Annotated in this window: 169 protein-coding genes, 1 other RNA gene and 3 pseudogenes (2 of these 173 running past the window's edge); 113 read left to right on the top strand and 60 right to left on the bottom strand. The window is 46.4% G+C overall.

Features of this window, described 5'->3' with window-relative positions; all coding sequences use genetic code 11:
* The 5 genes from DWZ03_RS07000 to DWZ03_RS06980 all read left to right on the top strand — a co-directional run.
* Window positions 1–400, top strand: the 3' portion of a protein-coding gene (locus DWZ03_RS07000) for a 6-phosphogluconolactonase (protein ID WP_016272971.1). The gene continues 332 nt to the left of window position 1, outside the view; 400 of the gene's 732 nt are visible here — the last part of the coding sequence; the start codon falls outside the window, past its left edge; the stop codon is at window positions 398–400.
* A gap of 53 nt (window positions 401–453) precedes the next feature.
* On the top strand, window positions 454–1,719 hold the full coding sequence (locus DWZ03_RS06995) for an MFS transporter (RefSeq protein WP_008665144.1): 1,266 nt from the start codon (window positions 454–456) through the stop codon (window positions 1,717–1,719).
* A gap of 15 nt (window positions 1,720–1,734) precedes the next feature.
* Window positions 1,735–3,459, top strand: coding sequence for a glycosyl hydrolase family 18 protein (locus DWZ03_RS06990; RefSeq protein ID WP_005827034.1), 1,725 nt, complete (start codon window positions 1,735–1,737; stop codon window positions 3,457–3,459).
* 253 nt (window positions 3,460–3,712) lie between these two features.
* Window positions 3,713–6,823 (top strand): SusC/RagA family TonB-linked outer membrane protein, encoded by a 3,111-nt coding sequence (locus DWZ03_RS06985; protein ID WP_120129366.1) that lies wholly within the window; start codon window positions 3,713–3,715, stop codon window positions 6,821–6,823.
* Between the two features lie 21 nt (window positions 6,824–6,844).
* Window positions 6,845–8,407 carry a RagB/SusD family nutrient uptake outer membrane protein gene (locus tag DWZ03_RS06980; protein WP_098031944.1) on the top strand — a complete coding sequence of 521 codons (1,563 nt, stop codon included), beginning with the start codon at window positions 6,845–6,847 and terminating at the stop codon, window positions 8,405–8,407.
* Window positions 8,408–9,008: 601 nt separating this feature from the next.
* On the opposite strand, the gene DWZ03_RS06970 is transcribed toward DWZ03_RS06980, so the two are convergent.
* Both DWZ03_RS06970 and DWZ03_RS06965 read right to left on the bottom strand, forming a co-directional pair.
* Window positions 9,009–9,812, bottom strand: coding sequence for a ThuA domain-containing protein (locus tag DWZ03_RS06970; protein WP_022401156.1), 804 nt, complete (start codon window positions 9,810–9,812; stop codon window positions 9,009–9,011).
* Window positions 9,813–9,854: 42 nt separating this feature from the next.
* On the bottom strand, window positions 9,855–12,320 hold the full coding sequence (locus DWZ03_RS06965) for a glycoside hydrolase family 9 protein (protein WP_098031946.1): 2,466 nt from the start codon (window positions 12,318–12,320) through the stop codon (window positions 9,855–9,857).
* Between the two features lie 231 nt (window positions 12,321–12,551).
* Here DWZ03_RS06965 and DWZ03_RS06960 point away from each other — a divergent pair, with 231 nt between their 5' ends.
* From DWZ03_RS06960 to DWZ03_RS06925, 8 genes are all read left to right on the top strand, one after another.
* Entirely contained in the window at window positions 12,552–14,216 is a 1,665-nt protein-coding gene (locus tag DWZ03_RS06960; RefSeq protein ID WP_120129363.1) for a DUF6377 domain-containing protein, read from the top strand.
* A gap of 206 nt (window positions 14,217–14,422) precedes the next feature.
* Entirely contained in the window at window positions 14,423–17,383 is a 2,961-nt protein-coding gene (locus DWZ03_RS06955) for a SusC/RagA family TonB-linked outer membrane protein (protein WP_005827017.1), read from the top strand.
* Between the two features lie 32 nt (window positions 17,384–17,415).
* Complete coding sequence (locus DWZ03_RS06950; protein WP_005833034.1) at window positions 17,416–19,209, top strand: RagB/SusD family nutrient uptake outer membrane protein; 1,794 nt, start codon at window positions 17,416–17,418, stop codon at window positions 19,207–19,209.
* A gap of 22 nt (window positions 19,210–19,231) precedes the next feature.
* A complete protein-coding gene (locus DWZ03_RS06945; protein ID WP_005833032.1) occupies window positions 19,232–20,410 on the top strand; it encodes a hypothetical protein in 1,179 nt (392 codons plus the stop codon).
* Window positions 20,411–20,720: 310 nt separating this feature from the next.
* Window positions 20,721–22,058: an alpha-amylase family glycosyl hydrolase gene (locus tag DWZ03_RS06940; RefSeq protein ID WP_005827009.1), complete on the top strand. Its 1,338-nt coding sequence runs from the start codon at window positions 20,721–20,723 to the stop codon at window positions 22,056–22,058.
* A gap of 3 nt (window positions 22,059–22,061) precedes the next feature.
* Window positions 22,062–24,209 (top strand): glycoside hydrolase family 97 protein, encoded by a 2,148-nt coding sequence (locus tag DWZ03_RS06935; RefSeq protein WP_016272962.1) that lies wholly within the window; start codon window positions 22,062–22,064, stop codon window positions 24,207–24,209.
* Window positions 24,210–24,586: 377 nt separating this feature from the next.
* On the top strand, window positions 24,587–25,924 hold the full coding sequence (gene gdhA / locus DWZ03_RS06930; protein ID WP_005827003.1) for an NADP-specific glutamate dehydrogenase: 1,338 nt from the start codon (window positions 24,587–24,589) through the stop codon (window positions 25,922–25,924).
* Window positions 25,925–26,062: 138 nt separating this feature from the next.
* Complete coding sequence (locus DWZ03_RS06925; protein WP_005827001.1) at window positions 26,063–27,226, top strand: M24 family metallopeptidase; 1,164 nt, start codon at window positions 26,063–26,065, stop codon at window positions 27,224–27,226.
* A gap of 195 nt (window positions 27,227–27,421) precedes the next feature.
* Here DWZ03_RS06925 and DWZ03_RS06920 read toward each other — a convergent pair whose 3' ends face one another.
* On the bottom strand, window positions 27,422–28,414 hold the full coding sequence (locus DWZ03_RS06920; RefSeq protein ID WP_120129360.1) for a DUF3843 family protein: 993 nt from the start codon (window positions 28,412–28,414) through the stop codon (window positions 27,422–27,424).
* Window positions 28,415–28,433: 19 nt separating this feature from the next.
* On the bottom strand, window positions 28,434–29,036 hold the full coding sequence (gene ruvA / locus DWZ03_RS06915; RefSeq protein WP_120129358.1) for a Holliday junction branch migration protein RuvA: 603 nt from the start codon (window positions 29,034–29,036) through the stop codon (window positions 28,434–28,436).
* Window positions 29,037–29,232: 196 nt separating this feature from the next.
* On the opposite strand from ruvA, the gene DWZ03_RS06905 reads away from it, so the two are divergent.
* Complete coding sequence (locus DWZ03_RS06905; protein WP_057087235.1) at window positions 29,233–30,132, top strand: diaminopimelate dehydrogenase; 900 nt, start codon at window positions 29,233–29,235, stop codon at window positions 30,130–30,132.
* Between the two features lie 131 nt (window positions 30,133–30,263).
* Here DWZ03_RS06905 and rseP read toward each other — a convergent pair whose 3' ends face one another.
* The 7 genes from rseP to tsaB all read right to left on the bottom strand — a co-directional run bounded on the left by rseP (window position 30,264) and on the right by tsaB (window position 37,115).
* Window positions 30,264–31,595 (bottom strand): RIP metalloprotease RseP, encoded by a 1,332-nt coding sequence (gene rseP, locus DWZ03_RS06900; protein ID WP_005826988.1) that lies wholly within the window; start codon window positions 31,593–31,595, stop codon window positions 30,264–30,266.
* Window positions 31,596–31,707: 112 nt separating this feature from the next.
* Window positions 31,708–32,853 (bottom strand): 1-deoxy-D-xylulose-5-phosphate reductoisomerase, encoded by a 1,146-nt coding sequence (locus DWZ03_RS06895; protein ID WP_120129355.1) that lies wholly within the window; start codon window positions 32,851–32,853, stop codon window positions 31,708–31,710.
* Window positions 32,854–32,889: 36 nt separating this feature from the next.
* Entirely contained in the window at window positions 32,890–33,747 is an 858-nt protein-coding gene (locus tag DWZ03_RS06890; RefSeq protein ID WP_005826982.1) for a M23 family metallopeptidase, read from the bottom strand.
* Window positions 33,744–34,280: a ribosome maturation factor RimM gene (gene rimM, locus DWZ03_RS06885; protein WP_005826980.1), complete on the bottom strand. Its 537-nt coding sequence runs from the start codon at window positions 34,278–34,280 to the stop codon at window positions 33,744–33,746. Before rimM ends, DWZ03_RS06890 begins: the two co-directional genes overlap by 4 nt.
* 1 nt (window position 34,281) lies before the next feature.
* Window positions 34,282–35,589, bottom strand: coding sequence for a UDP-N-acetylglucosamine 1-carboxyvinyltransferase (murA, locus tag DWZ03_RS06880; RefSeq protein ID WP_120129352.1), 1,308 nt, complete (start codon window positions 35,587–35,589; stop codon window positions 34,282–34,284).
* Window positions 35,590–35,680: 91 nt separating this feature from the next.
* Window positions 35,681–36,301, bottom strand: a complete 621-nt coding sequence (locus tag DWZ03_RS06875; RefSeq protein WP_005826977.1) for a DUF4290 domain-containing protein — start codon at window positions 36,299–36,301, stop codon at window positions 35,681–35,683.
* A 121-nt stretch (window positions 36,302–36,422) separates the two neighbouring features.
* Window positions 36,423–37,115: a tRNA (adenosine(37)-N6)-threonylcarbamoyltransferase complex dimerization subunit type 1 TsaB gene (gene tsaB / locus DWZ03_RS06870; protein WP_117652716.1), complete on the bottom strand. Its 693-nt coding sequence runs from the start codon at window positions 37,113–37,115 to the stop codon at window positions 36,423–36,425.
* A 91-nt stretch (window positions 37,116–37,206) separates the two neighbouring features.
* Here tsaB and DWZ03_RS06865 point away from each other — a divergent pair, with 91 nt between their 5' ends.
* The 5 genes from DWZ03_RS06865 to DWZ03_RS06845 all read left to right on the top strand — a co-directional run bounded on the left by DWZ03_RS06865 (window position 37,207) and on the right by DWZ03_RS06845 (window position 41,850).
* On the top strand, window positions 37,207–38,091 hold the full coding sequence (locus DWZ03_RS06865; RefSeq protein WP_008665165.1) for a YicC/YloC family endoribonuclease: 885 nt from the start codon (window positions 37,207–37,209) through the stop codon (window positions 38,089–38,091).
* 36 nt (window positions 38,092–38,127) lie between these two features.
* Window positions 38,128–38,691: a guanylate kinase gene (gene gmk, locus DWZ03_RS06860; RefSeq protein ID WP_016272958.1), complete on the top strand. Its 564-nt coding sequence runs from the start codon at window positions 38,128–38,130 to the stop codon at window positions 38,689–38,691.
* The gene (locus tag DWZ03_RS06855; RefSeq protein WP_005826972.1) at window positions 38,688–38,924 is read left to right on the top strand and encodes a hypothetical protein; all 237 of its coding nucleotides are present in this window, start codon (window positions 38,688–38,690) and stop codon (window positions 38,922–38,924) included. The genes gmk and DWZ03_RS06855 overlap by 4 nt, the downstream gene beginning before the upstream one ends.
* A gap of 22 nt (window positions 38,925–38,946) precedes the next feature.
* The gene (gene nadD / locus DWZ03_RS06850) at window positions 38,947–39,525 is read left to right on the top strand and encodes a nicotinate (nicotinamide) nucleotide adenylyltransferase (RefSeq protein WP_005826971.1); all 579 of its coding nucleotides are present in this window, start codon (window positions 38,947–38,949) and stop codon (window positions 39,523–39,525) included.
* A gap of 120 nt (window positions 39,526–39,645) precedes the next feature.
* Window positions 39,646–41,850, top strand: coding sequence for a beta-N-acetylglucosaminidase (locus tag DWZ03_RS06845; protein ID WP_117748905.1), 2,205 nt, complete (start codon window positions 39,646–39,648; stop codon window positions 41,848–41,850).
* Between the two features lie 95 nt (window positions 41,851–41,945).
* Here the strand turns inward: DWZ03_RS06845 and DWZ03_RS06840 are convergent, their stop codons facing one another.
* From DWZ03_RS06840 to DWZ03_RS06820, 3 genes are all read right to left on the bottom strand, one after another.
* The gene (locus DWZ03_RS06840) at window positions 41,946–43,160 is read right to left on the bottom strand and encodes a GTP-binding protein (RefSeq protein WP_117748906.1); all 1,215 of its coding nucleotides are present in this window, start codon (window positions 43,158–43,160) and stop codon (window positions 41,946–41,948) included.
* A gap of 186 nt (window positions 43,161–43,346) precedes the next feature.
* Window positions 43,347–44,684, bottom strand: a complete 1,338-nt coding sequence (locus DWZ03_RS06835) for an NADP-specific glutamate dehydrogenase (protein ID WP_005826963.1) — start codon at window positions 44,682–44,684, stop codon at window positions 43,347–43,349.
* Between the two features lie 363 nt (window positions 44,685–45,047).
* On the bottom strand, window positions 45,048–47,336 hold the full coding sequence (locus DWZ03_RS06820; protein ID WP_120129349.1) for an NADP-dependent malic enzyme: 2,289 nt from the start codon (window positions 47,334–47,336) through the stop codon (window positions 45,048–45,050).
* Between the two features lie 175 nt (window positions 47,337–47,511).
* On the opposite strand from DWZ03_RS06820, the gene DWZ03_RS06815 reads away from it, so the two are divergent.
* A complete protein-coding gene (locus tag DWZ03_RS06815) occupies window positions 47,512–50,016 on the top strand; it encodes a family 20 glycosylhydrolase (RefSeq protein ID WP_120129346.1) in 2,505 nt (834 codons plus the stop codon).
* A gap of 64 nt (window positions 50,017–50,080) precedes the next feature.
* On the opposite strand, the gene DWZ03_RS06810 is transcribed toward DWZ03_RS06815, so the two are convergent.
* Window positions 50,081–51,361, bottom strand: a complete 1,281-nt coding sequence (locus tag DWZ03_RS06810; protein ID WP_005826957.1) for an O-acetylhomoserine aminocarboxypropyltransferase/cysteine synthase family protein — start codon at window positions 51,359–51,361, stop codon at window positions 50,081–50,083.
* 137 nt (window positions 51,362–51,498) lie between these two features.
* Between DWZ03_RS06810 and DWZ03_RS06805 the strand changes: the two genes are divergently transcribed.
* On the top strand, window positions 51,499–52,515 hold the full coding sequence (locus DWZ03_RS06805) for an N-acetylmuramoyl-L-alanine amidase (RefSeq protein ID WP_117748908.1): 1,017 nt from the start codon (window positions 51,499–51,501) through the stop codon (window positions 52,513–52,515).
* A gap of 6 nt (window positions 52,516–52,521) precedes the next feature.
* Here the strand turns inward: DWZ03_RS06805 and DWZ03_RS06800 are convergent, their stop codons facing one another.
* Window positions 52,522–53,418 (bottom strand): DMT family transporter, encoded by an 897-nt coding sequence (locus tag DWZ03_RS06800; protein WP_120129343.1) that lies wholly within the window; start codon window positions 53,416–53,418, stop codon window positions 52,522–52,524.
* A 342-nt stretch (window positions 53,419–53,760) separates the two neighbouring features.
* Window positions 53,761–54,618 (bottom strand): GyrI-like domain-containing protein, encoded by an 858-nt coding sequence (locus DWZ03_RS06795; protein ID WP_005832999.1) that lies wholly within the window; start codon window positions 54,616–54,618, stop codon window positions 53,761–53,763.
* 193 nt (window positions 54,619–54,811) lie between these two features.
* On the opposite strand from DWZ03_RS06795, the gene DWZ03_RS06785 reads away from it, so the two are divergent.
* Window positions 54,812–55,519: a TIGR02757 family protein gene (locus DWZ03_RS06785; protein WP_117748910.1), complete on the top strand. Its 708-nt coding sequence runs from the start codon at window positions 54,812–54,814 to the stop codon at window positions 55,517–55,519.
* Between the two features lie 4 nt (window positions 55,520–55,523).
* Here the strand turns inward: DWZ03_RS06785 and ung are convergent, their stop codons facing one another.
* Window positions 55,524–56,186: a uracil-DNA glycosylase gene (ung, locus tag DWZ03_RS06780; RefSeq protein WP_044467915.1), complete on the bottom strand. Its 663-nt coding sequence runs from the start codon at window positions 56,184–56,186 to the stop codon at window positions 55,524–55,526.
* Between the two features lie 213 nt (window positions 56,187–56,399).
* On the opposite strand from ung, the gene DWZ03_RS06775 reads away from it, so the two are divergent.
* Complete coding sequence (locus tag DWZ03_RS06775; protein WP_009038044.1) at window positions 56,400–56,750, top strand: winged helix-turn-helix transcriptional regulator; 351 nt, start codon at window positions 56,400–56,402, stop codon at window positions 56,748–56,750.
* A gap of 169 nt (window positions 56,751–56,919) precedes the next feature.
* Here DWZ03_RS06775 and DWZ03_RS06770 read toward each other — a convergent pair whose 3' ends face one another.
* Complete coding sequence (locus DWZ03_RS06770; RefSeq protein ID WP_117748911.1) at window positions 56,920–57,213, bottom strand: YtxH domain-containing protein; 294 nt, start codon at window positions 57,211–57,213, stop codon at window positions 56,920–56,922.
* A 166-nt stretch (window positions 57,214–57,379) separates the two neighbouring features.
* Here DWZ03_RS06770 and DWZ03_RS06765 point away from each other — a divergent pair, with 166 nt between their 5' ends.
* Both DWZ03_RS06765 and DWZ03_RS06760 read left to right on the top strand, forming a co-directional pair.
* Complete coding sequence (locus DWZ03_RS06765) at window positions 57,380–57,655, top strand: putative quinol monooxygenase (protein WP_005826936.1); 276 nt, start codon at window positions 57,380–57,382, stop codon at window positions 57,653–57,655.
* Window positions 57,656–57,733: 78 nt separating this feature from the next.
* Window positions 57,734–59,593 carry an SLC13 family permease gene (locus tag DWZ03_RS06760; RefSeq protein ID WP_005832990.1) on the top strand — a complete coding sequence of 620 codons (1,860 nt, stop codon included), beginning with the start codon at window positions 57,734–57,736 and terminating at the stop codon, window positions 59,591–59,593.
* Between the two features lie 147 nt (window positions 59,594–59,740).
* Here the strand turns inward: DWZ03_RS06760 and DWZ03_RS06755 are convergent, their stop codons facing one another.
* From DWZ03_RS06755 to DWZ03_RS06695, 13 genes and pseudogenes are all read right to left on the bottom strand, one after another.
* Window positions 59,741–62,092: a TIM-barrel domain-containing protein gene (locus DWZ03_RS06755; protein ID WP_195657569.1), complete on the bottom strand. Its 2,352-nt coding sequence runs from the start codon at window positions 62,090–62,092 to the stop codon at window positions 59,741–59,743.
* Between the two features lie 85 nt (window positions 62,093–62,177).
* The gene (locus DWZ03_RS06750; RefSeq protein WP_120129337.1) at window positions 62,178–64,484 is read right to left on the bottom strand and encodes a helix-turn-helix domain-containing protein; all 2,307 of its coding nucleotides are present in this window, start codon (window positions 64,482–64,484) and stop codon (window positions 62,178–62,180) included.
* A gap of 2 nt (window positions 64,485–64,486) precedes the next feature.
* The gene (locus tag DWZ03_RS06745) at window positions 64,487–65,692 is read right to left on the bottom strand and encodes an ABC transporter permease (protein ID WP_120129335.1); all 1,206 of its coding nucleotides are present in this window, start codon (window positions 65,690–65,692) and stop codon (window positions 64,487–64,489) included.
* An 11-nt stretch (window positions 65,693–65,703) separates the two neighbouring features.
* Window positions 65,704–66,348 (bottom strand): ATP-binding cassette domain-containing protein, encoded by a 645-nt coding sequence (locus DWZ03_RS06740; RefSeq protein ID WP_057255737.1) that lies wholly within the window; start codon window positions 66,346–66,348, stop codon window positions 65,704–65,706.
* Window positions 66,349–66,410: 62 nt separating this feature from the next.
* Window positions 66,411–67,964 carry a DUF4836 family protein gene (locus tag DWZ03_RS06735; RefSeq protein ID WP_022400650.1) on the bottom strand — a complete coding sequence of 518 codons (1,554 nt, stop codon included), beginning with the start codon at window positions 67,962–67,964 and terminating at the stop codon, window positions 66,411–66,413.
* A gap of 22 nt (window positions 67,965–67,986) precedes the next feature.
* Window positions 67,987–68,685: a 16S rRNA (uracil(1498)-N(3))-methyltransferase gene (locus DWZ03_RS06730; RefSeq protein WP_022400649.1), complete on the bottom strand. Its 699-nt coding sequence runs from the start codon at window positions 68,683–68,685 to the stop codon at window positions 67,987–67,989.
* 1 nt (window position 68,686) lies between these two features.
* A complete protein-coding gene (locus DWZ03_RS06725) occupies window positions 68,687–69,271 on the bottom strand; it encodes a bifunctional nuclease family protein (protein ID WP_005832936.1) in 585 nt (194 codons plus the stop codon).
* 26 nt (window positions 69,272–69,297) lie between these two features.
* Window positions 69,298–70,554, bottom strand: coding sequence for a nucleoside permease (locus DWZ03_RS06720; protein WP_120129332.1), 1,257 nt, complete (start codon window positions 70,552–70,554; stop codon window positions 69,298–69,300).
* A 314-nt stretch (window positions 70,555–70,868) separates the two neighbouring features.
* Complete coding sequence (locus tag DWZ03_RS06715; protein ID WP_005826914.1) at window positions 70,869–72,050, bottom strand: class I SAM-dependent rRNA methyltransferase; 1,182 nt, start codon at window positions 72,048–72,050, stop codon at window positions 70,869–70,871.
* A gap of 39 nt (window positions 72,051–72,089) precedes the next feature.
* Window positions 72,090–72,713 carry a 3'-5' exonuclease gene (locus DWZ03_RS06710; RefSeq protein WP_120129330.1) on the bottom strand — a complete coding sequence of 208 codons (624 nt, stop codon included), beginning with the start codon at window positions 72,711–72,713 and terminating at the stop codon, window positions 72,090–72,092.
* A 3-nt stretch (window positions 72,714–72,716) separates the two neighbouring features.
* Window positions 72,717–73,271 (bottom strand): DUF5063 domain-containing protein, encoded by a 555-nt coding sequence (locus DWZ03_RS06705; protein WP_098031994.1) that lies wholly within the window; start codon window positions 73,269–73,271, stop codon window positions 72,717–72,719.
* 64 nt (window positions 73,272–73,335) lie between these two features.
* Complete coding sequence (locus tag DWZ03_RS06700; protein WP_087331748.1) at window positions 73,336–75,426, bottom strand: BT4734/BF3469 family protein; 2,091 nt, start codon at window positions 75,424–75,426, stop codon at window positions 73,336–73,338.
* An 89-nt stretch (window positions 75,427–75,515) separates the two neighbouring features.
* Window positions 75,516–78,335 (bottom strand): annotated as a pseudogene (locus DWZ03_RS06695) (glycoside hydrolase).
* 427 nt (window positions 78,336–78,762) lie between these two features.
* Here DWZ03_RS06695 and DWZ03_RS06690 point away from each other — a divergent pair.
* The 5 genes from DWZ03_RS06690 to trxB all read left to right on the top strand — a co-directional run bounded on the left by DWZ03_RS06690 (window position 78,763) and on the right by trxB (window position 85,463).
* On the top strand, window positions 78,763–80,106 hold the full coding sequence (locus tag DWZ03_RS06690) for an ATP-binding protein (RefSeq protein WP_005832925.1): 1,344 nt from the start codon (window positions 78,763–78,765) through the stop codon (window positions 80,104–80,106).
* 327 nt (window positions 80,107–80,433) lie between these two features.
* Window positions 80,434–81,045, top strand: a complete 612-nt coding sequence (locus tag DWZ03_RS06680; protein ID WP_005832923.1) for a winged helix-turn-helix transcriptional regulator — start codon at window positions 80,434–80,436, stop codon at window positions 81,043–81,045.
* 271 nt (window positions 81,046–81,316) lie between these two features.
* Window positions 81,317–83,821: an FtsK/SpoIIIE family DNA translocase gene (locus tag DWZ03_RS06675; RefSeq protein ID WP_005832921.1), complete on the top strand. Its 2,505-nt coding sequence runs from the start codon at window positions 81,317–81,319 to the stop codon at window positions 83,819–83,821.
* A gap of 3 nt (window positions 83,822–83,824) precedes the next feature.
* Window positions 83,825–84,475, top strand: coding sequence for a LolA-like putative outer membrane lipoprotein chaperone (locus DWZ03_RS06670; RefSeq protein ID WP_120129327.1), 651 nt, complete (start codon window positions 83,825–83,827; stop codon window positions 84,473–84,475).
* Between the two features lie 37 nt (window positions 84,476–84,512).
* On the top strand, window positions 84,513–85,463 hold the full coding sequence (gene trxB, locus DWZ03_RS06665; RefSeq protein ID WP_057255730.1) for a thioredoxin-disulfide reductase: 951 nt from the start codon (window positions 84,513–84,515) through the stop codon (window positions 85,461–85,463).
* 83 nt (window positions 85,464–85,546) lie between these two features.
* Here trxB and DWZ03_RS06660 read toward each other — a convergent pair whose 3' ends face one another.
* Both DWZ03_RS06660 and DWZ03_RS06655 read right to left on the bottom strand, forming a co-directional pair.
* A complete protein-coding gene (locus tag DWZ03_RS06660) occupies window positions 85,547–86,248 on the bottom strand; it encodes a Crp/Fnr family transcriptional regulator (protein ID WP_005832010.1) in 702 nt (233 codons plus the stop codon).
* A 293-nt stretch (window positions 86,249–86,541) separates the two neighbouring features.
* Window positions 86,542–88,731: a glutamine synthetase III gene (locus DWZ03_RS06655; RefSeq protein WP_005832915.1), complete on the bottom strand. Its 2,190-nt coding sequence runs from the start codon at window positions 88,729–88,731 to the stop codon at window positions 86,542–86,544.
* Window positions 88,732–89,147: 416 nt separating this feature from the next.
* On the opposite strand from DWZ03_RS06655, the gene DWZ03_RS06650 reads away from it, so the two are divergent.
* Both DWZ03_RS06650 and coaW read left to right on the top strand, forming a co-directional pair.
* A complete protein-coding gene (locus DWZ03_RS06650; RefSeq protein WP_120129324.1) occupies window positions 89,148–91,469 on the top strand; it encodes a DUF5686 family protein in 2,322 nt (773 codons plus the stop codon).
* 167 nt (window positions 91,470–91,636) lie between these two features.
* On the top strand, window positions 91,637–92,467 hold the full coding sequence (coaW, locus tag DWZ03_RS06645; RefSeq protein WP_008665214.1) for a type II pantothenate kinase: 831 nt from the start codon (window positions 91,637–91,639) through the stop codon (window positions 92,465–92,467).
* Window positions 92,468–92,470: 3 nt separating this feature from the next.
* Here the strand turns inward: coaW and DWZ03_RS06640 are convergent, their stop codons facing one another.
* On the bottom strand, window positions 92,471–93,292 hold the full coding sequence (locus DWZ03_RS06640; protein WP_005832910.1) for an alpha/beta hydrolase: 822 nt from the start codon (window positions 93,290–93,292) through the stop codon (window positions 92,471–92,473).
* A gap of 196 nt (window positions 93,293–93,488) precedes the next feature.
* Between DWZ03_RS06640 and rpsA the strand changes: the two genes are divergently transcribed.
* The 6 genes from rpsA to DWZ03_RS06610 all read left to right on the top strand — a co-directional run bounded on the left by rpsA (window position 93,489) and on the right by DWZ03_RS06610 (window position 98,727).
* A complete protein-coding gene (gene rpsA, locus DWZ03_RS06635; protein ID WP_005831997.1) occupies window positions 93,489–95,285 on the top strand; it encodes a 30S ribosomal protein S1 in 1,797 nt (598 codons plus the stop codon).
* Window positions 95,286–95,465: 180 nt separating this feature from the next.
* Window positions 95,466–96,257, top strand: coding sequence for a hypothetical protein (locus DWZ03_RS06630; RefSeq protein WP_008665217.1), 792 nt, complete (start codon window positions 95,466–95,468; stop codon window positions 96,255–96,257).
* A 34-nt stretch (window positions 96,258–96,291) separates the two neighbouring features.
* A complete protein-coding gene (locus DWZ03_RS06625) occupies window positions 96,292–97,206 on the top strand; it encodes a ribonuclease Z (protein WP_044468701.1) in 915 nt (304 codons plus the stop codon).
* A gap of 54 nt (window positions 97,207–97,260) precedes the next feature.
* Window positions 97,261–97,815 (top strand): RNA polymerase sigma factor, encoded by a 555-nt coding sequence (locus tag DWZ03_RS06620; protein WP_005831992.1) that lies wholly within the window; start codon window positions 97,261–97,263, stop codon window positions 97,813–97,815.
* 47 nt (window positions 97,816–97,862) lie between these two features.
* Window positions 97,863–98,228 (top strand): hypothetical protein, encoded by a 366-nt coding sequence (locus DWZ03_RS06615; RefSeq protein WP_005831990.1) that lies wholly within the window; start codon window positions 97,863–97,865, stop codon window positions 98,226–98,228.
* Window positions 98,229–98,253: 25 nt separating this feature from the next.
* Entirely contained in the window at window positions 98,254–98,727 is a 474-nt protein-coding gene (locus DWZ03_RS06610; RefSeq protein WP_035449335.1) for a hypothetical protein, read from the top strand.
* A gap of 129 nt (window positions 98,728–98,856) precedes the next feature.
* On the opposite strand, the gene mazG is transcribed toward DWZ03_RS06610, so the two are convergent.
* Window positions 98,857–99,681: a nucleoside triphosphate pyrophosphohydrolase gene (mazG, locus tag DWZ03_RS06605; RefSeq protein WP_120129493.1), complete on the bottom strand. Its 825-nt coding sequence runs from the start codon at window positions 99,679–99,681 to the stop codon at window positions 98,857–98,859.
* Between the two features lie 8 nt (window positions 99,682–99,689).
* On the bottom strand, window positions 99,690–100,736 hold the full coding sequence (locus DWZ03_RS06600) for a DUF3810 domain-containing protein (protein ID WP_120129322.1): 1,047 nt from the start codon (window positions 100,734–100,736) through the stop codon (window positions 99,690–99,692).
* A gap of 186 nt (window positions 100,737–100,922) precedes the next feature.
* On the opposite strand from DWZ03_RS06600, the gene DWZ03_RS06595 reads away from it, so the two are divergent.
* Complete coding sequence (locus tag DWZ03_RS06595) at window positions 100,923–103,556, top strand: valine--tRNA ligase (protein WP_120129319.1); 2,634 nt, start codon at window positions 100,923–100,925, stop codon at window positions 103,554–103,556.
* An 80-nt stretch (window positions 103,557–103,636) separates the two neighbouring features.
* On the opposite strand, the gene DWZ03_RS06590 is transcribed toward DWZ03_RS06595, so the two are convergent.
* The 4 genes from DWZ03_RS06590 to DWZ03_RS06575 all read right to left on the bottom strand — a co-directional run bounded on the left by DWZ03_RS06590 (window position 103,637) and on the right by DWZ03_RS06575 (window position 108,410).
* Complete coding sequence (locus DWZ03_RS06590) at window positions 103,637–106,051, bottom strand: glycoside hydrolase family 9 protein (protein ID WP_120129317.1); 2,415 nt, start codon at window positions 106,049–106,051, stop codon at window positions 103,637–103,639.
* A 5-nt stretch (window positions 106,052–106,056) separates the two neighbouring features.
* Window positions 106,057–106,986, bottom strand: a complete 930-nt coding sequence (locus DWZ03_RS06585; RefSeq protein ID WP_005831979.1) for a ThuA domain-containing protein — start codon at window positions 106,984–106,986, stop codon at window positions 106,057–106,059.
* Window positions 106,983–107,477, bottom strand: coding sequence for a hypothetical protein (locus tag DWZ03_RS06580; RefSeq protein ID WP_005831978.1), 495 nt, complete (start codon window positions 107,475–107,477; stop codon window positions 106,983–106,985). Before DWZ03_RS06580 ends, DWZ03_RS06585 begins: the two co-directional genes overlap by 4 nt.
* 354 nt (window positions 107,478–107,831) lie before the next feature.
* On the bottom strand, window positions 107,832–108,410 hold the full coding sequence (locus DWZ03_RS06575; RefSeq protein WP_117962750.1) for an RNA polymerase sigma-70 factor: 579 nt from the start codon (window positions 108,408–108,410) through the stop codon (window positions 107,832–107,834).
* A gap of 137 nt (window positions 108,411–108,547) precedes the next feature.
* Between DWZ03_RS06575 and DWZ03_RS06570 the strand changes: the two genes are divergently transcribed.
* The 6 genes from DWZ03_RS06570 to DWZ03_RS06545 all read left to right on the top strand — a co-directional run bounded on the left by DWZ03_RS06570 (window position 108,548) and on the right by DWZ03_RS06545 (window position 122,062).
* Window positions 108,548–109,561 carry a FecR family protein gene (locus tag DWZ03_RS06570; protein ID WP_120129314.1) on the top strand — a complete coding sequence of 338 codons (1,014 nt, stop codon included), beginning with the start codon at window positions 108,548–108,550 and terminating at the stop codon, window positions 109,559–109,561.
* A 235-nt stretch (window positions 109,562–109,796) separates the two neighbouring features.
* Window positions 109,797–113,198, top strand: coding sequence for a TonB-dependent receptor (locus DWZ03_RS06565; RefSeq protein WP_120129490.1), 3,402 nt, complete (start codon window positions 109,797–109,799; stop codon window positions 113,196–113,198).
* A 12-nt stretch (window positions 113,199–113,210) separates the two neighbouring features.
* Window positions 113,211–115,202, top strand: a complete 1,992-nt coding sequence (locus DWZ03_RS06560; RefSeq protein ID WP_044467590.1) for a RagB/SusD family nutrient uptake outer membrane protein — start codon at window positions 113,211–113,213, stop codon at window positions 115,200–115,202.
* A 25-nt stretch (window positions 115,203–115,227) separates the two neighbouring features.
* Window positions 115,228–115,944: a DUF3823 domain-containing protein gene (locus DWZ03_RS06555; protein ID WP_005831972.1), complete on the top strand. Its 717-nt coding sequence runs from the start codon at window positions 115,228–115,230 to the stop codon at window positions 115,942–115,944.
* A gap of 71 nt (window positions 115,945–116,015) precedes the next feature.
* Window positions 116,016–119,030 carry a glycosyl hydrolase family 28-related protein gene (locus DWZ03_RS06550; RefSeq protein ID WP_120129312.1) on the top strand — a complete coding sequence of 1,005 codons (3,015 nt, stop codon included), beginning with the start codon at window positions 116,016–116,018 and terminating at the stop codon, window positions 119,028–119,030.
* A 29-nt stretch (window positions 119,031–119,059) separates the two neighbouring features.
* Window positions 119,060–122,062 (top strand): glycosyl hydrolase family 28-related protein, encoded by a 3,003-nt coding sequence (locus DWZ03_RS06545; protein ID WP_120129309.1) that lies wholly within the window; start codon window positions 119,060–119,062, stop codon window positions 122,060–122,062.
* A gap of 106 nt (window positions 122,063–122,168) precedes the next feature.
* Here the strand turns inward: DWZ03_RS06545 and DWZ03_RS06540 are convergent, their stop codons facing one another.
* From DWZ03_RS06540 to DWZ03_RS06520, 5 genes are all read right to left on the bottom strand, one after another.
* The gene (locus DWZ03_RS06540) at window positions 122,169–122,615 is read right to left on the bottom strand and encodes a hypothetical protein (protein ID WP_044467706.1); all 447 of its coding nucleotides are present in this window, start codon (window positions 122,613–122,615) and stop codon (window positions 122,169–122,171) included.
* Between the two features lie 66 nt (window positions 122,616–122,681).
* Window positions 122,682–123,782, bottom strand: a complete 1,101-nt coding sequence (locus DWZ03_RS06535) for a DUF6340 family protein (RefSeq protein WP_044467707.1) — start codon at window positions 123,780–123,782, stop codon at window positions 122,682–122,684.
* A 170-nt stretch (window positions 123,783–123,952) separates the two neighbouring features.
* The gene (gene secA / locus DWZ03_RS06530; RefSeq protein WP_057089744.1) at window positions 123,953–127,288 is read right to left on the bottom strand and encodes a preprotein translocase subunit SecA; all 3,336 of its coding nucleotides are present in this window, start codon (window positions 127,286–127,288) and stop codon (window positions 123,953–123,955) included.
* A 97-nt stretch (window positions 127,289–127,385) separates the two neighbouring features.
* Window positions 127,386–128,954: an alkaline phosphatase family protein gene (locus DWZ03_RS06525; RefSeq protein WP_005831961.1), complete on the bottom strand. Its 1,569-nt coding sequence runs from the start codon at window positions 128,952–128,954 to the stop codon at window positions 127,386–127,388.
* Window positions 128,954–130,174: a DUF4105 domain-containing protein gene (locus DWZ03_RS06520; protein ID WP_044468557.1), complete on the bottom strand. Its 1,221-nt coding sequence runs from the start codon at window positions 130,172–130,174 to the stop codon at window positions 128,954–128,956. The genes DWZ03_RS06525 and DWZ03_RS06520 overlap by 1 nt, the downstream gene beginning before the upstream one ends.
* A gap of 505 nt (window positions 130,175–130,679) precedes the next feature.
* On the opposite strand from DWZ03_RS06520, the gene DWZ03_RS06515 reads away from it, so the two are divergent.
* From DWZ03_RS06515 to DWZ03_RS06445, 15 genes are all read left to right on the top strand, one after another.
* Window positions 130,680–131,411, top strand: a complete 732-nt coding sequence (locus DWZ03_RS06515) for a type III pantothenate kinase (RefSeq protein ID WP_044468995.1) — start codon at window positions 130,680–130,682, stop codon at window positions 131,409–131,411.
* On the top strand, window positions 131,398–132,660 hold the full coding sequence (locus DWZ03_RS06510; RefSeq protein WP_057089747.1) for a hypothetical protein: 1,263 nt from the start codon (window positions 131,398–131,400) through the stop codon (window positions 132,658–132,660). The genes DWZ03_RS06515 and DWZ03_RS06510 overlap by 14 nt, the downstream gene beginning before the upstream one ends.
* 45 nt (window positions 132,661–132,705) lie before the next feature.
* A complete protein-coding gene (locus DWZ03_RS06505) occupies window positions 132,706–134,031 on the top strand; it encodes a tetratricopeptide repeat protein (protein WP_005831953.1) in 1,326 nt (441 codons plus the stop codon).
* A gap of 4 nt (window positions 134,032–134,035) precedes the next feature.
* On the top strand, window positions 134,036–134,662 hold the full coding sequence (gene lptC / locus DWZ03_RS06500; protein ID WP_005831952.1) for an LPS export ABC transporter periplasmic protein LptC: 627 nt from the start codon (window positions 134,036–134,038) through the stop codon (window positions 134,660–134,662).
* A gap of 4 nt (window positions 134,663–134,666) precedes the next feature.
* On the top strand, window positions 134,667–135,923 hold the full coding sequence (locus DWZ03_RS06495; RefSeq protein ID WP_005831951.1) for a hemolysin family protein: 1,257 nt from the start codon (window positions 134,667–134,669) through the stop codon (window positions 135,921–135,923).
* Between the two features lie 122 nt (window positions 135,924–136,045).
* Entirely contained in the window at window positions 136,046–138,184 is a 2,139-nt protein-coding gene (locus DWZ03_RS06490; RefSeq protein WP_016272890.1) for a SurA N-terminal domain-containing protein, read from the top strand.
* 151 nt (window positions 138,185–138,335) lie between these two features.
* Window positions 138,336–139,376: a 23S rRNA (adenine(2503)-C(2))-methyltransferase RlmN gene (rlmN, locus tag DWZ03_RS06485; RefSeq protein WP_022401941.1), complete on the top strand. Its 1,041-nt coding sequence runs from the start codon at window positions 138,336–138,338 to the stop codon at window positions 139,374–139,376.
* A 70-nt stretch (window positions 139,377–139,446) separates the two neighbouring features.
* Window positions 139,447–140,502, top strand: a complete 1,056-nt coding sequence (locus DWZ03_RS06480) for a DUF4837 family protein (protein ID WP_120129306.1) — start codon at window positions 139,447–139,449, stop codon at window positions 140,500–140,502.
* A gap of 5 nt (window positions 140,503–140,507) precedes the next feature.
* Entirely contained in the window at window positions 140,508–141,605 is a 1,098-nt protein-coding gene (gene pdxA / locus DWZ03_RS06475) for a 4-hydroxythreonine-4-phosphate dehydrogenase PdxA (RefSeq protein WP_005831943.1), read from the top strand.
* A 1-nt stretch (window position 141,606) separates the two neighbouring features.
* Window positions 141,607–142,857 (top strand): sigma-54 interaction domain-containing protein, encoded by a 1,251-nt coding sequence (locus DWZ03_RS06470; RefSeq protein WP_005831941.1) that lies wholly within the window; start codon window positions 141,607–141,609, stop codon window positions 142,855–142,857.
* Window positions 142,844–143,368: an LptE family protein gene (locus DWZ03_RS06465; RefSeq protein WP_005831940.1), complete on the top strand. Its 525-nt coding sequence runs from the start codon at window positions 142,844–142,846 to the stop codon at window positions 143,366–143,368. Before DWZ03_RS06470 ends, DWZ03_RS06465 begins: the two co-directional genes overlap by 14 nt.
* Before the next feature lie 4 nt (window positions 143,369–143,372).
* Window positions 143,373–144,146: a hypothetical protein gene (locus tag DWZ03_RS06460; RefSeq protein WP_005831938.1), complete on the top strand. Its 774-nt coding sequence runs from the start codon at window positions 143,373–143,375 to the stop codon at window positions 144,144–144,146.
* A 4-nt stretch (window positions 144,147–144,150) separates the two neighbouring features.
* Window positions 144,151–144,525, top strand: coding sequence for a preprotein translocase subunit SecG (secG, locus tag DWZ03_RS06455; RefSeq protein WP_035449001.1), 375 nt, complete (start codon window positions 144,151–144,153; stop codon window positions 144,523–144,525).
* A 153-nt stretch (window positions 144,526–144,678) separates the two neighbouring features.
* Window positions 144,679–146,070: an MFS transporter gene (locus DWZ03_RS06450; protein ID WP_005832845.1), complete on the top strand. Its 1,392-nt coding sequence runs from the start codon at window positions 144,679–144,681 to the stop codon at window positions 146,068–146,070.
* Window positions 146,071–146,089: 19 nt separating this feature from the next.
* On the top strand, window positions 146,090–146,443 hold the full coding sequence (locus DWZ03_RS06445) for a PqqD family protein (RefSeq protein ID WP_005831929.1): 354 nt from the start codon (window positions 146,090–146,092) through the stop codon (window positions 146,441–146,443).
* A 7-nt stretch (window positions 146,444–146,450) separates the two neighbouring features.
* On the opposite strand, the gene DWZ03_RS06440 is transcribed toward DWZ03_RS06445, so the two are convergent.
* The 3 genes from DWZ03_RS06440 to DWZ03_RS06430 form a co-directional block, all read right to left on the bottom strand.
* A complete protein-coding gene (locus DWZ03_RS06440; RefSeq protein WP_016272886.1) occupies window positions 146,451–147,500 on the bottom strand; it encodes a DUF4831 family protein in 1,050 nt (349 codons plus the stop codon).
* 70 nt (window positions 147,501–147,570) lie between these two features.
* Window positions 147,571–148,698 carry a lactonase family protein gene (locus DWZ03_RS06435; protein WP_120129303.1) on the bottom strand — a complete coding sequence of 376 codons (1,128 nt, stop codon included), beginning with the start codon at window positions 148,696–148,698 and terminating at the stop codon, window positions 147,571–147,573.
* A 101-nt stretch (window positions 148,699–148,799) separates the two neighbouring features.
* Entirely contained in the window at window positions 148,800–151,628 is a 2,829-nt protein-coding gene (locus tag DWZ03_RS06430) for a beta-glucosidase (RefSeq protein ID WP_120129300.1), read from the bottom strand.
* Between the two features lie 820 nt (window positions 151,629–152,448).
* Between DWZ03_RS06430 and ssrA the strand changes: the two genes are divergently transcribed.
* Both ssrA and DWZ03_RS06420 read left to right on the top strand, forming a co-directional pair.
* Window positions 152,449–152,847: a transfer-messenger RNA gene (gene ssrA, locus DWZ03_RS06425) on the top strand.
* 205 nt (window positions 152,848–153,052) lie between these two features.
* A complete protein-coding gene (locus tag DWZ03_RS06420) occupies window positions 153,053–153,538 on the top strand; it encodes a helix-turn-helix domain-containing protein (protein ID WP_016272883.1) in 486 nt (161 codons plus the stop codon).
* A gap of 199 nt (window positions 153,539–153,737) precedes the next feature.
* Here DWZ03_RS06420 and DWZ03_RS06415 read toward each other — a convergent pair whose 3' ends face one another.
* From DWZ03_RS06415 to DWZ03_RS06395, 5 genes and pseudogenes are all read right to left on the bottom strand, one after another.
* Window positions 153,738–154,535: a class I SAM-dependent methyltransferase gene (locus DWZ03_RS06415; RefSeq protein WP_120129487.1), complete on the bottom strand. Its 798-nt coding sequence runs from the start codon at window positions 154,533–154,535 to the stop codon at window positions 153,738–153,740.
* An 81-nt stretch (window positions 154,536–154,616) separates the two neighbouring features.
* Entirely contained in the window at window positions 154,617–156,257 is a 1,641-nt protein-coding gene (locus tag DWZ03_RS06410; protein ID WP_120129297.1) for a sigma-70 family RNA polymerase sigma factor, read from the bottom strand.
* 71 nt (window positions 156,258–156,328) lie between these two features.
* The gene (locus DWZ03_RS06405) at window positions 156,329–156,763 is read right to left on the bottom strand and encodes a Fur family transcriptional regulator (protein ID WP_057097791.1); all 435 of its coding nucleotides are present in this window, start codon (window positions 156,761–156,763) and stop codon (window positions 156,329–156,331) included.
* Between the two features lie 5 nt (window positions 156,764–156,768).
* Window positions 156,769–158,709 (bottom strand): heavy metal translocating P-type ATPase, encoded by a 1,941-nt coding sequence (locus DWZ03_RS06400; RefSeq protein ID WP_117704007.1) that lies wholly within the window; start codon window positions 158,707–158,709, stop codon window positions 156,769–156,771.
* A gap of 97 nt (window positions 158,710–158,806) precedes the next feature.
* A pseudogene (locus DWZ03_RS06395) lies at window positions 158,807–159,364 on the bottom strand (hypothetical protein); the annotation flags it as partial.
* Here DWZ03_RS06395 and DWZ03_RS06390 point away from each other — a divergent pair.
* From DWZ03_RS06390 to DWZ03_RS06335, 11 genes are all read left to right on the top strand, one after another.
* Window positions 159,365–160,822, top strand: a complete 1,458-nt coding sequence (locus tag DWZ03_RS06390; protein WP_120129291.1) for a DUF5690 family protein — start codon at window positions 159,365–159,367, stop codon at window positions 160,820–160,822.
* A gap of 14 nt (window positions 160,823–160,836) precedes the next feature.
* On the top strand, window positions 160,837–161,631 hold the full coding sequence (phnX, locus tag DWZ03_RS06385) for a phosphonoacetaldehyde hydrolase (RefSeq protein WP_120129288.1): 795 nt from the start codon (window positions 160,837–160,839) through the stop codon (window positions 161,629–161,631).
* A 36-nt stretch (window positions 161,632–161,667) separates the two neighbouring features.
* Window positions 161,668–162,756 (top strand): 2-aminoethylphosphonate--pyruvate transaminase, encoded by a 1,089-nt coding sequence (locus DWZ03_RS06380; protein ID WP_117865899.1) that lies wholly within the window; start codon window positions 161,668–161,670, stop codon window positions 162,754–162,756.
* 223 nt (window positions 162,757–162,979) lie between these two features.
* Complete coding sequence (locus tag DWZ03_RS06370; RefSeq protein WP_120129286.1) at window positions 162,980–164,326, top strand: MATE family efflux transporter; 1,347 nt, start codon at window positions 162,980–162,982, stop codon at window positions 164,324–164,326.
* A gap of 31 nt (window positions 164,327–164,357) precedes the next feature.
* A complete protein-coding gene (gene dinB / locus DWZ03_RS06365) occupies window positions 164,358–165,461 on the top strand; it encodes a DNA polymerase IV (RefSeq protein ID WP_005831892.1) in 1,104 nt (367 codons plus the stop codon).
* A 37-nt stretch (window positions 165,462–165,498) separates the two neighbouring features.
* Window positions 165,499–165,873, top strand: a complete 375-nt coding sequence (locus DWZ03_RS06360) for a YccF domain-containing protein (RefSeq protein WP_005832831.1) — start codon at window positions 165,499–165,501, stop codon at window positions 165,871–165,873.
* A 241-nt stretch (window positions 165,874–166,114) separates the two neighbouring features.
* Complete coding sequence (locus tag DWZ03_RS06355) at window positions 166,115–166,798, top strand: hypothetical protein (RefSeq protein WP_005832827.1); 684 nt, start codon at window positions 166,115–166,117, stop codon at window positions 166,796–166,798.
* Window position 166,799: 1 nt separating this feature from the next.
* Window positions 166,800–169,538, top strand: a complete 2,739-nt coding sequence (locus tag DWZ03_RS06350; protein WP_008665291.1) for a TonB-dependent receptor domain-containing protein — start codon at window positions 166,800–166,802, stop codon at window positions 169,536–169,538.
* 6 nt (window positions 169,539–169,544) lie between these two features.
* On the top strand, window positions 169,545–170,708 hold the full coding sequence (locus tag DWZ03_RS06345) for a DUF4249 domain-containing protein (RefSeq protein WP_057281677.1): 1,164 nt from the start codon (window positions 169,545–169,547) through the stop codon (window positions 170,706–170,708).
* Window positions 170,709–170,720: 12 nt separating this feature from the next.
* Window positions 170,721–171,854 carry a DUF4249 domain-containing protein gene (locus tag DWZ03_RS06340; protein WP_009038101.1) on the top strand — a complete coding sequence of 378 codons (1,134 nt, stop codon included), beginning with the start codon at window positions 170,721–170,723 and terminating at the stop codon, window positions 171,852–171,854.
* 84 nt (window positions 171,855–171,938) lie between these two features.
* Window positions 171,939–173,504: a hypothetical protein gene (locus DWZ03_RS06335; RefSeq protein WP_229122405.1), complete on the top strand. Its 1,566-nt coding sequence runs from the start codon at window positions 171,939–171,941 to the stop codon at window positions 173,502–173,504.
* A 79-nt stretch (window positions 173,505–173,583) separates the two neighbouring features.
* Here the strand turns inward: DWZ03_RS06335 and DWZ03_RS19960 are convergent, their stop codons facing one another.
* Window positions 173,584–173,724, bottom strand: coding sequence for a hypothetical protein (locus tag DWZ03_RS19960; protein ID WP_005832819.1), 141 nt, complete (start codon window positions 173,722–173,724; stop codon window positions 173,584–173,586).
* A gap of 246 nt (window positions 173,725–173,970) precedes the next feature.
* Between DWZ03_RS19960 and DWZ03_RS06330 the strand changes: the two genes are divergently transcribed.
* From DWZ03_RS06330 to DWZ03_RS06295, 8 genes are all read left to right on the top strand, one after another.
* Complete coding sequence (locus DWZ03_RS06330) at window positions 173,971–174,546, top strand: Crp/Fnr family transcriptional regulator (protein WP_016272871.1); 576 nt, start codon at window positions 173,971–173,973, stop codon at window positions 174,544–174,546.
* A 55-nt stretch (window positions 174,547–174,601) separates the two neighbouring features.
* Window positions 174,602–175,204, top strand: coding sequence for a sugar O-acetyltransferase (locus DWZ03_RS06325; RefSeq protein ID WP_016272870.1), 603 nt, complete (start codon window positions 174,602–174,604; stop codon window positions 175,202–175,204).
* Between the two features lie 66 nt (window positions 175,205–175,270).
* Window positions 175,271–176,182, top strand: coding sequence for a LytTR family DNA-binding domain-containing protein (locus DWZ03_RS06320; protein ID WP_035457730.1), 912 nt, complete (start codon window positions 175,271–175,273; stop codon window positions 176,180–176,182).
* A 137-nt stretch (window positions 176,183–176,319) separates the two neighbouring features.
* Window positions 176,320–178,245 carry a TonB-dependent receptor plug domain-containing protein gene (locus DWZ03_RS06315; RefSeq protein WP_117748944.1) on the top strand — a complete coding sequence of 642 codons (1,926 nt, stop codon included), beginning with the start codon at window positions 176,320–176,322 and terminating at the stop codon, window positions 178,243–178,245.
* 27 nt (window positions 178,246–178,272) lie between these two features.
* Entirely contained in the window at window positions 178,273–178,686 is a 414-nt protein-coding gene (locus DWZ03_RS06310; protein WP_005831860.1) for a DUF2141 domain-containing protein, read from the top strand.
* A gap of 86 nt (window positions 178,687–178,772) precedes the next feature.
* The gene (locus tag DWZ03_RS06305; protein ID WP_120129283.1) at window positions 178,773–181,460 is read left to right on the top strand and encodes a transglutaminase domain-containing protein; all 2,688 of its coding nucleotides are present in this window, start codon (window positions 178,773–178,775) and stop codon (window positions 181,458–181,460) included.
* A 51-nt stretch (window positions 181,461–181,511) separates the two neighbouring features.
* Complete coding sequence (locus tag DWZ03_RS06300) at window positions 181,512–182,309, top strand: TrmH family RNA methyltransferase (RefSeq protein ID WP_008665308.1); 798 nt, start codon at window positions 181,512–181,514, stop codon at window positions 182,307–182,309.
* 27 nt (window positions 182,310–182,336) lie between these two features.
* Complete coding sequence (locus DWZ03_RS06295) at window positions 182,337–183,374, top strand: alcohol dehydrogenase (RefSeq protein WP_005832802.1); 1,038 nt, start codon at window positions 182,337–182,339, stop codon at window positions 183,372–183,374.
* A gap of 59 nt (window positions 183,375–183,433) precedes the next feature.
* Here DWZ03_RS06295 and DWZ03_RS06290 read toward each other — a convergent pair whose 3' ends face one another.
* Both DWZ03_RS06290 and DWZ03_RS06285 read right to left on the bottom strand, forming a co-directional pair.
* Window positions 183,434–184,444, bottom strand: a complete 1,011-nt coding sequence (locus DWZ03_RS06290; protein ID WP_005831851.1) for a GGGtGRT protein — start codon at window positions 184,442–184,444, stop codon at window positions 183,434–183,436.
* A gap of 18 nt (window positions 184,445–184,462) precedes the next feature.
* Window positions 184,463–185,164, bottom strand: coding sequence for an iron-sulfur cluster assembly scaffold protein (locus tag DWZ03_RS06285; RefSeq protein ID WP_005831848.1), 702 nt, complete (start codon window positions 185,162–185,164; stop codon window positions 184,463–184,465).
* Window positions 185,165–185,607: 443 nt separating this feature from the next.
* On the opposite strand from DWZ03_RS06285, the gene DWZ03_RS06280 reads away from it, so the two are divergent.
* The 8 genes from DWZ03_RS06280 to metH all read left to right on the top strand — a co-directional run bounded on the left by DWZ03_RS06280 (window position 185,608) and on the right by metH (window position 194,423).
* Window positions 185,608–186,105 (top strand): DMP19 family protein, encoded by a 498-nt coding sequence (locus DWZ03_RS06280; RefSeq protein ID WP_008665373.1) that lies wholly within the window; start codon window positions 185,608–185,610, stop codon window positions 186,103–186,105.
* Window positions 186,106–186,190: 85 nt separating this feature from the next.
* Window positions 186,191–187,885, top strand: a complete 1,695-nt coding sequence (locus DWZ03_RS06275) for a tetratricopeptide repeat protein (protein WP_117720956.1) — start codon at window positions 186,191–186,193, stop codon at window positions 187,883–187,885.
* A gap of 143 nt (window positions 187,886–188,028) precedes the next feature.
* Window positions 188,029–188,451 (top strand): DUF3244 domain-containing protein, encoded by a 423-nt coding sequence (locus DWZ03_RS06270; RefSeq protein WP_022401970.1) that lies wholly within the window; start codon window positions 188,029–188,031, stop codon window positions 188,449–188,451.
* Window positions 188,452–188,480: 29 nt separating this feature from the next.
* Entirely contained in the window at window positions 188,481–189,650 is a 1,170-nt protein-coding gene (locus DWZ03_RS06265; RefSeq protein ID WP_225982668.1) for a hypothetical protein, read from the top strand.
* A 92-nt stretch (window positions 189,651–189,742) separates the two neighbouring features.
* Window positions 189,743–190,615, top strand: coding sequence for a hypothetical protein (locus DWZ03_RS06260; RefSeq protein ID WP_022401972.1), 873 nt, complete (start codon window positions 189,743–189,745; stop codon window positions 190,613–190,615).
* Window positions 190,616–190,622: 7 nt separating this feature from the next.
* The gene (locus DWZ03_RS06255) at window positions 190,623–191,195 is read left to right on the top strand and encodes a Yip1 family protein (RefSeq protein WP_008665379.1); all 573 of its coding nucleotides are present in this window, start codon (window positions 190,623–190,625) and stop codon (window positions 191,193–191,195) included.
* An 8-nt stretch (window positions 191,196–191,203) separates the two neighbouring features.
* Window positions 191,204–191,656, top strand: coding sequence for an SsrA-binding protein (gene smpB, locus DWZ03_RS06250; RefSeq protein WP_005831836.1), 453 nt, complete (start codon window positions 191,204–191,206; stop codon window positions 191,654–191,656).
* A 1-nt stretch (window position 191,657) separates the two neighbouring features.
* Window positions 191,658–194,423 (top strand): methionine synthase, encoded by a 2,766-nt coding sequence (gene metH, locus DWZ03_RS06245; protein ID WP_120129280.1) that lies wholly within the window; start codon window positions 191,658–191,660, stop codon window positions 194,421–194,423.
* Window positions 194,424–194,556: 133 nt separating this feature from the next.
* On the opposite strand, the gene DWZ03_RS06240 is transcribed toward metH, so the two are convergent.
* Together DWZ03_RS06240 and udk are read right to left on the bottom strand one after the other, a co-directional pair.
* Window positions 194,557–195,978 (bottom strand): transglycosylase SLT domain-containing protein, encoded by a 1,422-nt coding sequence (locus tag DWZ03_RS06240; protein WP_181979425.1) that lies wholly within the window; start codon window positions 195,976–195,978, stop codon window positions 194,557–194,559.
* 69 nt (window positions 195,979–196,047) lie between these two features.
* On the bottom strand, window positions 196,048–196,659 hold the full coding sequence (udk, locus tag DWZ03_RS06235) for a uridine kinase (RefSeq protein ID WP_005831829.1): 612 nt from the start codon (window positions 196,657–196,659) through the stop codon (window positions 196,048–196,050).
* Window positions 196,660–196,761: 102 nt separating this feature from the next.
* Here udk and DWZ03_RS06230 point away from each other — a divergent pair, with 102 nt between their 5' ends.
* From DWZ03_RS06230 to DWZ03_RS06145, 19 genes and pseudogenes are all read left to right on the top strand, one after another.
* Window positions 196,762–197,070, top strand: a complete 309-nt coding sequence (locus DWZ03_RS06230; protein WP_016272853.1) for a Dabb family protein — start codon at window positions 196,762–196,764, stop codon at window positions 197,068–197,070.
* A 17-nt stretch (window positions 197,071–197,087) separates the two neighbouring features.
* Window positions 197,088–199,121: a protein-disulfide reductase DsbD family protein gene (locus tag DWZ03_RS06225; protein WP_120129277.1), complete on the top strand. Its 2,034-nt coding sequence runs from the start codon at window positions 197,088–197,090 to the stop codon at window positions 199,119–199,121.
* A 61-nt stretch (window positions 199,122–199,182) separates the two neighbouring features.
* Window positions 199,183–199,842, top strand: coding sequence for a CatA-like O-acetyltransferase (locus DWZ03_RS06220; RefSeq protein WP_005832761.1), 660 nt, complete (start codon window positions 199,183–199,185; stop codon window positions 199,840–199,842).
* Window positions 199,843–199,862: 20 nt separating this feature from the next.
* Window positions 199,863–201,134: a histidine-type phosphatase gene (locus DWZ03_RS06215; protein ID WP_005832759.1), complete on the top strand. Its 1,272-nt coding sequence runs from the start codon at window positions 199,863–199,865 to the stop codon at window positions 201,132–201,134.
* A gap of 134 nt (window positions 201,135–201,268) precedes the next feature.
* The gene (locus DWZ03_RS06210) at window positions 201,269–201,871 is read left to right on the top strand and encodes an RNA polymerase sigma-70 factor (protein WP_005832757.1); all 603 of its coding nucleotides are present in this window, start codon (window positions 201,269–201,271) and stop codon (window positions 201,869–201,871) included.
* A 131-nt stretch (window positions 201,872–202,002) separates the two neighbouring features.
* Window positions 202,003–202,983: a FecR family protein gene (locus tag DWZ03_RS06205; protein ID WP_057281682.1), complete on the top strand. Its 981-nt coding sequence runs from the start codon at window positions 202,003–202,005 to the stop codon at window positions 202,981–202,983.
* 1,206 nt (window positions 202,984–204,189) lie between these two features.
* On the top strand, window positions 204,190–207,747 hold the full coding sequence (locus DWZ03_RS06200) for a TonB-dependent receptor (RefSeq protein WP_120129274.1): 3,558 nt from the start codon (window positions 204,190–204,192) through the stop codon (window positions 207,745–207,747).
* A gap of 18 nt (window positions 207,748–207,765) precedes the next feature.
* Window positions 207,766–209,136: a RagB/SusD family nutrient uptake outer membrane protein gene (locus DWZ03_RS06195; RefSeq protein WP_120129271.1), complete on the top strand. Its 1,371-nt coding sequence runs from the start codon at window positions 207,766–207,768 to the stop codon at window positions 209,134–209,136.
* Between the two features lie 23 nt (window positions 209,137–209,159).
* A complete protein-coding gene (locus tag DWZ03_RS06190) occupies window positions 209,160–210,056 on the top strand; it encodes a glycerophosphodiester phosphodiesterase family protein (RefSeq protein ID WP_005832750.1) in 897 nt (298 codons plus the stop codon).
* 190 nt (window positions 210,057–210,246) lie between these two features.
* Window positions 210,247–211,599, top strand: coding sequence for an MFS transporter (locus tag DWZ03_RS06185; protein WP_005832748.1), 1,353 nt, complete (start codon window positions 210,247–210,249; stop codon window positions 211,597–211,599).
* A gap of 408 nt (window positions 211,600–212,007) precedes the next feature.
* A complete protein-coding gene (locus DWZ03_RS06180) occupies window positions 212,008–212,604 on the top strand; it encodes an RNA polymerase sigma-70 factor (protein ID WP_034523224.1) in 597 nt (198 codons plus the stop codon).
* A 62-nt stretch (window positions 212,605–212,666) separates the two neighbouring features.
* On the top strand, window positions 212,667–213,581 hold the full coding sequence (locus DWZ03_RS06175; protein ID WP_005832745.1) for a FecR family protein: 915 nt from the start codon (window positions 212,667–212,669) through the stop codon (window positions 213,579–213,581).
* 86 nt (window positions 213,582–213,667) lie between these two features.
* A complete protein-coding gene (locus tag DWZ03_RS20180) occupies window positions 213,668–214,687 on the top strand; it encodes a carboxypeptidase-like regulatory domain-containing protein (RefSeq protein ID WP_243634951.1) in 1,020 nt (339 codons plus the stop codon).
* A gap of 18 nt (window positions 214,688–214,705) precedes the next feature.
* Window positions 214,706–216,955: pseudogene (locus DWZ03_RS06170) on the top strand (SusC/RagA family TonB-linked outer membrane protein); the annotation flags it as partial.
* Window positions 216,956–216,988: 33 nt separating this feature from the next.
* Window positions 216,989–218,449, top strand: a complete 1,461-nt coding sequence (locus DWZ03_RS06165) for a RagB/SusD family nutrient uptake outer membrane protein (protein WP_120129268.1) — start codon at window positions 216,989–216,991, stop codon at window positions 218,447–218,449.
* Window positions 218,450–218,474: 25 nt separating this feature from the next.
* A complete protein-coding gene (locus tag DWZ03_RS06160) occupies window positions 218,475–219,524 on the top strand; it encodes a hypothetical protein (RefSeq protein ID WP_057089556.1) in 1,050 nt (349 codons plus the stop codon).
* Between the two features lie 5 nt (window positions 219,525–219,529).
* Window positions 219,530–221,260 carry a DUF4091 domain-containing protein gene (locus tag DWZ03_RS06155; RefSeq protein WP_120129484.1) on the top strand — a complete coding sequence of 577 codons (1,731 nt, stop codon included), beginning with the start codon at window positions 219,530–219,532 and terminating at the stop codon, window positions 221,258–221,260.
* 12 nt (window positions 221,261–221,272) lie between these two features.
* The gene (locus DWZ03_RS06150) at window positions 221,273–223,345 is read left to right on the top strand and encodes a family 20 glycosylhydrolase (RefSeq protein WP_120129266.1); all 2,073 of its coding nucleotides are present in this window, start codon (window positions 221,273–221,275) and stop codon (window positions 223,343–223,345) included.
* 258 nt (window positions 223,346–223,603) lie between these two features.
* A complete protein-coding gene (locus DWZ03_RS06145) occupies window positions 223,604–224,266 on the top strand; it encodes a DUF2490 domain-containing protein (RefSeq protein WP_005832731.1) in 663 nt (220 codons plus the stop codon).
* Window positions 224,267–224,287: 21 nt separating this feature from the next.
* On the opposite strand, the gene DWZ03_RS06140 is transcribed toward DWZ03_RS06145, so the two are convergent.
* Entirely contained in the window at window positions 224,288–225,391 is a 1,104-nt protein-coding gene (locus DWZ03_RS06140; protein ID WP_005832729.1) for a DUF4421 domain-containing protein, read from the bottom strand.
* A 160-nt stretch (window positions 225,392–225,551) separates the two neighbouring features.
* On the opposite strand from DWZ03_RS06140, the gene DWZ03_RS06135 reads away from it, so the two are divergent.
* The 5 genes from DWZ03_RS06135 to hisB all read left to right on the top strand — a co-directional run.
* Window positions 225,552–226,043 (top strand): PaaI family thioesterase, encoded by a 492-nt coding sequence (locus DWZ03_RS06135; protein WP_005832726.1) that lies wholly within the window; start codon window positions 225,552–225,554, stop codon window positions 226,041–226,043.
* Window positions 226,044–226,396: 353 nt separating this feature from the next.
* Entirely contained in the window at window positions 226,397–227,248 is an 852-nt protein-coding gene (hisG, locus tag DWZ03_RS06130; protein WP_044467625.1) for an ATP phosphoribosyltransferase, read from the top strand.
* A gap of 201 nt (window positions 227,249–227,449) precedes the next feature.
* Window positions 227,450–228,763 carry a histidinol dehydrogenase gene (gene hisD, locus DWZ03_RS06125; protein ID WP_044467624.1) on the top strand — a complete coding sequence of 438 codons (1,314 nt, stop codon included), beginning with the start codon at window positions 227,450–227,452 and terminating at the stop codon, window positions 228,761–228,763.
* Window positions 228,764–228,808: 45 nt separating this feature from the next.
* Window positions 228,809–229,849, top strand: coding sequence for a histidinol-phosphate transaminase (gene hisC, locus DWZ03_RS06120; RefSeq protein ID WP_044467623.1), 1,041 nt, complete (start codon window positions 228,809–228,811; stop codon window positions 229,847–229,849).
* A gap of 132 nt (window positions 229,850–229,981) precedes the next feature.
* Window positions 229,982–230,686, top strand: partial view of a bifunctional histidinol-phosphatase/imidazoleglycerol-phosphate dehydratase HisB gene (gene hisB / locus DWZ03_RS06115; RefSeq protein ID WP_057281685.1) — the 5' portion only. 444 nt of this gene lie beyond the right edge of the window; the window shows 705 of its 1,149 coding nt (coding positions 1–705); the start codon lies at window positions 229,982–229,984; its stop codon lies beyond the right edge, outside the window.

The raw sequence follows: 230,686 nt of genomic DNA, 5'->3' as shown, positions 1-230,686 counted from the left end.
GTCATGCAGGGATTTCCAGCAGGAAATTGCGAACCGTGGCGGTATTGATTTGCTGATTTTAGGGTTGGGTGAGAACGGACACCTGGGATTCAACCAGCCGGAATCTCCCTTTGGCGGTGAAGCATGGGTGACCCGGATGAATGTGGAACTGGAAGAACGCATCCGTAGAGAAACGGGTACTCCTCCCGATAAAGAGTTGGGAGGGGCTACTTTGGGAATAAAGAACATTATGCAGGCACGCCGGATTGTACTGGTTGCCAAAGGGACTAATAAAGCGGATATTGTCAAGCGGATGCTTGAAGGGCCTGTGACAACAGATGTTCCTGCTTCCATCCTTCAGCTTCATCCCAACTGTGAATTTCTGCTGGATGAGGCGGCGGCAAGCATGCTTAACTGCTAAGTCGCCTTGCAGGCGGCTGATAACTAATTATTTGAATTAATAATCAAAATACTATGACACAACAAGAAAAACAAATAAACTATATGGGGCCATTCATCACGATGGTGTTCTTGTTCTTTATTGTAGGTTTCCTTACGACTGCCAATACTCAGTTTCAGGGTCCTCTGAAAGAAACTTTTCTTTCGGAAGTGGGCGGGTTGAAAAATACTTTTGCTACTTTGATTACTTTCTCCTGGTTCCTTGCTTATCCGGTTTGTGGAGGGGTAGGCTCGTCGTGGATTAGCAAATACGGATATAAAGGAACATTGATGCGTGGATTGCTGGTGATGATTGTGGGGCTTGGTTTGTTCTTTGCCTCTTCCTATTTCACAGTACACTTTCCTGAAGCGAATTGGCATGCAGGAAATAATGTTATCCCTGGAGGGTTCTTGATTTTCTTACTGGGTTCTTTCGTGGTAGGGGCTTCGGCCACCATTCTGCAAGTGGTTATAAATCCTTATCTGACGGCTTGCCATGTCAAGGGTACCCAGTCCATTCAGCGTTTGGCTATAGGTGGTTCCGCCAATTCTGTGGGAACTACGCTTGCTCCTTATTTCGTGACCGGTGTCGTGTTCGGCGGTCTGTCTATGGAGGACATTCAGATTGACCAGCTGATGGTTCCGTTCCTGGCATTGATGGCTGTTATTTCTTTGATTGTATTGTTGTTGATGAAATTGTCTTTGCCCGATATCCAAGGAACCAGGGTAGAGAAGGGAGAAAAGCTGGAAAAAAGTGTATGGTCCTTCCGTCATCTGACATTGGGCGTGGTGGCTATCTTCTTTTATGTAGGAGTGGAAGTCTGTATCGGGGCCAATATCAATCTGTATGCCATCGAGATGGATTATGCTTCTCCGGCACTGATGGCTACGCTCTATTGGGGTGGTATGCTTGTGGGCCGCCTGGTGGGGAGCAGCCTGAGCAGGATTTCTCCCCGCGTGCAGTTGACGGTTACTACGGTATCGGCAGGACTACTCGCCCTACTGGCCATTCTTCTGAATAATCCGTGGCTGCTCACGGCAGTAGGTCTGTTCCATTCCATCATGTGGGGAGCTATCTTTACTTTGTCCGTTGCCCATTTGGGAAAATACACTTCGGTGGCTTCGGGTGTGTTCATGATTGGAGTGGTAGGCGGTGCCATATTGCCCTTGTTGCAAGGAGTGCTTGCCGATGTTCTTGGAGGCTGGAGATGGTCATGGCTCATCGTTCTTTTTGGAGAAGCGTTTATGCTGTATTATGCATTGATAGGTTCACGGGTCCGTCAGACCTGCGATAATTTGTAATTAAAGATAGTACTTATGAAAAAAATTAGAATGATGATGGCTGCCGCTTTGGGCGTATTGGTTTCATGCGGTAGCGTTAAGTCGGGAGAAGAGGTCGTTGCGGCTTCCCGCGATTCAAAGGTTGTGGTTGCTTATGTCACTTCGTGGAGTGAGGTGATGCCCGACCCGCAGTACATGACGCATATCAACTATGCGTTCGGTCATGTAAACGAGAGCTTTAACGGTGTCAAGATTGATAATGAGGAACGTTTGAGACAGATTGTTGATTTGAGGAAACAGAAGCCGGAGCTGAAAGTGCTGCTTTCCATCGGCGGCTGGGGAAGCGGACGTTTCAGTGAGATGGCTGCCAATGATGAATATCGCCGTGCTTTTGCCGCGGACTGTGACCGTGTGGTGAAGGAGTTCGCTTTGGATGGCATTGACATCGATTGGGAATATCCCACCAGCTCTATGGCAAATATATCCTCGTCACCGGACGATACGGAGAATTTTACACTTCTGATGCAGGATATCAGAGCTGCCATCGGCAATGAAAAGGAACTGACACTTGCCACCGTAGCTTCTGCCCGTTACATTGACTTCAAGGCTATCTTGCCTTCCGTCGATTTTGTGAATATCATGGCTTATGACATGGCTTCTGCTCCCAAGCACCATTCGGCGCTTTATCCGTCAGGACATAGCGGTGACATTACTTCGGACGGTGCCGTTACTGCACACTTGAAAGCGGGCGTACCGCCTTCCAAGCTGGTGATGGGTATGCCCTTCTATGGTCGTGGAGGTGACGGTTATCCCAGCTTCCAAGACTATAATAAGGTAGGGAATACGGATACCCAATATACTGAAAAGTGGGATGAGGTGGCTCAAGTGCCTTATCTGGCCGATAAGAATGATACGTTGGTATTTGGTTTTGAGAATCCCCGTTCACTTGCCATCAAGTGTCAGTATATTCTGGATAAAGATTTGCTGGGAGGCATGTATTGGGATTATAGCGGAGACAATGAGCAGGGTGATTTGCGCCGTACGGTAGCAGAAAACCTATTGGGCAAGCCGCACAAGGCGAAGGTACTGGTGTTGACGGAACGTGGTGGACAGCACGGAGGATTTACAGATGCCGGCTTGAAGTGGTTGGCGGCCGAAGGTGCAAAAGGGAATTTCAGTATTACCGAGATAAACAATGCCAGGAACATAACGGAGGCTTACTTGTCGCAGTTCAGCTTGGTTATTCAATTGGATTTCCCGCCTTATACTTGGCCGAAGGAAGCGGAAGATGCATTCGTCAAGTATATAGAAGAAGGCCGTGGCGGCTGGATCGGTTTCCATCATGCTACTTTGCTGGGCGAGTTTGACGGTTATCCCATGTGGCAATGGTTCTCTGATTTCATGGGTGGTGTACGTTTCAAGAACTACATAGCTCCGCTGGCCGACGGTACGCTGATTGTGGAAGATAAACAGCATCCGGTAATGAAGGATGTTCCGGCCTCTTTCGTGGTGCCCGATGACGAGTGGTATACTTATGACAAGAGTCCGCGCCCTAATGTACATGTATTAGCCAATGTAGACGAATCGAGCTACACGCCTGCATCGGACATCAAGATGGGCGATCATCCGGTGGTTTGGGTCAATGAAAGCAAAAAGGCACGCAATGTTTATTTCCAGATAGGGCATAGTAGTAAGTTGTACGAAACGGAAGGGTTTACGACCATGTTCAGAAATGCCATTAACTGGACTTTAGAAAGGTAATACTTTTTATAATCAATGGATTTGGAAGAAAACGGGTACGTACAGAAACGTATCCGTTTTTTTATGGGTTTAAACTTTATCACTTTAAGTTTAAAATAAAACGTTTTTTATGGATGTGTTAGTAAATGAACTCCTTATGAGAAATATTCAACTTCCATTTCTTGTTTAGTACGTAATTTCGCTTATCGAAGTATTGGAATTTGTATCAATACAATATGAATAACTTTCTATTTTATAAACTAATACTATTATCATGAAAAGAAAAAGAGTCCTTTTGCTGCTTTGCATTCTCAGTTGCACTTTGCAGCTCTTCGCACAACAAATTAATGTGCAGGGTATCGTTTATGATCCTTCTGGAGAAACGGTTCCGGGTGCTAATGTCAGTATGAAAAGTAATCCGGCTGTGGGTACTGTGACGGATATTGATGGGAATTTCAGTCTGAAAGCTTCTGTGGGTGATGTGTTGGTCTTCACCTTTATCGGTTATGAGCCTATTGAGTATAAACTGACTGCTGCAGATACAAATCTGAAAGTCCGTTTTACTGATTCTTCTGAGTTGCTGGACGAGGTAGTTGTAGTAGGCTATGGTGTACAAAAGAAGAGTGTACTTTCGTCTGCTGTGAGCCGTGTTACCAGTGAAGAGTTGGATAAAGGTAATCCTACAAATATTCAGAATGCTTTGAAAGGTAAAGTTTCCGGTGTACAGATTATCTCTAATTCAGGTCAGCCCGGTGCGGAATCAAAGATTCGTATTCGGGGTACCGGTACGGTCAACAACTCCGATCCGCTTTATATAGTAGACGGCATGCCGTCTGAAAGTGGTATCAGTCATTTGAATCCTTCTGATATTGAGTCTATTGAAGTGTTGAAAGACGCAGCTTCCGCCGCTATTTACGGAGCCCGTGGTGCTAATGGTGTTGTACTGATTACTACGAAGAAGGGTACTAAAGGAAAGGCTACTTTGAACTATGAATTTACGTACGGTATTCAGAATCCTTCCAAGAAGGTGGATTTGCTGGGTAGTGCGGATTATCAGATGTTGATGAATGAAATGGCTGCCAATGCAGGTAAGGATCCTTATTTCCCGACTGTTTCCAGCGTCAATACCGACTGGCAAAAGGAACTGCAGAACAAGAATGCTCCTATTATGAACCACAAGGTTTCGTTGAGTGGCGGTACGGACAACTCTACCTATTATGCTTCTTTCGGTTATGTAAAGCAAGAAGGTATTTATGCTAAAGGACATGCTGATTATGAACGCTACAATGTACGCTTGAATTACAATAATGTATTACTGGACACGAAATCACGAAATTGGTTGAATAAGATTAGTTTTGGTGCAATTGCAAGCTATTCCAAGTCAATCCAGACTGGTAATACTATTGGCAATAGTGAAGCAGCAGGCTTGATTACTTCCATGAATATGTTGCCTCCTACCGAACCGGTTTATCAGACCGACCCTGCTATACTGGAGCAATATGCCGTAACTTATCCAAATCATGTCATTGCTCCCAACGGCCTGGCATACAATATCATCGAGATGCGTGAAATAACCAATCCGCTGGCAGCCATGCAGGTCAGTCATAACCAGAGGACTATGCCTCAGAATTTCGGTGCGAACTTTAACCTTGATGTGGACTTGTTACCGGGTTTGAAGTTCAAGACTACCTATGGTGCGGAATGGGTGTTCAATTCCATTAAGAATGTGACTCCAGTCTACGAGCTGAATGCTACCAGTAAGAATGCCACTTCCAAGGTAGAGGATAAGAAAAGGGAGTCTTCCTATTGGCAGTGGGAAAATGTACTGTCGTATACAAAGTCTTTCGGCCGTCATAATATAGGTGCACTGTTCGGTACGAGTATGTCTTCCTACCATTACTCCAATTTGGAAGCGGAAGATTATAATCTGCTGGTGGTGGATATAGACAAGGGATATATAGACACGGCCACAGCACCCGAAGAGCAGTCCAAAGTATGGGGTGGGGCGGAAGACCACCGCATTGCATCCGTATTCGGACGTATCAATTATAATTATGATGAAAAGTATTTGTTCGAAGCGGTAGTGAGACGGGACGGTTCGTCAAACTTCAGTCGTGACCACCAGTATGCTACATTCCCTTCGGTTTCTTTGGGTTGGGTGTTGACTCGGGAGAAGTTCATGGAGAACAGACCTTCCTGGTTGGATTTTGCCAAGATACGTCTAAGCTGGGGACAGAATGGTAACGAACGTATTGGCTCCTTTGCCTATACAAGTATGATGAGTCAGGGTAAGAATGCAGTCATAAATGGAAAGGTATATACGGGCATGCTGCCCAGTGGCTATGCCAATGCCGATTTGAAATGGGAGACCTCCGAACAGACCGACTTGGGTATTGACTTGCGTTTCTTCAACAGTGCATTGACATTCTCTGCCGACTATTTCGTGAAGAAGACGAAGGACATGCTGCTTTCCATGCCGATTCCTCTTTATACCAGTTATGGCAGTATGACGGTCAATTCGGGTACAGTGAAGAACGAAGGTATCGAGTTCGAAGCGTCCTATCGCTTTAAGGTGGGTGAAGTGAATCTGGGTATCAATGGAAATGCTTCTTATGTGAAGAATACCGTAACAGACCAGGGCCCCGACCGTGTCGGTCTCAATAATATCGGCGGTGGTATGGGCGGCCAGGTCAGTTGGAGAGAGAACGGGCGTCCGTACGGCTTCTTCTACGGTTACTTGCATGATGGTATTTTCCAGAATCAGCAGGAGATAGATAGCTATACCTACGTAGATTCTAACGGAAAGACTCAGCTGATACAGCCGAATGCCAAGCCTGGAGATATTCGTTTTAAAGATTTGGATGGTGAAAATGGGTTGAATGGTGATGACCGTACCATGATAGGCAAGCCGAACCCTGACTGGACATATGGATTCACTCTTTCTGCCGATTGGAAAGGAGTTGATTTCAGTGCATTCTTCCAGGGAAGTATCGGAAACGACATTTATAAACTGTACAGACGTTCCAATGTGACTTTTGGTAACTACGACAAATCCTGGTTGAACCGTTGGCACGGTGAAGGAACTTCCAATTGGGTACCACGTATCATAGATGGTGACAACAATAACTATCAGGTTTCAAACTTCTTTGTAGAAGATGGATCGTATATGCGTTTGAAAGTGTTGCAGATAGGTTACAGTCTGCCCGGACAGATGTTGCAGCGTGTCGGCATCAAGGGGCTGCGTTTCTTTGTGCAGGGCGAGAATCTGTTTACAATCACCAATTATAGCGGTTATGATCCTGAAGTGGGAACACGTGATGGATTTGACGGGGGAACATATCCGCAAGCACGTACTTATACTATCGGTGCGAATATTACATTTTGATTAACCTAAAAATTAGATACAATGAATAAGATATTAAAGGTATTGGCTTTGGGTGCGATGGCTTTGTCGACCACAGCTTGTTCAGATTTTCTGGAAGTGAATCCGAGAACTCAGGTGTCGGAAACCGAATTCTATAAGACGGAAGACGATATGATGAAGGGCTTGTATGCCGTGATGAATGAAATGCAGACCCGTATGCCGGAGGTTTGGTCTTACTCTTCTTTGCTGGGTGATGAGTCCGAAACCGGCGGTGGTATCGGTGAGGGGTCTTACAAGACGAAATGGGATACTTTTACCTATGACGCGACTTCTTGTTTCGGTGCATGGGGATATGGTTCTTGGTGGAATGAGTGGGATTTTGGCTTGTTCAATGGAGTCATTGCTGCCAATCTGTTGATTGACAAATTGGCCGGATGCAACCTCAGTGCAGACTTTGTCAATTCCATTTCTGCCGAAGCGCGCTTTTACCGTGCCATTTTCTATTACCATCTGTTTATGGGGTATGAGCAATTCCCGCTTATCAAACATTATCTGGCAGCCAGTGAAATGTATAGCGTTGCCAAAGGAACCCGTGAAGAAATTTATGAGTTTATGATGGGTGACTTGGATGACGAAGTGACTAAGTATCTGCCCCAGCGCAGTGCTACACAGCAGGGACGCGTTTGCCGGGATGCTGCCAAGCTGCTTCGTGCTAAAATTATTTTGTTCCATCGTGATGAGACTAAATATCAGGTGGCATTGAATGACATGAAAGAAATAATCACCAGTGGAAGATACCAGTTGAACCCTGATTATCAAAGCTTATGGGTGAAAGACGGAGAATGGTGTGCGGAATCTATCTTTGAGGTATGTTATGCCGGCAATAACTCCGGTGAAGGGTTTGGGCTTGCACGTTCTTTGGGCGGTCGTAACATTGTTGACCCGAGAAGTGCCGAGCAGGGTGGATTAGGCGAAGGTTATGGACAGAACACCATGCCGAGTACTGTTTACAACATGTTTAAGGAAGGTGATACGCGCCGAGAAGGAACAGTCATTGTCTATGCGGACGAGGCTAAGAAAGTGGCAGAAATGGTGGCCAAAGGTGAACTGCCGGCAGGAAGTGCTTTCCAAGTCAGTGACCAGCAGGAAAATTACGAAGGCCTGGGGCACTATAAGATTCATCCGAGAAAGGAGACGACGTCTACGGTGAACCCTACGGATAACTATTATAACTCTTGGCGTATTTACCGTTATGCCGATGTTTTGCTGCTGGCTGTGGAGCTTGATGTACGCATCAACGGAACTGCCAGTGCCGATGCGCAAGGCTGGTTCGACCAGGTCAGAGACCGCGCTTTCAAAGACAAAGAGCATCGTATCAACTTGGCGGGAAAGAGCAAGCAGGAGTTGTTGGATATTCTTTTTGAAGAGCGTGGGTATGAGTTTATGGATGAAATGCAGCGTTGGTTTGACATTCTGCGTTTCGATAAAGGAACAGAGATTTTAGGTAACAAAGGTTGGACGGAGAAGTTCAGGTACTTCCCGATTGACCAGTCGGAAATGGATAGGGCTAAAGGTGGCTTGACACAGAACCCTGGCTGGTTATAAGTTTAGATCGGTTTTCTTTCTGAAGAGTCCCCGGTATTTCCTTTTGGAATACTGGGGATTTTTATGTGTAGGCAGTGGCGGTATCTCTCACTAAAGTTTATTTCGGCAAAACATCTGTCATGCTGTCACGCGAAGAGATTATTCTTTTGATTATAAGTTAATTAAAGTGTGATGGATACCTGTGATAGATAAAAAACATTACAACCATCCATCACGCTTTCCAATTTTTGTAAAAGATGGTATGCATACTTGTTTCGTGGGTCGTTGAAATAGTTATAATCTTAGTTCTCAGCATGAAACTTTTAGTTTCAAGACTAAATACGAAAAGTTTTGACAAGTAAGACTATTGGTTTCAACAAGAAAAACCAAAAGTTTCTTTCGATAAAACCATTCGTTTCAAAGGTTAAAACTCTTGGTTTCGACTATAGGAAACTATCATTCCAACTTGTCGGGACCAGCAAGGGTATCTATATGAAACAACCGAAACAGATACCTTTTCCTTCGAAAAGTATCTGTTTCGGCATAAAAGTGTTGTATTTTGGAGAAGATTTGAAGAATACTATCCTATTTTATTCTTTTGATTACTGTTATGGGAGTTGTTTCATTTGAGGAACGGGTCACCGTTCTTGTCTTTGCTCACTACCCAGCGGAAAGCATTAACCAATAGCAGGTTCTGTGTACCGTCGATAAACTCTTCGTCACCATGTCCCATATTTAGGTAAATCATTCTGTAATTCTTGTTGGACCATACGATGGGGAAGTCGCCAAAATTCACTACATCCTTGATACCCAGTGGATAGTTCTTGGGAGATAGGGACAAGAGTACCTCTACGTCCTTGTTCTGGCGGGGGCTGGGAGTCCATTGGTACCATTCGCTGGCGGGAGCCACGAATGATGCAGGCAGATTCTTGGTAACGGGATGTTCTTCGTTGTCGACTTCGACCAATACCGGCTGGGGAGGCCAGTTGTTGCAATAGAACACCCCACCACCAAGAAACTTAACGAACCAGGGCCAATGCGTGTTTTTGTCGTTGTAGGCAGCTGCGTGGAAACCTACCCAACCGCCTCCGTTTTCCATGTATTGCTCAAAAGCATCGCGTTCGGCCTTGGTGTTGGGGGATGTGTTAAGCATGATAATGACATTGTATTCTTTCAGTTTCTCGTATGGGTATTTTGAAAAATCGGTAGTAATATCCAGAACAAAGCCGTCACCGTAATTGAGCTTCTTGAAGAAAGTGGTTGCTTGTTCTGCAAATTGTACGTGTGCTTCTTCCGCATGTTGCGTGTAATAAATCAAGGCCTTGAAGCGAGGAGCTTTGGCATAGTTTGCCGGATAACCTTCGGGGACTTGTGCGTACGTCAGCAGGGTGCAAGCCGTAAACAATAAAATAAACAGATGTTTCATAATTTGTAATTTATAATTTATAAGTTATTAATTCTCCATTATCTAATATTCCGCAATCAGAGACAGCCATTTGCCTGCCGAGGTAATCCATACCTCTTTATAACAGGCATTGTTGGTTTGCGGCCAATAGGGGACATCGTCGTTACCCAGGGTACGGATACCAACGGGCATCTCTCCTGTCATTTCTCCCGAAGAGAAGGTATTCAGTTGCGGATAGTTGTGTCCTTCTCCATAAATCAAGGATTGTCCGAAAGGATTCTTGCCTACGGTCCAGTACAACTGTTCCAGACCGATGTTGAGCAGTTCCTTGTCCTTCAGGAAGTTTCCGCAGATGGCGGCGGACTTTCCGTTGGAAAGATGGATGGCGGTATTGCCGTTGAAAATGTTGAACCACACGGGGAAACGTTTCATGTAGTGCTCTTTGTCCAGTTGTACTCCTCGTTTAATCTGTTCCGTGTACAGTTCCTTGGCATTGGCAGGGGGAAACAGATGGAGGGCGTAGAAGTTGGTGGTATCCTTATATTCCTCTGCATGGTAAACACCGCTTGGAATCATACCGTAGGGATGGGTATACTTCATCATTCCTTTCAGATACTCTCCATATAGTTGTATGGAATTCACCCATTTAGGATAATCGGGGTGCTCCTTCTGGGTTTCGCAAAGCATCACCATGGCCTGCATATAGACCTGCTCGCGCGACTGGTGTATGTAATGTACGATGGATTTGCGGGATTTGTCCCGGTAGAAGAATCCGCGTGTCCCGTCTTTGTCTTTCAGCGGTTCCGTGCGCTGGCAGTCGAGGGTGTAGCGGATGTATTCGGCGGCGATGTCCGCATAAGAAGGTTTTCCGGTCAGCTTGTATAATTGGCTTGCCGACCAGGAGATGGTAGCCATATACTGACTTTTCGAAGTGTTGTAACTGTGTTCGTAAGGCTGGACGAACTGGTCGAAGCCATCTTTTTTGAACTTCTCCATAGCAAAAGCGAAATCTTCTTCGGCCACGCGCAATAGGTATTCCTGCAGCATCGGGTCGTTGTCCAGCGTCATGGAGGCGTAAGCTTCGTATCCGGCATAGAGAAAGTTGTCAAATGCCATGTTCTGTACACGTACGGAAGATATGTCGTCCAATGTATTGAACACACCGTCTTGCCAGATAAGCAATCCCATGCTGCTGGCGCGGTAACCATCGCCGTAGCGGTTCTTTAGGATGAACTCTACTCCCCATTCCGCCTCTTCACGCAGGCGGGCGGCGAGGGCTGGGTTGATATTTCTTTGTTTATTATAGGCTTCGAGCAGAGCAAAGGTCACGTCTCCCGTCTGCAAGGTTTGCTGGGACAAGTCTCCTGCATCGTGCCATCCGCCGGAGTAGGAGATGCTGCGTCCGTCATGTCGGGACATGAGGTCTACGTGGCAGGTGGAATGCTTGCCGGGAACCGGATGTCCACAGCGCTGGCAGAAGATGAAGTTCAGCACTTTCCATTGTGAATCTTCCCAAAGTCTTTCTCCAATCCGGAAGGTGGGAGTTAGCGATGTTCCGACCTTCAGCTGATACTCTCCGGGATTATTGAAGGAGGTGAAATCAATAAGGCCAAATTCTCCGAGAGTGGTTTTCTCTTTTCGGATGTCTCCTTCGTAAGCTATTTCTCCGGTTGGGGTAAGCAGTTGGAAGCGCTTTCCGGCGTCTATGGTGAGGTTTGTGTTGATGAGGGCGGTTTTGGGGTGGTTGACGGCATAGCCGGTTGTCGAGTAGGAGATTTTTCCATCGGCAGGTATCCATCCGCTGACTTTCTCAGGGGCTTTCACCGTTTGCAGTTGTAGATTGTCCAGGTAGTAGATAGCTGAATCTCCTGTAGTCCGGTCTTTGCCTTTGAGGGCTGTGCTGAAGGTGATGGATATCACCTTGTCGCGCTGATACTCGTCTATTTCGAGGAAGCATTGGTTCCACTCCTTATTAATAAGGTTAATGAGGTGTGAACCCGAAGGCTGATTATATCCTTTCTTGGCAGGAGTATCTGCATTGCGAAACGTGAGGTTCATGTTGACGATGCGCGCGCCGTCGCAATCGGGATAGATGGAGAATACGATGCGGTTGTACTTCTCCAGATTGGCGCCGTCTAGATGATAGGTAACACTGCTGTTTCCGTAGGTGGCATAGTCTGGGTCGGAAGGAGAGCCGGTCGCCCTTTTCCCGGTGAATGTGGGGAATTGCAGTTTGATGCTGCCTTTGCCGGAAACGGTCTTTTCCGTACTGAAGGACATGCTTCCTGCGCCGGAATGACTCCATCCCTCTGTACCTGCCGAGCGGGTGAGAGGAGCGCTTTGCAAGACCTCCTTTTTCCATCCGTTGGTTTCGAAAGAGTTTTCAATATCCAGGGGGAGGGGTTGATGTATCAGTCCGCTTTCGTGGAGTTGTCGTTCCAGTTTGGGGTCTTGGGTCAGACGTGTCTGACCGTATGCGGCAATACTGCCGAGAGATAAAAGGTATAAAAATAATAATGTCTTTCTCATGTTGACGTCAACCTTTGGTTTCGGTTGCAATGTTAGCCATTATTAGGCAGAAGGAGGTTTGAAAACTGCCATAAAAGCTTTAAAAGCTATCCGAAGTAGAGGAAATATGAATTTCGGTAGATGTATAATCCCTATGATGTACGACTTATAATGCCAAAGAAAATACTAAAATCGTATTTTCATAACAGAAGAAAATTGTAACTTTGCGAAGTTATGTCACAATGTTAACCTATGATGCGTATCTTGATTTTAATAATAATGCTGTTGCCATGTTCGCTTGGTATGTATGCATCTGCAATAGATAGCCTTTTGTCTGTTCTGGATAAGACTATCGTGATGCGTAGACAATACGAGGAAGAAAAAGAACGGTATATTTCTTTGATAAAGGATGAGTTGAAGCAAGGGAGGCTTACTGACATGGAGCGTTATCTGATACAAAATCGTCTTTTTGCCGAATATAATTCTTATATTAGTGATTCTGCATTACATTATATAAATGAAAATATTCTTATTGCCACACGGCTAAATAATAGGCAATGGATAAATAGTTCTATATTAAATAAAGTACATATTCTAAATACTTCGGGCCTTTTTGTTGAAGCAATGGAATTGCTGAAATCGCTTCCTCGTAACACGTTGGAGGGTGAAAATATAGTGGACTATTATGTATGTTTTGAAAACCTATATCTCTATCAGGCAGAGTACGCCACTGATCGGAACTACGTGAACAATTATCTTCGGATAGCAAATTTGTATAGGGATTCTATAATCAGCCTAGTACCGGAAGATACTTATAGATATGTAGTCGTGCATGCACCTCAGCTCATTGACCAGGGAAAAAGTCAGGAGGCTATATGTTTATTGAAGAATTTTTTACCTCGGTTGAAATCCAATACGCGTGAGTATGCAGTAGCTACTTCAATTCTGGCTTTTGCTTATCATATCGTGGGGAACAAGCAGAAAGAAATGGAAGCACGTATTAGCAGTGCCATTGCTGACATTAGGGCAGTGGTGAAAGAAAATTATTCTTTGTGCGCATTAGCGGAATTACTTTATGGAATGGGCGATTTGGAACGTGCTAATCACTATATCAAGATTAGTATGGAAGATGCTAATTATTATACTACTCGGTTGCGTAGTTCGCAGAATTCCAAGATGCTTCCGCTCATAGATCGTGCTTATCAGCAAGAAAAGGAAATACAGCAACAGCGGCAGAGAATGTTTATTACAGGCATATGTATCCTTTCTGTTTTCCTTCTATTGACAGTACTGTGTGTGCTATGGCAAATGAAAAAATTGTCTTATGCCCGTAAAAAAGTTGTTGCTGCCAATTCCCAATTGAGTATATTGAATAGTGAATTGAAGAAGCTGAACAAGTCTCAACATGAGGCTAATGAACGATTATTGCATACTAATCAGACTCTTACGGAAGCCAATCATATTAAGGAAGAGTATTTGGGACGTTTCCTCAGTTTAAGTTCCTCTTATATAAGTAAAATGGAAGAATATCGCCGCATATTGAACAAGCAGGCTGCTGCCGGTAAACTTGAGGAGTTATATCGTACATTGAAGTCCGACCGTTTCATAAATCAAGAGTTGAAAGAGTTCTATCACAATTTCGATGTATCTTTTCTTAAGATATTCCCTAACTTTGTAGAAGAATTTAATCGTTTGTTGCCAGTTGAAGAACAATTGCATCCTAAAAATGAAGAATTGCTTGTTACCGAACTGCGCATATTTGCACTGATTCGTTTAGGTATTACAGACAGTGCGCGTATTGCAGAATTTTTGCGTTATTCCATAACTACCATCTATACTTATCGTTCCAAGCTAAAAAACAAGTCTCTTTGTAAAGAGGACTTTGAAGAACGAGTGATGAAAATAACTTCTTTTTGATTTTATCCTCCTTTTGAGGCTTTCTTCTGCCTTAAAAAGTTTAGAAATGATTTAGAAATTAGTAGCAATAGCATTTTTGTAATGCGTTGTATTATAGTTGATTGCCTGTTGCAGGACTTTAGATTTTTATCTCAGCCCAAATCGTGCGTTTGTTTTGATAATACATTTGCATCAATCTATTTATTGTTTAACTAATTTCTAATAAGATGAAAAAGAAAAGTCTAAAGAGATGCCTTAAAAAGCGCATGATCCTTTTACTGGGTTTTCTTATGATGACTGGTGTTGCTGTTGCGCAACAACTTCAGGTACAAGGAAAGGTGACCGATGCAACGGGTGAAGGTCTTATCGGTGCAAGTGTATTGGTAAAGGGTACAACTTCGGGGGTGATAACTGACATTGACGGTAACTATGTGTTATTGAATGTCAATCCTGATGCAATACTTATTTTTTCTTATGTAGGTTACCAAACGCAGGAACTGAACGTATCCGGTAGAAACAAGATTGATGTTGTCTTGCATGATGACCAGCAGGTGTTGGAAGAAGTTGTAGTAGTGGGTTACGGTTCATTGAGTAAAAAAGAAGTTTCCAGTTCCATTGTACAAGTGGATAAGAAAAATTTTAATTTGGGGGCTATGAATAACCCGATGGAAATGGTATCGGGAAAAGTCGCGGGCTTGAATGTCAATACGCAGGCAGCTGCCAATCCTAACTCCAGTTCTTCATTACAAGTACGTGGTGCAACATCTGTTTCTGCAAGTAATAGTCCTTTGATTGTCATAGATGGTGTGGCAGGTGGCGATATCCGTAACATCGCTGCACAGGATATTGAATCTATTACGGTATTGAAAGATGCGGGTTCAGCTGCTATTTACGGAACGCGAGGTGCTAATGGTGTGATTTTAGTTACAACGAAACGTGGCTCGGGTGAAGCTGGAAAAACGGTAGTCACATATGACAGTTACATCGCTTTTAATGTAGCCAAGCCCTCTCCGGATATTCTGTCGGCTGATGAATTCCGTCGTTCGAGACGAGGTACAGACTATGGAGCCGACACTGACTGGTATGGACTGATTACTCGTGATGTAGCATACGACACAAACCAATATATATCTATTGATGGTAGCACAAAGAATGGTTTCTATGGTGCTTCCTTCAATTACAAAAGTGCCAATGGACTTGACATCGTGAGTGGTCGTGAAGAATTTGGAGGTCGTTTTTCTATGGAACAGCGTGTACTGGAGAATCGCTTACAATTCAACGGTTCGTTGAGTGCACGTCGTGTAAATGAAACCTGGGGAAATGATGGTTTCTTCGATAGGGCACTCACAATGAATCCTACAATGCCGGTATATAATGCAGACGGTTCGTATTATCAGCCTACTTCTCCTACGGGTGCAACCAATCCGGTTGCGGAGCTTGCTTTGAGAGATAACAACGGCCAGCGTATGTATTTGTTGGGTACGGCTGAGGCTAAACTGAATATTTTGCAGACAGAAAAGCATTTGTTGAATACAACATTAAGTTACTCATTGCATTACAATGACATGAAGCAACAATATTATGCTTCGTCTGCCGGTTCGGAGTCCTATTGGAATGGTTATAAAGGACGTGCGGAAATGAAGTATCAGAAATGGTACACCAATCGATTGGAGTGGTTGGGAAATTATGCACTGAACTTGGGCGACCACAATATTAAGGCTGTAGTGGGCTATACTTATGAGAAGTCTATCTGGGAACAGATTGGTGGTAGTAACAACGACTTCTCTTTTGATAATACGAAATATTGGGATTTGGGCAGTGGCTCTTATCTGAAGGATGGTTTGGCAAGTTTATATAGCGGTCGCTCTGAATCGACACTTATTGGCTTCTTTGGTCGGTTGAACTATAATTGGAAGGATATGCTTTTTGCATCGGCTTCGTTGCGCTATGAAGGCTCTTCCAAATTTGGTGCTAACCAAAAGTGGGGGTACTTCCCAGCAGCTTCTTTGGCTTGGGAAATGATGGAGATGGGCTTTATGAAGAATACCCGGAAAGTGTTGACCAGTTTGAAACCGCGTGTTTCTTTCGGAATTACCGGTCGTTCGGATTTTGATGCTTATAAATCACTTTCTACTTACAATACCAATGGTAGTTATCTCTTTGACGGGCGTTGGGTAACGGGCTATGCTCCCTCTAGTAATGCTAATCCGGATTTGGCTTGGGAAAAGAGCGTTGCGATTAATCTGGGTGTTGATTTTGTTCTATGGAATCGTTTACGTGGTTCAGTGGAGTATTTTGACCGTAGTTCTAAAGACTTGCTTTATACGTACACGGCACCTCAACCGCCTTTTGTCTATTCCACTATTTTGGTTAACGTTGGAACAACGAAAAATACCGGTATAGAAGTATCTTTGGATGGTGACATCCTTACTAAAACAGCAGTGAAGTGGACGAGCGGAATCAATTATTCTTATGGGAAGACTAAGTTGACCAAACTTTCTAACGATATTTACAAGGCATCTTATCTCGACCTTTACTTAAAACCGGGTACTGGCTCCAGCGAATATTTCTTCCGTGTGCAGGAAGGGGGAGAGATAGGGCAGTTCTACGGTTATGAATATGCAGGTGTTGACGAAAATGGCAATATGCTTATTTTGAATGATAAAGATGAGCAAATACCGATTTCTCAGGCTGATGCCAAGTATAAACGTTATATTGGCAATGGTGCTCCCAAGCACTTCTTGTCTTGGAGTAACAACCTGACTTGGAGAAATTTTGATTTGAGTGTATTCTTCCGCGGTACATTCGGTTTTGATGTATTCAATATGCGTAAATATGGTATGGGGCTTCAGGGATGTGGTACAGATAATGTTCTTCGCTCTGCGTATCTGGAAGATAAGAATATCCGTACCGGTGGTGGAGTAATATCTTCCTATTTCCTGGAGGATGGTAGCTTCATAAAACTGGAAAATGTAACCTTGGGATATAATTTTACTCCTAAGAACCGTAAGTTACTGGATAATATGCGCATATATCTGTCTGCCAAGAATCTGTTTACCTTGACCGGATATTCTGGTAATGACCCTTCAATTATAGACGTGAATGGTATCCAGCCGGGAGTAGATAGTAATAGTGCTTATCCTACAGCAACTCAATTGAGTTTAGGTGTGACTCTTCGCTTCAAATAAATGAGAAACAAATTATTAAAAATATGAAAGATATGAAATATATAAAATGTCGTTGGTTATTGGCGATGATTATGTCATGTTCACTTTTCTCTTGTACTAATTTGGACGAGGAAGTGTTCGATCGTGTGGATGCCGGAATTTATTATCAAGATGAGACGAGTGTTCAGGGGGCAGTGGCAGCCATCTATTCGAAAGCTGCATATAGTTATTTGGAATACTTCTGGTATTTGCAGGAGTTTTCTGCCGACCAGGTGGCATGGCGCAGTTGGAACGGTGGACTTTGGGGATGGGATGAGGCATTGAAGTTTGCTTTGTCTTCACATACCTGGACGTCAGAATCAACCATTATTCGCCAAACTTGGGAGAATGCGTGGACCACTATTGGGCTTTGCAATACGCTTATTACAGATTTGCAGGCAATCAGCCCCGCATCTATACGCATGACTGAGGATGCTTTGAATAGTTATATTGCCGAAGTACGTACCCTGCGTGCTTGGGCATACTACAATATCTTTGAGATTTGGGGTGGAGCACTTCCCTTGAACATTTCTTCGGGTGCGGAAATCCCTGGTTCTGCAGATACTGATTTTGATAAGGGGTGCAAGATTATCTACGATTTTATCAGTCAGGAACTAGATGAGTCAGTTACAGATCTTATGAAAGAAGATGGTTCTGGAAAGACTCGCAACCGCATGAACCAAGCTGCCAATCGTATGATTAAGATGCGCTTGTTGCTGAATTCTGAGGTGTTTATCAAACAAAACAGTTATAATGAGTGTGCCACTCTTTGCCAAAAAATTCTGAATGGCGATTATGGTACTTACAGCATTACCGATGACTATCGCGATATTTATTCGATAAACAATGTAGAATGTCCGGAAGTTGTAATGGCATTGGCGATGGAAGTCGGTCAGGTCAATACCGGTTGGATGCGTAACATGCCTTTCATGCCTTACAATTGTTGGGATTACTTTGGAGGTACATACAGCCAGAGCGGATGGAATTGTGTATGCTTGGCACCTTCATGGGATAATTCTGGAAATGTACAGCCGTATGGTGGTACTGACAATCCTAAGAGCTTTCTTACCGACTACGGTGATAAGTTAGGAGCAGTTTATGAACGTTTCCACGATAAAGATATCCGTAAGCAGAACTATGTGTATAATGAAACAACAGGAAACTATCAAGGCATTTTTTTGAAAGGGGCTATTAAAGCCAACTATGGTAAGGGTGCGGCTTTGAAAGCAGATGCCGACCGTGACGGTCAGGATTTGGTTTATGTGGATCAGGTGGGTACATTCCTTAATTTAGGACGTAATCTGGAGACTGTCATGTCACCTCGCTGGGGTGAAACGAATTCAGGTGTCCGTTTGGTAAGATATCCGGTTTATCCGGAGAGTGCAGGCATTGATTTCCAAAACATCGATGAGGTGGAATTCCGTTTGAGTGAAGTGGTCTATACTCTTGCTGAATGTAAAATGCGTGCAGGTGATACGGAAGGTGCTAAAGAACTGGTATATAGAGTTAAAACACGCTATTTTACAGATAAATCGGCTCTCGAACAGCCCGGTCCTGGTTTTACATCCTTTGATATGGATTGGATGTTGAGTGAATGGGGACTTGAATTCTTGGGAGAGGGGCGGCGTCGTCGTACAGACTTGCGTCGTTTCGATAAGTTTACGCAAGGGCAATGGTGGTTCTTTGGCCGTGCCACGGACGACGGTTTAAGCTATCCGGCTAAACGTGACCGCAAATACGAGTGGTATCCCTTGCCCCAGTCTGCCCTTATGGTAAATCCGGGACTGGTACAGAATCCTAATTATTAATCATCCTATAATAATAGTAACAATGAAAAAATATATATGTAATCCGCTATGGCTTTTGTTGCTTTTTGTAGCTTTCATCAGTAGTTGTGACAAGGAGGAAATTGTGTTTGACCATGAGTTGCCGCAATTTGAACTTCGTAGCGATGCTATCTTGCTGGAGGTGATTATGCCCCAAGGAACTGGTGCCGATGAAATAATTTATATTGCAGGCGATTTCAATGGAGGTCAGGATGCTGCTTCCGGAGACCTTAAGTGGCAGATGGAGAAAGCTGCAAACAATGATGTTAAATGGGGCATATACCTCTATCCGGAAGATTTTGTTAATGGAAAGACACTTGCCGATGGCTTTTATTTCGTTTCTAAGACACAAGGTATAGAGCGTACTTTGCAGAATGGGGATGCTTTACATCAAATTTCGGCTAAGGTAGGTACTCGCACTGATATAACGGTAACCCGCTGGAATGCTTATTTTGAGGAGCCGGAAGACCCAAGTGAAGTGACCCACGACGGTTATGCTGTGTTCGTGATGGACAATACAGGTTGGGATGCACTGACACTTTATGCGTGGGGAAATGATTTGCCGGAACTTTTTGGAGGTTGGCCCGGTATTTCACCTACTGGTAGCGTTGAGATAAAAGGAATTACCTATAAATACTTTGATACAGGTGAAGCAAATAAGGGATTGGTTTACAATTTGATATTTAACGATAATGGAGTAGGTTCACAATTTGATGGACCACAGAACTTTACTCTTGACCGTGACATATATTTGGAAATCACAGAAAGCGGTTGGACGGAAATAGATCCGGATGCAGTGGTCATCCATGATGGTTATACCATTTTTATTGAAGACCAGTCCGGATGGGCAGAAACAACCATATATGCGTGGGGAAATGATATACCGGAACTCTTTGGCAGTTGGCCAGGAATATTACCAACCGGTAGTGTTGAGATAAAAGGTGTCACGTATAATTATTACGATACAGGTGAAGCAAATAAGGGATTGACTTACAATCTGATAATGAATAATAACAATGGAGGCTCACAATTTGACCTCGCAGCAGTGACGCTTGATCGAGATTATTATTTCCGTATTACGGACATAGCTGGTGAGGAGATTGACCCTAACAATCCGGACGGAGACTCTGAACCGGAATCTGAAGCGGCTTTTGTTTCTAATCAGAATAATTTCTTGAAATGAGTTTTGTATAGTAATGAAGATGTTAAATGACCTATTGGTGGAATGAGATTGGGGATAGGATATCTCTTTTCAATCTTGCGGATATATGTCCCAAGGCTTGGTTTTTCTATCCCAAGTCTTGGGATAGAAAAACCAAGCCTTGGGAAGAAGTTATCTCTTAGCTCTTTTGTTTTTTAGTATTGGCTTCCGGGATTTTTAGTATTAAGGCTTAGTATCTTTTCTGCCAATGCCCATTACTGGAGAGTTTGGATGCTCCTTTTGCAGATATCAGTTCCGCCAATGAGTATAAGTATAGATAAAAAGTAGAAATATGAAAAAAGTAATAATTGCGACACTGCTCTTTACGATGCTACATTCTTGTATGGGGTGTAGTGATAGTCAGAGTGACATGGAACCGATTCCCGTCCCACAGGAAGAATACATGGCTTCGGATATGGTGATTTATGAGGCAAATCCCCGCATTTTTGCCGAAGAAAATGCGTTCTCTGCCATCAAAGCAGAGCTTGACCGTATTCAAAGCCTGGGGACTACCGTGCTTTGGCTGATGCCTGTAAATGAGCCGGGAGTACTGAAAAGTGTGAATTCACCTTATTGTATAAAGGATTATAAAAAGCTGAATACACGTTACGGAACAAAAAAAGACTTGAAAGAACTGGTAGATGCTGCCCATGCCAAAGGAATGAAAGTGATTCTTGACTGGGTTGCCAACCATACTTCGTGGGACAATGCTTGGGTGACTGAGCATCCGGATTGGTATACACAGGATGCAAATGGCAATGTGGTACAACCTCAAGAACAGCCTTGGGCGGATGTTGCTGACTTGAATTTTGACAACGAAATCATGCAGCAAGCCATGATTGATGCCATGAAGTATTGGGTAACAGAAATTGGTATTGATGGATACCGTTGTGATTATGCCGAGGGGGTACCAGATGCTTTCTGGAAGAAAGCAATCGCCGAGCTCCGTACACTTGACAATAATTTGCTGATGCTTGCCGAAGGCGGAAAAACGTCTTTAATGAACAATGGTTTCAATCTGCTCTACGGCTGGAACTTCCATAGTAAACTGAAAGACTATTATGCCGGTAAATGCTCACTTACTGACCTTTATGCTATGAATACTTCCGAATTGGAGGGAATGCCGAAGGGTACGTTACGGTTACGCTATTCTACTAATCATGACCAGGCAAGTGAGGCTTCACCGATAGAATGTTATGGCGGTGAGCGTGGTGCCATGTCTGCTTTTGTATTGACGACTATGCTCGAGGGGATACCTCTTATTTATAGTTCGCAGGAAGTAGCCTATCCGCGGTCACTTAACTTTTTCAATTACGGAGTTATAGACTTGAAGTCCAATGAAGTCTTTGCGCAAGAGATGGCAGAAATCATCAGAGCCTATAAAGCTACGAGCAGTGTACGTGGTGGTGAACTGGAAGTTTATACTACCGGAGATGTCGCTTCATTTTATCGGGCAGCAGGCAGTCATGGCATGTTGGTCATGGTGAATACCGCCAATGAGTCTGTACAAGTGAAAGTACCTATGGAGCATGCTGGCAAGACCATGACCGATGTGATTGCCGGTGTGGATGTGGAGTTGCCTACAGTAATGACGATGGAACCTTATCAATATTTTATATATCAACAATAACGGATGTATATGAAACATGTATTATTAACAGTTGTATTTCTGGGAATTGCTTGTGTGGCGATGGCACACGAATTGTTATCTCCCAATGGGAATCTGAAACTCAATGTTGTGCTTGATTCCGAGGGGGGGCCGGTCTATAGCTTATATTACAAAGGAGAGCCGGTTGTAGAACCTTCTGCCTTGGGAATACTTATGGAAGAAGCGGATTTGTCAAATGGCTTCCGGATTCTTGATGCAACAAATTCTACTTTTGATGAAACTTGGATGCCTGTATGGGGAGAGTATGAAAAAGTCCGTAACCATTACAATGAACTTACTGTCACTTTCTCACAACCGGCAAAGCACGACCGTACGATGATTGTACGTTTTCGATTGTTTGACGATGGACTCGGATTCCGTTATGAGTTGCCGGAGCAGAAAACCATGAATTATCTGACGGTAAAAGACGAACTGACGGAATTCAATCTGACCGGTAATCATACACTCTATTGCATTCCCGGTGATTATGATACGAATGAGTTTGCCTATACTACTGCGGCCATTTCCGAAGTGCGCGAAGCTATGGAACGTAATCTACGTAAAAAAGGATATGAAGCTAAAGCGACTTCATTCACAGTACAAACACCCCTTATGATAAAGACTACCGAAGGACTTTATATCAATATTCATGAAGCTGCCTTGGTAGATTATTCTGCCATGTTGCTGAATGTGGATGATAAAGAGTTTAACTTTTCTGCTCATCTTACTCCCGATAAATTAGGAAAGAAAGGATATCTGCAATTACCGTTGCATACCCCGTGGCGTACAATTATGGTTAGTGACGATGCACGTAGCATCCTTGCTTCTCAGTTGATTCTTAATCTGAATGAACCTTGTAAGCTGGAAGATACTTCTTGGATTAAGCCACAGAAATTTATCGGTGTCTGGTGGGAGATGTTTACTGGTGGAGGAGGTACATGGGCATATAGCGACTATTATAAGGCTAAACCCGGCATAACCGACTATTCAAAGTTAACTCCTAATGGACATCATCCGGCCAATACTGAACATGTGAAAGAGTACATAGACTTTGCGGCGGAGAATGGTATTGATGCGGTATTGGTTGAGGGTTGGAATGAAGGTTGGGAAGATTGGGCATCCTATCGTAAGGATCGTCAGTTCCTTTTTGACAAACCTTATCCGGACTTTGATGTTGCGGTACTACATGCCTATGCCAAATCAAAGGGGGTAAAGATTATCATGCATCATGAGACGGCTGCTAATGCTGCCGATTATGAGCGGCAGCTGGATGTAGCCTTTCAATTTATGGTAGATAATGGCTATAATTCTGTAAAGACAGGATATGTGGGCTCAATCATTCCCCGTAGTGAATATCATTCCTCACAATGGATGAACAATCATTATATACATGTGGTGAAGCGTGCTGCTGATTATAAGATTATGGTAGATAGTCACGAGGCTGTTCGTCCCACCGGCTTGTGTCGGACCTGGCCCAACTGGGTAGCGCAAGAATCTGCCCGTGGTGGTGAGTTTGAATCTATGGGGGGCAATGATCCGGATCATACTTGTATCTTGCCGTTTACTCGGTTGAAGGGTGGTCCGATGGATTACACTCCTGGTATTTTCCAGACAAAACTTTCGTATTATAATAGTTCGAAACCTAAAGGTCAGGCGGGTACTACATTGGTAAAACAATTGGCTCTATATGTAACGATGCCCTCTCCGTTACAGATGGCAGCAGACCTGCCGGATAATTATCGCCGTTTTCCCGATGCGTTTCAATTTATTAAGGATGTAGCGGTGGATTGGAGCAATTCTTGGTATTTGGAAGCCGAACCGGGTGATTATATCACAGTGGCTCGTCAAGCCAAAGGAAAACAAGAGTGGTATGTAGGTGCTATTACCGACGAACATCCTCGTACGGCAACTATTCCTTTCTCTTTCTTACCCGAAGGAAGGAAATATATTGTTACCGTTTATGCAGATGGTCGGGATGCAGACTGGAAAGATAATCCGCAGAGCTATGACATCCGTCGTGGCATAGTAACGTCAAAGAGTGTGCTGCGTCAACCTTTGGCAAGTAGTGGAGGGGTGGCTATCAGTGTTCGAGAAGCAACAAAAGAAGAGGTAAAAGGATTGAAGAAATTATGAAGCTTGTCCGTACATAGTAATTATTATGTTGCGGATTTAATACAAGCATTTAAGAATTAAAGTTAGCAATTGGAAAGGCATAGTCCGTGAGGATTGTGTCTTTTTTCGTAAATTATTCGTCATTTCTTATTTTCTTTATTATAATTTTTCTATATTTATGCCGTTATGGCGAATTGTTGACAGAATAGGAAAAGAATAGACCATTTAGGTATGAATAGAGAATGCCGGGGATTTGACATTTTATCATTCTTTAATCAAAATATAACCGTAAAATTTAGCTGTTTTGAAAAGTTTTCTTATATTTGCGGTGTTATTCATTGACATTTTGTTTGAATAGCGTGAAGTCAACAAGGTAATAACCTTTAAAACGTAATATTATGAATATCGAACGTATCATGGCCTCTTTAGAGGCAAAGCACCCCGGCGAGTCTGAGTATCTTCAAGCCGTAAAGGAAGTTCTTCTTTCCATCGAAGATATCTATAACCAACATCCTGAGTTCGAGAAAGCGAAAATTATAGAACGTCTGGTTGAACCTGACCGTATCTTTACTTTCCGCGTAACGTGGGTGGATGATAAAGGTGAAGTTCAGACGAACCTCGGCTATCGTGTGCAGTTCAACAATGCCATTGGCCCGTACAAAGGCGGTATTCGTTTCCATGCTTCCGTAAATCTTTCTATCCTCAAGTTCCTGGGATTTGAGCAGACCTTCAAGAATGCCTTGACTACATTGCCTATGGGTGGCGGTAAGGGTGGTTCCGACTTCTCTCCGCGCGGAAAGAGCGATGCTGAAATTATGCGTTTCTGTCAGGCCTTCATGCTGGAGTTGTGGCGTCACCTCGGTCCGGATATGGATGTTCCTGCCGGTGATATCGGTGTAGGCGGTCGCGAAGTGGGCTATATGTTCGGTATGTATAAGAAGTTGACTCGCGAATTTACGGGCACATTTACCGGTAAAGGATTGGAATTTGGCGGTTCGCTGATTCGTCCTGAAGCAACAGGATTTGGTGGCTTGTATTTCGTAAACCAAATGTTACAGACAAAAGGCATTGACATCAAGGGCAAGACCGTGGCTATCTCCGGTTTTGGAAATGTGGCTTGGGGTGCTGCTACCAAGGCTACCGAATTGGGTGCCAAGGTGGTTACCATCTCCGGTCCCGACGGTTACATTTACGACCCGAACGGTATCAGTGGCGAAAAGATAGATTATATGCTGGAACTCCGGTCATCGGGCAACGATATCGTAGCACCGTATGCCGACGAATTCCCCGGCTCTACTTTCGTGGCAGGCAAACGCCCGTGGGAAGTGAAAGCGGACATCGCTCTGCCTTGCGCTACCCAGAACGAGCTGAACGGCGAAGATGCACAACACCTCATTGACAACAAGGTGACATGTGTAGGCGAAATCTCCAATATGGGATGTACGCCCGAAGCTATCGACCTTTTCATTGACAACAAGATTATGTATGCACCGGGTAAGGCTGTCAATGCAGGTGGTGTGGCTACCAGCGGACTGGAAATGTCGCAGAACGCCATGCACCTCAGCTGGAGTGCAGCCGAAGTGGATGAAAAACTCCACGCCATCATGCACGGAATTCATGCTCAATGCGTAAAATATGGGACAGAACCTGATGGCTACATCAACTACGTGAAGGGAGCGAATATCGCCGGCTTCATGAAGGTGGCTCATGCCATGATGGGTCAGGGAATTATCTAAGAGAGAAACTTTGTTTAGTTGTATTTGTATTTGTGGTTTGTGCTGCCCTACGCCTGTGAAGGTATGGGGCAGTACTTTTTTTATTCTCAATTAAAAAAGTTGTATCTTTGTATCCGAGAAACCATAAATTACAAAGAGATGTTACTACCTGAATTGAAACTGAGACGTGATAAAATACGCTCTCTCATGGCTCAACAAGAGATTGATGCCGCTCTTATCGCTTGTAATGTAAACTTAATCTATACGTACGGACGTGTCGTCAGCGGTTACTTGTATCTGCCGTTGAATGCTCCCGCCCGTTTATTCATCAAACGTCCCAACAATATTGAAGGGGAACATATTCATCCTATCCGTAAACCGGAACAACTGCCTGACTTACTAAAGGAATGTGGTTTGCCCATACCTGCGAGGTTGATGCTGGAGGGGGATGAGTTGTCTTTTACGGAATATAACCGTTTGGCAGCGTGTTTCCCTGAAACGGAGGTGCTTCCTTGTGGTACGGCACTTATCCGGAAGGCCCGAAGTGTCAAGACTGAAATAGAGATTGAGATGTTCCGTCGTTCCGGCATTGCACATGCTAAAGCTTACGAACAAATACCCTCGGTTTATAGACCAGGAATGACAGACCGCCAATTATCCATCGAAATAGAGCGCCTGATGCGTCTGGAAGGTTGTCTGGGTATTTTCCGTACCTTCGGACAAAGTATGGAGATTTTTATGGGAAGTCTGCTGGCAGGAGACAATGCCACTGCGCCTGCCCCCTATGATTTTGCTCTGGGAGGCGAAGGACTTGACCCGTCACTGCCTATCAGTGTGAACGGTGCACTGTTGCAACCCGGCCAGAGCTTTATGGTTGATATGGGGGGTAACTTCTATGGCTATATGGGAGACATGAGCCGTGTATTCTCTATCGGAAAGTTGCCGGAAAAGGCATATGTTGCCCATCAGGTTTGCCTGGACATACAAGAGGCTGTTGTAGAAAAAGCGAAACCGGGTGCTGTTTGTGAGGACCTTTACAATCTCGCTATCGATATTGTCACCAAAGCGGGCTTTGCCGACAACTTTATGGGAGCCACTCAAAAAGCCAAGTTTATCGGTCATGGCATCGGACTGGAAATCAATGAAATGCCGGTGCTGGCTCCACGCATGAAGCAGGAGCTGGAACCGGGCATGGTCTTTGCTTTGGAACCGAAGATTGTTTTGCCAGGCATTGGTCCCGTCGGTATCGAAAACTCTTGGGTTGTAACAGCAGAAGGAGTGGAGAAACTGACGTTGTGTAAGGAAGAGATTGTGGAACTTTGAAAATTGATAATGGATAATGGAAAATTGCCATGCGGTTTCAATAAATACGCTGCACTGTTTATTTTTCCATTATCCATTTTCAATTATTTTACCCTTCTGTTAAGCTGATTATTCGCTTTCGAAGGTTTGGATTTACCAATCCGTTTTCCGGTTGGCTTGGCCTTGTTGCTCCGTTTGGGCTTTATGCCGGAATGGTTACTCGCCTTCATAATATTCACATAAGTAGTAGCGGGCTATAAAGTCCCAATATTGATGCAGTGTTTCTTTTCCTTTCAGGAAGGGAAGTTCCACATCGGGTAGAATTCCTTTGGCCATTCCGTATTTCAGCAGGTCGAACGGACACTCTCCGGGTTGGCAGAACATCTTGTAACCCTCTGCAGCAGCGCGTTTGGCATCGTACATCGGGTTATGTTCTTCACAGAAATAGGCGGCCACGTTGTGGGCTACGAGCATACCTTTGGCGTTGGCATAAATCACGAACTCTTTTTGGTATTCCAGGTCGGGCAATAATGCGGACCGTTTGTTTTCCCATCCCAAGACATCGACAAAGAAAGTGCAAAGCTCCTTGTAATCGGTGAAGTATAGCAGCGGTTTCCCCTGGCTGTATTCCAGACAGCGGGCGGCATCTTTGCTCAGTTTGGTTTCCGGAGTGACTTCCGGCAGCGGAGTAATGGGCATATCCAGTAAATCAAGTCCCATTACCCAAAGGAAGGAAGATTCTTCCTCGCTGATGGGAGCTTCTTCGAAACGTGCATCCATCAGTTCATAGGCGCTTTGGCTTAATGCAAGCAGGTCTTTGTCATAAGGACTGAACAAGGTGTATTCCTTGTCAAAAATACTGAATTGTGATTTCAATGTCCACAGTACGAATGCAATGTCTTCCTGATTTATTTCATCGGGCGTATAATCGTCACCCAGTGGATAGAACGGCAGGTAAGTTCCGTATACTCCCTGAAAGGCTTCGGAGAAAAGTTTCCAGCCTCCGCTTTGGGCAATGGTATCTTGAAAGTACATGCCGAGGGAGATGGCTGCGTCAATTTGGGTACGCAGCTCTTCCTTGTTGAACAGAGGAGAGGCTTTGACGAGGGGCAGGATGCTTGTGGCGAAGTCGAGGTACCATTTGTCTGTTGGCAGTACGCGGGTGCGTTCATTGGCCCCCAACCAATATTGCATGTTGATTGTTGTCATGATTTGTTTTAGATAAATATTATAGTCTTTTTAATGCCAATTTGATGACTTGTTCCACCGGTGCGCTTGGTTCTTCCTTCAAAATGGCAAGCACTACTTTTTGTGAGGGGGCTTGTGCAAAGCCCAGCATGGTAAGGGCGGCTACGGCTTCTTCTTGTACTTGTACGTTGGCTGCCGATACCAGTGTACCTATGGTCCCTGCGTTGCCGGTGGCAACGCTGCCGGTCTTGATTTTGTCTTTTAAATCCACAATTATCCGTTGGGCTGTTTTCAGCCCGATACCCTTGACTGTTTTCAGTAGAGTGGCGTTTTCCGTGCTGATGACATTTATCAGTTCGGATGGCGAGAGTGCCGAGAGAATCATGCGGGCTGTATTTCCGCCGATGCCTGACACGGAGATGAGCAGCAGGAATAGTTCGCGTTCCTGCTTGTCGGCGAATCCGTAGAGGACATAGGCGTCTTCACGGATAGCTTCGTATACATATAATTTGCATTCTTTTTTACCCTGGATGGCAGCATACGTGTTCAATGAAATATTGACACCGTATCCCAGTCCGTTACAGTCTATTACTGCGGTTGCCGGACTTAGTTCGGCAATTCCGCCTCTGATGTATTCTATCATAATTCTTTTACTTGTTGGCCCAAAATGCACCTTGCGCACATATCATCTGCGAATGTATGAATTATTATTGGACTTTCACTCACTAAAAAAAGAAAAAACTGTGTAAAACAGCAGTGAGTTCTGCCGGTATAATAAATTAAAATGCTTACTTTTGCGCCGATAAAGTAGAAAACTGATAAATAAACTCATAAAAAGAATGAAAAAAGTAAGAGCAGCCATTGTTGGCTATGGCAATATCGGGCACTATGTGTTCGAAGCCCTGCAAGCAGCTCCCGATTTCGAAATTGCCGGTGTAGTGCGCCGTGCCGGAGCTGAAAACTGTCCTGCGGAACTGGGTGCATATCCCGTTGTGAAGAATATCAAGGAACTGAAAGACGTGGATGTTGCTATCCTTTGTACGCCTACCCGCAAGGTGGAAGAGTATGCAAAGGAGATCCTTGCTTTAGGCATTCATACTGTGGACAGTTTCGATATCCATACGGGTATCACTGCCTTGCGCCGCACACTGGATGCAGAGGCTAAAAAGCATAATACGGTATCCATCATTTCTGCCGGCTGGGACCCGGGTAGTGACTCCATTGTCCGCACCATGCTGGAAGCCATTGCTCCGAAGGGCATTACCTATACTAATTTTGGTCCGGGCATGAGCATGGGACATACGGTGGCTGTAAAGGCCATCGAAGGTGTGAAAGCCGCCCTTTCCATGACTATTCCCACGGGAACCGGTATTCACCGTCGTATGGTGTACATCGAGTTGAAGGATGGCTACGAATTTGACAAGGTGACTGCAGCCATCAAAGCCGACCCGTACTTTGTGAATGACGAAACACATGTAAAATTGGTTCCGAGCGTGGATGCACTGCTCGATATGGGTCATGGGGTAAACCTGACCCGTAAAGGTGTGTCTGGCAAGACGCAGAACCAGCTATTTGAGTTCAACATGCGTATCAACAATCCTGCCCTCACGGCACAAGTGCTGGTATGTGTGGCGCGTGCCGCTATGCGTCAGCAGCCTGGTTGCTATACAATGGTTGAAGTTCCGGTAATAGACCTGCTTCCGGGCGACCGCGAAGAGTGGATCGGCCATTTGGTATAAGACACAGAAAAAACAGATGATGTGTTTGGTTCAAACGCATCGTCTGCTTGCCCCGAATACATCATCTGTTTGATGCAAACGCATCATCCGTTCTACCGCGAATGGATGATGCGTTTTTTATGTCTTGTTCTTTAAAAGAAATACCTCAGTATATCATTGAAGTTTGCCCAAATCAGCAAACCGAACAAGAGGAACATGCCCACCATCTGCGCACGTTCCATAAACTTGTCGCTGGGCTTGCGGCGTGCAATGATTTCGTAAATGAGGAATAACACGTGTCCACCGTCCAGTGCAGGGATGGGCAGAATATTCATAAAGGCAAGGATGATGGAGAGGAATGCCGTCATGTACCAGAACTGGTGCCAGTCCCACGTGGCGGGGAAAATACTGCCGATGGTTCCGAAACCTCCGAGTTGCTTGGCTCCTTCCTTGGAGAAAAGATATTTCATCTGGCCTACGTAGCCTTTCAGAGTCTTTACCCCCAAAGATACGCCGGCAGGGAAAGAGGAAAGGAAACTGTATTCCTTACGGACAACGGGCAGCAGCTTGTCGGTTGCCGTACGTGCTGCCACGCCTATTTCATAGTCGGCATTGGTCATCATGCTCAAGGTGTCTGTCACACCGTTACGGACGTATGTCAAGGTTACCTCATGGGATGCATTGGCTTTCTTGCGCTTCAGCATCTCTTCTTTGAAGTCGTAGTAGGCTATTGACTTTCCATCCAAGTGGGTGATGCTGTCACCTACTTGCAGACCGGCGGAAGCGGCAGGGTATCCTACAATCAGGCTGTCGACTACATAAGGGAAACGGAAACTGGCGAAACGCACGCTGTCTGCCAGCAAGCGGTTCATCATGTCTTCGGGGATGTAGACTGAAGCAGCTTCCCCGTCACGCAATACGCTTACCTGGCGGGCATCGACAATACTGGTCAGCAGGTCGCCGTCATAGCGTTCGAATGGTACCCCGTCGGCAGATATTAGGATATCGCCGTCGCGGAAGCCTATGGCTTTGGCTGTTTCGTTAAAATCCATACCCAATGGGGCTTTTTGTACTGGTATATATTCGTCGCCCCAAGTAAAGAGTATCATGGAATAGATGAACAATGCGAGCAGGAAGTTGAACAATACACCGCCTACCATAATTAGCAGGCGCTGCCATGCTGGCTTGGCACGGAACTCCCATGGCTGCATGGGTTGCTTCATCTGTTCGGTATCCATAGATTCGTCTATCATACCTGCTATTTTTACATAACCACCTAAGGGTAGCCACCCGATACCATATTCCGTGTCACTGTGTTTGGGCTTGAACTTGAATAATGTGAACCAAGGGTCAAAGAATAAGCAGAACTTTTCTACCCGCGTCTTGAACAGACGCGCAAAAAGGAAGTGCCCCCCCTCATGAACAATAACGAGCAACGAGAGGCTCATAATGAGTTGCAGGGCACGAATCAAGAATGTTTCCATCTAATTATTTGCTGTTTTACGATTTTTATAATTTTCGCAAAGGTACGTTTTCTTATTTAACGTATCAAATGAGTAGATGTTTTTTATAATTCTTTTCATTCCGGTGTATCTATCAAATCAGCTCTTCTGCTATCCGTCGGGCTTCGGCATCCGTAGCCACATAGTCTTCATAGGTGGGCTTCTGTAAGTAGGATACGCGCGACATGGTCTTTTCTATTACTTCACTCATGCCAAGGAACGAAATTTTGTCCTGCAGGAAGGCAGCTACCACCACTTCATTGGCGGCATTGACAATGCAAGGCATATTGCCTGCACGATGTAGCGCTTCGTAGGCCAGGGCGAGGTTACGGAAACGGGTGGTGTCCGGTTGCTCGAACGTCAGTTCCGTGCACAGCTTGAAGTCCAGGCGCGGGAAAGAGTCTTTCAACCGGTCGGGATAGGAGAAGGCATATTGGATGGGCAGGCGCATGTCCGGCATTCCCAGTTGTGCTTTCACGGCACCGTCCTCAAACTGTACCATGGAGTGGATGACGGATTGCGGGTGTACCACGACTTCTATCTGGTCGGGACGTACACCGAACAGCCATTTGGCTTCGATTACCTCGAACCCTTTGTTCATCATGGAAGCAGAGTCTATCGTGATTTTGGCGCCCATGTCCCAATTGGGGTGTTTCAGTGCTTGCGCTTTGGTGACGGTTGCCAGTTGCTCCATGGTGCAGGTGCGGAACGGACCTCCGGAGGCAGTCAGTATCACTTTTTCTATTTGGTTGCCTATCTCACCGGCCAGGCACTGGAAAACGGCGGAGTGCTCGGAGTCGACGGGTAGGATGGGGACACCGCTGAAGCGTGCCAGGTCATTGATGAGCTCTCCCGCCACCACCAGCGTCTCTTTGTTGGCAAGGGCTATCGGCTTACGGGCTCGGATGGCATTCATGGTGGGCTTCAGTCCTGCATATCCCACCATGGCGGTCAATACCATATCAATGGGATTTTCGGTCACAATCTGGCAGAGGGCATCTGCGCCGGCATATACCTTGATAGGTAGGTCGGCAAGCGCTTCTTTCAGTTGCGTGTATTTCGATTCGTTGGCTATTACCACTGCCTCAGGCTTGAATCTGCGTGCCTGGGCTATGAGTTCCTCTACGCGGTTATTGGCGGTCAATACGTATGCTTCGTACTGGTCGGGATGTTCTTCGATGACCTGCAACGCTTGTGTACCGATGGAACCGGTAGAACCGAGTATGGCAATCTGTTTCATTTACTATTATGCTATTTACAATTTACTATTTGGAGACTAAAATACGATGTAAAGCTCGGGATTTACGGCCCTGCCCTTATGCCACAGCTCGAAGTGAAGGTGGGGACCGGTGGACAGCTCGCCGGTGTTTCCTACCAGTGCGATGGCTTCACCCCCTTTCACCGCATCGCCTTCCCGTTTCAGCAGAGAGCCGCAATGCTTGTAGACTGACACGAAGTCCTGGTTGTGCTGTATTTCTATCAGATAACCCGTCTCGGCAGTGTAGGTACTCAGTATGACGGTACCGTCTAAGGTGGCCAATACGCTTTCGCCCGGATTGGCGGCAATGTCCGTGCCGAAGTGTTTTGTTTCGGCATTGAAGGGAGATGAAATCATGCCGCGTGTGGGGCGGTAGAAAATCAGTCCGTCTATTTCGGGGCGAGCGGTGATGCTCGTCAGGTTGTACTTTTCTGTCTCCTCGTACTGTTTGCGGAATTCGGCTTCCCGTTGTGTACGTTCCATGAGCGAATCTTCGCGCAGGTGGGTCAACGAGTCGATGGAATGTATGGTATCTGCCTTTATCTTGCCCTGGAAGATGTCCTGGATATTCATGATATAGAGGTTCTGTCTGTTCACCAGTTGCTGGAGGGAATCTACGCGTAAGGCATTCTCCACTACCTGGGCGCGGATTTCACTGTTCATATATCCGGGCAGGTAGTTGCGCAGCGGGGTGAAGGCTACAATCAAGGAGGCGATGAGAAACAATACGAACAACACGGAGAGTAATACGGACAGTCCGTTCAGCTTGGATACGCGCAACGTGATGATATCCTCAAGGGTATTTTCGTTCGTAATCGTCAGTCTGTACTTGAACTTGATGTTACTCCAAAATGCTTTTCTTCGTTTCTTTTTCATACCTCTTCTGTTTCGTCCAAAGCTATCAAACCTTCCGGCAGGTCTACGGTGATGACCTTGTGCTTCTGGTCAATGTCTATGATAAACTCTTCTTGTGCCGGCACCAGCAGTTCTTCTCCCTGATAATCTACCACAAACAGTGTGTTGATGGTCGATGTGTCCACGTCCGTCACTTCTCCCAGCGTGCCGTGATGTACTTCCTCCATACGAAAACCGACGAAGAAGTCCCAACTCAGTTCACCTGGTCCTGCCTCTTCTGCATGCTTTACGGGGAAGTAGACCTCAATATTAGTGAACATGCGGGCGCGTTCTGCCGTGTCCACGCCTTCCAGTTTGACAAGGGCGGTGGTGTCGGAGCGGAAACGGTATTCTTCCAAGAAGAAAGGCACCAGTATACCGTCCAGCAGGCAGATTAGGTATTCGGCTTCCACCCGGTCGAAGATGTCATCCGTAAAAGTGAACGATAGTTCTCCGTGAATGCCGTGGGGCTTGTTGAATATACCTATCTTATATACTTCTTCTCTCTTTATCATCTTATTCTATTCTTGTTATTCTTGCTCCGAGCGCATTCAGTCGCCCTTCGATGTTCTGATAGCCACGGTCTATCTGCTCTATGTTGTGGATGCGGCTGATGCCGTCCGCACTCATGGCAGCTATCAGCAGGGCGATGCCCGCACGGATATCGGGCGAGGTCATGTTGCCGCCACGTAGTTTAAAGCCGTGGTCGTGACCGATGACAACGGCGCGGTGCGGGTCGCAGAGGATAATTTGCGCTCCCATATCTATCAGCTTGTCCACAAAGAACAAACGGCTTTCGAACATTTTCTGATGAATGAGTACACTGCCTTTTGCCTGGGTGGCAACCACCAGCAGCACACTGAGCAAGTCTGGTGTCAGTCCGGGCCAGGGTGCGTCGGCAATGGTCATGATGGAGCCGTCGATAAAGGACTCTATCTGGTACGTCTCTTGTGCGGGCACGTAAATGTCGTCTTCCCACTGCTCCATCTTGATGCCGAGTCGACGGAAACTGTCGGGGATAATTCCCAAGTTCTCGTAGGAGACATTCTTGATGGTCAGTTCGCTACGGGTCATGGCTGCCATGCCAATGAAACTGCCCACTTCAATCATGTCGGGGAGGATGGTATGATCGGTTCCGTGCAGCTCGTCTACTCCTTCGATAGTCAGGAGGTTGGAGGCGATGCCTTCTATCTTAGCTCCCATCCGGTTCAGCATTCTGCAAAGTTGCTGCACGTAGGGTTCGCAGGCGGCGTTGTAGATGGTGGTCTTGCCTTTGGCAAGGACGGCTGCCATTACGATATTGGCAGTTCCCGTAACAGATGCCTCGTCGAGTAGCATATAACTGCCATGCAGTTGTTTGGCTGAGATTTCGTAGATGCCACGCTCCTCATTATAGACAAAGTCGGCTCCTAAATTCTGGATACCGATAAAGTGTGTATCCAGACGGCGGCGTCCTATCTTGTCTCCGCCCGGCTTGGAAATCATGGCCTTGCCGAAACGTGCCACCATCGGCCCCACCAGCATGACGGAACCGCGCAGGCTGGAACATTTTTTCAGGAACGCGTCACTTTCCAGATAGGCGAAATCAATGTCGGCAGCTTGAAAACTGTAAGTGTCAATGCCTTTTTTAGATACGCTGACTCCCATATCCCGCATCAATTGGATAAGGTTGTTGACGTCCAGTATGTCCGGGATATTGTGCACAGTCACCTCTTCGGCAGTGAGCAATGTGGCGCAGATAATTTGCAACACCTCGTTTTTTGCTCCTTGGGGGTAAATGTCACCGGAAAGTCTGTGTCCTCCTTCGATTACAAATGATGCCATGAAATTAGTGATTAGGGGTTGGTGATTAGTGATTAGTGGTCTGCATGGTGATGCCGCATGGCATTAATCACTAACCACTAATCATTCAATTTTAGTATTTCCGTTTATTGTTCCGGTTGTTGTTCCGGTTATTCTGGTTGTTCACTTTCGGACGGTAGTTCTGGTCAATACGTTCGGCCATGAGACGGACGATACTGTCTGTCATTTGCAGTTTTCCGTCAGAGAGTTCGGTGAGGTCATCTGAAATCTTACGGTCATCGACGGTATCTTTGTTCCATGCCATGTAGTCTTTCTTCATGTGGTTACAAATGAGCGCTATCAAGTTCTGCTTCTCTTCTCCTTCCGGAAATTCGATGGCTTTCTTTATCAGTACTTCCAGTGTACGGCCATAGTGGCGGTAGCGGATTTTGGTACTGGGGTAGGGGATGCTCTCCGGCTTGGTATTCAGATTGTCCTTGCGGATAATTTCGTACGGATAATCTATATCCAATTGGAAGTTGGCCATGATGGCAAGGTGGTCCCATAGCTTATGTTTGAAGTCGGGCACATCGCGCAGATGGGGAAACATGTTTCCCATGATGTTGATGATTGTGTTTGCGCAACGCTGGCGTTCTGCACGGTCTTCGATTGTCAGCGCGTGGTCTACCATATTCTGGATGCTGCGACCATATTCGGGTAGGGGCATCCGTTTTTGTTGAGTGTTATATTGCATCTTTAATTAGTGATTAATGTTCAACGATTAGTGATTAGGGTTTAGCGATTAGTGGTTAGTGATTAATGGGCTACGTAGTGATACCGCATGGTATTCATCCCTAATCCCTAATCGCTAAACCCTAAATAAGTTTCTTTGGCGTGCCGGCTACGAATTCCTTCAAATAGAAGGGTTCGAAATAGGCCACATCCTTGAAATCTTGTTCGGCTATTGCCTTTTCTGCCAACGGGAACATCATGCCGGCAAGCGGGCGGATGCCGTCGATGAAGTGTGCATTGGGATGCGTGATTTTCTCTTTGCATTTGGCTGCACCGTCACCGAAGAAATAGACGGGATGTTGCTCTAAAAATTCCAGGTAGGAGTTTTCGTCCACAATATCGGCTGCAATGTCGCGCACCGATTTCAAGGCACGGTCGTAGATGGCAGCATAGACTTCCATGCGGCGGGCGTCAATCATCGGGCAGAGTAATGCGTCGTTGGGCAACTCATCGTGGTAGAGCAATACCGGTACACACTGGACTTTCAGGGTTTCCAGCCCGATAAGTGGCAGGTTACGTCCATAGCAGACACCTTTTGCCATCGACACGCCGATACGCAACCCGGTATACGAACCAGGGCCGCAGCTCACGGCGACTGCATCCAACGGCATGGCATGGCTATCGGCAAAGGATAGCGCCTCGTCCACAAAGACTCCCAATGAAACGGCGTGTGAAGGGCCATTCAGGTCCTCTTTCTTGAAAACGTTCTGTCCATCCTCGCTCACGGCTACGGAGCAGGCAGAAGTGGACGTTTCAATATGCAAGATACATGACATAACTTTTATTCTTGATTTTATTGTGGCAAATTTACGTGATTATTTTCACTAATTAAAATAATCGTGTAATTTTGCGCAAAACTATAACATTATGATACAATCCATGACAGGCTACGGCAAAGCAACCGTCGAACTGCCTGATAAGAAAATCAACGTTGAAATAAAGTCGCTCAATAGTAAGGCAATGGACCTATCTGCCCGCATTGCTCCGCTTTATCGTGAGAAGGAGATGGAAATCCGTAATGAAATATCACGGAAACTGGAGCGCGGAAAGGTGGATTTCAGCCTTTGGATAGAAAAGAAAGAGAGTGCGGAAAGCGTCACTCCCATCAACCAGACATTGGTGGAGGGATATTACAAGCAGATTTGTGCTATATCAGAAAATCTAGGAATACCTGTGCCGGATGCGACGGACTGGTTTGCCACGTTACTCCGTATGCCGGATGTGATGACTAAGAATGATACGCAGGAACTGAGTGAGGAGGAATGGGCTGTGGTTTATTCGGCTGTGGAAAAGGCTGTTGGTGCGCTGGTGGACTTCCGTAAGCAGGAAGGAGCTGCCCTTGAAAAGAAGTTCCGTGAGAAGATCTCCAACATCTCCCATCTGTTGGAGACTATCGCTCCCTATGAGAAAGAGCGTGTAGCCAAAGTGAAGGAACGTATTACAGATGCACTGGAAAAGACCTTAAGTGTGGATTATGACAAGAACCGCCTGGAGCAGGAACTCATCTACTACATCGAAAAGCTGGATGTGAACGAAGAGAAACAGCGTCTTGGCAATCATCTGAAATATTTTATCAATACGCTGGAAACCGGAACCGGACAAGGCAAGAAGTTAGGGTTCATCGCCCAGGAGATGGGACGCGAAATCAATACCTTGGGCAGTAAGTCCAATCATGCGGAGATGCAGAAGATTGTCGTTCAGATGAAAGATGAATTGGAGCAAATCAAGGAACAAGTATTGAACGTCATGTAGTATCAAATAGTAAATCGTCAAATCGTAAATAATTCGATGGCAAAACTTATCATATTTTCAGCCCCTTCGGGCTCCGGCAAGTCAACGATTATCAACTATCTGCTGACTCAAAATCTGAACTTGGCATTTTCCATCTCAGCGACCAGCCGCCCGCCCCGCGGAACGGAGAAAGATGGAGTGGAGTATTTCTTTCTGACTCCTGACGAGTTCCGTCGTCGCATAGCCAATGATGAATTCCTGGAGTATGAAGAGGTATATCAGGACCGTTTTTACGGAACACTGAAGGAGCAGGTGGAAAAGCAATTGGCTGCCGGACAGAATGTAGTGTTCGATGTGGATGTAGTGGGTGGTTGCAATATCAAGAAATTCTATGGTGAGCGTGCTTTGTCTGTTTTCATTCAGCCACCTTCAGTGGAGGAATTGCGCAAACGCTTGGTGGGGCGCGGAACAGATGCTCCCGAAGTGATAGAGAACCGCGTGGCGAAAGCCGAATACGAACTGGGCTTTGCACCGAAGTTCGATACCGTGATTGTGAACGATGACCTGGAGACAGCCAAAGCGGAAGCATTGAAAGTAATCTCTCAATTCTTGAACGAATGAAACAACGTGGAGGAGTGTACAACCAGTTGGCACCGAGGAGGAAGAATAGCCCGAAGCTGAACAAGGCATTGCTAATTATTAATAGCGTTCTGTTCGTCTGCTCCCTTGTTGTGGGTGTATTGTATATACATCATGGCGAGCCTCGTTCCAGTATTTCAATGTTTCTTATCTCTGTAGTGACGATTTTCAATGCTTGGGCTGCCTGGCGTGCGTTGCAAAGACGTCCTTTGTAAGGTTGTATATGAATAAGAATAAATGAATATAGGAATCTTCAGCGGCTCGTTCAACCCGATACACATCGGACATTTGGCCCTCGCCAACTATCTTTGCGAATACGGGGACCTGGACGAAGTGTGGTTTATGGTCACCCCCCACAATCCGCTGAAGGAAGAAAACGAACTGATGGATGACAAGTTACGTTTGAAGCTGGTGCAGCTAGCCACTGAGGGTTATCCCAAGTTTCGCGCTTCCGATTTTGAATTCCATCTGCCTCGGCCTTCTTATACTGTTCATACGTTGGACGCACTGAAACGGACTTATCCCCAACACACTTTCCATCTTGTCATTGGTTCGGACAACTGGAGGCTGTTCCACCGTTGGTACGAGTCGGAACGCATTATTGCCGAAAATCATCTTCTGGTTTATCCCCGTCCCGGCTATCCGGTAGAGGCCACCTTTTTACCGCAGAATGTGCGGACAGTTTCTTCTCCGGTATTCGAAATCAGCTCCACTTTTATCCGTCGGGCCATAGAGGAGGGAAAAGACGTACGCTACTTCCTGCATCCGGCTGTGTGCGATGAACTCAAACGGATGCAGAATGAATCTTTAAACTGAAATAAATGTCTGTATTTGTACGTGTTTTCATATTTATTTCTTATTTTTGAACGTATCAACCTTGAATGCATGGAAGAGTTTTCTTAATACATAGATATTCCTTAATTTAATAATCCGCTTATGAGAAAAGAACTACTGTTACTGGGAGCATTCGGTATGCTGACGACAGCGACGCTTTGTGCGCAAGAGTTTCATTTGCAACCTACTCCCCAAGAATATATTACGCAAAAAGATTCTGTTGATATTCCCCGACAATACCAGATCCTTTCCGACAATTCCGTGCAGGACGGACCTGCGTTGCCTTTACTCCGTTCATTGATGCCGGAAGAGGTGCTTGGCGCTTCTTTCCGTGTATATATAGGAGTGAAAGGAGATAAGATTATTAAGAAATACCAACATCGGATTCCACGCAAATCCGAAGGTTATTTCCTGAAAATAGAAAAAGACTGCATCGTCATAGCCGGTGCTGACGAACGGGGAGCGTACTATGGTGTACAGACTCTTGCGCAGTTGCTTGCTTTAGACAAGCTGCCTTTGGCTGAAGTGACGGACTATCCTGATGTTCCCTATCGGGGTGTGGTAGAAGGTTTTTACGGTGCTCCCTGGAGTCAGGAGGCGCGTATACGCCAGCTTGATTTTTATGGTCGGAACAAAATGAATGTCTATATCTATGGACCAAAAGACGATCCTTATCACCGGACTCCCAACTGGCGCAAGCCTTATCCTGCTCGAGAAGGAGAAAAGTTGAAAGTATTGGTGAATAGGGCGAAGGAGAACAATGTTATTTTCTATTGGGCCATTCATCCGGGTCAGGATATTCGCTGGAATGAAGAAGACCGCTCGTTATTGTTGCAGAAGTTCGAAAGCATGTACCAGTTGGGTGTGCGTGGTTTTGCCGTTTTCTTTGATGATATTTCGGGTGAGGGGACAAAGGCGGACAAGCAGGCTGAACTGTTGAACTATATTGACGACCATTTTGTAAAAGTCAAGCGGGATGTTGCACCATTGATATTGTGTCCCACAGAGTACAACAAGTCATGGACCGATGTGGAGGGAGGCTATCTCACTACGCTTGGTGATAAGTTGAACGAGGGTATCAAGGTGATGTGGACCGGTGATATGGTAGTTGCTACTATAGATAAGTCTACGCTGGACTTCGTCAATCCGCTGCTGAAACGTAAGGCGTACATTTGGTGGAATTTCCCCGTTTCGGATTATGTACAAGACCATTTGCTGCTAGGGCCGGTTTATGGAAACGGGCTTGATATAAAAGATGATATGTCTGCTTTTGTTTCCAATCCGATGGAACATGCCGAGGCTTCCAAAATCTCTCTGTACAGTGTAGCTGATTATACTTGGAATATGGAGAATTATGATAGTGAAACTTCTTGGAAACATGCAGTCAGAGACCTTATGCCACTTCATGCCGAATATTTGGAAATCTTCGCTGCTCATAATTCCGACCCGGGACAGAATGGACATCGCTTCCGTCGTGAAGAGTCCGTTGCCATTCAGCCTGCTCTCTCTGCCTTGTTGAAAGCCTATCAAGAGAAAAACGAGATAGATGAAGATGCCTATCGGCAGGTAGCTGAGGAATGCCGGAAGATAATCGTTGCCGCTGATGGATTGCTTGCGTCGGGAAATGAGAATCGTCCGTTGATAACTGAAATAAGGCCTTGGCTCATTCAGTTCAAACAAGTGGGAGAGTATGGTGCGGAGGTGCTGAACATGATACGCCTGCGCCAGCAGAAGGATGCATTTATAGGTAGCTACGAACACGCCCGCGCCCTGCTGGTGCTGATGGGTGAGACGGATGCCCAATATAAAGCGGGCATAAAGAGCGGCAGCCTGCATCTGATGCCTACTTTCAATGCTTTGTTCGAAGCGGCGACAACGGGCTATAATGCAGCGTTCCATGCCGGGCTTGATACAAAGGCTGTTTATTCTCCCTACACGTTGAAGAGCGACGTGAATCAGTTGGCTTCGCTTCCTATTCAGCAGAAGGGAAAGGTGAATACAATTATTCCGTCCAATGAAGTCATCAACTGGCAGGCAGGCGGTGTGCTGACCATTTCGATGGATTATGCCCGCCAGTTGAGTTCGGTGCTTATCGATTTGGGAGATGCGGAGGTTGCTGATTCGAAGTTTAAACTGGAAGTAACTTCGGATGGCACAAACTGGCAGGCGGTGGATTTGAAGCCGGGATACAGAACGCAGGTGAAGGCATCTCTCAAGGATTTGAGCGTTGCGAAGATGAGGCTGGTGAATGTATCCGACACAGAGCAGAAGGTGTATTTCAAAATGTTCCGTTTTACGGAGAATTGATATGGTTCCTGATTCTTAAAATAGAGTTACGCGCCTGGGACGATGCTCCCCGTTGTTCTTAAGATCGGAATGACGGGGAGCACTTTTTTAGGAAGTTATTCAAGGCATTTGTCCAAGTCGCGGATGATTTGCTCTTTATCCATATTTTGTCCGATGAATACTATCTTCAGCATGCGGTCGCCGTATTGCTCGTCCCAGTCTCTTAGCAATCCCGGTTCTTGGCGCATCAGTTCTATCATGTCTTCTTCGGGGGCGGTGGCATACCATTGTCCGGCTTCAGTTATTTTCTTCTGTATACCTGCTTGTTCAAAGAGGAAGGACATGTCGCGGTTGTGGCTGAAGTAGCAGACACCCTTGGCGCGGATAACGCTGCGGGGCCATTTGGTAGCGACATAGTGGTCGAACTTATGAATGTCGAATGCAGGACGGCGGTAGTAGACAAATGTGCCAATACCGTATTCTTCTACTTCACCTCCTTCGTGATGGTGGTGATGACATTTCTCGTGATGATGTTCGCTTTCATGATGATGTTCATCTTCGTGATGGTAATGCGCCTCTTTTTCCTCCTCTTCGCTTACTTGTTGCTCTATGCCACGAATCCATCCGGCGGAAGTTGCGGCACGTTCAAAGTTAAAGAGGTGGGTATGGATAATCTTATTCAGGTCTACATCTGCATAGTTGCACTCTATAATTTGGGCACCGGGTTGCAAGGTGTGGATAATCTGCCTGATACGTTTTAATTCCTCGGGCTGTACTTCTGCTGCTTTGTTCAGCAGGATAATATTGCAGAACTCAATCTGCTGAATGATGAGGTTTTCTATATCTTCCTCATCAATGCCTTTGCGTGTCAAATCATCTCCGCAAGAAAATTCACTTTGCAGACGTAAGGCGTCCACCACGGTGGTAATGCAGTCTAAGCGGCAAATACCGTATTTAGTATACGCTCCTCCCATATGAGGAATGGAGCAGAGTGTTTGGGCAATAGGCTCCGGTTCACAGATGCCACTCGCTTCAATCACGATGTAGTCGAAGCGTTGCATCTTCATGATTTCGAACATCTGCTCTATCAAGTCTGTCTTCAGCGTACAGCAGATACAGCCATTCTGCAGAGCTACCAGGCTGTCGTCTTTCTTTCCCACCACGCCACCTTTCTGTATAAGGTCTGCATCAATGTTCACTTCGCCTATGTCATTGACGATAACGGCAAACTTAATGCCACGTTTATTAGAAAGGATGTGATTTACCAACGTCGTTTTGCCACTACCCAGATAACCGGTCAACAGCAGTACGGGGATTTCTATTGTATTCATAATCGTTTGGTTTGCTTCAATGATAATGGTCTTCTTTTATTAACTTCCGCAAAGTTATCTGATTTATGTGATAATGGATTGAAAAAAACAAAATTTTGTTTCTTCTATATTATTAAACAGAAAAAAGGTGAAAAGCTTTGAGCCCCTCACCTTTCTTCTGTTGTAGTTGTACTATGGCTTTTATTCTTACAGAATCCCTTGTGCCATCATAGCCTTCGCTACCTTCATAAATCCGGCCACATTGGCACCCTTCACGTAGTTTACATAACCGTCGGCTTCTGTGCCGTATTGTACGCAAGCTTCGTGAATATTCTTCATGATACTCTTCAGTTTCTCGTCTACCTCTTCTGCACTCCAGCTCAATTTGATGGAATTCTGAGTCATTTCAAGACCGGATACTGATACACCGCCGGCGTTGGCTGCCTTACCTGGAGCATACAGAATCTTTGCATCTTGGAATACGCGGATTGCTTCAGGGGTAGAAGGCATGTTTGCACCTTCGGACACAGCCATGACACCATTAGCAATTAGTTTTTTTGCATCATCTCCGTTTATTTCATTTTGAGTTGCAGAAGGCAAGGCGATGTCTGCTTTTTCACCCCAAGGACGTGCACCTTCCACATATTTCACACCCGGATATTGTTCAGCATATTCGCGGATACGTCCACGATAGAGGTTTTTCAGCTCCATGATGTAATCCAACTTTTCGCGGTCAATGCCGTCCGGATCGTATACATAACCGTCAGAATCAGACATGGTCAATACCTTACCACCCAATTCCAATACTTTCTCGGCCGTATATTGAGCTACGTTACCGGAACCGGAAATCAGACAAGTTTTGCCTTTCAAGTCAGTACCCTTAGTCTTTAACATTTCCATCAGGAAGTAGATGTTACCGTAGCCGGTAGCTTCCGGACGAATCAGCGAACCGCCGAACTCACGGCCCTTACCGGTGAAAGTACCCGTAAATTCATGAGCCAGCTTCTTATACATACCGAACATGAAACCTACTTCGCGACCACCTACACCGATATCACCAGCAGGTACGTCTGTTTCAGGGCCGATATGACGCCATAACTCCAGCATGAAAGCCTGAACAAAACGCATGACCTCAGCATTTGACTTGCCGCGCGGAGAGAAGTCCGAACCGCCTTTACCGCCACCCATAGGCAGAGTTGTCAATGAGTTTTTAAATGTCTGCTCGAAAGCAAGGAATTTCAGGATGCTCAGGTTTACAGAAGCGTGGAAACGAACACCGCCTTTATAAGGGCCGATAGCGTTGTTGTGCTGCACACGATAGCCCATGTTGGTTTGTACGTTACCTTTATCGTCTACCCAAGTAACACGGAATTGGTAAACGCGATCGGGGATGCAAAGACGTTCAATCAGATTGGCTTTGTCAAACTCCGGATGCTTGTTATACTCTTCTTCAATCGTAGAAAGAACTTCTTCTACTGCTTGATGATACTCCGGTTCGTTGGGGAACCGTCTTTTCAGGTCTTCTAATACCTTAGCTGCATTCATAATCTATTTCTTTTATTGGTTGCTACTATATATTACCTAAAACAATTCGATTTTCGGTTTGTTTCCTTTTCCTCTCATTGCGGTTGCAAAAGTACACATAAAAATGAAACGAGCAAACATTTTATAAAGAAAATGCGGTATAAAACAACAATTTTATTGTTTTATACCGCAAAATGGAATAAAAAGATATTATTTATCCTCTTTTTAGAGACTTTATGACGGGAATAAATACTAAAGCCGCCGAAATGGCAAGCGTTAGGATGATTGGACCGTCAATTCGTTCGACAGATATCAAAACAATGTAGCAAAGTGCTGCCCAAAGCAGCACAATGCAAACTATTTGGAATTTTGATAACGGTCGTCTCATTTGACTGCCTTCTTTTTGTCTACGATAGCATCGATAACTGCTACTGCAGTGATGTTAACGATATCGCGCACAGAGCTTTCAAAATCGGTAAAGTGGATAGGCTTGTTCAATCCCATTTGGATAGGACCAATCAGTTCGGCATCTGTATCCATGGCCTGCAACAGTTTGTAAGCAGAGTTTGCAGAACTCAAGTTCGGGAAAATCAGTGTGTTTACGTCTTTTCCTTTCAGGCGTGTAAACGGGTACTTGGCATCACGCATTTCGCGGTTCATGGCGAAATTCACCTGCATTTCTCCGTCAATGGCAAGGTCAGGATAGTTTTGTTGCATATAATCCACTGCTTCGTGTACACTTACCGGGCTACCTTCCTTATCCGCACCGAAGTTGGAGTAACTCAACATGGCCATTACCGGTGTATGATTGAAGAAGCGGACGGTATATTCCGACAGCTTGGCAATATCGATTAGCGTTTCGGCATTGGGATGACGGTTAATCAGCGTATCGGCCAGGAAGTATGTACCTTTTTTGGAGTTCAGGATATGCATGGTACCGAAATGCTTGTATTCCGGACGGATACCGATGACTTCCTTGGCAACCTTGATGGTATTGCTGTATTTGGTGTAAAGACCTGTGATGAAAGCGTCTGCTTCACCCGTCTCCACCATCATCATACCGAAGTAGTTACGTTCGAACATTTTGTCGTTGGCTTCTTCGTAAGTGGCTCCTTCGCGGGCACGTTTTTCAGATAGAATGCGGGCATAGCGTTCACGGCGCGGCGCTTCATCCGGATGACGCAGATTTACTATCTCAATACCTTCAAGGCTAAGGTCTAGTTCTTTTGCCAGCTTCTCGATAGCTTCGTCGTTGCCCAATATAATAGGATGACAGATACCTTCAGCCTTGGCTTCCACAGCAGCTTTCAGCATATTGGGGTGGATGCCTTCGGCAAATACCACACGTTGCGGGTTGCGGCGGGCGGTGTCGTAGAGTTGGCGGGTCAGTTTGCTTTCGTAACCCATCAGCTCGCGCAGTTGCAGGCGGTAGGCATCCCAGTCTTCGATGTCTTTGCGGGCTACACCGCTTTCCATGGCGGCTTTGGCCACAGCGCAGGACACTTCGGTGATGAGGCGCGGGTCAACCGGTTTCGGGATGAAGTATTCGGGACCGAAGGTGAAGTTGTTTACGTGGTATGCCTCGTTCACCACATCGGGCACGGGCTGCTTGGCAAGGTTGGCAATGGCGTGCACGGCAGCAATTTTCATGGCTTCGTTGATGGCTTTTGCCTGCGTGTCGAGGGCGCCGCGGAAGATGTAGGGGAAACCGATTACATTATTAATCTGGTTAGGATAGTCGGAACGACCGGTGGACATCAGTACGTCCGGACGTGCCGCCATGGCGTCTTCGTAAGAGATTTCCGGAGTAGGGTTGGCAAGGGCAAACACGATGGGATGGTCTGCCATGCTGCGAACCATGTCCTGGGTCAACACATTACCTTTTGACAGTCCAAGGAATACATCGGCGCCTTTGATGGCTTCTGCCAGAGTATGTACATCGCGACGGTCGGTGGCAAAGTAACGTTTCTGCTCGGTCAGATTCTCGCGGTCGCTGGTGATGACTCCCTTACTGTCCAGCATTAGGATATTTTCACGGCGTGCGCCGAGCGCTTCATACAGTTTGGTACATGAGGTGGCGGAAGCCCCGGCACCGTTTACGACGATTTTCACTTCCTCTATCTTCTTGCCTGCCACTTCCAGGGCGTTCAGCAATCCTGCGCTGGAGATGATGGCGGTGCCGTGCTGGTCGTCGTGCATCACGGGGATGTCCAATTCTTCTTTCAGGCGGCGTTCTATTTCGAAACATTCGGGTGCTTTGATGTCTTCCAAGTTGATACCTCCGAATGTTGGGGCAATAGCCTTGACAGCTTCGATGAACTTGTCGGGGTCTTTTTCATTTACTTCGATGTCGAATACGTCGATACCGGCATAAATTTTGAACAACAGACCTTTACCCTCCATGACGGGTTTGCCGCTGAGGGCACCGATATCGCCCAGGCCGAGCACGGCGGTTCCGTTGGAGATGACAGCTACCAGATTGCCTTTTGCTGTATATTTATATGCATCTTGCGGGTTTTTCTCAATTTCGAGGCACGGTTCTGCAACGCCCGGAGAGTAGGCGAGAGAAAGATCGGTTTGTGTACTGTAAGGCTTGGTGGGTACTACTTCAATCTTACCCGGTTTGCCTTGCGAATGGTAGAGCAAGGCTGCTTCTTTGGTTATTTTAGCCATGGTAGAATAGTTAAATTGGTTATAATTTGGCTGCAAATGTAGGTATAAAAGTTCTAAATTGTAGCTCGCTGTCAATAAAATCTATTACTTTTATCAGTTAATTAGCTTAAAATGCTTATTTTTGGCATCAGATTTTAGAGATTACCCCCATTTATTAACTTAACACATGAGTTGCATGAGAATTTTGAAACTTCCTCTGGCAGGATTATTATTTTGTGTAATGGCACTATTTGCTGGATGTAAAACGAGTAATGAACCTAAGGCACCGGTTGCTCTGACCTGGGAAATGGGTGCAAGTGACATCGAACCCGGATATTATGAGAATACCTTTATTCTCAAGAATATCTCTCAAAAACCTCTAAAAAAGAACTGGACGATTTACTATTCACAGCTTCCCCGAGGGGTGAAGCAGGAAGGAGCCTCTGAAGTGAAGGTAGAGGTAGTGAACGGTAATTTTTTCAAAATGTATCCGACAGACGAATTTGCTCCGCTGGCTCCCGGTGATTCCATGCGGATCACTTTCCTTTGCACTTACAAGCTGGACCGGAACTCCCATGTACCGGAAGGAACTTATTGGGTGGAGACTGTGGATGGTAAAGAGGGCAGTCCGTTGCCCGTGGCTTTGAAGGCGCTGCCGCTTCCTTCTCCCGAGTCAATGAGCGGCTATCCGGATGCGACTAAGATTTATGAATCCAATCTTCGCTTGGCTGGTGCTCCTGCTTTGGTGCAGTCAGACATTCTTCCGTCTGTAAAGAAAGTGGTAGCCATTGAAGGCGATAATGTCGTATTGGAAGGTAAGGTAGCTTTGGCATTTCCGGAGAACTTTGCCGGTGAAGCCAAGTTGCTGAAAGAGAAACTGACTGGTTTGTATGGTTTGGAAGTTGTCGGAAATGCTTCCGTGAAGATTGTGCTGGAAGAACTGCTTGATAGGAAGGAGGCCGTAAATGATGAATATTATACTATCAATATAGGTGACAACCTGATAAAAATCAGTGCTGCCACTCCTCATGGCATTTTTAATGGTACACAGACACTTTTGTCAATGTTGAAGGACAAGCAGACACCTTATTTGCTGGAGGCAGTCTCCATCCGGGATTATCCGGACTTGGCATATCGTGGACAAATGATAGATATTGCCCGTAATTTCACCGCTCCGGAGAACTTGAAGAAACTGGTGGATATTTTTGCATCTTATAAATTGAATGTCCTGCATTTCCATTTTTGTGATGATGAAGCCTGGCGTTTGGAGATTCCCGGTTTGGAGGAACTGACTGCTGTGGGTAGCCGTCGCGGGCATACCACTGACGAAAGCCAGTGCCTCTACCCATGTTATGACGGTGGCTATGACCCTGATGCAAAGACTGTAGGCAATGGATATTATAGCCGCGAGGAATTTATTGATTTGCTGAAGTATGCTGCCGAAAGACATGTCCGCATTGTTCCGGAAATAGAATCTCCGGGGCATGCCCGCGCTGCCATTGTCTCCATGAAGGCACGCTATAACAAATATTTTGAAACTGATCCGGGGAAAGCTACAGAATATATGTTGAGTGAACCGGAAGATACTTCACGTTATGTTTCTGTACAATATTATACGGACAATGTGATGAATGTCGCCTTGCCTTCTACTTACCGTTTTATGGAGAAGGTGATTCAGGAACTTAATGCGATGTATCAGGAAGCCGGTCTTTCACTGTACACAGTGCATTTGGGTGGTGACGAAGTGCCTCGCGGCGTGTGGATGGGCTCTCCGAAATGCCAGGAACTGATGAAGGAAAAAGGCATGACGAAAGCTCATGATTTGTCAGAGTATTTCATTACGCAAATGGCGGATGTGATGCAGAAGAACGGACTGAAATTCAGTGGTTGGCAGGAAGTTGCTTTGGGGCATACCGAAGAGGCTCATCAACAGTTGAGGGGCCAGGCTGCCGGTGTGTATTGCTGGAATACTGTACCGGGCTCTGATGAAGTGGTTTATCAGACAGCCAATAACGGTTACCCGGTCATCCTTTGCAACGTGGGCAATTTCTATATGGATATGGCTTACAATGGTCATCCGGACGAGCGTGGACTCGATTGGGGAGGTTATGTGGATGAGTCTGTCTCTTTCTCTATGCTTCCTTTCAGCATTTATCGTTCGCTGCGTGTGGATATGGCAGGCAATCCCATTGATTTGAATAATGCGGAAAAGGGGAAGACTGCTTTGACAGAGATAGGCAAGAAGCATATTATGGGTGTACAAGGGCAATTGTTCGCCGAAACTATCCGTAGTTTTGATGGCGTGGAATATCTTCTTTTCCCAAAAATATTAGGGCTGGCAGAACGTGGCTGGAATGCCCATCCGGTATGGGAAAATTTATCCGATATACGGGAGGAGCAGGCTTTCAATCAGGCTTTGGCACTTTATTATGAGAAAATCAGCAAGAGTGAAATGCCTTATTGGGCAAAGAATGGGATTAACTTCCGCTTGCCTCAGCCGGGATTATTGGTAAAAGATGGAAATCTGTATGCTAATGTGGCCATTGATGGTGCTGAAGTACGTTACACAACTGATGGTTCGGAACCTACTGCCCAGTCAACCTTATGGAAAGAACCGGTGAAGTGTGGTTCCCTGGTAGTGAAAGCAAAGACCTTCTACCAAGGCAAGGAAAGTTTGACGATTATATTGAATGTTGAGTAATAGAGAATATTGAAATGAAAAGGGAGTGCATTGTCCGAAAATGCACTCCCTTTTGTTTATTCCTTTAGGCGTTCAGCGCTTGTTCTATATCCGCAATAATATCCTCTGCATTCTCTATACCTACCGAGAAGCGAATCAGGTCGGGGCGTACACCTGCCTCCATCAGTTGCTCGTCTGTCAACTGGCGGTGTGTATGGCTGGCTGGGTGTAGCACGCAAGTACGTGCATCGGCCACATGAGTCACAATGGCCGCCAGTTTCAGTGAATCCATAAACTTGATAGACTCTTCCCGTCCGCCCTTCAAGCCGAAGGTGACAACGCCGCAAGAGCCGTTCGGCATGTACTTCTGTGCCTGCTCGTAGTATTTGTCGCCCGGCAGACCACAATAATTCACCCAAGCCACTTTGTCGTTCTGGGCAAGATACTCGGCTACCGCTTGTGCATTCTTGCAATGTTGGGGCATACGTAGGTGCAGTGTTTCCAGACCCAGGTTCAGCAGGAATGCGTTTTGTGGAGACTGGATGCTGCCCAGGTCGCGCATCAGTTGGGCTGTAGCCTTGGTGATGTAAGCCATTTTGCCGAAGGCTTTCGTATAAGTCAGTCCGTGGTAAGACTCGTCCGGGGTGCACAGTCCGGGGAATTTGTCGGCGTGTGCATCCCAATCGAAGTTACCGCTGTCTACAATGGCTCCACCTACGCTGGTGGCATGTCCGTCCATGTATTTGGTGGTAGAGTGTACTACGATGTCGGCACCCCACTCAAACGGACGGCAGTTGATGGGGGTAGGGAAGGTGTTGTCCACAATCAAGGGCACGCCGTGGCTGTGGGCAATGCGGGCAAACTTCTCTATATCGAGCACTTCGAGCGTAGGGTTGGAGATGGTTTCGCCGAATAGGGCCTTGGTATTGGGGCGGAAAGCAGCGGAAATTTCTTCCTCGCTGGCATCCGGGTTGACGAAAGTGACGTCGATGCCCAATTTCTTCAAAGTTACTCCGAAGAGGTTGAATGTTCCGCCATAGATGGTAGAGGAGCAAACAAAATGGTCTCCTGCCTGGCAGATATTGAAAATGGCATAGAAGTTGGCTGCTTGTCCGCTGGATGTCAGCATAGCGGCCACACCACCTTCGAGGGCGGCAATCTTGGCGGCTACTGCATCGTTCGTAGGGTTCTGCAGGCGGGTATAGAAATAGCCGCTGTCTTCAAGGTCAAACAAGCGTGCCATCTGTTCGCTGGTATCATATTTGAAAGTTGTACTTTGATAGATGGGGAGTACACGGGGCTCGCCCTTTTTAGGAGTCCATCCGGCTTGTACGCACAGCGTCTCCGGCTTGAATTGCTTTGCCATAATGTTATCTGTTTTAAAAGTTTCTTATCTATTATCGCGTAAGTTGTCGCAAAAGTAGGGAAAAAATTATAATTTTGTGCTTAAGTATGGTAAAATGCTATAAATTAGCGGCTGGAAATTTGTAGCGAACCGAATAAATGATGAATAATTGGAATATGAAACGCATATTTTGTTTACTGACCATCCTCTTTTGTACTTTGTTTGTTTTTAATGCTTCGGCTCAGGAAGAGCGGGATAGTCCGAGACGTGGAGAAGGAATCTCTGTTTTCCTGGAACGTAACAAGCGCCCGGGGAGAGCCTATTATAAGGAGTTTTTGGAGCTGAACAAGAAACTTCTTAAAGGGAAGGAGGAATTGCGGCTGGGAGTGAAGTATGTACTGCCCCCATTATCAAAGCCGGTCGGCAATGGGAAGAAGACAATCAATGAACCTTTGTTCGGGAAAGCGCTTGCCAGTGTAAAAGTGACATCCAACCGTTTGCAGGGCGCTTGTTTTTATGTAGTGAGCGGGCATGGAGGCCCCGACCCCGGAGCTATCGGCAGAATCGGCAAAATAGAACTGCATGAAGATGAGTATGCGTATGATGTGGCTTTGCGCCTTGCCCGTAACTTGATGCAAGAGGGGGCGGAAGTCCGTATCATTATCCAGGATGCTAAAGACGGAATCCGTGATGACAAGTACCTTTCCAACAGCAAACGTGAGACGTGCATGGGAGCTCCCATACCCTTGAACCAAGTGGCACGTCTCCGGCAACGTTGCGCCAAAATCAATGAGTTTTACAAGAAGGACCGCAAGAACTATAAATATTGCCGTGCCATTTTTCTTCATGTGGACAGTCGCAGTAAGAGCCATCAGACCGATGTGTTCTTTTACCACTCTAAAAGCAAGCTCGACAGCAAGCGTCTGGCTAAGACCATGAAGAAAACTTTCGAATCGAAATATGACAAGCACCAGCCCAACCGTGGGTTTACCGGAACTGTCAGCGCACGCAATCTTTATGTGTTAGCCAATACTTCTCCCGCTTCCGTATTCGTGGAATTGGGAAATATCCAGAACACTTTTGACCAGCGCCGTTTTGTAATCAGTTCGAACCGCCAGGCTTTGGCCAAGTGGATGATGGAGGGTTTCATCACGGATTATAAAAAGGCGAAATAAGGACAATCAACTCTGGCTCTCCTTTTTCTTTTCGTGTACCACCACGACTGTAACGGCCGTTATTATCAGCGCCATGCCGACGGCGCTGGCCGGTGTGAAGCTTTCATTGAATATCAGGCAACCGATAACTACGGCTGTCAGAGGTTCCAAGGCCCCGAAAATGGAAGTCAGTGTAGGCCCTATGTATTTAATGGCTTTTACCAGGGTGATGTTGGATATAGCTGTTGCCGGCAGTGCCAGTCCGAGAATATTCAGCCATGTATGGGTGTCATTGGCCAGCCGGATGCCTCCGGTCAGACATCCTCCTATAATAAAGAACAAGGCTCCCAACCCCATTACGTAGCATGTCAATGCAGTGGAGGGAATCTGCACGGCACGGCTCTTCCTTACTCCTACGATATATCCTCCATAAAAGAATACGGACAGGCCGGCAGCAATCAGCCCGATGGTCGTGTTTCCTCCTTCAAAGTCTATTTTGCCGGATGACAAAAGTCCAGCTCCGCTTAGTGACACCAACACGGCAAACAGAATGGCGAATGACCTCTTTTCTCCGAAAAAGCCCATCATGGCCAGTGCCACGGCCAGCGGATACATGAAATGAATGGTGGATGCCACTCCGCTGGCTATGTTCTGATAGGCGATGACCAGACTGAAGGAGGTAGCTGCCCGGAGCAGGCTGAGGATGAACACCGTTCCCCAGTCTTTCCTGTTGATGCGGAATGTCTCGCCCAGCATAATGCCGAAAACGACCAAGGTAAGTGAAGCTATTCCCCATCGGTAGGCCAATACTTCGAAAGAGGAGAAGCCCGCAAGGAGTAATGAAATGGTGAAGAAAGGAGCCAGCCCGAAGGTGGCAGAGGAGAGAGCCGCATATATAAACCCTTTTATGGAGACATTTTGCATTTTTTATCTTGATTTTAATGGAGATTTTAAAATTATCTGTTTGCGTCAATTGCTTGATTCGCATTGCGTCGTGCAAAATTAATGAATAAAAACAAGCATACAGACAAGGGAGTGTCCCTTTTTTACAATACAGTATAGATATGGGTATCTAATATAGTATCGACCGGCTTGCCTAATATTTATTCGTTCCATCATGAGGTAAAAATCATTCCACCGCGGAGTAAAAATCGTTCCACCATGGTGGAACGATTTTTACTCCATGGAGGAACGAATACTTGTTCGCTGTCCGGCTCCTAAACTCTTCCGGGGAGAAAGTCTGATAGCTCCGGCAGAACAGTTTGCCTACTCTACCGGAATATAAATCTCTGTCAACAGTTCCTCCGGCGCCGTATCTGCGGGGTTGTTTAGGTAACGTTCCGCACTGGACTCATCCCGTAAGCTACATTCCATTTCGGGGATATACTTCCCGTAGATGGTATCGTATACGGCCTGCAGATGTTCGTATGGACCTTTGTATAGGAATATGGCATAGCGGCCTGCCGCGAGCTGTTTAAATCCTATGTCTCCTTTGGCCGTTGCAAATGAGGGTAGGACCATACATACATCGGTACGCAGCTTTTCAGCGGGTGTCACTTTGGGGTCATCGTGATAGATACAGTAGGGCATCACTTCTCCCATAGGCAGTTTTTCTTCCTGGATGAACTGGCAAAGGCGCATCCATGCGCTGCAATAGTCGTTCAGTTTATAGTCGCCAAAGAGGCGGAGGTAAATTACATTTCGGGCAGGAACTTCTTTGATTTCGTGTTTCAGTTCCAGTTCCGGACGAATAATGGCTGGTTTCATAATTACAAAGTTTTTATTGTTACGATACTCTAATGGTGAAATGCCATAGAACTGCTTGAATACTTTTGACAGTGACGAGGGCGAAGAGTAGCCTATACGGTAGGCTATGTCCGCTATCGGCATGTCCGAGTAACGAAGCAACCGGGCAGCGGCTTCGGTACGCGTCCGGACAATGAACGTACCGACGGGTTCACCCAGAAAAGCTTTCATGATGCGGTGGAAGTAGAAGGGAGAGAAATGGGAAATCCTGGCCAAAGATTTCAGGTCAATTTCTTCTCCGAGGTGCAGATTTATATAATCCACTACTGCGTTCACGCACTTTTGGTATTCCTCCTGGGTTGTCTTTTTCTGTTGCATGGTTCTATTGGGCTTTTTCATGTTGCAAAAATAGGAGGAAAAGAAATAGGTTACTTGTCCGATGTTGCTATAAATGCAATATCTTTAAATAAGATAAACTATATCCCGGCACAACTTTTTCGTGCAAGCATGAAAGTTTTGCATTCGATTTGCAATATCTTTGCATTTCAGATGAAAAAACAAATGCTTGCAGATGACCGAGGAGATTAAAAGACAACTTTGGGAGTGGGCGGCGGCCTATCATTGCGCCGGCTTCATTCAGAACGACCCCGTACAGTTTCCACATCGCTATGAACGGAGGCAGGATATTGAAATCAGTGGGCTGCTGACTGCTATCATGAGTTTCGGCAACCGTAAGCAGATATTGAAAAAGGCTGATGAGTTGCATAGGTTGATGGGGGTATCGCCTCATCAATACGTATTGTCCTGCCGATGGAAGAATGACTTTCCTGCTGCGGACAGAAGCAGTTTTTACCGGATGCTTTCTTATGCTGACTTTCATTCCTATTTCAGGCGTTTGCATGCTGCCTATTCTGCTTTTGACAGTCTGGAGGATGCCTTATGTACGTATGCCGGTAATCCGATGGAAAGGTTATGTGCGTTTTTGGAAGTCTCGGCAAAGAGTCCCCAAAAGAAACTGAACATGTTTTTGCGCTGGATGATAAGGAAAGGTCCGGAAGTGGATTTTGGTATTTGGGAGAGATTTGATTGCAGGGACCTGATTGTGCCTTTGGACACGCATGTCTGCCGTGTGGCCTATGCTTTGGGACTCACCGAGACAGAAACATTTTCTTTGAAGAATGCCCGCCGGATTACTGAAGCTCTGGCAGAGGCCTTTCCGGACGACCCGTGCCTGGGGGACTTTGCTTTGTTTGGAAGCGGAGTCAGCGGAGTATTGTAGCGTGTTACCAGTCAATTTCTTGTATCCCTCTGCTCCGTAAGAAATCGTTGGCTTTACTGAAGTGCCTGCAACCGAAGAATCCGTATTCGGCAGAACGTGGGGACGGATGGACGGTAGTCAGAATCAAGTGTCTGCTGCTATTGATTAAAGCGGCTTTCTCTTTGGCGTACGCTCCCCAAAGCATGAATACAAGATTCTCCCGTTCATCACTCAGTTTCTTGATAACAGCGTCTGTGAAGGTTTCCCATCCCATGTTCCGGTGCGAGCCGGTTTCGTGGGCACGTACTGTGAGGACGGAATTCATAGGAAACACGCCTTGCGCTACCCAACGGTCCAGATTTCCGGAAGTCGGAATGGGCTTTCCCAAGTCCTGATGTATTTCCTTGAATATGTTTGCCAGAGAACCGGGAATGGCTACTCCTTTCGGTACGGAAAAGCAGACTCCATAATACTGACCGGGATTAGGATAAGGGTCTTGTCCGAGTATGACGACTTTCACTTTCTCGAACGGGCAAGAGTTGAAGACGTGGAAAATCTGATGGCCGGGAGGTAGCACGTTGGCATGTCCATACTCACTTTTTACAAATGCTACCAGCTTCTCAAAATAAGGTTTGTCAAACTCCTCTTGTAGGCGTTTTCTCCAGCTTTCTTCTATTTTTACGTTCATAAGAGTCTTGCAGTTACATATGAATAGGAAACGATGTTGCAAAAATACAAATAATCCGGATGAGGCAGATGCATTTACGAGTATAAAGAATGTTTTAATTATCGTATGAAACGATAGTTATTTTGAGTAAGTTTATTACTTTTGTGGTGCAATGCCGGACACTAAGCATAGAGTCGCCATTGCTGAGGTTGAACTGATTGGTAAAATAAAGGAATGGAAAATTTTCATCGTATGGATGCTTGTCCGGTACGGGATGTACTGAGCAGGTTGGGAGACAAATGGACAATGCTTGTGCTGGTCACACTGAAAGCGAATGGAACGATGCGTTTTTGCGATATACAGAAAACCATAGGGGATATTTCCCAGCGGATGCTGACGGTTACATTGCGCTCATTGGAGACGGACGGGCTGATTGTTAGGAAAGTCTATGCGGAAGTTCCTCCCCGTGTGGAGTATAACCTTACAGAAACCGGATGTAGCCTGATGCCGCATATTGAATCTTTGGTAGGATGGGCATTGGAGCATATGAATGATATTTTGAATCGGCGCAGTCTGCAGAACTGATGGGTCGATATGCAAAGAGGGTGTGTCGAAACTGGTATTCACCACAGATTACACAGATTTGCACAGATAAGCATCTTTGATTATCAGTAGATTAAGCTCATTCTGTGTTAATCCGTGTAATCTGTGGTGAATTTTGACACACCCCTTCAGAAGTTTCCAAGTGCTTGTTTTATTTCTTAGCATCGGCAAAATTGTGAACCTTGTTTTTCAGATTGTCAACTTTCTCTGCAGCCTCATGGGCCTCATGGGCCATCTTGTCTGCTACTTTGGTGCCAACGTGCAATGCTTCTTCTTCAGCAGTGTTGATGAACTCCTTGGCTTCGCCATTTGCTTTGTGGATGGCACGGCATATGGCATCTTCCAGCTTTTTAGCTTTCTCCGTACGGGAGAAGTGGTAGGCCAATGCACCGGCAACCGAACCTATTCCCAGTCCGATCCAGAAATTAGAATCTTTACATTTCATAATCAAGTCAGTTTTTAATAGTTAAAGTTAGAATCAATTCTGATGAGACAACATACTTGCCAAAGATTGGTTCATCCGGCGGGAAAGGAATTAATAACAATTTACTTTTGTTGGTGGAGATATTTATTCTGCTTAAATTTGCGATGCACTTAAAATTTATACAAGTATGATTAGATTAAATGTTTTTATTCAGGTAAGTGCGGAGAACCGTGCCGCAGTATTGGAATCTGCCAAAGAACTGGTCGCATATTCCTTGAAGGACAATGGATGCATTGCTTATGATGTGTTTGAGAGCGCCACTCGCAGCGATGTTCTTATGATTTGTGAAACATGGAAAGATGCAGAGTCATTGTCTGCCCATGAAAAAGCAGACCATTTTGTGGCCCTGGTGCCCAAAATCCAGGGGCTGGCTGCCATGAAGTTGGAAAAATTCGAGTTCTGAATCAGTAATTTGAGGTAGTAAGGGGTTGTGTGATCATGCGTAAATAAGTATATTTGTGCATTCTTAATATACATATTTATGCTGATTACCCTTATTATCCTTGTTCTCTCCGCTGCCTTTTTTGTAGCAGGCAAAGTCCGTTCGGACATTGTGGCGCTTTGTGCGCTGATTGGTTTATTGATATTTCAGATTCTTACTCCTGAAGAGGCCCTTTCCGGCTTCTCCAACTCGGTGGTGATTATGATGGTGGGCTTGTTCGTTGTGGGCGGCGCCATTTTTCAGACCGGGCTGGCTAAAATGATAAGTTCGCGCATTTTAAAGCTGGCGGGCAAGAGCGAACTGAAACTCTTCTTGCTGGTTATGCTGGTTACCTCTGCCATTGGTGCTTTTGTGAGCAATACGGGAACGGTGGCTTTGATGCTGCCTATCGTGGTGAGCTTGGCGCTGAGTGCCGGAATGAATCCCAGCCGTTTATTGATGCCTTTGGCTTTTGCCAGCAGTATGGGCGGTATGATGACACTTATCGGTACGCCTCCTAACTTGGTCATTCAGAATACATTGACGGGAGCGGGCTTTGAACCGCTGTCTTTCTTCTCCTTCTTGCCGGTGGGCATTGTGTGCGTGATAGTGGGAACTTTGGTTTTAATGCCTCTGACCAAATGGTTTCTCTCCAAGAAAGGCAAAAAGAATGACGGAACATTGTCAGGTAAATCATTGGACCAACTGGTACAGGAGTACGGACTTTCCAGCAACCTGTTCCGTTTGAGGGCTGTCAATGACTCCCGTCTGATAGGAAAAACCATCATAGACCTGGATGTACGCCGCAAGTATGGTCTGAATATCATTGAAGTACGGCGTGTAGACTCTTCCCAACATAGATTCCTGAAAACTATTACCCAGAAATTGGCATCACCCGATACGACTATTTGGGTGGGCGACGTGCTTTATATTACGGGAGAGGTATCGAACGTAAATCGTTTTGCTGAAGACTTTTTAATGGAAATGCTCGACGGGCATACCACTGAAGAAGCCTCTAAAGCCGACAAGTCCCTTGACTTTTATGACATCGGAATTGCCGAAATCGTGTTGATGCCCTCTTCCAATATTGTGAACCGGACGGTGAAGGAAGCGGGGTTCCGTGATAAATTTAATGTAAATGTATTGGGCATCCGTCGTAAGAAGGAATATATATTACGTGAATTGGGACGTGAGCGTATGCATAGTGGCGATGTTTTGCTGGTGCAGGGTGCGTGGCAGGACATCGCACGGATAAGCAGGGAAGATTCCGATTGGGTGGTATTGGGGCAGCCTTTGGCAGAAGCCGCCAAAGTGACGCTGGATTATAAAGCGCCCATAGCTGCCGCTATCATGGTGCTGATGGTTGCCATGATGGTCTTCGACTTTATTCCCGTGGCCCCGGTGACAGCGGTGATGATTGCCGGCTTGCTGATGGTGCTGACGGGATGTTTCAGGAATGTGGAAGCCGCCTATAAAACGATAAACTGGGAAACAATTGTACTCTTTGCAGCCATGCTCCCCATGTCTCTTGCACTCGAAAAAACCGGTGCCTCGGAATATATATCCAACAGTCTTGTAAGTGGATTGGGCAGTTATGGTCCTATTGTGTTGATGGCAGGTATCTATTTCACCACTTCATTGATGACCATGTTCATCAGCAATACGGTGACGGCAGTGCTGATGGCCCCTATTGCTCTTCAAAGTGCGATTCAGATTGGAGTAAGTCCCGTTCCGTTCTTGTTTGCCGTGACGGTTGCGGCAAGCATGTGTTTCGCTTCTCCGTTCTCTACACCGCCCAATGCACTGGTGATGCCGGCAGGACAATATACATTCATGGATTATATAAAAGTGGGGCTCCCGTTGCAGATTATTATGGGAGTGGTGATGGTATTTGTGTTGCCGTTGCTGTTTCCTTTTTAGCAAAGTATATGACCACTTCATTATGCTGTAATATTGGGCGCGGATTACGCGGAATAACGCGGACTATGCAAATTGAATTCTTGAAATTTGCGTAATCCGCGCCTAAAAAATAGTAAGGTAGTTTTGACACGTTCCTCCTTTTTACTGTTACAGCTTTATACTCTTTTTCTTTCCTGCATAGCTTATTGTTTTTCCACCTTTCATCGGCCGGTCTCCCGTACCGGAGTCCTGACCGACCAGGACAACCTTGAACTTGCGGCTTTTCAGCATACCCGGAAAACTACCTTCTCGCTCTTCTATTGTCAGACGACGGGCCTTGTCGTCCCAATGGAAGCGGATGATGGAATAAGCTCCTTTTTCGTAGTTGTAGTTGTCATTTTCGTCCTCGTAGAGGGTGAATGTGCCGTCGGCACCCGGATAGATGCGTATCTCCAGATTGTCCCAATTCTTTTCGGTGGAATACTGTACTTTGGGACCGAACGGCAGGATACTGCCGGCTTTTACATAGACGGGCAGAATCTCTTTCGATACACTGCGGTTCAAGGTCTGTCCGCCCTGCTGTTTTTCGTTACTCCAGAAGTCCCACCAGTCTGCGCCTTGAGGAAGGTAAACCGACCATTCCGTCACTTCCGGCCGGGTGACCGGTGCTACCAGTAGGGAGCGTCCGAAAAGAAATTCGCCGCCAACTTCATGTGTTTTAGAATCTGCTGCAAAATCCATTACTAAAGGACGCATGAATGTACCGTCATTGTGGGACACATCCCAGGAAGTGCTGTAAATGTAGGGCAGAAGGCGATAGCGCAGATTAATCATCTTCTCCTGGGCATCGAAACACCACTCGCCACGCTTGCCGAAGTTCCAGATTTCACGGGGCAACTCCGTACCGTGCGAACGCATCATCGGGCAGAAAGTGCCGAACTGCATCCAGCGTACATACAGTTCTTGGTATTTGGGGTTCTTGGCTCCCCCTTCTTGGTTCCAGCGTCCGGCAAAGAAGCCGCCTATGTCACTGTTCCAGTTCGGAATGCCCATTAAGGTGTAGTTCAGTGCGGCAGGAATCTGTTTCTCCAGCATGTCCCAAGTGGAGGTCACGTCACCACTCCAGGTGTTGCAGCCGTAACGTTGTTGTCCGATAAATCCGGAACGGGTTAGGATGACAACGCGTTTGTCTTTGCTCAAAGCCTTTTGATGCGAGGCTATTCCGCTGTTGTGCATCAGTGAGTAGGCGTTCTTTACACTTCGGTAAGATCCCAAGTGAGTGGGGAGGTCATAGTCCGATTCTTGTCGGTTGATATGGTCGGGCTCTGTAGAATCGAGCCACCAGCCGTCGTTGCCGATGTAACTGAAAATGCCTTTATTCAGATATTTCCAATAAATATCCCTTGCTTCGGGATTGTAGACGTCGTAGGGGCGTGCGCCACTTTGTGGAGGCCAGGTATCAAAATTGATAATCATGCCTTTGGCATCCAGCTCCTTGCGTTGCTCTGTGTGGGTGCCAAAGCCGGGCCATGCCACAATCATCAGCTTGGCATTCAGCTTGTGTATTTCGTCGGCCCACTTCTTGGGGTTGGGAAAGCGTTCAGGGTCAAAGCTGTGTGAGTTCCACGCACTGTCCGTCTTCTGATATTCGGGCCAGTAGCGCCAGTCTTGAATCATACAGTCAATGGGAATTTGTAGTTCGCGATACTTCTTCAAGACATTCAGGCTTTCTTCCTGCGTATGATAGCGCTCCTTGCTTTGGAAGAAACCATAGGCCCACAACGGAAGCATGGGGGAGTGTCCCGTCAAGTCGCGCACCTGGGCGATGATGCCGTCGGCGTTTCCGCCATACATGAAATAATAGTCCGCACAGTGTCCCAGGCTCTGGAAAGCGAGTTCCTGCGGAGTATCCATGAATTCTGAAATGGAGTAGTTGTCCCAATATACGGCATAGCCTTTCACAGGCGACATGAAATAAGGAGAATAGGTGAACATGTTCTCGTTCTGCATGTGGTGCATGGAGTTGCGGCGGTTGAATTTGCCGTCCATCACTTGTCCTACTCCGTAGATAGGTTCGTTTTTATCCAATAGGAAAGAGCCCCTTACTTGATAGGAGGGAGTGCCGGCATCATTCTTATCGGCAAAAGAGGTGCCGTAGTCCTTGTCTTTCAGCAGCTCATTGCCGGCGATGGTATGGAAACTGATGCCTCCGGTTGCCGGATTGACAAAAATTTTCAATATGGAAGATTTCAGCACGGTTTGTCCTGCTTCCTCCGAAAAGTCCACTTTGACCGTTTCGGGTGATTTGACCACTACCAGACTTTCTTTGTTGTAGGGTTTGCCTTCGGGAGTTTTGTAAACCCGCACAATGGAAGGCGAATAGAATTCCACACGGATGTCCATTCCTTGTGTGGTGCATTTCATTCCTTGAGGTGTGCGCTCTGTGTTCTGGGCGGCACACAAGTTTGCAAGCATGGTTGCACAAGTCAGCACGAAGCCGGCTCTTTTCATAAAATTCATTTTCATGGTTCTTTTAAAATTATGCTGCAAAAGTAGCCTTGAATCCCCTTTAGGTGGCAACAATCTTGTTGAAACGGAACAACACTCAGGTTGATTTCTGCATTTTCTCCGCATATTCCGAGGGACGGCAGCCGTACATTTCCTGGAAACATTTGCTGAGATAGCTGGAACTGCTGAAGCCGGTACGCTCTGCGATTTCCGTAATGCTGAGGCTGCCTTCCAGGATGAGTTGTGCCGCACGTTGCAAGCGGATGTTGCGGATGAAGAGGCTGGGGGACTGGTCGAGCATGGCTACCAGTTTCCGGTAAAGTCCGGTGCGTTCCATACACAAGTCGCGGCTTAGCTGCTCTACGGAGTAGCCGGGTACATGCAGGTTCTTTTCCACCAGTTCGATAGCTTTTGTCAAGAAAACAGATTCGGATGCGTCTTGCTTGTTTTCTGTTTGGTGAGGTTCGGTATGGCTATGTACACAAGTTATGTTTTTTCCTTCCGGTGATTTCTTTTGTTCCGCTTCATAACGGTTGCACTGCTCTATCAAGTTGCGGATGCGGAGCAAAAGGATTTCTTCTTTGTGTTTCCGTTCCATCTCCTTCCGGGTGCGGTGTATGTAGAGGCGGATACTTGCCGCAATGATGACGATTGACAAGACTATATAGATGACGTATGCAACGCCGGTTTTCCACCAGGGAGCATGGACTGTCAGGCTTATCCGGGCCGTTTGCTCTTCATTCCAATGCTTTCCATCGTTAGAGGCCATTACCTTGAAGGTGTAGCTTCCCGGTGGCAAGTTGGTATAGGGAGCTTGGAGAATGCCGTTGCTCTGCTTCATGTTGCCGGCGGTTACCCATTGTGCGTCGATACCTTCCAGCTGATAGCGGTAATGGGTGTGCTCGCGGTTGAAGTAATTCAATGCGGAGAACTCGAGAGTGAGGAAGTTCTGGTCGTGGTTCAATGATATTTCTTCCACATAAGGAGAGTTTTCGGGTAGTATAGTCCGGCTTTCATGGCTTCTGCCCGGGAGGATGCGTTCTCCATGTACATGGATTGCCGTGAAAACCGGTGGATAGGGCAGACTGGAAGATGGAGGCTCCGGATTGGGAGAAAAGATATTGCATCCGTCAGCGTCTCCGAAGTAGAGCGTTCCGTCATGTGACACGAATGCCGCTTCCGAACCGTATTCCCCTTGTAGCTCTTTGGGCAGGGTGGATGCTTCTACCGGCATGAGTATCCGGTTGCTGTCTTCCTGCAGGTCGAGCTTATAGATAGCTGTCCGGTCCTTTATGAATATGTTGCCGTCCCGGTCTTCCGTAAAGTTTGCTACGGCTGTATTTCTTTCAAGTGATAGGGGGAAATCCTTCTTGTCTATGTGGATGTGCTTATATAGGGCCGGATGGTAGTACAGCAATCCTCTGTTGAATGTTCCGAGCCATAAAGCCCCTTGTTGGTCTTGGAAAATCGTACTGATTTCTGTGGCAAGGACGTTGCCCTTTCGGGTCCTCAAGGTGGGCATATAGTGGCGTGTCCCCTTTTTAGGGTCGATAATCCAAAAACCACGGATGCAGCTGATGTATGCTTTCTCATCCGCGGAAATCATCAGTGTATTGAGGGTATAGTCTGTTTCCATCAGCTTCTCCCATGCTCGCTTATGGAGGTCGAAATGGAAAAATCCTCCTTTAGAGCCGTTGCGCAGTTGATAGAACCCGTTTTTTCCTCTGAGTATGAGGGAGGTGTTTTGGAACTTCTCTTGTTCCGTCCGGGGATATGCGGCAATGTCATACTGTTGCTTTCCGTTTTTTACATCATAGCATACGATTTCTCCTGTGTCATGGAACAGATACAGCGATTCGTCGTCTGCAGTCTGGTCTTGTATCGTTCCCCGGTCTTCAGGCAGTTTCAATCGGAAGGAAAGTTCCGGCTGTAACAGCTCGCCATGGCTGATTACCCAGACAAGCCCCCGTTCGTCCGCAAACAAATCCTCTATGGGATGCTGCATGCCTTTCTGTTGAAAGACGGAGTCCAGGTTGGCAATGTATCGCTCGTTATGGAGATTGATGCACATCAGCCGTTGGTAATCCTTTATCCACAAGAGGGAATCGCCGCTCAGATAGACATGGTAGAAGCCCTTGTATTGTTTCAGCGGATATATATCTTCGGGGGTGGGCTGCAGGGAGGTGAAGTTGGCTCCATCATACAGATTGACGTTCCGGGTGGTGGTAAATACCATTCTTCCGTCCGGAAGTTGGAGGATATAGCGTATCTGGTTATCACTCAGACCGTGCGAGGTGTCAATGGTAGTGAATAGAAAGTTATTGGCAGAGCTGGGAAATGCCATGCTGAGGCATAATACCAACAATACCATGAACTTTATATCTGTTGGATGGATTTTTCCCATCTTTATTTTCCCCCTTTCCAGATACTGATAATTTTTTTGCCTATTGCCAAAATATTCAGCAGTGATACAGCAAAAAATAATAGGCAACCGGTCAATATACATGGAAGCAGTGAACCGCTCTCCAGTTGCGGGAAGAGGTTTTGGACTACTTCTATATAGTAACTGCGTACCCATATCACACAACCGATGGAGAGGAACAGTACCAGTACATTCAGCCCTACTGTCAGTATATAATAAGGCGTGGCTACCCGCGTCGGGCTATATCCTATCAGCAGCAGGTTTTCCAGTTTTACCGTATTCTTCTGGAGAAGCAGGAAGATGCTCAGCATCAAGATGTAGAATGACAGAATGCTGATGAATAATCCTACGCCCATGACGATAGCCGTAATGAGGCGCAGGAAATAAGTTGTCTTTCCGGCATCCAGATTGTTGCCTTCGGTTTCGTAATTCTTTTGCTGGAAATAGTCGGTGATGGCTGTGTCGGTAGGATTCTTTACTTCCACAATCAGCCGGGACGGTTCCGCTTCTTTCTCCGGTGCGAAATTCTTGTTGGCCCAGTCCATGAAGGATTGGGGAACGAGAATGGTATTCAGCCGGTTGGAGAATCCTACAATGTTGCCTTTATATTGTTCCATACGTCCGTTACCCCGCATCATCACATCCATCTGTACCAGACTCATCAGTCCTTCGGAGAGTTTCGGCAGATTCCGGCTTTGTGCAAAGCCAAAGTTATAGAGGTTCAGATAATTGCGCGGAACGATGATGGGAATTACCCGGATATCTTCTTCAAAATGCCATTTGTCCAGACTGACATCCACATATTCGTCGGGTACAGACTCGAAAAACATCTCTGTCGACAAGCGGATACCGGCTTCCTGCATACCGAGTCCGGCAGAGACTTTGAACAAGGAAGGAGTGAACGCGCCTACCCCCTTAGTAAAAGGTTGGGCTTTCAGGTCCTTTATCTCATCTTTGGAGAAGGTATTGCTTTTCCCGGCAAAGCTGCCCAAAGTACTGATTTTCTTGGTAGCAATGATATAATCCTTCTTCATGAAACTGTCCCCTTCCGTAAAAACGGGAAGGACATCACGATAGAATTGTACGCTCAGCAATACAATCATCATGCCGAAGAGATTGGCGAGGAAAAAGCCTGCCAACTGTCCGACACTGATGTGCTGGCGGAGAAGTTTCCAAACAAGTCGGTTCATATTAGCCACATTTATAATTGATAAATTTCATCATAATCCAATTCCAGATGTTTACCGATGGAAGTCACTATGATTCCCGCTCCTTGGCGGCTGGCTTCTTCTGTCAGCAGCCTGCCCATGATTGTTCCGTTCTCGTTATCCAGATGGCTGATGGGTTCATCCAGGAAGATGAAGTCGAAAGGCTGGCAGAGGCTGCGGATAAAGGCGACTCTTTGTTGCTGGCCGAAAGATAGCTTCCCGGCTTTTTCGTTTACCTTGTCGGCAATGCCGATTGCCTCGAATAGGGTAAGGACTTCTTTCCTTTTTTTGAAGTTGGTAAGCCGGTTCTTCAGTTGTATGTTCTCGATGGCGGTAAGTTCGGGAAAGATACGCAACTCCTGAAAAAGAATGCTGAGGGAGTGTTTGCGTATATCTGTCCAGTCATTGACGGAGAGTGAACGGATATTGCGCTCATCAAAGTTGATGATTCCCTGATAATCGTTGCGGTAACCGTAAACATAGCTGCAAAGCGATGATTTTCCGGTGCCCGAAGCGGCTTCTATGAGATAACGTTTCCCTTTGTGGAACGTAATGTCCCGATGCCATACGTCTGAGGTAATGGCATCACGGTCGGCAAACACTTGAGGTAGTGTTTGCCGTAGGTGAATCCTATTCATGAGTGGTATTAATCCTTAATCTCTAATCCTTAATCCTTAATCTCTAATCCTTAATCCTTAAATTACATTCCTGCAAACTGCTTGATAAAGTCCACAATCTGTTTCAGTGCATTAACATTCTTGTTCTTCAGCTGCAGGGTGACGGTTGCCTTGTCCTCGTTGCCGACAGCTTCCAGATACGAGATATTGCCGAGCAGCGAGTAATAGGTGCTATACTCTTGTCCGCCAAATCCAGCTAGCATTTTTACAACGGGCAGGTCAAGTACGGCTTCCGCATTGATGACAAAGGCTGTGCGCTTGCCTTTCAGACTAGAAGCGAAGTCCGTCTCTTTGGCAGACGGGTCAGCGGTCTTGCATGCATTCTTATACAGCAGTTCGTCATTGGTGGCGTACATCTGTTTGTCTCGTATGCCGAAGAATATGTTGATAGCGCGTGATTTATAGACATATTCATTCTCATTCAATTTCACGATGTCTTCGCCGCGTTTCAGTCCCAGTTCGGACTTTTTCTCATAAAGGGCTTTCAAGGGAGCGTCGTTCTTTACGCTGGCATAGGCCAGGAAAGAAGGATTGCTGTTCATGGTTACATTGATAAGGCCTATGGTCAGGTCGTTGTGGAAAGCACTGAACAAGTCTTTTACTTCAGCGGCTTTGGTAATGGAGAAATCGTTGCGGAACTGCTCATTCTCTTGCAGCACATTGTAGAACTCTTCTCCATTGATACCTATGCTGAATAGCGCCAGGGTAGATTTTGGGAAATACTTCAAGAACGTGTTTTCGATGGGACAAGTACTTTTGATTTGCTTTTCGAAAAGTGCTTTCAATTCTGTGTTCTCGGTATAGCTCTCTACTTTCAGTTCTATTTTCCCTTTTTCGAAGGAGAGACTTCCCAGCATCTTCAAGTCTTTCAGGTCGATATTGTGGGATATTCCGTAATTCAGCGGATTGGCGTATGCACTCAGCAGGCTGGAAGGAGAGATGAGCATATTGATGTCTCCATCCTGCTTTTGCATTTTCTTGAAAGCGGTGTTACTGTTGATGCTGTTTTCTCCGGTCTGTTTCAGCAAGGCGAGAATTCCTTCTTTGACTTTTTCCAGTTGCGATGTGCCGGTGTAGTTCACCACCATAAGCGTGGTAGGAGTGAAAGCGAGCAATGCCCGCTTGTTGATTTGTGCAAAACTGTAACCGTCCGCTTCTACCACATGGCTGATTATCTGTTCTTTCTCCGTAACTTCCAGAAGCTTCAGCAAATCATCCTCACTTTGAACCTTGGCTACCATGGTGGTGTAGGGGAACGAGGGAGCGTTGAAGACATAAATCGGCGCATTGACGTCCACTCCCGATTTGGCAGGGTCTTTCAGTACAGCCTCCAATTGTTGGAAAGTGGCTGCATTCATATCGCTTTTCAAGGCATCTGTCAGCTTTTGCAGTGCTTCTTTAGTCTCTTTATCTTTGGTACCGGCCTTGTCTGCCAATGATTTTAAATTGACAGCGATGACTTGCGAGGCATCGGAAGGAATAACGTTGGTGTATTCTGGCTTTTTGGACGAACAAGCGCTTATCAGCACGATGAGCATTGCCAGTACTGAGAAGTGGAAGAATAGGTTCTTTTTCATATAGTTTTTGTTTTAGTGAGTATCATTGATTCTGTAAATTGAGGATGTGGCAGGCAACCAGTGCCGCCGTCTCTGTACGCAACCTTGATTTTCCCAAGCTGATGGGGATAAAACCGTTTTCCGTCGCCTTCCGGACTTCCTCTTCGCTGAAGTCTCCTTCAGGACCGATTAGTACGAGAGCGTCCTCTCCGGGATGTACCATATCCTTCAAAAGCGGTTTTTCGCCTTCATAACAGTGGGCGATGAATTTCTGACCCGGAAAAGGCTGTGTGATGAACTTGTTGAAGTCTGTCATTTCATTCAGTTGGGGCAGGCGTGCCTTGAGCGACTGCTTGATGGCAGAAACCAGAATTTTGGAGATGCGCTCCGTCTTGATGACTTTCCGTTCCGAGAAACGGCAGTTCAGGAATGTCAGTTCATCAAACCCTATTTCCGTCGCTTTCTCGGCAAACCACTCTGTACGGTCCATGTTCTTGGTAGGTGCCATGGCAATGTGCAGATGACCTTTCCACAAGGGGGCTTGCGGAAGGGTTTCCAGAATATTCACCAGGCAGCGTTTGTTGGTAGCCGTACTGATTTCAGCGCGATAGAAGCAGCCCTTTCCGTCTGTCAGCATAACCTCGTCGCCTGCTTGCAGGCGTAAGACCCGTACGGCATGTGCTGCTTCCTCTTCGGGCAGTTCTGCGTGGGTCTGTATGTCGGGAGTATAGAATACGTGCATGTTACAAATTGTTTTTGAGTTGGTTGATTTGGTCTCTTATCTGTGCGGCTCGTTCGTAATCCTCTTCTTCGATTGCTTTCTGCAGGGCTGTTTTCAATATGCCTATTGTGTCTTCCTGCAACAGTTCGTCTTTGTCCGGCTCGCTGCCTCCCATAGGGTCGGTGGTGCTTTCGCCGGTTTTCAGACATTCTGTTTCGAGAATCTCTTCGTAGACAAAGATAGGAGCATTCATGCGCAATGCCAGGGCGACGGCATCGCTGGTACGGGCATCAATCCGGAGAATAGTCTCTTCGGCTTTCATGTAAAGGTAGGAGTAGAATACTCCGTTGTCTACTTTATAGATAAGAATACGCATCAGTTTTACACCCAGCACCTCAAGAACGGAAGCAAATAGGTTATGGGTCAGCGGACGGGGCGGTACAATACCTTTCATCTCGATGACCATAGCTTGTGCTTCGGTGGCACCTATAATAATCGGAAGCTGGCGTTTGCCACCCACTTCACCCAGTACCAGGGCATAGGCACCCGCTTGCGCCTGGCTGTTGGAAATGTTTAGTACTTGTAGTTCTATCTTTTTCTTATTCATACCTATTAAATCAACCTGACTCTCAATCAGTTTTTCTCTATTTTTTCCGGATTATGTTTATAGCGGAACACCATTCCAAATAGCAGACCAATGACTAAGGCATATCCTGCAAAGATAAACCATACCGGTGTCCAGTCGCGGCTTACCAGTCCTCCGCCTTCGGCATATACCGAGAAGGCATCCACCACGGCTCCGCTGGCATAACCTCCGATGATGGCTCCCACACCGTTCGTCATCATGAAGAACAAGCCTTGTGCGCTGGCACGGATACTGGGATGTGCCTCCATTTCTGTAAACAGCGAGCCCGATACATTGAAAAAGTCAAATGCCATGCCGTAGACAATCATCGAGAGAATGAGCATCCAAAGTCCGCTTCCCGGGTCTCCGAGGGCGAAGAGCCCGAAACGGAATACCCATGCAAACATACTGATTAACATAACACGCTTGATTCCGAAATGTTTCAGGAAGAAGGGGATGGCAAGGATAAACAGCGTCTCACTCATTTGCGAGATGGAGAGCAGGATGACGGAGTGTTTCACACCGAACGAATCTGCATATTCCGGTATGGAAGCAAACGAACCCAGGAAAAGGTCACCATAGGTGTTTGTTATTTGAAGGGCGGCTCCCAGCAACATGGAGAATAGGAAGAAGATGGCCATCTTCTTGCGCTTGAACAGCACCAGTGCATCCAGTCCGAAAGCGGAGAGCATCGTTTTTCCTTCGCAGCGCATGGGAGGGCAGGCAGGCAGGGTGAAGGCGTAAAGCCCCAGCATGGCTGCCGAGATGGCTGCCACATAGAGTTGTGCCGCACTTGCCTTGAACCCGGTAAGGTCCACAGCCCACATGGCACAGATAAAGCCTACCGTTCCCCATACACGGATGGGGGGGAAGTCTTTCACCAAATCCATTTTATATCTTTCCAGCGCATTGTAGGATACGGTGTTGGCCAGAGATAGTGTAGGCATGTAAACAAGCATGTTGAGCAGCATGGCCCAGTACATGTGGTTGTATGTGGTGGCAGTTGAAGCATAAATCAGAGCACCGGCACCGATGAGGTGGAGTATGCCATAAAGGCGTTCGGCGTTTATCCATTTGTCGGCGATGATACCGGTCAGTCCGGGCATTATCAGTGAGGCTATACCCATGGTTGCAAAGATTGCTCCGATTTGTCCGCCTTCAAAATGTAACGTACCGCCCATGTAACCACCTAATGAAATCAGCCATGCTCCCCAAACGAAGAATTGCAGGAATTGCATGGCAGTGAGTCGGAATTTGATGCTCATAATATTAGCTTTTTATATTTTAAATTATGTAATAGATGCAAATGTACAATGAGACTAGGAGAAAAACAAGTTCTGTACGGCTTTTTCTTCAACGAAAGAGATTAATGAGGGATGGATTTTGGGAAGGAATGTATTATAAAAAAAGAAGGGTATCTATCCCAGACACCCAATCTTTATTAACCTTAAATCTAATACCATGAAAAACACAGTGCAAATATACACGGTTTATGTTATATAACATGCTGTTTTGGCGTATTTCTGCTTTTTATTAACTCTATTTAAGAAAAGCAGGCTAACAAAGCCTGCTTTTTCCTTTATTCTACATATAGAACCAGTCCTTTCAGGTATTCCCCTTCCGGATGATAGATGCTGACCGGGTGGTCGGCAGGTTGCGTCAGTTGGTGCAGGATGCGTACGCTGCGGCCGGACATGGCAGCGGCTGTGAACACGGCGGTGCGGAAGTTTTCTTTGCTGACGGCTTGCGAACACGAGAATGTGAAGAGGATGCCGCCGGGCTTGATTTTCTCGAAAGCCTTGACGTTCAGTTTGCGGTAGCCTTGCAGGGCATTGCGCAGGGCATCGCGGTGCTTGGCAAAAGCAGGAGGGTCAAGAACTATCAGGTCGTATTGGTCGCCCATGCGGTCAAGGTATTTGAAGGCATCTTCTGCATAGGCGGCATGGCGGGTGTCACCCGGGAAGTTCAGTTCGATGTTCTTGTTGGTCAAGTCGATGGCTTTGGCGGAGCTGTCCACGGAATGCACCAGTTTGGCGTCTCCACGCATAGCATATACGGAGAAGCCGCCGGTATAGCAGAACATATTCAGTACGCTGCGGCCTTTGGCATAACGTTCCAGTAGCGAACGGTTCTCGCGTTGGTCTACGAAGAAACCGGTTTTTTGGCCTTTCAGCCAGTCGATGTGGAACTTCAGGCCGTACTCCATGGCTACATTGTCCGTGCTGCCGCCTTTCAAGAAACCATTCTCCGGATAGAGGTCGGCCTTGAAGGGAAGGGTCGTCTCCGATTTGTAATAGATATTGTCAATCTGGCTGCCCATCACTTCGGTAAGGGCATCGGCAATGGCCATGCGGTCGAGGTGCATGCCGGCAGAATGTGCCTGCATCACTGCGGTACGGGCATAAATGTCGATAACCAGCCCCGGCAGGTTGTCTCCCTCCCCGTGCACCAGGCGATAGGTGTTGTTTGTCGGGTTTCCGGCTATGCCGATACTGCGGCGCATGTCGTATGCTATGCTGAGTTTGCGTTTCCAGAAGTCCGCATTGATTTCTTCTTCTTGACGGAAGGTCAGTACGCGTACGGCGATACTGCCAATCTGAAAATGCCCTTTGGCTATGAATTCCTTTTTGGACGTGTAGATTTCAACAACTTCCCCTTCTTCGGGCTCTCCGTCGAAATGTGCGATGGCGCCGGAAAACACCCACGGGTGAAAACGCTTTAATGACTCCTCTTTATTGGGTTTAAGGTATACTTTGTACATATATATAATGTGATTAATGTGGTAATGTGATAATGTGCATTACATTACCACATTATTATTGGCTTCTATCTCAAAATCTCCTGTCCGTTTCAGTTCTTGCAGCTTGTTGTAGATGTTGAGGCATGCCCAGGCATCGGTGGCGGCATACAGTTTCTGCGGTTCGGTCAAGGTTTCGGCTTCCCAGTTGGAAAGGCGCTGGCTTTTCGAAATCTTTTCCCCGAAGAGGATGGCATATATCTTTTGCAGGCTTTTATCCTGGATGCCGAAAGCGCGGACGTATTCCTGCAATTCAATGCACGCATGTTGTTCGAAAGGAGCACGCTTGTGCAGCATCATGAAGTCATCCCGCAAGGAAAGGCCTACTTTCGTTACACTTGGGTTTTCCAGCAATGTGATAACCGGCAGAGTCAGTCCCGTCAGGTTGAGGCGGAACAGAAAGCAATGTTCCTCTGAGGAAATCTGCAGCAGGGCCACCTTGTGTATCTGTCCTTTTGTGAACGATGGACGGGTTTCGCTGTCTATGCCCAGCAACGGGCAGGACTTCAGATAGGCGACTGCCTTCTCCGCTTCCCACGGTGTCTGTACGACATGTATCTGTCCCGAAAAGGCGGCTTTGGGCAGGTCTTTCACTGTTTCTTTATCTATTGTTCTTTTGATAACCATAATTTAATATTCAAAGTCTGCGGTTTCCTCCTCTTCATCCTCGCCTTGCGCATACTTCACCTCGTGCAGGGCACGCAGGGTGTTGACAAGCTTTTGTCCCCAATGGAGGCGGAAGTTTTCCTGGCAGATGGTAAGCGAATCGTTCATCGTCTCGTTGAAACCCAGCTGGAATACGAAGATAAAGTCCTTGATGTCCTGGTATATGTCGGCCAAGTCTTCGGAAATGTTCCTGGTGATGGGCTGGTCACTATACTTCATGTCAGATACGAATACGTCCAGGTAGTCGTCTTTCTCGGCCAGGATATTGGCGAGGTTCATGCGGAGTACCTCATAGGTCTCTTCGGTGACGAATGTTTCCGGCGCCTCGTCTCCTATGGTTTCGCACTCGGGCAGCATGGAGGCCTTCAGGTAGAGTAGCGGAAGTATTTTTAAGGAGGTATCGACGAACGCGGAACGTTTCACCCCTTCCGCTTGTTCCAGAAACTTGCAAAACTCGGCGGCTACGGTCACAAACTCTACGGCATTCCGGTCGAATATCACTTGACTTTCTTTTTTCATATCTTCTTGATTTGAAACGCAAAGATAGCGCAAACCGAAAGTAGAAGCAAATTAATTGGCAGGATTATTCTTTTTTCACTACATGATATTCTGTTCCTCTTGTCTTCCGGCGGCTGCTGATGCCCAGTTTGTGGAGTGCACGTCCGAACAGAGCCACTTTATTGATGGACAGCCGGTCTTTGGTCTTGGTTTGCAAGAAGGAGAGAATCTCCATAGGGGTCATCCAGTCTCCTTCCTCTTCATTTTCGGCGGGATGGAAGTGGCAGAGGAAGAGCTGTTCCAACGGTGTGGGCTGTTCAAACTCCCGGTTGGTCTGTTTCAAGATGGCTTCGTCGGAATCGTCCAGCCAGTAGCGTTCACCTTTGGCTATGGCATCCATGGCTTGTGCGTAGAGTTGCCGGTAGTTGATGGTGACATTGGTATGGATGGGGCCGGTGACTTCGATGCAGATGAAACGGCGGCTGCCGCTGGGGTCTGTCAGCAGGTCTTTCTGGTTGCTGGTTGCTATAAAGGAGGCGTAGCGTCTTATTTCCTGGATGGCGGTGCCGTAAGGCTTGCGCAGGTTTGCCACGGGTTTCTGCAGCAGATGCTTTAGAAAACCTTGCTGATTGACGCTGATTTGGTCGAATTCGTCGATGTTTATCAGGAAAAAGCGGCCGAGGCTCCGCTCTGCGTCCTGCTTGCTTTTGAAGTCGATACTGTCGGTATATCCGAAGCGCAGTTCGGGTGGCAGCAGGATGCGGCAGAAGGTACTTTTACGATAGCCTTGGGCTCCGACCAGTAGGGGAGACGTGTTGTTTCCATGCTGACGGTCGATGTTTTGCCAGTGCGCCGTCATGCTGAGAAACCAGCGGTAGAAGAGTTCCCGCCAGTACGGATTGTTGCAGGGGACGAGGTCGGCCAATGCGCGGATACGGTCCTTGCCGTCCCAATGTCCGGTGCTGTTCAGATATTCTTCGATGGGGTTGTACAAGGGAATGGCGTCCGAGTTGAGGTAGCGTGCCACATCTCTGTCCCATACGCTGATTCCTTCTTTCAGGGCATTCTGTCCGATACTGCTTCTTACCCGCTGGTCGGCAGGGCGGAAATGGAAGTGTATGGAGTCCCGTTGGCGGAATTCCAATTCTCCCAGCACGGTGTTCCAGCGGAACTCATAGCGTCTGTTCATGAATTCTTCCAGGCGGAAGGCGGTGATTTGGTCGCGGGTCATGCTGCTGCGGGTGCCGAAGCCTTTGCATTCGCGGTAGAGGTTGTGCAGGGTCATGCGCACCAGCTGTTCATCCGCTTCGCGGTAGTAGTGCATCATGACTTGACGTACTGCCTCTTCTTCGGGAATGCCGGCTTTGTAGCAATGCCCGGCAAGCAGGTAGAGCAGGGGGCGTAGGTCATCGCCCCGTTTCCAGTTTTCCAGCTCTTCGAAGGTACGGTTTAGGGCGGCTTCGAAGAGGATGGAGAAGGTTTGGGAGGCCGGATAGCCGGGGGCAATACGCATCAGCGGGTTTGCTTCGGTCTGTTTCCGTTGGCCGAAGGTGGGCTCGTCGGGCACGGACAAAGGCTGTTCCAGACAGAAAGGGACGGCAGACGGATTGTAATAGGGACGGTCATCGAGCGTCATGCGGCAGCTTTGCTCCACGGCAGGTTCTTTCAGTGTGACGGGGTAGGGGAGCAGGGGCTGGTAACAGTTTACGGCGAGCCGGTAGGCAGCGGTATGAAACAGCCTGATTTTTTCTTCCTGCCTGGGGCGCGAACCGTCGGGGGTGGCAAACAGTACCCATATTTTTACGCTTCGTCCGCTGCTTCCGCAAAAGGCGGCAAAAGTTTGCGGCAGCAGGGCCGCCTGGTGCTTTACTTGCTCCACTTCCACGGCATTGGCCAGGTGGTTGACTTCAATCTGTACCAGTCCGTTATAGGTTTTCAGGTATCTTTCCCCCTCTTTGCTGCGGGCATATTCTGCGGCAGGGCAGATGCGTGGCAGTTTGTCTATGCAGGGGTAGTGTCCGTTGCTTCCGGTGATGTGGGGAATGAGGCTGCGCAAGGCGGATATGTGTCCGGCTTTGTTCTCGGTTTTCATCTTCTCCATCAAGGTGTCGCTGGGCCATGTGCTGAATGTCTCTTTGCCGGTTTCACGAGCGGTGCGTATAAGGGTAAGTTTCATGGGGTGCTTGCTGTATTAAAGTCCGCAAAGCTACTGAAAAATGACGGGATAGCCGAGGAAAAGTGGAATTATGATGAAACTTCTCATATTTATTCTGGCTGTACGTCGTAATCCGACTGGTTTTTCACGCCGACAATGTCTTGCTTCTTCACCTCGGTTGTTAATATGTGCTGCAACTGCTGTGAGGTCAGCGTCTCGGTGGGAGAGAACTCAGCCGACTTCATATAGCTTAAAATGGCATTGCGCAGCTGACCTCCTTCCGGAGTGTGGCGAATTGCTTCGAGATTGCTCATACAAACCAATACCTTACCGTTGTCTACGGCAAATTCGAACAGCAAGCCTAACTTGTGGTTCCGTTCCACATTGTCTACTACTTGGATAAGCGGCTTGTATTCGTGGCGCGTAGCATTCAGAATAAAGGGGCGGGCATGGCGTACGATGCTCCACCATTGCCAGTTGCTATGGCACTCGGTGGGGAACTGCCGGAACAAGGGATGTTTCTCGTCCATCAGCAAGGAGAGGGTGCCCGGCGAAACTTCGCGGCCGGCGTTTTCCGAAATGCTTTTGAACATGGCATAGTTCCAGTAGTCAGGAGTAAAAAGTCCACCTACACTCTGTTCTTCAATGGCTTTGTGGTCGGGTATAAGCAGTATCTTTCCTCCTTGGCTCAGTCTCTTTCGCGCCTCGTCATCCAAGGACTGACAGATGAAGATGTCCGCTTCGCTTTCCGGTGTCCGGTCGGGGTATACCCATAAGTTATAATAGTTATGATAATTCCCGGTGGTCAGTGTCAGTCGCAATTGGGCAGGCTTGTCTATTTCGGTAAGGGTGCTTTTCAACTCGCCCACCTGCATTGCTTTTCCTTGCTCTACATGGGCGGGGACTTTGCCTTCGCGAACAAAAGTTACGCTGTCACTCAGGCTTTCCAGACGCCAGCATAATGCATCAGACCATGGTTGCTCTTCGTAATTTGTCAGGGCGAGTCCTATGTTCAGCTCTTCTTTGTTGCTGTAACAGTAGGTGTCCATAAGCGCCAGCGGTACCACCGGAGCACAAAAGCCGCGGAATGTTTCGGGAGTGACAATGCCTTTGCTGTCCATGAAAGCATCCAGAATGCCTACCAGTGCCGAGCCTTGTCCGGGAAAGTCTTGAAGGTCGAGCATCTGGAATCCGCCTAAACCGGCAGTGCGCAGGCCGTATTCAATATCAGCCTTGTAGCATTCGACGGCAAACCGGCCGGTGGCCTGATGGAATGCGTCAATCTGGTTCTGCAGTCCATTTTCATTGAGCCGGTCACGGAATATCTCCAAGTTATATGGATGCAATACGCCGGTGTATTTCTCCAACTCCTTGTAGTCGGGATAAATTTGGAACTGTCCGGTTTCGTGACTGATGACCGGTCGGGGAGATTTCGCTATGGCAGCAGTATAATCCGCACGGGTATTGGGACGGGTGTTGTTCAAGATACCTCCCTTTTCGGCATCGACAAAGGCAAACGAACTGCGTACGTGCGTTGTATAGCCTTCGCCTCCTCCTACCCGGCAGGTTGTCAGATAATCTTCACCGTCTATGGCACCTCCCCAACCCAGGAAGTTGTTGGAACCGAACGAATAGAGATGGCGGTTGTCATGTTTTCTGAATCCGTCCAGCCAATTGCGCATCAGGTCAACGTCGCCACCCAACTCGTTGCCCAGTCCCAACATGGTGAATGAGGGGTGATTGCCCATGTAGCCGAGGGTCATATAGGCTTCGTTCAGCAAGAAGTCATTCAGGCGATGGTTGTCCGGTGAAATGCTTCCCCATAAAGGCAACTCGGCCTGGAAATAGATACCCTCGATGTCGGCAGCGGCAAAAGCGGCGCGGGGCGGGGTGTAGGAATGGCAACGGTAGTAGTTGATGCCATAACTCTTGGCTGTTTGAAAAACTTTTCGCCAGGACTTTACATCCATCGGCGCATATCCGGTAAGTGGGAATACGCAAGCGTCGTGTTTGCCGCGCAAGAAGGTCTTGAAGCCGTTTATGGTGAACTGAGTACCTTCGGTGGCAAAGTCGCGCATACCGAAATCTGTTATTATATTGTCTTTACCCTCGTTTGTGGCAAGGGCCACGTTCAGTGCATAAAGTGTGGGGTGGAATTCGCTCCATGTCTGCATCCGGTTGCCCATGTCGAGCACCAGTTCTATCTTATTTTCACCTTTGCTCAAGCCGACTTGTTTTTCCATGTCCGGCAACTGGTGTTCTTGTTGGGTGTTCCACGTCTTGGCAGAAAGGGTCACTATGCCCGATTGCTCCGAATCGCTGTATATGTTTACATGGATGCGGGCCTTTTTCTCCTTTACAGATGGGTAGACTTGTACCTGCTTGAGATAGGTGTGTGGGGTCGCTTCGATGTAGAAGTCGCCCAGAATACCGTTCCAGTTGGTTTGTGTGCCGTCGGTTCAGGCATGCGAGCTTTGGATTTCGGCTGGTACGGAGCTGGGGGAATTGTCAATGCGTATCTTTATATGGTGGCTGCCGGGTGCCAAGGCCGGCAGGCTATAGCAGTGAGGTGCATAGATATGTCCCAACGTGCCTATACTGTCTCCATCTATCCAGAGAGTGCTGGGTTTTGTACGCTCCATGAAAAGTATCAGGCGTTTCCCTTCCATCTGTACGGGAATTTCAACATCTTTTTCATATTCTACGATGCCGGAGTAGGGATAAGTCCGTGTCAACTGGGAGGTTACATTGGTGGGATGCCTGCCGTCTCCCAACTTGTTTTCATCCGTCGTACCGGGCAATGTGCAGTTCCCTAATGAACTGTTCCAATTTCCTGATAAATCGATTCGTTCTCTTATTGTCTGGAATTCTTTTTTGTCTGTACATGATGCCAGACATGCCAATAAGCATAATACAATGAAATTTCTCATAAACTACCTGTTTTTCATGGCCGGTGATTGATTGACCGGTTGCAAATATAGGGCATTGCTCCCGTCTCTCTGTATACAAAATGTTTCCAATTATGTGACGGGATGTTTTTTATTGCTATCTTCATGCTTGATATTAGTGTTGTTGAGTGTTCGTCATTATAACCAATCTTTTCACCATACGTCGTTACTCTATTGATTTTTCCGTGTGCTGCAACCGGTAAAAGTTTTTCTGTCTTTCAATCTTGTTCTGCAGTTCCTCTTCGGTGGGCATATAAAGCATGCATTTGGATACTGTTACTAAATTGGAAAAACGGCAATTTGTGTAGGCGTAAATCTTGGAAAAGTGGCATAAATCCTTTATATTTGCAATGGAAAAGAGGCATAGTGTGATTATTGCATTTAATAATCGAATAAACAAGAATAGGTTATGATAAAAAGAAAGATAGATGATTACATTCGCAATTACTACGAAACTAACCGTAACGCCCTGCTTATTACCGGAGCACGACAAATAGGTAAGACATATTCCATTCGTCAGTTCGGTAAGACGTTTAAAAGTTTCATTGAAGTCAATTTCGTCGAGATGCCCGAAGCGGTGGATTTGTTCAAGGGAGCAAAGAGCAGCGGTGATATTCTGCTCCGTCTATCGGCAATCACCTCCGTGCCGCTCATCAAGGGTGAAACGCTCGTCTTTTTCGACGAAGTACAGCAATGTCCCGATATTGTTACGGCAATTAAGTTTCTGGTGGATGACGGTTCGTATCGTTACATCTTGAGCGGTTCGTTGCTGGGCGTAGAATTGAAAGACCTGCGCTCGGAACCGGTTGGCTACATGGGTGTAAAGGATATGTTCCCACTCGATTTCGAGGAGTTTATTTCGTGTGTGGGTATAAATGACGCCGTTATCGGGGCATTGCATGAGGCATGGCGGAATCGCACTGCCGTCGATGAGTTTGTCCACGGCAAAATTATGGAGCTGTTCCGGCTCTATCTTGTTGTGGGCGGTATGCCTGCGGTCGTGAGCAAATATCTCGAGAGTAACAACCTGCAAGAGGTGATGACTGTGCAGCAGGATATCATTCGTCTGTACAAACGTGACATCGCCCAGTATGATCCTAATAACAAACTCTACATCGAGGAGATTTTTAATCTTATTCCCCCTGAGCTAAACGCTAAAAACAAACGCTTCATACTGAAACGATTGAATGAGCACGCAAAGTTCGACCGGGTCGAGAACAGTTTTTTATGGCTGACGAACGCGGGCGTGGCGCTACCCGTCTATAATGTGGAGGAGCCGAAAATGCCGCTCCTGCTTGCACGTTCACGCAATCTGTTCAAACTCTTCCAAAGTGATATCGGACTGCTGGCCAGCCAATATGCCGAGGGCATTCAGATGCGGATTATAAAAGGTGATAAGGACATCAATTTCGGTTCAATTTACGAGAATGCCGTAGCGCAGGAGTTGGTGGCTCACGGCATTGTTCCCTACTATTACAACAACAAGAAGCGCGGTGAATTGGATTTTGTTATTGAGCTTGAGGGTAAGGTACTGCCTATTGAGGTAAAATCAGGTAAAGATTACGAGACACACCGCGCTTTGTCCAACATCATGGATTGCGAGGAATACGACTTCTCCGAAGCAGTTGTGTTCAACAACGGTAATCTGCGCGTCGCAGGTAAGATTATCTATGCCCCGATCTATATGGCGATGTTCTTCGAGAAAAGCAATGTTGCTCCGACTTTTTATAAAGTGGATTTATCGGGACTGTAAAGTGTTCTATTCGGAAAATAATGCTTGCTATTGAAAAAGATTAGCATTCCTTTGCCAAGCCCCCTGCTTTTCATTATCTTTGCCTCTGTAGTTTGTAGTTGCGCACAGTCGTGGAATGTCTTTCTCATAGTTGTGAAGAAGGTGTATCACAAATATGAAGAAGGTAAACCACAGCTGTGCGCATCTTTTTTTGATAAGCTTTCAGCAGAAGGAAGAACGCTTCTTTGCGTAAGGAAGACCCATGCTCTGCCTAATGAAAGCCGGTACTTTGCATGAGCGAAACCTGCAGACAGCAACAGAAATGAATCTAAAAATGGAGGAAAGAATATGGCAATTTTATTTGATTGGTACGAAAACCCGAAAACGAAGGATAAACAAGGGGAAGAGCTGACCCTGCACCCCCGGATTAAACTGAACGGCTCCACAACGACCGATGAACTGCGCAGGCATATACAAGAATACTGCTCGCTGACCGAGACGGATGTACTGGCGGTACTCGATGCTTTGTCGCATTTTGTGGGACGCGAGCTGGGGGAGGGCAGGCAGGTACATTTGGACGGCATCGGTTACTTTGTTCCCACGCTGACCTGCACGGAACCGGTGACACTGGAGACAAAGCGGAAAAGTACTAAGGTGAAGTTGAAAAACATCACTTTCAGACCGGACAAGGCGCTGCGCAGTGAGATAGGAGTATTGAAGGTAAAGCCGCTGAAATTGCGGAATCTCACGAAAAAGAGGCTGACGGATGATGAGGTGAAGCAAAAAGTGGTGAACTATCTACGTAAGAATGAGTTCATCACCCGCAGTGTTGTACAGTCGATTTGCGGCATGACCCGCACGACTGCAACGCGGCAGATTCGTCGTCTTTGTGAGGAGAATGTGTTGGTAAACAAAGGGTTGCAGAAACAGCCGATTTATTTTTTGAAGGAAAAAGAGTAGGTTGATGCGTATAGGGCTTGCATGGATTGCGTCATGTAGGCAAAATCTGCCTGCATGCTTGCATGAGGTCTGCTTGCATGGTGCAATCTGTTGTAAATTAGTGCGCTATGTCATTTCATGCAAGTATGTAAGTAAAACATGCGATAAAATTACAGTTGTAGATTAGGAATACCTATAATCGGCAGACGAGAAATTAAAGAATGAAAACAACGCGGCAGAAGGATAGTTTTTATTATTTTTGCAATCAATTCTCAATAGTTATTTAAAAAATATGGCAAAGAAAAATTCAACAGCTAAAGATACGGAGCTGTCACTCTCGTTTTTTGGGAAAGTGGCAGCGTTATTTAGAAGTGAAACTGTTCATTTCGTTATCGGCTTGGTACTGGTAATCTTTTCGGTTTATTTGTTGCTCGCCTTTTCGTCGTTCTTTTTCACGGGAGCGGCAGACCAGAGCATCATTGACGGAGGCAGTGCGCAGGAGCTGATTTCCACCAATAATGGGGTGAAGAACTACGCCGGTAGCCGCGGTGCGCAGTTGGCCAGCTATCTGATAAATGATTGTTTCGGTGTATCGTCTTTCCTGATTCTCGTGTTCCTGGCTGTGGCGGGATTGAAGCTGATGCGGGTGCGTGTGGTGCGCTTGTGGAAGTGGTTCATCGGCTGTTCGTTGATGCTGGTGTGGTTCTCGGTATTTTTCGGTTTTGTGTTTGTAGACCAGTACAAGGACTCTTTCCTCTATCTGGGCGGTATGCACGGATACAATGTCAGCAACTGGCTTGTGTCTCAAGTCGGTGTGCCGGGAGTATGGCTGCTATTGTTGGTAACTGCCATCTGCTTCCTCATCTATCTGAGTGCACGGACTGTCATCTGGTTGCGCAGATTGTTCAGTCTCAGCTTCTTGAAGCGTAAGGAGAAGGCGGAAAGCGTGCAGGGTGAAACGCCGGAAGAGTTCAAGACCTCTTGGGGTGCAAAGGAAAAGACTACTGCTCCGACACCGGAAGCTGCGGAGCCGGAAAAGGTTCTTGAAAAGGAGGAGGAGGTTGCCACAGAGGAAGAAGAGGACGAACCGCTGAATGAAATCACCCTTGACTTGGGTGGAAGTGATGGAAAGGTAAAGCCTGCCAAGTCTGCGGATGAGGACGTTACCATGACTTTTGAGACTCCTGCACCGGAGCCGGTACCCCCTTTTCGGGAACAGCCGGTAGAGAAGGAGCCGGCATTCCAGGTTGAGAAGGCTGAAGAGGAGGAGTATGTGGGAACGGAGAAGGAGCCGTACAATCCCCGTCTGGATTTGGAAAACTATCATTACCCCACAATAGACTTGATGAAGCATTACGATGACAATGGTCCGACCATTGACATGGTAGAGCAGAACGCGAACAAGGATAAGATTATCAATACTCTGCGTAGTTTCGGTATAGAAATCAGTACCATTAAGGCGACGGTAGGTCCTACGGTGACGCTGTATGAAATCACTCCCGAGCAGGGCGTCCGCATTTCGAAGATACGCGGTCTGGAAGATGATATTGCCCTCAGCCTTTCGGCGCTCGGCATCCGTATCATCGCTCCCATTCCGGGAAAGGGTACGATTGGTATCGAAGTGCCCAACTCCAATCCGAAGATTGTATCCGGTCAGAGCATTATCGGCAGCAAGAAGTTCCAGGAGTCTACTTACGACTTGCCCATCGCACTGGGTAAGACGATTACGAATGAAGTGTTTATGGTGGATTTGTGCAAGATGCCGCACGTGCTCGTTGCCGGTGCTACCGGTCAGGGTAAGTCCGTGGGGTTGAATGCCATCATCACCTCCTTATTATATAAGAAGCATCCGGCAGAGCTGAAGTTTGTGCTGGTAGACCCCAAAAAAGTAGAATTCAGCATCTACTCCGTAATTGAGCATCACTTCCTCGCGAAATTACCCGATGGGGAAGATGCCATCATTACGGACGTCACGAAGGTGGTGCAGACTTTGAACTCCATCTGTGTGGAGATGGATACTCGCTATGACTTGCTGAAAGCTGCCCATGTGCGCAATATCAAGGAGTATAACGAGAAGTTCATCAACCGTCGTCTGAATCCGGAAAAGGGGCATAAGTTCATGCCTTATATCGTAGTCGTTATCGACGAGTTCGGTGACTTGATTATGACAGCCGGTAAGGATGTGGAACTGCCCATCGCACGTATCGCCCAGTTGGCGCGTGCCGTGGGTATACATATGATTATCGCTACACAGCGACCGACAACAAACATCATTACGGGTACGATTAAGGCCAACTTCCCGGCGCGTATCGCCTTCCGTGTATCGGCAATGGTCGATTCGCGTACCATCCTCGACCGTCCGGGAGCCAACCAGCTGATAGGCCGCGGTGATATGTTATTCCTGCAGGGAGCTGACCCGGTGCGTGTGCAGTGTGCCTTTATCGATACGCCCGAAGTGGCGGAGATTACGAAGTTTATCGCCCGCCAGCAGAGTTACCCCACTGCTTTCTATCTGCCCGAATATGTGGATGAAAATGCAGGAGGTGATTTGGGGGATGTGGATATGGGACGTCTCGATCCTTTGTTCGAGGATGCAGCCCGTCTCGTTGTTATTCACCAGCAGGGTTCCACATCGCTCATTCAGCGTAAGTTTGCCATCGGTTATAATCGTGCCGGCCGCATCATGGACCAGTTGGAGAAAGCGGGGATTGTGGGACCGGCGCAAGGTAGTAAGGCGCGTGAGGTGTTCTGTATAGATGAGAGCGACCTGGAAATGCGGTTAAACAATTTGCAATAAGGAATGGTTATTTATAGAATGATGAAACTTGATAAGCTTTTACTTGGTGTGCTATTGCTGTTGTTTGCTGTGCCGATGTCGGCACAACAACCGGATGCCAAGAATATATTGGAGCGTACAGCCGAAGCCTTTCGGAAAGCGGGAGGGGTGAAACTGGCGTTTACCGTGAACGAACAACAAGGCTCTTATGCGGGAGTTCTCTATCTGGAAGGTGAGAAGTTTGTGGTTGAGACCGAGGGAATGAAGACTTGGTTTGACGGACATACGCAGTGGAGTTATGTGGCTTCGGCAGATGAGGTGAATATATCGGAACCTACGCAGGAGGAATTGCAGACTCTTAATCCGTATGCTTGGTTGTCCCTCTACAAGCAGGGATACAGATTGAAGTTGAGCAGTGTCGGTGGTAAGCAAGACAAGTCTGTTTATTACATCACCATGACTGCTGCCGACAAGAGAAAAGACCCTGAAAGTGTCTATCTGTTTGTGACAAAGGATACGTATCGTCTGCATCAAGTGGACTTGGCACCACGGGGGAGTAAGTATATGACTACTATCCTTATTGATAACTACCAGACCGGACAATCCTATCCGGATAGTTTCTTTGTCTTTGACAAAAAAGCCTATCCCACGGCTGAAGTCATCGACATGCGCTAAATAGTAAATTGTAAATAGTCAAATAGTAAATAATATAATGATGGAAACAGAAAAAGTAAAATGTCTGATTATCGGGTCGGGTCCTGCCGGCTATACTGCCGCTATTTATGCAGGCCGTGCCAATCTTTCACCGGTACTTTATGCAGGATTGCAGCCCGGTGGCCAGTTGACAACCACTACTGATGTGGAGAATTTCCCCGGTTATCCCCAAGGTATCGGAGGTCCGGAATTAATGGAAGACCTGCGGAAGCAAGCCGAACGTTTTGGTGCAGATTTGCGTTATGGAGTTGCTACCGCAGCCAATCTTGCTGAAGCACCTTACAAGATTACGATTGATGACGAAAAGATGATTGAGGCTGAAACGCTGATTATTGCTACAGGTGCCGCTGCGAAGTATCTGGGGCTGGAGGATGAAAAGAAATATGCGGGAATGGGTGTCAGCGCTTGTGCCACTTGTGACGGTTTCTTCTACCGCAAGAAAACGGTAGCTGTTGTAGGGGGTGGAGATACTGCCTGCGAGGAAGCTGTTTACCTTGCCGGACTGGCTGCCAAGGTTTATCTGATTGTCCGCAAACCTTATCTTCGCGCTTCCAAGATTATGCAGGAGCGTGTGATGAAGCATGACAAGATTGAAGTACTGTTCGAACATAATGCCGTAGGCTTGTTTGGAGAGAACGGTGTGGAAGGTGTACATTTGGTACAGCGTATGGGTGAACCTGATGAGAAGCGCTATGATGTAGCTATTGACGGTTTCTTCCTGGCTATCGGCCATAAACCCAACTCAGATATTTTCAAACCTTATGTAGATACGGACGAAGTAGGTTATATCGTCACCGAGCCGGGAACACCGCGTACGAAAGTGCCGGGCGTATTCGCCGCCGGAGACGTTGCTGATCCTCACTATCGTCAAGCCATCACCGCTGCCGGAACTGGTTGCCAGGCAGCCATTGAAGCGGAAAGATATTTGTCTGCGAAAGGACTGATTTAGTGATTAGTGATTAGGGGTTAGGATGGTAACAATGTGTTTTTATTATGCTAACCCCTAATCGCTTATCCCTTGTCACTTATTCCTTATCCTATCTTGCTGATTTTCTTCAGCTTTTCTTCGTCTATGATTTTGATTTTACGTCCGTCGATGGTGATTAACCGTTCTGTGGCAAACTGTGACAACGTACGTATGGCGTTGGAAGTGGTCATGTTTGACAAATTGGCCAGATCTTCACGCGAGAGATAGATACTCAAGGTGGAGCCGTCTTCCTCCAAACCATAACTTTCTTTGAGGAACAGCAGGGATTCTGCGAGTCTTCCGCGGATATGTTTCTGCGTCAGGTTTACGGTACGTTCATCGGCAATGCCCAAGTCAACGGACAATTGCTTGATGAAGAACATGGCAAGGTCGTTGTTTTGTGTGAGCAGAGTCATCAAGGCAGTCATGGGGATTTGGCAAACAAGAGACGGCTCGAATGCAGATGCTGCCGTGACATAGTCTGTTTTTGCAAAGTAAGGGCGGTAACCGAAATATTCGACAGGTTTAATCATACGGATAATCTGGCTTCTACCACCGACTCCGTCTTTATAGATTTTGACCTTTCCACTCAGCAGACACATCAAATGCGTAGGTGTCTCGCCTTCGCAATGGATGACTTCGTTTTTTTTGTAGTTCTGGAGTGTGAAGTGGTTGGCGAGGAATTCCCGTTGTTCGTCATTCAAGGGAGACCATATATCTGCAATCAACTCCGGAACATTAATATCAGACAAGTTTACTTTTACCATAACTGCTGCAAAACTGTGTTATACAGCACAAATGTAAAAAGAAAAAATTAAATATTGCACAAATATGACAAAAAGATGTCGTAGGGGGGGGAGATAAAGGAAAATCTATATATTTACGATTAGACGATTTACGATTGAAGTTTGTATTGTTAAACAACTGCTCATTAGCAGGTGGGTTTATGATTGTATGAGTAACTCCAACCGTAAACCGTCAAATCGTAAATCGTAGTAACTTAATTGTTTATCGTAGTATCTCTATCCCCCTCCCTACGGGGGAGGGGCTAGGGAGAGGCCTACTTTGTAAACAGCAGCTCCCTATATTTCGGAAGCGGCCAGATTTCATCATCAATTTCCATCTCAAGGTGGTCGATGTGGTCACGGATACTTTCCAGATAAGGGCGTACGGTTTCTTCGTAAGCGAAAGCCTTGTCTTTGTAGTTATCCATGTGGTTGGCTACTTTGCGGGCTTCGGTCATTTCGCGTACTTGTACCTTGATGGCTGTTACGCGCTTGGAAATTTCGCGTACAAGCTCTTTCCGGTCGGCACTGAGGACTTCGTATTCTTCGGGAGAGAAGGTCTCGCGCAGGCCACGGAGATTTTCCAGCAGACGGTTTTGGTAGATAACGGCAGTCGGTACGATGTGGTTGATGGCAAGGTCGCCCAGCACACGGCTTTCTATCTGTACCTTCATGGTGTATTTCTCCAGTTCTACTTCCAAGCGGCAGGCAAGCTCCGTTTCGTTGAAGATACGTTCGCCGATGAGTACGGAACGGGACTGGTTATCCATGTAGTGCATCAAGGCTTCGGGAACGTGGCAGATGTTGGTCAGCCCACGGCGTGCGGCTTCCTGCTTCCATTGTTCGGAGTAGCCGTCACCCTCAAAGCGGATAGGCTCGGAGGCGATGATGGTCTCTTTCATAATGCGGAAGATGGCTTCATCCTTGCCGACTCCTTCTTCCATCAGTTTGTCGATGGATACTTTGAACTCGTTCAGCTGATTGGCCATAGCCGCATTGATGGCAATCATGGCGGCGGCGCAGTTGGCAGATGAACCTGCGGCACGGAACTCAAAGCGGTTGCCGGTGAAGGCGAATGGAGAAGTACGGTTACGGTCGGTGGTATCCAGTAATATTTCGGGAATACGTCCGATGCCTAATTTCAGTGTTGTCTTTTCTTCCGATGTCATCTTGCTGCTGCTTATCTGGCGGGCTATCTCGTCGAGGATGGAAGACAGCTGTTTGCCCAGGAAGATGGACAGAATGGCGGGAGGCGCTTCATTGGCTCCCAGACGGTGGCTGTTTCCGGCACTCATGATGGAGGCGCGCAGCAAGTTCTGGTTTTTGTATACCATCATCAGTACGTTTACCAGGAAGGTAAGGAACAGCATGTTCCCTTTCGGATTCTTGCCCGGTGCAAACAAATTGATACCCGTATCGGTGCAAAGCGACCAGTTGTTGTGCTTGCCGGAGCCGTTCACGCCGTTGTAGGGTTTTTCGTGAAGCAGTACGGCGAAGTGATGCTTGCGTGCGATGCGTTTCATCAGATCCATCACAAGCTGGTTGTGGTCGTTGGCAAGGTTGGCATTCTCAAAGATAGGCGCCAGCTCAAACTGGTTGGGAGCTACTTCGTTATGGCGGGTCTTGACCGGGATACCCAGTTTGTGACATTCGATTTCCAGTTCTTTCATAAAAGCTGTGACACGTGGGGGGATGGAGCCGAAATAGTGGTCCTCCAGCTGCTGGTCTTTGGCCGAGGAGTGTCCCATCAGGGTACGTCCGGTTAGACAAAGGTCCGGGCGGGCATTGTACAGTGCCGAGTCGACGAGGAAATATTCTTGTTCCCAGCCTAAATTGGTATAAACGCGTGTGATATTCTTGTCGAACAACTGGCATACGTCTGTCGCTGCTTTGTCTACGGCTGCCAAGGCTTTGAGCAATGGAGTCTTGTAGTCGAGCGCTTCGCCGGTATAAGAGATGAAGATAGTGGGGATGCAAAGTGTGGTATCTACCACAAAGGCAGGTGAGGAAACATCCCAAGCAGTATATCCTCGTGCTTCGAATGTGTTTCTGATACCTCCGTTGGGGAAAGAGGATGCATCCGGTTCCTGCTGGATGAGCAGTTTGCCGGAAAAACGTTCGATCACTTCTGTTCCTTCGCCGAATTCGATGAAGCCGTCATGCTTTTCAGCAGTTCCATCCGTTAGGGGTTGGAACCAGTGCGTGTAGTGGGTGACGTTGAGGGATTTTGCCCAACTTTTCATGCCGTTGGCAATCAAGTCTGCCATTTCGCGGTTGATGGGAGTGCCTTTTTCAATGGCGTCGGTTACGGCTTTGTAGGCTTCACGGGGCAGGTATTCCTGCATTTTCTTACGGTCGAAGACATGGCTGCCGTAGTAGTCGGACAGTTTGTTTGAAGGGGTGGTCACTTCAAGAGGTTGCCGATTGGCAAGTTCTTGCAAAGCAAAAAATCGCATTTTTGACATATAAGTCTCTCCTTTTATTGGTTGTTGGGCGCAAAAATACATGTTTTTTCTGAACTACCCCCTCTTTTTTAGGGGGTATTCTCGAAAATATTAGTGTTTTTTGAGAATAGACCCCCTGAAAAAGCCTGCTTGTTATGGAAAAACGACCCAAAGCTTGCGTTTGTTACATGCCATGATTAGTAATCTTTCCGCATCACGATTAGTAATCTTAGTGCGTCGTGATTAGTAATTTTCATGTGTCACAATTACGAATCATTCTGTACATGACACTTGTGGCACCCTTTTTATAACAATTAATATAGGTTCGTATTTATCTCGCACAAACTATGTGTGCTTGTGTATTATTGTCTCGCGCGCGTAACATATGTTTTATAATAAAGGGTGTCACAAGTGTCATCCCCACTTCTTTATGGAACATGTTTTTGCATTACACAAATTCTTCCGTATATTTGTCCCGATTCTATAAGGAGAAATTGCGGTTGAAACGTTTGTTGTTTATATGGATTTGGATTTGCTTCTTGTTTTCTTTTGTACAGAAGGCAGGGGCGGAGCGTGTATCTTATCCGGTTGACAAACATGTGAGTTCGGCAGACTCCATCATGGAGAAAGTCATCTTCTTTGCCCCCCTTTATGAACGTATTATTGAAAGTTACAAGGCTGAGCTTTACATAAAGGGCTGGGTGAATATCCGTAAGAAGAATCATATTCTCCGCTACATCCCTTCCATGTTCCGGCCCAAGAAAGGGGTGCGGGAATATATGATGGAAACTTATAGCGATTTGCATTTTACTGCTCCCGACATCTATGACCAGAAGGTAAAGGCAAGTGTCGGTACTGCTTCCGAGTTTTGGGAAATGGACGGACGGCTGCCGGAATATTTTCACATCAACATCTATTCTTCTACCTTATTATATGACAAACTACTCTCTCCTTTAGCACCCAATGCCAAAAAATATTATACCTATCGGATTGATACGGTGATGGGGGAACGGCATGCCCTTCAGTATAAAATCCGTTTTATGCCAAAAAGCAAAAGCTTTCAGCTGGTGGGCGGTTATCTGATTGTGAGTGATAACGTGTGGAGTGTACGCGAGATGCGTTTTTCCGGACGTAATGAGATGGTGCGGTTCAATAATCTGGTGAAGATGGGTAATGTGGGCGATTCGGACGAATTTCTTCCGTTGCAGTATGATGTGGATGCAACGTTTCGTTTTTTGGGAAATGTGGTAGATGGCACTTATGAAGCTGTACTCGATTATAAGAACATCATTCAGAAAACTTCTGGCAGTGATATACGGAGGTCGGTGAAGAAAAGTAAATATGACTTGTCCGATTCATACACGTTGCGTACTGATACGAATGCTTATCTACGTGATACTGCTTACTTTAAAACTTTGCGTCCCATTCCTTTGACTCCGCATGAGGAGACACTGTATCAGGATTTCTTCTTGCGTCGGGATACGCTCGCCCGGAAAAAGAAACCGGTGAATAAGAACTTGGAGTTTTGGGGGCAGATTGGAGATGCATTGATCAGTCGCTATACGGTAGACCTTGATAAATTGGGGAGTGTGCGCTGTTCACCACTAATCAATCCTTTTCTTTTGAGCTATAGCGGCAAGCATGGAATTTCGTATCGGCAGGAGTTCAAGTACAACCGTATTTTTACCGGTGATCGCCTGCTGCGCATCGTTCCCCGGATAGGTTATAATTTTAAGGAAAAAGAGTTTTACTGGAGGGTGAGGTCCGATTTTGATTATTGGCCCCGTAAGCGTGCAGCATTGCATCTGGAGTTTGGTAACGGTAACCGGATTTACAGCAGTGATGTGCTGGACGACCTGAAAGCCATCCCCGACAGTATTTTTGACTTCAACCAGATACACTTGGATTATTTCAAGGATTTGTATCTGAATCTGCGTCATAGCTGGGAAATAGTAAACGGTCTGTCGCTGGAAGTGGGTGTATCCATGCACAGACGTACGGAAGTGAACCGCTCCCGGTTTGAACTGAACTACCCGAGCATGCCGCCTACCAAGTCGGCCACCCGTGCCGGTTCCGGAGGTTCATCCTTCTTTCCGAATTTTGACCCGAATATCCTGAACAAGTTCCGCCATACCTATAATAGTTTTGCTCCCCGCGTCCGCCTCACCTGGACTCCGGGACAATACTATTATATGAATGGCGACCGTAAAGTAAATCTTCATTCCAAGTATCCTTCCATCTCAGTAGATTGGGAGCGGGGACTCAGTGGAGTGTTGCAGAGCAGTGGTTCGTACGAGCGTGTAGAGATTGATTTGCAGCATCAGGTTTCTTTGGGCTTGATGCGTGATATTTATTGGCGTTTTGGTTGGGGAGAGTTTACCAATCAGAAGGAACTGTACTTTGTGGACTTTGCCAATTTGCGGCGTTCCAATCTTCCTATGGGTTGGAGTGATGATATTGGCGGGGTGTTCCAGTTGCTGGACGGCCGCTGGTATAACTCTTCCCGTAAATATATCCGCGGACACCTTACCTATGAAGCGCCTTTCCTCCTGCTCCGCCATCTGATGAAATATACCCAATATGTATTGAATGAACGTCTGTATCTGAATGCATTGATGGTTCCTCACTTGAAACCTTATCTGGAAGTAGGGTATGGTATTGGTACACATATATTTGACTTTGGCTTGTTTGCCAGCTTTGCAAACTGGAAGTATCAAGAAATAGGTTGCAAATTTACCTTCGAACTGTTTAACAGATAGCAATGTGGTAATGTGATTAATGTGCCAATGTGTCAATGACCAGGGCGTGATGGCGTAGCATAAACATAGCGCAGCCAATTAGCCAATTAGCATATTGGCACATTATCACATTAATCAATTGTCAATTATTGATTCTTTTGTAACTTTGCTGCAAATTACTTGGAGCTATGGGTATAGTAATAGGAATAGATGTGGGTGGAAGTACCACGAAAATCGTTGGAATCAATGGAGAACAGATACAGTCTCCAATGTTTATTACGGCTACCGACCCGGTGACTTCCTTATTCGGAGCATTCGGTAAGTATATTTATGACAATGGTATACAGCTGGCCGATGTGGAGCAGGTGATGCTGACGGGAGTGGGAAGCGCATTTGTCAACAGCCCTCTATATGGACTGCCTACTCGCAAAACGGATGAGTTTATTGCCAATGGTTTGGGAGCCAGACATGCAACGGATATAGACCAACTGATTGTAGTCAGCATGGGTACCGGCACTTCTTTTGTGAAAATAGACGGAGACAAGGTGCAGCATATTGGTGGCTTGGGGATTGGTGGAGGTACCTTGCAGGGATTATCGAGGTTGCTGTTGAAAACTCATGATATTCATCAGGTGTCCGAGTTGGCTGAGAAAGGGGATGTAACTCGTGTCAACTTGCAGATAGGTGATATTTGCAACACTGCTTTGCCTGACTTGCCAGTGAGTGCTACCGCCTCTCTTTTCGGGAAAGCAGATAGCAATGCTTCTCAAGAAGATATTGCCTGCGGTATAATTTATACGGTACTTCAAACCATTGGAGGAGCTGCTGTACTGTCAGCTTTGAACAGTCCTATCAAGGATTTCGTTCTGATAGGAAATCTCACCCAACTGCCCCAGTGCCGGGAGGTGTTTTCTAAAATGGAAGCCATCTATCATGTACATTTTCATATACCGCCCTATGCTGAATATAGAACAGCAATAGGAGCGGCATTGGCATACGTAAAAGAAAGGCAAGGGTAGTGGTTACTTCTTGCCTGCCTTCTTCATATAGCTGTTTATCAAGGTACATGCGGGAGCGGCCACCGTACCGTGGTCAAATCCCTCCATCTGATAGAGGGTGGTTTTTTGTCCCAGTGCTTTGAGGAGAGCATACAAATGGGCGTTTTCCTCATAGCGTGCCAGCATCTCCAACTCTTTGTCGCCAGTGATAAGTATCATGGGTGAAGCGTCTTTTCTTACGTTATTGGAAGGAGCATATTTATCTATAATCGGAGTGTCGGAAGGCAGCCCGCGTTCTTTGCGGATGGTGTAGTGGGTAGTGGTCTGTCCGCTGATGGGGAAAGCGCCTGCCAGGCTGTTGGCGTCAATATTCCACTTTGCCAGGTAACTCTTGTCCAGATTGAGCATCAGACAGAGATAACCACCGGCTGAATGACCGGCTATGTATATTTTGTCTTTATCTCCTCCGAATTCTTCTATATTCTCGAAAGTCCAAGCAACGGCCTCTGCGGCATCTTCCGTGTAGGCAGGATTTTGGGCACGCGGGCTGAGTCGGTAGTTTACGGCTATCACGGCGTAGCCTTGCTCCAGGAACTCCTTCGGAAAATGTTTTTCTCCGGCTTCCAGTCCTCCGCCGTGGAACCAGATAAGGGTGGCAAATCCTTTTTTATCAGTAGGATAATGGAGGTCGAGCTTACAACGCTCCAGCTTATAACTGTCCTTTTCGCCGGGATGAAGATAGGAAATGTTCTTTTGCGTACGGTAGTTGTTGTCCGTTGTCTGATTTTGGCTATAACATAATAATGTATAGCAAATGATGGAAATGCATGCGATTATCTTTTTCATGATAAATTATTGAGATTATGTATAAATGAAACGATGCAAAGGTAACATTTTTTTTATTCTTTAATTGATTATTCCACTGCTGTTTTGAATGCTTTTTGTTTTGTAGTTCAAGAAAATACTTCTATCTTTGCGCCCGATTTACAATGATTCAACATAAAGTCTCACTTAATTAACGAGTTAAACAATTTATTTATTAATGGAAAATTTAAAGAATGTAGCTCCTATTGAAGACTTCAACTGGGATGCTTATGAGAACGGCGAATCAGTAGCCAGTGCAAGCCACGAAGAACTGGAAAAGGCGTATGACAATACGTTGAACAAGGTTAACGACCGCGAGGTAGTTGATGGAACCGTAATCGCAATGAACAAGCGTGAAGTAGTTGTGAACATCGGTTACAAATCAGACGGTATCATTCCGATGAGTGAATTCCGTTACAATCCTGAACTGAAGGTTGGTGATACTGTTGAGGTATACATCGAAAACCAGGAAGACAAGAAAGGACAGCTCGTTCTGTCTCACCGTAAAGCTCGTGCTACCCGTTCTTGGGATCGCGTAAACGCAGCTTTGGAAAACGAAGAAATTATCAAGGGTTACATCAAGTGCCGCACAAAGGGTGGTATGATTGTAGACGTATTCGGCATCGAAGCTTTCTTGCCGGGTTCTCAAATCGACGTGAAGCCTATCCGCGACTACGATGTATTCGTTGGCAAAACTATGGAATTCAAGGTTGTTAAGATCAACCAGGAATTCAAGAATGTGGTTGTTTCCCACAAGGCTCTTATCGAAGCCGAACTGGAACAACAGAAGAAGGAAATCATCGGTAAACTCGAAAAAGGACAAGTTCTCGAAGGTACCGTTAAGAATATCACTTCCTATGGTGTATTTATCGACTTGGGTGGCGTAGATGGTTTGATTCACATTACAGACCTTTCTTGGGGCCGTGTTAGCGATCCGAAAGAAGTGGTTGAACTCGACCAGAAACTCAACGTCGTTATCCTTGACTTCGATGATGAGAAGAAGCGTATCGCTCTCGGCTTGAAGCAACTCACTCCGCATCCTTGGGATGCACTGGATGCTAACCTGAAGGTTGGCGACCACGTGAAGGGTAAAGTTGTAGTTATGGCTGACTACGGTGCATTCATCGAAATCGCTCCGGGTGTTGAAGGTCTGATTCACGTATCTGAAATGTCTTGGTCACAGCACTTGCGTTCTGCACAGGACTTCATGAAGGTAGGTGACGAAGTTGAGGCAGTAGTCCTGACTTTGGACCGCGAAGAGCGTAAGATGTCTTTGGGTATCAAGCAGCTGAAGTCTGACCCGTGGGAAACTATCGAAGAGAAGTATCCTATCGGCAGCAAGCACACTGCAAAAGTTCGTAACTTCACTAACTTCGGTGTATTCGTTGAAATCGAAGAAGGTGTTGACGGCTTGATTCACATCTCTGACCTGTCTTGGACGAAGAAGGTTAAACATCCGTCTGAATTCACTCAGATTGGTGCAGACATCGACGTACAAGTTCTGGAAATCGACAAGGAAAACCGTCGCTTGAGCCTTGGCCACAAGCAACTCGAAGAAAATCCTTGGGATGTATTTGAAACTGTATTTACAGTAGGTTCTGTACACGAAGGTACTATTATCGAAATGCTGGATAAGGGTGCTGTAGTTGCTCTGCCTTATGGTGTAGAAGGTTTCGCTACTCCGAAGCACCTCGTTAAGGAAGACGGATCACAAGCTCAGTTGGACGAGAAGCTTGAATTCAAGGTAATTGAGTTCAACAAGGACGCTAAGCGTATCATCCTTTCTCACAGCCGTATCTTCGAAGATGCTGCAAAGGCAGAAGAAAGAGCTGAAAAGAAGGCTGCTACTAAGAAGTCAACCGGTAAGAGAGAAGACGTTGCTCCTGCTATCCAAAACCAGGCTGCATCTACTACTCTGGGTGACATTGATGCTTTGGCTGCCTTGAAGGAACAGATGGAAGCTGGAAAGAAATAATTTAATTACTCCGTTCTATAAATGAAGGAAGGGTACTTGCGCAAACAAGTGCCCTTCTTTTTTATGATTTGTCAATAGAATTTTATGGAATTAAGGATGGTTTTTCCATAAATGTTTATCTTTGCAGGGTGGTTACTTTTGCAATCATAGAAATATTCAATAATTTAATTTTCATTTATTATGAAAAACATGTTCAAAAATGCAGGGAAGATGGTGTTGTTCACTTGCCTGTCGCTGATGTTACTAACCGCATGCGGCCAGAAGTCTAAACTCAAGCTGGCTATCGCAGCAGCCAACAAACAATGTCCCATGGATATGGGAGCTTCCGGCGAAATATCCAGTATTACTTTTGATGGGTCGGATGTGGTATATGTACTGCTTATGAATGAAAGTTTCCTCAATATAGACGCTTTGAAAGAGAATCCTGATGCAATGAAGTCTGCTGTGACTGTTATGTTCGGTAATCCACAAGGGTCCATTAAAGAGATGCTGGATTTGGTTGTCGGTACTGATTCCGGTATAAAGTTCATATATAAAGGAAAGACATCCGGTAACGAAGTGGAATGTTATCTGACTACTCAGGACTTGAAAGATATATTGAATGGCGGTTCAACTGCTGAAAGCAGTGATAAGAAGAAACTGGAAGAGCAAGTGAAGATGACCAACGTATCGTGCCCGATGCAGGTGGATGAAGCCACTATGCTCAATAAACTGACAATCGAGTCGGATAAGGTGCTTTATCATTATACGATTGACGAATCTGTAGTACAGATGTCTGCTTTGAAGGAAAATGCCGAACAGATGAAGGCAAATGTGAAGAACTCTTTGAACTCCTCCGATCCAGCCTTGCGCATGTTCTTGGAAGTATGTGTGAAGTGTGATAAAGGGGTGGGCTATCTGTATAAAGGGAATAAATCCGGAGAAACTTTTGAAATATCCTTTGGAGTTTCAGAGATAAAGGCTCTTCTATAAATCAAGGAGTAGAAATCAGTTCGGAAGGTTTGGAATGGAAAAATTTGAGTTACATATTCTTGGTTGTGGTTCCGCTTTACCCACAACGCGTCATTTCCCTACGTCTCAAATTGTGAACGTGCGCGACAAGTTGTTTATGATTGATTGTGGGGAAGGGGCGCAGTTGCAGTTCCGTAAATCACATCTGAAGTTTTCGCGTTTGAATCATATCTTTATCTCTCACTTGCATGGAGACCATTGTTTTGGCTTATTAGGACTGATTTCTACACTTAACCTTTTAGGACGTACAGCAGAGTTGCATATCCATTCTCCCAAAGGGCTGGAAACATTGTTGACACCTATGCTGGATTTTTTTAATAGGCAGATGACGTACAAGGTCCTTTTCCATGAGTTTGATACGAAAGAACCGATGCTGATTTATGAAGACCGTTCGTTGACGGTTACTACCATTCCTTTGCGTCATCGTATGCCGTGTTGTGGCTTTTTGTTTGCAGAAAAGCGGCGTCCTAACCATATTATCCGTGAAATGGTCGATTTCTACCAAGTGCCGGTATACGAATTGAATCGTATAAAGAATGGGGCCGATTACGTGACACCGGAGGGAAAAACGGTTTCCAACAACTTGTTGACCCGTCCTTCTGCTCCGTCCCGCAGTTATGCTTATTGCTCGGATACCATCTATCTTCCTTCTATCGTGGAGCAGATAAAAGGGGTTGATTTACTTTTTCATGAGGCGACATTTGCGAATGAGGATGCGCCACGTGCCAAAGAAACATTTCATACAACTGCTACACAAGCGGCCGAAATAGCCAGGAGGGCTGAGGTGAAGAAGTTGTTGATAGGACATTTTTCGGCACGATACGAAGATGAAAATGTCTTGCTTCAAGAAGCATCCGCTATTTTTCCGGATACTCAGCTTGCCAAAGAAACACTTTGTGTATCGGTATGAATTAAACTTTTCGTATCTTTGGCAGTCTAAAACAACAAATGCGAATAGAAATTTATGACCCCTTCCTATAATGAACGCGAAGTGTTGGCTCTTCTACAAGAAGAAAGCACACAAAAGCGGGGATTTGAGATGATTGTTACCCAATATAGCGAGCAGTTGTATTGGCAGATTCGTCGTATGGTCCTCTCTCATGAAGATGCCAATGATTTACTTCAGAATACTTTCATTAAAGCATGGATTAATATAGATTATTTCCGGGCAGAGGCTAAACTCTCTACCTGGCTCTATCGCATAGCCTTGAATGAATGCCTCACTTTTCTGAACAAACAACGGGCTGCTTCCACAGTCTCTTTGGATGACCCCGAGGCAGATGCACTTCAAAAGCTTGAAAGTGATCCTTACTTCTCCGGTGATAAAGCAGAGATGGCTTTGCAAAAAGCCTTGCTTGCCTTGCCGGAAAAACAACGTATGGTGTTTAACCTGAAGTATTACCAGGAAATGAAATACGAAGAGATGTCCGATATATTTGGTACTTCCGTAGGTGCCTTGAAGGCTTCCTATCACCATGCCGTGAAGAAAATAGAAAAGTTTTTGGGTGAGGAGTATTAAACCTTTGCCACAAAACAATGTCTAATTAAACAGAAAGGAGAAAGCTTATGAAAGAAGAAGATAAAATACAGAAAAAGATAGGGACGGAAAATCCTTTCCGCGTTCCTGAAGGCTACTTTGAGAATCTTACTTCAGAGGTAATGAACCGGCTTCCCGAAAAAGAGAAACTCATTGCTGTGCAGACAGAGCCTACAATGTGGCAGAAGGTAAGGCCTTGGTTGTATATGACCGCCATGTTTATAGGTGCGGCATTGATTATCCGTGTAGCTTCTTCGGAGCATACTCCATCTGTAGAGCGTATGGCTGCTGATGATACGGAAACAGAAATGGAATATATTAATATGGCTGTAGAGAATTCCATGCTGGATGATTATTCATTGTATGTTTATTTGGCAGACTCTGATGCAGAATAAGGTAACAACACTCAACTATTTAAAAATGAAGAAACTAATTGTTTTATTGGTTATGATATGTGGCATTATGCCTCTGCTTTGGGCTAGCGATGGATGTGACCAGCATCTGTCACCTGAAGAGTTTCGTGCCAAACAAAAAGCGTTTATAACGGAGAAAGCCGGACTGACGAGTGAGGAGGCAGCCAAGTTCTTCCCATTGTATTTTGAATTGCAGGACCGGAAAAAGCAGCTAAATGACGAGGCTTGGAAGTTGCTTCGACAAGGGAAAGATGAAAAAACAACCGAAGCCCAGTATGAGGAAATTATGGAAGGTGTATATGATGCCCGTATCGCTTCTGACCGGTTGGACAAGACCTACTTTGATAAGTTCAAGAAAATATTGCCTTGTAAAAAGATTTATCTGGTGCAAAGGGCTGAAATGCGTTTCCACCGTGAATTACTGAAAGGCATGCATAAAAAGGGGGATGCTTCTCCACGAAAAACACAAGGAAAAAGATGAATAGTGAATGAATACAAATAAGGAAGGTTGCCACAATGATGTGAGCAACCTTCTTTTTTAAATGATAGATACCTTGTTTTAGCCTTGCTAAACCTCTACTTTAGTTCCCTAAACCTTTACTTTAGCCAGCTAAACCTGACCTTTAGAAGAATCATTTTGTTTCCCTTCTTTTTCCAGTACTTTCGCTTCGTTCCATAGCTTATCCATCTCCTCCAGCGTCATGTCATGGAGGTTTTTGCCCTCCTTGATGCTGTGCGCTTCTACATAGTTGAAGCGGTTGATGAACTTCTGGTTGGTCTGTTCCAGCGCATTGTCCGGATTGATTTTGTAGAGGCGGGCAGCATTGATGAGGCTGAACATGACATCGCCGAATTCAGCTTCAGCCTTTTCTTTATCCATGTGGGCGACTTCAGCCTGGAATTCTTGGATTTCTTCTTTTACCTTATCCCACACTTGCTCGCGTTCCTCCCAGTCAAATCCTACATTACGGGCCTTGTCCTGGATACGATAGGCCTTGATGAGTGAGGGTAGGGCAGCGGGTACACCGCTCAGCACTGTTTTGTTCCCATCTTTTTCCTTCAATTTTAGCTGTTCCCAGTTTTCAGAAACCTGGCCTGCGGTTTCGGCCTTTACATCGCCGAAGACATGGGGATGGCGGAAAATAAGTTTCTCACAAAGACGGTCGCATACGTCTTTCATATCGAAATCATCGGTTTCGGAGCCTATCTTTGCGTAAAAAGCCACATGCAGCAACACATCGCCCAACTCTTTGCAGATGTCATTCTTGTCATCGCGCATCAAGGCGTCACAAAGTTCATAAGTCTCTTCGATAGTATTGGGGCGCAGACTTTCGTTGGTCTGCTTGCGGTCCCAGGGACATTTCTCGCGGAGCTCGTCGAGTATGTCGAGGAAGCGGCCGAAGGCTTCCATCTGTTCTTTTCTTGTATGCATGATTTTGAAATTTAGTTTTTCCATTCTTCGTATGAGATGAGTAATCCTATCACTTCCGAATAGTTCTTGCGTCCGCTTTGAATCTTGTTTCCTTTAAGGTACAAGTCGTAGATAAAGTTCTGGATGTCTCCGATGAGCGGACTGTATTTCTCCATCCAGTATTGTTGATTCTTTTGGGCCAGTTCTATGATTTCAGGACGTATCCGGCTGAAAAGTTCTGCGTATTCTTCTTCGCTCATCAGTCGGCGGGCATTGCCCAGCACATGTGGGAGTACGGAGAAATACCCACTGAAACGAATCTCTTTCACCTGCGAACGGGTGCAGACCTGGTAAGCGTAGAAGTTGGCTTCTGCCTCGCTGGTGATGCCTAAAAAGTGTGCCAGCTCGTGGGCATAAGTAGCAGGATATTGTGGTGGAAGCAAATCGCCGTTCAGCGTGAATTCGCAGAAGAAAGGTCCCATGCTTCCCGTAACACCGACCATGGAAATGAACGGAGTGAAAAGCATGGTCTTCACGCGCGGAGAGGAGTGGGGAGGGCGATGTATCCCCAGCGTATCGCTGATTTGGTTGTATCCGTGTACGCTTTCCCGGCAGACCAATGGTTCGTCAATGGAGGTGACATCTGTATAGGAAGCATTCAGCTTGTCTATATAGTTGTCTACAAATGACTGAAAGATTTCGGGAGTATAGGCAGTATAAGGAATGTTTGTCCTGCCATAGAAATCTTTCTGTGAGTAGTTCAGTCCCCATGCCAGATAGAACCATGCATATATCCACAGCAAGTATTCCATTTCGTTCAGCAGAATCTGTTTCCACTTTTTCTTTTGGATATAGCGTGCCCTGATTGGATTGAAAAGAAGTCCGAGTACACTGAGGAAAATAAACAAGTCGCCTATGGCAAAAGGCATGAGTTTTGAAAAGGAGGACAAGAAATGGGAAATCACCGGATATACAGACTGTGCATATACTTCTCCCAATATTGGAATGAGCTGCGTTGCCCATACAACAGACAGTAATACGATTAATACGACATACCGGATTTTCAATTTGTCTCTCATTTTTATTTTCAACCTACCATTAAGAGGACTATCGACCTCTAACTCCTAAGCCCGGAGGGCGATAACTCCCTTTAACTCCTACTAACTCCTGACTCATTTTGTAGGGACAAAAATATATATTTAAATTTTAATTCATTAATTTTGCGCCCGTTATTCGCAATAAATTAATTATAGAGATTTAAAAACATGGAATTAGCAAGTAAGTACAATCCCGCTGACGTGGAGGGAAAGTGGTACCAGTATTGGTTGGACCACAAATTATTCAGTTCGAAACCCGATGGTCGTGAGCCTTACACCGTCGTCATCCCGCCCCCCAACGTCACCGGTGTGTTGCACATGGGACACATGCTTAATAATACCATACAAGATATTCTGGTACGCCGTGCCCGCATGGAAGGCAAGAATGCCTGCTGGGTGCCGGGAACCGACCATGCATCCATTGCTACCGAGGCCAAGGTGGTGAACAAACTTGCCGCACAAGGCATCAAGAAGACAGACCTTACCCGCGACGAGTTCTTGAAGCATGCCTGGGAATGGACTGACGAACATGGCGGCATCATCTTGAAGCAGCTCCGCAAGCTGGGTGCTTCTTGCGATTGGGATCGTACAGCTTTTACTATGGATGAGAAACGCAGTGAAAGCGTGCTCAAGGTTTTTGTTGACTTGTATAACAAAGGTCTGATTTATCGTGGTGTCCGCATGGTGAACTGGGACCCTAAGGCACTGACCGCACTTAGTGACGAGGAAGTTATCTACAAGGAAGAGCACAGCAAGCTGTACTATCTGAAGTATATGGTAGAAGGTGACCCCGAAGGACGTTATGCAGTGGTTGCTACCACCCGCCCTGAAACCATCATGGGAGATACAGCCATGTGCATCAATCCGAATGACCCCAAGAATACCTGGTTGAAGGGTAAGAAGGTGATTGTTCCGTTGGTAGGACGTGTTATTCCGGTTATCGAGGACGATTACGTAGATATAGAGTTCGGTACCGGTTGTCTGAAGGTAACTCCTGCCCACGATGTGAACGACTACATGCTGGGTGAGAAGTACAATCTGCCGAGCATCGACATCTTCAATGATAACGGAACGCTTAGTGAAGCTGCCGGCTTGTATATCGGTATGGACCGTTTCGATGTGCGCGAGCAGATTGAGAAGGACCTGGCTGCTGCCGGTCTGTTGGAGAAAGTGGAAGCCTATACCAACAAGGTAGGTTTCTCCGAACGTACCAATGTGCCCATCGAACCGAAGCTTTCCATGCAATGGTTCCTGAAGATGCAGCACTTTGCCGACATGGCTTTGCCGCCGGTAATGAATGATGAATTGAAGTTCTATCCTGCCAAATATAAGAACACGTACAAGAACTGGCTGGAAAATATCAAGGACTGGTGTATCAGCCGCCAGTTGTGGTGGGGACACCGTATTCCTGCCTATTTCTTGCCGGAAGGTGGCTATGTAGTGGCTGCCACTCCCGAAGAAGCCTTGGCTTTGGCAAAAGAGAAAACGGGTAATGCCGGTCTTAAACAGGAAGACCTTCGTCAAGACGAAGACTGCTTGGATACTTGGTTCTCTTCCTGGCTGTGGCCTATCTCTTTGTTTGACGGTATCAATAATCCGGGCAATGAGGAAATCAGCTACTATTATCCTACCAGCGACTTGGTGACCGGTCCGGACATTATCTTCTTCTGGGTAGCCCGTATGATTATGGCAGGCTATGAGTACGAAGGCAAGATGCCGTTCAAGAACGTTTACTTTACGGGTATTGTCCGTGACAAGCTGGGACGTAAGATGTCCAAGTCGTTGGGTAATTCTCCCGACCCGCTGGATTTGATTGAGAAATACGGTGCCGACGGTGTACGTATGGGCATGATGCTTTCAGCTCCTGCCGGAAACGACATCCTCTTTGACGATGCATTGTGTGAGCAAGGACGTAACTTCAATAATAAGATATGGAACGCTTTCCGTCTGATTAAAGGTTGGGAAGTCAGTGCGGAAGTTCCGGTACCGGAAGCTTCAGAACTGGCAGTACGCTGGTTTGAGGCCAAGCAGAATGAAGTAGCTGCCGAAGTGGCTGATTTGTTCAGCAAGTACCGTTTGAGTGAAGCGCTGATGGCTGTTTACAAACTGTTCTGGGACGAATTCTCTTCCTGGTATCTGGAAATGATTAAACCGGCATACGGCCAGCCCATCAACCGGAAAGTGTATGAAGCAACTATCGGTTTCTTTGATAACTTGTTGCATCTGCTCCATCCGTTCATGCCATTTATTACAGAGGAGTTGTGGCAGCATCTTTGCGACCGTACAGACGGTGAGAGCTTGATGGTAAGCCCGTTGTCAATGTCGGCATTGGTAGATGAGGATATCATCCGGGAGTTTGAAGTGGTGAAAGAGGTTATCAGCAATATCCGTTCCATCCGTTTGCAGAAGAACATCGCCCAAAAAGAGGCACTTGAGTTGCAGGTTATCGGTGAGAATCCGGTTGTGGCATTCAACGCGGTTATCATGAAAATGTGTAACCTTTCCTCCATCAATATAGTGGAGAACAAGGCCGACGGTGCTGCTTCCTTCATGGTAGGTACTACGGAATATACTGTACCTTTGGGTAATATGATTGACGTGGAAGCCGAGATAGCCCGTATGGAGGCCGAACTGAAGCATAAGGAAGGATTCTTGCAGGGTGTGCTGAAGAAGCTGGGTAACGAGAAGTTTGTGAACAACGCTCCTGCCGCTGTTCTTGAGATGGAACGCAAGAAGCAGGCAGATGCTGAAAGTATCATCAAATCTCTCAAGGAAAGTATTGCAGCATTGAAAAAGGCATAACTGTCCATCACACATAAAAACAGAGAAAAAGCTCCGGAACCTTCAACTCCGGAGCTTTTTTTAGCGGTATAATGAACTGTTTATTTGAACAGTTCTGCTACGCACCACATTAGGCGTGCGGTGGTGTGTGTCCAGATTTCCTTGTAAGTGCAGTTATTTTGCATCGGGAAGTAGGGTTCGTCCTCATTTTCGAATGTTTCGATCCCTACGGGTACAGCTCCCACCACATCTCCGGCATAGGCCCCGTAAAGTGGCGGGTAGTCATATCCGTCTCCATAAACGGTACTCATGGCAAAAGGGTTGTAGCCCAATATATACTCTATCTGGCGGGTTGCAATATCCCTTAACGCTTTATCATTGAATAGGCGTGCAAGGATAAAGGCAGCCTTGGCTTTGCCCATGACAACGGCGTGGAATCCCCTGAACTGGTAGGCAACGGGGAAACGGCGCAGGTAGAAGTTCTTTGAGAGAGGGATACCGTTGCGCACTTGTGCATTGTATTCTTCCAGACTGGGAAGCCCTACCTGCTCGCCTTCATGGTACAGATTCTTATAATCGGTATTATCCACCTCGTATACGGCGCTTGGCAGTATGCCATACGGCTCAATCAGTTGTGAAACCCCGCGTAGATAGTCTGCATAGGCTTCACAAGATGCCTGCCACAACGGGGCGTCCGGATGGGTGGGGGCATCTGTCAGTAGCATCGAGAGTCCTTCGGCCATCAAGTGCTCTTGGCTTTGGTGATAATAGGCCAGAATACGCTTTTTCCGGGAAGATTCATAGAAGAAACCTCGCAGGGGGATTTTCCAGTCGGTACGCTTTTCCAACTGTTGGCCCGCCATGACGGTACGTGCCAGCCGGGTTGCCCAGTCCAGATAGTAAACATCTTGTGTAAGGCGGTACAAACGCATGGCTGTGACGGTGGCAAGGGCATAAAGTTCGGTTTCGTTCTGTTCCGTCCTTTGCGTATCCAGCAGGTCGATGGTGAATTGGAAGTCCTCAATGGCACTGTTCCGGCACCACCGTGCAAACACTGGGTCTTTCTTTTCAAAATGAGGGGCGGCGAGTGCGCAACTGGAAGCGGCTTTCAGATTGTCCGTAGGCGTATTTCGTGCTTCTGTCTGCATGTCGTCTTTGTCACCACGGATATTCTTTGTCCAAATGCCGATAATCAGTCCACCCAGTCGGTAGCCGTCACCGAAGCGGGTACGCAGAATCCAGTTCACTCCCCAGCGTGCCTCTTCCAGCAGGCGTTCGTAGAAGATACTGTCTTTGCTTTGTACGGCACCGGCCATTTCGAGGAGGGCGATGCACGATTCGGCTGTATTTCCCGTTCCTTGAGTCAGGTCGGCTGCATCGTGCCATCCTCCGGCAATGCTCATGCTCCGTCCGTCGGGATGATAGGCGAATACATCCTGATGGCATTCCTGATGAATGCCGGGCTGGTCGAAACCGCAACGTTCGGAAAAGAAGAAGTTCAGCGTGTGCCAGGCGGTAGACAGGTAGGCATCATTTCCGATGGGGAAAGGCTTTGATTGTACATCACCGATGGAGAGGAAGTATTGTCCGGGCGTATTGAAACTGCTGAAGTCCAGCACAAGAAATCCTTTGTCCTGCTTCTTGTCTTGATTCAGAGGACTGGCCTTACCTTGATAAACGGTTTGTCCCGTGGCGGCATCGTGTAGGCTGAAAGTCCTTTCCGGTACGTGCTGCACCAAAGCCTGCTTGCGTGCTCCCGGCTTGTATCCGCTGTGGCAGTAGGCCATTGCATCTTTTCGCAGGTCGAATCCCCGGCTGTTTTCCGCTTCTACCTTTTCGATGCGCATGTCGTCTATGTATAGGCTCATGCATTCGCTGGCTCCTGCAGGAGCACCTGCCAGCATGATGTTTACCGAAAAGCCGGTGACACAGTCACGGTATAGGTCCGGTATCTCCCATATGATGTGCTGCCATTTGTTGGGATAGACAGTCTCGAAGTGTTGTCCTTCAAAGCGTCCGGGAGTCGGCATGATTTTCTCCCCTTCATTGTATAGGGTGAATCCGGCAAAGGTCAGATAAACGCCCGGTGCATCCACATATACCCAAACGGAAAAGCGGTTGTATTCCCGCAAGTCTTCCCGGTCGAGGGGACGGATAATCTCCGGGGTGGCGTAATTCCGGTTTGTTGGATTCTTCTTGCCCAAGGAGGCAGGAGTGTCCAGACGGACACTTCCTTTGCCTGAGACAGTGACTTTACGGTCTACATGTATGGTTCCGGGTCCGGTATGGCGCAGAGCACCGAAATCTTCGGCCAGAGGGAGTACCCTGCTTTTCAATACCTCTTTCTTTTCCCACCGCGTCAGTCCGGCGTGTGCGGGATTAGCTTTCATTATGCGGTGCACATGATTGCTTTGCTGTAATTGTTTCTCCAGTTCCGTATCGGGTTTCCACGGAGCTTGTGCTTGTGCCTGCATGCAGCAGCATGCCAGCAGTAGTGTTCGGATGATGTATTTCATGGTATTCAGTGTTTGGTTTTAGGGTAAGCATGAAAAGGAGCCTTGAACTCCGGACGTAATGTATAAGTATCCTTCAGTGGGAAATCTGCGGGAACTTCTTGGGTGACGGCGCCGGTGGCAGCCCATTCGCATCCCCGGAGTAAAGTCACCTGGAAACCGGTGCAGCGCATGGAGTAAGTCATGTTCGGGTCGTTGCCGCAGTGCCCCAGGAGGTCGACGAATATGCGCCCTTTCCCGTAGCTTACTGTCCACATCAACGGTTCATGCCGTCCGCGTTCGTAGGCGGTTGCCAATATTTCCATGTTTCTTACCGGACCGCGTAGGCGGGTATATATCTCGTCCTTGAAGTGTTTCCATTGAGGAGGCAATCCTTGCAGGATAGGATGATGGGGGGCGCGGTGTTCTATGACGGTTTCGTGCTGCAAGCCGTGGTAGCCGGCATACCCCGGAGAGTAGTCGTAGACGTATTGTCCGTCTTTCCAGTACAGATACGGACCGTCCTTTTCGTTTCGTCCGTCCCATGCCCCCATGCCTATTATCTCGTTGTATTCTTTCCAGTCGGCCATCGGGACGACGGAAGAATGTATCACTACCACACCGCCTCCATCGGCAACGTATTTCTCGAAATTCTTGCGTACGGGCTCTGTCCATGTAGCTCCGCCGTAGTTGATGACGATTAAATCATATTGGTGGAAATCGGGTTTGAAGGTAGCGATGTCTCCACCAAAGTCGGGTGTAAAGGCGAAGTCCACTTTGAACATTCCGCTGTTTTCCAATATCTGCTTCATGGCTTCGCAGGCGCCTTGCCAGTAATGGCTGCCGTCCTGCCCGGCTATCATCATGGTTTTGATTACTTTCTTTTGCTGTGCGTGTGTGTGCGAGGCAGCTCCTATATAAATAAGGAGTACCAGGATAAGTGTCAGTCTTGTTTTCATTTTCCGGAAGATTTAAAGTTTTTGCCAGTAGGGTTCCATTCTATACGGTCGTAGCAGCGTGTGGTGCGCAGATTGTAACCTTGTTCGTCTACGCTGAACTTTCCGTCTTTGAAGTAGGATATGTAGAGCTCGGAGATGCCGTCCTTGTTGCGGTCTTCTACAAGGAGATTGTACTTGTCGGTGACATAAATCTCGTCGGAAATGTATTGTACTTCTTTGGTATAGTTGTCTACGATTGCATAGTAGGCCTTGAAAAGGTCGAAAGTGGGGTAGTGTCCGTTGTCACGTCCGAAAAGCATTACTTCTTCAAGGGCATCGTCCCCGTCCATATTGGCAAATACGGATTGCTGAAAGGAAAATCCCGGTTTTTGTACTTGTGGAGGGATATTGTCCCATCCTTCCTGATGGGCTGTCACTGAAAATTGCGCTTGTGCATGGATGACGTACACCAGCGCCGACAATAGGATAATCAGTTTTCTCATTGCGTGCATTTTGAGGTTATGATAATAATAGGGTTGCTTCTTGCTTATATGACCGGTGGCCCGGAGTTTTCCCTAACTTTTTTTAGAATAATTAATGAATACGGGATGTATAGGGACTTAGTGCCTCTCCCATCAGGACTGAACCAGTCTGACCCGTATACTGAGAGGTCATAACATCCGCATCCTTTCCATTAATACACCCGGATGTTTTGGGGTAATACATCCGGGTGTTTTGGGTGAAAACATCCCCATGTATTGGGGTAAAACATCCGGATGTTTTGACCTCTCAGTTCTATACTCTTTAGGGCTAAGTCCCGGTGTGTAGCCGACAAGGTATAGGGGACGTTCCGCTTATGTATGGTCTTAATGCGAGGTGAGCAGGTGCATCAATATCAGTGGCAGATAATCTTTCAGCTTGACCCTTAAAATCTTCAAAGCCTGCTGAATGCGGTAGTCTACCGTTTTTGGGGAAACGTTGAGTAGTTCGGCAGCTTCCTTGTAACTCAGATTCTGGAAACGATGCATGATGAAAGCTTCCCTATAAGTAGGCGGCAGTTCGTTGATGGCCCTTTGTATATGCTTGCTTAATTCGTTGATTTGATAGATATCCACCTCCTGCAGCATGGTGAACATTCGTTCATAGTAAGCGGTGTCTGCCCGTTGCTTCACTTCATTTTGGGCAATCCGGGTCATGCAACGATGGTAGACAGCCTTGAACAGATATTGCTTGAGCGAATATTCGATAATGGGTCTTTCGCGGTTTTCCCAAAGCCATAGCATGACGTCCTGAACAATCTCTTCTGCATCTTCCAACCGGACAAAACGATAGCAGTAGGTGCAGAGCACAGAATAGTACTTTTGAAATAACACATCAAAAGCACTTCTATCTCCTTTTTGTATGGCGGATAATAAAGATGTATCTTCCAATGGTATGTTTCTCATAGGGTGGGGGTTCATTATTGTTGGGCAAAAATAGCTTTTTTTCCCATTATAATCTAAGTGTATAAAATATTTTTAGCTTTTTGTTTAGGAGTTCTTTTCGCCCGTTTGTCTTTTGATTAAAGCTAGCAATAAAAATTATGGTAAAAAGAGAGGGAATGGAGGATCTGCTTCTCAGGTATTATGAAGGAGAGACAACGGAGGATGAAACTGCTCTGGTAGAGGAGTGGCTGGAGGCATCGGAAGAGAACCGCAGGACAGCCCGCCAGGTTCAGACACTCGGTCTGGCAGCGGACATGGCGCAGATTTCATCCAGGCTGGATGTAAAGAAGGCCTTGGAGGATGTACATCGTAAGATGAAACAGAAAAAGGTCAATAGGTATCAGGTATTATTTAGAGGGATGCAACGGGCGGCCGCCATTTTATTCATCCCTTTGATGGTATCGTGGTCTATCCTTTATTGGGACAAGGATAAAGAAGAGATACATATGATGGAAGTCAGGACAAATCCGGGAATGACTACTTCTGTCGAATTGCCGGATGGAACGGAAGTCGTTCTGAACTCGTCGTCGTCGTTGCGCTATCCTTCCCGGTTTGCCGATGATAAAAGGGAAGTGAAGTTGGTGGGTGAAGCATTCTTTTCTGTCGCAAAAGATGAAAAGAAGTTCATTGTCGGCACGCTGAACAATTCCGAGATAGCGGTACATGGAACGGAGTTCAACGTAGAGGCTTACAAAGGGAGCAGGACGGTACAGACCACTTTGGTTTCGGGTAAAGTCAGTTTCTCCTATGTGGATAACGGCAGGAGGAATAATGTAATGATGATACCGGGGCAAAAGGTTATTTATGATATAGTGCGGGAAAAGGTCGTTGTGAAAGAAGTCAATGTAGACGTGGAAACATGTTGGAAGGACGGACGCTTGATTTTCAGGAACACTCCGTTTGAAGATATATTGAAGAGTCTGAGCAAAAGGTATAATGTGGAATTCATTCTGAAAAAGGCTTCATTGAAGCAGAATTCCTTTACGGCTACATTTACCAAACAACGTTTGGAGCGAATATTGGAGCACTTCCGAATATCCTCGAATATTCATTTCAAGTTTGTTGAAGATGGTGATGTGGATGCCGAGAGACAGGTAATAGAAGTTTATTAACCCTTTAAAAAGTAGTATGATGAAACACAAGTCCGTTTAGAAAAACATGCAGGAAAATGTTGGCGCATTTTCCTGCATGAAACACAGTAACTTTTAAATATCTGTTTGGCGACAGATAAAGTAACTTTATTTTTTCACTAGAAATCAATACAAAATTATGAAAAAACACTATTGTATCCAATCATTTAGGGCAAAAAGTGTCCTGATGAGATGCATGAAAAAAATTCCTCTTGCTATGAGATGCACATTATTTATGTTGTTTTGTTTGGTTGGTATGACTTTTGCCAATGAAGGTTATGCTCAAAAGACAATGGTAAACATTACTCTTGAGAACAAGACTGTTGATGAAGTACTGACGGAGCTGGAACAAGGTACCGAATTTGTTTTCTTCTACAACAACAAGCAGATTGACGTTAAGCGCCGTGTATCGGTCCGGGCAAATAACAAAACCATATTCAAGGTTCTGAACGATGTATTCAAAGGAACCAATATAGGCTATAAGGTATTGGACCGTAATATAATCCTTTATGATAAAGCTGTAGGAGCTGATGGGGTACAGATGGCTTTGCAGGCTGCGACGGTGAAAGGTTCTGTGGTCGATGCAACCGGTGAACCGGTGATTGGTGCCAGTATCCTGGTGCAGGGAACTACCAACGGTGTCATAACAGACATTGACGGTAATTTCATTCTGACCAATGTGGGCTCTGATGCTACTCTTATAATAAGCTATGTAGGTTATAAGACACAGAACATAAAGGTTGCAGGCCGAAATTCGTTCAAGATAGTTTTGGTAGAAGATGCTGAGATATTGGATGAAGTGGTTGTTGTAGGATATGGTGTACAGAAGAAAGAATCACTGACCGGTGCCATTGCAGCCATTGGCGCTGATGAAATAGCTACGACCAAGACCGAGAATCTGATTAGCAATATTCAAGGTAAGATGCCGGGACTGTTGATTCGCCAGAAAACCGGAGAGCCGGGAACTTTCGACAATATGGTGAGCATTCGCGGTTATGGTGACCCGTTGGTGGTAATTGACGGCATCACACGTGAAGGTACCGAAGAACTTGCACAGCTGAATTCTGAGGATATAGAAAGTATCTCTATTTTGAAAGATGCTTCTGCCGCTATTTATGGTATGAATGCGGCCAATGGCGTAATCATTGTTACTACCAAAAAAGGTGTAGCCGAAAAGACCCGGGTATCTTACTCCGCATTGTTCGGTATGAAGAATGCCACGGGTATGGAAGAAACGGTAGATGCTTATACTTATCGCATGTTGGCCAATGAAAGGGCACGTAATGACCAGGCTGCCCCTGAATACACCGACGATATTCTGGAACTGTATAGAACCGGGGCTAAGGGTTATACAGACAATAACTGGATTGACATGTTTATGAATAAACTGGCGTTCCAGCAATCGCATACTGTTTCTGTGAGAGGCGGAACGGATAAGGTGAAGTATTATGTGAGCTTCGGCTATAATGGCGATAATGGTTTGCTGAAGAGTGGTATCCAATACTATCATAGATATAATCTGAGAAGTAACCTGACTGCAGAGCTTACGAAAGGGCTGAAACTGAATGTGAATCTGTCCGGACGTTGGGATGAAACCCAAAGGCCGAGAGAGGATTTTATGTGGACTTTTAAGACTTTGATGGTTAATGACCGTGGTATCGGTACTCATACGATTGACAATCCCAATCATCTCTCTGCAATCGGTCCTGAAAACAAGAATCCTTTTGCGTTGGTTGATCCGGATATAGACGGTTATCGCAAGAACAGAGGTCTGACGTATTCTGCCGATGTGGAATTGAATTGGCAAGTTCCTTTTGTAAAAGGGATGTCATTGAGTCTTTTGGGGTCATTTGACGGTAACAATCGTAACAACTCTTCTTTAAATCGTTCTTATCCGTTGTATGATTATTATACAGATGCGCCTGCCGGTACGGGAGGTAGTACTGACGCTTATTCCAATACGATGAGAATATATCAGAAGATTTATGGTAGGGTGCAGGCTCAATATATGCGTTCTTTCAATCAGCACAATTTGAATGTGACAGCTGTGGCAGAGTTGAGCAGTACACGACGCGATGAATTATCCGGTTCCCGGCAATATTCAGAGTTGTTTACTAATGATATTTTGAATCAGGCAAGTCCGGGTACAGCTACCAATTCAGGGTATCGTAGTTTTGGCCGTTTGGCAGCCTATCTGATGCGTGCGAACTATGATTATGCCGGTAAATACTTGTTGGAGGTAGTAGGACGTTATGATGGTTCTTATCGTTATGCTCCTTCTAAGCGTTGGACGTTCTTCCCGTCGGTAAGTGCCGGATGGCGACTTTCGGAAGAAAGTTTCATCAAGGACAATTTGCCGTTTATTACTAATTTGAAAATCAGGGGTTCTTTTGGGCAAAGTGGATATGATGCCGGTGATCCTTTCCAATATGTATCTGCTTATAATTCAGCTTCTAATGGTTATGTTTTTGATGGTGCCAGCCAGATTATGGGTATGGTAGCTCCTGGTGTAGTGACTGACCGGCTTTCTTGGGTTACATCTTCTATTTCCAATGTAGGTCTGGATTTTGACTTATGGAACGGTAAGTTGAGTGGTACTATCGAGTGGTTCAATCGTAAGAATGAAGGCATTTTGGCCGACCGTGCACAATCTGCTCCTGATACATTTGGTGCAAGTTTCCCGAAGGAAAATCTGAATTCTAACCGGAACCGGGGTTTTGAGATTGAATTGGGACACAGAGGACAAATCGGTAAGGACTTCTCATATTCAGTAAGTGCTAATTTTACGTATGCCCGTGAAAGAAGTCTGCATGTGGAACATGCAGAATATACCAGTTCTATGGATAGATGGCTGAATGGAAAGGAAAACCGTAACAGTAATGTGATGTGGTTGTATAAATACGATGGCCAATATACTTCTTTGGAACAGTATGAAACGGCTCCTTTGATTGGTGGAAACTTGGGTAACTCTAAGATGCTTCCGGGTAGTTACAGATTGCTTGACCTGAATGGTGATGGCAGGATTAACAGCAGTGACCGTGTTCCGGAGTTTTGGGCAACCGGTGCAAATCCTCCTATCCAGTATGGGTTGACTTTGGCGGCTTCTTATAAGAATTTTGATCTCAATATGCTGTTTCAAGGAGCTTCCGGTTACTCCATCGGATATGCCAATGATGATGTTTGGGGATATGGTGGCAAGACAAATAAATCTTATTTAATTGCGAAATATGTAGATCGTTGGCATCCTGCAAATATAACAGATGATCCGTATAATCCTGCCACACAATGGGTAGCCGGCTATTATCCGGCATTACGCCACAATTTCTCCAATACTTCGGATAATGGTAGCAGATGGAATTATGGTATTTCCGTTTGGCTTCCGCAAGCTACTTATCTCCGTTTGAAGAGTATGGAGATCGGTTACAATCTGCCAAAATCATTTATGAAAAGAATCGGGTTGAACAGTGCCCGTATCTTTGTCAATGGTTCAAACCTGCTTACGTTCTGTAACAAGGCTTTGAAGGATGCTGACCCCGAACGTGAGGAAAGGGATTGGGGAGCCAACCTGGCATATCCGTTGATGAGAACTTATAACTTTGGGTTAAACATAAACTTTTAATTCTGAAATACCATGAAAAAAAATATTTTATCGATATTCTCATTATGTGCATTGATGGGATTGTCCGGTTGTAATGCCTTCTTGGAACTTGAACCGCTGGATAAAGTGTCTCCCGAGCAGTTATTGGAGACAGAAGGTGGTGTAAAGGCACTATTGGCAAACATATATACCATGATTCCTATGGAAGATTTTAATTATCGTCCGAACGCTGGTTTTAATCAACGCGGTTATGATGGTGTGAATGAAACTACTAATTTGGCATTTCTCACCGACGAAGCTACCCGTAGTGACGGAGGAGTGGGTATAGGTTACGAAGGATTCAATTATTGGCCCTATGGAGATATTCGTCAGGTGAATATTTTTATGCAGAATGTAGAGAAAGCCAAAGAAGCCGGAACAATTTCTGTTGCAGATGCGGATCGTATGACTGGTGAAGCCCATTTTGCACGTGCTTATATGTATTATGGGCTTGTAAAAAGATATGGCGGCGTTCCTCTGATTGACAAAGTGCAGGACGATGATTATGCCAATGGTGGACCGGGTGCTGTGGCAGTTCCTCGCAGTACAGAGTTGGATACTTGGAAATTTGTATTGAATGAGTGTACCCTTGCTGCTGCTACTTTGCCCGATGCGACTTCTGGTTCGGATTTGTATCGCGTAACCAAGTGGGCAGCTTATGCGTTGAAGTCAAGAGTTGCACTTCATGCAGCTTCTGTAGCCAAGTATTGGAATCTGGCACCTTTGGCTGGTGAGGCTGTCACTCAGAAACTGGTGGGTGGAATGACTTCTGCCGATGCCGATGCATTCTATAAAGAATGTATTGAAGCATCTAAGTTCCTTATAGAGAATTCCGGTAAATCTCTTTATAAGCCTGCTCCGGCTACTGTTAAGGAGGCTGCATCAAACTTCCAGGCCTTGTTCCTGAATGACCAGAATGAAGAGGTCATTTTCAGTAAAGCGTATCTTAATGGAACAACCAATACTAATCAGGGACATAGCTATGCCCAGTTTAATATCCTTCCTCAAGTCAATCCGGGCGCTCTGAAATATGGACGTTTCAATCCGATGTTGGAAATCGTTGATTTGTTTGAAGATTATACGGATGACGGCATGGGAAAAAGTGCAAAGATTGTAACTCGTACGGATGGGAATGAAGATGCTTATATCGCTAATTTCCATAATATGAATAATGCTTCTGTAGTGAACACCTTGATGTCGGTACCTTTTGTTAAATACAACGATTTGTATGAACCGTTTGCCAACAAGGATGCACGTCTGCTGGCAAGTGTGGTTGTGCCGGGTTCATCTTATGCCGGCACTGAGATTATTATCCAGGGCGGATTTATCAAGGACAATAATAGCTATGTGGCTTATTCAAACGAGTCTACTCAGAAAAATGGAACAACATATTATGCTTTAGGAGCCGAAGGTGAAACCATGTTCTCCGGATTTAATAATGTGAACAGTGGTGAGGATGCCAATTGGACTGCTACAGGTTTTGGAGTCCGTAAGTATATGCCCGAGGGCGAGAGCATGTCTCCCGACCGTCTTTCGTCCACTACCTCTTATATTGATATGCGTTTGGCAGAAGTCTACCTGAATTATGCTGAGGCTGTTGTGGAAAATGGTAGTGGATTTGGCGATAAGGAATTGGCTGAGAACTATTTGAATGCTTTGCGACGTAGAGCCGGACATACCGACCGGATATCTTTGACATTAGAGAGTGTTTTGAAGGAACGTCGTGTGGAGATGGCGTTTGAAGGAAAGCGTTTTTGGGATATGAATCGTCGTAGGGAATTCCATACTGAGTTCAGCAATAATAGAATTCGTAAAGCTTTGGTGCCGATGCTTGACTTGCGTGGTGCAGAGCCTAAATATGTCTTTGCAAGGGTGAACTACTTTGGTGACGAAACAAGAGGAGGGCGTACTTTCCAGAACATCAACTACTATAGGGGCATACCTAATATTGCCACGAATGGTTTAGTTCAGAATCCAGGTCATTAATTTGAATAATATTAAGTAGAAAGTTATGAAAAAGATATTGTTATTTGTGTCATGCTTCTTATTTGCATTGACATCTTGTGAAATTGATAATTATGAGGGACCGGATGCTTCCATACATGGTTCTATCCTTGACGAACAGACAGGTGAACTTGTAGGTTCTGATATGGAAAACGGTAATGCAATTAAAGTGAGGGAGCATGGATTTACTAATGCTACGGATCAAACCTGGTATATCACAAATACCGGAGAATACCGTAACAATATGGTTTTTGCCGCCACTTATGATGTTCGTTTTGAAAATGGGAATTTTTATCCATTTGAAGTGAAGGATTTTGTTGTTAAGTCAGGGGATAATGTGTATGATTTCAAGGTTATTCCTTATATTCGCGTCAAAAGTCCAAAAGTAGAAAAGAATGGCAATGTGATTACTGCTACATTCTCGTTGGAAGCTGGTAAACAAGAAGTGAAATTGAAAGAGATTCAGTTGTTTGCTTTTTCAGATATGTGGGTAGGTAACAATGTGAAATTGACGTTGAATGGAGGGACTGATAAGCAAGTGTTTAGTCCGAGTACTGCTATAAATAGCGCTGATATTTATACATTGTCCATCGATCTGGGACAAAATGCTGATGTCTTGAAATACAGCAAGAATTATTATTTCCGTATTGGCGCTCTGGCTGATGTTTCGGGTGTGGGTACTGTACGGCATAATTATGCGCCGGTAGTAGTTATAAAATTGTAATTTATAGCAGAGGAAGACGTTCTGCTTGACGGCAGAACGTCTTTTTTTATCCATACATTAAAAATAAGACCATGAAGAAATTGAACACGATTATTTTAATTTTGCTGGGGATGATATGTACTCAGTTGTATGCTGTACAATTGAATTCGATTTATCCTCTAAAACCCAATGACTCCGAAGCTTTTTATTTCACTCCCGAGAACTATCCTATAAAGGCGGATGGAAAGATGGATGTATCGGATGCTTTGCAGGCAGCGATTAATCAAGTGAAGAAAGAAAAGAATTTCGGAATCCTTTTTATCCCTGAAGGTAAATATAAAATCAGCAAGACCATTTATATTCCTACGGCTATTCGTTTGATTGGCTATGGAAAGAATCGCCCGGAATTTATTCTGGCTAAGAATTCTCCGGGTTTTCAGGAGGAAGTAGCTGATGATAAAGGAAAAGCTAAATACATGTTCTGGTTTACGGGAGCCGTTGTCAAGGAAGGTGAGAAACCCCGTGATGCCGGTGCCAGTACGTTCTACAGTGCCATGTCGAATATCAACTTGCGTATAGAAGATGGCAATCCGCATGCAGTGGCGCTACGCACACACTTTGCCCAACACAGTTTTATCAGTTATGTGGCCGTATACATAGGTAAAGGCAAGGCTGGTCTGTTCGATGTGGGCAATGAGTTGGAAAACGTTGCTTTTTACGGGGGAGATTATGGCATTTATACGACAAAAGCTTCTCCCGGATGGCCGGTAATGATGGTCGACTCTTATTTTGAGGGACAACGTGTAGCTGCTCTTCGTTGTCAGGAGTCCGGTTTGGCAATGGTGAATCTGTATGCCAAGAATGTTCCGGCTGTATTTGATATTGACCCTAATTATTGCGACAAGTTATTTTTGGAAAACAGCTATTTTGAAAATGTAAGTGGTCCGGCAGTGGTGATTACCAACGAGAACAACAGCAACAATCAGATAACCTTCCGCAATGTATATTGTAAGAATGTACCGACCTTGGCGAAATATACCCGTAGCAATACGGCCACCCATGTTGCTCATAAAATCTATAAGGTAAAGTCATACGACCACGGCTTGCAGATGGATAACATGGTGGATATGCCGGAATATGAAACGTTGGTTGATATTGAACCGATACAGAAGATGCCGGTTGCCCAACTGATGGACATCCCTGCACTGCCTGCAATGGCAACATGGGTAAATCTGCGCGAACTCGGTGCAAAGGGAGATGGGGAAACGGATGATACGAAGGCCATCCAGGAGGCTATTGACAAGTATGATAATATCTATGTACCCCAGGGCTGGTATCGCATTACCGAAACTTTGAAGATGAAGCCCGATACCAAGTTGATAGGCCTGCATCCTTTTGGCACTCAGTTCCAGCTGGACGAAAGTACTGCTGCATTCAGTGGTTTTGGCGGTCCGAAAGCGATGGTGGAATCTTCGGAAGGCGGTGCAAATATGCTGGTGGGCATTGGTATCAATACCGGCGGTTATAACTATCGTGCTGTAGGTGTGAAGTGGATGGCAAATGCAGATTCTTATATGAATGACGTGAAGTTTGTAGGCGGGCATGGTGGTTTATGGAAACCTAAACCGGGTGTTGAGGAACCACGTGGCCGGTGGAACAGACCGGCTCGTATCAGTTCTCCCGATAATCCGGTAGCGGCTTCGGGCATGGACCTTGCTTGGGACAACCAGTATTGGAGTCTGTGGGTGACCAACAACGGTGGCGGCACCTTTAAAGACATCTGGACAGCAAGCACATATGCCACCAATGGTTTCTATGCCAACAATACTTCTACTCCGGGGCGTATCTATGCCGTGTCCATCGAGCATCATGTAAGAAATGAAGTACGTTTCAACAAGGTGTCCAACTGGAAGGTGTATTGCATGCAAACCGAGGAAGAGAGCCGCGAAAGTACCGATTGCCAACCGATAGAGATGGACGACTGCAAAGATGTGACCTTTGCAAACTTGTATATGTTCCGCGTTATCCGTGTCAATGAACCGTATCACAGTTCTGTACGTATCCGCAATTGCGAGAACATCGCATTTCTGAACCTGCATAACTATTCTCAGATTAAATATACGAATAACATTGCAGTGTTCGATGTCAACAAAGACATTGACATCCGCCCGTGGGAACTTTCTCGCTTGATTGTAACCGGAAAAGAACCTCATCAGCAACCGTTAGGCAATGAAATAGGTAAGGTGAACCAATTGGCTTCCGATTTGGAATTTGCCGAAGGCATTGCGCGCGACAGTAAAGGTAACATTTACTTCTGCGACCATCGGATGCGTCGTATCTTTAAGTGGTCGGTAGAGACAAACAGCTTGTCGCTGCTGGCAGATTTCCCGTGGAAACCCTCCAATCTGGCTTTTGATTCAGAAGATAATCTGTTGGTATTGTTCAGATATGATGCGCAGCCGGGCTATCTGATTAATGGTAAGCCGGAGGAAATGCCGGTAATGCCTGATACAAAAGGTACTTCTTTCAGCGGATATGGTAATTCCGCATATACAATGAGAGTCTACTCCATTGACCCGGAAAATCCGGAAGAGACCATCAAACTGTTGCCGCGTGTTCCGATGGGTCAAGTGAAGAACGTGTATAAGGCTCTTTATCCTTCTAACCGTTGGAGAGACTTCCACGATTTCAATGCGGTGTCGGTCTATGTTCCTGAAATGTGCTTCCTGGCACCGGATGGAAAAACTATCATTCCTCATTATTTCGACTTGTCACGTAGTTCTTCCCTGCTGGAAGCCTATCCGGGAAAGCCTTTCTATACCTCTGATGAATATGACCGCAGAATGGTGAAGATGGATGTGGCCAATGACGGCACGCTCTCTAACTTGAGCTATTTTGTGGAGCAGGGCGAATTTGGTTCTGCTGTAGATAAGGAAGGGAACTTGTATGTGGCTGACGGAGAAATATATGTATTTGATAAGGATGGCAAGAAGAAAGGGATGATTCGTGTTCCCGAACGTCCGTCCACATTACAGTTTGGCGGTAAGGATGGCAATACATTGTTTGTCACAGGCCGTTCCAAGTTCTTTGGTGTACGTATTAAATAAGGAAAATCCATATTAAAACAATCTGTGTAATGAGAAATTATCAAATAATGAGATACCTGCTGATAGTCTGTTGGATTATCTGTAATATGTCGTCCGGGTGGGCGGTAGGGGGTGGTTCCGCCTATACGCAAAGACCGGACGATCCGGAAGCATTCTACTTTACCCCGGAGAATTACGGCTTCAAGGCTGATGGAAAGTCCGACGTGACCGATGCGCTTCAAGAGGCAATCAATCAGGTGAAGCGCGAAAAGAATTTTGGGATACTGTTTCTGCCGGAAGGAAATTATCGCATTAGCAAGACGATTCAAATTCCCTCATCCATTCGGCTGATTGGTTATGGGAAGAAACGGCCGGTGATTTATTTGGGAGCCGATACACCCGGTTTCCAGACTACTCAAAATTATATGATATGGTTTACGGGAGGGCTGGCACAAGAGGGCAGGAAGCCTTCGGATGCTGGTGCAGGTACTTTCTATAGTGCGGTGTCCAATGTGGATTTCCGTATAGACAAAGGTAATCCTCAAGCCGTCGCCATTCGTGCGCATTTTGCCCAGCATGGATTTATCAATCATTGCGACATTCGGATTGGTTCGGGAAAAGCCGGCATGTATGATGTTGGCAATGAACTGGAAGACGTTAGGTTCTATGGCGGTGAATATGGGATAATTTCTTCCAGGACTTCTCCGGGATGGCCTATGATGATGGTCGATACTTACTTTGAGGGGCAGAGAAAGGCGGCTGTCTATTCAAAAGAGGTGGGGTTTGCCATCGTCAATATGCATGTGAAGAATACGCCCGTTGCCTTTGAAATGGCAGAGAATCTGGCAGACCGCCTTCATGTGGAGAATTCGTTGTGGGAGAATATTTCGGAAGCCGGTGTCAGGGTAAGCGTAGAGGGAAATACTTTTTCGCAATTGAATCTGGTGAATGTGGATTGCAGGAATGTTCCCGTACTGGTGGATTATGCTCAAAGTGGAAAGAAAGTTGCCGGAAAAGCAAAAATGTACAGAGTCAAGGAGTTTACTTACGGTCTGGTGTATCAGGATTTGAATGATGCTTCTTCTTTCAGGGAAATATGTGAAATAGAGCCGGTGGCAAAACTGCCAGTTACACTTGGCAAGGACCTTCCGGTTCTTCCGGCAATGGAGACATGGGTCAATATCCGAGACTTAGGGGCAAAAGGTGATGGTGAGACTGATGATACGGAAGTTTTTGAGAAAGCTGTCTCTTTGCATAAAAACATCTATGTGCCCCAGGGTTGGTATCGCCTGACGAGAACGTTGAAGCTGTCTCCCGGTACTAAGCTGATTGGGCTGCATCCTTTTGGGACTCAATTTCTGTTGAAGGAAAGCGAGCCTGCATTCAGTGGTTTCGGCGTGCCTGTGCCTTTGGTTGAATCTTCCGAAGGCGGCGACGACGTACTGAATGGTATAGGTATTAATACCGGTGCGTATAATTACCGTGCTGTCGGCTGTAAATGGATGGCGGGTGAGCGTTCGTACTTGAATGATATGAAGTTTGTAGGCGGGCACGGCACCTTGCGCAAACCGGCTCCGAATGCTTCCAGACAGTCGTCTTACCGCAGGGGCGAGCGTCGAATTAGTTCTCCGTCTTCTCCGGTCATGGAGACCGGTAAGGATATGGCTTGGGACAACCAGTATTGGAGTTTGTGGATTACAAACAATGGCGGCGGGACAATTAAGGATGTTTGGACAGCTAGTACGTATGCTGCCAGTGGGCTTTATATTAGCGAAACGAAGACTCCGGGACGTATTTATGCCATGTCTTTGGAGCATCATGTCCGTACTGAAGCCCGTTTCCATAATGTGGCCAACTGGAAAATTTATGCTTTCCAGTTTGAGGAAGAAGGTCGTGAAGGGCCTGATTGTTATATGGCAGAAATGTCCAACTGTCAAAATATCGAAATGGTAAATGTGTGGATGTATCGCGTAATCCGTGCCTTTATGCCGAAGAGGATAGGTTTCCGCATATGGGATTGCAAGAATATCACTTTCCGTAATATGCACAATTATACGCAGATATTGCCAGTCATAGAGTTTCCTATATATGATATGAATAAGAAGTTGCCCGTTTATTCGTGGGACTTTGCCCGTCTCACTGTTTCGGGTAGCGAGAAGAGCCTTCGCCCTTCCTGCACGGTCATGGACAAGCCAGTGAAGCTGGCTACCGGTTTTGAACTAGCCTCCGGAGCTACTACCGACAGTAAAGGAAATATCTACTTCTGTGAAAACCGTCTGAAGAAAATCTATAAATGGTCGGCAGACACGGAGCAGATTACTTTGATAGCCGATTATCCCTGGAAGCCTTTTACATTGACTACTGATACGCAAGACAATCTGCTGGTTATTTTCCGCTATGACCCTCAGCCGGGTTATCTGGTGAACGGCAAGCAGGAAACGGTAGTGCGCTTGCCGGATGATAATCCGATGTACAGTGGTTGGGGTAACAGTGGCTGGAGTGCTTGGGGGTATTCTTTTAATCCGGATAACGTGGATGCTACGATGAAGCCTATGCCACGTGTCGTTACAGCCGGTATGAAGAATATACAGAAAGTCATTCACCCTTCCAGTCGTTGGAGAGGTGACTTTGACAAGGTGGTTGCCAGTATGCCTGAGTATAGTTTTGTCGCTCCGGATGGCGTGACAATTATTCCGGATACCTATGATTTGGGACGTTCTTGTGCTTTGACTGTTACAGTTCCCGGTCAGTCAGAACCGGTTTATATTGTAAATGAGATGAATAAAACGACAGTACAACTTTCCGTTGGTGGGGATGGCCGTTTGACAGAACAAGGAATAATATGTCCTTATGGCCAATACAGTAATGTGACTGATGCTGACGGGAATGTTTATGTTGCTGATGGTGAAATATTTGTCTATGACAAATCTGGTAAAGAGCAGAGACGTATTCAGATAGAAGAACGCCCGATTTCCTTGGCAATTGGTGGAAGGCAGAAGGATATGCTTTTTGTTACCACCTCAAGTTCTTTCTATGGAATTAAGATACGTTAGGTATTGTATAGGTAAAAAAGAATTAGCCCCTGCGGTCGTTTTATATCGCAGGGGCTAATTTATTATAAGAAGGTCTCTTTTCCTTATAGGCTGATTGTTTGGAATATTATTTTTCCAGCAGCTCTTTCAGAAAAGAATCCAGTTCCTCATCCAATCCTTTCAGTAGCTCTTCATTGACCAATAGAGTATCATCATCCATCAGCAACAGTTCTGCTATTGTTTCTCTATCATCATCCACCAGTACAAAAGAGAATGGTTTCAGAATAGTCAGCTTGTCGAACTTTCCTTCATTTTTCATGTTGCAGAGCAGTGAGGACAAGATACGCTCTACATTTTCGTAGAAATCATCCCCCTCGTATGTCATCCATTCTTCAATGGAAGTATTGGCAAGCTCTTTATCTTCATCATCAAAGATAGACAGTTCGCCCGAATTCTGATTCGGTTGCAGATGAATGTCTGTAACGATAGTCTGTTCGCAACCGCAGGTGTATTTGCCGATTGCTTTTTTAAGAGTGTCCTCCAAGAGTGCTAATGACGATTGACTGAGCTTCATAATAACTTTCTTTTCTTAATGGTTGTTCAAAGGTATAAAAAAAACGGTTATCTCTGCATCATTTGACTAAAAATCATCATCAAATCTGTTCATTTGCATGTTCAGGCGTGCCATTCCCTCTTTTCGTTTCTCCAATTCGTCTACATACATGCTGATAAAGATGTAATAGGAGATGGTTCCATCATGTATTTCGCCTGTCTCTTTTTTGTCTGTCTTGCTTTTCTCACGGGCAAGGGTTTGCGCTTTTAATGCCCATTCCAAGGCAGTATCTATGCTGTCTTGCATTTCGTAGCCCAAAGCGGTGTTATAGGCTGCATACATTTTCTGTTTTCCTTTTTTTGTTTCGTAGGTCTGCTTCCAGAGCTCTACTGCTTTACTCCAATTTTCTTCTTTGGCATATACGGCTGCGTCACGCATATTTACAGAACCACCACTGAAGAGATAGCGGTTACCAGTTTTCCAATAGGGGAGTAGATGTCTTACCGGAACCGTTCCTGCAAATTCAGATGCTTGCTTCACCATGTCTTCTTCGCTGATGAGGCGGGAACGTACTGACGCTTCACCATTTCCTGCCTCTTCCCAGAAAATACTGTCATTGCTGTTGACGGTTACCATAGGACCTTTGCGGTTAGGCAAATATATTCTGACGGTAGGATATACCTTTACGTCCACTGTGCCGAGGAACGCACCCCAGTCGGGCATATAACTTATCTTGCGATTGGAACGCATTTGTATGTTTTCCAGGGCTATCAGGAAATCTACGTCCAAATTCTGTGTAAGTTCCAGTACTTCATCCCTCGATAATGTGCTTTCGCGGGGATTGATGTCTTTACTCCGGAGGGCAGAGTCGCATATCACAACCTCTTCAAAGTAGTTTTCGTTGGCAAGGGCCTCTGCAAGAGATTCGGTTGTTATTGCGGCGTCTCCATTGTAGTAGTTGGTGAGGCGTGCCACCTCATTCTCGCTTTTTTTCTGTTCTTCCTCACTGATGATGAGTTTGTTGTCCGGTACGTTTGGCATGTTGTTGACAACAGCCACACGTTTCAATGTTGCCGGGAAACTGACTTCTGCCGGCAGCATGTAATCAATGGACAGTTGTTCTACACTCTGACAGCTGCCTAACAGCAGAGAACCCATCAATAACAGACAATAGTGATATTTGGTCATAGTCTTTGGTTTTGTTCTTTGGAGCAAAAGTACTCTTTTAGCTGAATATTCAAAAGCTGGAACGAATAAAAAATGTGATAATGTGGTAGGAGAAAAAGTGATAGGGTGATAAAAGATACCTGACGGTATCATCTTATCACCCTATCGCCTTATCATTTTATAGCTTTGCTTTATGCATTCCTTCCGTGGCAGTTTTTGTATTTCTTACCGCTTCCGCAAGGACAAGGATCATTGCGTCCTACGGTCTTCTCGGCACGGATAGGTTCGCGTCTTGGTTGTTCACGTGTATCTTGTGCCGCAGCGGCCTGCTGGTTCGGGTCATTCAAATCAACCTTCTGTTCGCGATACTTGCTCATATCCTGGCGTTGTTCCGGAGCAGCCTGGCGCACCTCTACTTGGCGGGGAGCCTGGGGAGCCTCAGGGGCTTCAGCCGGAGCCTCTTGTACCGGGATTTGTCCACGCATTAAGATAGAGATAGTCTGATTATTAATCTTATTCACCATGGCATCAAACAAGTTCACAGATTCCAGCTTGTAAATCAGTAGCGGGTCTTTCTGCTCGTAACTTGCATTCTGCACGGAGTGTTTCAGCTCGTCCAGCTCGCGCAGGTTTTCTTTCCATGCTTCGTCGATGACGTGCAGCAAGATGGATTTCTCGAATGACTTCACCACCTCCTTACATTCTGTCTCATAAGCTCTCTTCAGGTTGCAGGAGATGTTGTACATACGTTTTCCGTCTGTGATGGGGATAAGTATGTTTTCGTACATGTGTCCCTGCGTTTCGTATACTTGTTTGATGACCGGATAGGCTATCTGTGCCATACGTTCTGTCTTGCGTTTGAAGAGTTCCATGGCAGCGTCAAAAGTTCTGTCTGCCAGTTTTTCTTTCTTCTCATTACGGAATTCCTCTTCGGTGAAAGGTACTTCCATGGCAAGTGTCTGGAGCACATCCATCTTGCAGTTTTCGTAGTCGGGCGCTTCAATGGCATTGGCACAACGGTCCCAAATCATGTTCACGATATCCATGCCGATACGTTCGCCCATCAAAGCGTGGCGGCGTTTGGTGTAGACTACTGTACGTTGCTTGTTCATCACGTCGTCATATTCCAACAGACGCTTACGGATGCCGAAGTTGTTTTCCTCAACTTTCTTTTGCGCACGTTCAATGGATTTGGAAATCATGCTGTGTTCAATCATTTCACCTTCTTTGAAACCCAGTTTGTCCATTACACTGGCAATGCGGTCACTGGAGAACAAACGCATCAGGTCATCTTCCAAAGATACGAAGAATACAGAAGAACCCGGGTCGCCTTGACGTCCTGCACGACCACGTAACTGACGGTCCACACGGCGTGATTCGTGGCGTTCTGTACCGATGATGGCAAGACCGCCTGCAGCTTTCACTTCCGGACTCAGCTTGATGTCGGTACCACGGCCGGCCATATTGGTAGCGATGGTTACAGCACATTTCAAACCGGCAGTAGCCACAATATCCGCTTCCTTCTGATGCAGTTTGGCATTCAATACACTATGTTCAATCTTACGCATGGTAAGCATTTTGCTCAACATTTCAGAGATTTCAACAGAAGTGGTACCCACCAGTACGGGGCGTCCTGCTGCCACCATTTTTTCTATCTCTTCGATGACTGCTTTATATTTTTCACGTTTTGTCTTGTAAACGCGGTCATTCATGTCATTACGGGCAATGGGGCGGTTAGTCGGAATAACCACTACATCCAGTTTGTAGATGTCCCACAACTCGCCGGCTTCTGTTTCTGCCGTACCGGTCATACCGGATAGTTTGTGGTACATACGGAAATAGTTCTGTAATGTAATGGTGGCAAAAGTCTGGGTGGCAGCTTCTACTTTCACGCCTTCTTTGGCTTCGATGGCTTGGTGCAAACCGTCAGAATAACGACGTCCTTCCATGATACGTCCCGTCTGCTCATCCACAATCTTCACTTGGCCGTCAATTACCACATATTCGTCATCTTTCTCGAACATGGTGTATGCCTTCAACAGTTGGTTGATGGTATGCACACGTTCGCTTTTGATGGCATAGTTGGTCATCAGGGCATCCTTCTTTTCAAGGCGCTGTTCGTCTGTCAGCTCTGTTTCGTTTTCCAAGGCAGAGAGTTGCGCTGTGATATCGGGGAGTACGAAGAAAGTGGGGTCCTCTACATTGCTACTAATCAAGTCTACGCCCTTGTCCGTCAAATCCACGCTGTTCATTTTCTCTTCGATAACGAAGTACAGCGGGTCAGTCACCTCGTGCATGCGCTTGTTGTTCTGCTCCATGTAGATTTCTTCGGTCTTCAGCATACCGGCCTTGATGCCTTGTTCGCTGAGGAACTTGATGAGTGCCTTGTTCTTGGGCAGGCACTTGTGACTGCGGTACAAAGCGAGGAAGCCTTCTTCCTGGTCTTTCTTATCGTTTGATGCAATCAGGCGCTTGGCATCGGCCAGGTATTGGGTAGCCAGTTTTTTCTGAGCTTCTACCAGACGTTCCACTTGCGGGCGGAGCTGTTCGAAGAGTTGGTCATCGCCTTTGGGAACCGGTCCGGAGATAATCAGCGGAGTACGGGCATCATCAATCAATACTGAGTCCACCTCATCGACAATGGCATAATTATGTTGGCGTTGTACCAGGTCTTTGGGGCTGATAGCCATGTTGTCACGCAGGTAGTCGAAACCGAATTCATTGTTTGTACCGAACGTGATATCTGCCAGATAAGCTTTGCGACGGGCATCAGAGTTGGGCTGGTGCTTGTCGATGCAATCTACACTCAAACCGTGGAACATGTAAAGAGGACCCATCCATTCGGAGTCACGTTTTGCCAGATAGTCGTTCACTGTTACCACGTGCACGCCGTTACCAGTCAGGGCATTGAGGAATACCGGTAGGGTAGCTACCAATGTCTTACCTTCACCGGTTGCCATTTCGGCAATCTTACCTTTATGTAGAACCACACCACCGAATAGCTGTACATCATAATGTACCATGTTCCATACAGTATCGTTACCACCTGCTATCCAATGGTTCTGGTAGATGGCTTTATCGCCTTCGATGCGTACAAAGTCTTTAGTGGCAGCCAGTTGGCGGTCAAAATCGGTAGCTGTAACCACTATTTCTTCATTTTCAGAGAATCGTTTGGCTGTTTCCTTTACAATAGAGAAAGCGGTGGGTAATACTTCGTCCAGCGCTTTTTCATAAATCTCCAATATCTCTTTCTCGATTTTGTCGATTTGGTTGAAGAGGTCTTCGCGTTTTTCCAGTTCGGTATCTTCAACGCTGGCTTTCAGTTCTTCCACTTTGGCGCGTTGTTCGGCTGCCGAATCGTGGATGTAGGCTTTCAGTTCTTCTGTCTTGGCGCGTAGGGCGTCGTTGTCGAGTTTGGCTACTTCCGGGTAAGCGGCTTTGATTTTCTCCACCCACGGTTGTATTTCTTTCATGTCGCGTGTGGATTTGTTGCCGAAAATCGAGCTTAAAAATTCATTAAATCCCATTATATATTTGTTTTTATTATTATTGCTGAGTTAGTTGAGCGTGCAAAGTTACTGATTTCTATACAGATTATCCAGATTTGCACAGATTATTTTAGAATCAAAAGTCAAGGGGAGATGCTGTACTTGCATTAGGGGCGCGGATGCGCATTACACTTGCCAAGGTAGGGGCAATGCGGTCAATACTGATGGGGGTACGGATGGTTTCAGCCTTCATTCCTCCTCCCAATAAAATGAGGGGAGCAGGAATATCGGCCGTACGTACTACACGGTTATCAGTACTATTTTCCTGCATGATAGTCCAGCCCGGGAGTATTTCAATGAGCAAATCGCCAGAGCGCTTGCGATGAAAACTATTGCGTATACGTTCTATTTGCGGTGACCAGGGGCCCAAAAGCAGGCGATGAGCTGAATATACTTCGCTCACGCCACTAAACTGAACCAGAAATTCGGCAGATTTTTCTTGAATTTCAGTCAGGCTCAACTGCTTGTTCTCAATAAGTTTATGGTTGAGATAGATTTGTTGGTCATAATAAGCTTCCACATATTGTCCCTCGCCATAGGATGCCATGAGGTACATGTTTAGCAGGGCGGCACAGCGGTTCAGGTAGAATTCACCACCCGGTATCCGGTATACGCCCGGGTCGGCTGCTTCCGGGTCGGCATAGCCGGTGGAAGTGATGCAGAAAAGTACGTTGTGGAGCCCAACTTTACGTTCTATGAGCTCTAATAAGGAAGCTATACTACGGTCCAGTCGCACGTAGGTGTCTTGCATTTCCATGGCACATTCCTGCGTACTTCGGTGGTTATAATTTCCTGCGTAGTAAGTCAGCGATAATAGGTCGGGCACGTCATCTTGTCCGATAGTGCTCTTATTCAGCAGCTCTTCGGTCAGCAGGTTGACTTCCTCATTGATGAAAGGGCTGGTTATCAAGCGGCGGAACTTGTTTGTCCGTTCACCATCCAGCTTGTATTTGAATGGCTCGTTGCGCCATTCGGGCAGAAATGTATAGTTGGTAAAAGGAAGTGCAGGTGTCCATACCATATCCTTGATACGGTAGTCAGGAGATTTCCGGTCGTTGTATTGGCTCAGCCACCACGGAAATTCATTATAATAAGTCGTACTGCACCATTTTCCGGTATTGTTATTAAGCCAGAAAGCACCGTTCCCCGCGTGCCCGGCACCCAATATGGCGGCATCGCGGAACGGCGCGATGGCATAGACCAGACCTTTGTTGCGGGTAGCTATTTTCAGCTCGTCGGCAATAGTAGAGGTCAGTAATTGGGAGGGGGAAGTGCTTTCGTCGGTATAGTTGCCCATGAAGTTGGGGTCTTCTACACAGTTTATGGGGCGTAGTGTACCTGCATCCAGCCACTGCTCTGCAATGATGCCGTTCATGGACGGTGTTGTCCCGGTATAGATGGCGGCAATGGCCGAGGCTCGGTCCGTTCCGCAAAAAGGAAATTCTGCTTGACGGAATACTTTACCTTCACGCAGTAAGCGCTTAAACCCCTTTTCTCCGTATAAGGACGAAAATGCTTCCATATAGTCTGTACGCAACTGGTCAATGGTCAATGTTACCACCAGCTTTGGGGAGGCAGGCAGCGGTTGGGCTTGCAGACCACTGAATGTAAGTGCGAGTATGGAAGTTATCAGTCCTTTTTTCATTACTTTCGTTTGTATGTTAGAATGAGGTTGCTTGCAGAACGTATCAGCAAACACAGTGCCAAAGGTAATACTGCTGGCGGAATTCTCTGCGGAATTATTGTCCAAAGCCCTATAAAAAGTGTTAAAACTACAAAATCAACCAGCATATAGCGGCTTATTTCCCTTTTTCGTACCCTGGATAGCATGAATGGAAGGCAGAAAAGGTGAAATGGATGGAATACAAATAATATATAATTGGGACTTACTGCCGGATGCTGTGAGAATAGTGCTAAAAATGCCAGTATACATCCAGCCATTCCGGCAACCAAGAAGAGTATGAGGTCTATGCCCCAAAGAGTTTTCCCTCTTCGTATGCCGTAAATGCTGATGCCTGCTACAAGTATCAGTAATAGCGAAGCCGACTGCATCGGTGTGATGCCTCTGCTGACGAAGTCGGCTGGTGTTTTACCCGTTACTACGATTTTTTCTTCTTTGGCAACCAGTGGCCGTGCTTGTCCTTCTTTGTCCACAATCTGCGCTTTATTGAAATACTCCTGCATGTAGAAGGGGACGAACATTGCCAGCCGCCGGTTGATGGGTTCGTCTGCTTTGCTGCCCATGCATAGGTCCATGCCGAAACGTGACCACAAATGGCCTTCACTGTATTTATGCAGCAAATCCCTGAAAGAGATTCCCGTACTGTTAGCAGTCATATTGTCAGCGTATTGCAGAGTGCCGTTGATGGCACGCTCTATCTGGTCCCGCGGGCGGGTGGCACAATTGTCGTAGAAAAAATTGTAGCGGTATACTCGGTTTTCAGGGCGGTAGTTCTCTGTCAATAGTGCTATCAGGCGTTCTTTTTCCTCTTCTGTTAGATTTAACGTTTGTTGCCAGACATCGCGTCCCAGATAGTTGTATTCGGCGGCGAAATGCTCATAATCGGTTACTCCAAGTTGATAATCCGTTTCTCCCAAGGCAAAACGGAAGATGAAGTTAGGGGCGTTGAAGTTGAACATGCCGTAATTGAAGACGGCGTCAATGCCACGTGTATAGTTCTCGTACCGTATGGCAGTGTGTCCGAATAGGGAATAAATCTCTCCTCCTGCAGCGCAAGTCAGTAGGCTGACGCGTACGGAGTCTGTTGCAGCAGTCTTTTGCTGTTGTGTCACCTGGGCATTTGCTGAAGGCAAACAGAAGAAAAAGATTACTATATATATATGTATAAGTAGGCTTCGTTTCATGCTGCAAACTTACGGAAAAAACTAATATTATCCCAATTTGTGATTAGGAACTAAAGCGGTTATTCGCGTTATTCCGGTCATCTGTGTCCGAAGAATCTTTTTTAATTATGAACTTGATACAATTCTTAATTCGCATTATTGGTTGTTTTGAATCAACTGTCGAGTACGAGTGGTAGGTATTTTCTATTTACAAACGATACGGGTGCAAGAAATAGTGGTATATTGAACCTGATTCAGTCGTATACTGAATGCCATTCAATCGTATACTGAATAGGGCTCAGTCGTATACTGAATGTAGCGCATTTAGTTGTATTGATAATCAGGTGGTTGTGGTATGATGTTGCGGCTTTAATAAATCTCAACAGAATGTAAAAGTGGCATTGTGGTTGTTTGGTGTGGATGTGAATAAGAATTCTTGTGCAGTTGTTCTTCTAATAAAGAGATGGTTTCTGCTGAATTTCAATATTAATGTTATATCTTTGCGCCGCTAAATTTATGCAATACGGTGAATCTCATTATTGATATAGGAAATACAATCGCCAAGATGGCGGTGTTTGATGGTGGACGTATCGTGGAGGTGGTGTATGACTCCAATCTGACGTTGGAACGGTTGCCTGAAGTATGCCGTACATATACGATTGAAAAAGCGATAGTGGCTACTGTCATTGATTTGAGTAGAGAGGTGTTGTCGCAACTGGAAGATATGGCTGTCCCCATTCTGTGGCTCAATGAAAAGACTTCTCTTCCGGTAGAAAACCTCTATGAAACTCCCCGGACGCTGGGGTATGATCGTATGGCGGCGGTGGTAGGAGCCAATGAGCAATTTCCTGGCAGGGATATACTGGTGATTGATGCCGGTACCTGTATCACTTATGAGTTTGTTGATGCTGCTGCCCGCTATCATGGCGGGAATATCTCTCCCGGCTTGCAGATGCGTTTCAAGGCGCTTCATCAGTTTACCGGACGGCTTCCAATGGTGGCTCTTGAGGGGCGGATGGTGCCCATGGGGAAGGATACCGATACAGCTATCCGTGCCGGAGTACTGAAGGGTATTGAATATGAAATTTCAGGTTACGTTACGGCTATGAAGCATAAATATCCTGAACTTTTGGTTTTTTTAACGGGCGGGGATGATTTTTCTTTTGATACAAACTTAAAAAGTATCATCTTTGCAGACAGATTTTTAGTGTTGAAAGGATTAAATAGAATTTTAAACTATAATAATGACAGGCTATAGACAAACACTGTTAGTGCTCTTGCTCACGATATTATCAGGAGCGGCAGTCGCTCAAAATAATACAAATTCTCCCTATACACGATATGGATATGGACAGTTATCTGAACAAGGCTCAAGTAACAGCAGGGCGATGGGTGGTATTGCCTATGGTTTACGAGACAAGTATCAGACAAACTTCGCTAATCCAGCATCCTATACGGCGGTAGATTCGCTGACTTTTATCTTTGATGGAGCAGTCTCTTTACAGAATACAAACCTCAGTAACGGTACTCTGAAACGAAATGCCAAGAATTCCAGTTTTGATTACATCACGATGCAGTTTCGTGCAAGTAAATGGGCTGCCATAAGCTTGGGATTGTTGCCTTATTCGAATGTGGGATACAGCATGGGAGAGTACCGGGAAGATACGGAATTCCCAGACAAATCTACGACGGTAAGCTATTCGGGAGAAGGAGGTCTGCATCAGCTTTATTTAGGTGCGGGCTTTAAAATAATTAAAAATCTTTCTGTCGGTGCGAATTTTTCGTATCTTTGGGGAGATATAACAAGAACCGCTGCGGAAACCTTTCCGTCCAGTTCAAGTGTATTTCCTATTACAATACAGTCTAATGTGGCTGTAAAGAGTTATAAGTTGGATTTTGGAGCGCAGTACACCCATCAGTTTGGGAAAAAGCATGTTGCAACGTTGGGAGTCGTCTTTTCTCCGGGGCATGATTTGAGTAACGATGCGTACGAAGTTACGCAGACTGGTGATAGCAATACGGGAGCTACTTCGGCAACGAGGGATACTATTGTTACTTGCGGCATTCCGACAACATTTGGCGCAGGTGTGACGTACGTGTACGACAATCGTCTGACGGTAGGAGCGGATGTGATGTTCCAGAATTGGAGCAAAGTGAGCTATATGAACAATGACGAGGCGTTTTGCGACCGTGGAAGAATATCCGTTGGTGCAGAGTATCTGCCGAATCCTATGGGAAGAAGTTATTTGTCTCATGTGAAGTATCGTTTGGGAGCTTATTATTCCAAACCTTATTATAAGATAGACGGTGTACGTGCCGCTGATGAATATGGTGTTACTGCCGGTTTTGGATTACCCATACCGAGAACCCGTTCTGTATTGAGCCTTTCTGCGCAATACGTGCGAACCAAAGGAACCCAAGCAGCGTTCTTGAACGAAAATACATTGCGCATTTGTATCGGAGTAACCTTTAACGAACGTTGGTTCTTCAAGCGTAAAGTGGATTAATGGAAATTGAATAGACAAAAATATAACAACTAAAATTTAAATACAATGAAAATTAAGACGCTTGTGGCTGTCTTGCTCCTTTCGGGTGGAGTGACCAGCACTTTCGCACAGACTGAAAATTGTAATTCGAACAGTAGTATCTCTCATGAAGCAGTGAGAGCTGGTAACTTTAAGGATGCATACGCTCCTTGTATGGCTGTATTGAAGGATTGTCCTACACTGCGGTATTACACATTTACAGATGCTCAGAAGATTTTAGTGGGTTTCTTGAGTCAGATTAAGGATAGAAATTCTGCTGATTACAAGAAGTATTTTGATGAGTTGATGGATGTATATGATTTGAGAATGAAGTACATTCCTGAATTCATTGGTAAGGGAATGAAGGGCGTGCCGAGTGTGGCTGATGCCTTGGGTGCCAAAGCTGTGGATTATCTTCAGTTCGCTCCTGCTCCGGACCTTAATACGGCTTATAATTGGCTGAAAGAATCTGTTCATGCTGAAAAGGGTGGTTCCAAAGGTGCGGTGTTGCACTATTTCCTGGATACTTCCATGCAGAAGGTAAAGGCTGATGATAATCATACCGACCAGTTCTTCCAGGATTATATTGATGCTTCCAAGTATGCAGATGACGCACTTGCTGCTGAAACCAAGGAAGCTAAGAAGGCTAACTTGCAAGCTATCAAGGATAACCTCGTGGCCATGTTCATTCAGAGTGGTGTAGCTGATTGTGAATCTTTGCAGAATATCTATGGTCCTAAGGTGGAAGCAAGCAAGACTGACTCCGCTTTCTTGAAGAAGGCATTGAACATCCTGAAATTGATGAAGTGCAACGAAAGCGAAGTTTACTTCAAGGCATCTGAGTACATGTATCAGATTGACCCGACTGCCGATGCAGCTGTAGGTGTAGCATACATGTACTATAAGAAAGGTGACTATGACAATGCCGTGAAGTATTTTGATGAAGCATTGGCTAAAGAAACAGATAATGACAAGAAGGCTGAAATGGCATACGCTACTGCCGCAGCCTTGATGCAGGCCAAGAAACTCTCTCAGGCAAGAAGCTACTGCCAAAAGGCTATGAGCTTTAAGGAGAACTATGGAGAGCCTTATATTTTACTGGCACAGCTTTACGGCTCCAATCCTAACTGGACCGATGAGCCTGCTCTGAATAAGTGTACTTACTTTGTAGTAATTGACAAGCTGCAGAGAGCTAAAGCTGTAGATCCTTCAGTTACAGAACGTGCTAACGAATTGATTAGTACTTATTCCCGCCACACTCCCCAGGCTAAAGACCTCTTTATGTTGGGTTACAAAGCTGGTGACCGTATCACTATCGGTGGATGGATAGGTGAATCTACAACTATCAGATAAAATCATGTTGCTACAACCCATCAACATTGTTTATCATAAAAATGCGAGCATAACCATTGTCCTTGGGGCAATGGTTATGCTTCTTTTATTTTCTTCGTGTTCCGGGAAGAAGAAGGAGCTGGGAGATGCCATTACCGAGCGTGACTCTATGGCAGTGATGGATACCCGCGGGGTGACTACACTGGTTTCTGATTCCGGTGTAACGCGTTACCGTATCAATACGGAAGAGTGGCTGGTCTTTGACCGGAAGAATCCTCCTTACTGGGCTTTTGAAAAGGGGGTCTATTTGGAGAAGTTCGACTCTATCTTCCAAGTGGAGGCAAGTATCAAGGCTGATACAGCCTACTTCTTTAATAAGGAGGAGTTGTGGAAACTGATGGGGAATGTGCATATACAGAATTTGAAAGGTGAGCAGTTTGATACAGAGCTGCTGTATTGGGACCAGCGGGCACAAAGAATTTATTCGGATGAGTTTATCCGTATCGAGCAGCCTGACCGTATCATTACGGGACATGGCTTTGAATCCAATCAGCAGATGACTGTTTACACGATTCGCAAGCCGGAGGGTATCTTCTATGTTGACGAGGAGACTGCCGCAGCAGACAGCTTGCAGACTGATACCATAAATTGATAAAATGGATACCGTTATTTTTTTATTGATAACCATGGCTTTCTCTGCTTTCTTTTCAGGAATGGAGATTGCCTTTGTTTCCGTAGATAAACTGCGCTTTGAGATGGAAAGGAAGTCAGGCGTCACTTCCGGTATCATTTCCTATTTCCTTCGCAACCCGAATAACTTCATCTCGACCATGCTGGTGGGTAATAACATCGCGCTTGTCATTTATGGTATCTTGATGGCACAAATCATAGAGGTGAATCTTCTTGCCGGAATTATTTCCAATCATTTTGTAATGGTGTTGGTGCAGACTGTAATTTCCACTCTTATTATTTTGGTAACCGGTGAGTTCTTGCCGAAGACTTTGTTTAAAATCAATCCCAATCTGATGCTGAGGGTATGTGCCATTCCTTTATTCATATGTTATGTCATTCTGTTTCCTGTTTCAAAGTTTGCATCGGGATTGTCGTATCTGTTCCTTCGGATATTTGGGATGAAAGTAAACAAGGAGGCGTCGGCCAAGGCTTTTGGCAAAGTGGATTTGGATTACTTCATCCAGTCGAGCATAGAGAATGCGGAAAGTGAAGAAGAACTGGATGCAGAGGTAAAGATATTCCAAAATGCGCTTGACTTTTCGAATATAAAGATACGCGACTGTATTGTACCGCGTACAGAGGTGGTAGCTGTAGATCTGACCACTACATTGGAAGAATTGAAATGTCTTTTTGTGGAGTCGGGTATTTCCAAAATCATAGTATATGATGGAAATATAGATAATGTGGTGGGATATATTCACTCGTCGGAGATGTTCAGGAATCCGGTGGACTGGAGGAATAACGTGAAGGAAGTGCCTATTGTACCCGAAACGATGTCGGCCCACAAACTGATGAAACTGTTCATGCAACAGAAAAAAACGATTGCTGTAGTGGTGGACGAATTCGGTGGTACGGCGGGTATCGTCTCTTTAGAGGATTTGGTGGAAGAAATTTTTGGCGATATTGAGGATGAGCATGATAACACATCCTATGTGTGTAAGCAGTTGGGTGAACGTGAATATGTGCTTTCGGCCCGTCTGGAAATAGAAAAGGTAAATGAGACTTTCGGGCTCGACCTGCCGGAATCGGATGATTATCTGACAGTGGGCGGTCTGATTTTGAACCGTTATCAAAGTTTCCCGAAACTGCATGAAGTGATTGAAGTGGATAATTATCAGTTTAAAATAATCAAGGTAACAGCCACTAAAATTGAGTTGGTAAGACTGAAAGTCATTGAATAATTTCATTTAGGCGTAATTTTTTAAAGAATAAATGGATGCGTATTAGCATTTTTTGTATCTTCGTGCGCTAAAATGAACATGTTAGGAAAATAATAATAAACAAATAAATCATATTAACTAAAATGGCAACATTACAAAACATTCGGTCTAAAGGACCTTTATTGGTGATTGTTATTGGTTTGGCGCTGTTTGCTTTCATCGCAGGTGACGCGTGGAAAGTGCTTCAGCCACACCAGTCACAAGACGTAGGTGAAGTGAACGGGGAATCAATTTCCGCTCAGGATTTTCAAGCATTGGTAGAAGAATATACAGAAGTCATCAAGTTCTCCAGTGGCAACAGTGCATTGAGCGATGAGCAGACAAACCAAATCAAAGATGAAGTATGGAGAACATACGTCAATAATAAGCTGATTGAAAAGGAAGCAAAGAAACTCGGTCTGGTTGTATCGAAGGCTGAGATTCAGGCTATCATTAATGCCGGTGTGCATCCGATGCTGCAACAGACTCCGTTCCGTAATCCTCAGACCGGTGCGTTTGATAAGGATATGTTGAAGAAGTTCTTGGTGGACTATTCAAAAATGAATAAGGCACAGATGCCTTCACAATATGCAGAATACTATGAATCCATGTACAAGTTCTGGTCTTTCCTCGAAAAGTCCCTTATCCAGGCACGTCTTCAGGAGAAGTATCAAGCTTTGATTACAAAATCCCTTTTCTCCAACCCGGTAGAAGCTCAGGACGCTTTTGATGCAAGAGTAGAGCAGTCAGACCTGCTGCTTGCTGCAGTTCCCTATTCTTCTATCGTTGACTCTACCATCGTTATCAAGGATTCTGATTTGAAGGCTGCATACGACAAGAAGAAAGAACAGTTCAAGCAATATGTGGAAACTCGCAATATCAAGTTCATTGATGTGCAAGTTACTGCAAGTGCAGAAGACAGAGCTGCTCTCCAGAAGGAAATGGAAGAATACACTGAACAACTTACTGCCAATCCTTCTGACTATACTACCTTTATCCGTTCTACCGGTTCCGAAGCTCCTTATACAGACTTGTTCTACACTACTAAGTCTCTGCCTGCTGATGTGACAGCCCGTTTGGACTCTGTTGCGGTGGGTGGTGTATTCGGACCTTATTATAACGTATCGGACAATACTCTTAACTCTTTCAAGAAATTGGCTACTGCTGCTATGCCGGACTCTATCGAGTTCCGTCAGATTCAGGTAGTTGCCGAAGATGCTGAAAAGACGAAGACTTTAGCCGACAGCATCTACAATGCTATTAAGGGTGGTGCCAGCTTTGCTGAAATTGCGAAGAAGTACGGTCAGACCGGTGAGCCTACCTGGATCTCTTCAGCTAACTACGAAGGCGCACAGATTGACGGTGACAACTTGAAATATATTACTGCTGTCACTACTTTGGGACAGAACGAACTGACCAATCTGGCGTTGGGACAAGCAAATGTCATTTTGCAGGTAACCAACAAGAAGGCTGTCAAGGATAAATATAAGGTAGCCGTTATCAAGCGTCCGGTAGAATTCAGTAAGGAAACTTACAGCAAGGCATACAATGAATTCAGCCAGTTTATCGCTGCAAACAATACTTTAGAGAAAATGATTGCCAATGCGGAAGATGCCGGTTATAAGTTGTTGGATAGAGCCGACTTGTACAGCTCTGAACATGGTATCGGTGGTATCAGAGGTACCAAAGATGCTTTGAAATGGGCGTTTGAGGCAAAGGCCGGTGAAGTTTCCGGTTTGTACGAATGTGGCGAGAGCGACCGTATGCTGGTAGTAGGTGTTGCAAGTATTGTTCCTGAAGGTTATCGCCCACTGGCTTTGGTAAAGGACCAGTTGAGAGCTGAAATTCTCCGTGATAAGAAAGCAGAGAAGATTATGGCTGATATGAAGGCTGCCAATGCAACTTCGTTCGAGCAGTACAAGAATATGGCAAATGCTGTTAGTGATTCTGTAAAGCACGTTACTTTCTCTGCTCCTGCCTATATCCCGGCATTGCGTAGCAGCGAACCTCTGGTAGGCGCATACGCTTCTATTGCCGAAGTGAACAAGCTGAGTGCTCCTATCAAGGGTAATGGTGGTGTATTCGTTCTGCAACCTTATGCAAAAGAGAAACTGAACGAAACATTCAACAAGGAAACTGAAGAGGCTAACTTGGCTAACATGCACGCACGCATGGCAAGCCAGTTCATCAGTGACTTGTATCTGAAAGCCAACGTAAAAGACCAACGTTATTTATTCTTCTAAGAATAAAAAAACATATTGAAAAGCCGTCCGGTATTTCCGGGCGGCTTTTTCATTCTCTGTACATTTCATTTTCTATACTCTCCGTTGTCTTTGTGCAACTTTATTCCTACCTTTGCATTCTTGAAAGAGTTTTGTTTTAATGAAAAACGATATGCAGAAACGACCTCTATTGGGCTTGACGCTCTCTGAATTGCAGAATGTGGTGAAGAATCTGGGAATGCCCGGTTTCTCTGCCAAGCAGATAGCTTCCTGGCTGTATGACAAGAAGGTGACTTCTATAGACGAAATGAGCAATCTTTCGTTGAAGCATCGGGAATTGCTGAAAGAAATCTATGAGGTAGGTGCCGAAGCGCCGGTAGATGCCATGCGCTCTGTAGACGGTACGGTGAAATACTTGTACCGGGCAGGCGAGGGGCATTTCGTGGAAGCTGTCTATATACCCGACGAAGACCGGGCTACGCTTTGTGTCTCCTCTCAGGTGGGCTGTAAGATGAATTGCAAGTTCTGTATGACCGGCAAACAAGGTTTTACTGCCAATCTGACATCCAACCAGATTATTAATCAAATCAATTCGTTGCCCGAAAGGGACAAGCTTACCAATGTGGTAATGATGGGCATGGGTGAACCACTTGATAATCTGGACGAGGTATTGAAAGCGCTGGAAATAATGACCGCCTCATATGGGTATGCGTGGAGTCCCAAGCGTGTTACACTTTCTTCTGTGGGATTGAAGAAGGGCTTGCAGCGTTTTATTGAGGAATCGGACTGCCATCTGGCTATCAGCCTTCATTCGCCGATACCTTTGCAACGCCGCGAACTGATGCCGGCAGAGAAGGCGTTCTCCATCACGGAGATTGTGGAATTGTTAAGAAACTATGATTTTAGCAAACAGCGCAGACTATCTTTTGAATATATTGTTTTCAAAGGAGTGAATGACTCGTTACCGTATGCAAAGGAACTTCTGAAGCTGCTACGCGGGCTGGACTGCCGGATTAACCTGATTCGTTTTCATGCCATACCTGGAGTGAATCTTGAAGGGGCTGATATGGAAACCATGACTGCGTTCCGTGATTATCTGACTTCGCACGGTCTGTTTACCACTATACGGTCATCGCGTGGAGAGGATATATTTGCCGCTTGTGGCATGTTGTCCACTGCCAAGCAGGAGGAGAATAAAGAAGAATTAATATAAATTATTAACTTAGGTAGGGAGGATATTACGCATTCTTCGTAGCTTTGTGAAAAACTAAAATGATAGAGATATGAGAAAGCACTTGTTTTATTTAAGTATGGTTCTCGTACTGACACTTTTTTCCGCTTGCGGTGGTGGTAAAAAGGGTGTGTTTACTCCGACCTCCAGTGGTCGTGCGTATGAAGTTCTGGTAGTGGTGGAGCCCGGCTTGTGGGAACGTCCTGCCGGTAGGGCGCTTTTCGATGTGCTTGATTCTGATGTTCCGGGGCTTCCCCAGTCAGAACGTTCATTCCGAATCATGTATACTGCCCCTTCCAATTATGATGCCACTTTAAAACTGATTCGCAATATCATTATTGTCGATGTGAACAAGGACCTCTATACCCAGCCTAAATTCAAGTATGCAAGGAATGTATATGCTGCTCCTCAGTCTATTCTCACTATTCAGGCACCGGACGAGGCTTCGTTCGAGAAATTTGTGGAGGAGAATAGGCAGGTAATCATCGATTTCTTTACCCATGCGGAAATGAATCGTCAGATTTCAGTATTGAAGGACAAGCATAGCGACTATATAGCAACGAAGGTGAAAAGCCAGTTCGATTGCGATGTATGGGTGCCGGGCGAACTGACATCTACCAAGGAGGGTGAGAACTTCTTCTGGGCAGGTACGAATGCAGCTACCGGCGACCAGAACTTTGTAATCTACTCTTATCCTTATACGGATAAGGATACGTTTACTAAAGAATATTTTGTTCATAAACGCGATTCCATGATGAAGGTTAATATCCCTGGTGCCCGTGAAGGCATGTATATGTCGACGGATTCTCTGATGACCGATGTACGCCCCACCAGTGTGCAGGGAGACTATGCACTGGAGGCCCGCGGCTTGTGGCGCATAAAGGGTGACTTCATGGGCGGTCCGTTCGTATCGCATGTACGTTTGGACAAGGCCAATCAGCGTATTATCGTATCTGAAATATTTATTTATTCACCTGATAAAATGAAACGTAATCTGGTACGTCAGATGGAGGCTTCGCTCTATACCTTGAAACTGCCCGGCAGCAAGCAGGAAGGTACGGAAATTCCGGTAGGCGTAACCTCAAAAGATACTACTAATAATAAGTAATAAAAATGGAAGACAACAAAATAAGAGTCGGCATTACACAAGGCGACATTAATGGTGTAGGGTATGAAGTGATTTTAAAGACGTTTGCAGACCCGGTGATGCTGGAATTGTGCACGCCGATTATCTACGGTTCGCCTAAAGTGGCAGCTTATCATCGTAAATCATTGGACTTGCCTACCAACTTCAGTATCGTCAACTCCGCCTCCGAAGCGGTTCCCAATCGCTTGAGTGTAGTGAACTGTACGGATGATGAAGTAAAGGTTGAGTTCTCTAAACCTGACGTTGAAGCTGGTAAAGCTGCACTTGGTGCACTGGAAAAAGCCATTGAGGAATATAAGGAGGGAATGATAGACGTGATTGTCACAGCTCCCATCAACAAGCATACCATCCAGTCGGAGGAGTTTGCCTTCCCCGGACATACGGAGTATATAGAGCAAAAATTGGGAGATGGCGAGAAGGCCCTTATGATTCTGATGAAAGATGACTTCCGGGTAGCATTGGTGACCGGACATATTCCCGTTAAAGAGATAGCCGGAAGCATCACCAAAGAACTGATACAAGAAAAACTGAAGATATTCAACCGCTCCTTGAAGCAGGATTTTGCTATCAGCGCACCGCGTATTGCAGTGCTTTCGCTGAATCCGCATGCAGGAGACGGCGGATTGCTGGGAACTGAAGAGCAGGAGATTATCATTCCGGCCATCAACGAAATGGCTGCTAAGGGTATGCTTTGCTATGGTCCTTATCCGGCAGACGGGTTTATGGGCTCAGATAACTTTACCCATTTTGATGGTATCCTGGCCATGTATCACGACCAGGGGCTGGCACCGTTCAAGGCATTGGCTATGGACGAGGGCGTAAACTATACTGCTGGCTTGCCGGTGATACGCACTTCGCCTGCTCATGGCACGGCCTACGATATTGCCGGGAAAGGAATCGCCTCTGAAGATTCATTCCGGCAGGCTATCTATGTGGCAATAGATGTGTTCCGTAACCGCCAGCGTGAGAAAGAGGCACATGCAAATCCGCTGCGCAAGCAATATTACGAGAAACGTGACGATAGCGACAAACTGAAACTCGATAGTGTAGAAGAAGATTTGTAGAATGACAAAAGCGGAAATACAACAAGTAAAATTACGTTTCGGCATTATCGGCAACAATGAAGCGCTGATGCGTGCCATTGATATCGCTATCCAGGTAGCGCCCACCGACTTGTCTGTACTGATTACCGGAGAGAGTGGTGTGGGAAAGGAGAGCTTTCCGCAGATAATACACCAGTACAGCCGGCGCAAGCATGGACAGTACATTGCCGTGAACTGTGGAGCCATTCCCGAAGGGACGATTGACTCGGAACTGTTCGGTCATGAGAAGGGCGCATTTACCGGGGCTATCGGCGAACGGAAGGGGTATTTCGGTGAGGCCAACGGCGGAACAATCTTCCTTGATGAAGTCGGCGAATTGCCTTTGCCTACCCAGGCACGCTTGTTGCGTGTGCTCGAGAGCGGTGAATTCATCAAAGTAGGTTCTTCTAAGGTGGAAAAGACCGATGTGCGTATTGTTGCCGCTACCAATGTAAACTTGACACAAGCCATTGCTGACGGACGTTTTCGTGAAGACTTGTATTACCGTTTGAACACAGTTCCTATTCAGGTCCCTCCATTGCGCGAACGCGGTGAAGACGTGGTGCTGCTGTTCCGAAAGTTTGCTTCGGACTTTGCAGAAAAGTACCGTATGCCTGCCATTCAGCTGACGGAAGACGGCAAGCAAGTGTTGCTGGGCTACTCATGGCCGGGTAATGTGCGCCAGTTGAAGAATATCACCGAGCAGATATCCATCATTGAGACCAATCGTGAAATCAATGCATCCATACTGAAGGGCTATCTGCCTGAGCAGAACAATATGCAGCGCCTGCCTGCCTTGTTTGGAGTGAAGGAGGACAAGAGCTTTGGGAGTGAACGGGAAATTCTCTACCAGGTTCTGTTTGATATGCGCCAGGATGTAACGGACTTGAAAAAGTTGGTGCATGAGATTATGGCTGAAAGGGGAACGGTAGCCAATCCGGCGGTTGCCACATCGGCCTACTATACGCCGGCTACTCCGGCGGTGGTACCTCCGGTAACATCCAGTGTCCCCACCATTATACATCCTTCGGTAAAGCCGGTTACTCCGGTGGACGATGATTTCCAGGATACGGAAGAATATGTGGAGGAGTCACTCTCCCTGGATGAAGTGGAGAAAGAAATGATACGTAAGGCGCTTGAAAAACATCACGGCAAGCGTAAGAGTGCGGCTCAGGATTTGAATATCTCTGAGCGTACGTTATACAGAAAGATAAAAGAATATGGATTGGATTAAAAAAGCGGCATTTGCTTCCTTGTTGGTAAGCTTGTTATTTCTGGTGAATTCATGTAGTATGAAGTTGGGGCTTGCTCCGATAAGCTCTATCGACTATACAAAGGTAAAAACGATTTCCATTGCCGATTTCCAGAACCGGGCAGAGTATGTATATGCACCGCTGGCAACAGAATTTAACCAGAAAATGAAGGATATGTTCATTCAGCAGACTCGCCTGCAACTGGTGAATTCCGGAGGAGACCTGGAAATAGACGGAGAAATAACCGGCTACAATCAATATAATGAATCGGTGGATGCCAGCGGCTACTCTTCGAAGGTGAAGGTGACGCTGACTGTCAACGTGCGCTACACCAATAACACGAACCATGAGGAGGACTTTGAACAGCAGTTCTCGGCTTTCCAGACCTATGATTCCTCAAAATTGCTGACCGAAGTGCAGGACCAGCTGATAACCTTGATGGTGAAAGACATTGCCGAACAGATTTTCAATGCAACTGTAGCTAACTGGTAAACTCATGACGCCTACCCATTTGCAACAATGGATTCAGCATCCCGAGACGCTGAATAGGGATACTTTGTACGAGCTTCGCACATTGGTGGCACGCTATCCTTATTTCCAGTCGCTCCGTTTGCTCTATCTGAAAAACCTCTATCTGCTGCACGACATCAACTTTGGCGCGGAGTTGCGCAAGGCTGTGTTGTATGTGGCAGACCGTCGTGTGCTGTTTTACTTTATAGAGGGTGACCGCTATACTTTGAAATCCCGGAAGGTCTCGTCGCTGTTTTCCGGCGATTTGGAGAAAGAGCCGAGTGTGGACCGTACCCTTTCCTTGATTGACGCATTTCTGGCTACTGTTCCCGAAGAGCATTCACAGCATACGGAGCTGGATTATGCGGTGGATTATACGGCCTATTTAATGCAGGAAGAACCCGGTGTGGATGCAGAAGATGAATCGGAAGTGCCTAAACTGCGCGGGCATGAATTGATAGATGACTTTATCCAAAAGAGTGAGTCTTCGGATGCCTCGGATACGAGAAGGGAGTTTCTTGTAGAGAAGGAGGAAGAGACTGAAGAAGAGGAAGAACCCTCAGTATCGCCGGTAACGGAAGAGTTGGACGATAGCTGTTTTACGGAAACTTTAGCCAAAATCTATATAAAACAGCACCGATATGACAAGGCGCTTGAAATTATTAAAAAATTAAGTTTGAATTATCCAAAAAAAAATGCTTACTTTGCAGACCAAATCAGATTTTTGGAGAAATTGATTATTAACGCTAAATCAAAATAACAAAATGTATTTATTATTAGTTATCTTAATGCTGATTGCATCTGTGCTGATGTGCTTCATTGTATTGATTCAAAATTCTAAAGGAGGTGGTCTGGCATCAGGCTTTTCATCATCCAACCAAATTATGGGTGTGCGCAAGACTACGGACTTTTTGGAAAAAGCAACCTGGACTCTGGCAGCTGTCATGGTAGTCTTCAGTATTGTTTCTGCTTACACTATTCCTTCTTCCACAGGCAAGGGCGGTGATGTGATTCTGGAACAGGCGCAACAAGAAGAAAAAACTAATCCTTATAACATGCCCGTAGGTACAGAAGCTCCGCAATCGGAGGCCCCTGCAGCTACAACTCCGGCTGAAGCTCCTGCTCCTGCAGCAGAATAAGATAAGGATATTGCGGATGACTCCCGCTTGGAAAAATAAGAGAAAGGTTGATACTGAAAAGGTGTCAGCCTTTTTTCGTTTTGATGAAGTATTTATTTACCTTTGTCAGCAATTTATGCAATCTGATTAATAAATTGAAATCCAAATAGTACAATGACAGAACAACTCAAACTTAAATTGAATGATTCCAAGGCTACCCGTTGGGGGGCATTGGTGATTGTTGCCTTCACGATGATGGCAGCTTATTATGTAAACGACGTGGTAGCACCGTTGAAGACAATGTTGGAAACGGACTTGGCTTGGTCGAGTACCGATTTCGGATTCTTTACCGGTGGTTATAGTTTTCTGAATGTTTTTTTCCTGATGTTGATTTGGGGAGGATTAATCCTCGACCGCTTTGGTATCCGTTTCACCGGAAAGCTGGCAACTATCCTGATGGTAGGTGGTACAGCACTTGAATACTATGCAATGACGGGACTTGCCGGTGCCGACGCGACTTTATTCGGAATCAATGAAATATTTGGCTATAAAACGGGTGTGTTTGTTGCTTTTGCCGGTTATTCCATTTTTGGAGTAGGAGCGGAGGTCGCCGGTATTACAGTTTCCAAAATCATAGCCAAGTGGTTTAAGGGGAAAGAGCTTGCCACGGCTATGGGGGTACAAGTCGCTTTAGCACGTATCGGTTCGCAAGCCGGTTATGCCGTAGCCATTCCTTTGGCCCGTGCTTTCGGTATTTCCACACCGGTGTTGTTGGGTTTGGTTCTGTTGTTGGGCGGTATGATTGCTTTCTTCATCTTTGCAGTGATGGACAAGAAGCTGGACAAACAGATGGAAGCTGCTGCCATTGCTGCCGGTACGGAAGATGAGGAAGAGAAGTTCTCTTTTAAGGATGTGAAGAATATTCTGGTCAATCCCGGTTTCTGGCTGATAGCATTGCTGTGTGTATTGTTCTACTCTTGTGTATTCCCATTCCAGAAGTTTGCTTCCGAGTTGATGATTATCAAATACGGTATCAATGAGAATGTGGCCGGTACATTTGCCGGACTTCCGGCATTGGGAGCGCTGATTCTGACTCCGGTCTTTGGTGGTTTCATTGACAAGCGGGGCAAGTCCGCATCTATCATGCTGCTGGGCTCGGCCATGCTGATATGTGTGCATTTCATTTATGCTATTCCCGATATAAACTATTGGCTGGTAGCTATTGTGCTGATGATAATTTTGGGTATCGCTTTCTCGCTGGTACCTTCTGCCATGTGGCCGGCTGTGGCCAAGATATTCCCGGTAAGCCAGTTGGGTACGGCATACGCATTGATTTTCTTTATCCAGAATATCGGTCTTTGGGGTATTCCTACATTGATAGGGTGGGTGCTTGATGCCTATTGTATATCCGGCAAGAAACCAGATGGAACGAATATGTATGACTATACGGTGCCTATGTGCATTTTTACCGGTATTGCCTGCTTGTCCCTTATAGTGGCTCTACTGCTGAAGAAGGCAGACAAGAAGTATGGTTATAAGCTGGAAGAGCCTAATATTCAGAAATAATAGGAAAAGCGGATACCGTATGATGGAAATACCCGAAGGAAAAGTAAGTCTGTTGGACGCTGTTCCGGTCCGCTGTGGACATATAACAACCGAATGGGAAGGTGAGTGCGCCGTACTCGCCTACCCACGGTTTAAATACGAATGGATGCGTCGTTTTTTATTGCCGAAGGGGATGTCTCCTGACATCCATGTGAGGCTGGAAGAACACGGTACAGCTGTCTGGAATCTGATAGATGGACATCGTACCGTGCGCGAAATCATCTCTCTACTTGCCAGGCACTTTGGGGAGGAAGAGAATTATATTCCCCGGGTCACCGCCTACGTAATGCAGTTGCGTAAGGATGGATTTATCCAGTTGACAATCCGGAATTAGAATTCCTTTATTCCCTATCTACTTTTATCAATCCTCCCGTTGCCGTATCAAACAGCACTTTGATGGTAGAATTCTTGTTGAACAGTACCGGTGCGAGGTATTCTACGGTGCCGAATTGGGTAATGGGAAGTTGGTCGTCAAACAATTTCTTATTGTTATACATCAATGTCACTTGTGCCTTGCCCGGAAGGTTATAGGCTACACCGTCCACTTTCTTTTTGCCTTCCTCGGTGGCAGATACATCGGGACTTTTGAGGTCGGTGACGCTGATATAATACGGTTCACCGGCAAGGTCATTATTGGCCACCACTCCCAGCTTTCGGGAAAAACGGAAAGCCACCTCATCTTTCATCTCTTTAGGCGTCAGCCGGATGGTGAATGTCTTGGGTTCTTTCTTTATTTTGCCCGAGAACATTTCCGTCATAGCCGTTTCCTGCTGGTTCAGATTGTCAAGCATCAGCTTGAGTTGGGCGCCGTCCTTGGGCATATTGTCTGCTTCGCCGCGCAGGAGGGCATTCTTGCTTTCGCGGATGCTGTATATTTCCTTGGCCACCAGCTCGGCCATCTTGGCACTGGAGTTGGACATCAGTATTTCTTCCGTCAGAAAACTGCGTGGGTCAATGCTGCTTTCGGTGGCTTTGGCTTCGGGCGTCTTGGCAGCAGGCTTGCCGCTGAACGGAATGTTGATGGAGCGGACAATTCCGTCTTCGGTAAGCTCCATAAGGGGTGCTACGGTCTTGTCTTTCATCTTCACGAAATAGACGTTGTCCTTATCCGGTACACCGGCTATGCGGGTTTCTATCTTATCCAGTGTCCAGAACTCCTCGGGTTCGGCAGACACGTTGTTGAGACGCAGATAGCGGTCGGCATATCTGCAAAATTCTCCGGGAGTGTAAGTATGTTTGGTGGCTTGCAATACGATTTCTATTTCTGTTTTGGGCAACATATAAGTCACTCCGTAGTCTTTGCCACGCATCACACCGGTGGTTACGTCTGTTTGCGCCATGGCAGTGATAGACAAGAACAGAGCTGAGAGCATCAATATATTCTTCTTCATAATGTACATTCGTTTAGACTGATTTAGCTAAGGGACAAAGTTAATGAAGTTATCTTTGCTAAATATTGCTTTATAAATTATTAACAGAGCTGACGAACTGTACGCAAACCGGCATGTCGACTACAATGTCCTGATGAGTGTCTTCCAAAAGTCCGGTAGCTTCGTTTCGTTTGTATACCTGAATGACATTGCTGTCGCGGCAGGCGGCAAGCAAGTATTTGCCGTTGGGCGTGATGTTGAAGTTGCGGGGATGGATGCCGGTGGGCTGATAACCTACCTTTGCCAAGGTTCCATTTTCGGGATTCACGGCAAAGATGGCGATGCCGTCTTCTTTCAGACGGTTACTGGCGTAGAGGTATTTCCCATCCGGACTGAGGTGGATGTCTGCACTTCCACGGGCGGCTACGGTGTCGGCTGTGATAGTCTGTATCTGTTCCAGGCAGCCGTCGTCGTAACTGAAGGCAATGACCTTACCGGACAGTTCGGTGATGAGATAGGCAAACTTCCCGTTAGGGCTGAATGTCAGATGGCGCGGGCCGGAATCTGCCTCAATGCCAACGGCTTCCAGAGAAGCATGAGGAATAGGGTCGTCGGGGTGCATCACAAAGCGCAGGATGCGGTCGGCACTGAAGTCGGTGGCGAAGATATACTTTCCGTCCGGTGAAAAGACCGTGCAATGGATGTGGGGAGTGGCTTGCCGTATGGCGTCGGGACCGGTGGCAGAGCCTTGAAAGAGCGTGTCTGCAGGAGCCAAAGTGCCGTCTTTCTGTAAAGGAAAAACGGACATGGTTCCACCGCTGTAGTTGGCTGTCAACACTTCCCGGCCATTGGTGGCCACGTAGCAGGGGTCGGCGCCGAAGGTGGGAACGGTGTTCAGCAGGCGCAGTTCTCCCGTTTCCCGGTCGAAGGCAAGGGAGCTGAGGGCTGCTGTGCTGTCGTTCATTTCACTGACGGCATAGACAAATTCGCCATCTTCCGAGGGGACGAGGTAGGAGGGATTGGGCAATGCCGCTGAACTGAGCGGAACGGCTGTTCCCGTCTCCTGATTAAAGCGGAAGGTATAGATACCCTTGCTTGAGCCATTCGTGTAAGTACCTATTAGCATGGCGAGTTCGTCCTGGTCACCGTTAGTGCCCTTTGGAGAAGAGCCACATGCTGTCAAACCTAATCCGAGCATACAGAAAAGAAGTGTTTTCATTAATTTAATGTGTTAATGTGCCAATATGCTAATGTGCTAATTGGCTGCGCTGTATATGCTGCATGGTCATTGGTACATTAGCATATTGGCACATTAGCACATTAAAATTTAACTTCGGCAACACCGACGCGGTCATCGTTCAGCACGATGCGGAGGTCGCTGGCGGTAGTGCCTTTGAACGGATAGGAAATCAGTTTGCCGTATTCGCTGACGGTGCCCGAATATACGGTGAGGAACTGTCCGCCACCGCCCGAGAGCTGGATTTCGAAGGTTGCCGGCAGGTTGTTGTCACGTGTAAAGGCAATGGCAACTTTATCTACCTTGGCTCCGTTCTTCAAGGCAAAGGTAATATAATCTCCCTTATTTCCTTGCCATGCGGTATTGATTTTTTCGTCGAGCACGTTTTCGGCATCCTCTGGGTTGGTGCTGGCACTCACACGCTTTGCTGGTTTTTGGGCTTCAATGGCTTTGGCACGGGTCTGGTAGTCTTCTACGGTCAGCGTTCCGTTCAGGCGGATGTCTTCGGAAGAGGCGCCGGCCATGAGCACGAAGTCGCCGGGTTCCACCACCCATTTCATGTCGGTGTCCAGAAGCTCCAGGTGCTTGCGGTCGATGGTGAAGGACAGCTCCTGGGCTTCGCCCGGTTCGAGGTGGATGCGCTGGAAGCCTGCAAGATTCTTTTCGTAGGTGGTGATGCTGCTCAGTACGTCGCGGATATAGAGCTGCACTACTTCATCTCCGGCACGTTTGCCGGTGTTGGTCACCTTCAGGCGGACGGTGGCAGACTCGTTCGGGGTGATGACTCGGGGAGTGATGTCGAGGTCGGAGTACTCGAAGGTGGTGTAGCTTAAGCCGTAACCGAAGGGGTACAGTGCTCCGTTGATGCGTGACATGTTGCCCGTGGGCCCCGGATTCTTACCGCCGTCTATCTGTGAAGAAGGCTTGCAGGGGAAGTTGAAGGGGATTTGCCCTACGGTCTTGGGGAAGGTCACTGTCAGCTTTCCACCAGGGTTGTAGTCGCCGAAGAGGATGTCGGCCAGGGCCGTTCCGCCTTTGGAGCCGGGATACCAGGCTTCGAGGATGGCGGGGACGAACTTGTCTGCCCAGTTGATGGAGAGCGGGCGTCCGTTGATGAGTATCAGTACGACGGGCTTGCCCGTGGCTTGTATGGCTTGAAGCAGTTGCAACTGCCGGCCGGGCAGGTCGAGGCTGGTGCGCGATTTGTTTTCGCCGCAGGTGCGTTGTCCGCCGCCCAATACTACGACGGCAACATCAGCTTGGCGGGCATTTTCTACGGCTTTGTCTATCTCGGCTTGCTCGTCGTCGGTCAGAGGATAGTCTATGATTTCACTTTCGGGCCAGTGGGCATCCACTAGGTCGCAGCCTTTGGTGTAGAGCACCTCTGCCTTGCCTTTTGTCTTTTCTTGAATGCCTTCCAGTACAGTGGTCACCTCTACGGCAAGGGGGCCGTAATGGGTCAGCGCGTAGCCTTCTTCATTGGCATTGGGACCACAGACGGCAATCTTCTTGGTGGAGTTGATGTCTAAGGGCAATAGTTCACCGGCATTCTTCAGCAGAACGATGGACTCGCGGGATGCCTGCAAGGCGATGGCTTCGTTCTCTTCTTTTTCCACTTCACGGTCGGCACCGGCAAGGTCTGTCTGGTAGGGGGCATCGAACAGACCAATGAGGAACTTTACCCGGAGGATGTCGCGCACACGGTCGTTAATGACTTCTTCGCTCAGCCCGCCTTCCTTCACCAGTTCGCGGAGGGGAAGGACGAAGGAGTCGGGCGAGCGGAAGGTGCAGCGTACGTTCAGCCCGGCTTCCACGCTTTGGCGGACGGCTTCTTTCATGTCTTTGGCGGTGCCGTGCTTGGTGTAGAGGTATTCTACGGCGTCACTGTCGGATACGACGTAGCCACGGAATCCCATTTCGCCACGCAGGCGGGTGGTGAGCCAGTAGTAGCTGCCCTGCACGGGGATGCCGTCGTAATCGTTGTACGAACTCATTACGCCCAGCATGCCGGCTTCCCGGATGACGCGTTTGAAGGGGTAGATGTGTATGTTCTCCACTTCGCGCGGCGACATTTGCGGGTCCACGCGTGCCATGCCTTCGCGGGCGCCTTTGTTGTTACTGTAAGCGGCAAAGTGCTTGCCGGTGGCGGCCACTTGGTGGTTGTGCTGCAAGCCGCGCACCATTTCGATGCCCAGTTCGGCTACGAGGTAGGGAGATTCGCCGTAAACTTCTTCGTAGCGTCCCCAGCGCTGGTCGCGTCCTACGTCGAGGATGGGGGCGTAGACGTTGGTGTAGCCCAGCATGCGGGCTTCGCGTCCGGTGATGAGTCCTACTTGGCGAATCAGTTCACGGTTCCAGGTATGTCCCAGTCCCAGTTGGGTGGGGAAGTTGGTGGCGCGGTAGCTTTCCACGCCGCGTATGCCTTCGTTGGTAAAGTCTACGGGGATGCCGAGACGGGTATCTTCCACAAAGAACCGTTGCACCTCGTTCAGTGCCCAGGCGTGGCGCGAGGCGGGCCAGACGTAGGCATTGTCCGAGGGAGGCAGCCCCCATTGCTGGAAGCCGTTCAGGTGTTCGTCGATGGCGCCGATACCGTCTTTCCAGAGCAGCTCTTTCCATTCGGGGGTGGGGAGGTCGTCTTTCAGTACGCGTTTGTAGCCGTAGAGGGTGACCATTTGGCAGGTCTTTTCGTCCAGCGTCATCTGTTGCAGCAGGTTTTCGATGCGTGCTTCGAGCGGGGCGGAGGGGTCTTCGTACACGTCTTTCACTCCGTTTTTGTTGAAGTCTATCCAACCTTTGCGGTACATTTCACTTTTCACCGGCTTGTAGGTTGCCGGTGTTTTGGCAGGCTTTTGTGCGCAGAGCAGTGTGCTTCCTCCAAGCAGCAGGGTTAGGGCTATAAGGTTCTTCATGATATGTTCTAAAAATCTCTTGGTTATTATAGTTTCTTTTGTTGACAAAAATACGGCTAATGTGTGAAATAAAGGGATAAAATAGTCCGAAGTATCGGCTTTTATTGTCCGAAGGGTCTTCCTCTTACTAAAAATATCCTCCAAGACGCTACCGGGGAATTCAAATCATTATTAGACGAAACATATCATTCACTTTTAAAAAGAAAGAGAGAACACTATAATAACCTGAAAAGTAGATGCAATCGCGGTGTATACAAGTATTACGGCTACATCTGTTAAACGAGGGTGTATTTATATAATAGGAATCTGTTGGCGGAATTGTTGCTTGTACGGAAGAACTTTCTTTTCAACCTTGGGATGTCTAAACCCAACCTTGGTTTAGACATCCCAAGGTTGGGTATGGAAAAACCAAAGTTTGGGATAGATTGCTTCCTTAATTCTTTCCGGTTTTTCAGTTAACTTCAGAGACTTTTTCCGTTAACTTCCCATCTCTTTTGTGCAAATATCCATTACAGAAGATAGATATTCCCTCTTGCAGGGGGTAATTCCGTCAACGGATACTGGCTTTGGTAGCTGTTTGAACATTGATGACAATGGGGTGCACATATTCTATGTATGGAAGATTATTGTTTTTATCACGAAAAGTCAGTATTAGCTAATATTTGTAAATATATGGTGATTGCTAATAAAAGAATATGTATCTTTGGGCCAAAGAAAGCGGTAGAGGATGAAAAATAAAGTAGCATTTATCCCTTTTTCACCCTCCCTACTTAGCAATGAGTTACGCAATCTTTTAAATTTCAGACCGTTACAAAGTCATGGGGTTGACTGGATTTGACAGCGGGCAGAAATGGTAAGTAAGCATGCAGTGCGTCGTTGATTTGCACTTTAATCTCAGTCCTCAAAATTTTATCTGGCGAAACTCGTTACGCTCTCGCTGCTTAATCGAAGTATAGTAGATTGAAGCTTAATCCCGGCACCAGGTGCTGGGACGTGACATCACTCGGAAGCTGTTGCTCCGAAGCATTCCGATAAAGTGGTGCAGTCAAATCGGGGATAGTTCGTGTCAGCCTCGTGGCGCGGGTGAAAATTTAGAGGATAAGGCAACGGTTGATGGCTTTGGTTCTGCCGCTGCACGAAAATTTAGGCAAAGATAAGCATGTAGAAAGCTTATGATTTCCTCGTTTGGACGAGGGTTCGATTCCCTCCAGCTCCACGGATATAGTAAAAAGAAGTTTGTAAGTCCTTGAATTCCAGTAATTCAGGGGCTTTTTCTTTTCTTCTACTCCCCCTACCTTTTATATTCATTTAGAAAATAGTTGTAGTAAATGTGCTACAATTCAAAATTAATATCTACTTTTGTCTGTTCAAAAACCAATAACTATTAGAAGTGGGGGCAACACTTTAAATTCTGCAACAGATTTATGAAAATTCACGAAGGAAAATGTACAGAGAAGATTTTGAAAGAACGTGAACGGATTGGTAGTCGGTTAGCCATTCTTCGCAAGAAGAGAAATATGACCCAAGAGGAATTGGCTAATCTTTGTGGTGTTAATCGTGTTAATATAGCCAAGATAGAGAAAGGGGCTTATAATGTGAGCATTGATATACTATCTAAGGTAACATCCGCTCTTGGTTTTGTGATAGATATAAAAGTGGATAGCTCTGTTTGTCCGACTCATTTCTCTCAACGTAAACCTGTAAAGCTGGTAATAGGGAAAGACTATTATGTCAGTTTTGGCAATAACGAAGCCCATAGATGTAAGCTGGTTGATATTCCGGAGATGTACCAAGGTCAAAGAATTAAAATCGAAACTCCGACCCCGAGAGGGTCTATCACCCACATATTATTTGCCGATGAAATAGGAACGACACCTGACGAGGCTGTAATGAACCAAGTAACGATGTAAAAACATTAAAAGGGAGGAAGTGCAAGTTCCCCTTTTATTGAAATCACCTTCGCTACAACCATCTGCAGCGAGGGTGATTTTTTAGTTTATGAGGGTTTCTACACACCCTCTTTCATCAGGGCTATTCAGAAATTTAATGGTTTCTTCTGAATATATAATCTTAAATTGATGGTTCGGAATCAATTCTAAAGCTGGGAAATCAGTAGTGATTAACAGTTTTAGTCCCTTTCTTTAATATGTAAAAGCAACTTGTACAAAAGAAGTTTCTTATGTACGGGATAGCAGCAATAACTCCGTTGAGCCTTCGTGGGGACAAGCCGAATTTGATTTTATAATGTGGGTTTATAAGGTACAGTCTCCGGTCAATGATTTGATAGTTGGCTTGCCGGGCGATGCGATTGAACAGTTCGATGGTGCATCCGGTGCTCTTTATATCCAGTAGCTCCGTGATTACGCGTTCCTGCTCACCGCATAGTCTTAATATCCATCTGTATAAAGTGCGGGGAAGGAGGTGGAGAAAAGGGAAATGTGAAACAATGTGGCTGTGTGCTATCTGCTGGTGGCCTCCGAATGGCATTTGCCAGGCGGGAAATCCTACAAATACAGCTCCGTCGGCAGACAAATGTTTTTGTAGGCCGGAGAGGAACCGTTCTTTGTCTCTGATATGCTCTATCACATCGTGTAGAAGAATCAGGGGAAAATTCGTAGCCTTGTCCTTAAGCTGGAAAATGTCGGTGGCAATGAACTGTCCCTGCTGATGCCTTTGGGCGAAGAAGGTCCTGGCTTGCTCTATTCGCATGGCATCAATGTCTACGCCCATCACCCGGCAATCGGCTTTGGCAAAGGGAAGCAGATTGCCTCCCTCTCCACAGCCCACTTCCAGCACTTTATCGGGGATGTGTCCGATGACTTCCTTTATGTAGGGGATATAATAGTTCTTGCTGGTCTGTGACTGTTCATCAAAGTAGCTTTCCCGGTCGGTATGTCGTTTCTGCATGTTCTTTGTTCCTTCTTGAGTTTGATTATCCATATAAATAGATAATCAGTCGGGTAAAAGACTGCGTGGCGCATCGTTTTTTTACCAGGAAATGCGGAGGCCTACCGGGAGGGTGAATGTGAACGGGTGTTCCTTTCGGATGGTGCGCAGTTGGCTGCCGTCGGGGATATAATAGTTTACAGTCGGCTCCAGATAGATGCCTGCCTGGGGTGTGAGGCGATATTGTATGCCTATACTTGTGTTGACCGACCACTGCCAGGGAGCACTTACCGGCTGGCTGTCGAGCTTGTGTGGAATACTGTCCGTGACATGGAAGCTTTGGAGTGTTCCTTTTATGGGGATATCCACCTGTATGCCTGCCGTGGCATAACCGGAGAAACGTTTGTAATGCCAGAAACGGTAGGAAAGCCGGAGAGGAATGCCGATATAATGCAACTTCTGGTTGTCTTGAATGCGGAATGCTTCGCCGGTAGTGAACTCCGACCTGAGAAGCGTATATTGCAATCCGGTTTCCAGACTCCAACGCTCATTCAATTTCTTGCTGAGAGAGAGTCCCACGACGATGGGGGCATGATGTTGCTGGTTCTCAACAATCCTGCCGCTGTTATTCTGGGCAATCTGCATGAGTCCGATGGAATCTTTTCCCAGAGTACCCTGCTGATAGCGGGTGTGCAGATAAGAATAATACTCTTCCCACGTGCTGACTTGTTGAGGAAAGTCACTTGAAATGCCGTCGGTATGTGGAGTGGCAATCAGCTTATATAAGTTCTGTGCCAGTTGCGGTCCGAGTGAACCTGCCAGCATCAACTTCCATTTTCCGGATTTCTTCTTGCGGGTTGGCGGCATCAGGGAAGGGGAGAAGACGAAAGCCATCTGTCGGTTGGTGATGGTCTGTCCGGTGAATGGAGAAGGTATGGGATATTTGTGGATGCTATCTTTCATTGTGGGTATGGCAAGGGGCCATTCTGTGGAAACTGGAACGGGAGGGATGATTCGTTCCCTTTTGTTCAGATTTTCTTTGGTATGGCATTGTTCGTCGGTTCGGGGAGTATCGGTTTTCTTTGTTTGTTGCGTACTCCCGGCTTGCCTGGAAGAAACTTTGGACAAACGGTTTTCCCTGATACTCTTTTTCTCTCTGTACAGATAGTCATACAGCGTTGGAAAGAGAAGCAATACTGTCAAAACAATGAATACACGGTATCCTGCCAGCATCTTTTTAAGTAAAATTTTCGCCCGGAACAATTGGGAGGAAGAGGAGTGTGGCGCTATACCCAGTAAATCTCCGATTTCTTTGTGGGACAATCCTTCCAGTACTGCCAGTTTAAATACCTTGCAGTAGCCCTCCGGAAGGCTCTCCACTATATCCAGCATCTTATCGTACGAAATGAAATCCGGACAAAAAGGATTTTCAGCAGGCTCTTCCTCTTCCGGAATATCTGTCAATGGGATGGTGGGGTTGGCATTGGCATGGTTGAGGTATTGCAGTGCCAGGTTTCTCATAATCTTTTTCATCCAGTATTCCAGTTTCTCCGGGTTGCGCAGCGAATGAATGGAAGTGAATATGATGACAAAACCGTCGTGAAGAAGATCTTGGGCTATCGTTGGGTCGGGAATATAGCGTAGGCATACTTTCAGCATTTTCTCTGAATAGTTTGCGTAGAGCAGGCTCAAGGCCTGCCCGTTTCCCTTCTGGCATAAAGTGACAAGAGCTTTTGTATCCATGTGTTTGTCTCAATGTTATTTCTTAAGGATAGAGAAGAACATGAATGACTGCATGGATTTTTATTTTTTAACTAAGCCCCCCGGTTGGCTTCTGCTGCACAGTCCGGACAAATGCCTTTCAGTACATAGTTGATGCTGTTCAGCGTAAATCCTTGAGGCAGCTTCACCACCGGAGTGGGAATGTTGGTGAAGCAGAAGGTTTTGTTGCATTTCTCGCAATGGAAATGGGTGTGCAGGTCGCTTACGTCGCAAGAGCAACTGTCGCTGCACACGGCATACTTGAAGGAACCCGTCCCGTCATCTATACTATGTATCAGATGATGGGAGAGGAATAGGGTAAGGGTACGGAAGATGGTGGATTTGTCCACCGTATCCAGCATGGTTTCAAGGTCGAGCAATGAGACGGAACGGCCTGCCTGCATCATGGTGCGCAATACCAGGATGCGGATGGCAGTGGGCTGTATGTCCCTTTTGGCCAATAGGTCCAAATATTTCTTTTCTTCCATTTTTTCTATTTAATAAGTTTTTGTATGCGTATGGCGTTCACTATCGCAATGAGGGCGACGCCTACGTCGGCAAAGACAGCTTCCCAAAGTGTAGCGATTCCACCGGCACCGAGGATGAGGACAAGCAGCTTCACTCCGAAAGCCAGCGAGATGTTCTGCCAGACAATCCGGCGGGTTTGCCTGCCCGCATGAATGGCGGTGGCCACTCTCGAAGGCTGGTCTGTCTGTATCACTACATCGGCGGTTTCGATGGCGGCATCGCTGCCAAGTCCGCCCATGGCGATGCCCACATGGCTAAGGGCAAGAACCGGGGCATCATTGATGCCGTCGCCCACAAAGGCTATTCGGTTGGCAGGGTTGCTGCGGAGTGCCTCGATGTGCTTCACCTTTCCGTCCGGCAGCAGGTCTCCGTATGCCTGGGTGATGCCTAGCTTTTCTGCAAAGTTAGTAACAATGGCTTGTTTGTCTCCCGATAATATCTGAATATTATTGATATTTAAAGCTTTTAATTCTTTGACGGCGTTGACGGCATCTTCCTTTAATGTGTCTGATAGCAACAGATAACCGGCATATTTTGTTCCGATGGCGCAGGCCACAATCGTATCGACAATTGATGACAATTCATCGGGATATTCTATCCCGAACTTAGTCAGCAGGCGGGTGTTGCCCACCAGGACACGCGTTCCATCCATAGTGGCTTGCAGTCCGTGGCCGGCAATCTCCGTAACGTCCGTTGTGGCAATCAACTCTATATCCCTTTGTTTGGCATAGCTTACGATGGCTTTGGCTATGGGGTGCGTACTGTTTCGCTCTGCCGAGGCGGCAAGCTGTATCAACTTCTCTTCCGTAACTCCCGGTTGTGCCTGGCAGGATTGTACATCGAAGGTGCCTTTGGTCAGCGTACCCGTCTTGTCGAATACCACCGTGTTGACTTGGGTGATGGCATCGAGGTAGTTGCCACCTTTGAAGAGGACACCCAGGCGGGAGGCGGCGCCGATTCCTCCGAAGTAGCCTAACGGAATGCTTACGACGAGGGCGCACGGGCAGGAGATAACCAGAAAGACCAATGCCCTGTATAGCCAGTCATTGAAGATGAACGAGAATTGTGCATCTGCCAGCGAATAGAGGAAGGGGAGCAGTACAATCAATGCCGCCAGTCCGGTGACGGCGGGCGTATAGATACGGGCAAACTTACGGATGAAAAGTTCTGCCGGCGCTTTGCGCTCGGAGGCATTCTGCACCAGTTCCAATATACGGGAAAGAGCACTTTTCTCGAAGGGTTTGGTGACTTGGATGCGTACGACTTTGTCGGTCGCAATCATTCCGGCAAGCACTTCCCCGCCCTGGCGGATGTTGCGGGGAACACTTTCTCCCGTCAGTGCGGAGGTGTTGAAGGCGGCAACTTCGTCCAGCATCGTTCCGTCCAGGGGGACGCGCTCTCCGGCTTTTACTTCGATGGTTTCGCCTACCTGCACATGTTGGGGAGCTTCGACAAGCGTACTGCCGTTTCTGATGACCGTTGCCGTTTCGGGACGTACGTCGAGCAGGGCGCTGATGTTACGCTTGGCTTTGTCTACGGCTTTGTCCTGAAAGAGCTCTCCCAAGGAGTAGAAGAGCATGACGGCAACGCCTTCGGGATATTCGCCTATATAGAAGGCGCCGAGGGTGGCGATGGACATAAGGGTGAATTCGCTGAACACGTCCTTTTGCAGGATGCTTTCCCAGGCTTCCCTCATCACCGGGAGGCCTACGGGGAGATAGGCAAGCAAGTACCATATAAAAGGTACATACTCTCCCTTGAAGAGGGTGGCGTCAGTAGCATTCAGGATGAGCCCTCCGAAGAGCAATAGGGCGGAGAGGATGATTCTCCAATAATCTTTCAGCAGACTGTTTCTTTTTTTTTGTATCGCTGTATGTCCGTGTGTGCAGCAGCATTTGCAACTCATATTGTTTCCTCCTATTTTCTATTTTCTGCAGCAAAGGTAGCGGAAAGGAGATGCAACTTGGTTGCAAAGTGAAAAATCCCGGACTGTCCGGGTTATCTTAGATTTCCAGCATCCGTTTCTCCCGTTCCAGGTCTTTCGCGTTCAGCAGGGGAGAGGGGACGGAGCAGGTTTTGATGAAGTCGCCCGGCTGGCAGGTGTAGTTGTAGTAGGGGCGTTGCTCGTCGGTCAGCTGGTCTTGGGGGATGAGCTGGCCTTTCAGTTCCAGGAAGTCGTCCATGGAGGTGCTGTCCGAGTGTTTGATGAAGAGGATGCGGCGGGCTATGGGGTTGCGGTTATAGTCCAGGCAGAGGTAGAGCCCTTTGAGCAGGTGGGGAAAGTCGTACATGGGTAGTTGCAGGTAGATGGTGAACAAGGCCAGTTGGGGTGCCTCGCGTTCGTTGAAGAAGATATAGGCATTCTGGTGGTTGTTGAAGACAGCAGTGCCGAAGTGGGTGGTGTTGTAGGCGCTCATGTGCACCACTTTGACATGGTCGTTGCTGTCGGCAGGGGTTATCAGGTAAGGTTCCACTTTTAAGGCATTGGAGGAGGAAGAGAGGCTGTAACTGATGTAGATGCCGCTGTAATTGTACACTTCCTGCGCCGAGTGGAGCATCTCATGAAGTTTATTAATAATGGAAATTCATTTTTGCTGTCAGCACCCGCCTCTATCTTTGCCGCCGAAATCAAGAACGAACTTAAACGACACACTATGTTCAACGGTGAGAAAAAACAGATAATACAGAGCAAGAGACTGGCTGATGCCTTGTTCATCCTTTGGGCGGGTGGAGCGGTTTTGCTCTCCTATTCACTGGTCTATGCGCTGCGCAAGCCGTTTACGGCTGCGGGCTTCGACGGGCTCGACTTCTTCGGGATGGATTACAAGACGGCAACCAGCATCGTGCAGATTTCCGGCTATTTTATTTCCAAGCTGATTGGCATCAAGGTAATTTCGGAACTGAAGAAGGAGAACCGTCTGAAGTTCATCATCCTCTCGGTGGCGGTGGCCGAGCTTTCGCTGGTGCTGTTCGGAGCGTTGCCCCGGCCGCTGAATGTCTTTGCGCTGTTCTTCAACGGGCTTTCGTTGGGATGCATGTGGGGAGTGATTTTCAGTTTCCTCGAGGGGCGGCGGGTGACGGACCTGCTGGCGAGCCTGATGGGGCTGAGCATTGCCATCAGTTCGGGCACGGCAAAGTCCGTCGGGCTGTTTGTGATGGAGCATCTCCACATCAGTGAGTTCTGGATGCCTGCCTTTATCGGTGCCTTTGCCTTCCCGCTGCTGTCGTTGCTGGGCTGGCTGATGACGAGAATGCCGCAACCTACCGCGGCAGACCGGGCACTGCGCTCGGAACGGGTGACGCTGGACAGCAGGGCGCGTGCGGACCTCTTCAAGAGCTTCATGCCGGTATTGCTGATGCTGTTTGCGGCAAACTTGTTCATCACCGTCTTGCAGGACATCAAGGAGGACTTCCTGGTGAAGATTCTGGATGTGGAGGCGGCGGGGCTGTCGTCGTGGGCATTTGCCAAGGTAGATGCGGTGGTGACACTGATTATCTTGTTGCTTTTCGGGCTGATGTCCGCGGTGAGGAGTAATATAAAGGTGCTGTGCCTGCTGCTGGTGCTTGTGACGTGCGGCACAGCGACCTTGGGATTCGTGGCCTTCAATTACGATGGGTTGCAACTGCCACCCATGACGTGGCTGTTCCTCCAGAGTTTGTCGCTCTATACTGTTTACCTCAGCTTCCAGACGTTGTTCTTCGAGCGTTTCATCGCCTGCTTCCGCATCAAGGGGAATGTGGGGTTCTTTATTGTCACACTCGATTTTATCGGGTATACCGGTACGGTGGTGGTATTGGTATTCAAGGAATTCTTCAATCCGGACATCAACTGGCTGGATTTCTATAACCTGATGTCGGGCTATGTCGGCATTGTGTGCAGCGTGGCTTTCCTATGCTCGGCTGTCTACCTGGTGCAGCGCTATCGCAAGGAGAATGCTTCGGGACCGTTGGGCTCTTCCCTTTTCCGTTTGCGCCGTTGGTCCCGGCCGGGCAATTCCTTGCTTCTTGAGACTGAATAATAATAATATATCGTATGAAAAGAATTGAATGTATCATTATGGACTGGGCAGGAACTGCCGTCGATTACGGTTGCTTTGCTCCCGTCGCCGCCTTTGTCGAGAGCTTTCGGGCCATCGGCGTTCCCGTCACTGCTGCCGAAACACGTGCGCACATGGGGCTGACCAAAGTAGAAGAAATCCGTGCGCTGTTCGATATAGAGCGTGTCCGTGCGGAATTTGAACGGAAATTCGGCCGTCCCGCCGGTGAGGAAGACGTGCAGGCACGTTATGCCGAATTCCAACGGGTGTTGTTTGCCTCGCTCGAAGATTATACCGACCCTATTCCCGGTGTGGTGGAAACGATTTCCGCACTGCGTGCGCAAGGCATCCGCATTGGCTCCACCACCGGCTATACCCGTTCTCTGATGGATGTTGTGCTGCCTGCCGCCACAGCCAAAGGCTATGCGGTAGATAATTGCGTCACTCCCGACGGGTTGCCTGCAGGCCGTCCTGCTCCCTACATGATATATAAGAATATGGCAGACCTCGCCATCCCCTCCGTAGATTGTGTGTTGAAGTATGGCGATACCATCGCCGACATCAAGGAGGGTATCAATGCCAAAGCATGGACCGTCGGCGTAGTCCTCGGCAGTAACGAACTGGGACTGACACAAGAGGAAGTCTCCTCCTTGCCTGCCGATGAGCTCGAAGCCCGTAAGGCCGATGTCCGCCGCCGCATGCTTGCCGCCGGTGCCCACTATGTGGTCGATACCATTGCCGAGCTCCCCGCAGTCATCGCCGAGATAAACCGTAAACTTGAGATTTTGTAACCCTTATAAACGTATAAACTTAAAAACTCAATGCATATGAAACCCTACATTCTCCTTACCCCCGGCCCCCTTACCACCTCACAAACCGTCAAGGAAGCCATGCTGACCGACTGGTGTACTTGGGACGAAGACTACAACCTCCACATTGTGGAAGAAATCCGCAAGTCCCTCGTCTCCCTCGCCACCCAGCATACCGGCGACTATACTTCCATCCTCCTGCAAGGTAGCGGCACGTACTGTGTGGAAGCCGTCATCGGTAGCGTCATCAAGCCTGGCGACAAACTTCTCATACTGAGCAACGGCGCCTATGGCGACCGCATGGGCAACATCGCCGAGTATCACGGCATCTCGTACGACATGCTTGCTTTTGACGAAACAGAGCAAGTCTCCGTCAGCTACGTTGACGACTATCTTTCGCACAATGCCGAAATCACCCACGTTGCCGTGGTGCATTGCGAAACCACTACCGGCGTGCTCAATCCCCTCAAGGAGATAGCCCACCTCGTCAAGATGCACGGCAAGAAACTGATTGTAGACGCCATGAGCAGCTTCGGCGGTGTTCCCCTCGATGTACACGAACTGGGCATAGACTTCCTCATCAGCAGTGCCAACAAGTGCATCCAGGGTGTTCCGGGGTTTGGCTTCATCATCGCCCGCCGTTCCGAGCTGTTGCACTGCAAGGGCGTCTCCAAGTCACTCTCTCTCGACATTTACGACCAATGGGAAGCCATGGAGAAAGGACATGGCAAATGGCGTTTTACTTCTCCTACACACGTGGTCCGCGCCTTCAAGCAAGCCATGGACGAACTGGCAGAGGAGGGCGGTGTGGAGGCCCGTCACAACAGATATTGCGAGAACCACCGCGTGCTGGTGGACGGCATGCGTTCCCTCGGTTTCCAAACGTTGCTGCCGGACGAGATTCAATCGCCCGTTATTACTTCTTTCCTCTATCCTTATGCCGATTTCAACTTCAAAACTTTCTACACACAACTGAAAGAGCGTGGATTTGTCATCTATCCGGGAAAGATTTCGCAAGCCGACACTTTCCGTATCGGCAATATCGGAGATGTTCATCCCGAAGATTTCCGGCAGCTGATAGAGGTAATTCGCGAGTGTAAATACTAAGCTCCGAATCTGCACAGATTTAATCGTTCCATCGTGGAGGAAAAATCGTTCCACCATGGTGGAACGATTTTTTCCCAGTGGTGGAATAATATTTTCTCCATGATAGAACGATTTGTCCTTCGCCTTCCTTCTCCTTAAGCTTCCCTATTAAATTTGACCTTCGTCAAGTCTGTAAACGCTATCTTTTCGTATTTTTGCACCCAATTTCGGAGGTATCAGATTTATGGCAACATCCAGAGAAATGACGGAAGGACGGGCTCTTCCGTTGATTTTCAACTTTACTTTGCCTTTACTGCTCGGCAATCTGCTGCAACAGACCTATTCATTGGTAGATGCAGCTATCGTGGGGCGCTTTCTGGGTATCAACGCCTTGGCTTCAGTCGGGGCAAGCACTTCGGTCGTTTTTCTTATTCTGGGATTCTGCAATGGCTGTTGCGGAGGTTTCGGCATTCCCGTGGCGCAAAAGTTCGGTGCGCGGGATTATGTCACGATGCGCCGTTATGTGGCTGTCAGCCTGCAGCTGGCTGCGGTGATGTCTGTTGTCATTGCCGTGGTTACCAGCATTTACTGTGCAGATATTCTGCACATGATGAGTACGCCGGAGAACATATTCACGGGAGCCTATTATTACCTGCTTGTCACGTTTATCGGGGTTCCCTTTACTTTCTTCTATAATCTGCTGTCCAGTATTATCCGTGCATTGGGTGACAGCAAGACGCCGTTTTGGTTTCTACTTCTCTCTACGGTACTGAATATCCTGCTCGATTTGTTCTGCATTCTGGTACTGGGTTGGGGAGTGGCAGGAGCTGCCATCGCTACCGTATTTTCACAAGGCGTCTCGGCCATATTGTGCTACATCTATATGATGCGTCGTTTCGACATTCTGAAGACAACGCCAGCCGAGCGGAAATTCGACGGTGCTTTGGCACGCACACTGATGTACATCGGCGTACCCATGGGACTGCAATTTTCCATTACTGCCATTGGCAGCATTATGCTGCAAAGCGCCAATAATGCTTTGGGTACGGCTTGTGTGGCTGCATTCACGGCAGCCATGCGTATCAAGATGTTTTTCATGTGTCCTTTCGAGAGTCTGGGCATGGCAATGGCCACCTATAGCGGGCAAAACTACGGTGCGGGCAAGCCGGAACGTATCTGGATGGGAGTCAAGGCGAGCGCCTTGATGATGATTGTTTATTGGGCGTTCACTTTCTGTGTACTGATGTTCGGTGCCAGGACTTTTGCCCTGCTCTTTGTAGATGCCTCTGAGTTGGAGATTTTAAAGAATACGGAGTTGTTCCTGCACATTTCTGTTTCCTTTTTCCCGGTTTTGGGACTGCTCTGCATCCTGCGATACACTATCCAGGGGGTGGGATATACCAATCTTGCCATGCTTTCCGGTGTCTCGGAGATGATTGCCCGGATACTGGTCAGCCTGCTGGCTGTTCCGACTTTCGGCTATCTGGCCGTGTGTTTTGGTGACCCTACTGCATGGATTTTTGCAGATGCCTTTTTAATACCAGCCTTCATTTATGTCTATCGGCGGATACTTCGGATGAAGAAAAATTAGTGTATCTTTGTATCGGGGAGTTGAAAGAAGAATGACCGGACGAAAAATTATACACATCGATATGGACGCATTCTACGCCTCCGTAGAACAGCGTGATAACCCTGCATTGCGGGGCAAGCCCATTGCCGTGGGCCATGCGGAGGAGCGGGGAGTGGTGGCGGCAGCCAGTTACGAGGCACGGCGTTTCGGGGTGCGTTCTGCCATGTCGTCACTGAAGGCAAAGCGGCTGTGCCCCCAACTTATCTTTATCCCGGGACGGATGGAAGTCTACAAATCCGTTTCCCGCCAGATACACGAAATCTTTCATGAATATACGGATGTCATCGAGCCCATTTCGCTGGACGAGGCTTTTCTGGATGTGACGGAGAATAAACCGGGCATTCCATTGGCTGTAGACATCGCGAAGGAGATAAAGCGGAAGGTACGGGAGAGGTTGAATCTGGTGGCTTCCGCCGGCATATCCTATAATAAGTTTCTTGCCAAGATAGCCTCGGACTACCGCAAGCCGGACGGGCTTTGCACCATACATCCTGCCCAGGCACTGGACTTTGTTGCCCGGCTGCCCATTGAAAGTTTCTGGGGAGTGGGACCGGTAACGGCGAAGAAGATGCACACCTTGGGGATTCACAACGGGGAACAGCTGCGCATGCAGTCTTTGGAGATGCTGACCCGCGAATTTGGCAAAGTGGGGACAGTCTATTATGATTTTGCCCGTGGCATCGATACCCGTCCGGTAGAGGCTGTCCGCATCCGCAAGTCTGTGGGTTGCGAACATACGTTGGAGAAGGACATCAGCAAGCGTTCATCCGTCATTATAGAGCTGTACCATGCGGCAGTGGAGCTGGTGGGGCGACTGGAGCACACCAATTTCCGCGGGAATACGCTGACGCTGAAAATCAAGTTTCATGATTTTAGCCAGATTACCCGCAGTATGACCCAAACAAAGGAGCTGGGTGCCCTTGACGTGATTCTGCCTTTGGCAAAGCAGTTGCTGCAGGAAGTGGATTATGAACATCATCCTATCCGTTTGATTGGACTTTCCGTTTCCAATCCCCGTGAAGAGGAGGAGAAGGGAGTCTGGGAACAACTGAGTTTTGAATTTAGTGACTGGGAGACGGACCATTCAAATAAATAATGCTATATTTGTGTTCAGTATTAAAAAAAGGAAAGCTATGGGCTGTTTTATGAATATTTTGTGGTTGATGTTTGGAGGTATCATCACTGCTGTGGAGTATCTTATTGCAAGTTTATTGATGATGTTCACCATTATTGGCATCCCTTTCGGCATGCAGACCTTGAAAATGGCAAGCCTTGCCTTGTGGCCTTTCGGCAAAGAGGTTCGTAGCGGGGAACGTTCCAACGGTTGCCTCTATGTGCTGATGAATATTCTTTGGATATTCTTGGGCGGCATTTGGATTTGCCTTTCGCACTTGGGATTTGGGTTATTGCTGTGCATCACCATTATAGGCATTCCTTTCGGTATCCAACACTTTAAGCTGGCAGGGCTGGCATTGACTCCTTTCGGGAAGGATATTGTTGCGGCTTGAGCGATTGTGCTGTATCGTTTTTTTATAAATATATGTAAGTATAATTGATGGTGGAGGATGAATGGCGCTTTAATCTTATTGTAATGTGCTTCTGCTTGCATGCTAAATGTTTAGCTTTGTGTTTAGCATCCGATTATGGTTCTATTTTTTGTTTTTATTTGAATTATATATAATAATAATTTTATTTTTAAAAGTGAAATGTTATATTTGTGATTATCCTCACCTATAACACTTCACATATATGCGAAAAACACACCTTTACACGCTACTATGCGTCCTATGTTTTCCATCTTTGGTTTGTGCACAACAAGCCGTTTTTGATGAATTCAGAAAAGCGGCAGGAGATTATGCTGCTCTTTACTCCGGTAAGGCAGAGGAAAATTATAACCAGCAGAAGTATCTTAACCATCCCTATTGGAATACGGATGAATTTCGCGAGGGGGCTGTCTGTTATGGCAGATGGCTTTACTCGGATTTGCAGCTCCGTTATGATACCTATAAAAAGAGTCTGATTGTGGTTACTCCGGAGAAACGGATAACCTTGCAGGTAGATATGCGGAAAGTGGATTATTTTGTCATAGAAGGACAGAAGTTTGTACCGCAGGGTGACTGTTTCGCTGCGTTGCTATATGATAGTCCGCAAATGTGCCTGACACAGTATATCGTATCCACAATGGAGTCTCAGGTGAAGAAAAACGATCTTTATTACAGCCGGTTCAAGAAAAAGAGCTATTTCAGTCTTCGCAGTGGCGGAACCGATTATGTGATAACTTCCCGTTCGGGTTTCTTGAAACTTTTTCCTACATACAAGAAGCAGTTGAAGGCTTATTGCCGGAAAGAGCGGCTGGACTTCAAGGAAGATGGCGGTGTCCGGGCAATGACCCGGTTAACGGAATATATTGATTCCTTAATTCATGGAAAATAATATGAAAGCACATAATCTTAAATATACAGTAGCCTTTTTCCTCCTATTGTCGCCTTTCGGCATGTTTGCACAGCAACAGATGGCTATGGACAGCATTTCCATATTCGAATTGATGGATGCAGTAGAAAAGGGCACGTCTTGCCGTATTTATACAACGATAACGGTTCCTTTTAAAGTGAAGCGGGCAGAGGTGAAGAACCCCACTGCCGAGTACTTGAGAGAGGCTTTGGCAGCTACTATCTATAAGGTGACGGTTTATGGTGACAGAATATTTGTCTTGCCGGAGGTTTTTCTGGCCACCTCGCTGCCACCGGTATTGATGGGGGAAAAGTTGGAGACGGATGAGGAACTATTGCCTTCATACATTCCTATTGTGAAGTCTTCTTCAGAAAACAAGGTCTATGAGATAGGAAACAAGTACAAGCCTGCCCCCGGAGATATGATAACTTTGACCGGAAGAGTTTCTGACTTTAAGACCGGCCAGAATCTGGATGGTATCAACATCATTCATCGAGAGCCGTGGGTAGCTACGACGACCAACCGTCAGGGGGAATTTACCATTGACCTGCCTGCAGGCTATAATATTCTTGAAATCAGTGGGATGAATATCAAAGTGACCCATCGGCAATTTATGCTTTATGGTGAAGGCATTGTCCATATCGAGTTGGAAGAGGAAGACCATATGTTGGATGAGGTGCTTATTGTTTCGGGGCGTATACAGAACGTGAAAAGTGTGCAGTTGGGAATGGAGAAGCTGCAGCCTGCCCTGCTGAAAAACATTCCTACGGCTATGGGTGAGGTGGATGTGCTGAAGATGATACAGACACTTCCCGGCATCAAGACAGTGGGGGAGGCATCAAGCGGTTACAATGTGCGTGGGAGTGCCGCTGACCAGAACCTGCTTCTTTTCAATAACGGAACGATTTATAACCCCAATCATCTTTTCGGTTTTTTCACGGCTTTTAATTCGGACATGATAAAGGATGCGGAACTTTATAAGAGCAGTATCCCCAGCCAGTATGGCGGGCGTATCGCTTCCGTACTGAACATCACCAGCAAGGAGGCGAACAAGGAAAAGTTTACCGGTTCTGCAGGTATCGGGCTTGTGACCAGTAAGTTGAATCTCGAGATTCCCATCATTAAGGAAAAGACTTCCCTTCTGCTGAGTGGACGTACGACCTATTCGGACTGGATAATGAAGACATTGCCCAACAAAAGCGGGTATCGTGATGGGAAAGCCGGTTTCTATGATTTGGGGACTGTCTTCTCGCATACGGTGAACGAGCGCAACAAGCTGAATGTCTATGGCTATTATAGTCACGACCGTTTTGCCTTTAATGACAATGAGAAGTATGCCTACAACAATATGAATTTCTCGGCAAACTGGAGGACTGTCTTTGCAGAAAAGCTGACCGGAAACTTCTCTTTCGGTTATGACCACTACGATTACCGAAATGATGAAACGGTGGAGGAAGCGTCTGCCGCACGGCTGTCTTTTGCCATTAACCAATGGTTTGGAAAAGCGGACTTTCTTTATCAAGCCGGCAATAGCCATGCGGTGAACTTCGGTTTGATGAGCCAGCTGTATAATGTGAATTCCGGGACCTACGAGCCGGTGGGGCCTAATTCGCTGGTAAGATATGATGAACTGCAAAAGGATAAAGCACTGGAAAGTGCCGTTTATATAGGGGATGAATGGGATATAACTTCCAGGCTCTCCATCAATGCGGGTATACGCTATTCCATGCTCAATGCTTTGGGACCGCGCACTTACTATACATATCAGGAAGGTATACTGCCCTCCATGTCTTCGGTGGCGGATTCTATCACAGCGGGGAATGGAAAGGTCATCAAGACCTATCACGGACCGGAATTCAGAGTGTCGGCACGTTATGCCTTTACAGATGATTTTTCCGTAAAGGCCGGTTTCAATACGATGAGGCAGTATATCCATAAGGTATCGAATACTGCCGTTATGTCTCCTACAGATACCTGGAAGCTGAGCGACCCCAATATCAAGCCTCAACGTGGCTGGCAGGTGGCGGCAGGCGCCTACTATAATACGCCGGGGCAACTTCTGGAATTATCTGTAGAAGGATATTACAAAAAGCTGATTGATTATCTGGATTATCGCAGTTCCGCCCAAATCTTGATGAACCACCATCTGGAGACGGATGTCATCAATACGGAGGGATATGCTTACGGCGTGGAATTCCAGGTGAAAAAACCGGCTGGAAAACTGAACGGGTGGATGAGCTATACTTATTCGCGCACTTTCTTGCGTCAGAATGATCCGCGCATAGCCCGTCCCATCAATGGTGGAGAATGGTATCCGACCGAGTATGACAAGCCGCATGACTTCAAGCTTGTAGGCAATTACAAGTTTACCCGCCGTTACAGCATGTCTTTCAATATGGATTACAGTACGGGCCGTCCCACCACAATTCCTGCCGGGCAATACTACGACCAGGGTTTGAAGAAAATGCAGGTTTACTATACCGACCGTAACAGTTATCGTGTTCCCGACTATTTCCGTATGGATTTGTCGTTCAATATTGAACCCAGTCACCACCTGACATTGTTGACCCACAGTTCCCTTTCTTTCGGTATCTATAACCTGACCGGAAGGAAGAATGTGTACTCTGTCTATTTTGTGTCCGAGGAGGGTAGGATTCAAGGATACAAGATGTCCATATTCGGTGCTCCCATTCCTTTTGTTACTTATAATATTAAATTCTGAAAGGGTATGAAGAATAAAGTATATTGGGTGATATGTATATGTCCGTTATGGTTGTTCCTTAGTAATTGTGTGGATAAGTTCAATGCCCACTTGCCGGAAAGTAGTATCGGCCTTCTCATAGTTGAAGGTAGTATAATATCGGATAGTGCTGTCGTGTTTTCTTTGAGCCGTTCCTTTTCCTTGGATGTGGAAGGGGTTCCTCCTGATTTCAATAAGGTGGATGCTGAAGTTTGTGTAACCGGTGAGGATGGCTCCAGTTTTAGGGGTGTTGCGTTGGGTAATGGAAAGTACCGGGTTGCTGTCGGAACATTGCATAGGGATGTTCGCTATAGCTTGAAGATTGTCTATGAGGGAGATACTTATATTTCCGAACCTCAATATCCGATAGGGACGGAAAGCATAGACGATGTCACTTACGAACAGCAAGGGGAGTATGGTGATGTCAGCATCCGTTTCTCCATGCAAAGCAAAGATGCTGCATGTTATTTCTGGAATTATGAAGAAGATTGGGAGGTTAGAGCAGTATACAATCCTATGTGTGCTTATGATCCCGATACAGACAAGGTTGTTGATTATGATGCCAGACCATACTCACGCGGATGGTGTCACAGTGAATCGTCCGAGATAATAATAGGTAATATGGAAATAAACAAGGATAATCGTGTAAAGGATAAGTGTCTCTATTCCATTGAAGCAGATGATATTCGTTTTTCTTGTTGTTACAGTACTATAGTGAAACAACGTAAGATTTCGAAGAGTGAATATGAATATTATCAGGAGAAAATAAAGCTTAATGAGGAGATGGGTGGGTTGTTTGTTCCCCAGCCTTCGGAATTGCCGTCGAACATTAGATGTGAAAGTTCAGATAAACAGGCTATTGGATATGTTGGTGTCAGTTTGAATGTGGCGGAATATCGTATTTTCATTTCTACAGATGATATACAATATAGGCTTCCTGAGGGGTATTGTCAGGGAGCGAAAGGGCTGAAAGAAGAGTATACATTTTTAGATTTATACTTGATGGGGTATACCATTGCATATCCGGACCCGGACCCACGTACGGGATTCAAAGGTTATGCATGGGTTTCTGGAGGTTGTACAGACGTACGCTATTTAGGTGCCAGCTTGGAAAAGCCTTCCTTCTGGCCAGTTGAAATCAATCTGTTTTAATAAGAAAAAGCGATGAATAATGCAAAATATATAGTAACATGGATATGCTTGTTGTGGCTCACTATTGGCAGTTGTGTGGATAAATTCAATGCGCACTTGCCGGAGAGTAGTACGAGGGTGCTTATAGTTGAAGGTAACATCATATCAGATAGTACAGTCGTTTTTTCCTTGAGCTGTTCCTTTCCTTTGAATGTAGAAGGAATTCCTCAGGATTATAACAAGATAGATGCAGAAGTCAGTGTAGTAGGAAGTGATGGTTCTTGTTTTAATGGCACTTCTTTGGGAGATGGAAAATACCAAGTTGTAATTGGCTCTTTGAATAAAGATGCCAGCTATAGTCTGAAAATTGTGTATGAAGGGGATATTTATACTTCGGAGCCTCAATATCCATTGGAGACAGAAACAATAAATGACGTTACCTACGAGCAACCGGAAAAATACGGTGACATCTCTATCCGCTTTTCTATGCGGAGTGAAGATGGCGGATGTTATTTCTGGAGTTACGAGGAAGATTGGGAAGTGAGGGCAGTATATAATCCCAAGTTCCGTTATGACCCTACCACTGATGAGGTGGTTGATTTTGATGCTACACCATATGCACGGGGATGGTGTCATGATAAGTCGGCTAAAATCATAGTAGGTAATATAGGAACAAATAAGGATACTCAATTGAAGGATAAGTGGCTCTATTCTATAAAGGCGGATAATAACCGTGTCTTTCATCATTATAGCACTTTGGTGAAACAGCGTAAGATTTCGAGGGGCGAGTACGAATATTATCAGGAGAAAATAAAAATCAATGAAGAAATGGGTGGATTGTTTATTCCTCAGCCTTCAGAACTTCCTACGAATATTATTTGCAACAATTCAGGCAAAAATGTAGTTGGTTATGTGGGAGTTAGCATGAATGTGGCAAAATATCGTATTTTCATTTCTGCCGATGATATATATTATAGGTTTCCTGACGGTTATTGCCAAGAATTTAGAGGTTGGGCAGATTCGTACATGGATTTATATGTGATGGGATATGCTATTGCTTATCCATTGATGGTAGGTTATGCATGGGTTTCCGGAGGTTGTACAGACGTACGCTATTTAGGTGCCAGCCTGGAAAAGCCTTCCTTCTGGCCGGATGAAATGAATTAATATTGAAATGATATGAAGAGAGTGATATTTTGTATTATAGGTTGGGTTCTTGTATTGGGATTACACGCTCAAATTGTTGAGAATATGCGTATTTATACAGACAAGGACTGCTATGTGGCTGGAGAAGATTTGTGGATAAAAGTTTGTGTGACGGATTCCTTGTCTCGTGGAAGCGTATTAAGCAAAGTAGCTTATGTAGAGATAAGTGACACGAAGCTGGTATACGCACAAGGTAAAATCGACTTGCAGAACGGGAATGGATGGGGGTGTATCAGACTTCCGCAAGTCATGCATACCGGAGCTTACCAACTGACAGCATATACGCGTTATATGAGGAACTATCCTATGGCTTGTTTCCCAAAGAAGTATATAGCCTTGCTTAATACTGTTCAGACAACAGAGGAGGATAATGTGGAACTTTTCACGGATTCCATTACCGTTTCACAAGCTTCCGGCAATCAGCTTTCCGGAGCGGACTTATGGACAGATAAATCGGTCTATGGGAACCGGAGTAAAGTAGCCTTGACATTACCCAATCTGCCTGCTGATGTCAAGGAGCTTACTCTGTCCGTAGTACGAAAAGACTATGTGCTGAAGGGTTTTCCAATATCAGCCGACGGGCAGAAGAACTATACAAGTGTTCCGGAACGGTCATTTGCGGCAGAGTGTGAAGGGCATATTGTAACCGGCAGGCTGATGGGAGCGCCTGCTGACAATGTAAATACACGTCTGGCATGTGTGGGCAAGGATATTCGTGTCTTTGACGGACAGCCTAAGGCTGACGCTATTTATGCTTTTTATACGACCGGAATAACGGATATGCAGGAGATTGTATTAACTGCATTACCGGAGGAGGAAAGTCCCTGCCGATTGGAGCTTGTTTCTCCTTTTGTCGGGGTGTTGGCGGAAAAACTTCCTAAAGTCTGTGTGTCATTTCGGAAAGAAGACTTGATAGAGCGTGGTTTCAGCGCGCAATTACATTCTCTTTTGCCGGTAGATTCTTCGTATAGCAAGAGTATATTGCAACAACTTTATGATTTTGTTCCCGCTTCCACTTATAATCTGGATGAGTATGTTCGTTTCAGGACTGTGAGGGATGTTTTTGTGGAATTTGTCAAGGGAATACGTATCAGTCAGCTGGAAGGTAAAGATGTCATCCGGATACTGCAACCGGATATAAGGAGATTCAGTAATATGAAAACACTGGTGTTGTTAGACGGGATTCCGTTTGATGACCATGAAACCATTCTGAACTATGATGCCCGTTTGATACACTATATACATCGTTATACTGGCAAATATACTTTTGGCGGGGAGTTGTATGATGGAATTGTTTCGTTTATAACCCATCGGGGAACATTGCCTGATATACGTTTGGATAAGAATTCACAGATGTTTTCTTATGAGTTTCCACAAAAGAGAATCGCATTTGTTGCTCCATCATACAATTCAGAGAAACAAGCCGGTTCTCGCTTACCGGATTTTCGGCATACACTTTATTGGAATCCGGAGATAACTTCCGCTATGGGTACACTCAACTTTTATACTTCGGATATGAACGGAATATATATAATTACCCTACAAGGAATTTCGGTTGACGGTAGGGAGATAAGGATGCAAAGCGAGTTTGTTGTTGGTGCTAACCATTAGTATAGATGGATAAAAAAGAAAAAGGGCAGAGAACTGAAAAGTTCCCTGCCCTTTATTCATTGTATTTAAAGGTGTTTTTTTACATGGTTACGAGGGACTGCTTTGCAAGCAGCTTTTGTAGTTTACCGTTCAGTGTTTGACACATTGTTCCATTACCCATTGCCTGATAGCGTTTGATTTGGTATTGTAACATAAAAATTTCATTTGCATTCTTTTTCATAATTCTCATCTTTTTGTGCTCTCCGCGTTTCGGAAAGCGGGTTTTTACATCTTTTCTTTTATCTTATAACGTTGCAAAGATACGAAATGTTTGCGAGAAATGTGTTTTATAACATAAAAAAACAGCCATTCATCCTTTATTTTCTTTAGAAATACTAGATTTTGCAATCTATATATGACAAATATGTTACGCAAGTTTCGCAAACTCTTCCTTGTTTTATACCTTTGTAAAAAGGAATATTTTAGTATGGAGAATATTGTCAGAACAATAAGAGCTTATTATCCGGTTTCAGATGAAGCATTGGCAGCATTGACACATGGTTTTGAAAAGCAAGTGTTTCCTGCCAAAACACTTATTATCCGTGCAGGACAATTTGATAGGCAAGTCCACTTCATAGAGAAGGGAATGACACGCTCGTACACCTTGCACGATGGAAAAGAAATAACGACATGGTTCTCTATGGAAGGTGATGTAGCTTGTGGCTCGTGGGATTTATATAGGAACAAAGCAGGCTTTGAATACGTGGAAACATTGGAAGAAACACTGGTCTATTCTATTTCCATTGAAACGCTTAATGAGTTGTATAAGTCAGATATAGATATTGCAAATTGGATGAGGGTGTTACAACAGGAAAATTTTCTTCGCTTACAAGATATTCATATATCTCGCCTCAACTTGTCTGCGTATGAGCGTTATGAAAAATTAATGAGTGAGTGTCCGGCCCTTTTTCATAGAGTGACTTTGGGACATATCGCTTCTTTCCTTGGCATTACACAACAATCATTGAGTCGTATTAGGGCAAAGGGGTATTTTTTAACATAGGATAAATTCCTATACATTAGAGTTTTGTATTTTTGTCCGCAAAAACAGAATACGTATGAAAACAGAATATGAAAAGTGCATGGCTGGCGAACCTTTTATAGGAAGTAGGGATCCGAAAATAGTGGAGATGATTTTGCGTACAAAACGTCTCCTGGCACAGTTCAATGCCACAGATTATGCCGATAGCAAGCGCAGGAGGGAGTTGTTGTGTGAGATGTTGGGACATGTAGGCAAGAATGTGCATGTGGATATTGACTTCCATTGTGAATGTGGCAAGCATATTTTTATGGGCGACAAGGTAATTGTCAACATGAATTGTACCTTTGTGGACAACAATCGTATTGACATAGGTAGCAACGTCCTGATAGCCTCTAATGTACAGATATATACGGCAACCCATTCTACCAAAGTAGATGAACGTATGGTGCAGGACTGTCCGGAAGGACAAGAAATCTGCCGTACGTATGCCTTACCTGTACGAATAGAGGATGGAGTATGGATTGGTGGAGGGGTTGTCATTTTGCCTGGTGTCACCATCGGGAGGAACAGCGTTATCGGGGCGGGGAGTGTGGTTACCCGTTCTATTCCTGCGAATTGTGTGGCAGTGGGAAATCCTTGTCGTGTGATAAAACAGATTGATAATATAGTATCTGTATGAGCATGTGTTGAGTAAATGTATTATCTTTGCATATATTACCATGTAAACAAGAGAGACTATATACTTATGGGGAAATTGGCGGAACTTTGGCGGAGTCCTTATCCTACGTTTTATCAACGCTGGAAGGCAGTAGTGATACCTTCGGCCATTATTTTTCTGATATTATATATACTTCAGCCGTTCGGTATTTCCCGGATAAAGGGAAGTGTGTTTGGGGTGGTTGCCGGTTCTGCATTGATTGCGGCAGGTGCTTCGGGAGTTTTCACCTATTTGCTTCCGGCATTATTTCCTGCTTATTACAAGGAGCAGAACTGGACATTGGGTAAGCATGTGTTGAATTTGCTGCTGATGTTGTTGCTGATAGCAGTGGGGATTTGGGCCTATCAATCATGGTTGATGGGAATGTGGTTGGACAAGCGGTTGTTCTTTCTGGCTTTGTCTTGGGTAATGGTGCTGGCACCTTTTCCTACCATATTTTTTCTGATGTGGAACCGCAATTTGCAACTGACCCGCAATCTGAAAGAAGCTATGGAGATGAACGGTCACCTTTCAAGGAGAATATCCCCGGAAGTTGGGATAGCGAGCTTGGAAGACAAGGTGTTTTCCTCGGAAGAAGCGTTGGTGTTTGCCGGTGGCACCAAAGAAATGCTGGAAGTAAAGGCCGGAGATTTCCTTTATGCAGAGGCAAAGGGGAATTACGTAAAAGTAGGTTACCGTTCAGATTCGGATAAAGAAAAGAAAATTACATGGAGATTGTTGCGTGCCACCATGAAGCAGGCAGAGGAAGCTGTCTCTGCTTGCCCTTTTATTATCCGTTGCCATAGGGCCTTTCTTGTAAACATCCGGATGGTGGTGAAAGTAGATGGAAACTCTCAGGGATATAAGCTGAATCTGGAGGGTTGCGAAGAGGAGGTTCCGGTTTCACGCGCATACGCCAAAGAGGTGAAAGCATTGATTGAAAACCGAACAAAGAGTTAGTCACTCGTCACAGAAATACGTTGTTCGTCACAAAGAGTTTGTTGGTTGTCACATATCCGGGCTGTCTGTCCCGGATATTTTTTTGTCTTATACCCTTCCTTTATGTTTGCGGCAGGAAACACAACGAATGTAAAGATATGAAACGGGAAACAGTCTTTGGGATATTGGGCGTATTACTTTATACACAGCCTTCCGTAGCGCAGAAATCAGTGACCGATACAGTACGTCTGAATTTTAATATAGACAGTGTCGCTTTGGAAGAAGTAGTGGTAAAAGGAGCCAGAACTCCTGCTGCCAACAGCCGTTGGAGCGATATGCATCCGGTGGAACTGGTTACGGTGGGCGGTGCGAACGGTGATTTATACAAGGCATTGCAGACTTTGCCCGGTACGCAAGTGCAGGGTGAAACCGGTGAATTGCTGGTACGTGGTGGAGGCAGTTACGAGACGCAGACTTTTATTGATGGAATGCATGTACTGAATCCCTATACTTCGAACGGAATAAATACCCCTGCTCGCAGCCGTTACTCTACATTTATGTTCAGTGGGGTAAACCTTGCTTCGGGAGGCGCTTCACAAGAATATGGAGAAGCGCTTTCGGCAGTCTTGCCATTGGAAACAAAAGATTACAGCAAGGTCGATAAAGTCGGAGTGAACGCTTCCGTTGTCGGTGTTGGTGGAGGGGGCACAAAGACTTTTGACAGAGGATCCTTGTCTGTTGACTTGAATTATCAGAACCTGGGTTTGTATGACAAGGTTTATTCGGGCAGGAGGGATTTCGAGGAGCCTTACCGGATGTTTTCCGGAGCTGTCCAGTTCCGTTATACTCCTGATGAAAGAGTGGTATGGAAGGTTTACGCACAATACGACCGGACGGACTTTTCCACTTACGAAGGGGATAACCGCAGATTGTTCGGGCTGGGTGAAGACAATATCTATGTAAATGCAACCTTTCGCAGGCATACTTCCAGAGAGTGGAGTTGGTTTGCAGGGGCGGCCTATTCTTACTATAACCGGAGAATGGGAGGAGCAGTTGTTTCGGGTGATAACTGGCTGGAACATCAGCAAGAGACGCATCTGAAGGCTAAAGTTTCCAAACGGCTGTCATCGGTATTCCGCCTGGATATGGGGATAGAGAGCTATATCCGCAATTACAGGAATCATTATCTGTTGTGCGGGACGGATGACAGCAATCGCATGTCGCCTACCATTGGTGCGGGTTTCTTTTCGATGGCTTATTATCCGATGGAACAATTGAAGATGGAGTTTTCTTTTCGCACGGAATACACTTCTCCGAACCGTAAGATGAATTTCTCTCCCCGGCTGGCGGCGAACTATTATTGGGGAAACATGATGCTGTCGGGGATTGTAGGGCGATACACACAGTTGCCCGAGAACAACTGTCTGGTGCGTCGGCCGCAGTTGATGTCGGAAGTATGTATGCAGTACAATTTGGGCATTCAGTACGACTATGAAGGGCGTTTCTGTAAAGCTGAACTTTATTATAAGGATTATGACCGTCTGGCATTGGAGGAAACGGATGCCGATACGAAAGCTGTATTCTTGACCTCCAACGGTTATGGACACAGCAAAGGCATAGACTTGTTCTTCCGTGATAGAGCGTCCTTCAAGAATCTGGAATACCAGTTATCCTATACCTATAATATAGCCAAACGTAAATATCGGGAGTATCCGGAACTGACTACTCCTCAGTATGCTACACGGCATAATGCAGCCTGGGTGGTGAAGTATTCCTTGCCCCGCCTGCATTCCATTGTCAGCGTGACCGACCGTTTCAGTAGCGGACGTCCTTATCATAACCCCATGCTGCCGGGTCTGATGAACGATGAAGTGAAGCCTTATAACAGTCTGGATTTGGGTGTGACCTTCCTGGCAAGCAAGAAGGTAATCATCCATGCTTCCGCCAGCAATATCCTTTGCCGGAAGAATGAGTTCGGTAAGGTGGATAACAAGGCTGTCCTGGCTTCCAGCGACCATTTTTTCTATGTAGGAGTATATGTGACTTTAGGCAAGAAGGCCGCCTACGATGTATCCAATTTTTAGACAATAACCCTTTTAAAATAAACAAAGATGAAAGCAATGATTATTTTTTTAGTATTTGTAATGCAAAGTGCCGCCCAGCTGCTCTTTGCCCAGAACTTGACTATTGAAGTGTGTGACATTGAAAAGGTGGAGGGGCATCTCTATGTCGCCATCTACAATTCGGAAGAAACATTCATGAAGAAACCCTTGACCGCCTTCCGGATAGATGTGAAAGATACGTCGCTCTCCATTCCTTGCCAGGGGTTACCTGCGGGTACGTATGCCATTTCGCTGTTTCAAGACGAGAACGGAAACGGGAAACTGGATACTGCCGTTTTCGGCATTCCTACAGAGAAGTACGGGTTCAGCAATGATGCTCAAGGCGTTATGGGTCCGCCGTCTTATGACAAATGCAGCTTCACTTTTTCCGGAGACACGACTTTGGTGATACATCTGAAGTAGAGTGATTATGTAAGTAAAAACGGGAATTAATTTTCTTTTGCGGACGATTTACACTATTTTTGTGGCTCAACCTTAATAATTGCATTATGAAACGAGTTGCACGACTTCTGGGATTTCTCGGACTGGTATGTTTGCTTGCCTCTTGCGGCAAACGTTCTTTCATTACAGACACTTCTTACCGCCAACGTGTGGAGCAGGACTTCAATCAAAAAAAAGAAAGGTTGCCGCAGGGCGATTTGTTTGCCATATTCGATACGGACTTGACGTCGTACGAACGCGAAGCTTTGGAGTTCCTTTATGCCTATATGCCTTTGGCAGACATTGCCGATTATTCCGGAGAATTTCATCTGATGAACGTGCGCGCCTCCCAAAAGGCTGCCGATGAGATGCCTTGGGGAAAAGTTATTCCTGAGGATTTGTTTCGTCATTTTGTACTTCCGGTGCGGGTCAACAATGAGCATCTGGACAGTGCACGGGTAGTGTTTTACGAAGAACTGAAGAATCGTGTCAAGTCTCTGTCCCTCTATGATGCCATTCTGGAGGTGAACCACTGGTGCCACGAGAAGGCTATCTATACTCCCTCCGATGCCCGTACCAGTTCGCCTTTGGCAACGGTACGCACGGCATACGGGCGTTGTGGCGAGGAATCTACCTTGCTGGTTGCCGCCTTGCGTTCGGTGGGTATCCCTGCCCGTCAGGTCTACACACCCCGGTGGGCGCATACCGACGACAATCATGCGTGGGTAGAAGCATGGGCGGACGGGAAATGGTATTTTCTTGGAGCCTGCGAACCCGAACCGGTACTCAACCTTGGTTGGTTCAATGCTCCGGCCAGTCGCGGTATGCTGATGCATACCAAGGTCTTCGGACGTTATGAAGGAGCGGAGGAAGTGATGTCTGTCACTCCTACTTATACGGAAATCAATGTAATCGGTAACTATGCACCGACGGCTAAGGCCACAGTTACGGTCATGGACGGACATGGAAATCCGGTGCCTGATGCTTGTGTGGAGTTCAAGCTCTATAATTATGCGGAGTTCTATACCGTAGCCCGGAAGCAGACCGATGCAGGGGGAAAGGTTTTTTTGACGGCCGGTAAGGGTGACATGCTGGTATGGGCTTCCAAAGACGGAAAATTCGGCTATGCCAAACTGTCTTTCGGTAAGGACCATGAACTGGTTGTGAAGATGGATAAGACTGCCGGCGACGGCCATGCGGTAGATTTTGAACTTGTGCCGCCCCCCGAAAATGCGGAGTTGCCGGCGGTTACGCCCGAACAGCGTGCGGCGAATGACCGCCGCATGGTCCATGAAGATTCCATCCGCAACGCTTATGTGTCTATGTTCATGACGGATGAGACGGCGCGTTATTTTGCCCGGCAGTACAAGCTCGACGAAGATGCCGTTTCACGGATACTGGTCGCTTCCAGAGGAAACCATCGGGTCATTGCCGACTTCATGGCACGGTTGCGCTCTGAAAAGTCCAAAAGAGGAGGTCTGGACCTGCTCCAACGGATTTCGGCAAAAGACCTCCGCGACGTTACACTGGAAGTTCTGATGGACCACATGCAATCCCGTATGTGCAAGAATGCCGACCATTTCCGCAGATATGTGCGCAATCCACGCGTAAGCAACGAGATACTGACCCCCTATAAAGGATTTTTCAAGAAAGCCGTCTCAAAGGAAGATGCTGAGGCATACAAGGCAGAACCGATGAAACTGGTGGCATGGGTGGCCCAAAATATCCGGGTAGACAATGACTGTAATTTGGGAGGGGCTCCCATTTCTCCGGAAGGGGTCTGGAAGGCCCGTGTGGCTGATGCCCATAGCCGTGACATTTTCTTCGTCTCCATGGCACGCAGCATGGCAATCCCTGCCCGTATCAACGGAGTGACCGGCAAAGTACAGTTGATAGGGGATGATGGTGCGATGGATGTGGACTTGAACCATCATCCGGAAGAGCCGGTCTTTATGGCAGAAGGAATTGCTTCGAAGGGAAAGTTGGTGGCTTCCTATAAGCCTATCCGTTCGTTGGATAACCCGAAATACTATTCTCATTTCACTCTTTCCAAACAGACCCCGCAGGGCAGTTTGCAATTGCTTTCCTATGACGAAGGCGATGCAGATATGGGCGGCGGTACTACATGGAGCAATCTTCTGAAGGAAGGAACAGCTCTGGAGGCCGGAGATTATGTTTTGGTGACCGGTACACGCCTTGCCAGCGGTGCGGTACTTTCTAAAACCACCTTTTTCAATATTCTGCCGGAGAAGACAACGGAAATTGAATTGGTGATGCGCGAGAGCGAGGATGAGGTGCAGGTTATCGGGAACTTTAATTCGGAGTCTCTCTTCACTCCGCTGCCGGACGCCGGCTCCGCAGCCCGGCAGAGTCTGCTGCAGGCTTGTGGGCGCGGTTACTTTGTCGTAGGCATTCTGGGTGTCAATCAAGAGCCAACCAATCATGCGTTGCGCGACATCGCTTCATTCAAGGCTGATTTGGAGAAGTGGGGGCGTAAGATGGTGTTGCTGTTCCCTGATGAGGCCAAAGCCGGCAAGTTCGCCCGCGAGTCATTCCCCGATTTGCCCTCTACCATTATTTATGGTATAGATACGGACGGTATCGCTGCGCAGATTGCAGAAAGCATGAAGTTGAAGCACAAAGAGAGCCTGCCGATATTCATCATAGCCGATACTTTCAATCGGGTGGTCTTTGTATCGCAAGGATATACCATCGGACTGGGAGAACAACTGATGAAGACAATAAAGGGGTTATAGGGCTTTCTGCCATGAATTGTAAATAGTAATCGTCAAATAGTAAATCATCCGATGCCTGTTATCGAAATATCATCTTTAACCCATCCCGGTGTGGAGATATTCAGTACCCTTACCGAAGCCCAGTTACGCAATCGCCTTGAGCCGGACAAAGGGCTGTTTATAGCTGAGAGTCCTAAGGTTATCAAGGTGGCTCTGGATGCCGGCTACGAGCCTTTGGCCTTTTTGTGTGAGCACAAGCACATCTATGGGGATGCTGCTGAAATCATTGAGCGTTGTGGCGATATACCCGTCTACACAAGCGGTAGGGAATTGCTTGCCGAGCTGACCGGCTACGTTTTGACGCGTGGTGTTCTTTGTGCCATGCGCCGTCCGGTTCCGAAGAGTATGGAGGACGTCTGCCGGGGAGCCCGGCGTATTGTGGTTATCGACGGGGTGGTGGATACCACCAATATTGGGGCCATCTTCCGTTCGGCGGCAGCTCTTGGCATGGATGCTGTGCTGTTGACGCGTAATTCCTGCGATCCTCTGAACCGTCGTGCGGTCCGGGTTTCAATGGGAACGGTTTTTCTTGTGCCGTGGACGTGGATGGACGGTCCTCTGGATACGCTCGGTGAGTTGGGTTTCCGCACGGCGGCCATGGCGCTTACGGACAATTCCATTTCCATAGACAATCCCGTTTTGAAGACCGAGCCCCGGTTGGCTATTGTGATGGGTACTGAGGGAGATGGTCTTTCGCACGAAGCGATTGCGGGAGCCGACTATGTGGTTCGTATCCCCATGGCGCACGGTGTAGATTCGCTGAACGTGGCGGCCGCAGCGGCTGTTGCTTTCTGGCAACTTCGCGTTTAGAAGTGATAACTCAAAAAAGCATATATTATGTTGGCATATACTTATATTGAACACGGAAAGTTCGGATTGCTTGAGAAACCGATACCGGTATTGGAAGATGCACGTGATGCTATTGTGCGGGTGACACTGGGTAGCATATGCACCAGTGACTTGCATATAAAGCATGGAAGTGTACCGCGCGCCGTACCCGGAATTACGGTAGGACACGAAATGGTGGGCATCGTAGAGCAGGTGGGTGCCGAAGTTGAGTCGGTAAAGCCCGGCGACCGTGTGACTGTGAATGTGGAGACTTTTTGTGGTAAATGTTTCTTTTGTCGTCACGGATATGTGAACAACTGTACCGACACTAATGGCGGTTGGGCTTTGGGGTGCCGTATCGATGGCGGCCAGGCGGAATATGTACGTGTGCCTTATGCCGACCAGGGACTGAACCGTATTCCCGATACGGTAAGCGACGAGCAGGCGCTCTTGGTAGGCGATGTGTTGGCCACCGGCTTCTGGGCTGCCCGTATCTCCGAAATAACCGAGGAAGACACTGTACTCATCATCGGTGCCGGGCCGACGGGTATTTGTACCCTGCTTTGTTCCATGCTGAAGAAGCCCCGTCGCATTATTGTCTGCGAGCAGTCGGCTGAAAGAATCCGTTTTGTCCGCGAGCATTATCCGGAGGTGCTGGTCATTGGGCCGGAAAACTGCAAAGACTTTGTGAGGAAGCATAGCGACCATGGTGGGGCAGATGTCGTACTTGAAGTTGCCGGCACGGAAGATACTTTCCGCTTGGCATGGGAGTGTGCCCGTCCCAATGCCATTGTCACCATTGTGGCGCTTTATGACCAGCCTCAGTTATTGCCCTTGCCGGAGATGTATGGCAAGAATCTTGTCTTCAAGACCGGTGGTGTGGATGGGTGCGATTGTGCCGAGATACTGCGCCTGATAGCGGCGGGACAGATAGATACCACACCGCTTATCACACATCGTTTCTCGTTGGAGGAAATTGACGAAGCCTACCGTATTTTTGAGAATAGGCTGGAGGGGGTGATAAAGGTGGCGATTGTGGGTAGATAGAAAAAGAGGATAGCCAATGAAGGCTATCCTCTTTTTCTATGTAATTATTTACTTGCTACTTACTTGCTCAAAGCCTGAGCCACGTCAACCGCACAAGCCACTGTACATCCTACCATCGGGTTGTTACCGATACCCAGGAATCCCATCATTTCCACGTGAGCAGGAACTGATGAAGAACCAGCGAACTGAGCGTCTGAGTGCATACGACCCATGGTGTCCGTCATACCGTAAGAAGCCGGTCCGGCAGCCATGTTGTCCGGGTGCAGAGTACGACCAGTACCACCACCGGATGCCACTGAGAAGTACGGCTTGCCAGCCAATACGCGTTCTTTCTTATAAGTACCTGCAACCGGGTGTTGAAAGCGGGTCGGATTCGTAGAGTTACCAGTGATGGATACATCCACGCCTTCTTTCCACATGATAGCCACACCTTCGCGAACATCGTCTGCACCGTAGCATTTTACTTTGGCACGGGGACCGTCGCTGTATGCGATTTCACGAACTACTTTCAGTTCACCTGTGTAGTAGTCGAATTGAGTCTGAACGTATGTAAAGCCGTTGATACGAGAGATAATCTGTGCAGCGTCCTTGCCGAGACCGTTCAGGATGCAACGCAGAGGTTCTTTACGTACCTTGTCAGCTTTAGCGGCAATCTTGATAGCACCTTCGGCAGCAGCGAATGACTCGTGACCTGCCAAGAAAGCGAAACATTTGGTTTCTTCACGCAGCAACATGGCTGCCAAGTTACCATGACCGATACCAACCTTGCGGTCGTCAGCTACAGAACCCGGAATACAAAATGCCTGCAGACCGATACCGATAGCTTCAGCAGCTTCAGCAGCGTTCTTGCAGCCCTTCTTAATGGCGATGGCGCAACCTACAACGTATGCCCATTTTGCATTTTCGAAACAGATGGGCTGAGTTTCTTCACAAGTCTTATAAGGATCGAGACCATGAGCTTCGCAGATAGCATTGGCTTCTTCGATGTCTTTGATACCGTTTGCGTTCAATGCAGCAAGAATCTGCTTGATACGACGGTCTTGGCTTTCAAATTTTACTTCTCTAATCATATGTCTTTCCTCCTTATATTATTCGTGACGTGGGTCAATGTGTTTAACTGCACCTTGCTCTTCAGTGAAGCGGCCGTATGTACCGGTAACTTTCTTCAATGCTTCATTGGCGTCTGTACCTTTCTTGATTTCATCCATAAACTTGCCCAGATGAACAAATTCGTAACCGCAGATTTCGTCGTTCTTGTCCAAAGCGATAGTCTTGATGTAACCTTCTGCCATTTCCAAGTAACGAGAACCCTTAGCCAACGTTCCGTATAATGTGCCTACCTGGCTGCGCAGACCTTTGCCCAAGTCTTCCAAGCCAGCTCCAATCATCAAACCGCCTTCAGAGAAAGCAGACTGAGTACGACCGTAAACAATTTGCAGGAAGAGTTCGCGCATAGCTGTGTTGATAGCGTCGCAAACGAGGTCAGTATTCAATGCTTCGAGGATAGTCTTTCCCGGGAGGATTTCTGATGCCATAGCAGCAGAATGAGTCATACCGGAGCAACCGATAGTCTCAACCAAAGCTTCCTGGATAACGCCTTCCTTTACATTGAGGGTTAATTTACATGCACCTTGCTGAGGAGCACACCAGCCAATACCGTGTGTCAGACCAGAGATGTCAACAATTTCTTTAGCTTTTACCCATTTACCTTCTTCGGGAATAGGAGCCGGTCCGTGATTAGGACCTTTCTTCACAACACACATGTGTTCCACTTCGTGTGAATAAGTCATAATTAGCTCTTTTTTTAAGTGATATAATTAAAAAAAACGTAGTCCACTTTTATTAGTCGGGTGCAAAGTTAGTTGTTTTCCCCGTTTCTGCCAACTGTTCAATTTGACTTTTTTATTAAAAAGAAGTAATAAGAAGCTGAATTTCTGCGGAATGTAAAGTGGAGTTTGCAGTTGACTGTTTTTTCTCGTCTCTGATAGGGTTTGTGAATCAATAAGGTATGTGCTTGTTAATCAGGAAGTAATTTTGCCAACCCCTTGCTTGCGTCTTGGCAAACTTTTGCCATGCCTATGGCAAAGTTTTGCCAACGCGGTGGCAAAGTCTTGCCAATGGTAAGGCAAAATCCTGCCAACTGGTTGGCAAGGCGAAGAAAATAAAGGGGAGTCCGTGTTTGACTATGGCTGCAAAGTCTTACCTTTGTGGCACATTAAATAAAATACAAACTATGATAGAAGTTACAGATGTGGCATTGCGCCAGGCTGCCGGTGAAGGGATGGATGCATTCATCGGCGTATTCACCGGTGCTTATAAGAAAGAAATAGGCGGAGAAATGACTGCCGGGACGATGTCTTTGCTTACCGGTGAACAGCATTCATTGTTGGCCTATCAGATATTCCGTGATGAAGTGATGGAAGGGGGCTTCTGCCAACTGATTCAAAATGGTTATGGCGGTTATATTTTCGACAATCCGTTTGCCAAAGTGATGCGTTTGTGGGGAGTGGGCGATTTGAGCAAGTTGGTTTATGCTGCCAAGAAAATATACGATAGCCATCGTGACGACTTGGAACGCGAACGCACAGACGAGGAATTTATGGCAATGTACGAGCAATATGAGGCTTTCGATGAACTGGAAGATGAATTTTTGGAAAAAGAGGAGGAATATACAGCTTTGGTTGCCGGCTATGTGGATGAGCATTTGGAGCTGTTTGCCAAGATTGTGTGATAGAGAGTAACGAGGAAAGGCATATTAGCCTATACCCATTCTTGCCTTTCGGTATTGGAGAGATGTGCTATCTGAAAGCTAAAATATGCGAGCTATGAATGCCGGGATGAAAAATGGAATTAATTTATTGATGATTCTTGTATTGTTTATCTCATGTGTACAAGAAAAAGAGGACAATAATGTCTTAAGACGTGTGGAAGCGTGTATGGAATTATTTCCTGATAGTGCCTTGTCGCTTCTGAGTCAAATTGAATGTCCCGAATGTATGAGAGGACAACAGAGAGCAGATTATGCTTTGCTTTTAACGCAGGCTTTGGATAAAAACTATTTGGATAATTTGCAGTCAGACTCATTGATAATGATAGCGGTAGAATATTATAAACAGGAAGGTGATAAATTGAAGGCAGGGAAGGCTTACTTTTATTATGGAAAAGTGATGTTGTTAAAGGAGCGCTTCTCAGATGCTATGCAGGCTTATCTGGAAGCATCGAGTCTCTTGGAAGAAACTAGGGATTATAAAGTACAAGGGATGGTCTGGGAATATATAGGGTATTTGAACTCGGTTCAAGGATTGTATGAAAATTCTATAGACAATTTTAAACATTCTATCAGGTACTATGAACTGGCGAGTGACAGACGTCGTATTTTATATGGTTATAGGAATATGGCAAGAGGCTATTTTTCGGTACATCATAATGATAGTGCAGGTTGGTATGCTGAAAAAGGGCTTGTGTTGAGTGACACTGTTAGTGGTATGAAGGCATCTTTTCTACATTTATTAGGACTTATTGCCAATAATGAAAAACGATATCCACAAGCAATAGAGTATTTTTCAAATGCAATGGAAGTTTGTGATAATTTAAATGATAAATATCGTTATAGTTTGTCTTTGGGACGTGTTTATTCTGAAGTAGGTCAAAAGAAAAAAGCTGAAGATTGTTTTGTTTCTTGTATCAATGCAACTAATATTTTTGTGTCTTCGGGTGCATATTACTATTTGGCTGATATGCATAAAAAAGATGGTAATTATTTGAAAGCGTTTTTGTATAAAGAGAAGTCTGATTCATTATTAGAGGTGACTCGTAATGCTGAACTGCAAAAGCAGTTGTTGGATTTGCAGAATAAGTATGAAAATGATAAGCTTATTTTGGAAAATAAACAGATAAGGCTGGAAAATGAGAAACAGACTTATTTTTATTTGTTTTTATTTGTATTCATATTAGGGTTGGGCATCATCGCTTTCTTTCTGGTTAGGAAAAGGTATCGAACAAAATTGTTGCGTAATGTCGAGATTATTGGAAATAATAATGCAATTATTAATAGATATGCTTGTAGAATTGCAGAATTGGAGAATGTGAGCTTACAAGAACGTCAGGCTAAACAAGAGGAAATAGGAATCCTGAATAGAAAAATCCTTTGTTTAATAGCAGAAAATAAGCGAGTATGTGAGAATTCGAGTGTTGACGCCTTGTTTGTATTAGAGGAATTGAAGCAAGGAAATTTGATTATTAGTAATATGACTATTGCTGAACGGCAACATATATTTGACTTTTTGGATTTGGTTCATGCGAATTTTATTACTCGACTTAAACAAGAGTTTGATTTAACAAAAAATGAATTATTGTTGGCTGCGTTGCTGAAAGTGGGATTCTCTAACAAGCAATTAATGATTGTTTTTGATTGTGAAATGAAATCCATATATAAAAACAGACAAAGACTAAAAGCAGATTTAGGACTTACTAAGAATGATTCTTTAGAGCAAATGGTAATGATGTATTGAGAAAAAAACGTTTTTTTGTCCTATATGTTTCTTTGTAGTGTGTTGATATATAATTTATTACCTACCCTATTTTTGTCCGCATAGTTATTGCTGAATTATTGTTGAATAGTCCCTAATTTTGTATAAATAAAAAATGAAAGACTATGAAACTGAAAATTATCTTATCTGTATTGTTGTTATTTTCTTTATTAAAGGTCGATGCTAATCCTTTGGTCGACATAAGTATTACTTCTGGAAAAGAAGAAGTCTTTTTGCATTCAAATGATATTCCTTTTGAAATTCTGACTACGGGAAAAGAAGATGGAAGCCGTTCCGTTATACCATTAGTGCCATTTGTTGTATTCGTTGAAGATTCTAATTATTCCGTGGAATTGGATTTTATGGAAGGAATCGGGGTAGTGGAAATTGCCATTTCCCAAAATGGTTCTGTGATTTATTCTTCTTCCGAGAATATTCTATCTCCCCTTCGGAAATATTTGCAACTTCCTTTCGGAGTATCAGGGGAGTATTGTATAGAAATTAAAGGAGATAATGGGGCATATGCATATGGCTGTTTTGAATTATGATATATTGTTAACTAAAAAATGTAATGCTTATGAAAAAGATTAGTTTATTGTTGGTAGGAGTGTTAGCTCTATTTTCTTGTGAGCAAGAGGAATTGGATAACTTTGTGGAAAGTAGTGGTGTGGGGCAGGTGATGACAAGGGCGATAGGTTCTAGTGCGGATTTTGATCCGATAAGTGAGCTTGCCGAAATTCCAGTGAATATTTTGAATATTGGAAACTCTAAACAAAAGTATCTTACTTGTAAAGAGAAAGGTACTGAAATTTGTTTAACAGATAAAGATGATGGATCTTTGAGGCAGAGATGGTATCTGAAGTATGGAAGAACTATTGTTGTTGCTGGGGGAAATAATAGAGTGACATCCGATACATATGGAGTTGTTACTCCTAATAACTATTTATCTTCAGAAATACCTGATAATCTTCGTTTGAGTTATTGGAATAAATCAACTTTTGATTCACCTTTGGCTGGACCTGGCTTAAGCTTTAATTGTTTGGCTGATGCTAATTGTATGATATATACGATGTATGGAAACTTTAATACTGGTTTGTCTTCTTATTATTTGCAATCAGAATCTTCAACGTCTTCCTCTGTAAAGTTTAAAACGAATAATTCCTCAAGCCTCGCTTTATGGGAAATAGTTCCTGTTGGTGAATATGAACTTGTTGGTTTAGAGTATGTACGGACTACGGTTGACAGCTTTGAACCTACAGAAGTGATTTGTGACCATGATGAATATACAAATGAACATTTAAGCGTTGATACATGGAACTATTCTTTATCTACAAGCTATACAGAAAAATCTGATTTTTCAAAAACAGAAGGAGTAAGTGTCACTATTTCAGGAGGATTGAACGTGGGTATACCTAATGTGGTAGGAGATGATTCTTCGCTTGGAGTAAATGTTTCTGTACAGCAGCAGACAAATAAATCTTGGACTTATGGTACAAGTGATAGTAAAACGGTAACAAAAACGAGAACTGGACAAATCCCGATTCAACCAGGTGAAACTGTAAAACTTGATGCGGTGTTAGTCATGTACAAAGGTAGTTTGACTTACGTTGCTACATTAAGGAAAATAGGGGATACTAAAACGTTTAGAGTTAAAGGAAAATGGAGTGGAGACTGCTTTTCTTCTTTTGAAGCTAGAACATATAATCCAACAACAGGGAAATTGGTAGGAGAATATGTTTTAGAATAATGTGATTATCTAAATTATGGTTGTTTATAAATGTTAAATAAATATTGGGGCTTGCAGTATTTAGATTAATCTTTCATTTAATCTTAAAAACAATGAAAAAACGAGGAGAGTACTATATTACTCAATTCTTTTATCTAAATTTGCAAACTCTAATATTTATAGGAAAGATGAAACAATTAAAATTCTTGATGGTTGCCTTGACATTGTTGATGGGCATTTCGTTTACTTCGTGTCTGAATTCAGATGACGGAGAGTATGATGACATTTATGGCATGGTTTTAGTGAATAACTATATGGGATTACTCTCTTTTGAAGATGCTGCGGGTAACACTTATCAACCTACACCGGCTTCTGTTACTCAATTTGAGGCAAATTCAAGTTTGAAGATTTCAGATTCTCGAATGGGAATCATCTTAGGAAAGAGCATAGAACCTGAGACGAATGAAAAATCTAAAACTACCAACTTCACTTTGAAGAATTTTCAGCCTATTTCTTTTGCAAACGCTGTCGTATCAATGACAGCAGAAAGCTTGGTTGTTGATGCGCCGGAAACAGCACCGGTGATAACTTTGAAATTGGAAAATGGGTCAGTTCAGCCATTTTTGTATAACAAGGATATACTTGTAACTCCTATAGCTTGGAGACTGCAAAATGACAACGATAAGTTTAAGATGCATAAATTTGCTTTAGCTTGTGTACTGGATGAAATTGAAGCAGGGGCCACAGACCTTGTTTTCTATCTGCGTCATGATAAGGGTGCTGATGATAAGACAGATGTTTATTATTCTAATTGGTATGGGTATGATATAAAAAATGCTTTAGAAAGGTTTAAAGAAAAAGCAGGAAATCTTCCTACTAAATTAGTTATTAAGTCGCATGAAAGTGGAAATAATAGCAATACAGAAATACCGGAAAACTATACGGAATATACTGTAGAATACAAAATTGCGTCTACTAATCAATAAATTGATATTGAATTACAAAGATTTATTTCATATAGCAATACTACTGATTTCCTCTCCGGCTCGTGCCTGGGAGGAAATTAGTTTAGAGGATAGACGAAAAGTATTTACTACTTTTGTCTATCCTATGATTGGTTTATGCGGGTTGTCCGTTTTCATCGGCTCTTTGATGAAGATGGGATGGGACGGGCCGCAAAGCTTTCAATATGCCATGACACAATGCTGTGCGGTGGCTGTATCCTTGTTTGGAGGATATTTTTTGGCAGCCTATCTCATCAATGGGTTGCGTGTCCGCATGTTTATGCTGGACAGTGATATTCCTTTGGCGCAACAGTTTGCAGGTTATGCACTGGTAGTGGTGTTCATGCTGAGGATTGTTATCGGCATATTGCCTGATTTCGGCATTATGGCTCTGTTGCTCCAATTCTATATCGTGTATGTTGTGTGGGAAGGAAGCAAAAAGGTGATGCAGATAGCGGAAAAAGACCGTTTGCGTTTCACCATTCTTTCTTCTATTTTGTTAATAGCTTGTCCGGTGGCCATTGAATGGATATTCAATAAGCTGACGGTAGTGCTAAACTGATAAATGTTATGAAACAAGCTCCTGTAAATATAAAGAATAAGCGTGCTACGTTCGATTACGAACTGACGGACACCTATACGGCTGGCATTGTGCTTACGGGCACAGAAATCAAGTCCATCCGGTTGGGGAAAGCAAGCTTAGTCGATACGTTCTGTTACTTTGCCAACGGCGAATTGTGGGTGAAGAACATGCATGTGGCCGAATACTTCTATGGTTCGTACAACAATCACAATGCACGCAGGGAGCGCAAGCTTTTGTTGAATAAGAAGGAACTTGAAAAACTGATGCGCGGCACGAAAGATCCGGGTTTCACCATTGTTCCCGTGCGCTTGTTTATCAATGAAAAAGGGCTGGCCAAACTTGTGGTGGCACTTGCCAAAGGTAAGAAGCAATATGATAAGCGCGAATCACTGAAGGAAAAAGATGACAAACGCGATATGGCGCGTATGTTTAAAAGATAATATGAGTAAACTTGGTAGTTTGGTGCGTGAGCGCATCCTTATTTTGGATGGTGCAATGGGCACCATGATACAGCAATACAACTTGACAGAGGGAGATTTTCGGGGTGAACGCTTCTCGCAGATTCCCGGACAGATGAAAGGTAACAATGACCTGCTTTGTCTGACACGCCCCGATGTGATACAAGACATTCACCGCAAGTATCTGGCGGCAGGTGCAGATATTATCGAAACAAATACATTCAGTTCCACCCGCGTCAGTATGGCCGATTATCATGTGCAGGACTATGTGCGTGAGATGAATCTTGCCGCAGTGCGCCTGGCACGCAAAGTGGCAGATGAGTTTACTTCTCTTACTCCCGACAAACCCCGTTTTGTGGCAGGCTCCGTAGGACCGACGAACAAGACCTGCTCCATGAGTCCCGATGTGAACAATCCGGCCTTTCGTGCCTTGAGCTACGATGAACTTGCCGATGCCTACCGTGAGCAGATGGAAGCGTTGCTCGAAGGGGGTGTGGATGCTTTGCTGGTAGAAACTATTTTTGATACGCTGAATGCCAAGGCTGCTATTTTTGCCGCAGGGCAGGCGATGGAAACTGTAGGAGTTCATGTACCCTTGATGCTCTCTGTGACCGTTTCCGATGTTGGAGGGCGTACGCTGTCGGGGCAGACTTTGGAAGCCTTTCTCGCTTCTGTGCAGCATGCCGATATATTCTCTGTCGGCTTGAACTGCTCCTTTGGCGCCCGTCAGCTGAAACCTTTCCTGGAGCAGCTTGCTGCCCGTGCACCTTATTACATCAGCGCTTATCCCAATGCCGGATTGCCCAACAGTCTGGGTACATACGACCAGACTCCTGCCGATATGGCGCATGAAGTAAAAGAGTATATCCATGAGGGCTTGGTGAATATTATCGGTGGCTGTTGCGGAACGACAGATGCCTACATTGCCGAGTACTCCTCGCTGATTGCCGGTGCAACGCCCCATCAGCCGGTTCCCAGACCGGAAAATCTTTGGCTCTCCGGGCTTGAACTTCTGGAAGTGAAGCCGGAAAACAACTTCGTGAATGTGGGTGAACGCTGCAATGTGGCAGGTTCGCGCAAATTCCTGCGTCTGATTAATGAAAAGAAATACGACGAGGCGCTCAGCATCGCTCGCCGGCAGGTGGAAGACGGTGCGCAGGTCATCGACATCAATATGGATGACGGACTGCTGGATGCCCGGACAGAGATGACGACTTTCCTCCATCTGATAGCTTCGGAACCGGAGATTGCCCGTGTTCCCGTCATGATAGACTCCTCTAAGTGGGAAGTGATTGTGGCCGGATTGAAATGCTTGCAAGGCAAGTCCATCGTCAACTCCATCTCCTTGAAGGAGGGGGAAGATAAATTCCTGGAGCATGCGCGTACCATAAAGCAATATGGTGCGGCGACCGTGGTGATGGCTTTTGATGAAAAAGGGCAGGCAGACACGTACGAACGTAAGATTGAGGTCTGCGAACGGGTATACCGTCTTTTGGTGGACAAGATAGGTTTCAATCCCCATGATATAATTTTCGACCCGAATGTACTTGCCGTGGCAACCGGTATGGACGAGCACAACAATTATGCTGTAGACTTTATCCGTGCCACCGGATGGATACGCAAGAATCTGCCCGGTGCGCATGTCAGTGGAGGAGTGAGTAACCTTTCCTTCTCTTTCCGCGGCAATAATTACATTCGCGAGGCGATGCATGCCGTATTCCTTTACTATGCCATCCGCGAGGGCATGGATATGGGTATCGTCAATCCGGCTGCCTCCGTTCTTTACACCGATATTCCCGCTGATATATTGGAGCGCATAGAGGATGTGGTCTTGAACCGTCGTCCCGATGCTGCCGAGCGTCTGATAGAAACTGCCGAACGCTTGAAAGCGGAAGCGGAGGCGGCGAAAACTTCCGGAGGAGAGCGGCAGGCTGCCGCCCATTCCCAGCTTGCCTGGAGAGAGGGGACTCCTGTGGAAGAACGGTTGAAGTACGCCTTGACAAAGGGTATCGGCGATTATCTGGAAGAAGACCTTGCCGAAGCGTTGAAGCTGTATCCCAAAGCTGTTTCTATCATTGAAGGTCCGTTGATGGCAGGCATGAATCATGTCGGCGACTTGTTTGGGGCAGGCAAGATGTTCCTGCCGCAAGTAGTGAAGACGGCGCGCACCATGAAGAGGGCGGTTGCCATCCTCCAGCCCGTAATCGAGTCGGAGAAAGAAGAAGGTGCGACTGCTGCCGGGAAGGTACTACTGGCTACGGTGAAAGGTGATGTGCACGACATTGGCAAAAATATAGTCTCGGTAGTAATGGCCTGCAACGGGTACGATATAGTGGACCTTGGCGTCATGGTGCCTGCCGAAACCATTGTACAGCATGCCATAGAGGAAAAGGTAGACATGATAGGATTGAGTGGTCTGATAACCCCCTCGCTGGATGAAATGGTGCATGTAGCCATTGAGCTGGAAAAGGCAGGTCTGGACGTTCCTCTGCTGATAGGTGGTGCCACGACTTCACCGCTTCACACTGCTCTGAAAATTGCTCCGGTCTATCATGCTCCCGTAATCCATCTGAAGGACGCCTCACAGAATGCTACAGTAGCAGCCAAACTGATGAATCCTGAGACAAAGGAGGAACTGGAAGAAGAACTGCATGAGAAGTATCGGCAGTTGTGCGAGAAGAACCGGGAGAAACAAGTGACAACCGTTTCCCTGGAAGAAGCGAGAAAGAACAAACTGAATCTGTTTTAAATAGGAAGGAAAATAAGGATTAAGGATTAGGGATTAAGGATTAGGAATAAGGGATTAACATTCCTGCGGCATATATTCCTAATATTATGCGCAATTCGTTAACCCCTAATCCCTAATCCTTATTCTTTATTCCTTATTTTTTTATCTTTTTCTTGTATTGCTCGAAGCGTGACGTAATATCCCTTACGAAGTTATAAGTTTCAATGCCACGGAAATAGCCGTTTTTGCAGACGGGGTCGGTGAAGTATTCCTCATTGCTTTTTAGCAGAATGAAGTTTTCTACATTATCACGCCAGACATATTTGTTTTTGCCGTATTTTTCGGCCAGTGCCATGGCATCCAGCACATGGCCGATACCGGAATTATAAGATGCCAGCACAAAGTTGATGCGTTCTTCCTGGGGTATCTTGGAAAAACTTTTGGCTGTGGCGCCTATGTATTTCACGGCAGCCTTTATGCTCTCTTCAGGGTTCTGTTCCTTTCCTTCGGGTAGCCCCATAGCCCTGGCTGTGGCAGGCATCAGTTGCATCAGCCCCCTGGCACCCGCCCAAGATACGGCAGTGGAGTCGAAGTTGGATTCTGTATACGCCAGAGACGCCAGCAGACGCCAGTCCCAGTCTATTTCGGGAGCATATTTCTTGAACAAATCATCGTAATGGGAAATTTTTCCTTCGCGCAGGGAGAGGATAGGAGAGTGGGGAATGGCCTTGCCGATTTCAAAATATCGTTTCATACTTGCTGTATAGGCAGGTGAAGTCATATTCTCCTCATGCCATTTGTTGGCGGTGGCTGCCAGTTGCGGACAGTCTTTCCGGACTGCCCACGATGCACGCTGGTCAAAGCTGATGGAGAGTCCGATATTTAGGTTGGGGTAATAGGTGGTATTAAGCTGTGCCACATCATTGTCTGCTACGGTATAGGGGATTTTTCCTTGTGCCACCTGGGTGATGAGGTCTTCTGCACTGATACTGTCGTTGGTCACTTTATGGATGTGGATACCTCCTCCGAGCTCTTCGTCCAGATTGACCAGCCGTTCATAATATTTTCCGGGCTTCACATATACATCTTTCCCGATGAGTTCCGTTACGTCTTTCAGTGGTTTGGTGCGTCCGCCGTTACGTTGCACGATGACTTGGTGCGTGATGACCTCTTCGCCGCAATAAAGCAGGCTGTCTTTCCATTCCTTGGTGATGGGAAGGTTGTAGGCTATGAGGTCTCCCTTGCCTGCCAGCAACTTCTCTATGAGTTCGTGCACATTCCGGGCTACCTCTATTCTCAGCTTCACTCCCAGGCTCTTGGCAAACTGTTCGCTTAGCTCATACTGGAATCCCATGTCCTGGCCACGGTAGATGAAGTAGGAAGTGGAACTGTACAGTGTCAATACGACCAGTTCTCCGCTGTCCTTTATCTGTTGCAGGTCATCCGCTTCTTCTTTTTCGGCAGGATGTCCTCCACGGCATCCTGCGATGCAGCACAACAACAACAGCAAGATAATTGGGACGGGAGAATTGATAATGGATGATTTATGTCTGGCGAAAGAAAACAGGCTGTTCATATCTCATAGGGTTTAGTGCGTTCTTAATCCTCCATTATCAATTCTCCATTATCAATTCTCCATTACAAATTAACTCCCCAAGTGCTTCTTGATGTACATGGTCAATATATCAATGGCCACCTGGTTGTTTCCGCCTTCCGGCACAATGAGGTCGGCGTATCGTTTGCAGGGCTCTATGAATTGCTGGTGCATGGGTTTCAGTATGCGTGTATAGCGTTCCATGACGGCTTCGGCCGTGCGTCCGCGTTCCACTACATCGCGCTGGATTACACGAATCAGGCGTTCGTCGGGGTCGGCGTCTACAAATATCTTCAGGTCCATCATGCTTCGCAGCTTCTTGTCGCACAAGGCAAGGATGCCTTCAATGATGATGACTTCCCGGGGCTCGATATGGATGGTTTCGGGCTGCCGGGTACACGTCAGGTATGAGTAGGTGGGCTGTTCTATGCTTCTTCCTTCGCGCAGCATGGCGACATGCCTGGAAAGAAGGCTCCACTCGAAAGCGTCGGGGTGGTCGAAGTTGATGTTCTGCCGTTCTTCCACGGGCACATGGCTGCTGTCCTTGTAGTAAGAGTCTTGTGGCAACAATACCACTTCACCAGCCGGTAGGCTTTCGATAATTTTACGTACGACGGTGGTCTTTCCCGAGCCGGTTCCGCCTGCAATTCCTATTATTAACATCCGTTTAAGTGTATATTTGAAACAAAACCAGTATTTTTGCAGTTGTTAAAACAGCCGCTTAGGCTGACAAATATAGTGATAAATCATTTAAATGGCAAAGTTATGGTAAAGCACATTGTATTATTTAAGTTAAAAGATGAGGCACCGGCTGACGAAAAGTTGGCTGCGATGAACAGTTTCAAGGCAGCTATCGAAGCGCTTCCGGCTAAAATATCCGTTATCCGCAAGATTGAAGTCGGATTGAACATCAATCCTGCCGAGGCTTGGAGCATCGCTCTTTACAGTGAGTTCGATACGTTGGATGACGTGAAATACTATGCTGCCCATCCCGACCATGTGGCTGCCGGCAAGCTTATCGCTGCTGTGAAAGAGAGCCGTGCCTGCGTGGACTACGAGTTAATTGAAAATTAAAAATTAAATCAGAGAACATGAAGAAATTACTGTTCCCTTTCGTTCTGTTGCTATTCGCTGTGGCGGTGCAGGCACAGATACAAGACCCCGTCAAGTTCAATTCCGAACTGAAGATTTTGGCTGCCGATGAAGCGGAGGTCGTTTTTACGGCTGCTATTGACAAGGGCTGGCATGTCTATTCCACCGACTTGGGCGATGGAGGGCCTATCTCGGCGACTTTCAATGTGGAGAAAATCTCCGGAGCGGAAGTGGTGGGTAAACTGAAGCCCGTAGGCAAGGAAATCTCTACTTTCGATAAGTTGTTCGAAATGAAGGTGCGCTATTTTGAGAATACGGCGCAATTTGTGCAGAAGCTGAAGTTGACGGGTGGCGCTTATCAGATAGAAGGCTATCTGGAATATGGCGCTTGCAACGATGAAAACTGCCTGCCGCCCACACAAGTTCCTTTCAAGTTCTCCGGCAAGGCAGAAGGGGCTGCCAAAGAAGCTGCCGCCGCTGCCGCTGAAACGAAAGCCGAAGAACAGCCCGCAAAGCAGGAGACTGTCTCCGGCACGGCTCCCGTGGCTGCCATCGGCGGTGCGGACGGGCCGACGGAAATCAATGTGGCGGACAAGGCGGACCTCTGGAAACCGGTCATCAGTGAACTGCAATCTTTGGGCGAAACCACTTCGCAGGAAGACATGTCCTGGATTTATATCTTCATTACGGGATTTGCCGGCGGACTGCTGGCACTCTTCACCCCCTGTGTATGGCCCATCATCCCGATGACGGTCAGCTTCTTCCTGAAACGCAGCAAGGACAAGAAGAAGGGCATCCGCGATGCGTGGACGTATGGCGCTTCCATCGTGGTGATTTATGTGACGCTCGGACTGGCAATCACGCTTGTTTTCGGAGCCAGCGCACTGAACGCACTCTCTACGAATGCAGTATTCAATATCCTTTTCTGCCTGATGCTGGTGGTGTTTGCGGCTTCCTTCTTCGGAGCGTTCGAGATAACGTTGCCCTCCAAGTGGAGTACGGCTGTAGACAGCAAGGCCGAGGCGACAAGCGGTTTGCTCAGCATCTTCCTGATGGCGTTTACCTTGTCGCTGGTATCTTTCTCCTGCACGGGACCCATTATCGGATTCCTGTTGGTGCAGGTTTCCACGACGGGCAGCGTGGTGGCTCCTGCCATCGGCATGCTGGGCTTTGCCATAGCCTTGGCATTGCCTTTCACGCTGTTTGCCCTGTTCCCGTCCTGGCTGAAGTCCATGCCCAAGTCCGGCGGATGGATGAACATCATCAAGGTGACGCTCGGCTTCCTGGAGCTGGCCTTTGCCCTGAAATTCCTTTCGGTAGCCGATTTAGCTTACGGTTGGCGCCTCCTCGACCGTGAAACGTTCCTTGCTCTGTGGATTGTACTTTTTGCGCTGCTTGGTTTCTACTTGCTGGGCAAAATCAAGTTCCCGCACGATGATGACGATACGAAAGTTAGTGTACCCCGTTTCTTCATGGCGTTGGCCTCGCTGGCATTTGCGGTGTATATGGTTCCTGGTTTGTGGGGAGCTCCGCTGAAGGCTGTCAGTGCTTTTGCGCCGCCCATGCAGACGCAGGATTTCAATCTTTACAATAATGAAGTGCATGCCAAGTTCGACGATTACGACCTCGGTATGGAGTATGCCCGCCAGCATGGCAAGCCCGTGATGCTCGACTTCACCGGTTACGGTTGCGTGAACTGCCGTAAGATGGAGCTTGCCGTATGGACAAACCCGAAGGTGAGTGACATTATCAACAACGACTATGTACTTATCACGCTTTACGTCGACAACAAGACACCGCTTCCTTCTCCCGTGAAGATTGTGGAGAACGGCACGGAACGTACGCTACGTACCGTAGGCGACAAGTGGAGTTATCTGCAGCGCGTCAAGTTTGGTGCCAATGCGCAGCCCTTCTATGTGTTGATTGACAACGAAGGCAAACCGCTCAATAAGTCTTACTCCTACGACGAAGATATTCCCAAATATATCGAGTTCTTGCAGACTGGATTGGAGAATTATAAGAAAGAAAAATAAACTGAATATAGAAAGGATGCCCGTAAAGTGGCATCCTTTTTTCTAACCCCCTTTTTTGTATATGAAACAGATTATAGACATTGAAACTTGGGAACGCCGGGATAACTACAACTTTTTCCGCAACTTTGTTAGCTCCTGGTATTCCATTACTACAGAGATTGATTGTACAGAGGCAAGTCTGGCTGCCAGAGCAGCGGGACGCTCTTTTTTCCTTTACTATCTTTATGCCGTGCTCCGTTCGGCAAACGAGGTGGATGAACTTCGTTTCCGTAAAGACAAGAATGGACAGGTCGTCTTTCACGATCGGGTGGATATCATTTCTCCGATAGCCGTTCCCGGTAAGACTTTCTATACAATACGCATACCTTATCACGAAGATTTCAACCGCTTTTATGCCGAAGCCTATGCTTTGATTACCAATATTCCCGAAGATGGCGATCCTTATGGAGCCGAGAAGCATCTCGCGCAGCAAGGCGATTACGATGTAGTGCATTTGAGCGCTGTCCCTAAGATGTATTTCACCTCTACCACTTATACGCTTGCCGAAGCCGGGAATGCTTGCAGCCACCCTTTGATGACTGCCGGAAAAACGGTGACCCGTGAAGGGCGTCTGGTATTTCCACTTTCCATCTATGTGGATCATTCTTTTGTTGATGGTTCGCACTTGGCATCCTTCTTCGGAAAGATAGAAGAATACCTGAAAGAGATTTCACATGAATAAATCATAAAAGAGTAGTATCTATGAAGCGTTTCGTTTTTCTAACCGTTCTTTGTTGCCTGGTGCTTGGAATGAGAGCCCAGACAGCCAAAGAAGAAATCTTTGCAGATGTTCATCGTTCGGCAGCCAATTACTATGCCTATCCCGAACCGACTGTGGAGCAGACAGCTCCTCCTGCAGGTTATAAACCCTTTTATCTGAGCCACTATGCCCGTCATGGTTCACGGTTCCTTATAAATCCGGATGATTACGAGAAGCCGTTGGCAGTGATGCGTGAGGCTGATGAGAATGGTGTGCTCACTGAGTTGGGAAAGAAGACACTTTGTGTTTTGGATAGCGTCTCGCGCATGGCTAAGAGCAGATATGGCGAACTGACTCCGCTGGGTGCACGCCAGCACAAAGGCATTGCAGAGCGAATGTACAAGAATTTCCCGGAAGTCTTTAAAGGAGAAGCCGAGGTGGATGCATGCTCCACGGTGGTTATCCGCTGCATTCTTTCTATGGCGGCAGAATGTTTGAAGCTGCAATCTCTCAATCCGAAGTTGCAGTTCAAGAACGATGCCAGCTATGCCGACATGTACTATATGAATAACGATGACCCCTATGTCAAGACATTGTGCAAGGCGGATGAAGTGGTCGAGGCGAAGGCTGCCATCCGGAAGGAGCATGTACATCCGGAACGCTTGATGAAGGCTTTGTTCAACAACGAGGATTATGTAAACTGGAAAGTGGATGCCGGCAGATTGATGACCCGGTTGTTTGATGTGGCAAGCAACATGCAGAGTCTCGACACGAATCTGGAACTTTACTCTCTCTTCACCAAAGACGAATGCTATGATTTGTGGCAAATCAGCAACAAGAATTGGTATATATCCTATGGCCCGTCTCCGCTCACCAAAAGCGAAATACCTTATATGGAATCCAATCTGCTGGAAAATATACTGAATACGGCCGACACTTGCATCGTGAAGAAAGAGAACAGCGTAACTTTACGTTTCGGCCATGAATCTTGCCTGCTTCCTTTGGTATGCCTGCTGGAATTGGGTGATTGTGCTTATCAGACTACCGATTTAAGCAGACTCGATGAAACTTGGCGAAACTACAAGATTTTCCCGATGGCAGGCAACGTTCAATTCGTTTTCTTCCGCAAGAAAGGCAGTGATGACATTCTTGTAAAGGTGCTGCTCAACGAGCATGAGATGAAACTTCCGGTAGAAAGCGAACTGGCTCCTTATTACCATTGGAAGGATGTGGAGGCTTATTATAGGAATAAACTGAAAGCCTATAGACGATAGAAGCGTGTTAAAGCCGGTCATTGCTTGAGGGATGAACCGGCTTTATTTTTCATTTTTCTTTTTTCTTTCCCGAATTTTACATACGTTTGCAACATCTTAGCGATACCTTTGTACTTGAATGTAAAGATAGCCCTATGTATGCAGCAGAAACTCTAATTGATGAAAAGGCACTTGTTCTCCGCCTGATAGATGGAGATGAGGATGCTTTTTGTGAACTGTACGCTGCCTATAAGGGCCGCCTGATATACTTTGCCATGCGTTTTCTGAAGTCGCGCGAGCATGCCGAGGATGTTTTTCAGGACGCTTTCACCGTGATTTGGCAGAGCCGACGTTTCATCAATCCCGATGCTTCCTTCTCTTCCTACCTTTATACAATTGTTCGCAACCGTGTGCTGAATCAGCTGCGCGACCTCGATAACCAGAACAAACTCAAGGAGCATGTCCTTGCGCAGGCTGTGGATTATACCGATGAAACGAAGAATGAAATTCTAGCTAATGACTTGCGGCAACTAATCTTGCGTGCATTGCAGCAATTGACGCCCCGCCAGCGTGAAATCTTTGAAATGAGCCGTGAACAGCAGATGTCTCACAAGGAGATTGCTGAAACGCTGGGTATATCGGTCAATACGGTGCAGGAGTCTATATCCTTGTCATTGAAATCGCTGCGCGGATATTTGCAGAAGAACTCGGTAGCGGCTGCCGACCTCGTGCTGCTTCTTGTTTGTATGAATTTGTAATGAAGCCCATCTTTCTTCCGTATGAGATAAAAAACGTTAAATACACCCTAGATGCTTCGCTTTTGCGTGTACTATTCTTTTAAAAGGGATAGTTTAAGAACATCTTTGTAGCTCCCCGCAAAAAAACGATTATGAAACATAACGAGAAAGATAAGACTTTGCTTCGCCGTTACTTGGATGACTTGTACACGGTTGAAGATGTCAGCAAGTTGGCAGACCACTTGGCTGTGCCGGAACCGGAAGGCATCCTTGAGGAACTGGCTGCCGATGTTTGGGACGAATCAGCGTCGCAACAACCGCTGACTGACCTCGAACGCGAGAAGTCGAAGAAAGAGGCGCGCCAATTGTTGAAGCGCATCGAGCACAAAAAACGGACCTGGTTTCGCCGCATGGCAACTGTCGCTGCAGCTGCGGCTGCGGTTCTTTGTTTGGTGCTGGGTGGCGTCGGATATCTGGATTACATCAACGAACAGCAGATTTCTTATCTGGAAGCCTCGACCTCTTATGGCGAATGCAAGCAGGTGTTGCTTCCTGACGGCACGCAACTGGTCTTGAACTCCTGCTCCCGCATTCGCTATCCCGACCGCTTTGCGGGCAACGAACGCAGGGTGGAGCTCGAAGGTGAGGGCTACTTTCGGGTTCATCGCAACGAGAAGCAGCCGTTCATTGTCAATACCCATCATTTCGACGTTCGTGTATTGGGCACGTGCTTTGATATCAAAGCTTATTTGTCCGATGAGGTTGTTTCTGTCGATGTGGAGAGTGGCAAGGTGCAAGTGGACTTGCCAGAAGCCATGATGCGCTTAAGCGCCCAGGAGCGGGTGTACATCAATACCATTTCCGGCGAATACAACAAGCAGCATGAAAAACGCACTGTGGCAGTATGGCGGAAAGGCGGATTGCGATTCAGCAGTACTCCGATAAACGATGTTGCAAAAGAGTTGGAACGCGTTTATAATTGCTCCATCTCTTTTGCCGAAGGGCAGGTGTTCAAGAATCTGATTTCGGGCGAGCACGACAACAAGAGCCTGGAAGCTGTGTTGCAGTCTATCGAATATACCAGCGGCATTCATTATAAGAAAGATGGGAACAAGGTATTGCTCTATAAATAGTGTGAATCAGGAGTTGAATTTGACTCGCTATTATACAGTTATAAGCAAAGCCTTATATCGAACTCAGGCCAATATAGAAAAAAGGGCTTGGTGCTGTCCGTTTGAAGGGTATTTGAAAGGCGTTTGTAGTGTACTGTGCAGGCATTCATTGTGTTTCGCACATACGTTTCTCCTGAAAAGTCTTTGAGTTTGTTGACGCTCCACTTAAGTGAACAAGTATGTTCACTAAGATGGCCCGAATTGTTCACTATCGTGAAGAAGACAGACCACTATAGTGAACACACTATCAATTCACTGCATTTTTCGTAAGAAACACCGATGCTTTCCCTACAAATGACGGGGCAGAAAGATACTCGGCAAGGTGAGTGAGAGCAATTTCCATGGGTGAGGGCAAAACTTGCCCTCACCCATGGAAATTGCTCTCACTCACCTCCGAAACACCGATGAACAGGGAGGTTCAGGAAAACGGTGAGGGTGGTGAGGGCAAGTTGAAGAAACTCTTGTTACTCAAGCACGGATTATTTCTTTCTTATCAGTTATGAACTGTTTCAGAAACGCTTATGAGTTAAAAGTACTATCTCAATTCCCCTCCTTCAAGAAGGAGGGGTGCCCAAAGGGCGGGGTGGTAGGTGAGGAAAGAAAACCTTATTCTTATGATTCATAGGTGTTTATTGTTTTACCTACCACCTCCCCCTACGGGTAGAAGGTGTGTCAGAAGTGATAAGGGAACACGAATTACACAAATTACGCAAATAAGCGACTCGGATAATCCCTGATTATCAGTAGTCATTAAAAAGCATGATTTGTATAATTTGCGTAATTTGTGTTCTAAGTCTCTATTTCGACACACCCTCAATTGAGATAGTACTGCTAATCACTTAGGTTCCTTTCTTATCAAATATGAATATAATTCAATCACTGCTTCGCATAAATAGTGAAAATATCTTAATGAGACCCCTGCTTCTTCGGGCGACTGTGTACTATATATAAGCGAATCGCCAGAGTGTTAACCTTTATCATTAATAAAATTAAGTATGAAACCACCAACTTGAGCTACACAAAAAAATAGGAGCTGTCTCTAAGAGAAGCCCCTATTCCGGTAATCCGGACGGATATTCATTCGTTTCGACCCGTGTGAATAACGTATCGCGCATTACACATCTTTGTTTTTAATAATTTATTTCAATTACTAAAACGCACAAATTTATGAATAATCTTCCTAATACTGAAAGGAAATGTAGAAATGTAGATTCATTTTTAGCTTTTTTACTGTTCGTATGCTTGTTGTTTACAGCCCCATACGTGCGGGCACAAGAGACAAGAAGCATTACACTGAATGTTCAGAATGAAACGGTAGAGAATGTGTTCAACCAACTGGGCGTGCAGACTGGTTTGAAATTCTTCTATGACCAAGAAATAGTCAATGCAGCTCCACGCATCTCCATCCATGTTTCCAACGCTTCTTTGCAAGAGGTCTTGGAGCAGATTACCTCGCAAGCAAAATTATATTTCAATAGGGACAACAATACAATATCCGTAGGCAATCAGAAAAGTGGAGAGCTTATTGAGAAAGTGAGGACAAAGACAATCAACGGAAAAGTGGTAGACCCAAACGGGGAGCCGATTATCGGTGCCAATGTATTGGTAAAGGGCACTGCCAATGGAGTGATTACCGATCTTGACGGAAATTATAGCCTGGCCGATGTACCCGGGAATGCGATGCTCGCCTTTTCATATATCGGCTATCAGACGGTAGAGATAAAAGCGGGCGGCAAAGGCCTGGACAGAATCGTCTTGATGGAAGACAACGAGTTGCTGGACGAAGTAGTGGTTGTGGGATATGGTGTGCAGAAGAAGCGCGACGTGACTACTGCCATTGCCAGCCTTCGTGCCAGTGATATGAAAGGCCAACCGGTTACTTCCATGGCCGAGGCGATGGTGGGCAAGATGCCGGGTGTGCAGGTGTCTCAGTCGACGGGTGCTCCGGGCTCTTCCTTGCAGATTAAGGTACGCGGAACGGGCACTATTACGGCAGGAACCTCTCCGCTCTATGTTGTGGACGGTGTGCCTCTTGCCCAGGAGCAGCTGAATACGTTCAATATGAACGATGTAGAGTCCATCGAGGTGCTGAAAGATGCTTCTTCGGCTGCCATCTACGGTTCGCGTGGTTCGAACGGTGTGGTACTGATTACTACCAAGAGAGGGCAGGAAGGGCGTGCTACAGTTTCCTATAACGGATACTATGGCTGGCAGACGGTTTCAAAGAAGATAGACATGCTGAATGCCTACGAGTATGCCGATTTGGTGAACGATGCACGCAACAATACGTATACCGACAAGATGGAGTCCATCAACCGTAAGCTCATAGCGCAGAATAAGAATCCTTTGTCTTTTGACATCTCGGACAGCAATGCCATCCGTCTGCAAAATACAAGCAATGATTATAATACAATTGTTCCCGTTGAAATCTTGCCATACCTGAGAGGTGAAAAAGGACTGGTAGACACGGACTGGCAGGACGAAATCTTCCGTACGGCAGGCATGCAGAGCCATTCGGTTTCTGTCTCAGGCGGCAGCCCGAAGATAAGATATTATGCGTCTGTAGATTATTTGTCACAAGAAGGTGTCATTATCAACAGTGACTTTACGCGCTACAGCTCGCGCTTCAACCTCGATGTAACCGAAGGTATTTTCAAGTTCGGCCTTTCGCTCAATCCGTCTGTAACGATAGAGAATGCGGTTAATTCTGACGGCGCTTACAATTCGGGCGGTGGCGGTATCATTGCTTCGGCGCTGCACAGTGCTCCTATATTTCCGGTTTATAATCCCGACGGTTCATTTTGCTTCTCTCAGAATGCCTGGAGTCCCAATACACAGACAGTACTCGAAAACGGTTCCATAAAGAAAGGTAACAGCCAGACGCAAGTATGGAATCCCGTAGCATTAGCCATGTTGCAGAAGGACGAAACGAAGGCATCCCGTGTTTTTGGCAATATTTACGGAGAAGTGGCTTTTATGCCCGAATTGAAGTATCGGGCCAATTTCGGTGTGGATATTTACAGTAGCTCGCAAGATACGTTCCGTCCGTCCACTATCCCCATTTCCAATACGGAGGGAAATCCGGAGTCGGTGCCCGAAGCAACGGCGAAGACTGCCAAGATGTACAACTGGCTGTTTGAGCAAACGATGAGCTATAATAAGGAAATCCACGGGCATTCTCTTTCTGCACTGGTAGGCTGGACCATGCAATACCAACGAGACGAAAGTACTTATGCTTTTGCCAACGGATTCATTACGAACAGCGTGCCCACTCTCAATGCAGGTACCGTTACCCGCGGCAATTCGCATGCTTCCGAATGGGCCTTGCTTTCAGGACTTGCCAGAATTCAGTATAACTATAAAGGCAAGTACATGCTTACAGGAGCAATCCGTGCCGACGGTGCTTCCCGTTTTGGCAAACAGAACCGTTGGGGATGGTTTCCGTCGGTATCTGCCGGATGGCGTCTGACGGAAGAGCAATTTATGAAGTCGCTGACTTTCATCGACGACTTGAAACTTCGCGCCAGCTACGGTCTGACGGGTAACTTCCGTATTCCCAACTATGGTGCACAAGGCGAAGTTGCCTATTATAGTTATGTGTTGGGCGGAAGCAATGCCGAAGTAATAAAGGGTACGGCCCCCAAGAGCATGCCCAATCCCGAACTGCATTGGGAAAAGACAGCGCAGGTGAATGTAGGTTTCGATGCGTCGCTGTTCAGTAACCGTTTGACTTTGGGGCTGGATTTATATAACAGTAACACGTATGACTTGTTGCTCAATGTCCCCGTACCCATGACAACCGGTTACAACACTCGCCTCGAGAACATCGGCAAGGTGAACAACAAAGGTGTGGAATTCAATATCGCCACCAATCAGAAGATGGGCGATTTCAACTGGAGTGTTTACTTCAATATCTCGAAGAACATCAACGAAGTGAAAGAACTTGGACCGGGCAATGCCGATATTATTTCTTCCGGTTCGGTGAGCAATGCCTATTTCATAACCCGCGTGGGTGAGGCCATCGGAAGCTATTATCTTCCAGTGGTAGAAGGTGTCTATAAGAATCAGGCCGAAGTGGATGCAGCTTTGCACTACAAGGATTCTCCCACCAACTACGGACTGGCCGACACGAAGCCGGGCGACTTCAAGTTCAAGGACGTCAATGGAGACGGGATACTTGATATTTCGGATACCGACCGCGCCATCGTGGGCAACTATATGCCCGACTTTACTTATGGCTTCGGTGCTACACTGGCTTGGAAAGGCATTGACTTCGGCATTGTGTTTCAAGGTGTGCAGGGCAATGAAATCCTGAACTTGTCTCGCCGGTATTTCTATAACCACGAAGGGAATATGAATAACTACAAAGGAGCTTTGAACCGCTGGAAGTCGGAAGACAATCCTGGTAGTGGAATGAATGTACGTGCCAACCGCGTCAGTAAGGGGCAGAACGGCACCACCTCTACATGGCACGTGGAAGACGGGTCTTACCTGCGCATCAAGAATATTTCGTTGGGATATACCTTGCCCGAAAACTGGCTCAAAAAGGTGTATCTGAAGTCGGCGCGCGTATACTGTTCCATCCAAAATCCGTTTACCTTTACCAACTATGAAGGCTATAATCCGGAAGTTTCAAATCGCAGTGCCGCTACTACCAATGGCGAAGACTATGGTGTATACCCGTTGGCAAGAACCACTTCGATAGGTGTTAATCTTACGTTTTAATCTTAAAAAGACAGTAATATGAAAAAAGTAATAATGTTTGTTCTTATAGCAATGGTTCTTTCAAGTTGTAGTGATTTTATAGACTTGAAACCTATTGATTTTCCTACGGAGGAAACCTTTTATAAGGATGTGAAGGGTTTGGAAGGAGCCGTTATAGGTATCTATGATGAGTTGCAATCCAGCGACCAGTATGGAGCGAAGTTCATGACTTTGATGGAAGTACGTGGTGACAATGTGAAGAATGACAATTCCGGTGCCAGTGGCGGCATCACTTATCAGATAGAAGTTTTCACGGAAACTCCGGCAAACTCCAACTTGTCGGGGGCATGGCTTTCGTTGTACAAGACTATTTATCGTTGCAACCTGGTGTTGCAGAATGTGGAAGAAGTGCCGATGTCCGACGAACAGCGCTCTCGCATTGCCGGACAAGCTTCGTTTATACGTGCTCTTTGTTACTTTAACCTGGTTCGCTTGTGGGGCGAGGTGCCCATCATTACAAAAACGCAGACCGTGGCCGAAGCGCGTAACAACAAGCGTGCTCCCATTGATGAAGTCTATGGGCAGATAATCAGCGACTTGGCTGTAGCCAAAGGTTTACCCGCGGTTTGGCCCGAATCGGAAAGAGGCCGTGCCACTTCGTATGCGGCGCATGCATTGCTGGCAAAGGTTTATTTATATAGGAAGAACTATCAGGAAGTGGTCAATGAACTTGCTCCGGTGGTAGCAGCCATTCATGCCGGAAAAGACTTGATGCTGGTGCCCATGCCGCAAACTTTTCCCAACGACTTGAAGACGAGCAAGGACATTATTTTTGCCGTTCAATATCTGAAAGGTGGAGTAGGCGAGTCGGTACATCAGAACAACCGCTATCGTAACAATGACAATGGCAATATCATCTCATTGGAGCAAGCGGAGTTTGAAAGCGACAAGGATAACCGTAAGGCCCTGGTAGAACCTACGGGCAGCGGACAGCGTCCGGGCAAGTTCAATGCTCCGGCAACGAACAATGAGACCAGTGCCGACTTTCCGGTAATGCGTTGTGCCGAAGTGATGCTGATGTATGCCGAAGCTGCCAATGAGCTTGCCGCTGTTCCGACACAAGATGCTTTGGATGCTCTGAATGCCGTACGCACAAATGCAGGTCTTGAAGGGAAAACATTGGCCGAACTGTCCACAAAAACACTCTTCCGCCAGGCAGTATATAAGGAACGCCGTTTGGAGCTTGCTCTGGAGTGCGACCGTTGGTTCGACATTGTTCGCACCGGACAAATGGCTACCATATTTCCCGGTATTGATGCTTACCGGCAGCTCTATCCGGTTCCTCAAACCGAAATAGAGAATGTCAATGACAAAGCCGGTTGGCAGAACGAAGGCTATGCATTGGAATGATTGAATTTATAATCCATGAAATGATGAAAAAGATATATTTATTGCTGTTTGCTGTTTTGGCAGTATTGCAGCTTTCGGCTCAAGACCGAGTGACGCAGATTCGTGAAAAACTGATGAATCGCGACCAGAGTTCAGTAATTGTGGTAGCCCATCGCGGCGACTGGCGCAATTTTCCGGAAAACTCTTTAGAGGCAATAGACAATGCCGTTAGAATGGGTGTGGATATTGTGGAACTGGATGTAAAGAAGACAAAGGATGGTGAACTGATACTGATGCACGACCGGGCACTGGACCGCACAACCACCGGCAAGGGGCTGGTTTCGGAAGCCACTCTCGACTACATACGTGGGTTGAAGTTGAAAAACGGCTGCAACATACGTACCATCCACAAAGTTCCTACTTTGGAAGAGGCCTTGCTGCATGCCAAAGGCAAGATAATGATAAATCTGGACCAGGCCGACCTCTATTTCGACCAGATTTATGAGCTGATGAAGAAGACCGGAACCACCAAGCAGATTATAATGAAAGGGCGCAAAACAGCAGCCGAAGTCAAGAAACAATTCGGCGATTATCTGAATGACGTAATCTATATGCCCATTGTCGACCTCGACAAGCCGGGGGCCGAGGAACAGATAGAGACGTTTGTCAAGGAGATGTCTCCCGTAGCTTTTGAACTGCTGTATGTAAAGGACTCCAACCCGCTTCCCAAGAAGCTGGCAACGACTTTAGCCGACCGCTCCCTTATCTGGTACAACACTTTGTGGGATACGATGGCAGGCGGACACGACGATGACATGTCTTTGCAAAACCCCGATGAGGGCTATGGCTATTTGATTGACACATTGGGATGCCGCATCCTACAGACTGACCGTCCGGCTTATTTGCTGGAGTATCTGAGAACGAAAAAAATGCACGAATAAAGCAATTTGGTTCACTATCCGTTCGAGTTCCGCAAGCTTGGTTGCAAAGGCTCTGGCATAATACAAATTTATATTCAGTAATCTCTGTCATTCAGCGGAGTGTAGCGACGGAATATCTCCTTTCCTCGCTATACATCCGCCGGATGGTTGCGATTGAGCTTGCGAAACTTAAATCCAATAACAAAATACAATGTTGAAACATCTTATAAATTTCTACAAGGTTTCTTCCGATAAACCTTGTACCGACCTTTCTGTGTCCGCCTGTCAACGGCGCTTGAAGCGGCTGCAATGGTCTACTTTTCTTGCGGCAACGCTTGGCTACGGCATGTATTATGTATGCCGTCTCAGCTTGAATGTAGTGAAGAAACCGATAGTGGAGGAAGGTATTTTCTCCGAAACAGAACTGGGTATTATCGGTTCCGTACTTTTCTTCACTTATGCCATAGGTAAGTTTACAAACGGTTTCCTGGCCGACCGCAGCAACATCAACCGTTTCATGACTACCGGACTCTTGGTCACGGCATTGGTGAACCTTTGTCTCGGCTTTGTCCATTCATTCATCTTGTTTGCCATCCTTTGGGGCATCAGTGGCTGGTTCCAGTCGATGGGGGCCGCTTCTTGCGTGGTAGGCTTGTCACGCTGGTTCACCGACAAACAGCGCGGTTCTTTCTACGGCTTCTGGAGTGCGAGCCACAACATCGGCGAGGCGATGACATTTATCATCATTGCCTCCATTGTCAGTGCTTTCGGCTGGCGGTATGGTTTCTTTGGAGCAGGACTTGTGGGGCTGGCAGGTGCATTGATTGCCTGGCGTTTCTTCCACGATACACCGCAAAGCAAAGGGTTGCCCATTGTCAATATGCCTAAGGCGAAGAAAAAAATGAGTGTGTTGGAAAGCGAGGAATTCAGCCGTGCGCAGAAAGCCGTACTTCGCAATCCTGCCATCTGGATATTGGCACTCAGTAGTGCTTTTATGTATATCAGCCGTTATGCGGTGAACAGTTGGGGCGTATTCTATCTGGAAGCGCAGAAGGGCTATTCTACACTGGATGCCAGTTTCATCATTTCCATCAGTTCGGTCTGTGGCATTGTGGGTACGATGTTTTCCGGTGTCATTTCGGACAAACTGTTCGGCGGCCGCCGTAATGTGCCCGCCCTTATCTTCGGACTGATGAATGTGGTTGCACTCTGCTTGTTCCTGCTGGTTCCCGGTGTTCATTTCTGGGTGGACGCTTTGGCCATGATACTTTTCGGCCTTGGCATCGGTGTGCTGATTTGCTTTCTCGGAGGGCTGATGGCTGTAGATATTGCTCCGCGCAATGCTTCGGGCGCAGCATTGGGCGTTGTAGGTATAGCCAGCTATATAGGTGCAGGATTGCAAGACGTAATGAGCGGCGTGCTGATAGAAGGGAACAAGCAGTTGGTGGATGGCGTGGAGGTGTACGACTTTACCTACATCAACTGGTTCTGGATAGGGGCGGCATTGCTATCTACATTGCTGGCTTTGTTTGTGTGGAATGCGCGGAATGAAGAAGAAGCATAGCACATTGCCAAAGCAGCTTAATTCTATCCTTACATCGGCAAATGAATAGAATAAGGGGAGTTTGCAACTAAAATTCGAGGCATCATAGCGATGCCTCTTTTATGGGATTTGATTTGCTGTACTTCCCAAATGCTCCTGGCTATAATTCTCATAGTTTGTGTATTTAGGGCAAACTTAGATAACAAATGTGTTTTGGAAAACAAACATCCTTTTGATTTTCAGAATGTGGAGTTGTCTTTCATTTAAAAACACTCAAAAAGTATGAAGTTCCTGCCGCACCAAAATCACTTTGAATTCTTTTTTCACATAATATTTCCTTTTATCTGCCTTTATTTGCGAAAATATTGATAATATTGCCATCTCTTTATGTCCGTAAAGGATATGCTTTTGTTGCAAAAATCTAAGGATATGGTCGATTCTACAGATGAAAAACGCTTATTGGCCGAATTGGGTGCAGGCTCTTTCCAGGCATTCGAGAAGCTCTATCACAGATATAGCGGTAAGCTGTATAACTTCATCATGCGTATTTCCGCGGGCAACCGGTATATGGCTGAAGAAGTGGTGCAGTCCACCTTTATCCGTATATGGGAGGTACGCGGAACAGTAGACCCGGAATCATCATTCATATCTTTCCTCTGCACCATTGCCAAGAATCTGCTGATGAATATGTACCAAAGGCAGACTGTAGAGTTTGTCTATAACGAGTATCTGATGAAAAGCGGCGTAGACCGTGATTTCCGGACGGAAGAAGGCATCGACCTGCACTTTCTGCATGAGTACATAGACTCATTGGCAGACAAGCTTCCCGAACAACGCAAAAAGATATTCATCCTGAGCAAAAGGCAGCATTACACCAATAAGGAGATAGCAGAACAATTGGGAATATCCGAGAGCACGGTTGCCACGCAGTTGTCTCTTGCCGTAAAATTCATGCGCACGCAGTTAATGCAGAATTACGACGCTGTTCTTGCCCTTTTATTTGTATTCTTTGTTAATGAAGTGTAAATGTGACAAGGGCTTTTGGATAATAAGCGGGATGAAAGTGTATACTTTTAAATAACAAAAAGATGGATAAGGCACAGTATAGAAAACTAATGGATTGGATGAAGAACGATCGCCACCTGCAAGACTGGTGGGAGGGAGAGTTTGTCAAATCGGATGCAGAGATTGATGTTGCATTGCGCAACAAGATGTTTGTCCGTATCAAGGAAGAGACGGTTGGCAAGTCACGGTCTGCGCGGGTTGTCCGTATGAATATTCTGAGATGGGCTGCCATGATTTGTCTGCCCGTTTGCCTCGCTTTCTTCACTTATTACCTGATAGACATGTCTCAAGCACCCGGAATGCCTCTCGTTGTGAAAGCTGGTAAGGGCGACAAGGCAAGGATTGAGTTGCCGGATGGAACGAACGTTGTTCTGAATTCAGCGTCCCAATTGAGCTACCTCAATGATTTTGGTAAAAAGAATCGGTGTGTGCAACTCAATGGAGAGGCATTCTTTAAGGTTGCTCATGATGAAAGCCGTACGTTCATAGTGCAAGCCGGCAACCTGGAAGTGAAAGTGCATGGCACGTCTTTCAATGTTTCGGCTTACGAAGACGACGAGGACATCGTTGTTGTGTTGCAAGAAGGTAAAGTAGGGGTGTACGCCCAAGGAATGTCGCACACCATGATTCCCGGCGACAAGCTGGAATACAATAAGCTTACCCAAAAGCTGACTACCACAAAAGTGAATTCCGAAGATTACATTGAGTGGATAAAGGGAAATCTGTATTTCGACAAAGAATCGTTGAAGAATATCATGAACACTCTTTCGCGCATTTATAATGTAGAGATACGCTTTGAGTCGGATAAGCTTTTGAACGAACGTTTCACCGGAACCATCCCCGGCAATGGCATCCGGAGTGCTTTGAACATGCTGATGCTTACTGCCGATTTTACGTATGAAATGGACGGCTCTGTCATCGTAATAAAAAGCAAATAGGTTAACGGGAGTTAAAATCGCAAGGCGGCTTGGACGAAGACATAGGGGTGGCTGTATACTTATCAAACCTATAAAAGTTTTGATGTATGAAACACAAGTTAGCCTTTTTAAGACTCTTCCGCTCCTTTGTCGGGAGAAGTGGTAATCGGAACGCAGTGCGGACTGTCTGTCTGGCATTGTTTCTAAGTATTTCCTTTAGTGCTTATTCCCAAATCACAATCAGCTTCAAGGAGCAGCCGTTGAGGTCTGCCCTGAAGCAGATAGAGCAGGTGAGTGCCTATAAGTTCTTTTACAATGAGAGCCTGCCGGATTTGGACCGGAAAGTATCGTTGAATGTGCAGGATGTAACGATTGACCAGACTATGCAGCAGCTTCTGGCAAAAACGGCTCTTTCGTACAAGCAAGAGGAAGGAAATGTAATTGCTCTTATTCGCAAACCCACGCAAAACGCTTCATCTGCAAAGAAAATAACCGGAATTGTTGTAGATGTCAATGGTGAACCCATTATCGGCGCTACTGTCATGGTGAAAGGAACGTCCAATGGAGGAATTACCGATATGGATGGTACATATTCTCTCATGGATGTGCCTGGAGATGCCATGATTTCAATTTCCTATGTCGGATATAAGACCGTAGATATTAAGGTAACGGATAAATCGCTGGCAAGAGTGACTTTGAAAGAGGATACGGAAATGCTTGATGAAGTTGTGGTTGTAGGCTATGGAGTACAGAAGAAGAGCGATATAACCGGTTCCGTATCTTCCGTGAAATCAGAAGAATTGCTCTCTGCTCCCAATACAAGTACGGCGCAGGCTCTTCAGGGACGCGTATCGGGTGTTGTAGTACAAAACACCAGTGGTGACCCTGCTGGAGCTGTCTCTATCCGTATTCGCGGCTCAAACTCTCTGACCTACGGCAACGACCCTTTGGTGATTATCGATGGTGTACAAGATGGAAACATCGGTAGCTTGAATCCTAACCAGATTCAATCCATAGAGGTTCTGAAAGATGCAGCGGCCTTGTCTGTATACGGTTCTAAAGGTGCCAATGGCGTCATTCTTGTAACAACCAAGAACGGTACAACCGGCAAAGCACGCATCTCTTAGAATGGATTTGTTTCATTTGACCAGGTAAGGAAGAAGTTACCTTCTCTGAATGCGACAGACTATGCAACTTTGCTGAATGAAGCGAGAATTGAAAACGGGCAGAATCCGATTTTTATGCAGGATGAAATTGCCGCTTTAGGAGAAGGAACCAATTGGCAGAATGAAATATTCAAAGAAGCCATATCCCATACGCATAATGTCAGTGTGAGCGGTGGAAAGGAAGGTATATCTTATTTTCTGGCGGGGGGATATGTTGACAAGCAAGGGGTTGTCTTGAATACGGATTTCAGGGAATATACTTTCCGCTCAAATTTTAAGATACAAGCCAACAAGCGTTTGAGCTTTATACTGAACACCTTTGCTTCCTATAACAAATCACAGAAAGGTGAATATGAACAAGCTATAAGTTCGGCATTGCAATGGTCGCCCACCAAGAAGGTTTATGATTCCGAAAGCGAAGGCGGCTATACGCAGCCGGGCGGTGTAGGGCCTACTTCGTTCAATCCGGTAGGATATGCCAAGGAGTTTGTAAATGATAACTCTGCTTCCGTGTTTAATGTTGCTGTCACGGGTGAATATAAGTTTTGGGATTTCCTGAAATTTTCGACCTTGTTTTCATACAAGACCAATAGCCGGACTTCAGGCTATTTCGACAATCAGGTAGTGAACAACGGTCCGACTACGGAAGTAAGCGGAAGCAAAACGCAGTCTAATTATATTGCATTGCAAAGTACCTCAATCCTTACTTTCGACAAATCTTTCGGTAAGCACAATGTGCAGGCAACCGGTGTTTACGAAGTGCTGAAAGATAGCTATGATGGCACGACAGCATCAGCCAAAGGCATCCCCGTGGGATTGGGATACAATGGAATACAGTTTGGTTCTATCTTGCAGCAGCCTTGGGCAGAAACTTCCAAAACAACCATGCAGTCATTCATGGGACGCGTCAATTACAGTTATCAGAAGCGGTATATGTTGTCGGCTTCCGTTCGTTACGACGGTGCCAGCCAATTGGCCGAAGGACATAAATACGACGGTTTCACAGCCTTTTCCGTAGGATGGAATTTGATGGAAGAGGCTTTTATGGAGAGATTCCGTCATGTTGTCCCCGAATTCAAGTTAAGGGCCAGCTACGGAACGGTGGGCAATGCGGCTGTTCCGTCGTTTGCCTCCCAGTTGAAGTTTACTCCCGGCTTGGATGCCAACAACAATCCTACCCTTGCCATTTCCCAGTTGAGTAATGAAAACCTGAAGTGGGAACGTACGAATGAGCTGAATGTAGGTATCGACAGCCGTTGGTGGGGCGGCAGGCTGAGTTTTTCTGCCGAGTATTACAAGAAGAAGACAACCGATTTGTTGATGTGGCAGAAGGTGCCCACGGCATTGGGAGTAGAATCTATCCTGACAAATGTAGGCGCGGTATCCAATCGGGGTTTTGACTTGACATTCGGTGGTATTCCCGTATCGACAAAAAACTTCAAATGGGATATAAACTATACGGTGAACTATAATAAGAACAAAATTCTGGAACTGGATGGCCTTTCCGATATGATGATTTACACCAGCAATGCCGACTTTCCCGGATTGGTAGGCTCTTACGTGCAGATGGTAGGACAGCCGATGGGTACATTCCTGGGCTACACCTTTGCCGGAGTGTGGAAACAGAATGAAGCGACTACGGCAGCCTTGTATGGTGCTAAGCCGGGAGATGCCAAATATGCAGATCTCAACAGGGATGGAAAAATAGATAAAGAAGACATCGGTATCATAGGCAATGCGCAACCCACATGGAGCTTTGGCTTCAACAATACATTTACCATTTACGATTTCGACTTGAACATCTTCTGGCAGGGAGTAGCGGGTAATGATGTTTATAATCAGAACCGTGTGCGCCGTGAAGTCTATTCTTCGGATGCTTTTCCTACCAATCCGGTTATAAAAGAGCATTGGACACAGGAGAACGAAACGGACATCCCGTCATTTTCGGGGACAGAATATGTCAACTCTTCCCGTTGGGTTGAAAAAGGTGCTTATCTGCGGTTGAAGAATATCACTTTGGGCTATCGTCTGCCCCGGCAACTGTTGTCGAAGATTGGATTCAATGCTGCCCGCATTTATGTAAGTGCCAACAACCTTTGGACGATAACGAACTATACCGGATATGACCCCGAGGCCAGTATGGGAACCGACGCTACGGCTGCCGGGGTAGACCGCGGCATCTATCCCTCGGCAAAGAGCTTCTTGGTGGGTTTGGATATTACATTTTAACTGATAAATTAAGGATATATTATGAAAATAAAGATGAATATAAAAAGAATGGTAGTGGGATTGATGACCGTTAGCATCTGTTGCGGATGTGCCGATTTATCGGAAGATTTGACCGGACAGCCCACATCTGACAAGTTCTTTAAGACAATTGTCGATTTCAACAGTTATATTTCCGGAGCTTATACCCCCCTTGTCAAGCTCTATGGAGAAGATGCACCCTACGTTGCGTGTGCCGGTGCTGAAGATGTATGTACCCCGGTAGTCAGATGGAAAGGATTCGAGCAGGTTAACATTAACACAGTAGGCAATCCGGAAGAAGTGACGGATATTTTATGGAACAATTGTTATTCGAGCATCAGTGCATGTAATACTACGATAGAACTGGTTGCACAGAATACGAATCTCACGGCAGAGGAGTTGAGCCCCATTGACGGCGAAGCCAAATTCCTCCGTGCTTTCGGCTATTTCCAGTTGGTCCGCTGGTTTGGTGAGGTTCCTTTACTGACGGAGGCCAATCAGAAGAATGCGTCGGTGGAACCGCAGGCTGCCATAGCTGATATTTATAAACAGATTGTTGTGGATTTGCAGTCGGCGGAAACGACGCTGCCTTCGAAGCGGGAAGACCGTACCCGTCCCACAAGCTGGACGGCAAAGTCCTTGCTGGCAAAGGTATATCTCACTATGGCAGGCTTCCCGTTGAACGACACTTCATGCTATGCGCTGGCACGTGATAAGGCTGGAGAAGTCATCAATGAGAAAGTTTATTCGTTGGAGAGACATTTCTTCGACTTGTGGCTGTATGATAACAGACAGACTAATTCCGAATTTATTTTCACCCTTTATGGCAATTCCATCAGCAGGACGGGCGGTTATCAATTCCGTGCCACTCGTCCCGATGCCAATGGTGAAGGGGGGTGGGCCGACTGGACAAGCGACAGCCGCTTCTTTGATATGTTTCCCAAAGGAGATGGCAGCCGTGTGAAAGGTACTTTTTATCTGACCATGATAGACGGAACCCCGTGGGAGCAGACAAACACGGCTCAGCCCTACGTAGGGAAACTGCGCGATGCCGGTCCTGCAAGTGGCGGATACTACAATGCGCCCATCGGGAGCGGGCAGAATGCGGATGGCTTTTACTGCATGTTGCGTTATTCTGATGTATTGCTTATATATGCCGAGGCTGCCAATCTTGCAGAAGGAAGCCCTTCGCAAAAGGCTTATGATGCACTGAATGAAGTTCGCAGAAGGGTAGGCTTGTCCGAACTTTCCGGCTTGACGGCGAAACAGTTTGATGATGCGGTTCTTGACGAGCGAAATTGGGAACTGGCATTTGAATGTAACCGCTGGTTCGACCTCTGCCGCCGTTATCTGTTGAAAGAAAAATTGTCTCCTTGGTATCCGGAATCAACGATAGACGACCATAACTATCTGCTGCCGAAACCGAATGACCAGTTAATGATTATGACCGGAGTAAAGCAGAACCCTGGATATTGACAATAACCTTAAAAAAACGAACAAGATGAAAAAGAATATATTTTTGTTTTGGGTACTTTTAAGTACCTTGGTTGGTGGAGTGTCTTGCAGCAGCGAAGAACTGCCTGCCAATCCCACGATAGTGTCTCCGGTATCTTCTCTGGTGTTGTCGGTCGAGGGTATGGACTATGTGGCGGTGCCCAGGTTGAAGGAAGACAAGACGCTGGATAATGTATTGACCCTTGAGGTCAGAAAGGCTTCGACAAAGGCCGTTGTGAAATCAATCGTTCTTGCAGATGCCTCGGCTGAGGCTAACGTTGCCGTAGGTGACGAGGTGACTTTTACCGGCAACAGATGGGAGCTTGTCTTGAAACGCGGCATGGAAACCGGAAGCTATTTTGTTGAGATGGTCTACAATGAACCGCCGTTTATGTACTTCGTCAAAACCGGAGACTATGGACCGGAAGGAGAAAGATATTATGTCAATCCGGACAAATCGCAAAAGATTGCTTCCATCAACTATGATACCAAGTTTGAGGGATATATTGATTTGACCGGAACGAATTGGGATAATATCGGTCTTGTTGCTTCGGATTTGTCTTCCTACTACGACTTCTCCGGTGGAGCCGACGGTTCAAGCTGCTCGTTCGAGATGGTGAAGAAAGAGTCTGCCGGTGGAAATGTTTTTGCTTGCGATGGTCCTTGGGGAAACTGGACTTCCAATAACGGAACCCCCGAAATTACTTCTCCGGGCGTATGGAAGATTAATTTCGATGCGGCGACTCAGGTGATGACGCTGCTCCACACGCAATGGGCGGTTACAGGCTCTGCCATCAGTTCCTTGAAGGCTATGACCTATTCTTCGGAAACGCGTCTCTGGAGCCTGGATACGGATTTGTCGCCAGGAACGCTGAAGTTTACCACCATTGCTGTCGGTTATGGCGACCCGATAATTGTATATGGAGCGTCCGAAGGACTTTCCAAACTGTCGGAAGAGGGTACGGACATAGAAATCGGGACGGCTGGGAATTATACGATTACACTGAATTTGAGTCAGCCGCCGTATTATGACTATTCAATCAAGAAAAACGGATGACACTTATGAAAAAAATTACATTATTATTGTCTTCTTTGTTCTTTTTCTCCCTTGGAACGAGTGCTTGTTCGGACGAGGCGCCATCCGGAAACACTGAAAAACCGGAACTGCCGGTCAATCCCGAGCCGCCCGTTACCCCTTCGGAGACTTTGAAAGGCTCGTTTGAAAGTAAGTTTGTGAGATATGCTAAAGGACAGAAATTTATCGGGCAGGAGGATGATAGGCTGGTGACTACGGTATGGAAAGACACCGTATGGCAGAATGAGCGCGTGCATAAGCAGATTGTGCTTTGGACGGAATCAAAACGATATGATGACTTGACGTACGAAATCGGTGACCTGCTGTCCGGCGGCAACCGTATTGCTTCTTCCAATCTGCATTTGCGTTTTCCATCCTATGTGTTGGGAGATGAAAAGGCTCTTGTTTGCAATGAATACCGCACGCATACTTCGGTACAGATTGCGGATAAGTTGTCCGAAGAGGCAGTCAGAACAGTGACTGCTTCGGAACCGGTAAAACTTTGGCTGACTGCCGACATTCCTGCGGGTACCGCGCCTGGAGAGTACGAAGGCACGGTCACCGTAAAATCGGGTGGTGAGGTGCAACTGACGTTCACGGTAAGGTTGCTGGTTGTCAATCATGCCTTGCCTCCGGTGAGCGAATGGGCTTTCCATTTGGATTTATGGCAGTTCCCTTTCCAGCTGTCCGGCTTGTGTGCTGATAATGGGCAAAAAGTTACTCCTTTTTCGAGTGAGTATTTCACTCTGGTGAAACCATTCTATCAGTTGCTGGCTGATGCCGGACAAAAGGTTATCACTGCCTATATCAAGGACGGCGCTTTCAACAAAGGTCAAACCATGGTTAAGTGGCATGAGGCTGCTGATGGGAAATGGAGCTTCGACTATACCGGTTTCGACAAGTTTGTCGCTCAGATGATGTCGTGGGGGATTGGCAGACAAATCAGTTGTTTTTCTCTGGTGGGATGGAACACTTCCATCGGATATACCGATGCTTCGGGCGAAGCCCGGACGTTGAAGCTGACAGTGGGGAGTGACGAATACCGGACTGTTTGGAATGAGTTTCTGGATTCCTTTGAGCGTCATCTTAAAACGAAGGGTTGGTTTGAAAAGACTGTTCTTTATATGGACGAAATCAGGGAAGATGAAATGCGGCAGGTGGTATCTTTCATAAAGCAGCACAATCCGGATTGGAAAATAGGACTTGCCGGTAGTGCCGTCTCCTCCGATGTGGAGAGTGCTTTTTATGACTACAGCACCATTTTGGGATATGACCGCACATCGACGAATGCTGTTGCCACTTTCTATACCAGTTGCGCGCAGAGCATCCCCAATGCCTATGTAAGTCTGGATAACAATCCGGCAGAGATGGTGTGGGTGGCTTGGTATGCCAAAGCCAAAGGATTGAACGGATTCTTGAGATGGGCTTACGATTATTGGACCAAGGCCGACCCGCAGGATGTGAGGGATGGAAATAACACGGCGGGGGATTTCAGCCTGATTTATCGCAGTGACAACTCTTTGTCTTCAGTCCCCTTGTCGAGCATTCGTCTTGAATTGCTTCGCGAAGGTATACAGGATTATGAAAAAATGCGCATTCTCTCCACCAATCTGATGAATCCCGTTGTGCAGAAGTTTACGTTGACTTCGGGAAGATTCGCAGGGGAAATAGTGACGGAAGCACAAGGTATGTTGAAAAAGATTTCTGCTGAATATTAAAAAAGGATGATTATGATTAAACTTGAAAAAATATTTGTATTGCTCTTTTTGCTGGGATTGTCAGTAAGGATGAGTGCTGTCGGTCTGGATAAACGATTTCAGATACTGCCTCTGCCGCAGCAGATGGAAATTCAGAAAGGGAAAGGCATAAGTGCCGGTGAACTCTCTTTTGTCACCATGAAAGGGGAAGGAGAAATCCCGGTTCTGAGAAATATGCTGGATGCGCTTCCGCGATATGCGGTGAAAGGGGTAAAAGGCGTGACACTCTCAATGACCGGAAAGGATGTGCCCGCATCTCCCGAAGGGTATGTATTGGAAGTCTCTTCCAAAGGGGTTGCCATCCGTGCCCGTTCTCATGCCGGACTGTTTTATGGTTGCCAGACCTTGGAGCAGCTGATGGAAGACAGCCATCAGTTTTCATTGGAGATACCGGCGATGAAAATTACGGATTATCCGGCTATAGCCTATCGCGCCGTACATCTGGATACAAAACATCATCTGGACCGGACGGAATACTATTATCGCATGATTGACAAACTGGCAAGGTATAAAGTGAATGCCGTGATATGGGAGCTGGAGGACAAGCTGCGCTATACCCGTCGTCCCGAAGTGGGTGCGCCAAACGCCATCGGCAAGCAGGAAATGCAAGCCATCTGCCGCTATGCCGAAGAACGGAACATCAACATCAGCCCTCTGGTGCAAGGGTTGGGACACGCCAGTTTCATCTTGAAGCACCACTGGGAGCTGCGCGAGAGTGAAAAGAGTGATTGGGAATTCTGTCCTTCCAATCCCCGCACATACGAAGTTCTGTTCGACCTCTATCGGGATGCTATGGAAGCGATGCCACAAAGCAAATACCTCCATATAGGCGGCGATGAAATATCGGCCATCGGCATTGATGAGCGTTGTAAGGCAACCGGCAAAACGGCTTTTCAGTTGCAGATGGAGTGGCTTAAAAAGGTATGCGATTTTGCGGTGGCACACGGGCGGACTCCTATATTCTGGGACGATATGCCGTTGAAATATGCCAATCTGTGGTGGCTTCTGCACCGCAATGTGCCGGACGATGAAGTCATGAAGAACTGGAATACGGCGGAATTGGATAAAGCGATAGATATGTTTCCCAAGAACTGCATCTACATGCGCTGGCATTACGAAGACCCTACCATTCTGCCACATCGGATGCTGCTTAATTGGTATCATAAGAAAGGTCTGAAGGTGATGGGAGCTACTTCCGCGTCTACCGGGGAAACTCCGTTTATACCGCGTAATAATTCCAGGGTACAGTATATCAAGGATTTTTGCGCTTTGGTTGCCGAAAATCAGTTGGAGGGAATTTTGACCACGGCATGGGATGACGGCTCGGCCCATCTGGAAACTGTTATGCGCGGTTTCATAGCGCAAGGGGAGTATGGCTGGCATCCCGGCGGGAGGACGATAGAAGATTTCATCACAGCGCATGCCCGGCGTGAGTTTGGTTTGCAACGGAAACAGATGGATTTTCTGGCAGAGATGGAGAAAGCCGCCTTTTTCTTTGACGGAGCGCTGGTTGTTTCCGGTTCGAGGAATCCGGCTTGGGGAGTGACCGAGGCTTTTACCTTGATAGAACTGCCTGATGCCGGGGCGCCGGGAAAGTGGAGCAGGAAGTACGAGAATAGATTGGATTCTGCCCGTATTGAAGCCGCGCGCTATGAAAGAATAACCAAAGGATTGCAGGACGCAGAATCCCATGCTTTGCGCAATCGTTATACATTGGATATTTATGAGCAGACCGGACGTTTGCTGAACTATCCGGTACGGTTATTGATGGCTTTGGAAAACTATGATAAAGCGAACGGAGAGGATGAGCGTGCGGCAAGTCTGAGGCAGATTAAAAAGGTGTGTTCTTATTTTAAGGAGATGCGTGCGGAGCTTGAATCTGTATATTCGCAAACCCGCTTCATGAGCAATCCCGAGGGGTATATTGCCGACCAGAATCACCACCGCCATCTTGCTGCAATGACCAATAACAGCGATTGGCTGTATCTTTATGAACTTCCGATGGTGGAAAAAATAGAGTCGTGGATGAAGACTTTGGATGAATAGAGAAACTGATTAACCTTAGACTAAGTCTCGTGCTCTGTCGGATACAGACCGGAAAGTTTTCAATAGGTATTGTTGTTCCGGGAAAATGCGCTTTGCTGATTCCCGGAACTTTTGTATGGATGAACGGAGAAACTTTATATCTCGGTTTCTGTTTTTAAGTATTATTGAAGTATCGGAAATGTGCAGACAAGATTTGTAGTATTACAGAATTGTTACAGAATTTATCCTTACCTTTGGCGCTTTAACAAAAAACGGCTTATGGTAAGTAATATATCTTCGTGCACGAAAGCACTCGTTTTGCTGATTTCGTTGCTGGGTGTTTCGTCTTTTTCCCTGCGGGCGCAGGAGAAGGATTTTGCCACTTGGGCGAATGTCGGTTTCGAATATAAGTTGAAGCCGGCATTTACTGTTTCCGGTGGGCTGGAGTGGCGTACAAAGGATGATTTGGGAAAGACAGACCGGTGGGGGCTGAAGGTGGGGGGAAGCTATAAGCTGTTGCCTTTCCTGAAGCTTGGAGCCGGGTATGAGACGCATTACCGCAACCGGGGGGCGGATGGCTGGAAGTTCCGGCACCGCTACCGTTTGGAAGGCACTCTGTCTGCCCGTGTGCAAAGGGTGAAACTGTCTTTGCGTGAGCGCTTTCAGCATACGTTCGATGGGCATAGGGATGAGTTCCGCTTGCGTTCGCGTGCGAAGTTTGCCTATGACATTCCGAAGTGCAAGCTGGAGCCGTATGCTTCGGTCGAGATGTATAATGGTCTGAACAGGACCGAGCATTTCGGGGTGAAACGGATGCGTTATCGCGGGGGAATCACGTTGCCTCTGTCCGGGCGCTGGGAGGCGGACCTCTTTTATTGCAGGCAGTGGGAGCAGGATAAGCGGAAGAATATAGTAGGGGTGGAGTGTGCTTACAGCTTCTGAGAGGGGTGAAGTCCGGTTATCCTATTTCTTACTTTTCCGGTGTTCCTTTTTCAGATAGAAGTTGAATCCGGCGTATACTTGGAGGATGCCGAACCCGTTGTTCAGGGAGAAACTGTTCTTGTAGTAGTCGTATGTCCTGCCTACGAATGAGGTACCCACGAAGTATTTGCTGTTGTTGTATACCACGCCTGCACGCAGGATGAAGTCGATATTGAAGTTCTTGTACCAGTCGTCCGCTTCCCGTTCTTCGGTCTTCTCTATGCGCGATGTCTTGTAGGCGACCGCCGGATTGAACGACAGGCAGGCGAGACAGTTGCGGGCAAACACCCAATTGTAGGCATAGCCGACGTTGAGGCTGATGTTCGTGTATTTGATGTGCTTCACCTTCATGCCCGGATTCATGTTTTCCTGAATGATTTGGGGCAGCTTGGTATAGTCGAAGTCCAGATTGTGGGTGGATACGGAGAATCCAGCAATGAAAGAACCTGCATTGCGGCGCTGGTTGGTGGACTGGCTGAAGGCGGCCGGATAGGAGAAACGCCGGTTGTTGAAAATGTAATACAGATTCAATCCCTTCATCTTTACTTTCAATCCGTTGAAGTCTTCGGAATAATTGGAGGGAATCTCGTCGGAAAAGCCGGATACCTTGTGTATCTTGTAGTCGTTTCCGGTGCTACGGTAGAAAATGTCCACTCCCAGTTTGGAACTGTAAAGGCTGAGGTCAAACTCCGTGCCGCGCTTTTTCTTGCTTTTCTTTCCGTAGAGCCAGTCCGTGTCGACAGCCCATCCCAGGAATATCCACCGCCATCCAAAGTAGGCGCCTATCTTGTTGTGCGGATTGGGCGAGAAACGGAGCCGCTGGCCGTCATTGCTCACGGAGTAGTATTCGTAATTGGTGAAATGGTCGAGCATCAGGGCGTAATTGTACCGGTTGGGACTGATATAGGTAGTGTCGAAGTCGCTGAAGTTGAGGAATTTCTTCAATGCTTTTCTGAAGGTATTTTTATATACGATGCTGTCGCATGCGACAGAACCGTTCTCCTTGTTTTGCGCAAACAATGAGAATGTAAATAATATCCATAAGCAGAAAAAGGCCCCTCTTTGCATCTTGTTGTTCTCTCTCATTTATACAAAGCTAAATAAAATAACCGGTTTTTGAACAGTATCCCGCTAATTTTTCTCTGAAAAAGGCATCAATAATTTGTAGTTCTCAATCGGAATGACTAATATTGAACGTCTTATTGAGAGACTTTATGAATCAAAACCAGATAAAGAAGAATACGATATGAAGAAGATTATCAATCCGTGGAAAGATATGGAGGGCTACAACTGTTTCGGTTGCTCTCCCGACAATGAAGCCGGTGTGAGAATGGAGTTTTATGAGGACGGTGACGAGGTGGTGAGCATCTGGAAGCCGCGTCCGGAGTATCAAGGGTGGCTGAATACGTTGCATGGAGGCATCCAGTCCGTATTGCTGGACGAAATCTGCGGCTGGGTCGTGTTCCGCAAGCTGCAGACCGGCGGGGTGACATCGAAAATGGAAACCCGCTTCCGCAAATCCATATCGACCAACGACACGCATGTGGTGCTGCGGGCTTCGCTTCGCGAGCAGAAGCGGAATATTGCTATCATAGAAGCACGCCTGTATAATAGCATGGGCGAACTTTGCACAGAAGCCACTTGCACCTACTTTACCTTTCCGAAGGAGAAGGCGGAAGCGGAAATGCATTTCCATAGCTGCGAAGTAGAGCAGGAGGAAATATTGCCGTTGATTTAATTGTTTCACCACAGATTACACAGATTTGCATAGATTGGAATAAAAATAATCTGTGCAAATCTGTGTAATCTGTGGTGAAGCAAGATGAATTTGAAAGAAGAAATAAACTTTTTGTGATAAATCTTTTGGAGTTTCAAACTTTTAGTTTACTTTTGTCGCATTAAAACAAAAAAATATGAAGAATATCGTTGCACATCATCACCATCATCATCCTGACGAATAACTCGGTGGGCGTATGAGTGTATATGTACAACAAATGACATAAATGACGAGGCTTGCCGAATAGTGGTAAGCCTCGTTTTGTTTTCTGTCATCTCATTCAAAATAGTAAATAGTAAATAGTAAATAGCCTTATGTTAAGAATTGCAGTACAAGCTAAAGGTCGTCTTTATGACGAGACCATGTCATTTTTGGGAGAATCGGATATTAAGTTGAGTGCCATGAAGCGTTCGTTGTTGGTGCAGTCGTCAAACTTTCCTCTTGAAGTGTTGTTTTTGAGGGATGACGACATTCCGCAGTCTGTGGCTACTGGAGTGGCTGATATAGGCATTGTGGGTGAGAATGAATTTGTTGAGAAGAATGAGGATGCGGAGATAATCAAGCGTCTGGGATTCAGCAAGTGCCGTCTGTCTCTTGCCATGCCGAAGGATATTGAGTATCCGGGGGTGAAGTGGTTTCACGGAAAGAAGATTGCGACATCTTATCCGGGTATCCTTTCCGGCTTTTTGAAAGAGAATGGGGTGAATGCGGAGATACACGTCATTACGGGGTCGGTAGAAGTGGCGCCGGGCATCGGTCTGGCAGATGCTATTTTCGATATTGTAAGTTCCGGTTCTACGCTGGTGAGCAACCGTTTGAAGGAAGTGGAGGTTGTGATGAAGTCCGAAGCGCTACTGATTGGCAACAAGAACATGAGCGAGGAAAAGCAAGAGATATTGAGGGAGCTGTTGTTCCGTATGGATGCCGTGAAGACAGCCGAAGATAAGAAATATGTGCTGATGAATGCCCCGAAAGAGAAACTGGATGAGATTGTCTCTGTACTTCCGGGCATGAAGAGCCCCACGGTAATGCCTTTGGCACAAGAAGGCTGGTGCTCGGTACATACGGTGCTCGACGAGAAGTGTTTCTGGGAGATTATCGGAAAGCTGAAAGCGCTGGGGGCAGAAGGCATTCTGGTGCTGCCGATTGAGAAAATGATAATTTAAAGCCTCGAGGATGTGTCAAAAGTATATAAACGCTTTCTTTATGTTACGACATTAGGTACGAATTACGCGAAATAGCGCGGAATCGGTAAAATGAATCCGTGAAATCCGCGTAATCAGCGCCTAATAGAAAGTCTTCAGAGAGTTTTGACACACCTCCAATAATATCATGGTTTATGCATAAATCTTTAAAAACATGTCATTATGATATTGATTAGTAATCCCGATAAATCCCAGTGGCAAGAGATTCTGAAACGTCCGGTGATGAATACGGAGAATCTGTTTGATACGGTGCGGAGTGTTATTGACCGTGTGAAGGAGGAGGGAGACCGTGCTGTGCTGGATTATGAAGAAAAATTTGATAAAGTGGTGTTGGCCTCGCTGGCAGTGTCGGAAGAGGAACAGCAGGAAGCGGAAAACCTGGTGAGTGAAGACTTGAAAGCAGCTATTCGCCTGGCAAAGCAGAACATCGAGACTTTCCACGCCGCACAACGCTTTGAGGGCAAGAAAGTGCAGACTCAGCCGGGGGTGACCTGCTGGCAGAAAGCGGTTGCCATAGAAAAGGTGGGATTGTATATCCCCGGAGGAACGGCTCCGCTGTTTTCTACGGTACTGATGCTGGCCGTTCCCGCCAGGATTGCCGGATGCAAGGAGATTGTTCTCTGCACCCCTCCGGGACGTGACGGAAAGGTACATCCCGCTGTGCTGTTTGCCGCAAAAGTGGCAGGTGTCAACCGGATTTTCAAAGCTGGCGGCATACAAGCCATTGCCGCTATGGCATACGGAACGGAAAGTGTGCCTAAGGTTTACAAGATATTCGGTCCGGGAAATCAGTATGTCACGGCTGCCAAACAGCTTGTGAGCTTGCGTGATGTGGCGATAGATATGCCGGCAGGACCTTCGGAAGTAGAAGTTTTGGCTGACGAAACAGCTAATCCGATTTTTGTCGCCGCCGACTTGTTGAGCCAGGCAGAACACGGAGTGGACAGTCAGGCTATATTAATTACGACCTCTGTCGAATTGCAACAAGCTGTAAAGGTGGAAGTGGAACGCCAACTGGCCTTACTGCCACGTAAAGAGATTGCCGAAAAGTCTCTTGCCAATAGCAAACTGATTGTAGTGGACAGCATGGCAGAAGCCATTGAATTGACCAACGCGTATGCTCCCGAACATCTTATCATAGAAACCGAGGATTATCTTTCCGTGGCAGAACGTATCGTGAATGCCGGTTCCGTATTCCTGGGTTCTCTTACTCCGGAGAGTGCGGGAGATTATGCTTCGGGCACAAACCATACCCTGCCGACAAACGGCTATGCTAAAGCATACAGCGGTGTCAGCCTCGACAGCTTTATCCGCAAGATAACTTTTCAGGAGATAAAGCCGGAAGGATTAAATATCATCGGCCCTGCCATCGAGCTGATGGCTGCCAATGAACAGCTGGATGCGCATAAGAATGCTGTGAGTGTGAGACTGGGGCAGTTGGAAAATGGAAATGGAAAGTTGAAAATTGAGAGCTGATGGCTTAAAGTAATTTTAATCGTAAATTGTCAAATCATAAATAACATGGTGAAAACATTACAAGAACTTACCCGTCCGAATATCTGGCGTCTGAAGCCTTATTCTTCAGCACGTGATGAATATAATGGTGCTGCGGCATCCGTTTTTCTCGATGCAAACGAGAATCCTTATAACATGCCGCACAACCGTTATCCCGACCCCATGCAGCGGGAGCTAAAGACAGAATTGTCTAGAATTAAAAAGGTGAGTCCCGATTCCATCTTTTTAGGGAATGGCAGTGATGAAGCTATCGATTTGGTGTTCCGTGCTTTTTGTGAACCCCGTGTGGACAATGTAGTGGCCATCGACCCTACCTACGGCATGTATCAAGTCTGTGCTGACGTTAATGATGTGGAGTACCGTAAAGTGCTGCTCGATGAGGATTTCCAGTTCTCTGCCGACAAGCTTCTGGCTGCTGCGGATGAGCATACCAAACTGATTTTTATCTGCTCTCCCAACAATCCTACCGGCAATGACCTGCTCCGTAGCGAAATTGAAACGCTGATTCGCCGGTTTGATGGGTTGGTGATACTGGACGAGGCATACAATGACTTCTCCGAGGCACCTTCCTTCCTTGAAAATTTGAATCAATATCCGAATCTCATTGTACTGCAAACCTTTTCCAAAGCATGGGGATGTGCTGCCATCCGTCTGGGTATGGCATTTGCCTCACCGGATATTATCGGCATCCTCAGTAAGATAAAATATCCCTATAACGTGAACCTGCTGACACAGAAGCAGGCAGTGGAAATGCTTCACCGCTATTATGAAATAGAACGTTGGGTAAAGACACTGAAAGAAGAACGGGAGAATCTGGAAGCCGAGTTCGCCGCACTGCCATGTACGGTGAAGATGTTCCCTTCCCATGCCAATTTCTTCCTAGCTCGTGTGACGGATGCCGTGAAGATTTACAATTATCTGGTAGGCAAGGGTATCATTGTCCGCAACCGTAATTCCGTGTCACTCTGCGGAAATTGCCTGCGAGTGACGGTGGGAACGAGAGGGGAGAATGAAAAATTGATTGAAGCGCTGAAGGAATATATGTAGAAGGAGTTAAAGGGAGTTAGAGGCCGATACTGCTGTTTTATACAAGTAATGCTTATGCAAAGAACTATCGGCCTCTAACTCCTTCTAACTCCCGATAACTCCCTTTATTCCCTCAAAAAAATATCCTTTAAAATGAAGAAACTACTTTTTATAGACCGTGACGGGACTTTAGTCATTGAGCCGCCCATTGATTATCAGCTGGACTCCCTGGAGAAGCTGGAGTTCTATCCGAAAGTGATGCGCAATCTTGGCTTCATCCGCAGCAAGCTGGATTTTGATTTTGTAATGGTGACCAATCAGGATGGGCTCGGCACAACTTCCTTTCCGGAAGAGACCTTTTGGCCGGCACACAACCTGATGATGAAGACATTGGAAGGCGAAGGCATCACCTTCGACGACATCTGCATAGACCGCAGCATGCCCGACGACAATGCACCGACTCGCAAGCCGCGTACCGGAATGCTTGCCAAATACCTCGATAACCCGGACTACGATTTGTCCCACAGTTTCGTCATTGGCGACCGGCCTACGGATGTGGAACTGGCAAAGAATCTGGGCTGCCGCGCCATTCTTCTGCAAGATGACACGGCGTCATTGAAACCCGTTTCCGAAGGTGGCGGTGCCGCTTGTGACGGACTTGAAGATTACTGCGCCCTCGCCACCAGGGATTGGGATAAGGTTGCCGAATTCCTCTTTGCCGGTGAGCGTACGGCGGAAGTACGTCGCACTACCAAGGAGACAGATATATACGTATCCTTGAATCTGGATGGTGACGGGCATTGTGACATCGCGACCGGACTGGGCTTCTTCGACCACATGCTGGAGCAGATAGGCAAG

It is taken from the genome of Bacteroides sp. AF29-11 (assembly GCF_003602895.1).
GTDB classification, from domain to species: Bacteria; Bacteroidota; Bacteroidia; order Bacteroidales; family Bacteroidaceae; genus Bacteroides; species Bacteroides uniformis.
Note: the sequence above shows the minus strand (reverse complement) of the source record. Positions and strands in the feature narration are given on the sequence as shown.

What these genes read in the sequence shown, in the direction of transcription:
- DWZ03_RS06995 (WP_008665144.1), top strand. Translation starts at nt 454, where the DNA reads ATGACACAACAAGAAAAACAAATAAACTATATGGGGCCATTCATCACG.
- DWZ03_RS06990 (WP_005827034.1), top strand. Translation starts at nt 1,735, where the DNA reads ATGAAAAAAATTAGAATGATGATGGCTGCCGCTTTGGGCGTATTGGTT.
- DWZ03_RS06985 (WP_120129366.1), top strand. Translation starts at nt 3,713, where the DNA reads ATGAAAAGAAAAAGAGTCCTTTTGCTGCTTTGCATTCTCAGTTGCACT.
- DWZ03_RS06980 (WP_098031944.1), top strand. Translation starts at nt 6,845, where the DNA reads ATGAATAAGATATTAAAGGTATTGGCTTTGGGTGCGATGGCTTTGTCG.
- DWZ03_RS06970 (WP_022401156.1), bottom strand. Translation starts at nt 9,812, where the DNA reads ATGAAACATCTGTTTATTTTATTGTTTACGGCTTGCACCCTGCTGACG.
- DWZ03_RS06965 (WP_098031946.1), bottom strand. Translation starts at nt 12,320, where the DNA reads ATGAGAAAGACATTATTATTTTTATACCTTTTATCTCTCGGCAGTATT.
- DWZ03_RS06960 (WP_120129363.1), top strand. Translation starts at nt 12,552, where the DNA reads ATGATGCGTATCTTGATTTTAATAATAATGCTGTTGCCATGTTCGCTT.
- DWZ03_RS06955 (WP_005827017.1), top strand. Translation starts at nt 14,423, where the DNA reads ATGAAAAAGAAAAGTCTAAAGAGATGCCTTAAAAAGCGCATGATCCTT.
- DWZ03_RS06950 (WP_005833034.1), top strand. Translation starts at nt 17,416, where the DNA reads ATGAAATATATAAAATGTCGTTGGTTATTGGCGATGATTATGTCATGT.
- DWZ03_RS06945 (WP_005833032.1), top strand. Translation starts at nt 19,232, where the DNA reads ATGAAAAAATATATATGTAATCCGCTATGGCTTTTGTTGCTTTTTGTA.
- DWZ03_RS06940 (WP_005827009.1), top strand. Translation starts at nt 20,721, where the DNA reads ATGAAAAAAGTAATAATTGCGACACTGCTCTTTACGATGCTACATTCT.
- DWZ03_RS06935 (WP_016272962.1), top strand. Translation starts at nt 22,062, where the DNA reads ATGTATATGAAACATGTATTATTAACAGTTGTATTTCTGGGAATTGCT.
- gdhA (WP_005827003.1), top strand. Translation starts at nt 24,587, where the DNA reads ATGAATATCGAACGTATCATGGCCTCTTTAGAGGCAAAGCACCCCGGC.
- DWZ03_RS06925 (WP_005827001.1), top strand. Translation starts at nt 26,063, where the DNA reads ATGTTACTACCTGAATTGAAACTGAGACGTGATAAAATACGCTCTCTC.
- DWZ03_RS06920 (WP_120129360.1), bottom strand. Translation starts at nt 28,414, where the DNA reads ATGACAACAATCAACATGCAATATTGGTTGGGGGCCAATGAACGCACC.
- ruvA (WP_120129358.1), bottom strand. Translation starts at nt 29,036, where the DNA reads ATGATAGAATACATCAGAGGCGGAATTGCCGAACTAAGTCCGGCAACC.
- DWZ03_RS06905 (WP_057087235.1), top strand. Translation starts at nt 29,233, where the DNA reads ATGAAAAAAGTAAGAGCAGCCATTGTTGGCTATGGCAATATCGGGCAC.
- rseP (WP_005826988.1), bottom strand. Translation starts at nt 31,595, where the DNA reads ATGGAAACATTCTTGATTCGTGCCCTGCAACTCATTATGAGCCTCTCG.
- DWZ03_RS06895 (WP_120129355.1), bottom strand. Translation starts at nt 32,853, where the DNA reads ATGAAACAGATTGCCATACTCGGTTCTACCGGTTCCATCGGTACACAA.
- DWZ03_RS06890 (WP_005826982.1), bottom strand. Translation starts at nt 33,747, where the DNA reads ATGAAAAAGAAACGAAGAAAAGCATTTTGGAGTAACATCAAGTTCAAG.
- rimM (WP_005826980.1), bottom strand. Translation starts at nt 34,280, where the DNA reads ATGATAAAGAGAGAAGAAGTATATAAGATAGGTATATTCAACAAGCCC.
- murA (WP_120129352.1), bottom strand. Translation starts at nt 35,589, where the DNA reads ATGGCATCATTTGTAATCGAAGGAGGACACAGACTTTCCGGTGACATT.
- DWZ03_RS06875 (WP_005826977.1), bottom strand. Translation starts at nt 36,301, where the DNA reads ATGCAATATAACACTCAACAAAAACGGATGCCCCTACCCGAATATGGT.
- tsaB (WP_117652716.1), bottom strand. Translation starts at nt 37,115, where the DNA reads ATGTCATGTATCTTGCATATTGAAACGTCCACTTCTGCCTGCTCCGTA.
- DWZ03_RS06865 (WP_008665165.1), top strand. Translation starts at nt 37,207, where the DNA reads ATGATACAATCCATGACAGGCTACGGCAAAGCAACCGTCGAACTGCCT.
- gmk (WP_016272958.1), top strand. Translation starts at nt 38,128, where the DNA reads ATGGCAAAACTTATCATATTTTCAGCCCCTTCGGGCTCCGGCAAGTCA.
- DWZ03_RS06855 (WP_005826972.1), top strand. Translation starts at nt 38,688, where the DNA reads ATGAAACAACGTGGAGGAGTGTACAACCAGTTGGCACCGAGGAGGAAG.
- nadD (WP_005826971.1), top strand. Translation starts at nt 38,947, where the DNA reads ATGAATATAGGAATCTTCAGCGGCTCGTTCAACCCGATACACATCGGA.
- DWZ03_RS06845 (WP_117748905.1), top strand. Translation starts at nt 39,646, where the DNA reads ATGAGAAAAGAACTACTGTTACTGGGAGCATTCGGTATGCTGACGACA.
- DWZ03_RS06840 (WP_117748906.1), bottom strand. Translation starts at nt 43,160, where the DNA reads ATGAATACAATAGAAATCCCCGTACTGCTGTTGACCGGTTATCTGGGT.
- DWZ03_RS06835 (WP_005826963.1), bottom strand. Translation starts at nt 44,684, where the DNA reads ATGAATGCAGCTAAGGTATTAGAAGACCTGAAAAGACGGTTCCCCAAC.
- DWZ03_RS06820 (WP_120129349.1), bottom strand. Translation starts at nt 47,336, where the DNA reads ATGGCTAAAATAACCAAAGAAGCAGCCTTGCTCTACCATTCGCAAGGC.
- DWZ03_RS06815 (WP_120129346.1), top strand. Translation starts at nt 47,512, where the DNA reads ATGAGAATTTTGAAACTTCCTCTGGCAGGATTATTATTTTGTGTAATG.
- DWZ03_RS06810 (WP_005826957.1), bottom strand. Translation starts at nt 51,361, where the DNA reads ATGGCAAAGCAATTCAAGCCGGAGACGCTGTGCGTACAAGCCGGATGG.
- DWZ03_RS06805 (WP_117748908.1), top strand. Translation starts at nt 51,499, where the DNA reads ATGATGAATAATTGGAATATGAAACGCATATTTTGTTTACTGACCATC.
- DWZ03_RS06800 (WP_120129343.1), bottom strand. Translation starts at nt 53,418, where the DNA reads ATGCAAAATGTCTCCATAAAAGGGTTTATATATGCGGCTCTCTCCTCT.
- DWZ03_RS06795 (WP_005832999.1), bottom strand. Translation starts at nt 54,618, where the DNA reads ATGCAACAGAAAAAGACAACCCAGGAGGAATACCAAAAGTGCGTGAAC.
- DWZ03_RS06785 (WP_117748910.1), top strand. Translation starts at nt 54,812, where the DNA reads ATGACCGAGGAGATTAAAAGACAACTTTGGGAGTGGGCGGCGGCCTAT.
- ung (WP_044467915.1), bottom strand. Translation starts at nt 56,186, where the DNA reads ATGAACGTAAAAATAGAAGAAAGCTGGAGAAAACGCCTACAAGAGGAG.
- DWZ03_RS06775 (WP_009038044.1), top strand. Translation starts at nt 56,400, where the DNA reads ATGGAAAATTTTCATCGTATGGATGCTTGTCCGGTACGGGATGTACTG.
- DWZ03_RS06770 (WP_117748911.1), bottom strand. Translation starts at nt 57,213, where the DNA reads ATGAAATGTAAAGATTCTAATTTCTGGATCGGACTGGGAATAGGTTCG.
- DWZ03_RS06765 (WP_005826936.1), top strand. Translation starts at nt 57,380, where the DNA reads ATGATTAGATTAAATGTTTTTATTCAGGTAAGTGCGGAGAACCGTGCC.
- DWZ03_RS06760 (WP_005832990.1), top strand. Translation starts at nt 57,734, where the DNA reads ATGCTGATTACCCTTATTATCCTTGTTCTCTCCGCTGCCTTTTTTGTA.
- DWZ03_RS06755 (WP_195657569.1), bottom strand. Translation starts at nt 62,092, where the DNA reads ATGAATTTTATGAAAAGAGCCGGCTTCGTGCTGACTTGTGCAACCATG.
- DWZ03_RS06750 (WP_120129337.1), bottom strand. Translation starts at nt 64,484, where the DNA reads ATGGGAAAAATCCATCCAACAGATATAAAGTTCATGGTATTGTTGGTA.
- DWZ03_RS06745 (WP_120129335.1), bottom strand. Translation starts at nt 65,692, where the DNA reads ATGAACCGACTTGTTTGGAAACTTCTCCGCCAGCACATCAGTGTCGGA.
- DWZ03_RS06740 (WP_057255737.1), bottom strand. Translation starts at nt 66,348, where the DNA reads ATGAATAGGATTCACCTACGGCAAACACTACCTCAAGTGTTTGCCGAC.
- DWZ03_RS06735 (WP_022400650.1), bottom strand. Translation starts at nt 67,964, where the DNA reads ATGAAAAAGAACCTATTCTTCCACTTCTCAGTACTGGCAATGCTCATC.
- DWZ03_RS06730 (WP_022400649.1), bottom strand. Translation starts at nt 68,685, where the DNA reads ATGCACGTATTCTATACTCCCGACATACAGACCCACGCAGAACTGCCC.
- DWZ03_RS06725 (WP_005832936.1), bottom strand. Translation starts at nt 69,271, where the DNA reads ATGAATAAGAAAAAGATAGAACTACAAGTACTAAACATTTCCAACAGC.
- DWZ03_RS06720 (WP_120129332.1), bottom strand. Translation starts at nt 70,554, where the DNA reads ATGAGCATCAAATTCCGACTCACTGCCATGCAATTCCTGCAATTCTTC.
- DWZ03_RS06715 (WP_005826914.1), bottom strand. Translation starts at nt 72,050, where the DNA reads ATGTACAAAGTATACCTTAAACCCAATAAAGAGGAGTCATTAAAGCGT.
- DWZ03_RS06710 (WP_120129330.1), bottom strand. Translation starts at nt 72,713, where the DNA reads ATGGTTATCAAAAGAACAATAGATAAAGAAACAGTGAAAGACCTGCCC.
- DWZ03_RS06705 (WP_098031994.1), bottom strand. Translation starts at nt 73,271, where the DNA reads ATGAAAAAAGAAAGTCAAGTGATATTCGACCGGAATGCCGTAGAGTTT.
- DWZ03_RS06700 (WP_087331748.1), bottom strand. Translation starts at nt 75,426, where the DNA reads ATGAAACTTACCCTTATACGCACCGCTCGTGAAACCGGCAAAGAGACA.
- DWZ03_RS06690 (WP_005832925.1), top strand. Translation starts at nt 78,763, where the DNA reads ATGATAAAAAGAAAGATAGATGATTACATTCGCAATTACTACGAAACT.
- DWZ03_RS06680 (WP_005832923.1), top strand. Translation starts at nt 80,434, where the DNA reads ATGGCAATTTTATTTGATTGGTACGAAAACCCGAAAACGAAGGATAAA.
- DWZ03_RS06675 (WP_005832921.1), top strand. Translation starts at nt 81,317, where the DNA reads ATGGCAAAGAAAAATTCAACAGCTAAAGATACGGAGCTGTCACTCTCG.
- DWZ03_RS06670 (WP_120129327.1), top strand. Translation starts at nt 83,825, where the DNA reads ATGGTTATTTATAGAATGATGAAACTTGATAAGCTTTTACTTGGTGTG.
- trxB (WP_057255730.1), top strand. Translation starts at nt 84,513, where the DNA reads ATGATGGAAACAGAAAAAGTAAAATGTCTGATTATCGGGTCGGGTCCT.
- DWZ03_RS06660 (WP_005832010.1), bottom strand. Translation starts at nt 86,248, where the DNA reads ATGGTAAAAGTAAACTTGTCTGATATTAATGTTCCGGAGTTGATTGCA.
- DWZ03_RS06655 (WP_005832915.1), bottom strand. Translation starts at nt 88,731, where the DNA reads ATGTCAAAAATGCGATTTTTTGCTTTGCAAGAACTTGCCAATCGGCAA.
- DWZ03_RS06650 (WP_120129324.1), top strand. Translation starts at nt 89,148, where the DNA reads ATGTTTTTGCATTACACAAATTCTTCCGTATATTTGTCCCGATTCTAT.
- coaW (WP_008665214.1), top strand. Translation starts at nt 91,637, where the DNA reads ATGGGTATAGTAATAGGAATAGATGTGGGTGGAAGTACCACGAAAATC.
- DWZ03_RS06640 (WP_005832910.1), bottom strand. Translation starts at nt 93,292, where the DNA reads ATGAAAAAGATAATCGCATGCATTTCCATCATTTGCTATACATTATTA.
- rpsA (WP_005831997.1), top strand. Translation starts at nt 93,489, where the DNA reads ATGGAAAATTTAAAGAATGTAGCTCCTATTGAAGACTTCAACTGGGAT.
- DWZ03_RS06630 (WP_008665217.1), top strand. Translation starts at nt 95,466, where the DNA reads ATGAAAAACATGTTCAAAAATGCAGGGAAGATGGTGTTGTTCACTTGC.
- DWZ03_RS06625 (WP_044468701.1), top strand. Translation starts at nt 96,292, where the DNA reads ATGGAAAAATTTGAGTTACATATTCTTGGTTGTGGTTCCGCTTTACCC.
- DWZ03_RS06620 (WP_005831992.1), top strand. Translation starts at nt 97,261, where the DNA reads ATGACCCCTTCCTATAATGAACGCGAAGTGTTGGCTCTTCTACAAGAA.
- DWZ03_RS06615 (WP_005831990.1), top strand. Translation starts at nt 97,863, where the DNA reads ATGAAAGAAGAAGATAAAATACAGAAAAAGATAGGGACGGAAAATCCT.
- DWZ03_RS06610 (WP_035449335.1), top strand. Translation starts at nt 98,254, where the DNA reads ATGAAGAAACTAATTGTTTTATTGGTTATGATATGTGGCATTATGCCT.
- DWZ03_RS06600 (WP_120129322.1), bottom strand. Translation starts at nt 100,736, where the DNA reads ATGAGAGACAAATTGAAAATCCGGTATGTCGTATTAATCGTATTACTG.
- DWZ03_RS06595 (WP_120129319.1), top strand. Translation starts at nt 100,923, where the DNA reads ATGGAATTAGCAAGTAAGTACAATCCCGCTGACGTGGAGGGAAAGTGG.
- DWZ03_RS06590 (WP_120129317.1), bottom strand. Translation starts at nt 106,051, where the DNA reads ATGAAATACATCATCCGAACACTACTGCTGGCATGCTGCTGCATGCAG.
- DWZ03_RS06585 (WP_005831979.1), bottom strand. Translation starts at nt 106,986, where the DNA reads ATGAAAACAAGACTGACACTTATCCTGGTACTCCTTATTTATATAGGA.
- DWZ03_RS06580 (WP_005831978.1), bottom strand. Translation starts at nt 107,477, where the DNA reads ATGCACGCAATGAGAAAACTGATTATCCTATTGTCGGCGCTGGTGTAC.
- DWZ03_RS06575 (WP_117962750.1), bottom strand. Translation starts at nt 108,410, where the DNA reads ATGAGAAACATACCATTGGAAGATACATCTTTATTATCCGCCATACAA.
- DWZ03_RS06570 (WP_120129314.1), top strand. Translation starts at nt 108,548, where the DNA reads ATGGTAAAAAGAGAGGGAATGGAGGATCTGCTTCTCAGGTATTATGAA.
- DWZ03_RS06565 (WP_120129490.1), top strand. Translation starts at nt 109,797, where the DNA reads ATGAGATGCACATTATTTATGTTGTTTTGTTTGGTTGGTATGACTTTT.
- DWZ03_RS06560 (WP_044467590.1), top strand. Translation starts at nt 113,211, where the DNA reads ATGAAAAAAAATATTTTATCGATATTCTCATTATGTGCATTGATGGGA.
- DWZ03_RS06555 (WP_005831972.1), top strand. Translation starts at nt 115,228, where the DNA reads ATGAAAAAGATATTGTTATTTGTGTCATGCTTCTTATTTGCATTGACA.
- DWZ03_RS06550 (WP_120129312.1), top strand. Translation starts at nt 116,016, where the DNA reads ATGAAGAAATTGAACACGATTATTTTAATTTTGCTGGGGATGATATGT.
- DWZ03_RS06545 (WP_120129309.1), top strand. Translation starts at nt 119,060, where the DNA reads ATGAGAAATTATCAAATAATGAGATACCTGCTGATAGTCTGTTGGATT.
- DWZ03_RS06540 (WP_044467706.1), bottom strand. Translation starts at nt 122,615, where the DNA reads ATGAAGCTCAGTCAATCGTCATTAGCACTCTTGGAGGACACTCTTAAA.
- DWZ03_RS06535 (WP_044467707.1), bottom strand. Translation starts at nt 123,782, where the DNA reads ATGACCAAATATCACTATTGTCTGTTATTGATGGGTTCTCTGCTGTTA.
- secA (WP_057089744.1), bottom strand. Translation starts at nt 127,288, where the DNA reads ATGGGATTTAATGAATTTTTAAGCTCGATTTTCGGCAACAAATCCACA.
- DWZ03_RS06525 (WP_005831961.1), bottom strand. Translation starts at nt 128,954, where the DNA reads ATGAAAAAAGGACTGATAACTTCCATACTCGCACTTACATTCAGTGGT.
- DWZ03_RS06520 (WP_044468557.1), bottom strand. Translation starts at nt 130,174, where the DNA reads ATGAAACGAAGCCTACTTATACATATATATATAGTAATCTTTTTCTTC.
- DWZ03_RS06510 (WP_057089747.1), top strand. Translation starts at nt 131,398, where the DNA reads ATGACAGGCTATAGACAAACACTGTTAGTGCTCTTGCTCACGATATTA.
- DWZ03_RS06505 (WP_005831953.1), top strand. Translation starts at nt 132,706, where the DNA reads ATGAAAATTAAGACGCTTGTGGCTGTCTTGCTCCTTTCGGGTGGAGTG.
- lptC (WP_005831952.1), top strand. Translation starts at nt 134,036, where the DNA reads ATGTTGCTACAACCCATCAACATTGTTTATCATAAAAATGCGAGCATA.
- DWZ03_RS06495 (WP_005831951.1), top strand. Translation starts at nt 134,667, where the DNA reads ATGGATACCGTTATTTTTTTATTGATAACCATGGCTTTCTCTGCTTTC.
- DWZ03_RS06490 (WP_016272890.1), top strand. Translation starts at nt 136,046, where the DNA reads ATGGCAACATTACAAAACATTCGGTCTAAAGGACCTTTATTGGTGATT.
- rlmN (WP_022401941.1), top strand. Translation starts at nt 138,336, where the DNA reads ATGCAGAAACGACCTCTATTGGGCTTGACGCTCTCTGAATTGCAGAAT.
- DWZ03_RS06480 (WP_120129306.1), top strand. Translation starts at nt 139,447, where the DNA reads ATGAGAAAGCACTTGTTTTATTTAAGTATGGTTCTCGTACTGACACTT.
- pdxA (WP_005831943.1), top strand. Translation starts at nt 140,508, where the DNA reads ATGGAAGACAACAAAATAAGAGTCGGCATTACACAAGGCGACATTAAT.
- DWZ03_RS06470 (WP_005831941.1), top strand. Translation starts at nt 141,607, where the DNA reads ATGACAAAAGCGGAAATACAACAAGTAAAATTACGTTTCGGCATTATC.
- DWZ03_RS06465 (WP_005831940.1), top strand. Translation starts at nt 142,844, where the DNA reads ATGGATTGGATTAAAAAAGCGGCATTTGCTTCCTTGTTGGTAAGCTTG.
- DWZ03_RS06460 (WP_005831938.1), top strand. Translation starts at nt 143,373, where the DNA reads ATGACGCCTACCCATTTGCAACAATGGATTCAGCATCCCGAGACGCTG.
- secG (WP_035449001.1), top strand. Translation starts at nt 144,151, where the DNA reads ATGTATTTATTATTAGTTATCTTAATGCTGATTGCATCTGTGCTGATG.
- DWZ03_RS06450 (WP_005832845.1), top strand. Translation starts at nt 144,679, where the DNA reads ATGACAGAACAACTCAAACTTAAATTGAATGATTCCAAGGCTACCCGT.
- DWZ03_RS06445 (WP_005831929.1), top strand. Translation starts at nt 146,090, where the DNA reads ATGATGGAAATACCCGAAGGAAAAGTAAGTCTGTTGGACGCTGTTCCG.
- DWZ03_RS06440 (WP_016272886.1), bottom strand. Translation starts at nt 147,500, where the DNA reads ATGAAGAAGAATATATTGATGCTCTCAGCTCTGTTCTTGTCTATCACT.
- DWZ03_RS06435 (WP_120129303.1), bottom strand. Translation starts at nt 148,698, where the DNA reads ATGAAAACACTTCTTTTCTGTATGCTCGGATTAGGTTTGACAGCATGT.
- DWZ03_RS06430 (WP_120129300.1), bottom strand. Translation starts at nt 151,628, where the DNA reads ATGAAGAACCTTATAGCCCTAACCCTGCTGCTTGGAGGAAGCACACTG.
- DWZ03_RS06420 (WP_016272883.1), top strand. Translation starts at nt 153,053, where the DNA reads ATGAAAATTCACGAAGGAAAATGTACAGAGAAGATTTTGAAAGAACGT.
- DWZ03_RS06415 (WP_120129487.1), bottom strand. Translation starts at nt 154,535, where the DNA reads ATGCAGAAACGACATACCGACCGGGAAAGCTACTTTGATGAACAGTCA.
- DWZ03_RS06410 (WP_120129297.1), bottom strand. Translation starts at nt 156,257, where the DNA reads ATGGATACAAAAGCTCTTGTCACTTTATGCCAGAAGGGAAACGGGCAG.
- DWZ03_RS06405 (WP_057097791.1), bottom strand. Translation starts at nt 156,763, where the DNA reads ATGGAAGAAAAGAAATATTTGGACCTATTGGCCAAAAGGGACATACAG.
- DWZ03_RS06400 (WP_117704007.1), bottom strand. Translation starts at nt 158,709, where the DNA reads ATGAGTTGCAAATGCTGCTGCACACACGGACATACAGCGATACAAAAA.
- DWZ03_RS06390 (WP_120129291.1), top strand. Translation starts at nt 159,365, where the DNA reads ATGAAGTTTATTAATAATGGAAATTCATTTTTGCTGTCAGCACCCGCC.
- phnX (WP_120129288.1), top strand. Translation starts at nt 160,837, where the DNA reads ATGAAAAGAATTGAATGTATCATTATGGACTGGGCAGGAACTGCCGTC.
- DWZ03_RS06380 (WP_117865899.1), top strand. Translation starts at nt 161,668, where the DNA reads ATGAAACCCTACATTCTCCTTACCCCCGGCCCCCTTACCACCTCACAA.
- DWZ03_RS06370 (WP_120129286.1), top strand. Translation starts at nt 162,980, where the DNA reads ATGGCAACATCCAGAGAAATGACGGAAGGACGGGCTCTTCCGTTGATT.
- dinB (WP_005831892.1), top strand. Translation starts at nt 164,358, where the DNA reads ATGACCGGACGAAAAATTATACACATCGATATGGACGCATTCTACGCC.
- DWZ03_RS06360 (WP_005832831.1), top strand. Translation starts at nt 165,499, where the DNA reads ATGGGCTGTTTTATGAATATTTTGTGGTTGATGTTTGGAGGTATCATC.
- DWZ03_RS06355 (WP_005832827.1), top strand. Translation starts at nt 166,115, where the DNA reads ATGCGAAAAACACACCTTTACACGCTACTATGCGTCCTATGTTTTCCA.
- DWZ03_RS06350 (WP_008665291.1), top strand. Translation starts at nt 166,800, where the DNA reads ATGAAAGCACATAATCTTAAATATACAGTAGCCTTTTTCCTCCTATTG.
- DWZ03_RS06345 (WP_057281677.1), top strand. Translation starts at nt 169,545, where the DNA reads ATGAAGAATAAAGTATATTGGGTGATATGTATATGTCCGTTATGGTTG.
- DWZ03_RS06340 (WP_009038101.1), top strand. Translation starts at nt 170,721, where the DNA reads ATGAATAATGCAAAATATATAGTAACATGGATATGCTTGTTGTGGCTC.
- DWZ03_RS06335 (WP_229122405.1), top strand. Translation starts at nt 171,939, where the DNA reads ATGCGTATTTATACAGACAAGGACTGCTATGTGGCTGGAGAAGATTTG.
- DWZ03_RS19960 (WP_005832819.1), bottom strand. Translation starts at nt 173,724, where the DNA reads ATGAAAAAGAATGCAAATGAAATTTTTATGTTACAATACCAAATCAAA.
- DWZ03_RS06330 (WP_016272871.1), top strand. Translation starts at nt 173,971, where the DNA reads ATGGAGAATATTGTCAGAACAATAAGAGCTTATTATCCGGTTTCAGAT.
- DWZ03_RS06325 (WP_016272870.1), top strand. Translation starts at nt 174,602, where the DNA reads ATGAAAACAGAATATGAAAAGTGCATGGCTGGCGAACCTTTTATAGGA.
- DWZ03_RS06320 (WP_035457730.1), top strand. Translation starts at nt 175,271, where the DNA reads ATGGGGAAATTGGCGGAACTTTGGCGGAGTCCTTATCCTACGTTTTAT.
- DWZ03_RS06315 (WP_117748944.1), top strand. Translation starts at nt 176,320, where the DNA reads ATGAAACGGGAAACAGTCTTTGGGATATTGGGCGTATTACTTTATACA.
- DWZ03_RS06310 (WP_005831860.1), top strand. Translation starts at nt 178,273, where the DNA reads ATGAAAGCAATGATTATTTTTTTAGTATTTGTAATGCAAAGTGCCGCC.
- DWZ03_RS06305 (WP_120129283.1), top strand. Translation starts at nt 178,773, where the DNA reads ATGAAACGAGTTGCACGACTTCTGGGATTTCTCGGACTGGTATGTTTG.
- DWZ03_RS06300 (WP_008665308.1), top strand. Translation starts at nt 181,512, where the DNA reads ATGCCTGTTATCGAAATATCATCTTTAACCCATCCCGGTGTGGAGATA.
- DWZ03_RS06295 (WP_005832802.1), top strand. Translation starts at nt 182,337, where the DNA reads ATGTTGGCATATACTTATATTGAACACGGAAAGTTCGGATTGCTTGAG.
- DWZ03_RS06290 (WP_005831851.1), bottom strand. Translation starts at nt 184,444, where the DNA reads ATGATTAGAGAAGTAAAATTTGAAAGCCAAGACCGTCGTATCAAGCAG.
- DWZ03_RS06285 (WP_005831848.1), bottom strand. Translation starts at nt 185,164, where the DNA reads ATGACTTATTCACACGAAGTGGAACACATGTGTGTTGTGAAGAAAGGT.
- DWZ03_RS06280 (WP_008665373.1), top strand. Translation starts at nt 185,608, where the DNA reads ATGATAGAAGTTACAGATGTGGCATTGCGCCAGGCTGCCGGTGAAGGG.
- DWZ03_RS06275 (WP_117720956.1), top strand. Translation starts at nt 186,191, where the DNA reads ATGCGAGCTATGAATGCCGGGATGAAAAATGGAATTAATTTATTGATG.
- DWZ03_RS06270 (WP_022401970.1), top strand. Translation starts at nt 188,029, where the DNA reads ATGAAACTGAAAATTATCTTATCTGTATTGTTGTTATTTTCTTTATTA.
- DWZ03_RS06265 (WP_225982668.1), top strand. Translation starts at nt 188,481, where the DNA reads ATGAAAAAGATTAGTTTATTGTTGGTAGGAGTGTTAGCTCTATTTTCT.
- DWZ03_RS06260 (WP_022401972.1), top strand. Translation starts at nt 189,743, where the DNA reads ATGAAAAAACGAGGAGAGTACTATATTACTCAATTCTTTTATCTAAAT.
- smpB (WP_005831836.1), top strand. Translation starts at nt 191,204, where the DNA reads ATGAAACAAGCTCCTGTAAATATAAAGAATAAGCGTGCTACGTTCGAT.
- metH (WP_120129280.1), top strand. Translation starts at nt 191,658, where the DNA reads ATGAGTAAACTTGGTAGTTTGGTGCGTGAGCGCATCCTTATTTTGGAT.
- DWZ03_RS06240 (WP_181979425.1), bottom strand. Translation starts at nt 195,978, where the DNA reads ATGAACAGCCTGTTTTCTTTCGCCAGACATAAATCATCCATTATCAAT.
- udk (WP_005831829.1), bottom strand. Translation starts at nt 196,659, where the DNA reads ATGTTAATAATAGGAATTGCAGGCGGAACCGGCTCGGGAAAGACCACC.
- DWZ03_RS06230 (WP_016272853.1), top strand. Translation starts at nt 196,762, where the DNA reads ATGGTAAAGCACATTGTATTATTTAAGTTAAAAGATGAGGCACCGGCT.
- DWZ03_RS06225 (WP_120129277.1), top strand. Translation starts at nt 197,088, where the DNA reads ATGAAGAAATTACTGTTCCCTTTCGTTCTGTTGCTATTCGCTGTGGCG.
- DWZ03_RS06220 (WP_005832761.1), top strand. Translation starts at nt 199,183, where the DNA reads ATGAAACAGATTATAGACATTGAAACTTGGGAACGCCGGGATAACTAC.
- DWZ03_RS06215 (WP_005832759.1), top strand. Translation starts at nt 199,863, where the DNA reads ATGAAGCGTTTCGTTTTTCTAACCGTTCTTTGTTGCCTGGTGCTTGGA.
- DWZ03_RS06210 (WP_005832757.1), top strand. Translation starts at nt 201,269, where the DNA reads ATGTATGCAGCAGAAACTCTAATTGATGAAAAGGCACTTGTTCTCCGC.
- DWZ03_RS06205 (WP_057281682.1), top strand. Translation starts at nt 202,003, where the DNA reads ATGAAACATAACGAGAAAGATAAGACTTTGCTTCGCCGTTACTTGGAT.
- DWZ03_RS06200 (WP_120129274.1), top strand. Translation starts at nt 204,190, where the DNA reads ATGAATAATCTTCCTAATACTGAAAGGAAATGTAGAAATGTAGATTCA.
- DWZ03_RS06195 (WP_120129271.1), top strand. Translation starts at nt 207,766, where the DNA reads ATGAAAAAAGTAATAATGTTTGTTCTTATAGCAATGGTTCTTTCAAGT.
- DWZ03_RS06190 (WP_005832750.1), top strand. Translation starts at nt 209,160, where the DNA reads ATGAAAAAGATATATTTATTGCTGTTTGCTGTTTTGGCAGTATTGCAG.
- DWZ03_RS06185 (WP_005832748.1), top strand. Translation starts at nt 210,247, where the DNA reads ATGTTGAAACATCTTATAAATTTCTACAAGGTTTCTTCCGATAAACCT.
- DWZ03_RS06180 (WP_034523224.1), top strand. Translation starts at nt 212,008, where the DNA reads ATGGTCGATTCTACAGATGAAAAACGCTTATTGGCCGAATTGGGTGCA.
- DWZ03_RS06175 (WP_005832745.1), top strand. Translation starts at nt 212,667, where the DNA reads ATGGATAAGGCACAGTATAGAAAACTAATGGATTGGATGAAGAACGAT.
- DWZ03_RS20180 (WP_243634951.1), top strand. Translation starts at nt 213,668, where the DNA reads ATGAAACACAAGTTAGCCTTTTTAAGACTCTTCCGCTCCTTTGTCGGG.
- DWZ03_RS06165 (WP_120129268.1), top strand. Translation starts at nt 216,989, where the DNA reads ATGAATATAAAAAGAATGGTAGTGGGATTGATGACCGTTAGCATCTGT.
- DWZ03_RS06160 (WP_057089556.1), top strand. Translation starts at nt 218,475, where the DNA reads ATGAAAAAGAATATATTTTTGTTTTGGGTACTTTTAAGTACCTTGGTT.
- DWZ03_RS06155 (WP_120129484.1), top strand. Translation starts at nt 219,530, where the DNA reads ATGAAAAAAATTACATTATTATTGTCTTCTTTGTTCTTTTTCTCCCTT.
- DWZ03_RS06150 (WP_120129266.1), top strand. Translation starts at nt 221,273, where the DNA reads ATGATTAAACTTGAAAAAATATTTGTATTGCTCTTTTTGCTGGGATTG.
- DWZ03_RS06145 (WP_005832731.1), top strand. Translation starts at nt 223,604, where the DNA reads ATGGTAAGTAATATATCTTCGTGCACGAAAGCACTCGTTTTGCTGATT.
- DWZ03_RS06140 (WP_005832729.1), bottom strand. Translation starts at nt 225,391, where the DNA reads ATGAGAGAGAACAACAAGATGCAAAGAGGGGCCTTTTTCTGCTTATGG.
- DWZ03_RS06135 (WP_005832726.1), top strand. Translation starts at nt 225,552, where the DNA reads ATGAAGAAGATTATCAATCCGTGGAAAGATATGGAGGGCTACAACTGT.
- hisG (WP_044467625.1), top strand. Translation starts at nt 226,397, where the DNA reads ATGTTAAGAATTGCAGTACAAGCTAAAGGTCGTCTTTATGACGAGACC.
- hisD (WP_044467624.1), top strand. Translation starts at nt 227,450, where the DNA reads ATGATATTGATTAGTAATCCCGATAAATCCCAGTGGCAAGAGATTCTG.
- hisC (WP_044467623.1), top strand. Translation starts at nt 228,809, where the DNA reads ATGGTGAAAACATTACAAGAACTTACCCGTCCGAATATCTGGCGTCTG.